This window comes from Lysobacter enzymogenes, from assembly GCF_023617245.1.
GTDB lineage: Bacteria > Pseudomonadota > Gammaproteobacteria > Xanthomonadales > Xanthomonadaceae > Lysobacter > Lysobacter yananisis.
Genome location: NZ_CP067396.1, coordinates 4,216,894 through 4,439,225, shown reverse-complemented (window position 1 = coordinate 4,439,225; position 222,332 = coordinate 4,216,894). Strand labels below are relative to the sequence as shown.

207 protein-coding genes and 10 pseudogenes (1 of these 217 running past the window's edge) are annotated in these 222,332 nt (G+C 70.3%); 125 read left to right on the top strand and 92 right to left on the bottom strand.

The window, feature by feature from the left end; genetic code table 11:
* The first annotated feature begins 59 nt into the window (after positions 1-59).
* From JHW41_RS18330 to JHW41_RS18315, 4 genes are all read left to right on the top strand, one after another.
* Positions 60-2,216 carry a S46 family peptidase gene (locus JHW41_RS18330; protein ID WP_250444265.1) on the top strand — a complete coding sequence of 719 codons (2,157 nt, stop codon included), beginning with the start codon at positions 60-62 and terminating at the stop codon, positions 2,214-2,216.
* Positions 2,217-2,379: 163 nt separating this feature from the next.
* Complete coding sequence (locus JHW41_RS18325; RefSeq protein WP_250444263.1) at positions 2,380-3,723, top strand: PAAR domain-containing protein; 1,344 nt, start codon at positions 2,380-2,382, stop codon at positions 3,721-3,723.
* A complete protein-coding gene (locus JHW41_RS18320; RefSeq protein WP_250444261.1) occupies positions 3,720-4,292 on the top strand; it encodes a hypothetical protein in 573 nt (190 codons plus the stop codon). The genes JHW41_RS18325 and JHW41_RS18320 overlap by 4 nt, the downstream gene beginning before the upstream one ends.
* 406 nt (positions 4,293-4,698) lie before the next feature.
* Positions 4,699-6,801 (top strand): S46 family peptidase, encoded by a 2,103-nt coding sequence (locus tag JHW41_RS18315; RefSeq protein ID WP_250451098.1) that lies wholly within the window; start codon positions 4,699-4,701, stop codon positions 6,799-6,801.
* A gap of 125 nt (positions 6,802-6,926) precedes the next feature.
* Here the strand turns inward: JHW41_RS18315 and JHW41_RS27360 are convergent, their stop codons facing one another.
* A complete protein-coding gene (locus JHW41_RS27360) occupies positions 6,927-6,992 on the bottom strand; it encodes a DUF6053 domain-containing protein (protein ID WP_428995567.1) in 66 nt (21 codons plus the stop codon).
* 331 nt (positions 6,993-7,323) lie between these two features.
* Between JHW41_RS27360 and JHW41_RS18310 the strand changes: the two genes are divergently transcribed.
* Positions 7,324-9,435 (top strand): S46 family peptidase, encoded by a 2,112-nt coding sequence (locus JHW41_RS18310; protein WP_250451096.1) that lies wholly within the window; start codon positions 7,324-7,326, stop codon positions 9,433-9,435.
* A gap of 103 nt (positions 9,436-9,538) precedes the next feature.
* Here the strand turns inward: JHW41_RS18310 and JHW41_RS18305 are convergent, their stop codons facing one another.
* From JHW41_RS18305 to JHW41_RS18295, 3 genes are all read right to left on the bottom strand, one after another.
* Entirely contained in the window at positions 9,539-9,772 is a 234-nt protein-coding gene (locus tag JHW41_RS18305) for a DUF6289 family protein (RefSeq protein ID WP_057946691.1), read from the bottom strand.
* Positions 9,773-10,004: 232 nt separating this feature from the next.
* Positions 10,005-10,232: a DUF6289 family protein gene (locus tag JHW41_RS18300; protein WP_057946692.1), complete on the bottom strand. Its 228-nt coding sequence runs from the start codon at positions 10,230-10,232 to the stop codon at positions 10,005-10,007.
* A gap of 301 nt (positions 10,233-10,533) precedes the next feature.
* Positions 10,534-10,749 carry a DUF6289 family protein gene (locus JHW41_RS18295; RefSeq protein WP_250444259.1) on the bottom strand — a complete coding sequence of 72 codons (216 nt, stop codon included), beginning with the start codon at positions 10,747-10,749 and terminating at the stop codon, positions 10,534-10,536.
* Positions 10,750-11,329: 580 nt separating this feature from the next.
* Between JHW41_RS18295 and serA the strand changes: the two genes are divergently transcribed.
* The 7 genes from serA (at position 11,330) to JHW41_RS18260 (ending at position 21,092) form a co-directional block, all read left to right on the top strand.
* Positions 11,330-12,892, top strand: a complete 1,563-nt coding sequence (gene serA / locus JHW41_RS18290; RefSeq protein ID WP_250444257.1) for a phosphoglycerate dehydrogenase — start codon at positions 11,330-11,332, stop codon at positions 12,890-12,892.
* Between the two features lie 4 nt (positions 12,893-12,896).
* Positions 12,897-13,541 (top strand): histidine phosphatase family protein, encoded by a 645-nt coding sequence (locus JHW41_RS18285; RefSeq protein ID WP_250444255.1) that lies wholly within the window; start codon positions 12,897-12,899, stop codon positions 13,539-13,541.
* A gap of 1,180 nt (positions 13,542-14,721) precedes the next feature.
* Entirely contained in the window at positions 14,722-15,987 is a 1,266-nt protein-coding gene (folC, locus tag JHW41_RS18280; RefSeq protein WP_250444253.1) for a bifunctional tetrahydrofolate synthase/dihydrofolate synthase, read from the top strand.
* Between the two features lie 257 nt (positions 15,988-16,244).
* A complete protein-coding gene (locus tag JHW41_RS18275; protein WP_250444251.1) occupies positions 16,245-17,354 on the top strand; it encodes an SPOR domain-containing protein in 1,110 nt (369 codons plus the stop codon).
* A gap of 71 nt (positions 17,355-17,425) precedes the next feature.
* A complete protein-coding gene (locus JHW41_RS18270) occupies positions 17,426-18,295 on the top strand; it encodes a CvpA family protein (RefSeq protein WP_250444249.1) in 870 nt (289 codons plus the stop codon).
* Between the two features lie 222 nt (positions 18,296-18,517).
* Positions 18,518-19,987, top strand: a complete 1,470-nt coding sequence (gene purF / locus JHW41_RS18265; protein ID WP_057946699.1) for an amidophosphoribosyltransferase — start codon at positions 18,518-18,520, stop codon at positions 19,985-19,987.
* 280 nt (positions 19,988-20,267) lie between these two features.
* Positions 20,268-21,092: a ferritin-like domain-containing protein gene (locus tag JHW41_RS18260; protein ID WP_057946700.1), complete on the top strand. Its 825-nt coding sequence runs from the start codon at positions 20,268-20,270 to the stop codon at positions 21,090-21,092.
* Here the strand turns inward: JHW41_RS18260 and JHW41_RS27355 are convergent.
* On the bottom strand, positions 21,010-21,213 hold the full coding sequence (locus tag JHW41_RS27355) for a DUF6053 domain-containing protein (RefSeq protein WP_428995395.1): 204 nt from the start codon (positions 21,211-21,213) through the stop codon (positions 21,010-21,012). The genes JHW41_RS18260 and JHW41_RS27355 overlap by 83 nt on opposite strands.
* Here JHW41_RS27355 and JHW41_RS27350 point away from each other — a divergent pair.
* From JHW41_RS27350 to JHW41_RS18240, 5 genes are all read left to right on the top strand, one after another.
* Positions 21,173-21,355, top strand: a complete 183-nt coding sequence (locus tag JHW41_RS27350) for a DUF6053 domain-containing protein (protein WP_428995394.1) — start codon at positions 21,173-21,175, stop codon at positions 21,353-21,355. The two genes, JHW41_RS27355 and JHW41_RS27350, sit on opposite strands and share 41 nt — an antisense overlap.
* Entirely contained in the window at positions 21,352-23,790 is a 2,439-nt protein-coding gene (locus JHW41_RS18255; RefSeq protein ID WP_250444248.1) for a S9 family peptidase, read from the top strand. Before JHW41_RS27350 ends, JHW41_RS18255 begins: the two co-directional genes overlap by 4 nt.
* Before the next feature lie 168 nt (positions 23,791-23,958).
* On the top strand, positions 23,959-24,435 hold the full coding sequence (locus JHW41_RS18250) for a hypothetical protein (RefSeq protein ID WP_250444246.1): 477 nt from the start codon (positions 23,959-23,961) through the stop codon (positions 24,433-24,435).
* Between the two features lie 97 nt (positions 24,436-24,532).
* On the top strand, positions 24,533-24,835 hold the full coding sequence (locus JHW41_RS18245) for a hypothetical protein (protein ID WP_250444244.1): 303 nt from the start codon (positions 24,533-24,535) through the stop codon (positions 24,833-24,835).
* Positions 24,836-25,095: 260 nt separating this feature from the next.
* Complete coding sequence (locus JHW41_RS18240) at positions 25,096-27,345, top strand: TonB-dependent receptor (RefSeq protein WP_250444242.1); 2,250 nt, start codon at positions 25,096-25,098, stop codon at positions 27,343-27,345.
* Between the two features lie 184 nt (positions 27,346-27,529).
* On the opposite strand, the gene lpxH is transcribed toward JHW41_RS18240, so the two are convergent.
* Positions 27,530-28,264: a UDP-2,3-diacylglucosamine diphosphatase gene (gene lpxH, locus JHW41_RS18235; RefSeq protein WP_250444240.1), complete on the bottom strand. Its 735-nt coding sequence runs from the start codon at positions 28,262-28,264 to the stop codon at positions 27,530-27,532.
* 357 nt (positions 28,265-28,621) lie between these two features.
* On the opposite strand from lpxH, the gene gltX reads away from it, so the two are divergent.
* The gene (gltX, locus tag JHW41_RS18230) at positions 28,622-30,019 is read left to right on the top strand and encodes a glutamate--tRNA ligase (protein ID WP_057946706.1); all 1,398 of its coding nucleotides are present in this window, start codon (positions 28,622-28,624) and stop codon (positions 30,017-30,019) included.
* A gap of 42 nt (positions 30,020-30,061) precedes the next feature.
* Positions 30,062-30,559, top strand: a complete 498-nt coding sequence (locus tag JHW41_RS18225; RefSeq protein WP_078998932.1) for a transcriptional repressor — start codon at positions 30,062-30,064, stop codon at positions 30,557-30,559.
* A 296-nt stretch (positions 30,560-30,855) separates the two neighbouring features.
* Here the strand turns inward: JHW41_RS18225 and JHW41_RS18220 are convergent, their stop codons facing one another.
* Both JHW41_RS18220 and JHW41_RS27345 read right to left on the bottom strand, forming a co-directional pair.
* Positions 30,856-32,109 (bottom strand): MFS transporter, encoded by a 1,254-nt coding sequence (locus JHW41_RS18220; protein WP_250444239.1) that lies wholly within the window; start codon positions 32,107-32,109, stop codon positions 30,856-30,858.
* A 135-nt stretch (positions 32,110-32,244) separates the two neighbouring features.
* Positions 32,245-32,355, bottom strand: a pseudogene (locus JHW41_RS27345) (hypothetical protein); the annotation flags it as partial.
* On the opposite strand from JHW41_RS27345, the pseudogene JHW41_RS27340 reads away from it, so the two are divergent.
* Positions 32,345-32,392, top strand: a pseudogene (locus JHW41_RS27340) (hypothetical protein); the annotation flags it as partial. The pseudogenes JHW41_RS27345 and JHW41_RS27340 sit on opposite strands and share 11 nt — an antisense overlap.
* 72 nt (positions 32,393-32,464) lie before the next feature.
* Here JHW41_RS27340 and JHW41_RS18215 read toward each other — a convergent pair.
* Both JHW41_RS18215 and JHW41_RS18210 read right to left on the bottom strand, forming a co-directional pair.
* The gene (locus JHW41_RS18215; RefSeq protein WP_250444237.1) at positions 32,465-32,860 is read right to left on the bottom strand and encodes a MarR family winged helix-turn-helix transcriptional regulator; all 396 of its coding nucleotides are present in this window, start codon (positions 32,858-32,860) and stop codon (positions 32,465-32,467) included.
* Between the two features lie 207 nt (positions 32,861-33,067).
* Positions 33,068-35,242 (bottom strand): TonB-dependent receptor, encoded by a 2,175-nt coding sequence (locus tag JHW41_RS18210; protein WP_057946710.1) that lies wholly within the window; start codon positions 35,240-35,242, stop codon positions 33,068-33,070.
* Between the two features lie 130 nt (positions 35,243-35,372).
* Here JHW41_RS18210 and JHW41_RS18205 point away from each other — a divergent pair, with 130 nt between their 5' ends.
* From JHW41_RS18205 to JHW41_RS18195, 3 genes are all read left to right on the top strand, one after another.
* Entirely contained in the window at positions 35,373-35,783 is a 411-nt protein-coding gene (locus tag JHW41_RS18205; protein WP_250444235.1) for a MerC domain-containing protein, read from the top strand.
* Between the two features lie 210 nt (positions 35,784-35,993).
* The gene (locus JHW41_RS18200) at positions 35,994-36,179 is read left to right on the top strand and encodes a 30S ribosomal protein THX (protein WP_057946712.1); all 186 of its coding nucleotides are present in this window, start codon (positions 35,994-35,996) and stop codon (positions 36,177-36,179) included.
* Between the two features lie 246 nt (positions 36,180-36,425).
* Positions 36,426-37,079 (top strand): outer membrane beta-barrel protein, encoded by a 654-nt coding sequence (locus tag JHW41_RS18195; protein ID WP_057946713.1) that lies wholly within the window; start codon positions 36,426-36,428, stop codon positions 37,077-37,079.
* Between the two features lie 307 nt (positions 37,080-37,386).
* On the opposite strand, the gene JHW41_RS18190 is transcribed toward JHW41_RS18195, so the two are convergent.
* The 3 genes from JHW41_RS18190 to hutI all read right to left on the bottom strand — a co-directional run bounded on the left by JHW41_RS18190 (position 37,387) and on the right by hutI (position 40,959).
* Positions 37,387-38,280 carry a DUF6348 family protein gene (locus JHW41_RS18190; RefSeq protein WP_250444233.1) on the bottom strand — a complete coding sequence of 298 codons (894 nt, stop codon included), beginning with the start codon at positions 38,278-38,280 and terminating at the stop codon, positions 37,387-37,389.
* A complete protein-coding gene (locus tag JHW41_RS18185) occupies positions 38,277-39,482 on the bottom strand; it encodes a dipeptidase (RefSeq protein WP_250444231.1) in 1,206 nt (401 codons plus the stop codon). The genes JHW41_RS18190 and JHW41_RS18185 overlap by 4 nt, the downstream gene beginning before the upstream one ends.
* Before the next feature lie 220 nt (positions 39,483-39,702).
* Positions 39,703-40,959: an imidazolonepropionase gene (gene hutI, locus JHW41_RS18180; protein ID WP_250444229.1), complete on the bottom strand. Its 1,257-nt coding sequence runs from the start codon at positions 40,957-40,959 to the stop codon at positions 39,703-39,705.
* A gap of 142 nt (positions 40,960-41,101) precedes the next feature.
* On the opposite strand from hutI, the gene JHW41_RS18175 reads away from it, so the two are divergent.
* A complete protein-coding gene (locus JHW41_RS18175; RefSeq protein WP_250444227.1) occupies positions 41,102-42,388 on the top strand; it encodes a formimidoylglutamate deiminase in 1,287 nt (428 codons plus the stop codon).
* A gap of 120 nt (positions 42,389-42,508) precedes the next feature.
* Here the strand turns inward: JHW41_RS18175 and JHW41_RS18170 are convergent, their stop codons facing one another.
* From JHW41_RS18170 to JHW41_RS18160, 3 genes are all read right to left on the bottom strand, one after another.
* Positions 42,509-43,051: a methylated-DNA--[protein]-cysteine S-methyltransferase gene (locus JHW41_RS18170; RefSeq protein WP_250444225.1), complete on the bottom strand. Its 543-nt coding sequence runs from the start codon at positions 43,049-43,051 to the stop codon at positions 42,509-42,511.
* Complete coding sequence (locus JHW41_RS18165) at positions 43,048-44,655, bottom strand: DNA-3-methyladenine glycosylase 2 family protein (protein WP_250444223.1); 1,608 nt, start codon at positions 44,653-44,655, stop codon at positions 43,048-43,050. The genes JHW41_RS18170 and JHW41_RS18165 overlap by 4 nt, the downstream gene beginning before the upstream one ends.
* Positions 44,656-45,617: 962 nt before the next feature.
* Positions 45,618-46,892: an ectonucleotide pyrophosphatase/phosphodiesterase gene (locus JHW41_RS18160; RefSeq protein WP_250444221.1), complete on the bottom strand. Its 1,275-nt coding sequence runs from the start codon at positions 46,890-46,892 to the stop codon at positions 45,618-45,620.
* A gap of 270 nt (positions 46,893-47,162) precedes the next feature.
* Here JHW41_RS18160 and JHW41_RS18155 point away from each other — a divergent pair, with 270 nt between their 5' ends.
* Both JHW41_RS18155 and JHW41_RS18150 read left to right on the top strand, forming a co-directional pair.
* Positions 47,163-47,633, top strand: coding sequence for a YybH family protein (locus JHW41_RS18155; RefSeq protein ID WP_250444219.1), 471 nt, complete (start codon positions 47,163-47,165; stop codon positions 47,631-47,633).
* 94 nt (positions 47,634-47,727) lie between these two features.
* A complete protein-coding gene (locus tag JHW41_RS18150) occupies positions 47,728-48,063 on the top strand; it encodes a hypothetical protein (RefSeq protein ID WP_250444217.1) in 336 nt (111 codons plus the stop codon).
* Positions 48,064-48,128: 65 nt separating this feature from the next.
* Here JHW41_RS18150 and JHW41_RS27335 read toward each other — a convergent pair whose 3' ends face one another.
* Both JHW41_RS27335 and JHW41_RS18145 read right to left on the bottom strand, forming a co-directional pair.
* The gene (locus JHW41_RS27335; protein WP_425606340.1) at positions 48,129-48,197 is read right to left on the bottom strand and encodes a DUF6053 domain-containing protein; all 69 of its coding nucleotides are present in this window, start codon (positions 48,195-48,197) and stop codon (positions 48,129-48,131) included.
* A 62-nt stretch (positions 48,198-48,259) separates the two neighbouring features.
* Positions 48,260-48,841: a TetR/AcrR family transcriptional regulator gene (locus tag JHW41_RS18145; RefSeq protein WP_250444215.1), complete on the bottom strand. Its 582-nt coding sequence runs from the start codon at positions 48,839-48,841 to the stop codon at positions 48,260-48,262.
* A gap of 144 nt (positions 48,842-48,985) precedes the next feature.
* On the opposite strand from JHW41_RS18145, the gene hutU reads away from it, so the two are divergent.
* Positions 48,986-50,656 carry a urocanate hydratase gene (gene hutU, locus JHW41_RS18140; RefSeq protein WP_250444214.1) on the top strand — a complete coding sequence of 557 codons (1,671 nt, stop codon included), beginning with the start codon at positions 48,986-48,988 and terminating at the stop codon, positions 50,654-50,656.
* 317 nt (positions 50,657-50,973) lie between these two features.
* On the opposite strand, the gene JHW41_RS18135 is transcribed toward hutU, so the two are convergent.
* Positions 50,974-51,417, bottom strand: coding sequence for an SRPBCC family protein (locus tag JHW41_RS18135; RefSeq protein WP_078998263.1), 444 nt, complete (start codon positions 51,415-51,417; stop codon positions 50,974-50,976).
* 313 nt (positions 51,418-51,730) lie between these two features.
* Here JHW41_RS18135 and JHW41_RS18130 point away from each other — a divergent pair, with 313 nt between their 5' ends.
* Together JHW41_RS18130 and JHW41_RS27330 are read left to right on the top strand one after the other, a co-directional pair.
* Positions 51,731-53,170, top strand: coding sequence for an MATE family efflux transporter (locus tag JHW41_RS18130; protein ID WP_078998264.1), 1,440 nt, complete (start codon positions 51,731-51,733; stop codon positions 53,168-53,170).
* Positions 53,128-53,220 (top strand): annotated as a pseudogene (locus JHW41_RS27330) (hypothetical protein); the annotation flags it as partial. The gene JHW41_RS18130 and the pseudogene JHW41_RS27330, both read left to right, overlap by 43 nt.
* On the opposite strand, the pseudogene JHW41_RS27325 reads toward JHW41_RS27330, so the two are convergent.
* From JHW41_RS27325 to JHW41_RS18110, 5 genes and pseudogenes are all read right to left on the bottom strand, one after another.
* Positions 53,184-53,273 (bottom strand): annotated as a pseudogene (locus JHW41_RS27325) (DUF6053 domain-containing protein); the annotation flags it as partial. The pseudogenes JHW41_RS27330 and JHW41_RS27325 sit on opposite strands and share 37 nt — an antisense overlap.
* 60 nt (positions 53,274-53,333) lie before the next feature.
* Positions 53,334-53,792 carry a hypothetical protein gene (locus JHW41_RS18125; protein WP_250444212.1) on the bottom strand — a complete coding sequence of 153 codons (459 nt, stop codon included), beginning with the start codon at positions 53,790-53,792 and terminating at the stop codon, positions 53,334-53,336.
* Between the two features lie 16 nt (positions 53,793-53,808).
* Positions 53,809-54,039 carry a hypothetical protein gene (locus JHW41_RS18120; RefSeq protein ID WP_250444210.1) on the bottom strand — a complete coding sequence of 77 codons (231 nt, stop codon included), beginning with the start codon at positions 54,037-54,039 and terminating at the stop codon, positions 53,809-53,811.
* A gap of 81 nt (positions 54,040-54,120) precedes the next feature.
* Positions 54,121-54,471 carry a VOC family protein gene (locus JHW41_RS18115; RefSeq protein WP_250444208.1) on the bottom strand — a complete coding sequence of 117 codons (351 nt, stop codon included), beginning with the start codon at positions 54,469-54,471 and terminating at the stop codon, positions 54,121-54,123.
* A 140-nt stretch (positions 54,472-54,611) separates the two neighbouring features.
* Positions 54,612-55,577, bottom strand: a complete 966-nt coding sequence (locus JHW41_RS18110; RefSeq protein ID WP_057946726.1) for a CsgG/HfaB family protein — start codon at positions 55,575-55,577, stop codon at positions 54,612-54,614.
* A gap of 300 nt (positions 55,578-55,877) precedes the next feature.
* Here JHW41_RS18110 and JHW41_RS18105 point away from each other — a divergent pair, with 300 nt between their 5' ends.
* Entirely contained in the window at positions 55,878-57,038 is a 1,161-nt protein-coding gene (locus JHW41_RS18105) for an AAA family ATPase (RefSeq protein ID WP_078998269.1), read from the top strand.
* A 300-nt stretch (positions 57,039-57,338) separates the two neighbouring features.
* Here the strand turns inward: JHW41_RS18105 and JHW41_RS18100 are convergent, their stop codons facing one another.
* A complete protein-coding gene (locus tag JHW41_RS18100) occupies positions 57,339-58,280 on the bottom strand; it encodes a LysR family transcriptional regulator (RefSeq protein WP_250444206.1) in 942 nt (313 codons plus the stop codon).
* A gap of 136 nt (positions 58,281-58,416) precedes the next feature.
* Between JHW41_RS18100 and JHW41_RS18095 the strand changes: the two genes are divergently transcribed.
* From JHW41_RS18095 to JHW41_RS18080, 4 genes are all read left to right on the top strand, one after another.
* On the top strand, positions 58,417-59,433 hold the full coding sequence (locus tag JHW41_RS18095; RefSeq protein ID WP_250444205.1) for a zinc-dependent alcohol dehydrogenase family protein: 1,017 nt from the start codon (positions 58,417-58,419) through the stop codon (positions 59,431-59,433).
* Positions 59,434-59,762: 329 nt separating this feature from the next.
* Positions 59,763-60,305: a GNAT family N-acetyltransferase gene (locus JHW41_RS18090; protein WP_250444203.1), complete on the top strand. Its 543-nt coding sequence runs from the start codon at positions 59,763-59,765 to the stop codon at positions 60,303-60,305.
* Positions 60,302-60,919: a GNAT family N-acetyltransferase gene (locus JHW41_RS18085; RefSeq protein WP_057946731.1), complete on the top strand. Its 618-nt coding sequence runs from the start codon at positions 60,302-60,304 to the stop codon at positions 60,917-60,919. The genes JHW41_RS18090 and JHW41_RS18085 overlap by 4 nt, the downstream gene beginning before the upstream one ends.
* A 234-nt stretch (positions 60,920-61,153) precedes the next feature.
* The gene (locus tag JHW41_RS18080; RefSeq protein WP_250444201.1) at positions 61,154-61,897 is read left to right on the top strand and encodes a glycoside hydrolase family 75 protein; all 744 of its coding nucleotides are present in this window, start codon (positions 61,154-61,156) and stop codon (positions 61,895-61,897) included.
* Between the two features lie 157 nt (positions 61,898-62,054).
* On the opposite strand, the gene JHW41_RS18075 is transcribed toward JHW41_RS18080, so the two are convergent.
* The 4 genes from JHW41_RS18075 to JHW41_RS18060 form a co-directional block, all read right to left on the bottom strand.
* Positions 62,055-63,113, bottom strand: coding sequence for a DNA methyltransferase (locus JHW41_RS18075; RefSeq protein WP_250444199.1), 1,059 nt, complete (start codon positions 63,111-63,113; stop codon positions 62,055-62,057).
* On the bottom strand, positions 63,106-64,278 hold the full coding sequence (locus JHW41_RS18070; RefSeq protein WP_250444198.1) for a hypothetical protein: 1,173 nt from the start codon (positions 64,276-64,278) through the stop codon (positions 63,106-63,108). The genes JHW41_RS18075 and JHW41_RS18070 overlap by 8 nt, the downstream gene beginning before the upstream one ends.
* A 151-nt stretch (positions 64,279-64,429) precedes the next feature.
* A complete protein-coding gene (locus JHW41_RS18065) occupies positions 64,430-65,854 on the bottom strand; it encodes a nicotinate phosphoribosyltransferase (RefSeq protein ID WP_250444196.1) in 1,425 nt (474 codons plus the stop codon).
* A 76-nt stretch (positions 65,855-65,930) separates the two neighbouring features.
* Positions 65,931-66,989 carry a bifunctional nicotinamide-nucleotide adenylyltransferase/Nudix hydroxylase gene (locus JHW41_RS18060; RefSeq protein ID WP_078998276.1) on the bottom strand — a complete coding sequence of 353 codons (1,059 nt, stop codon included), beginning with the start codon at positions 66,987-66,989 and terminating at the stop codon, positions 65,931-65,933.
* Between the two features lie 185 nt (positions 66,990-67,174).
* Here JHW41_RS18060 and JHW41_RS18055 point away from each other — a divergent pair, with 185 nt between their 5' ends.
* On the top strand, positions 67,175-68,173 hold the full coding sequence (locus JHW41_RS18055; RefSeq protein ID WP_250444193.1) for a hypothetical protein: 999 nt from the start codon (positions 67,175-67,177) through the stop codon (positions 68,171-68,173).
* 100 nt (positions 68,174-68,273) lie between these two features.
* Here the strand turns inward: JHW41_RS18055 and JHW41_RS18050 are convergent, their stop codons facing one another.
* Positions 68,274-69,845, bottom strand: a complete 1,572-nt coding sequence (locus JHW41_RS18050; protein WP_250444191.1) for a hypothetical protein — start codon at positions 69,843-69,845, stop codon at positions 68,274-68,276.
* A 50-nt stretch (positions 69,846-69,895) separates the two neighbouring features.
* A complete protein-coding gene (locus JHW41_RS18045) occupies positions 69,896-70,120 on the bottom strand; it encodes an RNA-binding S4 domain-containing protein (RefSeq protein WP_250444190.1) in 225 nt (74 codons plus the stop codon).
* A 144-nt stretch (positions 70,121-70,264) separates the two neighbouring features.
* Here JHW41_RS18045 and JHW41_RS18040 point away from each other — a divergent pair, with 144 nt between their 5' ends.
* Positions 70,265-71,257 (top strand): zinc-dependent alcohol dehydrogenase family protein, encoded by a 993-nt coding sequence (locus JHW41_RS18040; RefSeq protein ID WP_250444188.1) that lies wholly within the window; start codon positions 70,265-70,267, stop codon positions 71,255-71,257.
* 94 nt (positions 71,258-71,351) lie between these two features.
* Positions 71,352-71,741, top strand: a complete 390-nt coding sequence (locus JHW41_RS18035; RefSeq protein WP_250444185.1) for an MAPEG family protein — start codon at positions 71,352-71,354, stop codon at positions 71,739-71,741.
* Between the two features lie 4 nt (positions 71,742-71,745).
* On the opposite strand, the gene JHW41_RS18030 is transcribed toward JHW41_RS18035, so the two are convergent.
* Positions 71,746-72,018, bottom strand: coding sequence for a GIY-YIG nuclease family protein (locus tag JHW41_RS18030; protein WP_057946741.1), 273 nt, complete (start codon positions 72,016-72,018; stop codon positions 71,746-71,748).
* A 151-nt stretch (positions 72,019-72,169) separates the two neighbouring features.
* On the opposite strand from JHW41_RS18030, the gene JHW41_RS18025 reads away from it, so the two are divergent.
* A complete protein-coding gene (locus tag JHW41_RS18025; protein WP_057946742.1) occupies positions 72,170-72,502 on the top strand; it encodes a metalloregulator ArsR/SmtB family transcription factor in 333 nt (110 codons plus the stop codon).
* 45 nt (positions 72,503-72,547) lie between these two features.
* Here JHW41_RS18025 and JHW41_RS18020 read toward each other — a convergent pair whose 3' ends face one another.
* The 5 genes from JHW41_RS18020 to JHW41_RS18000 form a co-directional block, all read right to left on the bottom strand.
* Positions 72,548-73,222, bottom strand: coding sequence for a serine/threonine protein kinase (locus JHW41_RS18020; protein WP_250444183.1), 675 nt, complete (start codon positions 73,220-73,222; stop codon positions 72,548-72,550).
* A gap of 27 nt (positions 73,223-73,249) precedes the next feature.
* Positions 73,250-73,759, bottom strand: coding sequence for an RNA polymerase sigma factor (locus tag JHW41_RS18015; protein ID WP_057946744.1), 510 nt, complete (start codon positions 73,757-73,759; stop codon positions 73,250-73,252).
* A 119-nt stretch (positions 73,760-73,878) separates the two neighbouring features.
* A complete protein-coding gene (locus JHW41_RS18010; protein ID WP_250444181.1) occupies positions 73,879-74,955 on the bottom strand; it encodes an SRPBCC family protein in 1,077 nt (358 codons plus the stop codon).
* Positions 74,952-76,025 carry an acyl-CoA desaturase gene (locus JHW41_RS18005; RefSeq protein WP_250444179.1) on the bottom strand — a complete coding sequence of 358 codons (1,074 nt, stop codon included), beginning with the start codon at positions 76,023-76,025 and terminating at the stop codon, positions 74,952-74,954. Before JHW41_RS18005 ends, JHW41_RS18010 begins: the two co-directional genes overlap by 4 nt.
* A gap of 446 nt (positions 76,026-76,471) precedes the next feature.
* Positions 76,472-76,978: a GreA/GreB family elongation factor gene (locus JHW41_RS18000; RefSeq protein WP_250444178.1), complete on the bottom strand. Its 507-nt coding sequence runs from the start codon at positions 76,976-76,978 to the stop codon at positions 76,472-76,474.
* A gap of 142 nt (positions 76,979-77,120) precedes the next feature.
* Here JHW41_RS18000 and JHW41_RS17995 point away from each other — a divergent pair, with 142 nt between their 5' ends.
* From JHW41_RS17995 to dbpA, 3 genes are all read left to right on the top strand, one after another.
* Positions 77,121-77,843 carry a hypothetical protein gene (locus JHW41_RS17995; protein ID WP_250444176.1) on the top strand — a complete coding sequence of 241 codons (723 nt, stop codon included), beginning with the start codon at positions 77,121-77,123 and terminating at the stop codon, positions 77,841-77,843.
* Positions 77,840-78,970 (top strand): XVIPCD domain-containing protein, encoded by a 1,131-nt coding sequence (locus tag JHW41_RS17990; protein WP_250444174.1) that lies wholly within the window; start codon positions 77,840-77,842, stop codon positions 78,968-78,970. Before JHW41_RS17995 ends, JHW41_RS17990 begins: the two co-directional genes overlap by 4 nt.
* Before the next feature lie 81 nt (positions 78,971-79,051).
* Positions 79,052-80,458, top strand: a complete 1,407-nt coding sequence (dbpA, locus tag JHW41_RS17985) for an ATP-dependent RNA helicase DbpA (protein WP_250444173.1) — start codon at positions 79,052-79,054, stop codon at positions 80,456-80,458.
* 213 nt (positions 80,459-80,671) lie between these two features.
* Here the strand turns inward: dbpA and JHW41_RS17980 are convergent, their stop codons facing one another.
* On the bottom strand, positions 80,672-81,067 hold the full coding sequence (locus JHW41_RS17980; protein WP_250444170.1) for a DoxX family protein: 396 nt from the start codon (positions 81,065-81,067) through the stop codon (positions 80,672-80,674).
* A 100-nt stretch (positions 81,068-81,167) separates the two neighbouring features.
* On the opposite strand from JHW41_RS17980, the pseudogene JHW41_RS27320 reads away from it, so the two are divergent.
* Positions 81,168-81,221: pseudogene (locus JHW41_RS27320) on the top strand (DUF6053 domain-containing protein); the annotation flags it as partial.
* On the opposite strand, the pseudogene JHW41_RS27315 reads toward JHW41_RS27320, so the two are convergent.
* Positions 81,203-81,250, bottom strand: a pseudogene (locus JHW41_RS27315) (DUF6053 domain-containing protein); the annotation flags it as partial. The pseudogenes JHW41_RS27320 and JHW41_RS27315 overlap by 19 nt on opposite strands.
* 27 nt (positions 81,251-81,277) lie before the next feature.
* Here JHW41_RS27315 and JHW41_RS27310 point away from each other — a divergent pair.
* Positions 81,278-81,328 (top strand): annotated as a pseudogene (locus tag JHW41_RS27310) (hypothetical protein); the annotation flags it as partial.
* Here JHW41_RS27310 and JHW41_RS27305 read toward each other — a convergent pair.
* Together JHW41_RS27305 and JHW41_RS17975 are read right to left on the bottom strand one after the other, a co-directional pair.
* Positions 81,310-81,360, bottom strand: a pseudogene (locus JHW41_RS27305) (DUF6053 domain-containing protein); the annotation flags it as partial. The pseudogenes JHW41_RS27310 and JHW41_RS27305 overlap by 19 nt on opposite strands.
* 93 nt (positions 81,361-81,453) lie before the next feature.
* Positions 81,454-82,641 carry a glycoside hydrolase family 64 protein gene (locus JHW41_RS17975; RefSeq protein ID WP_057946751.1) on the bottom strand — a complete coding sequence of 396 codons (1,188 nt, stop codon included), beginning with the start codon at positions 82,639-82,641 and terminating at the stop codon, positions 81,454-81,456.
* Between the two features lie 443 nt (positions 82,642-83,084).
* On the opposite strand from JHW41_RS17975, the gene JHW41_RS17970 reads away from it, so the two are divergent.
* From JHW41_RS17970 to JHW41_RS17960, 3 genes are all read left to right on the top strand, one after another.
* Complete coding sequence (locus JHW41_RS17970) at positions 83,085-84,494, top strand: M1 family metallopeptidase (RefSeq protein ID WP_250444167.1); 1,410 nt, start codon at positions 83,085-83,087, stop codon at positions 84,492-84,494.
* A gap of 256 nt (positions 84,495-84,750) precedes the next feature.
* Entirely contained in the window at positions 84,751-87,207 is a 2,457-nt protein-coding gene (locus JHW41_RS17965; RefSeq protein ID WP_250444164.1) for a TonB-dependent receptor plug domain-containing protein, read from the top strand.
* Between the two features lie 25 nt (positions 87,208-87,232).
* Complete coding sequence (locus JHW41_RS17960) at positions 87,233-87,619, top strand: TfoX/Sxy family protein (RefSeq protein WP_250444162.1); 387 nt, start codon at positions 87,233-87,235, stop codon at positions 87,617-87,619.
* Between the two features lie 144 nt (positions 87,620-87,763).
* Here the strand turns inward: JHW41_RS17960 and JHW41_RS17955 are convergent, their stop codons facing one another.
* Positions 87,764-88,648, bottom strand: a complete 885-nt coding sequence (locus JHW41_RS17955) for a LysR substrate-binding domain-containing protein (protein ID WP_078998292.1) — start codon at positions 88,646-88,648, stop codon at positions 87,764-87,766.
* A 147-nt stretch (positions 88,649-88,795) separates the two neighbouring features.
* Between JHW41_RS17955 and JHW41_RS17950 the strand changes: the two genes are divergently transcribed.
* The 3 genes from JHW41_RS17950 to JHW41_RS17940 all read left to right on the top strand — a co-directional run bounded on the left by JHW41_RS17950 (position 88,796) and on the right by JHW41_RS17940 (position 91,320).
* Complete coding sequence (locus tag JHW41_RS17950) at positions 88,796-89,092, top strand: cupin domain-containing protein (RefSeq protein ID WP_078998293.1); 297 nt, start codon at positions 88,796-88,798, stop codon at positions 89,090-89,092.
* A 283-nt stretch (positions 89,093-89,375) separates the two neighbouring features.
* Positions 89,376-90,311 (top strand): DMT family transporter, encoded by a 936-nt coding sequence (locus JHW41_RS17945; RefSeq protein ID WP_057946756.1) that lies wholly within the window; start codon positions 89,376-89,378, stop codon positions 90,309-90,311.
* 112 nt (positions 90,312-90,423) lie between these two features.
* Positions 90,424-91,320, top strand: a complete 897-nt coding sequence (locus JHW41_RS17940; RefSeq protein WP_250444159.1) for a cyclase family protein — start codon at positions 90,424-90,426, stop codon at positions 91,318-91,320.
* Between the two features lie 111 nt (positions 91,321-91,431).
* On the opposite strand, the gene JHW41_RS17935 is transcribed toward JHW41_RS17940, so the two are convergent.
* Positions 91,432-92,334, bottom strand: coding sequence for a LysR family transcriptional regulator (locus tag JHW41_RS17935; protein WP_198944611.1), 903 nt, complete (start codon positions 92,332-92,334; stop codon positions 91,432-91,434).
* 83 nt (positions 92,335-92,417) lie between these two features.
* Between JHW41_RS17935 and JHW41_RS17930 the strand changes: the two genes are divergently transcribed.
* Complete coding sequence (locus JHW41_RS17930) at positions 92,418-93,068, top strand: NAD(P)-dependent oxidoreductase (protein WP_250444156.1); 651 nt, start codon at positions 92,418-92,420, stop codon at positions 93,066-93,068.
* Between the two features lie 506 nt (positions 93,069-93,574).
* On the opposite strand, the gene JHW41_RS17925 is transcribed toward JHW41_RS17930, so the two are convergent.
* Positions 93,575-94,513, bottom strand: coding sequence for a DUF72 domain-containing protein (locus JHW41_RS17925; protein WP_250444153.1), 939 nt, complete (start codon positions 94,511-94,513; stop codon positions 93,575-93,577).
* Positions 94,510-94,935 carry a VOC family protein gene (locus JHW41_RS17920; RefSeq protein WP_057946759.1) on the bottom strand — a complete coding sequence of 142 codons (426 nt, stop codon included), beginning with the start codon at positions 94,933-94,935 and terminating at the stop codon, positions 94,510-94,512. The genes JHW41_RS17925 and JHW41_RS17920 overlap by 4 nt, the downstream gene beginning before the upstream one ends.
* Before the next feature lie 125 nt (positions 94,936-95,060).
* Between JHW41_RS17920 and JHW41_RS17915 the strand changes: the two genes are divergently transcribed.
* Positions 95,061-95,411 carry a GFA family protein gene (locus JHW41_RS17915; protein WP_250444150.1) on the top strand — a complete coding sequence of 117 codons (351 nt, stop codon included), beginning with the start codon at positions 95,061-95,063 and terminating at the stop codon, positions 95,409-95,411.
* Between the two features lie 350 nt (positions 95,412-95,761).
* Positions 95,762-97,222, top strand: a complete 1,461-nt coding sequence (locus JHW41_RS17910) for a S8 family peptidase (protein ID WP_250444147.1) — start codon at positions 95,762-95,764, stop codon at positions 97,220-97,222.
* A gap of 116 nt (positions 97,223-97,338) precedes the next feature.
* On the opposite strand, the gene JHW41_RS17905 is transcribed toward JHW41_RS17910, so the two are convergent.
* Genes JHW41_RS17905 through JHW41_RS17890 form a run of 4 tightly spaced genes read right to left on the bottom strand, consistent with a single transcriptional unit; the run spans position 97,339 to position 102,535 of the window.
* The gene (locus tag JHW41_RS17905; RefSeq protein ID WP_250444146.1) at positions 97,339-97,596 is read right to left on the bottom strand and encodes a hypothetical protein; all 258 of its coding nucleotides are present in this window, start codon (positions 97,594-97,596) and stop codon (positions 97,339-97,341) included.
* Entirely contained in the window at positions 97,580-99,934 is a 2,355-nt protein-coding gene (locus JHW41_RS17900; RefSeq protein ID WP_250444143.1) for an FdhF/YdeP family oxidoreductase, read from the bottom strand. Before JHW41_RS17900 ends, JHW41_RS17905 begins: the two co-directional genes overlap by 17 nt.
* 10 nt (positions 99,935-99,944) lie before the next feature.
* Entirely contained in the window at positions 99,945-100,829 is an 885-nt protein-coding gene (fdhD, locus tag JHW41_RS17895; RefSeq protein ID WP_428995393.1) for a formate dehydrogenase accessory sulfurtransferase FdhD, read from the bottom strand.
* 23 nt (positions 100,830-100,852) lie between these two features.
* Entirely contained in the window at positions 100,853-102,535 is a 1,683-nt protein-coding gene (locus JHW41_RS17890) for an OFA family MFS transporter (protein ID WP_078997323.1), read from the bottom strand.
* Between the two features lie 214 nt (positions 102,536-102,749).
* Between JHW41_RS17890 and JHW41_RS17885 the strand changes: the two genes are divergently transcribed.
* Positions 102,750-103,835: a substrate-binding domain-containing protein gene (locus JHW41_RS17885; protein WP_250444139.1), complete on the top strand. Its 1,086-nt coding sequence runs from the start codon at positions 102,750-102,752 to the stop codon at positions 103,833-103,835.
* A gap of 474 nt (positions 103,836-104,309) precedes the next feature.
* On the opposite strand, the gene JHW41_RS17880 is transcribed toward JHW41_RS17885, so the two are convergent.
* On the bottom strand, positions 104,310-106,151 hold the full coding sequence (locus JHW41_RS17880) for a DUF885 domain-containing protein (protein ID WP_428995392.1): 1,842 nt from the start codon (positions 106,149-106,151) through the stop codon (positions 104,310-104,312).
* Positions 106,152-107,388: 1,237 nt separating this feature from the next.
* Between JHW41_RS17880 and JHW41_RS17875 the strand changes: the two genes are divergently transcribed.
* A complete protein-coding gene (locus JHW41_RS17875; RefSeq protein WP_250444136.1) occupies positions 107,389-110,061 on the top strand; it encodes a TonB-dependent receptor in 2,673 nt (890 codons plus the stop codon).
* 329 nt (positions 110,062-110,390) lie between these two features.
* Positions 110,391-111,263, top strand: a complete 873-nt coding sequence (locus tag JHW41_RS17870; RefSeq protein ID WP_057946767.1) for a DUF4349 domain-containing protein — start codon at positions 110,391-110,393, stop codon at positions 111,261-111,263.
* A gap of 51 nt (positions 111,264-111,314) precedes the next feature.
* Here the strand turns inward: JHW41_RS17870 and JHW41_RS17865 are convergent, their stop codons facing one another.
* Positions 111,315-111,611 carry a hypothetical protein gene (locus tag JHW41_RS17865; RefSeq protein WP_057946768.1) on the bottom strand — a complete coding sequence of 99 codons (297 nt, stop codon included), beginning with the start codon at positions 111,609-111,611 and terminating at the stop codon, positions 111,315-111,317.
* A 174-nt stretch (positions 111,612-111,785) separates the two neighbouring features.
* Between JHW41_RS17865 and speG the strand changes: the two genes are divergently transcribed.
* Positions 111,786-112,355: a spermidine N1-acetyltransferase gene (speG, locus tag JHW41_RS17860; RefSeq protein WP_057946769.1), complete on the top strand. Its 570-nt coding sequence runs from the start codon at positions 111,786-111,788 to the stop codon at positions 112,353-112,355.
* An 87-nt stretch (positions 112,356-112,442) separates the two neighbouring features.
* Positions 112,443-112,553, top strand: a pseudogene (locus JHW41_RS27300) (hypothetical protein); the annotation flags it as partial.
* A gap of 172 nt (positions 112,554-112,725) precedes the next feature.
* On the opposite strand, the gene JHW41_RS17855 reads toward JHW41_RS27300, so the two are convergent.
* A complete protein-coding gene (locus JHW41_RS17855; protein ID WP_250444133.1) occupies positions 112,726-113,652 on the bottom strand; it encodes a peptidylprolyl isomerase in 927 nt (308 codons plus the stop codon).
* A 190-nt stretch (positions 113,653-113,842) separates the two neighbouring features.
* On the opposite strand from JHW41_RS17855, the gene JHW41_RS17850 reads away from it, so the two are divergent.
* Both JHW41_RS17850 and JHW41_RS17845 read left to right on the top strand, forming a co-directional pair.
* Positions 113,843-114,208, top strand: coding sequence for a PadR family transcriptional regulator (locus JHW41_RS17850; protein WP_250444128.1), 366 nt, complete (start codon positions 113,843-113,845; stop codon positions 114,206-114,208).
* On the top strand, positions 114,205-115,215 hold the full coding sequence (locus tag JHW41_RS17845; protein ID WP_250444125.1) for a sensor domain-containing protein: 1,011 nt from the start codon (positions 114,205-114,207) through the stop codon (positions 115,213-115,215). The genes JHW41_RS17850 and JHW41_RS17845 overlap by 4 nt, the downstream gene beginning before the upstream one ends.
* 255 nt (positions 115,216-115,470) lie before the next feature.
* Here the strand turns inward: JHW41_RS17845 and JHW41_RS17840 are convergent, their stop codons facing one another.
* Positions 115,471-116,715 carry a polyhydroxyalkanoate depolymerase gene (locus JHW41_RS17840; protein WP_250451093.1) on the bottom strand — a complete coding sequence of 415 codons (1,245 nt, stop codon included), beginning with the start codon at positions 116,713-116,715 and terminating at the stop codon, positions 115,471-115,473.
* A 313-nt stretch (positions 116,716-117,028) separates the two neighbouring features.
* On the bottom strand, positions 117,029-117,637 hold the full coding sequence (locus JHW41_RS17835; RefSeq protein ID WP_250444122.1) for a class I SAM-dependent DNA methyltransferase: 609 nt from the start codon (positions 117,635-117,637) through the stop codon (positions 117,029-117,031).
* A 252-nt stretch (positions 117,638-117,889) separates the two neighbouring features.
* Here JHW41_RS17835 and JHW41_RS17830 point away from each other — a divergent pair, with 252 nt between their 5' ends.
* Positions 117,890-118,342 (top strand): CopD family protein, encoded by a 453-nt coding sequence (locus JHW41_RS17830; RefSeq protein WP_057946773.1) that lies wholly within the window; start codon positions 117,890-117,892, stop codon positions 118,340-118,342.
* Positions 118,343-118,373: 31 nt separating this feature from the next.
* On the opposite strand, the gene JHW41_RS17825 is transcribed toward JHW41_RS17830, so the two are convergent.
* Positions 118,374-118,694, bottom strand: a complete 321-nt coding sequence (locus JHW41_RS17825; RefSeq protein WP_250444119.1) for a hypothetical protein — start codon at positions 118,692-118,694, stop codon at positions 118,374-118,376.
* Positions 118,695-119,739: 1,045 nt separating this feature from the next.
* On the opposite strand from JHW41_RS17825, the gene JHW41_RS17820 reads away from it, so the two are divergent.
* The gene (locus tag JHW41_RS17820; protein WP_057946774.1) at positions 119,740-119,997 is read left to right on the top strand and encodes a hypothetical protein; all 258 of its coding nucleotides are present in this window, start codon (positions 119,740-119,742) and stop codon (positions 119,995-119,997) included.
* A 191-nt stretch (positions 119,998-120,188) separates the two neighbouring features.
* Here the strand turns inward: JHW41_RS17820 and JHW41_RS17815 are convergent, their stop codons facing one another.
* Together JHW41_RS17815 and JHW41_RS17810 are read right to left on the bottom strand one after the other, a co-directional pair.
* On the bottom strand, positions 120,189-121,895 hold the full coding sequence (locus tag JHW41_RS17815; protein ID WP_250444116.1) for an alkaline phosphatase: 1,707 nt from the start codon (positions 121,893-121,895) through the stop codon (positions 120,189-120,191).
* 190 nt (positions 121,896-122,085) lie between these two features.
* A complete protein-coding gene (locus tag JHW41_RS17810; protein WP_250444113.1) occupies positions 122,086-123,759 on the bottom strand; it encodes a M12 family metallo-peptidase in 1,674 nt (557 codons plus the stop codon).
* 332 nt (positions 123,760-124,091) lie between these two features.
* Here JHW41_RS17810 and JHW41_RS17805 point away from each other — a divergent pair, with 332 nt between their 5' ends.
* The 3 genes from JHW41_RS17805 to JHW41_RS17795 all read left to right on the top strand — a co-directional run bounded on the left by JHW41_RS17805 (position 124,092) and on the right by JHW41_RS17795 (position 126,872).
* On the top strand, positions 124,092-124,541 hold the full coding sequence (locus JHW41_RS17805) for an ArsR/SmtB family transcription factor (RefSeq protein WP_078997334.1): 450 nt from the start codon (positions 124,092-124,094) through the stop codon (positions 124,539-124,541).
* A gap of 191 nt (positions 124,542-124,732) precedes the next feature.
* A complete protein-coding gene (locus tag JHW41_RS17800) occupies positions 124,733-126,058 on the top strand; it encodes a dicarboxylate/amino acid:cation symporter (RefSeq protein ID WP_057946777.1) in 1,326 nt (441 codons plus the stop codon).
* Between the two features lie 115 nt (positions 126,059-126,173).
* On the top strand, positions 126,174-126,872 hold the full coding sequence (locus tag JHW41_RS17795) for a hypothetical protein (RefSeq protein WP_250444110.1): 699 nt from the start codon (positions 126,174-126,176) through the stop codon (positions 126,870-126,872).
* A 122-nt stretch (positions 126,873-126,994) separates the two neighbouring features.
* Here JHW41_RS17795 and JHW41_RS17790 read toward each other — a convergent pair whose 3' ends face one another.
* Entirely contained in the window at positions 126,995-127,483 is a 489-nt protein-coding gene (locus JHW41_RS17790; protein ID WP_250444108.1) for an NUDIX hydrolase, read from the bottom strand.
* A gap of 186 nt (positions 127,484-127,669) precedes the next feature.
* On the opposite strand from JHW41_RS17790, the gene JHW41_RS17785 reads away from it, so the two are divergent.
* The gene (locus JHW41_RS17785) at positions 127,670-129,076 is read left to right on the top strand and encodes a M16 family metallopeptidase (RefSeq protein ID WP_078997336.1); all 1,407 of its coding nucleotides are present in this window, start codon (positions 127,670-127,672) and stop codon (positions 129,074-129,076) included.
* Positions 129,077-129,086: 10 nt separating this feature from the next.
* Positions 129,087-130,511, top strand: coding sequence for a M16 family metallopeptidase (locus JHW41_RS17780; protein WP_250444105.1), 1,425 nt, complete (start codon positions 129,087-129,089; stop codon positions 130,509-130,511).
* Positions 130,512-130,743: 232 nt separating this feature from the next.
* Here the strand turns inward: JHW41_RS17780 and JHW41_RS17775 are convergent, their stop codons facing one another.
* On the bottom strand, positions 130,744-131,157 hold the full coding sequence (locus JHW41_RS17775; protein WP_157490344.1) for a hypothetical protein: 414 nt from the start codon (positions 131,155-131,157) through the stop codon (positions 130,744-130,746).
* 146 nt (positions 131,158-131,303) lie between these two features.
* Here JHW41_RS17775 and JHW41_RS17770 point away from each other — a divergent pair, with 146 nt between their 5' ends.
* The gene (locus JHW41_RS17770; protein ID WP_250444102.1) at positions 131,304-131,906 is read left to right on the top strand and encodes an NADPH-dependent FMN reductase; all 603 of its coding nucleotides are present in this window, start codon (positions 131,304-131,306) and stop codon (positions 131,904-131,906) included.
* Positions 131,903-132,400 (top strand): acyl-CoA thioesterase, encoded by a 498-nt coding sequence (locus JHW41_RS17765; protein ID WP_057946784.1) that lies wholly within the window; start codon positions 131,903-131,905, stop codon positions 132,398-132,400. The genes JHW41_RS17770 and JHW41_RS17765 overlap by 4 nt, the downstream gene beginning before the upstream one ends.
* A 210-nt stretch (positions 132,401-132,610) precedes the next feature.
* Here the strand turns inward: JHW41_RS17765 and JHW41_RS17760 are convergent, their stop codons facing one another.
* Positions 132,611-133,189, bottom strand: a complete 579-nt coding sequence (locus tag JHW41_RS17760) for a C40 family peptidase (protein ID WP_078997339.1) — start codon at positions 133,187-133,189, stop codon at positions 132,611-132,613.
* Between the two features lie 322 nt (positions 133,190-133,511).
* Positions 133,512-134,132: a C40 family peptidase gene (locus tag JHW41_RS17755; RefSeq protein WP_428995391.1), complete on the bottom strand. Its 621-nt coding sequence runs from the start codon at positions 134,130-134,132 to the stop codon at positions 133,512-133,514.
* A gap of 88 nt (positions 134,133-134,220) precedes the next feature.
* On the opposite strand from JHW41_RS17755, the gene JHW41_RS17750 reads away from it, so the two are divergent.
* Positions 134,221-134,700, top strand: coding sequence for an FKBP-type peptidyl-prolyl cis-trans isomerase (locus JHW41_RS17750; protein ID WP_057946794.1), 480 nt, complete (start codon positions 134,221-134,223; stop codon positions 134,698-134,700).
* A 406-nt stretch (positions 134,701-135,106) separates the two neighbouring features.
* The gene (locus JHW41_RS17745) at positions 135,107-136,351 is read left to right on the top strand and encodes a DUF418 domain-containing protein (RefSeq protein WP_250444100.1); all 1,245 of its coding nucleotides are present in this window, start codon (positions 135,107-135,109) and stop codon (positions 136,349-136,351) included.
* A 136-nt stretch (positions 136,352-136,487) separates the two neighbouring features.
* Here the strand turns inward: JHW41_RS17745 and JHW41_RS17740 are convergent, their stop codons facing one another.
* Together JHW41_RS17740 and JHW41_RS17735 are read right to left on the bottom strand one after the other, a co-directional pair.
* Positions 136,488-138,290, bottom strand: a complete 1,803-nt coding sequence (locus JHW41_RS17740; RefSeq protein WP_250444097.1) for a M4 family metallopeptidase — start codon at positions 138,288-138,290, stop codon at positions 136,488-136,490.
* A gap of 351 nt (positions 138,291-138,641) precedes the next feature.
* The gene (locus JHW41_RS17735) at positions 138,642-138,941 is read right to left on the bottom strand and encodes a M4 family metallopeptidase (protein WP_250444093.1); all 300 of its coding nucleotides are present in this window, start codon (positions 138,939-138,941) and stop codon (positions 138,642-138,644) included.
* Positions 138,942-139,444: 503 nt separating this feature from the next.
* On the opposite strand from JHW41_RS17735, the gene JHW41_RS17730 reads away from it, so the two are divergent.
* From JHW41_RS17730 to JHW41_RS17705, 6 genes are all read left to right on the top strand, one after another.
* A complete protein-coding gene (locus JHW41_RS17730) occupies positions 139,445-140,743 on the top strand; it encodes an NAD(P)/FAD-dependent oxidoreductase (protein WP_250444091.1) in 1,299 nt (432 codons plus the stop codon).
* Positions 140,740-142,113 carry a glutathione-disulfide reductase gene (gorA, locus tag JHW41_RS17725; RefSeq protein WP_250444088.1) on the top strand — a complete coding sequence of 458 codons (1,374 nt, stop codon included), beginning with the start codon at positions 140,740-140,742 and terminating at the stop codon, positions 142,111-142,113. The genes JHW41_RS17730 and gorA overlap by 4 nt, the downstream gene beginning before the upstream one ends.
* 134 nt (positions 142,114-142,247) lie before the next feature.
* Positions 142,248-144,305, top strand: coding sequence for a prolyl oligopeptidase family serine peptidase (locus tag JHW41_RS17720; RefSeq protein WP_250444085.1), 2,058 nt, complete (start codon positions 142,248-142,250; stop codon positions 144,303-144,305).
* Positions 144,306-144,337: 32 nt separating this feature from the next.
* On the top strand, positions 144,338-146,464 hold the full coding sequence (locus tag JHW41_RS17715) for a S9 family peptidase (RefSeq protein ID WP_250444082.1): 2,127 nt from the start codon (positions 144,338-144,340) through the stop codon (positions 146,462-146,464).
* Complete coding sequence (gene hutG, locus JHW41_RS17710; RefSeq protein ID WP_078998982.1) at positions 146,461-147,270, top strand: N-formylglutamate deformylase; 810 nt, start codon at positions 146,461-146,463, stop codon at positions 147,268-147,270. The genes JHW41_RS17715 and hutG overlap by 4 nt, the downstream gene beginning before the upstream one ends.
* Positions 147,267-148,562, top strand: a complete 1,296-nt coding sequence (locus JHW41_RS17705) for a winged helix-turn-helix domain-containing protein (protein ID WP_250444079.1) — start codon at positions 147,267-147,269, stop codon at positions 148,560-148,562. Before hutG ends, JHW41_RS17705 begins: the two co-directional genes overlap by 4 nt.
* Positions 148,563-148,586: 24 nt before the next feature.
* On the opposite strand, the gene JHW41_RS17700 is transcribed toward JHW41_RS17705, so the two are convergent.
* Both JHW41_RS17700 and parE read right to left on the bottom strand, forming a co-directional pair.
* On the bottom strand, positions 148,587-148,949 hold the full coding sequence (locus JHW41_RS17700) for a hypothetical protein (protein ID WP_078998984.1): 363 nt from the start codon (positions 148,947-148,949) through the stop codon (positions 148,587-148,589).
* Positions 148,950-149,193: 244 nt separating this feature from the next.
* Positions 149,194-151,113 carry a DNA topoisomerase IV subunit B gene (gene parE / locus JHW41_RS17695; RefSeq protein WP_250444076.1) on the bottom strand — a complete coding sequence of 640 codons (1,920 nt, stop codon included), beginning with the start codon at positions 151,111-151,113 and terminating at the stop codon, positions 149,194-149,196.
* A gap of 403 nt (positions 151,114-151,516) precedes the next feature.
* Here parE and JHW41_RS17690 point away from each other — a divergent pair, with 403 nt between their 5' ends.
* Together JHW41_RS17690 and JHW41_RS17685 are read left to right on the top strand one after the other, a co-directional pair.
* Positions 151,517-151,927 carry a globin gene (locus tag JHW41_RS17690; RefSeq protein ID WP_057946806.1) on the top strand — a complete coding sequence of 137 codons (411 nt, stop codon included), beginning with the start codon at positions 151,517-151,519 and terminating at the stop codon, positions 151,925-151,927.
* A gap of 238 nt (positions 151,928-152,165) precedes the next feature.
* Entirely contained in the window at positions 152,166-152,393 is a 228-nt protein-coding gene (locus tag JHW41_RS17685; protein ID WP_057946807.1) for a hypothetical protein, read from the top strand.
* An 8-nt stretch (positions 152,394-152,401) separates the two neighbouring features.
* Here the strand turns inward: JHW41_RS17685 and JHW41_RS17680 are convergent, their stop codons facing one another.
* Positions 152,402-152,698, bottom strand: coding sequence for a hypothetical protein (locus JHW41_RS17680; RefSeq protein ID WP_250444073.1), 297 nt, complete (start codon positions 152,696-152,698; stop codon positions 152,402-152,404).
* On the opposite strand from JHW41_RS17680, the gene JHW41_RS17675 reads away from it, so the two are divergent.
* From JHW41_RS17675 to JHW41_RS17610, 14 genes and pseudogenes are all read left to right on the top strand, one after another.
* Positions 152,688-153,098 (top strand): hypothetical protein, encoded by a 411-nt coding sequence (locus tag JHW41_RS17675; protein WP_250444070.1) that lies wholly within the window; start codon positions 152,688-152,690, stop codon positions 153,096-153,098. The two genes, JHW41_RS17680 and JHW41_RS17675, sit on opposite strands and share 11 nt — an antisense overlap.
* 55 nt (positions 153,099-153,153) lie before the next feature.
* Positions 153,154-153,873 (top strand): phosphodiester glycosidase family protein, encoded by a 720-nt coding sequence (locus JHW41_RS17670; protein ID WP_250444066.1) that lies wholly within the window; start codon positions 153,154-153,156, stop codon positions 153,871-153,873.
* 43 nt (positions 153,874-153,916) lie between these two features.
* Positions 153,917-154,303 (top strand): DUF488 domain-containing protein, encoded by a 387-nt coding sequence (locus tag JHW41_RS17665; RefSeq protein WP_078998991.1) that lies wholly within the window; start codon positions 153,917-153,919, stop codon positions 154,301-154,303.
* 169 nt (positions 154,304-154,472) lie between these two features.
* Complete coding sequence (locus JHW41_RS17660) at positions 154,473-154,895, top strand: hypothetical protein (RefSeq protein WP_250444063.1); 423 nt, start codon at positions 154,473-154,475, stop codon at positions 154,893-154,895.
* 237 nt (positions 154,896-155,132) lie between these two features.
* The gene (locus JHW41_RS17655) at positions 155,133-156,791 is read left to right on the top strand and encodes a CTP synthase (RefSeq protein WP_057946812.1); all 1,659 of its coding nucleotides are present in this window, start codon (positions 155,133-155,135) and stop codon (positions 156,789-156,791) included.
* Complete coding sequence (locus JHW41_RS17650) at positions 156,788-157,099, top strand: hypothetical protein (RefSeq protein ID WP_057946813.1); 312 nt, start codon at positions 156,788-156,790, stop codon at positions 157,097-157,099. The genes JHW41_RS17655 and JHW41_RS17650 overlap by 4 nt, the downstream gene beginning before the upstream one ends.
* A gap of 106 nt (positions 157,100-157,205) precedes the next feature.
* Positions 157,206-158,039 (top strand): 3-deoxy-8-phosphooctulonate synthase, encoded by an 834-nt coding sequence (gene kdsA / locus JHW41_RS17645; RefSeq protein WP_057946814.1) that lies wholly within the window; start codon positions 157,206-157,208, stop codon positions 158,037-158,039.
* 69 nt (positions 158,040-158,108) lie between these two features.
* Positions 158,109-158,426, top strand: coding sequence for a helix-hairpin-helix domain-containing protein (locus tag JHW41_RS17640; protein ID WP_250444057.1), 318 nt, complete (start codon positions 158,109-158,111; stop codon positions 158,424-158,426).
* A gap of 10 nt (positions 158,427-158,436) precedes the next feature.
* On the top strand, positions 158,437-159,723 hold the full coding sequence (gene eno, locus JHW41_RS17635; protein ID WP_250444054.1) for a phosphopyruvate hydratase: 1,287 nt from the start codon (positions 158,437-158,439) through the stop codon (positions 159,721-159,723).
* A 43-nt stretch (positions 159,724-159,766) separates the two neighbouring features.
* Positions 159,767-160,128 (top strand): annotated as a pseudogene (ftsB, locus tag JHW41_RS26000) (cell division protein FtsB); the annotation flags it as partial.
* A gap of 391 nt (positions 160,129-160,519) precedes the next feature.
* Entirely contained in the window at positions 160,520-161,200 is a 681-nt protein-coding gene (gene ispD / locus JHW41_RS17625; protein ID WP_250444050.1) for a 2-C-methyl-D-erythritol 4-phosphate cytidylyltransferase, read from the top strand.
* A gap of 164 nt (positions 161,201-161,364) precedes the next feature.
* Positions 161,365-161,844, top strand: a complete 480-nt coding sequence (gene ispF / locus JHW41_RS17620; protein ID WP_250444048.1) for a 2-C-methyl-D-erythritol 2,4-cyclodiphosphate synthase — start codon at positions 161,365-161,367, stop codon at positions 161,842-161,844.
* A complete protein-coding gene (truD, locus tag JHW41_RS17615) occupies positions 161,841-162,902 on the top strand; it encodes a tRNA pseudouridine(13) synthase TruD (protein ID WP_250444045.1) in 1,062 nt (353 codons plus the stop codon). Before ispF ends, truD begins: the two co-directional genes overlap by 4 nt.
* Positions 162,903-163,182: 280 nt before the next feature.
* On the top strand, positions 163,183-163,431 hold the full coding sequence (locus JHW41_RS17610) for a hypothetical protein (protein WP_057946820.1): 249 nt from the start codon (positions 163,183-163,185) through the stop codon (positions 163,429-163,431).
* Positions 163,432-163,464: 33 nt separating this feature from the next.
* On the opposite strand, the gene JHW41_RS17605 is transcribed toward JHW41_RS17610, so the two are convergent.
* Entirely contained in the window at positions 163,465-164,049 is a 585-nt protein-coding gene (locus tag JHW41_RS17605; RefSeq protein WP_057946821.1) for a Smr/MutS family protein, read from the bottom strand.
* A 471-nt stretch (positions 164,050-164,520) separates the two neighbouring features.
* Positions 164,521-165,276 carry a helix-turn-helix transcriptional regulator gene (locus JHW41_RS25995; RefSeq protein WP_269433009.1) on the bottom strand — a complete coding sequence of 252 codons (756 nt, stop codon included), beginning with the start codon at positions 165,274-165,276 and terminating at the stop codon, positions 164,521-164,523.
* Between the two features lie 236 nt (positions 165,277-165,512).
* Between JHW41_RS25995 and surE the strand changes: the two genes are divergently transcribed.
* The 6 genes from surE (at position 165,513) to JHW41_RS17565 (ending at position 169,731) form a co-directional block, all read left to right on the top strand.
* Positions 165,513-166,307, top strand: a complete 795-nt coding sequence (gene surE / locus JHW41_RS17590; RefSeq protein ID WP_057946823.1) for a 5'/3'-nucleotidase SurE — start codon at positions 165,513-165,515, stop codon at positions 166,305-166,307.
* Complete coding sequence (locus JHW41_RS17585) at positions 166,304-166,984, top strand: protein-L-isoaspartate(D-aspartate) O-methyltransferase (protein WP_057946824.1); 681 nt, start codon at positions 166,304-166,306, stop codon at positions 166,982-166,984. Before surE ends, JHW41_RS17585 begins: the two co-directional genes overlap by 4 nt.
* Before the next feature lie 80 nt (positions 166,985-167,064).
* Complete coding sequence (locus JHW41_RS17580; RefSeq protein WP_057950021.1) at positions 167,065-167,676, top strand: YqaA family protein; 612 nt, start codon at positions 167,065-167,067, stop codon at positions 167,674-167,676.
* A 115-nt stretch (positions 167,677-167,791) separates the two neighbouring features.
* Entirely contained in the window at positions 167,792-168,574 is a 783-nt protein-coding gene (locus JHW41_RS17575) for a peptidoglycan DD-metalloendopeptidase family protein (protein ID WP_428995390.1), read from the top strand.
* 4 nt (positions 168,575-168,578) lie between these two features.
* Positions 168,579-169,076 (top strand): hypothetical protein, encoded by a 498-nt coding sequence (locus JHW41_RS17570; protein ID WP_250444044.1) that lies wholly within the window; start codon positions 168,579-168,581, stop codon positions 169,074-169,076.
* Between the two features lie 97 nt (positions 169,077-169,173).
* Positions 169,174-169,731, top strand: coding sequence for a hypothetical protein (locus JHW41_RS17565; RefSeq protein WP_250444042.1), 558 nt, complete (start codon positions 169,174-169,176; stop codon positions 169,729-169,731).
* A gap of 60 nt (positions 169,732-169,791) precedes the next feature.
* On the opposite strand, the gene JHW41_RS17560 is transcribed toward JHW41_RS17565, so the two are convergent.
* The 4 genes from JHW41_RS17560 to yhbY form a co-directional block, all read right to left on the bottom strand.
* Positions 169,792-170,508 carry a hypothetical protein gene (locus JHW41_RS17560; protein WP_250444040.1) on the bottom strand — a complete coding sequence of 239 codons (717 nt, stop codon included), beginning with the start codon at positions 170,506-170,508 and terminating at the stop codon, positions 169,792-169,794.
* Positions 170,460-171,092 carry a D-Ala-D-Ala carboxypeptidase family metallohydrolase gene (locus JHW41_RS17555; protein WP_250444038.1) on the bottom strand — a complete coding sequence of 211 codons (633 nt, stop codon included), beginning with the start codon at positions 171,090-171,092 and terminating at the stop codon, positions 170,460-170,462. Before JHW41_RS17555 ends, JHW41_RS17560 begins: the two co-directional genes overlap by 49 nt.
* Positions 171,093-171,467, bottom strand: coding sequence for an Mth938-like domain-containing protein (locus JHW41_RS17550; RefSeq protein WP_057946830.1), 375 nt, complete (start codon positions 171,465-171,467; stop codon positions 171,093-171,095).
* A 149-nt stretch (positions 171,468-171,616) separates the two neighbouring features.
* The gene (yhbY, locus tag JHW41_RS17545) at positions 171,617-171,922 is read right to left on the bottom strand and encodes a ribosome assembly RNA-binding protein YhbY (protein ID WP_057946831.1); all 306 of its coding nucleotides are present in this window, start codon (positions 171,920-171,922) and stop codon (positions 171,617-171,619) included.
* Between the two features lie 81 nt (positions 171,923-172,003).
* On the opposite strand from yhbY, the gene rlmE reads away from it, so the two are divergent.
* The 17 genes from rlmE (at position 172,004) to JHW41_RS27290 (ending at position 192,655) form a co-directional block, all read left to right on the top strand.
* A complete protein-coding gene (gene rlmE, locus JHW41_RS17540; RefSeq protein WP_078999028.1) occupies positions 172,004-172,651 on the top strand; it encodes a 23S rRNA (uridine(2552)-2'-O)-methyltransferase RlmE in 648 nt (215 codons plus the stop codon).
* 172 nt (positions 172,652-172,823) lie between these two features.
* Positions 172,824-174,722: an ATP-dependent zinc metalloprotease FtsH gene (gene ftsH / locus JHW41_RS17535; RefSeq protein ID WP_057946833.1), complete on the top strand. Its 1,899-nt coding sequence runs from the start codon at positions 172,824-172,826 to the stop codon at positions 174,720-174,722.
* A gap of 245 nt (positions 174,723-174,967) precedes the next feature.
* Positions 174,968-175,867 carry a dihydropteroate synthase gene (gene folP / locus JHW41_RS17530; protein ID WP_250444036.1) on the top strand — a complete coding sequence of 300 codons (900 nt, stop codon included), beginning with the start codon at positions 174,968-174,970 and terminating at the stop codon, positions 175,865-175,867.
* 1,387 nt (positions 175,868-177,254) lie between these two features.
* Complete coding sequence (gene miaA, locus JHW41_RS17525; protein WP_250444034.1) at positions 177,255-178,244, top strand: tRNA (adenosine(37)-N6)-dimethylallyltransferase MiaA; 990 nt, start codon at positions 177,255-177,257, stop codon at positions 178,242-178,244.
* 200 nt (positions 178,245-178,444) lie between these two features.
* Positions 178,445-178,717, top strand: a complete 273-nt coding sequence (hfq, locus tag JHW41_RS17520; protein ID WP_057946835.1) for an RNA chaperone Hfq — start codon at positions 178,445-178,447, stop codon at positions 178,715-178,717.
* Positions 178,718-178,813: 96 nt separating this feature from the next.
* On the top strand, positions 178,814-180,112 hold the full coding sequence (gene hflX, locus JHW41_RS17515; RefSeq protein ID WP_057946836.1) for a ribosome rescue GTPase HflX: 1,299 nt from the start codon (positions 178,814-178,816) through the stop codon (positions 180,110-180,112).
* 156 nt (positions 180,113-180,268) lie between these two features.
* A complete protein-coding gene (gene hflK, locus JHW41_RS17510) occupies positions 180,269-181,390 on the top strand; it encodes an FtsH protease activity modulator HflK (RefSeq protein ID WP_078999039.1) in 1,122 nt (373 codons plus the stop codon).
* Positions 181,387-182,250 (top strand): protease modulator HflC, encoded by an 864-nt coding sequence (hflC, locus tag JHW41_RS17505; protein ID WP_057946838.1) that lies wholly within the window; start codon positions 181,387-181,389, stop codon positions 182,248-182,250. The genes hflK and hflC overlap by 4 nt, the downstream gene beginning before the upstream one ends.
* A gap of 9 nt (positions 182,251-182,259) precedes the next feature.
* Positions 182,260-182,451, top strand: a complete 192-nt coding sequence (locus JHW41_RS17500) for a DUF2065 domain-containing protein (RefSeq protein ID WP_057946839.1) — start codon at positions 182,260-182,262, stop codon at positions 182,449-182,451.
* Between the two features lie 600 nt (positions 182,452-183,051).
* Entirely contained in the window at positions 183,052-184,746 is a 1,695-nt protein-coding gene (locus JHW41_RS17495; protein WP_250444032.1) for a hypothetical protein, read from the top strand.
* 796 nt (positions 184,747-185,542) lie between these two features.
* Positions 185,543-186,835 carry an adenylosuccinate synthase gene (locus JHW41_RS17490; RefSeq protein ID WP_057946841.1) on the top strand — a complete coding sequence of 431 codons (1,293 nt, stop codon included), beginning with the start codon at positions 185,543-185,545 and terminating at the stop codon, positions 186,833-186,835.
* Between the two features lie 257 nt (positions 186,836-187,092).
* The gene (locus JHW41_RS17485; RefSeq protein ID WP_250444030.1) at positions 187,093-187,887 is read left to right on the top strand and encodes an NAD(P)H-dependent oxidoreductase; all 795 of its coding nucleotides are present in this window, start codon (positions 187,093-187,095) and stop codon (positions 187,885-187,887) included.
* A gap of 286 nt (positions 187,888-188,173) precedes the next feature.
* The gene (locus JHW41_RS17480) at positions 188,174-190,042 is read left to right on the top strand and encodes a hypothetical protein (protein ID WP_250444028.1); all 1,869 of its coding nucleotides are present in this window, start codon (positions 188,174-188,176) and stop codon (positions 190,040-190,042) included.
* A gap of 397 nt (positions 190,043-190,439) precedes the next feature.
* Positions 190,440-191,117: an ankyrin repeat domain-containing protein gene (locus JHW41_RS17475; RefSeq protein ID WP_057946844.1), complete on the top strand. Its 678-nt coding sequence runs from the start codon at positions 190,440-190,442 to the stop codon at positions 191,115-191,117.
* Between the two features lie 57 nt (positions 191,118-191,174).
* Complete coding sequence (locus JHW41_RS17470) at positions 191,175-192,383, top strand: XVIPCD domain-containing protein (protein WP_250443911.1); 1,209 nt, start codon at positions 191,175-191,177, stop codon at positions 192,381-192,383.
* Between the two features lie 26 nt (positions 192,384-192,409).
* Complete coding sequence (locus tag JHW41_RS27295; RefSeq protein WP_425606187.1) at positions 192,410-192,523, top strand: DUF6053 domain-containing protein; 114 nt, start codon at positions 192,410-192,412, stop codon at positions 192,521-192,523.
* Between the two features lie 42 nt (positions 192,524-192,565).
* Positions 192,566-192,655 (top strand): DUF6053 domain-containing protein, encoded by a 90-nt coding sequence (locus JHW41_RS27290; protein WP_428995389.1) that lies wholly within the window; start codon positions 192,566-192,568, stop codon positions 192,653-192,655.
* On the opposite strand, the gene JHW41_RS27285 is transcribed toward JHW41_RS27290, so the two are convergent.
* On the bottom strand, positions 192,646-192,735 hold the full coding sequence (locus JHW41_RS27285) for a hypothetical protein (protein WP_428995566.1): 90 nt from the start codon (positions 192,733-192,735) through the stop codon (positions 192,646-192,648). The genes JHW41_RS27290 and JHW41_RS27285 overlap by 10 nt on opposite strands.
* Between JHW41_RS27285 and JHW41_RS27280 the strand changes: the two genes are divergently transcribed.
* The 4 genes from JHW41_RS27280 to JHW41_RS17465 all read left to right on the top strand — a co-directional run bounded on the left by JHW41_RS27280 (position 192,734) and on the right by JHW41_RS17465 (position 194,369).
* Entirely contained in the window at positions 192,734-192,787 is a 54-nt protein-coding gene (locus JHW41_RS27280; RefSeq protein WP_428995565.1) for a hypothetical protein, read from the top strand. The two genes, JHW41_RS27285 and JHW41_RS27280, sit on opposite strands and share 2 nt — an antisense overlap.
* Positions 192,788-192,865: 78 nt before the next feature.
* Positions 192,866-192,919, top strand: coding sequence for a hypothetical protein (locus JHW41_RS27275; protein ID WP_428995564.1), 54 nt, complete (start codon positions 192,866-192,868; stop codon positions 192,917-192,919).
* 75 nt (positions 192,920-192,994) lie between these two features.
* Entirely contained in the window at positions 192,995-193,048 is a 54-nt protein-coding gene (locus JHW41_RS27270) for a hypothetical protein (RefSeq protein WP_428995563.1), read from the top strand.
* 517 nt (positions 193,049-193,565) lie between these two features.
* Positions 193,566-194,369 (top strand): MipA/OmpV family protein, encoded by an 804-nt coding sequence (locus JHW41_RS17465; protein WP_250443907.1) that lies wholly within the window; start codon positions 193,566-193,568, stop codon positions 194,367-194,369.
* A gap of 84 nt (positions 194,370-194,453) precedes the next feature.
* On the opposite strand, the gene JHW41_RS17460 is transcribed toward JHW41_RS17465, so the two are convergent.
* The gene (locus tag JHW41_RS17460) at positions 194,454-195,824 is read right to left on the bottom strand and encodes a DUF2252 domain-containing protein (RefSeq protein ID WP_250443903.1); all 1,371 of its coding nucleotides are present in this window, start codon (positions 195,822-195,824) and stop codon (positions 194,454-194,456) included.
* 191 nt (positions 195,825-196,015) lie between these two features.
* On the opposite strand from JHW41_RS17460, the gene JHW41_RS17455 reads away from it, so the two are divergent.
* Positions 196,016-197,032, top strand: coding sequence for a M28 family peptidase (locus JHW41_RS17455; RefSeq protein WP_250443901.1), 1,017 nt, complete (start codon positions 196,016-196,018; stop codon positions 197,030-197,032).
* A gap of 65 nt (positions 197,033-197,097) precedes the next feature.
* On the opposite strand, the gene JHW41_RS17450 is transcribed toward JHW41_RS17455, so the two are convergent.
* Positions 197,098-197,634 (bottom strand): hypothetical protein, encoded by a 537-nt coding sequence (locus tag JHW41_RS17450; RefSeq protein ID WP_250443897.1) that lies wholly within the window; start codon positions 197,632-197,634, stop codon positions 197,098-197,100.
* Positions 197,635-198,033: 399 nt separating this feature from the next.
* Between JHW41_RS17450 and JHW41_RS17445 the strand changes: the two genes are divergently transcribed.
* Positions 198,034-198,309 (top strand): hypothetical protein, encoded by a 276-nt coding sequence (locus JHW41_RS17445; protein ID WP_057946850.1) that lies wholly within the window; start codon positions 198,034-198,036, stop codon positions 198,307-198,309.
* Positions 198,310-198,400: 91 nt separating this feature from the next.
* Here JHW41_RS17445 and JHW41_RS17440 read toward each other — a convergent pair whose 3' ends face one another.
* The 6 genes from JHW41_RS17440 to JHW41_RS17415 all read right to left on the bottom strand — a co-directional run bounded on the left by JHW41_RS17440 (position 198,401) and on the right by JHW41_RS17415 (position 207,344).
* Entirely contained in the window at positions 198,401-200,386 is a 1,986-nt protein-coding gene (locus JHW41_RS17440) for a serine hydrolase domain-containing protein (RefSeq protein ID WP_250443893.1), read from the bottom strand.
* A 20-nt stretch (positions 200,387-200,406) separates the two neighbouring features.
* Positions 200,407-201,555 carry a hypothetical protein gene (locus tag JHW41_RS17435; protein ID WP_250443890.1) on the bottom strand — a complete coding sequence of 383 codons (1,149 nt, stop codon included), beginning with the start codon at positions 201,553-201,555 and terminating at the stop codon, positions 200,407-200,409.
* Positions 201,552-202,613: a DUF1611 domain-containing protein gene (locus JHW41_RS17430; RefSeq protein WP_250443887.1), complete on the bottom strand. Its 1,062-nt coding sequence runs from the start codon at positions 202,611-202,613 to the stop codon at positions 201,552-201,554. The genes JHW41_RS17435 and JHW41_RS17430 overlap by 4 nt, the downstream gene beginning before the upstream one ends.
* A gap of 159 nt (positions 202,614-202,772) precedes the next feature.
* Positions 202,773-204,968, bottom strand: a complete 2,196-nt coding sequence (locus JHW41_RS17425; protein WP_250443884.1) for a TonB-dependent receptor — start codon at positions 204,966-204,968, stop codon at positions 202,773-202,775.
* Positions 204,969-205,113: 145 nt separating this feature from the next.
* Entirely contained in the window at positions 205,114-206,271 is a 1,158-nt protein-coding gene (locus JHW41_RS17420; RefSeq protein ID WP_250443880.1) for a dipeptidase, read from the bottom strand.
* A complete protein-coding gene (locus tag JHW41_RS17415; RefSeq protein ID WP_250443876.1) occupies positions 206,268-207,344 on the bottom strand; it encodes a dipeptide epimerase in 1,077 nt (358 codons plus the stop codon). Before JHW41_RS17415 ends, JHW41_RS17420 begins: the two co-directional genes overlap by 4 nt.
* Before the next feature lie 288 nt (positions 207,345-207,632).
* Here JHW41_RS17415 and JHW41_RS17410 point away from each other — a divergent pair, with 288 nt between their 5' ends.
* Positions 207,633-208,490 (top strand): class I SAM-dependent methyltransferase, encoded by an 858-nt coding sequence (locus tag JHW41_RS17410; RefSeq protein WP_250443873.1) that lies wholly within the window; start codon positions 207,633-207,635, stop codon positions 208,488-208,490.
* A 49-nt stretch (positions 208,491-208,539) separates the two neighbouring features.
* On the opposite strand, the gene JHW41_RS17405 is transcribed toward JHW41_RS17410, so the two are convergent.
* Positions 208,540-208,884: a hypothetical protein gene (locus tag JHW41_RS17405; RefSeq protein ID WP_057946856.1), complete on the bottom strand. Its 345-nt coding sequence runs from the start codon at positions 208,882-208,884 to the stop codon at positions 208,540-208,542.
* 191 nt (positions 208,885-209,075) lie between these two features.
* Here JHW41_RS17405 and JHW41_RS17400 point away from each other — a divergent pair, with 191 nt between their 5' ends.
* The 3 genes from JHW41_RS17400 to JHW41_RS17390 all read left to right on the top strand — a co-directional run bounded on the left by JHW41_RS17400 (position 209,076) and on the right by JHW41_RS17390 (position 210,846).
* Positions 209,076-209,504: a GFA family protein gene (locus JHW41_RS17400; RefSeq protein ID WP_250443870.1), complete on the top strand. Its 429-nt coding sequence runs from the start codon at positions 209,076-209,078 to the stop codon at positions 209,502-209,504.
* A 34-nt stretch (positions 209,505-209,538) separates the two neighbouring features.
* Complete coding sequence (locus JHW41_RS17395) at positions 209,539-210,090, top strand: hypothetical protein (RefSeq protein WP_250443866.1); 552 nt, start codon at positions 209,539-209,541, stop codon at positions 210,088-210,090.
* Between the two features lie 150 nt (positions 210,091-210,240).
* Positions 210,241-210,846, top strand: a complete 606-nt coding sequence (locus JHW41_RS17390; RefSeq protein WP_250443863.1) for a hypothetical protein — start codon at positions 210,241-210,243, stop codon at positions 210,844-210,846.
* Between the two features lie 6 nt (positions 210,847-210,852).
* Here JHW41_RS17390 and JHW41_RS17385 read toward each other — a convergent pair whose 3' ends face one another.
* The 10 genes from JHW41_RS17385 to gcvP all read right to left on the bottom strand — a co-directional run.
* Entirely contained in the window at positions 210,853-211,230 is a 378-nt protein-coding gene (locus tag JHW41_RS17385; RefSeq protein ID WP_139382062.1) for a hypothetical protein, read from the bottom strand.
* Between the two features lie 246 nt (positions 211,231-211,476).
* Positions 211,477-212,283 (bottom strand): LytR/AlgR family response regulator transcription factor, encoded by an 807-nt coding sequence (locus tag JHW41_RS17380; protein WP_250443860.1) that lies wholly within the window; start codon positions 212,281-212,283, stop codon positions 211,477-211,479.
* Complete coding sequence (locus JHW41_RS17375; RefSeq protein WP_250443857.1) at positions 212,276-213,535, bottom strand: histidine kinase; 1,260 nt, start codon at positions 213,533-213,535, stop codon at positions 212,276-212,278. The genes JHW41_RS17380 and JHW41_RS17375 overlap by 8 nt, the downstream gene beginning before the upstream one ends.
* 766 nt (positions 213,536-214,301) lie before the next feature.
* On the bottom strand, positions 214,302-214,856 hold the full coding sequence (locus JHW41_RS17370; RefSeq protein ID WP_250443854.1) for a hypothetical protein: 555 nt from the start codon (positions 214,854-214,856) through the stop codon (positions 214,302-214,304).
* Positions 214,853-215,269, bottom strand: coding sequence for a hypothetical protein (locus JHW41_RS17365; RefSeq protein ID WP_250443851.1), 417 nt, complete (start codon positions 215,267-215,269; stop codon positions 214,853-214,855). Before JHW41_RS17365 ends, JHW41_RS17370 begins: the two co-directional genes overlap by 4 nt.
* A 146-nt stretch (positions 215,270-215,415) precedes the next feature.
* Positions 215,416-215,787, bottom strand: a complete 372-nt coding sequence (locus JHW41_RS27265; RefSeq protein ID WP_428995388.1) for a DUF4189 domain-containing protein — start codon at positions 215,785-215,787, stop codon at positions 215,416-215,418.
* 310 nt (positions 215,788-216,097) lie between these two features.
* Positions 216,098-217,240 (bottom strand): type IV secretion system protein, encoded by a 1,143-nt coding sequence (locus tag JHW41_RS17360; RefSeq protein WP_250443848.1) that lies wholly within the window; start codon positions 217,238-217,240, stop codon positions 216,098-216,100.
* A 44-nt stretch (positions 217,241-217,284) separates the two neighbouring features.
* Positions 217,285-218,280, bottom strand: coding sequence for a hypothetical protein (locus JHW41_RS17355; RefSeq protein WP_250443845.1), 996 nt, complete (start codon positions 218,278-218,280; stop codon positions 217,285-217,287).
* A 277-nt stretch (positions 218,281-218,557) separates the two neighbouring features.
* Positions 218,558-219,574, bottom strand: a complete 1,017-nt coding sequence (locus JHW41_RS17350; protein ID WP_078999091.1) for a sensor domain-containing diguanylate cyclase — start codon at positions 219,572-219,574, stop codon at positions 218,558-218,560.
* Between the two features lie 196 nt (positions 219,575-219,770).
* Positions 219,771-222,332, bottom strand: the 3' portion of a protein-coding gene (gcvP, locus tag JHW41_RS17345) for an aminomethyl-transferring glycine dehydrogenase (protein ID WP_250443842.1). 300 nt of this gene lie beyond the right edge of the window; 2,562 of the gene's 2,862 nt are visible here — the last part of the coding sequence; the start codon falls outside the window, past its right edge — the gene reads right to left on this strand; the stop codon is at positions 219,771-219,773.

Below are 222,332 nucleotides of genomic sequence, written 5' to 3'. Positions count from 1 at the left end.
TTTGCCCGCGGCGGGCGGCTTGGCCTATCGTCGCGGCTTCCTTGCCGTACGGAATCACCATGCGCCCCCGTGTGTTAGCCCTGTCCCTGGCGCTGTGCGCCACCGCCGCCCAGGCCGACGAAGGCATGTGGATGCCCTCGCAGTTGCCCGACATCGCCCGCCAGCTGCGCGCGGCCGGATTCAAGGGCGACCCCGCCGACTTGGCCGACCTGACCCGCGCGCCGATGAACGCGGTGGTCAAGGTCGGCGGCGCGACCGGTTCGTTCGTGTCCGGCGACGGCCTGGTGCTGACCAACCACCATGTCGCGTTCGGGGTGATCCAGTACAACTCCAAGCCCGAGCGCGACCTCATCGGCAACGGCTTCGTCGCCGCCGACCGCGCCGCCGAACTGCCGGCCAATCCGGACTTCCGCGTGCTGGTGACCACCGGTTTCGACAAGGTCACCGAGCGCATCCTGCAAGACGCGCGCGGCAAGCGCGGCCGCGCCTACTACGACGCGGTCGACAGCGCGAGCAAGACCCTGGTGGCCGAGTGCGAACGCGAGCCGGGCTATCGCTGCAGCGTCGCCAACATGTACTACGGCAGCGATTTCTATTTGATCCGGCAGTTGGAGCTGCGCGACATCCGCCTGGTGTACGCGCCGCCGGACAGCATCGGCAACTATGGCGAGGAGATCGACAACTTCGTCTGGCCGCGCCACAGCGGCGATTTCACCTTGCTGCGCGCCTACGTCGGCAAGGACGGCAAGCCCGCCGACTACGCGCCCGACAACGTGCCTTACCAGCCGCCGAGCCATCTGCAGATCGCCACCGATCCGGTGCGCGAGGGCGACTACGCCATGCTCGCCGGTTATCCGGGCACGACCTTCCGTCACCGCATGGCGTCCGAATTCGTCCAGCAGGTGCAGTGGCAGCTGCCGTCGCGGGTGGCCTTGTACGGCCAGATGATCGAGACCATCGACGCCGCCGCGGCCGGTTCGGCCGACGCCAAGGTCAGCTACGCCGCGCAGGTGAAGGGGTTCAAGAACACGCTCAAGCGCGCCCAGGGCGAACTCGACGGCCTGCGCCGCAGCGACGCGGTGCGGGTGCGCGGCGAGGATGAGAAGGCGATGCTGGCGTGGCTGGACAAACAGCCCGACGCGCGCGCGATCCGCGCCGACATCGATGCGGCGCAGAAGGTCCTCGACGCCGGCGCGGCCACGCGCGAACGCGACCAGCTGCTGACCGCGATCCGCACCCAGGTACAACTGCTCAACGCCGCGCTGACCGTGCAGCGCCTGGCCCAAGAGCGCGCCAAGCCCGACGCGCAGCGCGAAACCGGCTACCAGCAGCGCGACGAGGCGTTGATCGCCGGGCGCCTCAAGCAGGTCCAGCGGCGCTACCGCGAGCCGGTGGAAAAGCAGCTGCTGGCCTATCTGCTGCTGCAGTACAAGCGCGCCGCGCAGGGCGCCCAGCGCGTGGCCGAGATCGAGCGGGTGTTCCCGGGCGAGGACGAGGCCGCGCTCAAGCGCAGCATCGACGCGGTCTACGCCGGCACCGGTTTCGGCGAGGAAGCCGCGCGCCTGCAGGCGATGCAGGCCGATGCCAAGACGCTGCAGTCTTCGACGGATCCGCTGCTCAAGGCGGCCGCGGCGCTGAGCCCGGCGTTCGCGCGGATCGAGGAGGAGGGCAAGGCGCGCGAAGGCGAATTGCTGCGCCTGCGCCCGGCCTACATGCGCGCGCTGATCGGCTATCGCCAGTCGCAGGGCCGCGCGGTGTATCCCGACGCCAACTCGACCCTGCGGGTCAGCTACGGCGCGGTCAGCTCGATGGATCCGCGCGACGGCGTGCGCTACCGCCCGCTGACCACGGTCCAGGGCATCGTCGAGAAGCACACCGGCGCCCGGCCCTTCGACGCGCCGCAGGCGCTGCGCACGGCCATCGCCAAGGGCGACTTCGGCAGCACCGCCGACCCCGAACTCAAGACCCAGACGGTCGACTTCCTGACCAACCTCGACACCACCGGCGGCAACTCCGGCTCGCCCGTGCTCGACGCCCACGGCCGCCTGATCGGCTTGAACTTCGACAGCAACTGGGAAGCGGTCAGCGCCAGCTGGATGTTCGATCCGCGCTACAAGCGCGCGATCCATGTCGACATGCGCTACATGCGCTGGCTGCTGGCGAAGGTGTATCCGGCGCCGCATTTGCTCAAGGAAATGCAGTTGCCGGCGGAATGAGGCAGTGCGTCCCCGCCCGGTTCACGGGCGGGGACGATGCGTTCCCCGAGGCGAGCGGGAACGGCCGTATCGGGGTATGGTGCGGGGTAAGGAGCAGGATGCAGCAGCGGCCCGGATGGGCCAGGACTAAGGATCAGTCATGACAGCGAGACTATGGATAGTCGTGGGCGACACCACCTCCAGCGGCGGCCAGGTGGTGTCGGGGTCGCCGTTCACCGATATCGACGGCAAGCCGGTGGCGCGTATCGGCGACAGCGTGGTGTGCGGCCTGCATGGCCCCACGGTCATCGCCAGCGGCGATGCGACCTTCATCGTCGACGGCCAGCCGCTGGCGCGCGAGCGCGACGGCTGCGCCTGTGGCTGCTTGTTGGTTTCGGTGCGGCAAATGTCCACGTCGGTCGCGGCAGGCGGCGCCGGAGGCGGCGGCATGGCCGGTGGCGGCGAGGTTTTCGCGGCCGCCGCGGCCGCCGCGGCCGATTCGCCCGCGTTCGCGACGGACACGCGCCTCGGCGACGATGCCGGCCGTTTCGACGAGCAATTGCGCTTCAGTTCGGCCGGCGGCCTGCCGCTGGCGCTGACCCGGTATGCGATCACCCTCGGCGACGGACAGGTGCTGCAAGGCACCACCGATGAGGATGGCAAGACGGCCCGCATCGTCACCGATCGGCCCCAGGCCGTGATCCAGGCGAAATTCTTTCCGCCCGACCGTACTCGGACCTGCTGCGCCCAGCACGTGGGCGCTTCGGCCCCCAGCGCCACGACGGTCGCGATCGCCGGCGTGCAGACCAATGCCGTTGCCTTGGGGTCGTCGCAGGCGCAGGTCACGTTAGAGGGCGAATCGCGCGGCCTGACCGAAGGCGAGAAGCGGTTGGCGCGCAGGATCTTCAAGGACGCCATCGATTACGACAAGGTCAAGATCCACAACGACGAGTACCTGTGGTTCGGCATGCAGGACGACAACACCGCGATGACGCCGAACGGCGAGATGTGGATGCCGAAGAATTTGTTCCGCGAGGACTATTCGGTCGAAGACGACAGCATGAAGCACCTGTTCGTGCACGAGATGGTGCATGTCTGGCAGTACCAGTTGGGTTACAACGTCAAGGCGAACGGCTTGAAAATCCATGGATTGTACGAATCCGACAAGCTCGATCACCGGACCGGATTGCTGAAGAAGCGGCCGGTGTCTCCTTACGAATACTCATTGGCGCCCAGGCGGGAACTTCCCTTGTTCCAGAAGCCGAAGTACGTGCTCAAGGACGCCGGCTACGTCGAGGTTTTCTCTTCGCTTTCGGATTTCAACATGGAGCAGCAAGGCGATATCATCGCCGACTACGCCAGTCACAAGCGTTATCTCGGACCGACGCAGCCCATGAGCGAAAGCGGATTGAAGATTCCGCAGGCCCAGCGCGGACGGTGGCTGGAAGCGGTACTGGCCGGATTTCTGGCCATGCCTTCCAGCCGTTCCTTGGTTCCCACCACTACCAAGCGGGCAGACGAACGATGATGGCTTTCGCGATGACTCGGATTTCTCTCGTACCGGCCTTCGTTTGTCGCGCCTGGGCGGCGTCGCTTCCTGTCCTGGCCGCATTGGCGCTTCCCGCCTGCGCCGCTTCGCGCGACAGCGACGGCAAGGTGTTCGCCGAACAACAAGGCGCCTCGATCTGTTTTCGCGTCGAGACGTTCAAGGATCCTTCTCTGTTCGCGCCGGGCGCGCAGGACGTCGATCGCGAGCGTGTGGTCGCACGCTCGCTCGAGGTGGGGCGCTACACCGAAGCCGGTTACGGCGTGGCATGGCGCGCGGCCCATCCCGTGGACGAGTACGGCCAGGGCATCCGGCTCGACCGCAAGACCCGCTGGTGTTACGGCAAGGCGCCTGACGGTTTCGTGGCGACGGTGCCGGCGCAGCCGCTTTCGGCGGGGCGCTTCCGCGTCAGGATCGATGCGTCCAATATTCTCGACCCCATCGAGAACAGCGAATCGGCCGATTTCGCCAGCGAGTTCTGCCTGGCAGGCCGCGCCGGCGAGTTGCGGTTGAGCCCGTGCGGCACGGCAGGGAAGCCGGCTTCGCCTTGATGCGTTTCGCCTGATTCGTCCGGCCCGGGCTAGTCCTCCTCCCGCGTCGCTTACGCTGGCGACCCGACATCCGGATCGCGCTCGACCCGGCGCGCTGGAGGCAGCGCTCCGCGGTGCCCGCCGGCAACGCCCCGAGGCAGGCGCACCGGCATGTCCCGGTGCCGCCGAACCTGGAGGCAAGCCGGGCCCACCAGCCCAGGCCCCCGGACTGCGACCGACGCCCCCGCCAGAGCCCGTCGACGGCCACCCCGCGTCATGGCGAGGCCGGCCGCGCCGGGCTAGACTCTGAGACCGTTTTTCCGTACAGATCAGGGGTATACGCATGCGCTACACGGTTTTGGCCGCCGCCGTCGCGGCAGGGACGTTGAGCTTGGGGCTGCCGGCCCCGGCCGGCGCGGTGGAGGGCATGTGGGTGCCGCAGCAGTTGCCGGAGATCTCCGGCCCGCTGAAGAAGGCCGGGCTCAAGCTCGATCCCAAGCAGTTGGCCGACCTCACCGGCGACCCGATGGGCGCGGTGGTCTCGCTCGGCGGCTGCACCGCCAGCTTCGTCTCGCCGCAGGGCCTGGTGGTGACCAACCACCACTGCGCCTACGGCGCGATCCAGCTCAACTCCACCGCGCAGAAGAACCTGATGCGCGACGGCTTCAACGCCGCCGCGCCGGGCGACGAAGTCTCCGCCGGCCCGGCCTCGCGCATCTATGCGCTGGATTCGATCCGCGACGTGACCGCCGAAGTCGATGCCGCCATCGCCGGCGCCGCGACCCCGATCGAACGCACCCTCGCCGCGCAGGCCGTGGAGAAGCGTCTGGTCGCGCAGTGCGAGGCCGAGCCGGGCTACAGCTGCGAGATCTACAGCTTCTTCGGCGGCGTCACCTACCGCCTGTTCCGCAACATCGAGATCAAGGACGTGCGCCTGGTCTATGCGCCGCCGGGCAGCATCGGCAACTACGGCGGCGAAGTCGACAACTGGATGTGGCCGCGCCACACCGGCGATTTCTCGTTCTACCGCGCCTACGTCGGCAAGGACGGCAAGCCGGCCGAGTATTCCAAGGACAACGTGCCTTACCAGCCCAAGCACTGGCTGAAGATGGCCGACAAGCCGCTGGGCGAGGGCGACTTCGTCATGGTCGCCGGCTACCCGGGCCGCACCAACCGCTACGCCCTGGCCAGCGAGTTCGAGGCGACCCAGAGCTGGACCTATCCGACCATCGCCCAGCACTACAAGAGCCTGGTCGCGCTGGTCGAGCGCACCGCCAAGCAGGACCCGGAGATCGGGGTGAAGTACGCCAGCACCGTGCGCGGCTGGCAGAACACGTTGAAGAACTACGACGGCCAGTTGGAAGGCTTCAAGCGCATCGACGCCGGCGCCAAGAAGCACGCCGACGAGGCCGCGGTGCTGGCCTGGCTGCGCAAGCGCGGCGACGCCGGCAAGCCGGCGCTGGACGCGCACGCCAAGCTGGAAGAATTGCAGGCGAAGAAGGCCGATCATCGCGCCCGCGACCTGATCTATTCGCAGCTGCGCCGCGGCGGCGCGATCGGCGCCGCCGGCACCGTGTACCGCGTGGCGGTCGAGCGCGCCAAGCCCGACGCCGAGCGCGAGCCGGGCTACCAGCAGCGCGACCTTCCGGAGATCAAGGCCGGGCTGGAGCAGATGGACCGCCGCTACGACGCGCGCATGGACCGCGAGCTGCAGGCGTACTGGCTGCGCGAGTACGTCAAGCTGCCGGCCGGCGAGCGCATCGCCGAGCTCGACCGCTGGCTCGGCGGCAACGACGAGAAGGCGATCAAGCGCGCGCTCGACAAGCTGGCCAAGACCAAGCTCGGCTCGCTCAAGGAGCGCGTGGCGCTGCTCGGCGCCGACCGCGCGGCGCTGGACAAGAGCCGCGACCCGGCGATCGAGCTGGCCAAGGCGCTGCTGCCGGCGAACCTGCGCATGGAGCAGGAAGACAAGACCGCGCTGGGCGAAACCCTGATCGCGCGTCCGGCCTACCTGCAGGGCGTGATCGACTATCGCAAGAGCCAGAAGCAGGCGGTGTATCCGGACGCCAACTCGACCCTGCGCATCACCTTCGGCAACGTCAAGGCCTACACCAAGCTCGACGGCAGCAAGCAGGCCGCGTTCACCAAGCTCGAGGAAGTGGCGGCCAAGGCCACCGGCGCCGATCCGTTCGACGCGCCCGATTCGCTGCTGGAGGCCATCGCCGACAAGCGTTACGGCGGCCTGGAGGACAAGCGCCTGAAGACGGTGGCGGTGAACTTCCTGTCCGACCTGGACATCACCGGCGGCAACTCGGGTTCGCCGGTGCTCGACGGGCAGGGCAAGCTGGTCGGCCTGGCCTTCGACGGCAACTGGGAGTCGGTGAGCTCGAACTGGGTGTTCGATCCGACCATGACCCGCATGATCGCGGTCGACCAGCGCTACATGCGCTGGATCATGCAGGAGGTCTATCCGGCGCCGCAGGTGTTGCGCGAGCTAGGCGTGGCGCCGAAGGCGGCGAAGAAGAAGTAAGCGCTGTGCAGATCGCGTAACCCGGAACGCCAGCCCTCGGGCTGGCGTTCTGCTTTTGTGGCAGTGGCGCGAGCCCCGATGCTTTGCGCTGTTGTGGGAGGGGCTTCAGCCTCGATGCTCTTGTCTCAGATCGCCGCGACCTGAGCGGAAGGCATCGGGGCTGAAGCCCCTCCCACAAGAGCGACAAGCATCGGGGCTCAAGCCCCTCCCACAAGAGCGACAGGCATTAGGCTGAAGCCGCTCCCGCAAGAGCCGGCATCGCCGGGCCGCCGCGCTAACGAAAATTTTAGTTTTCGCCACGGGAAAAATTAGTACAGCGTTAAACGACACAAGCCTCTTCGCGATATTGCCGCGACGACGCTTTTGCCAATGGCCTTCACAGTTTTCCTCAGGCTAGACTCGACCTCCCTCGAACCCCGGGACGTCTTGATGCAATACGCGGTGCTGGCCAGAGCGATGGCGATGACAGGGACGTTGCTCAGCGGCTTGGCCTGGCACGGCGCGGCGCGCGCGGTGGAAGGCCTGTGGACGCCGTCGCAACTGCCCGAGCTGGCCTCGGCGCTCAAGCAGTCCGGCGCGCGCGCGAACGCCAAGCAACTAACGCAGTGGGCCGATCCCAAGGGCGATCCGCTCGGCGCGGTGGTGCCGCTGGGCGGTTGCACCGCCAGCTTCGTCTCGTCCAAGGGACTGCTGCTGACCAACCACCATTGCGCGCTCGGCGCGATCGCGCTGAACTCCACCGGCCAGCGCAACCTGCTGCGCGACGGCTTCAAGACCGGCACCAACAACGAGGAAGTCTCGGCCGGGCCGAACGCGCGCATCTACGTGCTCGACTCGGTCCAGGACGTGACCGCGAAGGTGCAGTCCGCGCTGTCCGCCGCCGCCGATCCGGCCGCGCGCATGGCCGCGCTGGACGCGCTGGAAAAACAACTGGTGAGCGAGTGCGAGCGCACGCCGGGCTACGGCTGCCGGCTCTACAGCTACTTCGGCGGCAACCGCTTCGAGCTGCAGCGCAGCCTGGAAATCCGCGACCTGCGCCTGGTCTACGCGCCGCCGGAGGGCATCGGCAACTTCGGCGGCGAGAACGACAACTGGATGTGGCCGCGCCACGCCGGCGATTTCGCTTTCTACCGCGCCTACGTCGGCAAGGACGGGCGGCCGGCGCCGTATGCGATCGACAACATCCCCTACCAGCCCAAGCGCTGGCTCAAGATCGCCGACAAGCCGCTCGGCGCGGGCGATTTCGTCATGCTCGCCGGGTTTCCGTCGCTGACCAACCGCTACGCCATGGCCGACGATTTCCAGGCCAACGCCGAGTGGACCTATCCGACCGTGGCCGCGCACTACAAGCGCCTGGCCGCGCTGGTCGAGGCCGAAACCCGCAAGAACCCGCAGGCCCAGGCCAAGTACGCGCCGACCGTGCGCGGCTGGCTCGGCGCGGCCAAGAACTACGAGAGCCAGATCGAGAGCTTCCGCCGCGCCGGCACCGCCCAGCTCAAGCGCAACGAAGAGAACGAACTGCTGGAATGGCTGCGCGGCAAGGGCGCGGCCGGGCAGCCGGCGCTGGACGCGCATGCGCGCCTGGTCGAGCTGGGCAACCAGGCGCGCGCCGAACGCGACCGCGACCTGATCCTCGGCCAGCTCGCCGCCACCGGCGCGCTGTGGAACGCGACCCAGCTCTATCGCGGGGCGATCGAGCGGGCCAAGCCCGACGCGCAGCGCGAGAGCGGCTTCCACGACCGCGACCGCGGCGCCTACGAAAACGGGTTCAAGCAATTCGACCGCCGCAGCGACGTGCGCGTGGACCGGCAGGTGCTGGGTTACTGGCTGCACGAGTACGTCAAGCTCGGCAAGGAGCACCGCGTCGCCGCGATCGACCAATGGCTCGACGGCGACGACGAGAAGGCGATCAAGCGCGCGCTCGACCGCATCGGCAAGTCGCGCCTGCTCGGAGTGGAGCAGCGCGCCGGTTGGCTCAACGCCGAGCGCGCTTCGTTCGAGAGCAAGGACTCGCTCAAGGACGGCGCGGTCGGCTTCGCGGTCGCGGCGATGCCGATCCTGCTGCAGATGGAGCAGGAGATCCGCGCGCGCGCCGGCGAGACCGTGGCCGCGCGCCCGGTCTATCTCAAGGCGCTGGCGGATTTCCGCAAGAGCGTCGGCCGCATCGCCTATCCCGACGCCAACGGCTCGCTGCGGTTGAGCTACGGCACGGTCACCGCGTACACCAAGGACAACGGCGCCAAGCAGTTGCCGTTCACCCGGGTCGAGGAGATCGCCGCGCGCCACAGCGGCGCCGCGCCGTTCGCCGCGCCGCAACCGTTGCTCGGCGCGATCTCGGCCAAGCGCTACGGCGCGCTGGCGGACAAACGGCTGGAGTCGGTGCCGGTGAACTTCCTCGCCGACCTGGACATCAGCGGCGGTAATTCCGGCTCGCCGGTGCTCGACGGCCAGGGCAAGCTGGTCGGCATCGCCTTCGACAGCAACTGGGAATCGGTGAGTTCGAGCTGGCTGTTCGATCCGGCCGCGACCCGCACGATCTCGGTCGATCAGCGCTACATGCGCTGGGTCATGCAGGAGGCGTTCCCGGCGCCGCGCCTGCTGGCGGAGATGGGCGTGCCGGCGTCGGGCAAGTAAGGCGAGAAGTGAGCGCAGAGGAGTGAGGAGTGAGTAGCGCCTTGCTTTCGTTCGCTCCTCGCTCCTCTGCGCTCACTCCTGTTCTGCCTTCAGCCTTGCCGGATCAATCGCGCGGCGGCGGGCACACCATATGCCCGCTGCTGTACTTGGCGGTGCGCACGCCCGATTCGGTGTACACGCCGCTGCAGCTCAGCTCGGCCTGGCCGACCACGTTGCCGGCGGCGTCGAAGTAGAAGTAGAACTCGCCGATTTCGTCCGGGCCCGGCGGGCGGGCGAGGGCGGCGGTGGCGACCAGGGCGGCGCTGAGGCCGAGACCGAGGGCGAAAGACTTGCGCATGACGAACTCCTGTTGACTGTGCGGAAGATGGACGTCGGCGGCCTTGCGGCGCGGACGCTGGCGGGATCTTCGACGCGCGGTGCGCGCTCGCATCGTGACGTCGCTCGCGTCGGAGCGGGGCGTGCGCTGCGTGGGTCGGTTCGATCGTGTATTGCGGCAGTGCGATGGTGCGGTGCGCGCGATGGCGCCGGGCGCTCGCGGCGTCTGCGGATGGCGGACGCGGGTGCGCCGATTACGGCTCCGGATCGCAGAGGTAGTAACCGACGTCGTAGTTCTTGGTGAACTTGCCCCAGGCCTCGGGCGTGCCGTCGCAATGGATCGACGATCGGCCGACCACCGCGCCGTTGTCGTCGTAGTACGTGTAGATCTGGCCGGGACCGGTCGGACCGATCGCCGCGACCGCGGCGCCGACCGCGGCGAACGCCGCCAGGCCGAGCCCCAGAGCGAGTGTCTTGCGCATGGTGAGTTCTCTCGAAGTGCCGGCAGATCGCCGGCGCCACGAAGCTAGGCTTCGCGCTCGGTTTACTCACGTGACATCTAACACCTGATCGTCGCTTTGTGACGATGGTCGTACGGACAGGCGCGCTGCGCGTTCGGAATCGGGAATTGGTCGAACGCATCGAGGCGCGCGGGTGGGGCCAATGCGTTGCGCGCCTGCCGCGATCGCGCTACGACGCTCGCGGCGGCCGTATGCGAAACGGCGAAAACGAAAACGGCGGGGTCGCCCCCGCCGTCGCGTTCGCTGCCTGCGTTCGCAGCGGTCAGATCCCGCAGACCCAGTAGCCCATGTCGTAATCGTCGGTGACTTCGCCCCACTGGCTGAGGTTGTTGTCGCAGTCGCGCGACTCGCCGCCGACGAGTTCGCCGTTGCGGTAGTAAGCCGCGTACTCGCCGCGGCCGACGAACACCGCCGAGGCGGCGGTGGCGAACAGGGTCAGGCCGAGGCCGAGGGTCAGGACCAGTTTCTTTTTGCTCATGAGGCGCTCCTTGTCGTGATGAGATCGCCGGGCCAAGCCCCGGCGCGGTGCGCCTGCGCGGAAGGCGCGGGGCAGGCGGACGATGCGCGTTCGGCGCGATGCCGGGCGGGGCGGAGCGTGCGAACGGTTCGCGCGACGCCTCGTCCCGGCCGACTCCGTCCCTGGTCCCCGGCGGCCGCGCCGGCGGCGGCGGCCGCGTTTCGGCCGCTCGCAAGCCAGCTTAGGAACGCACCGCGCCGGCGCGCAAGGCGCTGCGCACCGGCAGTGCGACAGGCCGCGGCCGTATGTTCGTGCGTGCGCGGGCGCGATGCGGCCGCGGTCGCGGGCCGCGCACACGCCGCTTGCAATGCCCGCGCGGCCTGCCGTAGGCTGCGCGGGCAGTCGCGGATTCCCATGCCAGCCGGCCCCGTCTCCCGACCCGTGTCAGAAAGCCGCCCCCAGAGCGGCGCCGCCCCAGGCGGTCCCGGTTCCCGGCCCCCGATGGGCTCGCGGCGCCGGAGCACCCCAGGCGATCTTTCCCGCAGTGCCGGCTCGCAAGCGTGTCCTCGTCTGATCCCCTCACGACCTGGAGCTTGCGACGATGAAAGTACTGGCCTGCGATGGCATCCACGAAGACGGCTTGACCCTGTTCCGCGAAGCGGGCTGGGACGTCGTGGTGTCCGACCCGATCAAGGATCCCGCCGCGCTGACCGAAGCGCTCAAGGGCGTGGACGCGGTGCTGGTGCGTTCGGCGACCAAGGTCCCGGCCGAGGCGCTGGCGCAGGCCGCGAACCTGCGCGTGATCGGCCGCGCCGGCGCCGGCGTGGACACCATCGACGTCGACGCCGCCACCGCGCGCGGCATCGCGGTGATGAACGCGCCCGACGGCAACACCCTGGCCGCGGCCGAACACGCGATCTCGCTGCTGTTCGCGCTGGCCCGCCACATCCCGCGCGCCGACGCCGGCATGAAGGCCGGCGAGTGGCCGAAGAACGGCCTCACCGGCTTCGAACTGGAAGGCAAGAAGCTCGGCGTGATCGGCCTGGGCCGGATCGGCGGCACGGTCGCGCGCAAGGCCCAGGGCATCGGCATGGAAGTGGCCGCGCACGATCCGTTCCTGCCCGCGTCCGCCGCCGGCAAGGGCAGCGTGCCGCTGAAGACGCTGGAGGAGCTGCTGGCGTGGGCCGACGTGGTGACCCTGCACATCCCGCGGACCAAGGAAACCACCAACCTGCTGTCGGAAGCGAGCATGCGCTCGATGAAGAAGGGCGCCTACCTGATCAACGCCGCGCGCGGCGGACTGGTCGACGAGGCCGCGCTGCTGACGCTGATCGAGGAAGGCCACATCGCCGGCGCCGCGCTCGACACCTTCGTCACCGAACCGCTGCCGGCCGACTCGCCGCTGCGCGCGAATCCCAAGCTGATCCTGACCCCGCACCTGGGCGCGTCCACCAGCGAAGCGCAGCAGGCGGTGAGCACGATCCTGGCGCGGCAGATCATCGATTTCGTCGCCACCGGCGCGGTCGCCGGCTGCGTCAACCTGCCGCCGCTGACCGCCGAGGCCGCGCGCGAAGTCGGCCCGTGGATGCCGCTGATGTCGGCGCTGGGCCGTCTCGCCGCGCGTCTGGTGCCGGCGCCGACGCGCTTGGAAATCACCTACGCCGGACGCACCGAGGCGCTGGATACGCGGCCGCTGTCGCGTCTGTTGGTGGCGGCGCTGCTGGGCACCGCGTCGGGCCGCGTCACCCCGGTCAACGCGCTGCAGGAAGCCGCCGCGCGCGGGCTCACCGTGTCGGAAACGCTCGGCGGCAACGGCGACGGTTTCGACCGCCTGCTCAAGCTGCGGGTGATCGGCGAGAAGCGCACGCGCGAGATCGAGGCGACCTTGCACCGCGGTCCGCGCGTGGTCCGCCTGGACGGCGTGGAGATCGAATTCGACCCGCAGGCGCACGTGCTGCTGCTGCGCAACGAAGACCGTCCCGGCATGATCGGCGCGGTCGGTTCCACCCTCGGCGCGGCCGGCGTCAACATCGTCAACTTCGCCCTCGGCGCGGCCGGCGACGGCCAGGCGCGCGCGGCGATCACGGTCGACCGTCCGGTCGACGACGCGCAACTGGCGGCGCTGCGCGCGACCCCGGGCATCCTCTCGCTGGCGCAGGTGTAAGCGCATGCGCATCCTGCTCGCCCGCCACGGAGAGACCCCCTGGAACGCGGAAGGCCGCTACCAGGGGCAGGAAGACATCGCGCTGTCGCCGGTCGGCGAAACCCAGGCGCGCGCGCTCGGCGCGCGCCTGCGCGAGGTGCCGATCACCCGCGCCGTCGCCTCGCCGCTGTCGCGCGCGCGCCGCACCGCCGAACTCGCGCTGGGCGACGAGCGCGCGCCGATGCTCAAGCTCGACCCGGGCCTGATGGAGATCGCCCACGGCACCTGGGAAGGCCTGCTCGCCAGCGAAATCCGCGAGCGCGACGGCGACCGCCTGCGCGCCTGGCGCGAGACCCCGCACGAGGTGCTGATGCCCGGCGGCGAATCGATCGTGCACGTGCTCGACCGCGCCTGGCCGGCGTTCGCGAAGGCCTGCGAAGGCTTGAAGGACGACGACACCTTGCTGGTGGTCGCCCACGACGCGGTCAACCGGGTGCTGCTGTGCCGGATCCTCGGCATACCGCTGGCCAAGCTGTGGACGTTCCGGCAGGCGCCGACGACGTTGAACCTGCTCGAAGGCGATCATGTGGACCGGTTGGACGTGGTGCGCTTGAACGATTGCAGCCACCACACGGCGTTGTTCGGGGAGGCGGTGCATCGGGCGTTGTGAGCGCGGGCGCACGACGATTGGGCGCGGCCTCGGAGGAGGCCGCGGTTGCGGATTTCGCCGGCGTTGGAGTTTGTCGCGGTCGCGGCTCGCGCCGTTCCTAAAGGACCCTGGCTGGTTTCGTCTGCGGTTGCAGGAGCGGGCAACGCAACCACATCGTCCCTTGCCCACCGTCATTCCGGCGAAAGCCGGAATCCATTTTGATCTTGCCGGTGCTGGTGCCGGTGCCGTTGCCGTTGCCGTTGCCGTTGCTTGTGCTCGCCCTTAAGCCCGATGAAGTCGTCCAGTAGCCCCGGAGGGCGTGCGCATGGATGCGCACGCGCGCTATGGGGCAGGATGCCCCTTATGGCGCGGCCCCGCGTCCCTTTCGAGCCCTAGTGGCTCTTGACTCGAAAAAACAAGGCCTTTTCTTTGGTTACTTTCTTTGTGGCTTAAGACAAAGAAAGTGACCCGGCCGCTTGCGGACGGAAGCCCTTGATGTTCGCTTGTCGTCACCCGTAGCTACACGAAAAAAAGCAGCGCCCACCACGGAACGCCCCCTGTAGCAGCGGCGCAAGCCGCGACCGCGCCATCGCGCCTGCAGCGAAAGTTACGGCGTAGTTGCGTTGCCGCGGGCGCGGCTCGCACCGCTCCTACAGTCGGATACGTAACTCCACAATCGTCATTCCGGCGAAAGCCGGAATCCATGTTGACGTTGCTGCTGCTTTCGCCGTTATCGATGTATCGCGCGACGACAAGCCACCATCAAAAGCTTTCGTCCGCAAGCGGCCGAGCTACTTTCTTTTGTCAGCGCGACAAAAGAAAGTAGCCAAAGAAAAACGCTTGTTTAAGGTCAAAAGCCACTAAGTCCAGCACCCGGCGCGGGGATGCGCCGTAAGGGGCATCCATGCCCCTACGGCGCACGCGCGCATCCATGCGCGCGCCCTCCGGGTCTGCGAAACAGTGGTCTTCGGTGAGGTGACGTCCAAGCCAAGAGCAACAGTAAGAGCAACAGCAACAGCAACAGCAACAGCCGATTCTCCAGGCGCCGACTGGGCCCAGGAGGATTCTGCCGTCCCGCAGCGATGGCCTCGACACCGCCATGCCACCCAGAGATACCGACGCCCCGTCCCCGTGGATCCGCAACGCCCCAGCCTGGGCGGCGGACCATCCAGCCGGCGCCAGGATCGGCGACAATAGCCGCATGCAAACCCGCCCCCTCGCCGACTGGCTCTCCCGCATCGAACGCATCCACCCCAAGTCCATCGACATGGGGCTCGAACGCATCCGCGAAGTCCATCGGCGCCTCGGCCTGACCCGCCCCGGTCGCGAGGTGATCACCGTCGGCGGCACCAACGGCAAGGGCTCCACGGTCGCCTTCATCGAGGCCATCGCCCGCGCCGACGGGCGCCGGGTCGGGGCCTACACGTCGCCGCACCTGCTGGCCTACAACGAGCGCATCCGCATCGACGGCGCCGATGCGGCCGATGCCGACATCGTCGCCGCGTTCGAGGCCATCGAGGCCGCGCGCGGCGAGGTCGCGCTGACCTATTTCGAATACGGCACCCTGGCCGCGCTGTGGCTGTTCGAGCGTGCCGGGCTCGACCTGGCGATCCTCGAGGTCGGCCTCGGCGGGCGCCTGGACGCGACCAACATCGTCGACGCCGACGTGGCGGTGATCACCACCGTCGATCTCGATCACCAGGACTACCTCGGCGACGACCGCGAAAGCATCGGTTTCGAGAAGGCCGGCATCGCCCGCGGCTTCAAGCCGTTGGTGCTCGGCGACGACGATCCGCCGTCGAGCGTGCTGCGCCACGCCTACCTGATCGGCGCCTCGGCGGTGCGCGCGGGCTGCGACTTCTTCTTCGCACCGGCGCCGGACGACGAGGCGAGCTGGAACTGGCGCGAGGTCGGTTTTGAGGTCGAACTGCCGCGCCCGGCGTTGAGCGCGCCGGTGCAGATGCGAAACGCCGCGGTCGCCATCGCCGCGCTGCGCGCGCTGGATACCGCGCCGAGCGATGAAGCGTTGGCGCGAGGCGTGGCGCAGGCGCGCGTGGCCGGCCGCCTGCAGCGGTTCGAACGCGGCGGCGCCGAGATATTGGTCGATGTCGGCCACAACCCGCAGGCCGCGCGCGAACTGGCCGCGTGGCTCGACGCGCAGCCGCTGCGGCCGACCCGGGCCGTGTTCGCCGCGCTCGGCGACAAGGACGCCGGCGGCGTGGTCGCGGCTCTGGGCGAGCGCATCGCGGCCTGGCACCTGGCCGGGTTGAGCGGCCCGCGCGGGGTGTCGGTGGAGGCGTTCGCCGAACGCCTGCGCGGCGGCGCGGCCGAAGCCGGGCAGCGCCATGCCAGCGTCGCCGAGGCCCTGGCCGCGGCGCGCGCGGCGGCGGGCGAGGGCGAACGCATTCTCGTGTTCGGCTCGTTCCACACCGCGGCCGAGGCCTTGCAGGCGCTCGCCGACGGGTAAGCCGTTTGCGGCGGAAGGGTCTTCAGGCCCGATGCTTTGCTGCCTGATCGCAGCGACCGGACAGGAAAGCGTCGGGCCTGAAGGCCCTCCCACAAGAAAACCTGCTCTAAAGGCTTCTTTCTGTTCCCTGCGCACAAACCCTGTGCGCCGCGTGTTTTTCTGAATGCCCGGCCGAGCCACACCGCCCGTGCCCGGTCCTTTCGCCGCCCGGGGGTATAATTCGCGCGGCACCCCGGCCAGCGAGCGACTGAGTAGCGATGGAACCTGCCCTGAAACAGCGATTGATCGGTGCGTTGGTGTTGGTCGCACTGGCGGTGATCTTCCTGCCCATGCTGATCAAGGGCCCGGCGCCCGAAAGCGGCGCCTCCGATGTTCCGCTGACCCTGCCCGACCAGCCGCAGGGCGGCCAGGGCGAAACCCGCGAGCTGCCCCTGGTGACCCCGGGCGACGCGCCGCAGGACGGCATGGTCGGGATGGAGCGTCCGCAGCCGGAGCCGGGCGCCGCCGCGCCGGCCGGCAACGGCCAGACCCTGCCGACGGTGGACACCGCCGCCGGCCGCCAGGGCATGCAGCCGGCCGCCGCCGCCGGCGGCGACTACGCCGTCAGCTTCGGCAGCTACGCCAGCGCCGGCGACGCCGACCGGGTCATCGCCGCGCTGCAGGCCGCGCGCCTGCCGGGTTACCAGGAAACCGCGGCCGGCGCCAACGGCCGTACCGTCTACCGCGTGCGGATCGGGCCGTTCGCGACCCAGGCCGACGCCGAGGCCGCGCGCCTGAACTCGACCAAGGTGCGCAACGACATCAACGCCAAGGTCGTCGTGCTCAACGCCGACGCCGCCGACCTGGCGTCCGGTCCGGCGCCGGCGCCGGCGCCGGCCAAGCCGGCCAGCACACCCGCGCCGCTCAACGACACCAAGCCGGTCAAGCCCGCGGCATTGCCGCCGGAGCCGGCCAAGCCGGTCGCGGCCAAGCCCGCCGAAGCCAAGCCCGCCAAGCCGGAACCGGCCAAGCCGGCCGACACCAAGCCGGTCGCCGCCGCCAAGCCGGTGGAGACCAAGCCGCTGGAGCCGGCCAAGCCGGTCGAGAAGCCGGCCGCCAAGCCCGAGCCGGCCAAGCCCGCCGCCGCCGGCACCGGTTTCGCCGTCCAGCTCGGCGCCTTCGGCAACGCCGAGGAAGCCAACAAGCTGCGCGACCGCGCCCGCGCGGCCGGTTTCAGCGCCTTCGTCGAACAGGTCCGCACCGACAAGGGCACGCTCAACCGCGTGCGCATCGGTCCGGTGGTCAATCGCGCCGACGCCGACAAGCTCAAGGGCCAGGTCGGGTCCAAGCTCGGCATCGGCGATGCGCTGGTCAAGCCGCATCCGTAAGGACGCGGCCGGCGCGACCGCAACCGGCTGCCAGTGAGCGGCGGCCGCAACACGCTAGGGAGTAAGGCGCAATGACGGCTCTGGACTGGGGCTTGCTGCTGATCGTGGCCTTGTCGGCGCTGCTGGGCATGGCGCGCGGGCTGATCGGCGTGGCCATGTCGCTGGCGGCCTGGCTGCTGGCCGGGCTCGGCGCGTTCCTGTTCGGCGGCGACGTCGCCCACGCGCTCGGCGACAGCGGCCTGAGCTGGGGCTCCTATGCCGCCGGCTACACGCTGTGCTTCGCCGCGATCTGGATCGGCGTGGGCATCCTCGGCTACGTGATCCGCACCGTCGCCCATTCCTACGGCCTGTCGGAGATGGACCGGTTGATGGGCCTGGGCCTGGGGACGCTGCGCGGGCTGATCTTCGCCTGCGCGCTGCTGGTGGTGCTGGGCATGACCACGCTGCCGCGCGAGCGCAGCTGGCGCGATTCGAGCCTGGCCAAGGTGCTGATGCCGGGCGCGCAGCTGATGCGCAGCGCGCTGCCGGACCCGATGGCGGCCAAGGTCGACCTGGAAGGCCGCGGCGGTTCGCTGCAGGAAACCGTGCAGACCGAGGCCGGCCAGCTGGAAAAGAACATCAAGGGCAAGATGCAGCTGCCGACCGGCGGGCTCGACAGCCTCGGCGGCGCGCTGCCGGGCGCGTTCGGCGGCCAGGGTCCCGCGCGCGGCGACCCGGCCCAGGCGCTGCCGCAGCCGCTGCCTGAACCGCAGGCCCAGCGCCGCGGCGGCGGCAGCGGCAATCCGCTGACCGACATGCTGCCCGGCGCCTTGCGCGATCTGATGCCGAAGGTGCCGTCCGGACAAGGCGCGGGCACCCGCCCGCGCGCGGGCGAAGACGGCCGGATCCAGGACGATGGCCGCCCGATCGACTCGCGCAACGACGACAAGCACGTGCAATAAGGCCCGGCGCGCAACGCTGCATCGCGCGCCGCGCCGCTGATCGATGCCGGAGGCGGCGCCATCTGTGGGCTTGCCTGTCCGGCCGTTTCGCTTCCGCCGCGGCCGTCGCCGGCGCCGCGGCACTGCAATTGCGGCCGCCACGGGCGATAATCCGCGCCGCCGCGGCAGGCGGCCCCACGACTCACCGCGTCCCCACGCGACACCACAGGCAGGACCAGCGCTATGTGCGGCATTCTCGGAATCGTCGGCAACACGGATGTCGCCGCCCAGCTCTACGACGGACTCACCGTGCTGCAGCACCGCGGCCAGGACGCGGCCGGCATCGCCACCGCCGACGGCGCGCGCCTGCGCGTGCACAAGGGCAACGGCCTGGTCAGCGACGTGTTCGACGAAGCCTCGATGCGCCTGCTCGAAGGCCGCGTCGGCATCGGCCACTGCCGCTATCCCACCGCCGGCAGCGAAGGCTCCGACGAGGCCCAGCCGTTCTACGTCAACTCGCCCTACGGGATTGCGCTGGCCCACAACGGCAATCTGATCAACACCGACACCCTGCGCCGCGAGGTGTTCGAGCAGGACCGCCGCAACATCAATACCGAGTCCGACTCGGAAGTGCTGCTCAACGTGTTCGCGCACGAGCTCGACCGCCAGCGCGCGCTGACCCCGGAGGCCGCGTTCGCCGCGATCGAGGGCGTGCACCGCCGCTGCGTCGGCGGTTACGCCGTGGTCGCCACCGTGCTCGGCCTGGGCCTGGTCGCGTTCCGCGACCCGCACGGCATCCGCCCGCTGGTGCTGGGCAAGCGCCGCATCGGCAATCAGGACGAATACGCCGTCGCCTCCGAATCGGTGGCGCTGGACCTGCTCGGCTTCGAGCGCGTGCGCGACGTGCGCCCGGGCGAAGGCATCGTGGTCACCGCGCGCGGCGAGCTGTTCTCGCGCCAGTGCGCCGAGGTGCGCAAGCACACGCCGTGCATCTTCGAATACGTCTACTTCGCCCGTCCCGACTCGATGATGGACGACGTCTCGGTGCACAAGGCGCGCATGCGCATGGGCCAGACGCTCGGCGAGAAGATCCTGCGCCTGCGCCCGGACCACGACATCGACGTGGTCATCCCGATTCCCGACACCTCGCGCGACTCGGCCCTGGAAATCGCCAACACCCTCGGCGTGAAGTACCGCGAAGGCTTCATCAAGAACCGCTACGTCGGCCGCACCTTCATCATGCCGGGGCAGGGCGAGCGGGCGAAGTCGGTGCGGCGCAAGCTCAACCCGATCCCGCTGGAGTTCCGCAACCGCGTGGTGCTGCTGGTCGACGACTCGATCGTGCGCGGCACCACCTCGCGCCAGATCGTGCAGATGGCGCGCGACGCCGGCGCGCGCAAGGTCTACCTGGCCTCCGCCGCGCCGGCGGTGCGCCATCCGAACATCTACGGCATCGACATGCCGTCGGCCGAGGAACTGGTCGCGCACGGCCGCAGCGACGAGCAGGTGCAGGAACTGCTGGGTTGCGACTGGTTGATCTACCAGGACCTCGACGCGCTGGAGCAGGCGGTGTCCGGGCCCAAGCACCGCATCGACCACTTCGATTCGTCGTGCTTCAACGGCGAATACGTGACCGGCGTGGAGCCGGGGTATTTCGAGCGCATCCAGCAGATGCGTTCGGACGACGCCAAGAAGACCCGCCGCGCTTCGTGAGCACGGCGGCGGTGCCGGGGCGGTGGGTTTTCGCTGCCGCTCCTGCTTCCGCTGCGGAGCCCGGTTTGTGCGTCTCTCCCAATCCGTCATTCCTGCGAAAGCCGGAACCCATTTTTGCCGTTGCTGTTGATGCTTTCGCCCGCACCGCACGAGCAAAATCGAAATGGGTTCCGGCTTTCGCCGGAATGACGGTGTCGGCAAGACGGGGGTTGCGAAAGATGCGCGATGATCGCGCTACCCGCATCGCCGCCCTCCGTTCGCTCCTATCGCCGCCGCCCGCATGACCGCCATTCCCGCCACCTTGTTCGACGCCGCCCGTGCCTGCCTCGACGCCGCCACGCCCGAAGCCAAAGTCGAACTGACCTTCGCCTGCGCCAGCGCGTTCGCGCGCGGCGAGCTGGCGACGCCGGACGACGCGCCGCCGCCCGAGCCGATCCGGATGCCCGGACGGCCGGCGAAACCCGCGCTGGTGCATCCGCGCGAACTGCCCAAGCGCGGCTTCGGCACCGCCGAGGGCCGCGCCGCCTTCGTCCACGCCATCGCCCACATCGAATTCAACGCCATCGACCTGGGCTGGGACGCGGTCTACCGCTTCCGCGGCCTGCCGGCGCAGTTCTACGCCGACTGGGTCGGGGTGGCCAACGACGAGGCGCGCCACTTCCAGCTGCTGCGCGACCGCCTGCGCGAGCTGGGCTACGACTACGGCGATTTCGACGCCCACAACGGCCTGTGGGAGATGGCCGAGAAGACCGCGCACGACGGCCTGGCGCGCATGGCCCTGGTGCCGCGGGTGCTGGAGGCGCGCGGCCTGGACGTGACCCCGGGCATGATCGTCAAGCTGCGCTCGATCGGCGACGAAGCCACCGTCGCGATCCTGGACACCATCCTGCGCGAGGAAGTCGGCCACGTCGCCGCCGGCTCGCGCTGGTTCCGCTGGTACTGCGCGCGCGCCGGCGTCGATCCGAACCCGCGTTTCCGCGAACTGCTGGCCGAGTACGCGCGCGCCGTGCTGTACGGCCCGTTCAATTTCGATGCGCGCAGCGCCGCCGGTTTCGACGACGAAGAACTGCGCATGCTGGAAGCCTTCGCCAACACGCGCGACTGAGCCGACCGGCGCTGAACGCTTTTGCAGGACGGACTTCAGTCCCGACGCATTCGGCTTTTGTGGGAGGGACTTCAGTCCCGATGCTTTTCGGCCAGATCGCCGCGCACCGAGCCAAACGCATCGGGACTGAAGTCCCTCCCACAAAAAAACACACCTGCGCGCGTTCGCTGCGCCGCATCACCCCGCCACCCGCGCGCGCAAAGCGCGGCCGTGGCGGATATGCCATGGTCGCCGTTCCACAGACAGGGAAGGGGAGACTGTGAGAACGACGATTCCGCTGTTCGCCGCATCGCTGCTGGCCTGCGCGACGTTGCACGCGCACGCCGCCGGCCCCGGCGCGGACGACTACGCCCGCGCCGAGAAAGTGCTCGATTACAACCTCAAGGGCAAGGTGCGCAACGCCAAGGTCGATCCGAACTGGCTCGCCGACGGCCGCTTCTGGTACCGCCGCGACGGCGCCGCGGGCGCCGAGTACGTGTTGGTCGATCCGGCCGGGCGCAGCCGCGCGCCCTTGTTCGATCCGGCGCGCCTGCGCCAGGCGCTGGCCGCGGTCGCGGCGGACGCCGACCCGGCGCCGCGCTCGGTGTGGATCGAAGATGGCGCGCTGCGCGGCCGTTTCGCCGCCGGCGCGGTCGCGCTGTCGTGCGACCTGTCGGCCTACCGCTGCGAGAAATCCGCGTTGGCCGTGGCCGATCCGCTGTGGCTGGCCTCGCCCGACGGTACCCGCGCGCTGCTGGTGCGCGAGCACAACCTGTGGCTGCGCGACCTGCGCAGCGGCGCCGAACGCCAGCTCACCCGCGACGGCGAGGAGCATTACGGCTACGGCGTGCTGCCCGACTTCGCCCTGCACGCAGTGCCGCGACAGCAGGGCAAATGGAAATCGCCGCCGATGACGGTGAGCTGGTCGCCCGACGGCAAGCGGGTGTTCGGCACCCGCTACGACGAGCGCAAGGTCCAGCCGTACCCGATGGTGGCGATGGCGCCCGAGGACGGCTGGAAGCCCAAGGTCTACGACATCCGCCTGGGCCTGCTCGGCGAGGCCGAGACCGCGCGCGACGAGTGGTATTCGATCGATGTCGATGCCGGCAAGGTCCGCCGCATCGCCATCCCCGAGGGCTGGAACCACGCGATCGAATCCGACTTGCTGGGTTGGTCGGCCGACGGCCGCCGCGCCTATGCGCCGATCGCGCGCTACGACCGCCCGGCGCGCATGCAGCTGACCGAGATCGAGCTCGACAGCGGCAAGACCCGCGCGTTGCTGGAAGAGCGTTCCGACACCCGCATCCAGCTCAACGACTTCCTCTACAGCCGCCCGGCGGTGGCGGTGCTGGGCGCGCGCGATCAGATCGTGTGGTTCTCCGAACGCGACGGCTGGGGCCATCTCTACCTCTACGACCTGCGCGACGGCCGATTGATCCGGCAGATCACCTCAGGCAAGTGGCTGGTGCGCGACGTCATCGGCGTCGACGAAGCGCGCGGCGAAGTGTTCTTCACCGCCGGCGGGCGCGAGCCCGGCGATCCCTACCAGCGCCGGCTGTACCGGGTGTCGCTCGACGGCGGCGAGCCGACCTTGCTGACGCCCGAAGCGGCCGACCACGCCATCGAGGCCGGCGCCAGCGCGATCCTCGGCGGCCCGCCGAACGACCAGCTCTCGCCCGACCGCGCTTACGTCGTCGACAGCTATTCCACCCTCGACGCCGCGCCGCGCACCGTGCTGCGCTCCACCCGCGACGGCGCGATCGCGCTGGAACTCGAACGCGCCGACGACAGCGCCGTGCGCGCCGCCGGCTGGGTGCCGCCGCAACGGCTCAAGTTCACCGCCGCCGACGGCCGCAGCGAGATCTGGGCCACGGCGTACTTCCCGCCGGATTACTCGCAGGAGAAGGCCCGGCCCAAGCAGTATCCGGTGATCGACGCGTACTACGGCGGCCCGCAGATCAACAACGCGCCGGTCGGTTTCGTCGATGCCACCGCGACCACCAACCCGATCTCGCGCTCGGCGCTGGCGCGGCTGGGCTTCGTGACGATCACCATCGACGCGCGTGGCACGCCGGGACGTTCGCAGGCGTTCCACGACGTCAGCTTCGGCGATTTCGCCGATCCGCAGATCGACGACCATGTCGCGGCGATCAAGCAATTGGCCGAACGCTTCCCCGGCATCGACACCGGCCGCGTCGGCGTCTACGGCCACTCCTTCGGCGGCTACACCTCGACCCGGGCGATGCTGTACCGGCCGGATTTCTACAAAGTCGCGGTGTCCTCGGCCGGCCCGCACAACTACCAGGGCATGTACGGCGGCGGCGTCAACGGCCTGGAGCGCCTGCTTGGGGGGCCGCCGGACTACGGCAATGGCCGCCACGTCCAGCCCACGCCCGGCGCGATACCGGAAAACTACCGCAAGCTCGACAACGCAGCCCTGGCCGACAAGCTGCAAGGCAAGCTGATGCTGGTGCTCGGCGATCTCGACGAGAACGCGCTACCGGCGGTGACCCTGCAGTTCTCCGCGGCGCTGATCCGCGCCAACAAGGACTTCGACCTGCTGTACCTGCCGAACCAGAACCACGAACTGTTCCGCAACGACGCGTATTACACGCGGCGGATGTGGGATTACTTCGTCGAGCATCTGGGCGGGACCAAGCCGCCGGTCGGATACAAGCTGGCGCCGCCGTCGGGCAAGCCGACCGGGCAGGTGTTCTGAAGCGGGGTTCCCCGCAGGGGCGGTAGTCCGACGAGTCCCCGCGCCGCCGCTGTGGCGCGGCGCGGGGCGGTTTCGGCGATACTGGCCGCGCTTCGGCAAGCACGTTGCGATGAGGACGGGGATGCAAGGATGAGATACCGAGCGCTGCCGCGCGCGCAGGCGATCGCCTTGGCGGGTTACCTGCGCCATGTCGATCTGTCCCTGCATCGAGCTACCTGGATATCCCGCGGCGAGGTCGCGCAGTACTTCGTCGAACGCAGCGCCGGGCTGGCGCAGGTGATCGATCATCTGGCCGCGATGCCGCAGGTACCGGCGGCGCAGCCGTTGTCGCGTTGGGCGCGCACGGCGCTGCGCCTGTGCAACTGCGTGCGACTGAATCCGTTGGTCGACTATTCACTGCTGGCGCGTGCGCACGCCGCCCTGCGCGATATCGCCGATTACCTCGACGAAGCTGCCGCGCCGACCGACGGGCGCATCTATCCGCTGAGCTACCAACTGCGCCTGGCGTGCTTCGAGCTGTACGACGTGCTTTGCCGTTCCGACCTCGATCGCTGCGGCATGCCGGAGCATCTGCACCAGAACCCGATCCTCGACCACAGGGTCCGGCCGATGCGCTCGATCATTGGCGAGGGGTGGCCCGGTTGAACGCAGGGCAAAGCACGGCGGATAGCATGCCCGCCGGCGACGGGCGACGGGCGATGAACGAAGAGGCGGCCCGGCGCCGCGCGAGGCGGGCAAGGGCATGAACGAGCATTCGCTGAGTTTCCCCGAGGATTACGCGGCCGACGCGCCGATCTGGGAGTCCAAGGGCTTCTACTGCGAGGCGTGCCTGCTGGCCGGCGGCCGCAGCTATCGCTTGTTCTTCTACGAGCCGGTGCGATTGGCGCAGGACATCGCCGCGGATCTCGGCCAGTGCGGCGCGTTCTTCGAGCCGAACCTGGTCGTGGTCGCCGCGGTGAACCGCGAGCACATGGAACGGGCCGCGCGCTGGCTGGTCGAGACCCGGCAATTGACGGCGTTGAAGCCCGAGGCCGATGCGCCCTGACCGCGGCCGGCGCGGCGCGTCGCCGGTTGTCCGGCACGACGCGATAGACACCGTCATTCCGTCCGGCGGAGCGTGAAGCCGTCGGTGCGCGCAATGACGTGGCGCGCACAAGTTGCGCACCGATTCCATCAAATGACGCCGATCTGAAATACCCCTTTCACACGTACCGAACAGACTTCCGGCCGTCGCTCCCCGCCGCCCGGAGCGAATGACGCGAGGGATCGCGCCAGTGGCGGTCCCCCATAAAAATCGGAAGTCTCATGACGACGAAGACGACGCTCCTCGCCGCCTCGATCCTGCTGTGCCTGTATGCCGGCGCCACGTTCGCCGCCGAAGCGCCCGCGGCCGATGCCGCGCCCGCCGCCGACACCGGCCGCGACGCCACCACCCTCGATGCGGTCTCGGTGGTCGGCACCGGCCAGACCCGCCAGGTGCAGGCGCTGGGCCGCGCCGAGTTGCAGCGCGAAGCCGCCGGCACCAACCCGCTCAAGGTGATGGCCAAGCTGCCGGGCGTGCACTTCCAGAGCTCCGATCCGTGGGGCAACTACGAGTGGTCGAGCAAGCTCAGCATCCGCGGCTTCTCGCAGCAGCAGCTCGGCTTCACCCTCGACGGCGTGCCGCTCGGCGACATGAGCTACGGCAACCACAACGGCCTGCACATCGGCCGCGCGATCTCCTCGGAGAACCTGTCCGGCGCCGAACTCTCGCAAGGCTCGGGCGCGATCGACACCGCGTCCTCGGGCAACCTCGGCGGCACCCTGCGCTTCTTCAGCGCCGATCCTTCGTCCGAGTTCGGCGTGCGCCTGGCCCAGACCCTGGGCAGCGATTCCACCAGCCGTAGCTTCGTGCGCATGGACACCGGCGACCACAACGGTTTCAGCGCGTATCTCAGCGGCGTGTTCCACACCACCGACAAATGGAAGGGCGACGGCCCGCAGCGCGGCTCGCAGTTCAACGGCAAGTTCGTCTACGCCGGCGAAGACTTCAAGATCACCGGTTTCGCCGATTCCTCGCGCCGCCGCGAGACCGACTACGCCGACCTGTCGCTGGAATCGGCCCAGCGCCTGGGCATGGACTGGGACAACTACGCCAAGGACTGGCAGCGCGCGATCGACGCGGCCGGCGGGATCTTCCGCGGCGGCGTGACCAGCGTGGACGATGCGTACTACATCGCCCGCGGCGTGCGCGACGACGATCTGGTCTACCTCAGCGCCGAGTGGAACGCCACGCCCGACCTGACCCTGGCGGCGACCGCCTACTACCACACCAACGAAGGCCAGGGCCATTGGGCCACGCCGTACTCGACCTCGCCGACGGTGCCGCTGCGCATGCGCACCACCGAGTACGACATCGAGCGCACCGGCATCATGCCGAGCCTGAGCTGGCAGCTCGGCAACCACCGCCTGCAAGCCGGCCTGTGGCTGGAGAAGAACGACCACGGCGTGCAGCGCAACTTCTACGACCTCAAGCGGACCGAGCCGCCGAACGACGTCTTCTTCTACCGCAACCCGTCCGAGCGCGTGTTCCGCCAGCGCTTCGACACCGACACGCGCATGTACTACGTGCTCGACCACATGGAGTTCGCCGACGGCCGCCTGGCCGTGGACGCGGGCTTCAAGGGCCTGCGCGTGGAGACCGACGGCAAGACCCTGATCGGCGGCGCCAGCCGCGCCAGCGGCAAGCTGGTGTCGGAAGACAACTTCCTGCCGCAGATCGGCGCGCGCTGGCAGCTCGGCGAGCACGAAGAGATCTTCGGTTCGTATAGCGAAAACCTGTCGGCGTTCCGCACCGGCGTCAACGGCCCGCACTCGACCTCGCAGGCGGCGTTCGACGCGGCCGTGGCCACGCTGGAGCCGGAAACCTCCAAGACTTTCGAAGCCGGCCTGCGCACCAGCCGCGAGCAGATCGAGGCCTCGGTGGCGGTGTACCGGGTCAACTTCGAGAACCGCCTGCTGGCGATCGCGCGTTGCGCCGGCATCGTCGGCTGCGCGTCGAGCTTCGCCAACGTCGGCGACGTGGACAGCCGCGGCGCCGAAGTCACGGTGTTGTGGAAGCCGGTCGCCGGGCTGAGCTGGTACCACTCGCTGGCGTTCAACGATTCGCAGTACGAATCCGACTACCTCGACGGCACCACCCTGGTGCGGACCAAGGGCAAGCAGGTCGTGGACGCGCCCAAGCGCCTGTACGCGACCGAGCTGCGCTGGGAACGCGACGGCCTGGCCTTGCAACTGGGCGCCAAGTACACCGACAAGCGTTACCTGACCTACCTCAACGACTCCAAGGTCGACGGGTTCTGGGTGGTGGACGCGGCCGCGTCGTACGAATGGAAGGAACTGTCGTGGGCGGACGCGTTCAAGCTGCAGTTGAACGCGACCAACCTGTTCGACAAGGAGTACTTCGGCAGCATCGGCACCAACGGCTTCGTGGCGTCGGACCCGAAGGGCCTGAACTACACGCTGCAGTCGGGCGCGCCGCGGCAGGTGTTCGTGACGGCGGAAGTGCGGTTCTGATCTAAGCCGCCTGCGCCTGAGAGGGCGGCGGACAAGCGAACGCCCGCGCAATCGCGGGCGTTCGTTTTTGTGGCGTAGCGACTGTAGGAGCGGCGCGAGCCGCGACCGCGACACCGCAGATACGACGCGACCTGCCGCACCGCGGTCGCGGCTTGCGCCGCTCTTACAGGTAGGCCATGCGGGATTAGTCGAGGGCTTGCAGGCGCAGGCCGTCGCGGTCGACGCGCAGCACCGAGCCTTGTTCGTACCAGTCGCCGAGCACCACGCGCTTGCAGGCGCGGCCGCCGGCGTCGAAGTCGTGGATCGCCGGCCGGTGGGTGTGGCCGTGGATCATCGTGTCCACGCCGTAGCGCACGAAAGTTTCTTCGACCGTGGCCGGGGCGACGTCGGTGATGGTTTCCATGCGTCCGTCGTCCTTGAGCCCGGCCTGGTGCGCCTTGCTCGCCGCGCGCGCCTGCTGGGCGAACGCCAGGCGCGCGGCCAGCGGCTGGGCCAGGAACTGCGCCTGCCAGCGCGGGTGGCGGGTCTGGGCGCGGAACTGCTGGTAGGCGACATCGTCGGTGCACAGCAGGTCGCCGTGGCCGATCAGCACCGGCCGGCCGTACAGCACGATCACCGCCGGGTCGGGCAGGATGCGCATGCCGGCGCGGTCGGCGTAGTCGCGGCCGAGCAGGAAATCGCGGTTGCCGCGGATGAAGAACACCGGCACGCCCGAATCGGCCAGCGCCTGGAGCTCGGCGGCGACGAAGGCGCCGGTCTCGGCCGGGTCGTCGTCGCCGACCCAGGCCTCGAACAGGTCGCCGAGGATGTACAGCGCGTCGGCGCCGCGGGCCTCGTCGCGGACGAAACGGCCGAACAGCTCGGTGATCCGCGGGCGTTCGGCGTCCAGGTGCAGGTCGGAGATGAAGAGCGTGGTCATGCGGCTAGTTTAGGGCGTTTCGCGCGGTGGGGCGGCGGGTGGGTGGGGGCTGGGGATCAGCTGAAGAGCGGGACGGCGGACAGGCTGGAGGGCTGACGAATCGGCGACGCTAGCCCCCACATCCCGTCATTCCGGCGAAAGCCGGGATCCATTTTGATCTTGGCTTCGCCCGGCGATAGCCGGCCGGTTCTGCGGGCAAACCCGAAGCAAGATCGAAATGGATCCCGGCTTTCGCCGGAATGACGGTGAAGGCGCCGGGACAGGGCCGAGCTGAAGCCCCCAACCGCCCCCGCAAAACCCCTGGCCCCCGCATCCGTTAAAATCCCCGGTCTCCCTCCGATCCACCCGAGCCCGCGCATGACCCGCACCCGCTTCGCCCCCAGTCCCACCGGCTACCTGCACATCGGCGGCGCCCGCACCGCCCTGTATTGCTGGCTGGAAGCGCGCCGCGCGGGCGGGCAGTTCGTCCTGCGGATCGAGGACACCGACCGCGAGCGCAGCACCCAGGCGGCGATTGACGCGATCCTGGAGGCGATGGACTGGCTCGGCCTGGGCTACGACGAAGGCCCGATCTACCAGACCCAGCGTCTGGCGCGTTACCGCGAGGTCGCCGAGCAGATGGTCGCCGCCGGCACCGCGTACTACGCCTACGAGACCCGCGACGAGCTCGAAGCCGCGCGCAACGCCGCGCTCGCGGCCAAGGAGAAGCCGCGCTACAACGGCGCCTATCGCGAGCGCAACGAGCCGTATCGCGACGATCCGAACCGGGTCATCCGCTTCAAGAACCCGCTCGACGGCACGGTGGTGTTCGAAGACAAGGTCAAGGGCCGGATCGAGATCGCCAACAGCGAACTCGACGACCTGGTGATCTTCCGCGCCGACGGCTACCCGACCTACAACTTCGCGGTGGTGGTCGACGACCTCGACATGGGCATCACCGATGTCGTGCGCGGCGACGACCACGTCAACAACACGCCGCGCCAGATCAACATCTACAAGGCGCTCGGCGCGCCGGTGCCGCATTTCTCGCACCTGCCGATGATCCTCGACGAGAACGGCGCCAAGCTGTCCAAGCGCACCGGCGCGGCCGACGTCATGCAGTACCGCGACGCCGGCTACCTGCCGCACGCGCTGCTGAACTACCTGGTGCGGCTGGGCTGGTCGCACGGCGACCAGGAGATCTTCTCGATCGAGGAGATGACCCGCCTGTTCCAGCTCGCCGACGTCAACTCCAGCGCCTCGCGCCTGGACGCGGCCAAGCTCGGCTGGATGAACCAGCAGTACCTCAAGAACGACGATCCGGCCGCGGTCGCGCCGCACCTGGAATGGCACCTGCGCCAGCAGGGCTACGATCTCGCCGCCGGCCCGGCGCCGGCCGACGTAGTGATCGCGCTGCGCGACCGCGTGCAGACGCTGAAGGACATGGCCGAGCGCGCCGCGGTCTGGTATCGCCCGCTGCAGCAGTACGACGACGCGGCCGTGGCCAAGCACCTCAACGCGGCCGCGCAGGCCCCGCTGAGCGAAGCGCGCGCGCGCCTGGCGGCGCTGCCGGCGTGGACCGCCGACGCGGTCGGCGCGGCCCTGCACGAGACCGCCGAGGCCCTGGGCATCGGCATGGGCAAGGTCGCCCAGCCGCTGCGCGTGGCCATCACCGGCACCCAGGTCAGCCCCGACATCTCGCACACGGTCTACCTGGCCGGCCAGGCCCAGGCCTTGCAACGCATCGACGCCGCCCTTACTAAGATTCCGGCATAACCCATCCAGCGAAGGCCGCCGCGCCGCCACCGGGAGCCCGCCATGAACGCCGACACCGCTTGCACCGATCCCCACCACCACGTCCACGACGGCGACGCCTTCGTGCACGAGGTCGAGCGGGCCTGCGAGCAGCGCGGGCTGCGGCTCACGCCGATCCGCGCCCACGCGCTGCGGCTGATCGCCGACGCCGGCCGGCCGATGAAGGCCTACGACCTGCTCGATCAGATGAAGGCCACCCACGACGCCGCGGCGCCGCCGACGATCTACCGCGCGCTGGATTTCCTGCTCGAACACGGCTTCATCCACAAGCTGGCGTCGATCAACGCCTTCGTCGGCTGCCATCACCCGGGCGGCGCCCAGCACGCGGTGCCGTTCCTGATCTGCGACAGCTGCCAATCGGCGACCGAACTGGAAGACGAGCGCATCGTCGACCTGCTCGAAGCCCGCGCCCGCGCGCTCGGCTTCGTGCCGCAGGCGCAGACCCTGGAAGTGCACGGCATGTGCGCCGATTGCGTTACCGCGAAAGCCGCCAAGGCCTGATCGCACCAACCCCGAAGCCCCTGTAGGAGCGGCGCGAGCCGCGACCGCGACACAGCGCCAACGACGAACCCGGCCCGCGAGCGGGAAGCCCGCGGGCGCAGCCGCGATCGTGCGGCTGCGCAAAGACGTCGCCATCGCCGCGAAGCCCCCTGTAGGAGCGGCGCAAGCCGCGACCGCGAATCCGCAGCGACGACGACTCTCCCTGCAAGCCTGTCGCTGGCGGCCGTTTTCGTCGTGGTTGCGGATTCGCGGTCGCGGCTTGCGCCGCTCCTACAGGTAGATAGCGCGCCCTGCGCTCAGGCCTTGGCCGGCAGCAACCCGGGCGCGGTCGGCTTGGCCTCGCGGATCGGCAGATTCGCCGCCGCCGCCAGCAGCGCCAGCACGATGTCGGCGTACCACATCCAGGTGTAGTCGCCGAACTTCGCCATCGCCAGGCCGCCGAGCCAGGCGCCGAAGAAGCCGCCGATCTGGTGCGAGAGCAGGGTCAGTCCGAACAGCGTGCCCAGGTAGCGCGGGCCGAACAGCTTGCCGACCAGGCCCGCGGTCGGCGGCACCGTCGCCAGCCAGGTCACGCCGAGGCCGGCGGCGAACAGGTAGAAGGTCAGCGGCGTCGGCGGCGAAAGCAGATAGATCGCGATCAAGGCCGCGCGGCTGGCGTACATGCCGGCCAGCAGGTACTTCATTCGCCAGCGTTGGCCGAGCCAGCCGGCTGCGAGGCTGCCGGCGACGTTGAACAGGCCGATCAGCCCCAGCGCCATCGCCGAGACGTTGTCCGACAGCCCGCACAGCGCGATTTCGCCGGGCAGGTGGGTGACCAGGAAGGCGATGTGGAAGCCGCAGGTGAAGAAGCCGACGTGCAGCATCCAGTAGCTCGGATTGCGCAAGGCGATGCGCAGCTGTTCGCGCAGGCCGATACCGTCCGCCGCGGCGCTCGCGGCGGCGGCCGCCGCCGCGGTCTCGCGCCGGCGCCGCAGCGGCCAGGCCAGCGGCAACGTCGCCATCGCGGCCACGGCCAGGGTCCACATCGCCGCCATCCAGCCGGCCGCGGCGATGACCGCCTGCACCAGCGGCGCGAACAGGAACTGGCCCATCGAGCCGCCGGCGTTGATCACGCCCGCGGCCATCGAGCGCTTCTCGGCCGGAATGCGCTGCGCGGTCGCGCCGATCAGGATCGAGAAACTGCCCGCGCCCGCGCCGGCCGCGCCGAGCACGCCGAGGGTCACCATCAGCCCCCATTGCGAAGACACCAGCGGCGTCAGCGCCATGCCGGCGACCAGCAGCAGGCCGCCGAACACCAGCACCCGGCCGGGGCCGCGCTGGTCGGCGAGGGCGCCGAACAACGGCTGCACCGCGCCCCACACGAACTGGCCGATGGCCAGGGCGAAACTGATCTCGGCGATGCCCAGGCCGGTGCTTTGGCCGATCGGTTTGATCAGCAACCCCTGCGACTGGCGGATGCCCATGGTGATCAGCAGCATGGCGGTGGCGGCGAGCAGCAGCGGCCAGTAGGACGCGGGCTTGGCGGGCGCCGGAGGCGGCGTGGAGGTCATGGCGGGCTCGGGTGGGAGGGCCTTCAGGCCCGGTGCTGTTCGTGCAGGGCGGCTGCGATCCGCTGTTGTGGGAGGGCTTTCAGGCCCGATGTTGTCGGTACAGGGCGGCTGCGATCCGCTGTGGTGGGAGAGCCTTCAGACGCGATGTTGTCGGTACAGGGCGGCTGCGATCCGCTGTTGTGGGAGGGCTTTCAGACGCGATGTTGTCGGTGCAGGACGGCTGCGATCCGCTGTTGTGGGAGGGCCTTCAGGCCCGACGCTTTTCGCTCAGGTCGGGACGAAAAGCGTCGGGCCTGAAGGCCTTCCCACAAAGGCAGTTCCACGGCGGGCGCGGCAATCGCGCAACCTGCGGCGGTCACGGCGCTTCGCCCTGCAACTGCGCGATCGCCCGATCCAGTTGCGCATGCAGCGCGGCGATCCCGTCCGCGCCGAGCCCTTGGTCGATTTCGTCCTGCGCCCGCCGCCACAGCGGCATCGCCCGCTCGACCGCCGCGCGGCCGGCCGCGGTGACCCGCAGCAGCCGTTGCCGCGCGTCCTCGCCCTGCGCCGATTCGATCCAGCCCGCCGCCGCCAGCGGCTTGAGGTCGCGGCTCAGCGTGCTGCGGTCCATGCCCAGCTCGTGGGCGATCTCGCCCAGCGGCCGGCCGCGGCCGCCGGTGCGGCGCAGGATCGAGTACTGGTTGAGGTTGAGCCCGGCCGGCGCCAGCGCCTGGTCGTAGCGCTGGCTCATCAGCCGCGAGAGTTTGCGCATGCGGAAGCAGGTGCAGACGCTGGCCGTGGGGGCAGGAGAAGGGGCGATCGGCGGTGAGGTCATTGTGTGTATATACACCTATTTCGCCCGCAACGGCAAACGCCGGCGCAGGCCGGCGTTCGCGAGATCGCAGCGAAGGCGCGACGCCGGCCGGGACCGGCGCCGCCTCGCGAATGCCGCCCGCCTGCGCGGCGGGCGGCCGCGCGCTCAGAAGAACATGCGCACGCCGAAGGCGACCCCGCGCCCCGGCAGCGGCGCCACGTCCTTGAGGAAGGAGGTGTGGGCGCGCGCTTCCTTGTCGAGCAGGTTGCTGCCGTCGAGGAACACTTCCCAGGCGTTGCCGGCTGGGGTGTCGGCGTGCCAGGCCACGTGCGCGTCGACCAGGGTGTAACCCGGGGTCTGCGTCTCGTGTTCGGCGACCCGGTCCTGGCGCGCGTAGCGCACCGCGCCCAGCGAGGCGCGCCACGGCCCGCGGTCCCAGCGCAGCTCGCCGCCCACGCGCCACGGCGCGATCCGCGGCAGGTTGCCGCCCTGGGCGATGTCGGCGGTGTAGTCGTGCGTGTGGTCGCCGTGCGCCACCGAGAAATCGACTTCGCGCGAGCCGCTGCCGGCGAGCTTGCCGCGGACCACGTCGCCGAACACGCGCAGGCCCCAGGCGCCGGAGTCGTTGTCGAGGAAGGTCCAGTCGGCTTCGGCCTCGGCGCCGTTGAAACGCGCGTCGCCCTGGGTCCACAGGCGCACCGGGCCGTCGTGCTCTTCCACGCCGGTGTCGGCCAGGTAGATGAAGTCGTTGTAGCGCACGTGGTACAGCGAGGCGCTGAGCTTGAGCGGGCCGTTGTGCCAGTGCAGGCCGATCTCGGCGCGGTTGGCGGTCTCTTCCTTCAGGCGCGCGTCGCCGAGCTCGACGCTGGCGGTGGCGACGTGGGTGCCGTTGGAATACAGCTCCTCCGCGGTCGGCGAGCGTTGCGCGCGGTCCAGGCCGAAGGACAGGTGGAAGGCGTCGCTGAGGTTCCAGCGCGCCGACGCCGACAGGCTGGTGGTGTCGAAATCGCGATCCGGGCCGCTCGCGCCCTCGGCCAGTTCGATCTTGTTGCGGTCGTGGCGCGCGCCGAGTTCGAGCTTGACCGGGCCGAACTCGCGCTCGCCGATCCAGAACAAGCCGGCATCGCGCGACTGCGACGGCGGCACGAACGCCTCGTCGCCGACGGCGCGGAAATCGCGCTTGCCGAACTGCAGGCCGAACGCGCCGCTCCAGCCGGCCCAGGGCTTGTGCACCAGTTCCACCCGGCCCTCGGTGCTGGTGTTGTCGAACACCGTGCCCGGCACGGCGCCGTCGTATTCGGTGTGGGTGTATTCGGTGCGGGCCAGCTTGACCCGCAGCGAGGCGAACGGGCCGAGGTCGTTGAGGCCGCCGCGCACTTCGGTGCGGCGCTGGTCCATTTCGATGTGGACCGGGCCTTCCTCGCCTTCCTCTTCGCCGCCGTGGTCGTGGCCGTCGTCGTCGCCGTGTTCGTGCGAATGGCCGGGCACGCCGTAGCGGGTGTTGAACAGGCTGTAGCTGGCGCCGAGGAAGCCGCGATCGCCGACCCAGGAAATGCCGAGCGAGCCGGCGTCGGTGCGCACCGCGCTGTTGCCCAGCACGCCCTTTTCGGCCGGATCCGGGGTTTCGCCCTCGGCGGCCATGCGCGCGCGGCTTTCGGCGTAGCCGGGGATGTCGTAGTCGCCGGTTTCGCGGTGCAGGGCGTCGAAATGGAAGACCACGTGGCCCGAGGCCGAGGTGCCGTCCAGGCGCACCATGCCGGTCTTCTCGTCGCTGACGGTGTTGCCGCGCAGCTCGGCGCGGCCCTGCAGCGGCTGTTCGGTGGCCTTCTCGGGAATGCGCCCGTCGACGACGTTGACCGCGCCGCCGATCGCGCCGCTGCCGTAGAGCAGGGTGGCCGGGCCCTTGAGCACTTCGATCTGGTCGGCCAGGAACGGCTCGATGGTCACCGCGTGGTCGACGCTGACGGTGGACACGTCGCCCGAACCCAGGCCGTCGCTGAGCACCTGCACGCGCGCGCCGTCGAAACCGCGCACGATCGGCCGGCCGACGCCGGGGCCGAAATAGGAGGTCTGCACGCCCGGCAGCTTGGACACGGTCTCGCCGAGCGAGTTGGCCTTGGCCCGGTCCAGGCCTTCGCCGGCCAGCACTTCCACCGGCCGGGTCAGTTCCTCGGCGGTGCCGGGCAGCGGCGTCGCCTTGACCTCGACCGCGGACAGGTCCTTGGGGGAATGGCGATCGCCGTCGGCGTGGGCCGCGTCTTGCGCCTGCGCGATCAGCGGCAGGGCCAGGTTGAGCGAGAGGACGAGCGGCAGCAGCCGGGGCAGGGAACGCTTCGACATGGGTTTCAGCTACAGTATTGGAGGAGGCGGCGGTAATGTTATACTATAACGACAGCAGGTCCTCCCCCAGAAGTCATCATTAAAATTCTTTAACCTGTCGCCTCGCCGCGACCGGTTGATCGCCCCGCTAATGTCCGATTCGCCATCCCGCAGTCTGATCGACCGTATCGGTGCCCTCGGTTCGCTGTTGTGCGCCGTGCATTGCGCGCTGTTGCCGCTGGCGATCGCGCTGATCCCCTCGCTCGGCCTGGTCAGCCTGGCCAGCGACCGGTTCGAGCTCGCCTTCGTCGCCTTCGCCACCGTGCTGGGCGCCTTCAGCCTGATCTGGGGCTATCGCCGGCACCACGCCGTGCGCGCCCTGTGGCTGCTGGTGCCGGGGCTGGCCCTGCTCTGGGTCGGCGTGCTGTACGCGCCGCTGCATCATTCGGTGGTCCCGCACGCGATCGCCATGACCATCGGCGGCGCCCTGGTCGGCCTGGCCCACCTCGCCAACCTGCGCCTCAACCACGGCCACATCCACAGCGCCAGCTGCGCTCACTGAGCCGGCCCGCACCGGCCGCGCCCTTGTACCGCCATCCGGGCCGCCGCAGGCCCGCCGAACCCGTGTTCCAGGCGCTTGTGCTAGGCTTCGCAGCCTCGCGCGCGAGCCTTTCGCGCGGATCCCGGGCATCGCGATCCCGGCCGCGGCGTTCGCGGCTTGCGCGAGCCATCATTTCGAAACACCGTACATCACGATTACAGGAGCACGACCATGGGTAAGGGCGACCGCAAGACCGCCAAGGGCAAGCGCTACAACTCCAGCTACGGCAACGCCCGCAAGGCCGTGACCAAGGCCACCGGCAGCGCCGCCGCGCCGGCCGCCAAGAAGACCGCCAAGACCGCCGTCGCCAAGGCGCCGGCGAAGAAGGTCGTGGCCAAGAAGGCCACCAAGGAGTAAGCCGCGCCGCGGCCCCAGCGGCCGCCGCTGCGACGACGAAGCCCCGCTCCGGCGGGGCTTTTGTTTTGGCGCGGCCGGTGCCGTCCGCGCATGCGGCGCTGGGACGGGCTGCGTACAAAAGTCACTTGAATCGCAGATGCGCCGTGCCCGTCTTCAATATTTCGAGACGGTCTGTGATTTTTTCATTAAGATTCGCGCCGATCCCGAGGAACGGGACGCTTACCGAATCAAGGACCAAGGGGACTTATGAAGAAGCAACTCGCGCTGGCCCTCGCGCTGGCCGCCGCCTCCACCTCCGCCGCCGCCTACGACAGGCTGAGCCACACCTACGTCGAAGCCGGTTTCGCCCATCAGCAGGCCGAAGTGCCGGTGCTCGCTCCGGTCGGGGTCACGGTCGACGACATGAAGGCCAACGGCGGCTTCATCAACGGCTCGATCGCGGTCGGCGAGAAGTTCTACGTGTTCGGCGGCTACCAGAAGGGCAAGGACGACAGCATCGCGGTCAACTTCGAAGGCTTCGGCAAGATCGGCGAATTCGAGATCGACGCCCAGCAGGCCCATGGCGGCGTCGGCTACGGCCACCAGCTCAGCGACCGGGTCCAGTGGACCGGCGAAGTCAGCTTCCTGCGCACCCGCTTCAAGGCCAAGGGCGAAGATATCACCCAGGACACCGCCGAAGGCGACGACTATCGCGCCTCGCTCGGCCTGCGCGGCAACCTGGCGCGCAACTTCGAAGGCTGGATCAAGGCCAACTACACCGACGGCGACATGTACGACCAGGAGTTCAGCGGCACGCTGGGCGGCCTGATCAAGTTCAACGACAACTGGGGCATCGTCGCCGAAGGCGAGTTCGGCAGCGACCAGAAGCAGTACCGCCTGGGCGTGCGCTGGAGCTTCTGATCCGCGCATCGCGCTGGTCGACGGCGCAACGACGACGAAGCCCGGCTCGCGCCGGGCTTCGTTTTTTTTGGGTCATCGCGCTAGGCGAGAGGGTCTTCGGGCCCGAGGTCTTTGCATCCGCCGCGGTGGGGTTCCGGCGACCTGAGCCGAAAGGTGCCGGGACTGAAATCCCTCCCACAACAGCCGCGTGGCAGCGACAGTTGCGAAGAGCTTCTGTGGGAGGGCCTTCAGGCCCGACGCTGTTCGATCCGTCGCGGCATGGCTTCGCGTCAGCCTGAGCCGAAGCATCGGCGCTACGGCGCCGCGCTCACTCCGGCGCGTCCTGCACGATCACGTACTGCTTGCGGAATTCGATCGTTTGCCCGGGCGCGCTCGGCCAGTTCGCGGCGTAGTCGCGCAGGCCGTCCAGGCCCTGCGGCCAGTCCTCGCCGTTGACCCGGCAATCGGCCTGGCATTCGCCGTCCTGATGGTCGCGCGAAGCGAACAGGCGCAGGGCGAACAGCCCCGGTTGCTCGAGCAGCGGGCGGAACGCCTCCAGCGAGTTGGTGAACAGGCAGCACGGGCAGAAGCCGTGCGCGTCGCCATCGTCGCCGGCCTCGCATGCGTCCGCCGGTTCGCCGTCGGCCGCGCAAGCGGCGGCGCGCGCGGCCTCCGCTTCGGCCTGCTGCGCGCGGCCGAAACTGGCGACCGGACCGAACACGATCCGCCGCTCGCGCCGCGGCGCGCCGTCTTCGCCGCCGAATTCCATGCGCATGGTCATGCAGGTTTCCGGTTCGGCGCGCGTCGCGTCGAGCAGCGCGAGCAGGTCGGTGCGCGCCCACTGGTCGAAGCCGCGCTTGACCGCGTCGTCGAAGGTCTCGCCGGTGGCGTGCTGGTACTCGAACACGCCTTGCGGGAACAGCCGCGGGTGATTGCACTGGATGGTGCTGGCGGTGCGGATCGTGCCGCCGTCGAGTTCGGTGAAGTCGACCAGTTGCGGGAACGCGAACAGGCCGTCGTCGCCGATCTCGATCCAGCCGTTGTCGTAGGCGTGCGCGCGCTGGCCGTTTTCCACGAGGACCGCGGCCAGGGTCTCGACCAGGTCGAACGGCTCCAGATAGGTCTCGCCGGCTTCGTCCTCGAAGCGCAGGTGACCGGCCGGCGAGCCGCCGGGATTGGCCTCGAGCAAGCCGAACTCGGGGCCGGCCGCGGATGCGCTCACGAACGCACCGCCTTGGCCTCGACCTCGCCCCACACCCGCAGCAGGTTGCCGCCGAGCACCTTGCGGATGGTCTCGTCGGAATGCCCGCGCGCCTTCATGCCGTCGATCAGGTTGGGATAGTCGGCGACCGACTTGAGCCCTTCGGGCAGCGCGCCGCTGACGCCGTCGAAGTCCGAGCCGATGCCGACGTGATCGGCGCCGAGCAGCTTCACCGCGTAGTCGATCTGGTCGAGCACCGCGTCGATCTTGACCGTGCGCGGCGGATGCGCGGCCTCCCACTGCTTGTCGAAGGCCTCGCTCGACTTCGGCGTTTCGCCGCGCTTGCGCGCCGCGGCCTGTTCTTCCTCGAACTTGGCGCTGGCGACGAAATACGCCTGGGTGTCGGCGGCCGAGGCCGGATCGACGAAGGCGTTGCCGAACACCACCTGGACCACGCCGCCCTTGGCCGCGACCGCCTTGGCCAGCTCGTCGCTGAGGTTGCGCTCGAAACCGGGAGTGAAATGGCGCAGGCCCGAGTGGCTGGCGATCACCGGCGCCTTGCTGCGCGCGAGCACGTCGCGCACCGCGTCGTCGGACAGGTGCGAGACGTCGACCATGATGCCGAGCCGGTTCATCTCGTCGACGACTTTTTCGCCGAACGGGCTCAGGCCCTTCCAGGTGCGCTTGCGGCTGTAGGAGGAATCGCTGATGCGGTTGTCCTCGCTGTGGGCGAGGGTGATGTAGCGCACGCCGCGGTCGAAGAACAGCTTGAGCCGGGACAGGTCGTCGCCGATCGGCGCGCCGTTCTCCATGCCCAGCGCCAGCAGCACGCGCTGGTTGCGCGCGTTGAGCCGTTCGAAGTCCTTGGGCGAGCGCAGCACCGCGAACTGCTCCGGGCGGCGGCCGACCATCGCCTCGACCGCGTCGATCTGGGTGTGCGCGGTCTGGGTGGCAGTGCCGGCGGCGTCCTCGCCGGGCGAGGTGTAGATCGACATGAAGGCGATATCGAGCCCGCCCTGGCGCGCGCGCGGGTAATCGAACTCGACCTTGGGCGTGTCCAGGCCGAGGTCGGCCCAATGGCGCAGCAATCCAGTCGGCGCGTCGATGTGGGTGTCGACGATGATCGCGTCCTGGGCGAAGCGCTGGCCGGCGCTGAGGGGCTGGTCGGCGTGCGCCGCGAGCGGCGCGAGAGCAAGGGCTAGAGCGAGAGCGGCGATCCGCACGGGTCCTCCGGGTAGGCGCGGCGCGCATCGGGGCGCGCGGGAGGGCCAGCGTACAACAGCGGCGCGGTGCCGGTTGTGGCGGTGCAGCGAACGGCGGCCCGCTTTATGCAGGAGCGGCGCGAGCCGCGACCGCGACAACACGATTGCGACGAAGGTTGCGGCGCAGTCGCGCGTTGTCGCGGTCGCGGCTCGCGCCGCTCCTACAGGGAGATACGCGACTTCAGGCGATCTGGCGGCCCTGGCAGTACACGCGTTGCGCCAGTCGTCCGCCGAGCCAGTAGCACAGCTCGGCCGGATGGCGGATGTCCCACAGCGCGAAGTCGGCGCTGGCGCCGACCTTGAGCGCGCCGGCATCGCCGAGGCCGAGCGCCTGGGCCGCGTGCACCGTCGCTCCGCGCAGCGCCTCTTCCGGGGTCAGCTTGAAGTGCGTGCACGACAGCTGCATCGCCTGGCGCAGCGACAGCAGCGGCGAGGTTCCGGGATTGCAGTCGGTGGCCACCGCCATCGCCACGCCGTGCTCGCGGAACGCGTCCAGCGGCGGCAACTTGGTTTCGCGCAGGACATGAAACGCGCCCGGCAGCAGGACCGCGACCGTGCCGTGCGCGGCCATCGCGCGCACGCTATCGAGCGAGGTGTGTTCGACGTGGTCGGCCGACAGCCCGTCGAAGGCCGCGGCCAGCGCGCCGCCGCCGAGGTCGCTAAGCTGGTCGGCGTGCAGCTTGACCGGCAGGCCGAGCGCGCGCGCGGCTTCGAACATGCGCGTGGTCTGGGCCGGGCTGAAGCCGATGCCTTCGCAGAACGCGTCGACCGCGTCGACCAGGCCTTCGGCGTGCAGCCGCGGCAGCCATCGGCAGGCGGCGTCGATGTAGTCGTCGGCGCGGCCCTGGTATTCCGGCGGCAGCGCGTGCGCGGCCAGGTACGTGGTGCGCACGCGCACGCCGAGGGTTTCGCCCAGGCGCCGGGCGACGCGCAGCATCTTGCGTTCGTTGTCGAAGTCCAGGCCGTAGCCGGACTTGATTTCGAGCGTGGTGGCGCCGTCGGCGATCAGGGCGCGGGCGCGCGGCAGCGACTGGCGCAGCAGTTCGTCCTCGTCGGCTTCGCGCACGGCGCGCACGCTGGAGACGATGCCGCCGCCGGCGCGGGCGATCTCCTCGTAGCTGGCGCCCTGCAGGCGCAGCTCGAACTCGCGCGCGCGGTCGCCGGCGAAGACCAGGTGGGTGTGGCAGTCGATCAGTCCCGGGGTGATCCAGCCGCTGGCCTGGATCACCTGCGCGGCCAGGGCTTCGGGCGCGGCCGGCAGCTGCGCGCGCGGGCCGAGCCAGGCGATGCGGCCGTCGCGCCAGGCCAGGGCGGCGTCGGCGATCTCGCCGTAGCCGGCGGCGGCGTCGAGGGTGGCGAGCGAGGCGCCGAGGATCAGGCCTTCGTATGGCAGGCCGTCGTACGGCGGGCGGTCGGGGGCGGGCGATGAGGACGTCATGGCGGCGATTCTAGTGGCTGCGGCCGCGCGGGGCTGTGTACGCCGGCGCATCGTGCCGATGCGGCCGCCGCGGGCCGCCGGCTTCGGCAAAACCGCGTCGCGGCGGTTTTCCTCGGCCGCCGCGCGGGCGAGAATGCCCGGCATGAACGCCAACGCTCCGAATTCCGTGTGGACCCCGCAAGGCTGGCGCGGCGACGCGTCCGCCGAACGCATCGTGCCGGGCATCGCCAACCTGCATTCGCACGCGTTCCAGCGCGCGATGGCGGGCATGGCCGAACGCCAGACTAATCCGGCCGACAGCTTCTGGACCTGGCGCGAAACGATGTACCGCTTCGCCGCGCGCTTCACGCCGGACGCCTTGCATGCCGTCGCCGCGCAGCTCTACGCCGAAATGCTCGAAGCCGGCTACACCAGCGTCTGCGAATTCCACTACCTGCACCACGCGCCCGACGGCCGGCCTTACGCCGATCCGGCGGCGATGTCGCGCGCGCTGATCGCCGCCGCGCGCGAGACCGGCATCCGCATGACCTTGCTGCCGGTGCTGTACATGACCGGCGGCTTCGACGAGCGCCCGCTGGGCGAGCGCCAGCGCCGCTTCGGCCACGAGGTCGATGCCTACCTGCGTCTGCTCGATACGCTGCGCGCTGAACAGAACGCGATGCTGCGCGTGGGCTGCTGCCTGCACAGCCTGCGCGCGGTGCCGCCGGCGCCGATGCGCGAAGCGCTGGCGGCGCTGCCGGCCGACAGCCGCGTGCACGTGCACATCGCCGAGCAAGTGGCCGAAGTCGAGGATTGCGTGGCGGTGCGCGGCGCGCGGCCGGTGCGCTGGCTGCTCGACAACGCCCAGGTGGACGAGCGTTGGACGCTGGTGCACGCCACCCATCTGGACCAAGGCGAAGTGCGCGACACCGCCCGCAGCGGCGCCACGGTGGCGATCTGCACCACCACCGAGGCCAACCTCGGCGACGGGCTGTTCCCGTTGCGCGACTACCTCGACGCGGGCGGCTATTGGGGCGTGGGTTCGGACTCGCACATCTCGGTGTCGCCGGTGGAAGAGCTGCGCTGGCTCGAATACGGACAACGTCTGGTCACGCGGCGGCGCAATATCGCGGTGAGCGTGGGCGCGGACGGGTCCGACAGCGTCGGCGAGACCTTGCTGCGCGGCGTCGCCGCGAGCGCGCAGCGCTCGACCGGGTTCGATGCGACGGCGCTGGCCGGCGACACCCTGGTGCTGGACCGCGAGGCCCCGGCGTTCGCCGGCGCCACCGATGCCGATTACGTGGACCGCTGGTTGTTCAGCGGCAACCGCAATCTGGTGCGCGAGGCGTTCGTCGGCGGCGAGCGAGTCGTGGCCGAGGGACGCCACCGCGACCGCGAGGCGATCGCGCGGCGCTACGGCGAGACCTTGCGCGCGCTGCTGGCCGATTGAGGACGGCTGTCCATCTGTAGGAGCGGCGCGAGCCGCGACCGCGACAACGCAGCCACGACGCAAATTTCGGCGTAGTCGCGTTGTCGCGGTCGCGGCTCGCGCCGCTCCTGCAGGGGGCTCTCAACCGCCGAACAAGTCGGCGGAGTGCGGCGCTTCCTGCAGCGCGCCTTCCAGCATCAACAGATGCTTCTTCACCGGCAGCCCGCCGCCGAATCCGGTCAGGCTGCCGTCCGCGCCGATCACCCGGTGGCAGGGCAGCACGATCGGCAGCGGGTTGCGCCCGTTCGCCGCGCCGACCGCGCGCGTCGCGGTGGGTTGGCCGAGGTGCCGCGCCATCTGCCCGTAGCTCCAGGTTTCGCCGTACGGAATCAGCGCCAGCGTGCGCCAGCACTGCAGCTGGAACGCGGTGCCGTGCGGCGCCAGCGGCAGATCGAAGTCGCGGCGCGCGCCGGCGAAATACTCGGCGAGCTGGCGGCGGGTCGCGGCGAGCACGGCGTCGTCGCCTTCCTCCCAGCGTTCGTCCATCGCCGCAGGATGCCAGGGCTCTTCGAATTCGATCAGGCGCAGGCCGTCCTCGCCGCTGGCCAGCAGCAGGCGGCCGACCGGGCTGTCGATGTGCTGGTAGCGCACCTCGCCGCGCTTGAGCCGGATCGGCGAACTCATGCGGCCCGCCGGGTTTTCTTTGGCTTGACCGCCGGCGCGGCCGCGGCCGGGACGCCCGGGACGCCCGGTTTCAGCGGCAGCGGCGCCGGCATGCTGTCGCGCCAGGTGTGGATCACGCCGTAAGCGCGCCACGGCCGCCACGCCTCGGCACGCGCGCCGAGCGCTTTCGCGCTCAGGCGCACGCCGTCCTCCGGCAGAGCTTTCTGCAGCACCAGATCGTCGGCGGGAAACGCATCGGGATGGCCGAGCGCGCGCATGGCGATGTAGTGCGCGGTCCACGGGCCGATGCCCGGCAGCGCGACCCAGCGCGCGACGAAGTCGTCGAGGGTGCGCTCGGCGCGGAAGTCGACGCGCCCGTCGAGCAGGGCGCGGGCGACGGTGCGCACGGTGTCGGCGCGCGCGCGGGTCAGGCCGAGCGGAGCGAGGTCGGCATCGGCCAGGTCGGCCGGGGTCGGAAACAGGTGGGTGAGGCCGGGGCCGAACGGCTGCGGCAGGGCCTGGCCGTAGCGTTGGGCCACGCGCGCGGCCAGCGTGCGCGCGGCGGCGACGCTGACCTGCTGGCCGAGGATCGCGCGCACCGAGATCTCGAAGCCGTCCCAGCCGCTGGGCAGGCGCAGGCCGGGACGCTTGCGAACCAGCGCGCGCAGGCGCGGGTCCACCGACAGCGCCGCGCCGATCGCGTCGGGGTCGGCATCGAGGTCGAACATGCGGCGCAGGCGGTTGGTGATCTCCAGCAGGCGCGACGGCGCGGTGCCGTGCAACTCCAGCTTCAGCGCGTGCTGGCGTTCGCGCTTGTCCGCGGGCCACGCGCCGACGCGCAACCAGCCGGGCGCGTCGATCGGGCCGATCGCGCGGGTGTAGCTGTGTTCGTCGACATGCTCGACCCCGGGAAGGGCGCGTCCGCGCAGGAAATCGAGCATCGCGCCCAGGTCGTACGGCGGCCGGTAGCCCAGCCGCAGCACCAGCGCGTCGCCGTCGCCCGCGCCGTCGCCTTGGCCCGCCGGTGATTCGTTCGGCCGCCGGCGCAGATCGCGCGGCGCCATACGGTAAGCCTCGAGGAAGGCGGCGTTGAAACGGCGCAGGCTGCCGAAACCGGCGGCTAGCGCGACTTCGGTGATCGGCAGGCGGGTTTCGGTCAACAGCTGTTTGGCGAACAGCAGCCGGCGGGTGCCGTGCACGCCGATCGGCGGCGCGCCCAGGCGATCGACGAACAGCCGGCGCAGTTGCCGTTCGCCGAGACCGACGCGTTCGGCCAGCGCCGACAGCGGCTGTTCGGCGAGCGCGCCTTCGTCGATGAGCTTGAGCGCGCGCGCGACCACCGCATCGCCACGGCGCCACGCGCCCTCGGCCGGCGACAGTTCCGGCCGGCAGCGCAGGCACGGGCGGAAGCCGGCGGCCTCGCACGCGGCGGCATGGCCGAAGTACTTGACGTTGGCGCTCTTGGCCGTCGGCGCCGGACACACCGGCCGGCAATAGATGCCGGTGCTGGTGACGGCGACGAAGAACAGTCCGTCGAAACGCGGATCGCGGCTGATGCGGGCCTGTTCGCAGACGTGCGCGGGCGGCAGCGAAGCGGCCGGAGCGGGGATGACGGGGGCGTCCATGCGCGCAGACTAGCACCGGGCTGGGGGTGCGACTCGCCGGATTCGGACAGGGACATTGGCGGCGCGAAGCGGCCGGTTCAGGCAGCGGCGCACGCGCCCGAGGGGCGTGGACGGAGCCGGTTCGGGCCGTGGTTTTCGTGGTGGTTGTGTTGGCGCGGTCGCGGCTCGCGCCGCTCCTACAGGGGCTTCGGCCAGTACGGCCGCAACCCGCGCATCGTCATTCCGGCGAAAGCCGGAATCCATTTTGCTTTTGTTCTTGCTCGCTTTCGAGCGCGCTGCAGTCGTCCCGCAGCCCCGGAGGGCGTGCGCATGGATGCGCACGCGCGCCATGGGGCAGGATGCCCCTTATGGCGCGGCCCCGCGCCTCTTTCGAGTCATAGTGGCTCTTGATCCGAAAAAACAAGGCCTTTTCTTTGGTTACTTTCTTTGTGGCTTAAGACAAAGAAAGTGACCCGGCCGCTTGCGGACGGAAGCCCTTGATCTTCGCTTGTCGTCACCAGTACGCACATGCAAAGACGAACCTCACTGCGACACGACCCTGTAGGAGCGGCGCAAGCCGCGACCGCGCCACCGCAAACACAGTGAAAGTTCCGTCCTAGTTGCGCTGCCGCGGTCGCGGCTCGCGCCGCTCCTACAGTCGGATACGCAACCTCACGGCCATCGTTCCAGCGACCCCGGAACCCAGCCCGCCGCCGACGCCTGCAGCCCCCAACCCCACCGACCAAAGCGAAAAACAAAAGGCCCGGCAGTCGGGGGACATGCCGGGCCGGGTCTTGCTGCGGGGCGGGGAGGTCCCTGGGTTGCCCGCGGACAAACTAGCGCCGATGCGCGCGGCAAAAGCACTGCGCGCGTCACTGAATCCGCATCGGATGACAAACGTCAGCGCTCAAAGCGCGAAACCAATCGGAAAAATCGCAAGCGCCGCACATGCCGCGGCATCGATCCGGCAATCGTTTCAGCCGTTACTTTTTCTCCGCCGCCTCCGCCGCCTGCGCCTTCAGCGCCGGCAGCAGCGGCGCGATGTCGCCGTCGTTCTTCGCAGGAACGATCCCGAGCAAGCGCGCGAGCAGCGGATACACGTCGACGTTGTCGAACGCCGGAATCGTCGCGCCCTGCCGGAACGCCGGGCCGCGGGCGATGAAGATCGCGCGCATCGACGGCAGCGCCGGGTCGTAGCCGTGCGAGCCGCGGGTCTGGCCCGGGCGCGCCTTGGCGAGCACCTCGCGCTCGATCGCGTCCCAGCCTTCCTGCATCTGGCAGACGATCGGCGGTATCCGCGGATGGGTGCCGTACTGCCAGCGCGCCGGCAGCTCGCCCTTGCGCCAGCATTCGTAATGATCGTGCTTGCCGAGCAGGCGTCGCTCCACTTGCGCCTCGTAGCCCTTGTTCGGCGCGATGCCGATCGATTGCCCGGTCGAGGTCACCACCGCTTCCTGCACCGTGACCATGTCTTCGACCGCGATGCGGTGCTCCGGCGCGACTTCAGCCATGCCGTGGTCGGAAACCACGATCAGATTGGTCCGGTCGAGTTCGCCGCGCGCGGCCAGGGTGTCGATGAGGCGGCCCAGCGCGATGTCGATGCGCTGCATCGCGGCGCGCGCCTGGGGCGAGTTCGGGCCGTAGTCGTGGCTCTGCTTGTCGAGCGAGTCGAAATACAGGGCGGTCACGTGCGGGCGGGTGGCGGCGGGTTCGTCGAGCCACTTCAGCACTTGTTCGACGCGCGCCATCTCGCTGATCTTGGGGTCGAACGCGCGCCGGCGGCTCGCGTGTTGGCCGTGGTTCGGCGCTTCGCCGCCGGGCCAGAGCATGGTGGCGCCGCGCAGGCCGGCGTTCTGCGCGCCGATCCAGATCGGCTCACCGCCGTTCCACCAGCGCTCTTCGCCGATCGCGGCGGGGTCGTTCACCCGGAACCGGCCCAGTTCCGAGTCGCGCATCATGTTGTGGATCACGCCGTGTTGGTCCGGGCGCAGGCCGGTGACCAGGGTGTAGTGGTTGGGGAAGGTCTGGGTCGGGTACGAGGGATTGATCCATTGCGCGCGCACGCCCTGATCGGCGATGCGCTGCAGGTTCGGGGTCAAGCCGAGGTCGAGATAACTGGCGCGGAAGCTGTCGATGGAGACCAGCAGCAGCGGGGTGTCGGCCGGCGGCGGATCGCGCGGCGCGGAGGTGGCGCAGGCGGCGAGGGACACCAGGGAGGCGAGCAGGGCGGCGCGGGCCGCGAGGACGATCGAAGGCATCGCGGCATGATAGCGGCGGCGCGTGTCGGCCCGGTGTCGCCGGTCGCGGCCGGCGGCCGCGCGGCGGGCCGCCAAGGTCGGCATGGCGGGCGCGATCAAAGCGGGCGCAATGCCGGCGGCCATGACTTCAGTCGCTGGCGCGCGGGCGCGGCTGCGCCGATAGTGGCCGCGGGTTCCGTCGCGAGATCCGCCATGCGCCGTGTCGTTGCCGTCGTTGCCGCCTGCCTGGCGGCGTCCAGCCCATGGGCGTGGGCGCAGGACGCCGCGCCCGTGGACGCCGCGCCACAGCTGAGCGCCGAGGAATGCGCGGTGTGGGCGCGCGAACTCGGCTTCGCCCGCGCGTTGGCCGAGCACGATGCCGCCGCGTTCGCCGCCTTCGTTCACCCGCAGGCCGCGTTCGGCGCCGGCCGGCCGCAGCCCACGCGTGGACGCGAGGCCATCGCGGCCCAGTGGGCCGACCTGATCGCCGGCAAGGGGTTGCGCCTGCGCTGGTATCCGCAGCGGGTGACGGTCGCCGGCGTCGGCGACGTGGCCTGGTCGACCGGACCGGCGCTGTACCAGCGCATCGATCCGGGCGCGCAGCCGCGTTATTTGATCGGCCAGTACCAATCGGTCTGGCGCCGCGACGCCGACGGCGTCTGGCGGGTCCTGTTCGACGACGGCATCGCGCCGCGGCCGGCCACCGAGGCCGAGGCGATGGCGTTCGAACGCGGCCGCCGCGAGGACTGCCCGCGACGCTGACGTGGGCCTAAACGCCGCGTCCGCGACCACCGCCGCGACGGCGGCGCGGGCGTATCGTGGCTGCGCCCATCGTCGCTTCTCCCGGAGGTGTTCTGTGCGCAATATCCTTTGGATCGCCGCGCTCGCGGCCTTGCTCGGCGCCGGCGCCGCCGTCGCGCAGACGCCGGTCCAGGCCGATGCGCAGGTTCGCGCCGATGCGGTGCAGCCGACCGCCGCGCCGGCGGCGAACGCCGGGGCGAAGGCGGACGCCGGCGTTGCGGCGAGCGCCGCGGACCCCACTTGCCTCAAGCAGACCGGCTCGCGCATCGCCGCGCGCGGCAAGCGCGACTGCGTGGGCCAGGGCCGCAGCTACGACCGCAAGGACCTGCAACGCACCGGCGAGACCGACGTCGGCCAGGCGCTGCGCAAGCTCGATCCGCGGCTGCGCTGAGCGCGCGGCCGACGACGCATCCCTTCCGGCGCGGGCCCGTGCTCGCGTCGTCCTCGCGCCCGGCTTCAGGCCGGGCGCTTTTTTGTGGGCGCGGCGATCTGAGCGAAAGGCATCGGGACTGAAGTCCCTCCCACAAAAGCTCAGGGCAAAGGGCGCACGGAAGGCATCGCGATCGAGCCGCCGCTGGCGGCCGCGCTCAGGCGATCAGGCCGTCGAGCAGGCGGCCGAGCGAGGCTTCGTAGAACTCGCGGAACTGGCGTTCGTCGTAGCTGAAGCGGCCGGCGCGGTACAGCGCGATCAGGCCGTGGGTGTGCGCCCACAAGGTCATGGCGATGTCCCAGGCGTCGCCGGGCTTGAGCCGGCCGGCCTGCTGCGCTTCCAGCACCACGTCGGCGACCACGTTCAGGGTCGGCGAACGGCGCGCGCGGAAGTCCTCGGGATAGCGCCGCGCGCGTTCGCGCCGCAGCGAGAAGGCGTGGTCGAACAAATGCGGCCAGGCCAGCGCGTAGTCGAGATAGATGCGCTGGGTGGCGCGCAGCCGCGCGATCACGTCGCCGCCGTGCTTGCGCGCGGTCCAGTGGCGGGCGATCTCGTCGAAGCTGTCGTCGGCCACGCGTTGCAGCAGCGCTTCGCGGTTGGGGAAGTGGCGATAGACCGCCATCGGCGTCAGCCCGATCGCCTCGCCGATCCGGCGCATGCTGACCGCCTGCGCGCCGCCGCGGGCGAGCAGGGCGCGCGCGGCCTGGACGATGCGTTCGGCGGTGGCGGGCGGATTCATGTGTACAGCGTAAACATTTCGGCCTCGGCGCGACAGTTTCGTGCGCCGCGACGCCCAGCAGCGGTCCGCGCGGGCCGGCGCCGCTGGTGGCAGCGGGAAACCCGGCGCGATAATTTCCGCCTCGCCCGCATCACGGAAACCGCCATGTCCGCAGCGAACCGCAAAGATCCCTCCCGCGTCGTCCGCGCCCCGCGCGGCGGCGACAAGACCTGCAAGTCCTGGCTCAGCGAAGCCGCCTACCGGATGATCCAGAACAACCTGGACCCGGACGTGGCCGAGAACCCGGCCGAACTGGTGGTCTACGGCGGCATCGGCCGCGCCGCGCGCGACTGGGACTGCTTCGACGCGATCCTCAAGTCGCTGCGCGAACTCGACGACAACGAAACCCTGCTGATCCAGTCGGGCAAGCCGGTCGGCGTGTTCCCCACCCACCCCGACGCGCCGCGCGTGCTGCTGGCCAATTCCAACCTGGTGCCGCATTGGGCCACCTGGGAACACTTCAACGAGCTCGATAAGAAGGGCTTGATGATGTACGGCCAGATGACCGCCGGCAGCTGGATCTACATCGGCTCGCAGGGCATCGTCCAGGGCACCTACGAAACCTTCGTCGAGATGGGCCGCCAGCATTACAACGGCGATCTGAAAGGCAAGTGGATCCTCACCGCGGGCCTGGGCGGCATGGGCGGCGCGCAGCCGCTGGCCGCGTCGCTGGCCGGCGCCTGCTCGCTGAACATCGAATGCAAGCAGAGCAGCATCGACATGCGCCTGCGCACGCGTTACGTCGACGAACAGGCCAGCGACCTCGACGATGCGCTGGCGCGCATCGCCAAGTACACCGCCGCCGGCGAGGCCAAGTCGGTCGCGCTGCTCGGCAACGCCGCCGAGATCCTGCCGGAACTGGTCAAGCGTGGCGTGCGTCCGGACTGCGTGACCGACCAGACCTCCGCGCACGATCCGGTGCACGGCTATCTGCCGATCGGCTGGACGGTGGAGCGGTGGCTGGACGAGCAAAAGAGCGATCCCGAAGGCGTACGCGACGCGGCCAAGAAGTCGATGCGCGTGCACGTCGATGCGATGCTGGCGTTCCACGCACAGGGCATCCCGACCGTCGATTACGGCAACAACATCCGCCAGATGGCGTTCGACGAAGGCCTCAAGAACGCGTTCGATTTCCCCGGCTTCGTGCCGGCCTACGTGCGCCCGCTGTTCTGCCGCGGCGTCGGCCCGTTCCGCTGGGTCGCGCTCAGCGGCGACCCGGAGGACATCTACAAGACCGACGCCAAGGTCAAGGAAATCATCGCCGACGACGCGCACCTGCATCGCTGGCTCGACATGGCGCGCGAACGCATCAGCTTCCAGGGCTTGCCGGCGCGCATCTGCTGGGTCGGCCTGGGGCTGCGGCACAAGCTCGGCCTGGCGTTCAACGAGATGGTGCGCAACGGCGAACTGAAGGCGCCGGTGGTGATCGGCCGCGACCACCTCGACAGCGGCTCGGTGGCCTCGCCGAATCGCGAGACCGAAGCGATGAAGGACGGCAGCGACGCGGTCAGCGACTGGCCGTTGCTCAACGCCATGCTGAACGTCGCCGGCGGCGCGACCTGGGTGTCGCTGCACCACGGCGGCGGCGTCGGCATGGGTTACTCGCAACACTCCGGCGTGGTGATCGTCTGCGACGGCAGCGAGGAAGCCGACAAGCGCATCGCGCGGGTGCTGTGGAACGACCCGGGCACCGGCGTGATGCGGCATGCCGATGCGGGCTATGAGATCGCGCGGCAGTGCGCGAAGGAGCAGGGATTGAAGCTGCCGATGCTGTGAGGCGTCGGTAGCTCCCTGTAGGAGCGACGCGAGTCGCGACCGCGGGGCGTCCGCTTGCGGCGTTGGTTGCGTCGTAGCCGCGTTGTCGCGGTCGCAGCTTGCGCAGCTCCTACAGTCGGACTTCGGACGGCGGCCTCGGCATGGGGCCGCCGTTCTTGTTTCCGGTCCCTGCGCGAGTGGGTTGCCCCCTGTAGGAGCGACGCGAGTCGCGACCGCGGGGCGTCCGCTCGCGGCGTGAGTTTCGTCGTAGCCGCGTTGTCGCGGTCGCAGCTCGCGCAGCTCCTACAGTCGGACTTCGAATGCCGGCCGCAGCCGGATCACTCCGGAATCGTCGGCTCCACCAACCGCTCCAGCAGGGTCAGCGATTCCTGCCAGCCCAGGTAGCACTGTTCGACCGGAATCACCTCCGGAATCCCTTCCTGCACCACTTCCACCTCGGTGCCGCAGGAGACCGCGCGGAAGGTGATGGTGGTGACCATGGTCCCGGGCAGGTTGGGGTCGTCGAAGCGGTCGTCGTGGACGATGCGCTCGTTCGGCACCAGTTCCAGGTAGGTGCCGCCGAAGCTGTGGCCGTTGCCGGTGCTGAAGTTGGTGAAGCTCATGCGGTAGCGGCCGCCGACGCGCGCGTCGAGTTCGTGCACGGTGCAGGTGAAGCCGTCCGGCGGCAGCCACTTGCACAGCGCGGCGGGGTCGAGGAAGGCGCGGTAGACGCGCTCGGGCGGGCAGGTGAAGACGCGGAGCAGGCGCACGGTACCGGACATGGTGGTTCTCCAGAAGAAGGGACGAGGCGGGGTCCTCACTGATGCGACGAACGGCCGCGGCGCGGATCGACATCGCCGCCGCGATTTTTTCGCGACGCGGTCCTGGCGCTGCGGACGGGCCGGCCGCAGCGTCCGGCACGGACGTTCGTAGCCCCGCCCTTGTAGCCCGGCCGGGGCGGCTTGCGCCAGCGGCCGCGTCGCGTTGCGCGCGGCCGCGTCGATCCCGCCGCCCGCGCATCGTCGTACTGTTGTCACTGGCGGAGCGGGCATGGGGCCCTATCATCCGTCGGTGCGACCGAGCACGGAGCTTGCGATGACCCACGATTCCCCGGCGGCCGATCCGCCCCACGCCGCCGACGCCCATCCGCCGCAGTCGCTGTGGCGCGAACTGCGCGACGCGGTGCGCGGCACCGACGCCGACTACACCAAGATCCCGTTGCGCCGCGCGGTGTTCCTGCTGGCCGTGCCGATGGTGCTGGAGCTGGTGTTGGAATCGACCTTCGCCGTGGTCGACATCTTCTTCGTCTCCAAGCTCGGCCCGTCGGCGGTGGCCACGGTCGGGCTGACCGAGAGCTATCTGTTCCTGCTCTATGCGGTGGCGATGGGATTGGCGATGGCGGTCACCGCGGTGGTGGCGCGGCGCATCGGCGAGGGCAAGCCCGAGGAGGCCGCGGCGACCGCGGTGCAGGCGATCCTGATCGCCTTGTTGGTGTCGGTGCCGCCGGCGCTGGCCGGCATCTTCTATGCCCAGGATCTGTTGCGGCTGATGGGCGCCGACGCCTGGAGCATTGAGCACGGCTACCGCTACACCCAGTGGATGCTCGGCGCCAACGTGGTGATCGTGCTGTTGTTCGTGATCAACGCGATCTTCCGCGGCGCCGGCGACGCGGCGATTTCGATGCGCGTGCTGTGGCTGTCGAACGGCCTCAACATCGTGCTGTGCCCGCTGCTGATCTTCGGCCCGGGGCCGTTCCCGGCGTGGGGCATCGAGGGCGCCGCCATCGCCACCTGCATCGGCCGCGGCTGCGGCGTGCTGTACCAGCTGTGGGTGCTCTTCCGCGGCGGCAAGCACATCCGGGTGACCGCGGCGCAGCTGGTCTGGCACGGCGCGATGCTGTGGAACATCGTGCGCACCTCGCTCGGCGGCGTCGGCCAGATGATCGTGGCGATGACCGCATGGATCTTCCTGATGCGCATCCTCGCCACCATCGGCAGCGAGGCGGTGGCCGGCGCGACCATCGCCATCCGGGTGATGATGTTCACTATGATGCCGGCCTGGGGCATGTCCAACGCCGCCGCGACCCTGGTCGGGCAGAACCTCGGCGCCGGCCACGCCGACCGCGCCGAGGCCGCGGTGTGGCATATCGGCTGGTACAACATGGGCTACCTGGTGCTGGTGTCGGTGCTGTTCTTCGCCTTCCCGCAGCAGTTGGTCGGGATCTTCAGCGCCGACCCGGAGGTGGTCAAGGTCGGCGCCGAATGGCTGCGGATCCTGTCGTACTCGTTCTTCATCTACGGCTGGTGGATGGTCACGGTGCAGGCCTTCAACGGCGCCGGCGACACGATCACGCCGACCAAGATCAACGTAGTGTTCTTCTGGCTGATCCAGATTCCGCTGTCGTACTGGCTGGCGATCCAGCTGGGCTGGAAGGAACTGGGCGTGTTCTGGGGCGTGTTCGTGTCGGAGACTTCGGTCGGCGCGTTCACGCTGTGGCTGTTCACCCGCGGCAAGTGGAAGCAGGCCAAGGTGTGAGCGTGCCGGGGGCTTCGGTCCCGATGCCTTTCGTTGCGGTCGCGGTGGCCGGACACGAAAGCGTCGGGGCTGAAGCCCCTCCCACCCAGCGGTTGCCCGGCAGCGGTGGGAGGGCCTTCAGGCCCGACGCTTTTCGCTCAGGTCGCGGCATCGCCGCGACGATTCACTTCGCGCCCTCGTCGGGCCCGTCGTCCGCCAGCGGCGCCGACCATTCGATCTCGTAGCGGTTCCACTGTCCCGGAAACAGTTCGCCCTCGACCGCGCGCCGCCGCAGCGCGCCGCGCCTGCGCGCCGTCTGGCCGCGCAGGCGGTCGATGCCGGCGTCGATCAGCGCTTCCAGTTCGGTATAGCGCGGATCGAAGTGGCCGTACTTGGGATGGCTCTCCGGCGTCAGCCGGCCGGCGTTGACCTCGGCTTCCCAGCGCTGCCAGATCGCCCAGTGCTGCTGCGCCCAATCCCAAGTTTCGGCATCGATCGGGGTGACCGCGAACAAGTCGCGGTATTCCTCCTGCTGCGGATCGAACAGGCAGGAGAAGTAATGCGGGCGTCCCTCGCAATCGGCGATGCCGGTGCGCGGGCCGTCCCAGTAGTCCCAGGTCATGTGGATCGGTTCGTAGGCCATGCGGGGCTCCGAAGGTTCAGGCGCTCAGGCCGGTCCGGCTCGATGCGACAAGGAACAGCGCCAACAGCCAGAATCCCACGCCCGCGCACAGGCAGGCCGTGTCGCCGGGCGGTTTGCGCCGGTAGAACGGCCACAGCAGCAGCCGGCCGGTGCCGTAGATCAACCACTCCACCACGATTTCGAACAGCATGCGTCCGCACAACCGCAGCGCGGCGCCGGCGACTTCGGCCAATGCGTCCAAGGCCATGCGCGTTCCTCCGTTTGCGCCGCAGCATAGACGCTGCGGCGCGACGGCGGCCAGTGCGGGCGCGCCGTCGCGGACGCGGCGTCAGTCCTGGGTCCACACCGCCAGTTCGTAGCCGTCCGGATCGAGGAAGTGGAAGCGGCGGCCGCCGGGAAACTCGTGCTCGGCGACGATCGCGCCGCCGGCCGCCTCGACCCGGCGCCGCGCGTCGGCGAGGTCGTCGGCGTAGATCACCACCAGCGCGCCGCCGGGACGCGGCGCGGCGTGGGTGCTGAAGCCGCCCTTCATGCGGCCGTCGTCGAATTCGCAGTAGTCCGGGCCGTAGTCGGTGAAGCGCCAGCCGAACGCGGCGCCGTAGAAGGCCTTGGAGGCGGCGATGTCGGCGACGTTGAATTCGAGGTAATCCAGGCGCAGGTTGCGATCGGTGGCGGACATGGCGGTCTTCGCGGTCGGACGGGAGCGTCTTTGTAGATCAATCGACCGCGGCCTGTCTTGTGCGCGCGCTAACGCCGCGCCTACGAAAAAGGCCGCCGGTCGCCCGGCGGCCTTCGCGCGCGCAGCGATGTCCGCGGCGCTTACTTCGACAGTTCCAGCGCCAGCGAGGTCACCCAGCCCTTGTTGCCGAGCTCGTCCTCGACTTCCCACATCGCGCCCTGCTTGTTGCCGGTGGGGTAGAGCATCATGCCCGGGTCGAGCGGACGCACCACCTTGCCGCTGCCGTTGGCGTTGGCGAACAGGCGCGCGGACTTGACCACGGTCACCGCCTGCTGCGCGTTCGACGCCGACGGGTTGCCGGACAGGCCGCCGAGCTCGGCGACCAGGTTGGTGTAGGCCTGCAGGTAGGCCATGGTGATGACCTGGCCGATCTCGGTGTTGGCGTAGCCCGACACGCCGGCGCCGCCGAGGCCGCTGCTGCCGAACAGCGCGCCGCTGGCGCCGAAGCCGATGTCGGTCTTCTTGGCGCTGCCCTCGGCCATCGCGACCTGCTCGGAGGAGCGCACGTCGGTGACGGTCAGCACCACGTCGGCGGTCCGCTTGTTGAAGTTGAGGTTGCCGGCCACCGCGCCGGCGCGGCCGCCGATCAGGCCGCCGAGCAGGCCGCCCACGGCGTTGCCGCCGGCGTTGGAGTTCTTCGAGATCAGGTCCGGCACCAGCACGTAGTCGGCGGCGCGGATCTGGCCCTTGCCGACGTTGGACTTGTTGCGCAGCTGGCCGCTGGCGGCGAGGTCGCGTTCGCGCATCGCCACGTCCATGCCGGCGCCGCGGTCGACGAGGGTGAAGCAGCGCGACTTCTGCACGAACACCTTGATCAGCTTGCTCGGCGCAGGCAGTTGCTGGCCGGTCCACCAGTTGGTCGCGTCTTCCGGCTCGATCACCGAGATCGCGCCGAGGTTCTTCGAGCAGGTCGGAATCTCGTTCATCTTCTCGGCGCGCTGGTCCTGCGCGCTCTTGCGCTGGGCCCAGCCCGGCGCGGCGGCCAGCGCCACGCCCAGGCCCACCACGCAGGCCATGGCCTGGATTCCCCGATTAGCGGTCTTCATCGTTTCGTTCCTTAAAACTGCATCCTGTTTGACCCGCCGCGACCGTTGCGGGCGCGGCGACTGACGGAGTGCGGGCGCCGTTCCCCCGGCCACGCTGCAGGGGGCAGCGGGAGGTCGGCAGGGGGTCCCCGGGCGCAGGCAGGCCGGGCGATCCCGGCCTGCACGACGACTCTCGTCGCCATAGTAACGTGATCCAGTGCTTAAAAAGGACGCTCGTCCGATACTGCGCGCGGGCGCCGCACCCGCTGCGACGCCGGAGCGGCATCCTCGTCTACGTTTTTTGCGCAAGGAGCGTTTCAAGTGCTGCAGACCCTGGCGATCGCCCACTACCGCTCGCTGCACAAGCTCGAACTGGGCCTGGGCCGGCTCAACGTGGTCACCGGCGCCAACGGCTGCGGCAAGTCCAACCTCTACCGCGCGCTGCGCCTGCTGGCGGAAACCGCGCAGGGCGGGGTGGTGCCGGCGCTGGCGCGCGAGGGCGGGCTGCCGTCGGCGCTGTGGGCCGGGCCGGAGACGGTCTCGGCGCGGATGAAGCGCGGCGAGGTGCCGGTCCAGGGCACCCAGCGCCAGGCGCCGGTGGCGCTGCGGCTGGGCTTCGCCGGCGAGGACTACGGCTACGCCATCGACCTGGGCCTGCCGATCCCGTCGCGGACCTTGTTCGGCATGGACCCGCAGATCAAGCGCGAGGCGATCTGGAGCGGCCCGTTCCTGCGCAGTTCCAACCTGTTGGTCGACCGCCGCGGCGGCCTGGCGCGGGTGCGCGAGGGCCGCGGCTGGCGCGTAGCGGCCGAGCACCTGAGCCCGTTCGAGAGCCTGTTCGCCCAGCTGTCCGACCCGCGCGCGGCACCGGAGGTGCTGACCCTGCGCGAGACCATCCGCGGCTGGCGCTTCTACGACCACTTCCGCAGCGACGCGCAGGCGCCGGCGCGGCAGCCGCAACTGGGCACGATGACCCCGGTGCTCAGCCACGACGGCCGCGACCTCGCCGCGGCGTGGCAGACCATCGTCGAGATCGGCGATGCGCGCGCGCTGGCCGAGGCGGTCGACGACGCCTTCCCCGGCGCGCGCGTGCGCGTGGCCGGCGAGGGCGGGCGCTTCGTGCTCGAACTCGAACAGCCCGGCCTGCTGCGGCCGCTGTCGGCGGCGGAACTGTCCGACGGCACCTTGCGCTACCTGCTGTGGATCGCCGCCCTGCACACCCCGCGGCCGCCGCCGCTGATGGTGCTCAACGAACCCGAGACCAGCCTGCACCCGGACCTGCTGCCGGCGCTGGGCCGGTTGATCGCGCGCGCGTCCCGGCGCAGCCAGGTGTGGGTGGTCTCGCACGCGACCCGGCTGGTCGCGGCGCTGGAAGACGAAGACGGCTGCAACGCGATCCGCCTGCACAAACCGTTCGGTCAGACCGAGGTGGAAGGGCAGGGCCTGCTCGATGCGCCGGCGTGGTATTGGCCGGAGCGGTGAGGCGGGCGTGGGGTTCGTCGTCGTTGCGGCGGCGCGGTCGCGACTTGCGTCGCTCCTACAGGGCGAGTCCCAGGCCGCGTCGTCGCTGGAAGTCCGACTGTAGGAGCGGCGCAAGCCGCGACCGCGACACCGCGCTTACGACGCAACCTGCTGCAACGCGGTCGCGACTTGCGTCGCTCCTACAGGGCGAGCCCCAGGCTGCGTCGCCGTTGGAAGTCCGACTGTAGGAGCTGCGCGAGCTGCGACCGCGACACTGCGCTTGCGACGCAACCTGCAGCAAGGCAACGGCAACCGCCCGCTTCACGCCACCGCCGCCAGCGGCTTGCCGAAGCCCGTTCCGACCATCCCCGGTATCCGTTCCACCAACAGGTCGATCGCCGCGCGCGTGCGCAGCGGCAGGTAATGGGTGTGCGGCCACACCGCGCTGATCCGGCTGCCGACCACGCGGTCGGCGTGCATCACCATCTGCAGTTCGCCGCTGCGCAGGTAGCGGCTCAGCAGCCAGCACGGTAGCTGGGCCAGGCCGGCGCCGGCGATGGCCGCGTCGGCGATCGCCTGCAGGTCGTCGAAACGCAGGCGCGCGTTGACCTGCGGCTCGCGCACTTCGCCGTCGCCGTCGCGCAGGCGCCAGGGCACGAGCTGGCCGTGGCGGCCGTAGATCACCGCGTCGTGGCCGGCGAACTCGTCGATCTCGCGCGGCAGCCCGCGCTTGGCCAAATACGCCGGCGCGGCGCAGATGCCCAGGTGCTCCTGGGTCAACAGGCGCGCGGCGAGGGTCGCGCTGTCGCGCAGGCGGCCGACGCGGATGCCCAGGTCGTAGCCTTCCTCGACCAGGTCGACCATGCGGTCGTTGAACGACAGGTCGATCTCCAGCTTGGGATGGCGCCGCGATAGTTCCAGCACCACCGGCGCCACGCAGTGGCGGCCGAACATCACCGGCGCGCTGATCCGCAGCCGTCCGCTGGGTTCGCGCCGGCCGCTGTCGAGCGCGGCCTCGGCGGCGTCGAGTTCGGCCAGCGCCTTCACGCAGCGCTCGTAGTAGGCCTGGCCGTCCTCGCTCAGGCTCTGGCGGCGGGTGCTGCGGTGGAACAGGCGCACGCCGAGCTGTTGCTCGAGCCGGGCGATGCGCTTGCCGATGGCCGAGCGGGTCACCCCCAGGCGGTCGGCGGCGACCGCGAAGCTGCCGGCCTCGGCGGACTGGACGAAGGCGACGATGCCGAGCAGGCGATCGTTGACGGCCATGGGATTGGTTCCTGTCGGGCTACGGAGAGTGGAAGAAATCTAGCCACTAGAGCGCACGCGGCGACGCTATCGTAGCGCTCCTGGGCCGCGGCATCGTCCCCGGCCCCCCGTCCCCACTGTTCCAGGAGTGTCCCCCATGAAGGCTTACCGCATCCGCGCCGGCCGCGGCATCGACTCGCTCGCCCTGGCCGAGGAAGCGCCCGCGCCGCTCGGCGCCGGCCAGGTGCGCCTGCGCGTGCGCGCGGTGTCGCTGAACTTCCGCGACCTGATGGTCGCCGACGGCCGTTATCCCGCCGGCGGCGACCGCGCGGTGATCCCGGCGTCCGACGCCGTCGCCGAAGTGATCGAGCTCGGCCCCGGCGCGTCCCGCTGGGCGCTCGGCGACCGCGTCGCCACCAGCTTCTTCCCGCACTGGCACGCCGGCGCCGCCAGCGCCCACGCCACCCGCGAGCCGTTCGGCGCCGACGCCGACGGCGTGCTGGCCGAACAGATCGTGGTGTCGCAGGAGTCGGTATTCGCCGTGCCCGCGCACCTGGACGACGCCCAGGCCGCGACCCTGACCTGCGCCGGCGTCACCGCCTGGAACGCGCTGTTCGTCGAAGCCGGCCTGCGCCCGGGCCAGAGCGTGCTGCTGCTGGGCACCGGCGGCGTCTCGATCTGGGGCCTGCAACTGGCCAAGGCGGCGGGGCTGCGCGCGATCGTCACTTCCTCCAGCGACGCCAAGCTCGAACGCGCCCGCGCGCTCGGCGCCGACGAGACCATCAACTACCGCAGCCACCCGGAATGGCAGGACGAAGTGCTGCGGCTGACCGCCGGCAACGGCGTCGATGCTGTGCTGGAAGTCGGCGGCGCCGGCACCCTGGCGCGCTCGCTGCGCGCGGCGGCGATGAACGGCACCGTCGCGATCATCGGCGGGGTCAGCGGCTTCGCCGGCGAGTTCGACCCGTTCGCGCTGATCATGGGCGCCAAGCGCCTGTCCGGCATCTACGTCGGCAGCCGCGGCATGGGCGAGGATCTGGCGCGCTTCGTCGGCGTCAACCGGATCGCGCCGGTGGTGGACCGCGCGTTCGCGTTCGAACAGGCGGGCGAGGCGTATCGCTACCTCGAAAGCGGCTCGCACTTCGGCAAGGTCGTGATCCGGGTCGGCGGCTGAGGCGGCGCCGGTCGGCGCAGGCGGCGCGGGCCGGGAACGGCTCGCGTCGTCGCTGCGGCGTCGAGGTCGCGGCTCGCGCCGCTCCTACAATCGGACCTCGCGTCAACGCGGACTCGCCCTGTAGGAGCGGCGCGAGCCGCGACCGCGTCAACGCGGCCGCCGCGAAACTTCCGTCCGCCCGCATCCCGGCACGTGCCGGAACGGGAGCCGGGGTTTCGCAAGCGCGCCGTCGCGGTCGCGTCGCCGTCCGCGACCATCCGCGGATACCGCACCGACGCCCGCGCATGCGATCTTGGCCGCATCGCCTCCGGGCCCTGCGACTCGCCGCCATGACCGATCCCGCCGCCGTTCCCTCGATCCGCCGCGCCCATGCCGGCGACGCCGATGCGCTCGCCCTGGCCGGCGCGGCGACCTTTCTCGACACCTTCGCCGGCATCCTCGACGGCGCCGACATCGTCGCCCACTGCCGCAAGCAGCACGCCGCCGAACTGTACGCGCAGGCCCTGGCTGATCCGGCGACGGCGCTGTGGCTGGCCGAGAGCGCGCTCGGCGCCGCGCCGGTCGGCTTCGCGATGCTGACGGCGCCGAACCTGCCGCTGGCCGACCTGCGCGCGGACGACCTCGAACTCAAGCGCATCTACCTGCTCTCGCGCTTCCACGGCGGCGGCACCGGCCGCCGCTTGATGCAGCACGCCATCGACGAAGCGCGCGCGCGCGGCGCCGGCCGGCTGCTGCTGGGCGTGTACGCCGGCAACGAACGCGCGCTGGCGTTCTATGCGCGCTGCGGCTATGCGCAGATCGGCGAGCGCGAATTCCAGGTCGGCGGTAACACCTACCACGACGCGATCCTGGCGCTGGAGTTGGCGGCATGAGTGCCGGCGAGCAGGACAGCGATGCGCAGGATGAGGCGCGCGGCCCCACGGTCCACGCCTTGCGCGAGCAGGACGTGGACGCCGCGGTGGCCTTCGACGGCAGTTTCATCGCCTTCCAGCGCCTGCTGCTGCAACTGCGCGACGGCGCGTTGTGGTGCGACCTGGATTCGTTCGAAACCGAGCGGCTCGAAGAGCCGTACCGCAAGAACTACGGCGACGACGCCGATGCCGAGGGCTTGCGCGATTATCTGCAGCGCGCCCGCGGCAACACCGCGACCGACGCGGCCGCGTTCGTGGTCCGCCTCGACGGGCGCGTGGCCGGGCGGATGATGATGTCGCGCACCTGGAACGGCTTCGCCTATATCGACGACATCGCCATCGACCGCAACGCGCGCCGCCGCGGGGCCGGCACGGCCTTGATGCATGCGGCGCTGGATTGGGCGCGCACGCACGGCTATCCGGGGATCATGCTGGAAACCCAGGACACCAACGTCATCGCGTGCCGCATGTACCTGCGCCACGGTTTCGTGCTCGGCGGATGCGACCGCTACCACTACGCCAACGAGCCGGACATCGCGCATGAGACGGCGCTGTTCTGGTACCGGATGTTGTGACAATCCGGCCATCTGAATACGTAAATTTTTCCGCATCGGCGGATTGAAACTGCTTTTTTGATGCGTACGGGCATGCGAAGCATGCGGGTTTGCGCGCATCCTGGTTGCGGCGCTGATCATCCGATGCAGCCGCTTCGACGGCGTCACGGCGAATTGACATTCGCCGCGTCGCAATCGCGCCATTCGGAGCCGGGCGCGAACCCTCGCGCCGTCCGGGCCAAGGATGGAACGCACATGGGCGTGGTGCTGATCGAGTATTGGACCGAGTTCGCCGGCGCGGCGCTGCACCGCGTCGATGCCGGCGGCCACCGCGCCTATGCGTTCCTGTGCGCGGGGCCGCCGATCACCGCCCAGGGCGCGCCCGACGCCTACCACCCCGACGACACCGGCAGCGGCAGCCTGCACGACAGCGGCTGGCCGAGCGGCGCTTGGCGCGAGCGGCTGGTGCCCGATCCGCACCAGCCGCAGCGGCCGCTGCGCCAAGCCGAGGGCGCCCAAGCCGGTTACTTCGTCTCCACCACCGCGCTGGCCGACGCCCGCTTTCCGCGCAGCAATCCGCAGGCTTATGTCGACGCGGGACGGGTGCCGTACCTGGCCATGCCGGCGACGTGGCTGGCGCAGGCCGGCGCGGGCGGCGTCGGCGACTTCGTCGTCGTCCACGACCGCGCCACCGCGCGCAGCAGTTTCGGCCTGATCGGCGATGCCGGCCGCGGCCGGGCGCTGGGCGAGATGTCCGAGCGCATGGCCAGCGACCTGTCCGGGGTACGCGCGCACGCGCGCAGCGGACGCGGCGCGCCGCAGGGAACGCTGCTGTGCGTGGTGTTTCCCGGCTCGCGGCGCGAACCGGCCTGGCCGTTGCGCAACTCGGCGTTGCGCTCGCGCTGCGAGCAACTGCTGCGCCCGCTCGGCGGCGTCGCGCGGCTGGCGCAACTGGCCGACTCGCTGGCCGGATTGCCGGCGTCGCGGCCGGAGGAGTAAGCGGGCTGCGAAGTTCCGCGGTGAGTGTGGCGCAAGCCGTCGCTACGTGCCGCGTCCGCCGCGCGGGCGGGGGCGGCGAAGTCGCGCTTCCCGCTTGTGCGGCGAACCTGCCGCATCGCGGTCGCGGCTTGCGCCGCTCCTGCAGTCGCACTTCGATTCAGCGCGCGGCCTGGTCGGTCAGCGACAGGTCCAGGCGCACCAGCCGGCCCAGCCGGTCGCGGCGTTGCGCGCGCAGGTACCAGTGTTCGCGCAGGCGCGGCAGGCGCAGCGGCGGGTGCACGGGTTCGCCCCACAGCGTCAGTTCGTAGCGGCGCTCGTGCAGCCACCACAGCAGGCGGTCGAACTCGGCCTGATCGTCGGCTAGCAGCAGGTCGGCGTCGGCCGGCGCGCGCGCGTCGGGGTCGGCCAGCCAGCGCGGGTAGCTGCCGTGCAGCTCGAACGCGAATCCGGCTTCGCGCAACGCCTGCAGTTCGTCGCCGGTGCTGTCCAGGCAGATGCGCTCGCGCTGTTTCTGGAACACCAGCGCGTATTCGTGGCTGCGGTCGGTGGACGCGTCGCCGGGCGCCAGCGCGCGCGGATCGCGCGCGTAGCACAGCAGGCGCTCTTCGCGCGTCACGAACAGCGCGCCGAGAATCCGCGCCAGGTCCCAGGCCAGCGGCAGCGTGCGCTCGCCGAGAGTCAGGTTTTCGGCCATGGCGATGCAGTAGCCGCCGTCGGGCAGGGCCGCGCGCACGGCGTGGAAGATGTCGCGCAGGCGCCGCAGGTAGGCTTCGTAGTCGCGTTCCAGATAGAGCTGGCCGGCGTCCGCGCCGGGCGCGCCGGCGGGGTCGGGCCAGCGGCAGCCGAAGTAGGGCACGTTGGTCAGGCATAGGTCGAACGGCAGCGGCGCCGGCGCATCCGGCAGGCTGCCGACGGCGACCGGCGCGTCGATGCCGTGGCGTTGCAGCCGTTCGCGCGCCAGTTGCGCGCGCGCCGGGTCGATCTCCAGTCCGCAGCCGCGGCGGCCTTCGAGCGCGGCGGCGAGCAAGGTGGTGGCGAAGCCGCAGAACGGATCGAACACGCGCGCGCCCGGCGCGGCGTAGTGGCGCACGAACGGGCGCATCTGCGCGACCCAGCCGCAGTCGCGGCCGCCGAACGGATCGCGCGCGCGCAGGTCGTCGGGCAGCCGCAGCTGCGGCGGGTCGGGCTCCAGCAGCAGCCAGCTGCGGCTATCCATCGGCGGGCTCGCTTGCGGCGGGCGCGAGCGCAGCGGGCTCGGCGACGGTGGGCCACAGCACGTCGCGATCGGGCTGCCAGCCGGCGCAGAGACGGCCATTGCCGTGGAACACCAGCTTGTAGATGTCGCCGGAGGCGTGGCGGCGGTGCATGGCGGCGTAGTCGGAGGATTCGAACACCACCTCCATGCCGCTGTCCTGCTCGCGCAGGCGCAGGTTCCAGAAGTAATAGCCTTCGGTGATGCGCAGCGGCGTCAGTTGCGGCCACCACGGCGCGTCCATGCACGCGGCCAGCACCTCATCGATCGGCACGCGTTCGGCGTCGATATAGCGGCGGCTGGCGTTGTCGCGATAGCCCGGGTCCAAGCGCGAGAACTCGCGGAAGATCACCGTGCCGGCGCCGCAGGCGCGCGCCCAGTCGAGGTAGGCGCGCACGCCGTCGGCGTCGTCGATGCCTCCGCGTTGCAGGATGCACACCTGGCGCAGCGGCAGCGCCGCGGACAACTGGCGCGCCACCCGTTCGAATACGGCGCCGTCGGCGATCGGTTCGCCGTCGCGGAAGCGCATGATGCGTTGGTTGCGCGCGGCGTCGTAGTGATGCCGCGACAGTTCCAGCCACGACAGGCCGAACGTTCGCAGCGCGGCGATCAATTCCTCGCCGCGGCCGCGGGCGAAGCCGGCGCCGTTGCTGTAGAGCACGCGCTCCTCGACCTGCACCCCGTCGCGTTCGGCCGCGCTCAGCGTCGCCAGCAAGCGCAGGAACCAGTCCTCGTCGTCGCTGGACTCCAGTCCCGACAGCGACCACGACAGCGGCAGCCCGCGCAATTGCGCCAGCGCCGCGCTCAGGCGCTCGAAGTGATCGGGGCCGGGACGCAGGGTCTGCGCCATCGCGCCGCCGTCGTGCCGGCGCAGGTTTTCCGAACAGAACAGGCAGCGCGCCGAACACGGCCGCGCCGCGGCGTAAGGGGTGAAGGTGACCGGCTGGGCGACGCGGTAGCGGCGTTCGCCGATGCGGTGCTCGCGCCAGCGCGCGGCGTCGTGTTCGCCCGGCGCGCGCCGGGCCAGCTGCGGCGTGCTCGCGCGCAGGCGTTGGAACAGGGAAGAGGCCGCGCTGAGCGGGAGCGTGCCCGGGTCGGCGGTCGCTAGCCCTTCGAGAGGGGCTGGCATGGATTCGTCCTTGGAAGTTTGGGCGGGGCGGCGGCCCTCACCCTAGCCCTCTCCCGCGGGCGGGCGAGGGGACTGATCGTGGCGGTCGTAAAGCGCCCTGCTTTCAAGCCCCTCTGCCGCTCGCGGGAGAGGGGTTGGGGTGAGGGACCGCTCAAAGCCGCGCCGCGTTCGCCCGTTCCCGCACCTGCGCGAACGTCCAGTCGGCGACCAGCTTGCCGTCCTCCCACACCGTCACCATCGCGTCTTCGTAGCCCACCGGCTTGGTCGCTTCCTCCAGCGAAGGCGCGTCCGCCGGCACCGGCACGGTCTTGAAGTGGCCGTATTCGCGATGGCGCAGCAGGGTCATGCGGCCGCGCTTGCTCGACTTGCCCTTGTCGGTGACCGGGTCCTTGTAGACGTCGATCCATTCGCCGTCCACGCGCGCGGCCGAGCACTTCAGCGCGAACTTCTGGGTGTCGCGGTCGAGCCGCTGCAGCAGCGCGCCGCCCATGCCGAAGGCGAGGTTGTCGGTGGCGTAGCCGTAGCTGGTCGCGCGTTCCAGGATCGCGCGGATGCTGGTCGGGTTGATGCCGTCGCCCTGGATCACCCGCACGTGGTTGAGCACCTTGTAGCCCTTGCCGTTGACGGTGTGGCCGAAGGCCTCGTCGAGCAGGGACAGGCACTGGTGCACGACATCGACCGGGTCGCCCGAGTCGGGGCGCACCACCAAGGTCGCGCCGGAAGCGATGATCTGCTCGCGCAGGGTCTTGCCCCAGTGCTCGCGAATCGCATGGAAGATGTCGTAACTGTCCGACACCACCGCGACGATCGCGCCGGGCTTGGCGAACTGGTCGAGCATGTTGCGGTAGGCATCGACCTCGCGCTCGCGGCCCCAGCTGGTGATGGTGCTGTGCTCGGCGGCGGGGATCGAATAGCCGGCCATCGGCTCGTGGTAGTAGCGCTTGGCCAGCAGCAGGCCGGAGACGGTGTCGGTGCCGAGGAAGTTGACCAGGTGCGCGGCGCCGCCGAGCGCGGCCGATTCGGTGCTGGACACGCCGCGCGCGCCGAAGTCGTGCAGCTTGAACGGCAGCTGGCCTTCCGGGTCGTCGCTGGTGCGTTCCAGGAACTGGCGGATGGTCTGCTTGGCATGCCAGCTGGTGGTGGCCACCGTCACCGGGTACCACAGGCGCAGCAGCAGGGTTTCCAGGTACGACGGCACCCAATAGGCCTGTGGGTCGGTCGATTCGATCGTCACCAGCGCCTGGTGGGTCGGCACCACGGTGCCTTCGGGCACGGCGCGGATCCGGATCGGCATCAGCCCGTCGTGCTTATCGACGATGTAGCGCCAGCCGGCTTCGTTGAACGGTTCGCCGTGCGCAGCGAACAGGTCGCGCGCTTCGTCGATGTCGGCGTGGGTGACCGGCTTGGCCAGGTACTCCTTGAGGATCGCCTGCAGGCCGAAGAACACCGTGCGGTCGTACACGCCGCCGCGCGATTCGATGTAGAAGAACGTCGCATCGGTGCCGGGCGGGTACTGCAGCCAGTGGCTGGCCTTGTAGCTGTCGGTGTTGAGCAGCAGGTTGTCGAGGCATTGCATGACGGGAAGCTCCTTCGCGTCGGGTGTGGCCGGCGGTCTGTCCGCCGGCGGGAGGGCCGGGCGGTGCGCGTTGCGCTCAGCCGCGGCCCAGGAAGTATTCGAGGATGTGCAGGTGGTCTTCGAACAGCTGCGGGCTCATCTCCAGCGCCTCGCTGACCGGGAACCAGCGCGCCTTGTCGGCGTCGTCGCCGCCGCGCACCTGCGGCAGTTCGCCGGCGGGAAAGTCGAAGTGGAAGGCGTGGGTGATGGTGCGGCCGCGCGCGCTGCGCTCGGGATGGTCGAACACGCGCTCGCCCTTGATCGAGCCCTTGAGCACCGCCAGCGGCACTTTCAGCCGGGTTTCCTCGCGCAGCTCGCGCAGGCAGGCGTCGAGCAGGCTTTCGTGCTGGCCGACGAAACCGCCCGGCAGCGCCCACAGGCCCTTGCCCGGTTCGGCGCGGCGGCGCACCAGCAGCACGTGGCCGGAATGCACCACCACCGCGTCGGTGGTGACGAAGGTCGGCGCGTAGGGCGCATCGCTCCAGGCCGCGCGGTACTGCTCGATGAACTGGTATTCGGCGACCAGTTGCTTGAACGCCGGCGAGCTCTTGCGGAACGCCTCGAGCATGTCGAACACCGGCGCCGGCACGTTGGCGCGGATCAGCATCAGCCCGCCGTGGCTGTCGAGCTGGTTGGCCTCGAACAGGTACTTGCGCAGTTCGGTGGCCGACAGCGTGGCGGTGTGGTTGACGTCGACCAGCGGCCACTGCGGGAACTCGCGCAGGTAGTAGCTGGAGGCGTCCTTGTCCATGCCGACCAGACCGATGCGCGCATCCGCCGCGCCGCCGTCGGCGCGCACCGCCTCGGCGACGCTGCGCTGGACGTTGGCGATCCACTGGCTCTCGTTGTAGAGGTGGTCGCGCAGCGGACGCACGATCAGGCGGTCGGCGCTGTCGGCGAGCGCGGCCTGGATCATCACCGCGCGCTCGGCGACGGTGAAGGGGTTCTTGACGGTGCGGGGGGTGTCGGCGGAACCGACCAGGAAGACGACCTTGGCGGCCTTGCCCAGCGCGTGGCGGGCGACGGCGGCGTGGCCGTTGTGGAAGGGCTCGAAGCGGCCGATGAAGACGAGGTAATCGTATTGCTGCAGTGCCATGAGAATCCCTCACGGAGTTGAAGTGGCCGGCGGTCTGTCCGCTGGCGTATGGCAAAGGTTACGCCGATGCCCGGCGCCGTCAAGTGCCGCCGCTTCGCCGCGGCGCGCGGTGCCGGCGTCGCCCCGAGCGGCGTGGTCCGTTTCGCCCGGACCGCTACAATCGCGCCGAGCAACGGAGGGCGACCATGGGGATGCAGGTTCCGCAGTATTGGGCCGAGGCGCGGCTGCAGGAGAAGTTCGGGAGGGGGCACGTCTCCGGGCGGGTTTCGCTGACGGTGCGTCGCTTCGGTTGGTCCGATTCCAGCCAATCCGACGCCCAGGCCATGGCCGAGACGCGCGTGCGCGACGCGTTCGACCGCATCCTCGCCGGCGAGAAACTGCCGCGCAACGAACCGCGCGTGCCCTACGACGCCGAAGGCCTGCCGATCCGCGAGGAAATCGTCGCCCGCTACGGCAACGAGGTGATCACCCGCAACAGCTACGGTTCGCGCTGCCTCAACTCGCCGGACGTGCTGTTCGCCGATGTCGATTTCAAACCGCCGCCGATGCCGCCGTGGCGACGCAAGCAGTTCGTCGCCGCCGTCGTGGCGGGCGCGGTCTGCGGCGTCCTGTGGCATCCCGTCGCCGGCATCGCGGCGTTCATCGCCGCGTTGATCCTGATCGGCACGATCCACGGCTGGTGGGCGCGGCGGCGCGACCTGCAACTGGGCGGCGGACCGGAGGCGCGCGCGCTGGCGCCGGTCAAGGCCTTCGTCGCCGCCAATCCGGACTGGCACCTGCGCGTCTACCGCACGCCCAACGGCTTCCGCCTGCTGGCGATGCACCGCACTTTCGATCCGCTCGACCCGCAAGTGAACGCCTTCTTCGAAGCGATCGGCGCGGACTCGTACTACGCGCTGTCGTGCAGGCACCAGCACTGCTTCCGCGCCCGCGTCAGCGGCAAACCGTGGCGCATGGGCCTGCGCGAACACATGCCGTACCGGCGCAGCGCCTGGCCGATCGCCGAGGAACACCGGCCCGAGCGCGAGCGCTGGGTGGCCGAATACGAGCGCAAGGCCGAAGGCTACGCGGCGTGCCGCTTCGTCGAACGGTTGGGCAGCCGCGATTACGTGTCGGCGACGCAGTCGGTGCAGCGCTTGCACGACGACCTGTGCAGCGCGACCCGCGATCTGCCGATGGCGTGAGCGGGCGGTAGCGAACCCGGTCGTACGCTGCCGCGACCGGGATCGTGGCGCGTGCCCATCGGTGCGGGGGGCGATGCCGGTCGCCTGGACCGGCGCGGGGTCAGCGCGGTATCAGCGTTTCGAGTTCGCGATGCAAGTCGTCGGGCAATCGCGCGCGGGCCCGTTGCAGGCGTTCGCGCAGCGCTTGCGGCGATGCCTGTTCGAGCGAACCGAAGCGATAGCGTCCGAAGTTGGCCCATGTGCGCAATTCGGACACAAGCTCCCATTCCACCTGCGAGGCCTGCGGCTCGGACAGCGCCTCCAACAGGAAGTCCAGCGCCTGCCATTTGTCCAGCAAGGTGGTGGCGCAGGTCAGCCGGACGCGGTGCGGCGGGCGCAATTCCCAGGCTTGCCGCAACACCTCCGCCGTCAGCCTGGCGTGGCCGCTAGCGTAGGCCCGCAGGGCTTCGGATGCGACCCGGTAATCGATGTCGTGCAGCGCCCGCGCCAATGCCGCGGGCAGGCCGATGGCCGCGCCGCGGATGAGTCCGCGCAGCGCCAGCAGCCGCAACCGCGACGAAGCGTGCGACAACCACGGCGACAGGCTCGCCTCGTCCTCGGGCAGGGCGCATTCGCTCAAGGCGGTCAGCGCGATGCGCGCCCGCGCCGAATCGCCTTTCTCCAGCGCGTCGCGCCACATCCGCCGGGGTTCTTCGCCGAACCGCTCGCGCAGCAGATAGGCCGCTACCCGCCGTGGGCCGGTGGAACGGTCGAACATCGCATCGTCCAGGCTTTCGCGCAGCGAGGGCGCATCGACGTGGGCGGCCAGCCGCAGCGCGTCGCGGCGCAAGGCGGGGACGCGGCGGCGGCGGGTCAGGCGCAACTCGCGGTCGAGGTGCTCCGGCGCCAACAAAGTTTGCGCCTGCGCCAATGCGGCACCGGCGATGCGCGGATGCCTATCGTCGAGCGCGGCGATACACGCGTCCGCCGCGCTGCGGGCGCCGGTCGCGACCGCGGCGGAATAGGCGTATTCGCGCACCTGCGGCGAATCCGACGCGGTGGCCCGCCACAGCCGCTCGGCATGGCGCGGCGCGTGCAACTGCGGTTCGACCAGCGCGCTCCAGGCGTCGGCGTAGCGTTCGCGTCCGCGCATCGACAGCGCCAGCTCGATCAGGTCGAACAGCCGCTCGGGTTCGCGTTGGAGCAGCGAGTCCAACAGGTTTTCGGCGACCCGCCGTACCGGGTCGACCCAGTCGCCGCAACGGATCAGCGCCGCGGCCATCGCCACGCGGCCGGGCCAGTCGGCGAACGCGCGCAGCGCGTACTCGCGCAGATAGCCGTCGTAATCGCAACTGGCGACGAACAGGCAGGCCTGGGCGCGTTCGGGGCCCGCCGCCTGCAACGCCTGCAGGGGCACAAGCCCGTCGGGCCAGACCGGGACGGGCTGGAACGGCCGCCTGTCGTAGGCGCAAAGTTGTCGTTGAAAGTCGTAACGCCGGTGGCTCTTGCGGATCGCCTCCTCCAGGCGCGGCAGCGCGCGCGCCGGCAGCGCCTGCAGCTCGCCGGCGGCGCTTTCCAATTCGCTGTCGGCGAAGACGAAGTCGTGCTGGCCGCGCAGCGCGCGCAGGCCCGCGGTCAGGTAGCAGTTCCAGGCCGCCGGCAGGCGCGCCGGGCTGGGAAAATCGATCAGCATCCTTGAGCTCCGAAGGTACGTGCCGCGACAGACAGGTGCCGCGCCGCGATTCAGTCCGCCACCACCTCGATCCGCACCCCCTCGCACTCCACCACCTGACCCGCGCGGATCTTGCAGGTCTTGCGCAGTTCCACCTGGCCGTCGACCCGCACCGCGCCGCTGGCGACGATGGCCTTGCCGGTGCCGCCGCTGTGGGCGAGGCCGGCCAGCTTGAGCAGTTGGTTGAGTTCGACGTAGTCGTGGCCGGCGTCGAGGGCGAAGCGGATCGGTTGCATGGGGGCGTTGCTTTGGGGCGGTGACGGGGAGGCAGGGTCGCAGCGCTGAGACCTGGACGCAAGACGTTTGCGCGCGCGGCGGCGTACTCTCGGGTTTTCGGCGCCCGTGCGGGTGCCACCGGCCCATCTCCACGGAGGTCCACGATGAAGCGAGCCCAGTACGAGCGGCGCGGCCCGGTGCCGCAGGACGTGATCGAGGCGGTCGAGTTCCAGACCCCGCCGCTGGCCGCGGGCCAGGTGCTGATCGAGGTGCTGGCCGCGCCGATCAACCCTTCCGACGTGCTGACCCTGACCGGCGACTACGGCCTGCTGCCGCCGCTGCCGGCGGTGGGCGGCAACGAAGGCGTGGGGCGGGTGGCCGAGCTCGGCCCGGAGGTGACCCAGCTCAAGCTCGGCCAGACCGTGCTGCTGCCGATCCAGGGCGGCAGCTGGGCCACGCACATGGTCGGCACGGCCAAGCATCTGGTGCCGCTGCCCGACGGCGCCGACCCCAAGCAACTGGCGATGATCACCATCAACCCGCCGACCGCGCTGCTGATGCTCAGCGACATCGTCGCGCTGGAGCCGGGCGACTGGGTGATCCAGAACGCGGCCAATTCGGCCGTGGGCACATACCTGATCCAGTTGGCCAAGGCGCGCGGGCTGCGCACGATCAACGTGGTGCGGCGCGAGTCGGCGGTGGAAGCGGTGCAAGCGGCCGGCGCCGACGTGGTCCTGGTCGACGGCGAGGACCTGGGCAAGCGCGCGCGCGAGGCGGCGCAGAAGGCGCCGATCAAGCTCGGCATCGACGCGGTCGGCGGGCTGGCGACCCAGCACGTCGCCCAGGCCCTGGGCGAGGGCGGGGTGGTGGTGAACTACGGCGCGATGAGCGGCGAGGCCTGCCAGATTTCGCCGGCCTCGTTCGTGTTCCGCGACGTGTCGCTGCGCGGGTTCTGGCTGTCGCGCTGGTTCCAGCAGGCGGCGCCGGCGCGGCGCGCGCAGGTGTTCGGCGAGATCGCCCAGCGGGTGGCCGCGGGCGAACTGCACGCGCGGGTGCAGGCGACCTATCCGCTGGAGCGGATCAAGGACGCGGTGGCCGCGGCCGCGACCGGCGAGCGCGACGGCAAGATCCTGATCCTGCCCAACGGCGAGGTGTGAGCGTGGAGGAGCGAGGAGCGAGCAACAGCCGCTTCTGCTTTTCGCTCACTTCTCACTTCTCTGCGCTCGCTCCTCGCTCAAACGAGTAAAGCCGATGAACACCGAATTGCAGATGCTGGCCTGGGCGGTCGCGCTGGGCATCGTCCACCTGCTGGTGGCGGCCGCGTTCATGACCGCGCAACGCGGCGTGCGCTGGAACGCCAGCGCGCGCGACGGCACGCCGCCGCCGCTGACCGGCACGGCCGCGCGCATCGACCGCGCCTGGCGCAATTACCTGGAAACCTTCCCGCTGTTCGCCGCGCTGGCGCTCGCCGTGGTCGTCGCCGGCCGCGGCAACGACCACACCGCATTGGCCGCGCAGCTGTATTTCTGGGCGCGGCTGGCGTATGTGCCGGTCTATGCCGCCGGCATTCCGTACCTGCGTTCGGCGGTGTGGGCGGTGTCGCTGTGGGGAATCCTGCAATTGCTGTGGGCGCTGCTGTAGTCGCTCAGCCCGTTGCGCTTTCGGCCGCGACCGGCGCCTGCGCGCACAGCGCGCGCTTGGCCGCTGCGGTGAGCTGTTTGATCGCGTACTCGGCGCGCAGCGCGGCGCCGCGGTCGGGGTGCTCGAAGCGCGCCAGCAACCGCGCCGGCGGATGCGCGCGGGTATAGCGCGCGCCCTTGCCGGCGGCGTGCTGGGCGTAGCGGCGCTCCACGTCGACGGCGATGCCGGTGTAGAGGCTGCCGTCGGTGCATTCGATGAGGTAGACGTACCAGGGCATCGGCGTAGGGTAAGGCGAGGAGCGAGCGAAAACCCGCTTTTTCTCACTCCTAACTCCTCTTCGCTCACTCCTCGCCTCATTTAGGAATTTAGTTAAGTAATCAAGGCTATACTGGCCGCTCCGCGCCGCCCGGCGCGCCCGAGCCGCCGCCATGTCGCAAGACAAGATCTTCGAAGCCCTGGCGTCGAGGCCGCGCCGGCAAATCCTGGCCTTCCTGTCCGAGCGCGAGCTCAGCGCCGGCGACATCGCCGCGCGTTTCGACATGAGCGCGCCGGCGGTGTCGCGGCATCTGTCGGTGCTGGTCAACGCCGGCCTGATCAGCAGCGAGCGTCGCGGCCAATTCGTGGTCTACAAGCTGGTGCCGGACCATCTGGTCAATACGCTGACCCAGTTCGCGTTCGAAATCTGCCCGGTCGGCGGCCCGCTCAAGCGCGAAAGCCGGCGCGCGGCGCGCAAGAGCGCGGGCGGCAAGCCGGCGGCTTGAGGCGCGGCGCCTGCGCGCCCGCATCGGCCCGGGCCGCGCCCGACGTCACTCCTGCTCGAAGCGCTCGATCTCCTCCAGCACCGCCTCGGCGCGGCGCACGCTGGCGCCGGCGACGCCGTCGTCCACCGCCCGGCGCAGGCGCGGCCGGGCCGGGTCGCGCGACCAGCGCAGGAACCACGCGCTGGCCAGCAGGCCGGCCACCCCGACCGCGCCGCCGTAGACGAACATCGACGGCGCGTTGCGGTACAGGTCGACGCCGAACAGGCTCATCAGGATCGCCGCCAACGCCGGCATCCACAGCAGCCACCAGGCCAGCCCGACCGCGAGGCCGCCGCGCACGTAGGCCCGGCGCAGCGCCGCCAGCCGCCGCTGCAGGGCCAACACCGGTGCGGTGTAGTCGATGACGGCGACGCAGGACTGCACCCACGCGCCGCACACCACCAGGGCGATGCCGTACAGATGCAGGGCCAGGCCGAACGCGAGCAGGTGCGCGCTGTGCGCATGCGCGCTCCAGAACGCTGCGCCCCAGATCGTCAGCAGCACGCCGGCGGCCATCTGCAGCGCCTGTCCCCACACCAGCGGACGCAGCCCGCTGCGCATGCGCCGGCCGCGCTCTTCGCGCAGGCGCAGCCGTTCCATCCGGTGCTGGCGGTCGAGCTTGTCGCCCAGCGCCTGCCAGGCTTGCTTGAGTTCGTCGAGTTCCATCGTCGCTGCGCTCATGGTTCGGTTCCGCGGTGGCAAGGGGCGTCAGTCGGCCAGCGCGGCGCGCAGGCGCTGCTTGAGCCGGCCGATCTTGGTGGCGACGTTGCTTTCGCTCAGGCCCAGGACTTCGGCGATCTCGCGATGGCCGCGGTCTTCCAGGTAGAGCAGCAGCAAGGCGCGGTCCAGCGGCGGCTGCTGCGCGATCAGGCGCTGCAGCAGGCGCAGGCGCTGCGCGATTTCCGGCGTGTCGCCGTCGTCGGCGGGCAGCGCGTGCAGGTCTTCGTCCAGCGCCAGGGTGTCGTGGCGGCGGCTGCGTTCGCGCAGGTGCGAGATCGCCACGTTGAGGGCGATGCGGTACATCCAGGTGGAAAAGCTGCGCTGCGGATCGTAGCGGGGGAACGCGCGCCACAGCTGCGCGGCGATGTCCTGGGCCAGGTCGGCGCGCTCGTCCTCGCCGCGGGCGTAGCCGGCGGCGACCTTGTAGACGATGCCGCGGTGCGCGGCCAGCAGCGCCTCGAAGCGGCGCTGCCGCGCCGCCGTAGCCTCCCCGCGCATGCCGTCCGCTCCTGCCATCGCCTGGGTCCGTTGGATGTCCATGCCCGGGTGATTCGCGCCCCGGGGCGAATCATCACACCCGCGGCGACGGACGGGCGAGTCGGTGCGGGGCCGCGCCGTCAGGCCGCCGCGGCGGCCTCGGCGCGGTGGCGGTAGAACTGCAGGATGGTGTCGCTGAAGTCGCCGATCAGCCAGCGCGCCAGCGGCGCGGCGTACCAGTTGAAGCCGGTGCTGACCCGGTAGTCCATGCGGATGCGCAGTTCGGTGGCGGCGCCGCGCGCGACCAGGGTGTAGCGGGTGCCGATGAGGTCGAAGTAATGGCCGCCGATTTCGACGTGGTCGTCGAGCGCGCCGGGCGGGATCGAATCCGGCGCGAACTGGTACTGCCATTGCACGTAGCGGCCCGGCTGCCAGTCGGCCGAGCGCTGGCGGAAATGGATGCCCTTGCCCATGCGCACCTCGCGGGTGAGGCCGGCGGCGTCCTCGTGGGTCAGCCCGGCCAGCGGCGTGGGCACGCCGATGCGGTACATCCAGGCGCGGTCGACCTCGGCGGCGCGGATATGATCGGCGTCGAGCAATTGCCGCCACACCGCCGCGGGAGCGGCCTGGACCAGCACGCTGCGTTCGACCCGCTCGATCCGCCACGGCTCGTCGTGGCCGACGCCGAACAGGGTCAGCAGCACCGGCAGGAACGCCAGGCTGTAGACCGTCGGCGTCTTCGACCAGCCGGCCCAGCGGCACAGCGCGCCCATCAGCATGCCGCCGATCGAGGCGAGCACGGCGAACAGCGGCCAGATGAGCACGATGCAGATCGCGCCTTCGAGCATGAACAGCATCGTCCCGGCCATGCACAGGGTGACGCTGAGCCAGGGCGCGAAGAAGTGATAACGCAGCCCGCGCGCTTGCTGGCGTTCGGCCAGATAGACCGTGACCGCGCCGATCGCGACCGGCGCGAGCAGGATGAAGACGGTCAGCATCGGCGCCCAGGCGCTGCCGGCTTCGCCGTTGAAGACCAGGCGCAAGGCCAGGCCGATCAGGGCGCCGCCGAGCACGGGCAGGAGCGCGAGCAAGGGCCGGTCGAAGCGCCGTATTTTCGCCACCCGCGCCGCGTAGGCGGCGTGCGCCTCGGGGGGCAGCGGCGGCGGGTCGGCGGGCGAGGGGGCGGGCGCGTCGCGGTCGGGATTCGGGTCGTTCATCGGCTCGGGATCGATTGCAGGGAAACGGGGGCGCTCGCGCGCGGCGGCGCGGCATCGAGGCAGTGCAGTTCTTCGCGCGGCGGCAGGTCCTCGGGCAGGCGCAGATCGCGCACCAGCCCGACGCGTTCCAGCGCGCGCAGCAGCCACCAGCCCGGGTCCCACTCGCCCGGATACAGCCCCAGCCGCGCCGAACCCGGAAACGCATGGTGGTTGTTGTGCCAGCACTCGCCCATGGTCAGCAGCGAGGCGAAGCGCACGTTGCGGCCCTGCACCGCGGCGCCGCGCACTTCGTGGCGCATGCCGCCGTGGTTGTGGGCGAAGTAGCCGACCAGCCAGTGGCCGAACACGCCCGCGCTCACCCGCGCGCACACGCCCCAGAATACCCAGCCCCAGCCGCCGAGGGCGTAGAAGCCCAGCGCCCACGGCAGGTGCTGCCACATCCAGGTGCGCTGCAGGAAGCGATAGAAACGGTCGTCGGCGATGCGCGCCTCGATCTCGATCTTCGGCGGCGCGCGCAGGCGCAGTTCGCAATGCAGTTGCCACCACGCGTCTTGCAGGAGGCCGCGGCGGTGGGCGAGATAATCGTGGCAGTGCGGCAGGCGCTGGGCGTAATCGCGCAGGTCGTGGGTGCGCACCAGCGCGAGCGGCCCGGCCAGGCCGACCTGCACGCCGCAATAGACCAGCAGGTATTCCAGCCACTTGGGGCAGGCGAAGCTGTCGTGGATCAGCTTGCGGTGCATGCCCAGCGAATGGCCGAGCAGCAGCACCGCGGCGGTGGAGACGAGGAACAGCGCGAACGCGCCCCAACTGAAGGTCAGCGCGCCGCCGACGATGGCGCCGGCGGCCATGGCGGCGAACCACAGCGAGCGCACCGGCTCCCAGGCGACCAGGCCGTCGCTGACGCTGCGCACCGAGTCGGCCAGCCGGTTTCGCGAACGCACGCGGTGCGCGCTCAGGCTGGCGGGGATCGCGTCCTGCGGCGCGGGCGCGGAGGGCGTCGCCTTCGCCGACGCGGCGGTCGCAGGCAAGGCCTTCGCGGCGGGCCATGGATTCACGGGCAGCGGGTTCACAGGCGTCTCCTTCGCACGTTGCACGGCCGTCGCGGCATCCGCGCCGGCCCCTGCCGGCGGGATTCATGTATCAGCATTTAACTAATTTGCTAAGAGATTGGTTATGCGTGCCGCTGCCGTCAAGCCCATGCCGACGGGCGGTCGGCCTGGGCAAGCCGGGGTCATGTTCGCGCAGTGCTTCGTCTGCGGGGCGATGGCTTGGCGAGCATGCGTCGCGCCGCAAGGCGACGGGCTTCGGTCTGGCTGGGTTTTCGCTGTAATGCGGCCATCGCCACGTCGGGCGCGTTAACTACTGCCGTAGCTTGATCGCCTCAGCGGCGTGCACGGTGCGCCAGCGCCATGTCGCGCGCCGATTCTGACTTGAAACCCGCGGAGCGCGCGCCGCCGCTATCGCTGCCGCGACGGGCACGGAGGCTTCTCATCTCGACCGTGGCGGCGCCGCACCCTCAGCCGTATTCGATCGCCAGCACTTCCACGTTGGCGTCGCCGGCCGGCCGCTTCCACACCACGCTGTCGCCCACGCGCGCGCCGTGCAGCGCGCGCGCCAGCGGCGAGACCCAGCTGATCAGCCCGCGCTCGGGATCGGCCTCGTCCTCGCCGACGATGCGGTAGCGATGCTCGTGGCCGGCGTCGTCGATCACTTCGACCCGCGCGCCGAACGCGACCCGATCGGACGGCTGGCGTTCGGGCGCGATGGTGATCGCGCCGAGGATGCGCGCCTGCAGCCAGCGCATCTCGCGCTGGATATGCGCGCGTTCCAGACGCGCGCCGACCGCTTCGGCCGCGATCGCACCGTCCAGCGCCTGCACGCGCTTGATCGCGTCGTTCAGGCGCGAACGCAGCAGCATCATCCCGCGCGGGGTCACGTAGTTGGGGTGCTCGCTGATCGGCAGTTCCGGCAGTTCGCCGGGATCGGATTCGCCGTCGCCTTCCCTGACGAAGGCGCGGCTCATGTGAAAGGGGCGTGCAAGACAGACATTGTTCGACTTTAGGACGGCGAACGTTGTCTCAGGGTGAGCGTGATGTGATTTGGGGTTTGCCGGAATTGTCGGTTGGGCGGTTCGGCGATTCGAGGCGGAGACGGCGGCGAGGGGTTTGCTCGCATCGCGTGTAGGCGTCGAGCCGTCGCGCAGCAACGGTGATGGCTTCTTTGCGCCGGACTTGAGCCTGCGGCTTTTGGTTATTTCCCATTCGCGATGGGGATGCTTAACCTCGGGCCGAGATACGGCGTTAGTCGACAGGATGTTGGGGAATTCGATGAATCGAAGCGGCGGTACTTCGACTTTTACACGCGCGCTCGCACCCGCGGCGTTGGCGTTCGCCGCTTGCGTGGCCGCGTCCTGCAGCACAGCGGGAACGAGCGCGGCCGGTCGTGGCGGGCGGGCAGCGGATCCGGCGAGCGCGGTGACGGTCGAGAATCTGTTGCGTTGGTCGGTCCAGGGGCCGGCGGGGATCGCCAAGATCCGCAGTGGCCTCACGCAGACATTCGAAATGAAGCCGTCGGGCAAGCAAGGATTGTACGGCGCGGGTCCGGTGAGGCTGACCGACGGATACACCCTCAACTTTTCGAGCATCCGGGGTCTGACCGGCGCGATCCATATAGGCGTCGAGGAGCGCCCGTGTTATTCGCCGGATCGCGCAGCTTCGTTCCTGCCAGGCGTTTCCGATCGCGTCGAACTCGATGCGCACATGATCGATCGCGGCAAGAACTACGTAACTGAGCGTAATGGATTCCGGGTGTATTTCAACACCACGCCCGATACGTATCAGTGCGTAACTAGCATCCACATTCGGCCTTCAGAGAAGGCGAATCCATGACCGTTGCGAGCAACGACGCCGAATATTTACGGTCGCATTCCGAGTTCATCGAGATGCCGGTACGTATCCAGGCTTGGATACTGGAGTCGCCGACCGCGGCCGCCGGTTTCGCCGCATTCTTCAAAGAGGGTGGAATCGTGGAAGACCGGCCGAATGTCGGACTTCCGTACTATTCGGCGAAAGACCCTCCGGCGATCTTCGTAGAACAGTCCCAATGGCAACAATTGCAGGCCAACGACGCCCCCGCCTGGCCCCAGCGCCACCTGTTCGGAACCCTCGCCCACGAGATCGGCCACCACCGCTACAACACTGGCTCGGTGCCGTTCCACGGCCGCACCGGCGAGGAGTACGTGCAGTACCGCGCCGGCCTGGAAGCGCAGGCGATCTTCAACGCGTTTGCGATCTTCAAGGAACTGGAAGGCCAGCCTGAGTTCGCCGGCGGCAAGCCGTTCGGCTCCATCGGCTATTTGAACGAGGTCGAGCTGGGCTCGCTGTACGGCGAGTGGAAGGCCGGCCGGTTGCGCGATGCCGAGGCGGTCGAACGGATCGCGGCGAAGGTGGCCGATGCGCCCTACACCTTGGCCAGGCCGCCGCAGGACATGGACGGCAACGGCGCGATCGCCCACCGCGACGCTTATTTGCGCGATTACGCTCGGTACATCGAGCCGAAACTGCAGCCGCAGTCGTCCACCGATCCCGCCGCGGCGCCGCTCGGCCCGCACGATGCCGCGCTGCTCGACCGCCTGCGTGCGCAGGTGCGCGAGCTCGACCGGCTCGCCGGCAAGGGCTGGGACGAGCAAAGCGAACGCTTGAGCGCCAGCGCCCTGGTCATGGCGAAAGAATGCGGATTCACCGCCCGGGACGAGCTGCGCCTGGCCTTCAACCGGCGCAGCGACGATTTCGCCGCGGGAACCTTGCTGCATCTGGCGCGGCAGGGCGCGAACGCGTCTCTCGACCCGTACGCCAACCGCGCGCACATGCCGGTGGCCGAGGCCCTGGCCGTCCCGGCCGCGGAGCGCTGCGAGCAGGCGCGGGCCGTCGAGGTCGCGCAGGCGCAGGCCGCGCAGCCGCAGGCCGTTTGCGCGCCGGACGATCCCGGCAAGACGGCTGCGAAGCTGCCGGCCTGAAGTCGCCGGCGCGAGGCAGGCCAGGCCGAAGACGAGCCGGGCCGCCGTCCCCGATCCGGGCCGAACCTGCGATCATGTCGCATGGAACCGCAAACCCCCACGGCCGACGCCGCTCCGGCCGCATTCGACACCCTCCCGCTCGCTCCGGCCCTGCTGCAGGGCGTGGCCGCGCTCGGCTACAGCGCCATGACCCCGGTGCAGGCGCGCGCGCTGCCGGCGATCCTCGACGGCCGCGACGTGATCGCCCAGGCGCCGACCGGCAGCGGCAAGACCGCCGCGTTCGGCCTGGGCCTGCTGCAACGGCTGGATCCCGCGCAGATCCGCACCCAGGCGCTGGTGCTGTGCCCGACCCGCGAACTGGCCGACCAGGTCGGCCAGCAACTGCGCAAGCTCGCCTTCGCCATCGCCAACCTCAAGGTCTCGGTGCTGTGCGGCGGCATGCCGCTGGGCCCGCAGCTGGCCTCGCTGGAACACGCGCCGCACATCGCCGTGGGCACGCCCGGGCGCCTGCAGGAACTGCTGCGCCACGGCGCGCTCAAGCTCGACGGCCTGCGCACGCTGGTGTTCGACGAGGCCGACCGCATGTTCGACATGGGCTTCGAAGAGGCGGTGCGCGAGATCGTGCGCAAGACGCCCAAGAACCGCCAGGGCCTGCTGTTTTCGGCCACGTTCCCCGATGCGATCCGCGAACTCGGCCGCAACGCGCTGCGCGATCCGGTCGAGGTCACCGTCGAGGGCGAGACCTCGGCGCCGCGCATCGATCAGTATTTCTACGAAGTCGAGGCCGGGCGCAAGACCCCGCTGCTGGGCGCGTTGCTGCTGGAGTACCGTCCCGAGTCGTGCGTGGTGTTCTGCAACATGCGCAAGGACACCGAGGAAGTGGTCGGCTCGCTCGAACACTACGGCTTCACCGCGCTGGCCCTGCACGGCGAGATGGAGCAGCGCGACCGCGACGAGGTGCTGGTGCGTTTCGCCAACCGCAGCTGCAACGTGCTGGTGGCCAGCGACGTGGCCGCGCGCGGGCTCGACGTCGAAGACCTCAGCGCGGTGGTCAACTACGACCTGCCGACCGACCCGGACGTCTACGTGCACCGCATCGGCCGCACCGGCCGCGCCGGCCGCGGCGGCGTCGCGCTGAGCCTGTGCGGGCCGCGCGAAACCGCGCGCGCCGAGCAGATCGCGCAGCGCATGGGCGCGCCGCTGCAGTGGCGCAGCGCCCAGCCGCTCGGCGGCAAGGCCCGCAACGCCCCGGCCGCGCCGATGGCGACATTGCGCATCGACGCGGGCAAGACCGACAAGCTGCGTCCCGGCGACATCCTCGGCGCGCTGACCGGTGAGGCCGGGCTCAAGGCCGAGGCGGTCGGCAAGATCAACGTGTTCGCCACGCGGTCCTATGTCGCCGTCGCCCGCGGCCAAGCCGCCGCGGCGCTGGCGCGGTTGCGCGAGGGCAAGGTCAAGGGGCGCAAGTTTCGGGTGAACCGGCTGTAGAGGCCGCGGGCGCGACATCGCGCTTACGACACGACCTGCCGCAATGCGGTCGCGGCTCGCGCCGCTCCTACAGGGCGAGCCCGCGCTTGCGACGTTGCCGGATGTCCGACTGTAGGAGCTGCGCAAGCTGCGACTGCGACACGGCGCTTGCGACGCAAGCCATGGCAGCCCGGTCGAAGCCTGCACCGCCCTGCAAAAAACGCCGGTGTTTGATCACTTGCCGTTGAGCGAATACTTGCCCGGCCCCAGCAACGCCACCGCGGCCGCCGTGGCCAGGAACATCGCCTGCAACTCGATCGCCCAGCCGCCTTGGTCGTTGAGCTGGCCGAGTTGGCCCAGGTGGACGAGCGCGATCGCGACCAACATGTTGCCGGCGACCAGCACCGCGCCGATGCGCGCGTGCCAGCCCAGGATCAGCAGCGCCGGGCCCAGCACTTCGCCGAGCAGCACGCCGTAGCCGAGAAAACCGGGCAGGCCGTGCGCTTCGACCATGCCGACGATGCCCTCGGTGCCGCCGCGCAGCTTGGCGATGCCGTGCAGCAGGATCAACACGCCCAGGCTCAGGCGCAGGATCAGTTTGCCCAGGTCGGACCAGCGCTCGGTGGTCATGGTGGCTCGCGTCGGTGGAGGTGGCCGCCAGGATCGCGCCGAGGAGGCGCAGGCGCCGTGAAGCCGCAAGGGTCTTTGGCTCGATGCTTGGCGCCGGACTGTGGGAGGGACTTCAGTCCCGACGCTGTCCGTTCGGGTCGCGGCGACCCGGCCGAAGAGCGTCGGGACTGAAGTCCCTCCCACAAGAGCCGAAGCTTGGCTTGCTGCGTTGTGGAAGGGGCTTCGCGGTGGTGGCTCTTGGTGCGGGTTGCGGCGACCCGGCCGAAGAGCGTCGGGACTGAAGTCCCTCCCACAAGAGCCGAAGCGCGGCCCGTTGTGTTGTGGGAGGGGCTTTCAGCCCCGACGCCTTTGTTTCAGGCCACGGCGATCCAACCCGGCCGATCGCCTCAGCGCAACGCCCGCAGCGTCACCGTCAAGGTGTCCGGATCGCCCGAGCGCGCCGCGCCGCTGAAGTCGGGGCCGCCGCTGGCGGTCACGTCGTCGTACGGGAACGCGTAGCCGCGGTTGTCGGGCAGCCGTTCGTGCACCAGTCGCGCGTAGTGGTTGGTCTGGGCGTTGCGGTAGAAGCGGCTGGCGACTTCGCCGTTGGGCTGGTTGGCGTTGTCGAGCAGGGTGGTGCGGTTCAACGCCGCGGCCAGGCGCGGGATGATCGCCTTGCGCACGTCGCTGGCGCCGCCGAGGCTGAAGGGGCCGCTGTCGCAGCTGAGCACGTCGGCGGTGCTGGGCTTGGCGAAGGCTTCGCCGTTGTTGAAGCGCAGCAGGTTGTCGCCGCCCACGCGCGCGGTCAGCACGCCGAAGCCGGACTGGGTGTCGACGGTGAGGGTGGTGCCGCGGTACTTGTTCCAGCACGCATCGATGTAGCCGGTTAGGTAGTTCTGGAAGCGCGCGGCCTGGTAGTGCGCGCTCATCGCGCGCAGGTTGCGGCCGTCGGGACCGCGCTGGATCAGCGAGTTCCAGGCCGAGCCTTCCTGCGTGGCCTGTTGCTGCAGCGAGTAGCAGATCGGGTCGAGCGAGGCCGCCGGCAGGCCCGGGATCGTCTCGACCCGGCCCGACAGCGAGCGCAGCGACAGCCCCAGCGGCGCGGCGACGAAGTCGACGTAGCTGATGTTGGAGAACAGCTCGTACTCGTTGAAAGTGAATTCGGCGAAGGTCCAGTTCTTGTTGAAGTTGGTGTCGCTGGTGTTGAGGAAGCTGGGGTGCACCACCGCCGGGCCCGGGTTGACGTAGAAGTTCAGCTTGCTGCCGGTGACCAGATAGATGCGCGCGCCGTACATGCGCGGCACCGACACGCGCACGGTGCTGCCGTTGGCGCCGAGCGGGATCGCGCAGTCGGCGCCCAGCGGCGTCACCGGCGCGGACGGCGAGGGCGGGTAGTAGGCGCTGCCGTCGGCGCGCACGAACACCGGCCGGCCGTTGTCGAAGCCGGTGACGTAGGCATAGGCCGTGTTCTGGCCGGACGCGTTGAGCAAGGCGAGGTTGAAGCGCGCCGGGGTGGCGGCGAGCGCGCCGCGCGGCAACAGCGGGACGGCGAGCGCGGCGGCGCTGGCGCCGAGGAAGGTGCGGCGGGTGACCATCGGGTGCGGCTCCTGGGCTGGGCAAGCGCGGCGGCGCAACCAGGCGCCGGCGGAGCGCGGCGCACGACCAAGCCGGTGGCCTGCGTGGACGGACGTGGGCGCGGGAAGCGCGCCCACGGGCCGCACCTTGTCCCGTGGTTGACAGCGCTGTCAGTGATCGCGGCCGCAGATCGTCCACGCCGGGGCCGTGCGCGGCGGCGCGGATGCGGAAGAAAGCGATTACCGTCGAACCTGAATGCGCGAAGCCGGGTTTACCGCATCTGCCGGCTTGGTCCGCGCGCGGCGCGGCCTCCGCCAAAAGAGGGTTCAGCGCGGGGCGCGGTTGCGCGATCATCGGCGACCCTGTGGCCGTCGCGTTGTCCGCGCCGGCGCGGGCAGGACAGCACCAGGAATTCAGGATCGCGGCTTCCCCCCGGCCGCGCAGCGCAGGACGAACCGCCGATATGCCAGCCGCCACGACTCCCCACCGCCCCTCGCGCCTGCGCGCGCGCCTGGCCGCTGCGCTCGCGGCGGCAGCGCTGGCCGCGCCGCTCGCGGCCGCGGCGCAGGGCGCGGCCGCCGCGCGCGCCGGCGCCAATCTCGACGTGCTGCACTACAGCGTGCGGGTCGAGCCGGACATCGCCGGCAAGACCTTGCGCGGGCAGGTCTCGATCCGCCTGGCCCTGCGCGCCGAGGGCGCCCAGCAACTGGAGTTCGACGCCGGCGAGCTGGAGATCGAAAAGGTCTCCGAACGCGGCCGCGCGCTGGTCTTCGAGAAGGTCGAACAGCGCCTGCGCGTGCGTTTGCCGCAGCCCGGCAAGACCGGCGAGCGCCATGAGATCGACGTGGTCTATCGCGGCGCGCCGCGCTACGGCCTGGAGTTCCATCCCGAGCGCAGCGAGGTCTACACGATCTTCTCCACCAGCCAGTGGCTGGTGTGCATCGACGCGCCGTCCGAGCGCGCCAGCCTGGACCTGACCCTGACCGTGCCCAGCGGCCTCAAGGCGGTCGGCAACGGCCGGCTGGTGTCGAAGTCCGCGCTCGGCGGGCGCCGCGATTCCTACCGCTGGCGCCAGGACCAGCCGATGCCGAGCTACGTGTACGGCTTCGCCGCCGGCCGTTACAACGAGGCCGGCGGCACCGGCGAAAACGGCGAGCTGCGCTTCCTGTCGGCGGAACTGCAGGGCCCGCAGCTGCGCAAGCTGTTCGCCGACAGCGCCGACATGCTGCGCTTTTTCGGCCGCCGCGCCGGCATCCGCTACCGCGGCACCTACAGCCAGGTGCTGGTGGCCAAGACCATCGGCCAGGAACTCGACGGCTTCGCCCTGCTGTCGGAAGCCTACGGCCGCGAGGTGCTGGAAAAACCCGAGGCGCAGGGCCTGATCGCGCACGAACTGGCCCACCAGTGGTGGGGCAACATGGTCACCAACCGCGACTGGGGCCAGTTCTGGCTCAACGAAGGCTTCGCCAACTTCATGGCCGCGGCTTACCTGGAGCACCGCTTCGGCGAAGCCGCGTACCGCGAGCGCGTGGACAGCTGGAAGCGGCGCGTGGACAAGCTGCGCGAGAGCGGCAAGGACCATGCCCTGGTCTACGCCAACTGGAACAAGCCCACCGCCGACGACCGCGCCGTGGTCTACCAGAAGGGCGCCTACGTCCTGCACCTGTTGCGCGAGGAACTCGGCGAACGCGCGTTCTGGCGCGGCGTGCGCACCTACACCCGCGCCTACTACGGCCACTCGGTGACCAGCGCCGACCTGCGCCAGGTCATGGAGCGCGCCAGCGGCCGCGACCTGTCGGCGTTCTTCGCCCGCTGGGTCGACGGCGCCGAACCCGCCCCCGCGATGCCGTCCAGACCCGACCCCGCGAAGTAACTCGAAGCCCCTGTAGGAGAGGCGCAAGCCGCGACCGCGAACGCTGCGGTCGCGCCGCCGCTTTGCGCCCGACGAAAACGCCGCCCGCCCGACCGGCCCTCCAGGCCGCATCCGCGCGCGCCGCCGGCCGCCCCGCGCCAACCCGCCGCCCGTCACGCTTCCGGCTTCACATTTCCAGTCCTCACGCTGTGCGCCAACGGTCGTCTTGGCTTTAGGCTAGGGGATCGCCCCGCCCGCCACCGCCAGGACTCCCGCCATGACCCAGCCCCGCTTCGCCCCCCGCCATGCCCGTCCGCGCCGCGCCCCGCTGTACCGGGCGACGATGTGCGCCCTGTGGCTCGGCGGCAGCCTGTGCGCCGGCGGCGCGCTCGCCCAGGACGCCGGGCCCGCGCAACCGCCGCCGGCGCAGGCCAGCGAAGCGCGCACCCTGGAAACCGTGTCGGTGCTCGGCTCGCGCCGCGCCCAGCGTTCCTCCGACACCACCTCGATCTCGCCGGTCGACGTGCTGCCGATGGCCAAGAACGCCGAGGAAGGCGCGCAGTTCGACCTCGCTCAATCGCTGCAATACGCCGCGCCGTCGTTCAACTCGACCCGCCAGAGCGGCGCCGACGGCGCCGATCTGGTCGACTCGGCCGCGCTGCGCGGCCTGGGTTCGGATCAGACCCTGGTGCTGGTCAACGGCAAGCGCCACCACACCACCGCGCTGCTGAACCTGTTCGGCGCGCGCAACCGCGGCAACACCGGCACCGACCTCAACACCATCCCGCTGATGGCGATCGACAGCGTCGAGATCCTGCGCGACGGCGCCGCCGCGCAGTACGGCTCCGACGCGATCGCCGGGGTCATGAACATCTCGCTGAAGAAGCGCAAGGGCTGCGAGGCCGTCGCCGGCTACGGCCAGTATTCCAAGGGCGACGGCGAGAACTGGCTGGCCACCGCGTACTGCGGCTTCGGCCTGGGCAGCGACGGCAGCATCGGCATCACCGGCGAATGGCAGGACCGCGGCCGTTCCGACCGCTCCGAGCCGGCCGGCAGCCCGCGCATCATCGGCGACTCCAAGGTCAAGAATCAGACCCTGTTCCTCAACGGCGACAAGCCGCTCGGCGAGAACCTGGATCTGTACTTCACCCTCGGCGCGCAGAAGCGCGACGCGTCTTCGGCCGCGTTCGCGCGCGAGGGCATCGGTTCGGAGGACATCCCCTCGCGCAACTCCGCGGCGATGTACCCGGACGGCTTCGTGCCGTTCATCGACGGCGACATCGACGACCGCTTCGGCATCCTCGGCCTGCGCTGGGCGCTCGGCGAATGGAACGCCGACCTGTCCTACACCTACGGCTACAGCAAGCTGCGCTACACCATCAACAACACCCTCAACGCCTCGCTGGCGAATCTCGACCTCATCAACGGCGGCAAGGGCGTCAGCCCGCGCAGCTTCGACGCCGGCGGCTTCTCGTTCGAGCAGAACACGGTCAACTTCGACGTCAACCGTTTCTACGACCATATCTTCCGCGGCCTCAACGTCGCCTTCGGCCTGGAGCGGCGCGACGAGCGCTACAAGATCTTCGCCGGCGAGCCGGGCTCCTACCTCGACTACGACGGCGACTCCGACGGCGGCAACGCCGGCAGCCAGGGCTTCCCCGGCTTCCGCCCGGGCGACGCCGGCGGCCACAGCCGCGACAGCTGGGCGGCCTACGCCGACGTCGAAGCCGACTTCACCGAGCGCTTCACCGCCGGCGTGGCGGTGCGCTACGAGGATTACAGCGACTTCGGCAACACCACCACCGGCAAGCTCGCCGCGGGCTTCCGCGCTACCGACACGCTGATGTTCCGCGCCTCGGCCAGCACCGGTTTCCGCGCGCCGTCGCTGCAGCAGAAGTATTTCTCCTCGACCATCACCGACTTCGTCAACGGCCAGCCGGTCGACGTGGTGATCGCGCCGAACGGCGGCGCCCTGGCCAACCAGGCCGGACTGCCGGCGCTGACCAAGGAGAAGTCGCGCAACTACACCCTCGGCCTGACCTGGTCGCCGAGCGCCGACACCTCGCTGACGCTGGACGCCTACCGCATCGACATCGACGACCGCATCGTGCTCAGCGGCCGCTTCGGCGACGACGATCCGGTCATCGGCGACGCGCTGCGCGCGCTGCAGGTCGGCCAGGCGCAGTTCTTCGTCAATTCGGTCGATACCCGCACCGAGGGCGTGGACTTCACCTTCAACAACGAGCGCGAACTCGGCAACGACTTCAAGCTCGGCACGTTCTTCGCCCTCAACCTCAACCGCACCAAGGTCCGCGCGATCCACGCGCCGCCGGCGCTGGTCGGGCGCGAGGACGTGCTGTTGTCCGAGCGCGAGCGCTTGTTCATCGAACAGGGCGCGCCGCGGTCCAAGGCCGTGCTCGGCTTCGACCTCAGCCGCGGCGCCTGGGAAGGCAACTTCAAGGCGATCTACTTCGGCCCGCAGACGCTGGGCACCTTCACCGGCACCGCCGGCGGCGTGCCCAACGCGCGCTACAAGGCCAAGGCCTCGGCCGACCTCAGCGTGACCTACGCCTTCAGCGACAACACCAAGCTCACCGTCGGCGGCTCCAACCTGTTCAACGTCAAGCCGACCCGGCAGGACCCGAACGAGACCGACAACGGCCATATCTTCGACAGCGTCCAGTTCGGCCTGAACGGCACGGCGTATTTCGTGCGCCTTTGGCATAAGTTCTGATCGCGGCGGCGGGTAGGATCGGGTCATGCACGAAGACCTGATCGCCCATCTGCACGACCTGTCCGCCGGCTTCGGCGCGCTCGACGCGCGGCGGATGTTCGGCGGGCACGGCGTGTACCGCGACGGCACGATGATCGGGCTGTTGTCGGACGAGACGTTGTATCTGAAGACCGACGAACACACCCTGCCGCGTTTCCGGGCGGCGGGGTGTTCGCCTTTCCTGTACGCGCGGCGCGGCGAGACCGTGCCGACCAGTTACTGGACGGTGCCGGAGGAGGCGATGGAATCGTCGCAGGACATGCGGCCGTGGCTGGCGCTGGCGTGGGAGGCCGCGGTGCGGAAGGCGGCGAAGAAGCGTCCGGCCAAGCAGCGCGCGGCGAAGAAGGTCGCGAAGAAAAAACCGCGGGCCTGATTCGACTGTGGGTATCCGACTGTAGGAGCGGCGCGAGCCGCGACCGCGACAACGCAACTACGCCGCAACCTTCGCCGTAGCTGCGTTGTCGCGGTCGCGGCTTGCGCCGCTCCTACAGGTAGCGAGCCGAAGCAACGCGGCGACTCATTCCTTTTCGACCGCCAGCAGCCAATCCAGGAACGCCCGCGCCGCCGGCCGCAGCCGCCGGTGCGCCGGATAGATCGCGTAGTACGACCAGCGCGCGGTCATCTTCGGCCCCGGCAGCCGCATCAGCTGGCCCGAGCGCAGGTAGGGCACCACGATCTGCTCGCGCGCGAGCGCCGCGCCGAGGCCGTGCGCGGCGGCCATCAGCGCGTCGGTGGTGTCGCTGAAGGTGTAGCGTTCCTCGAGCTTGCGCCCGTGCACGCCGGCCGCGCGGAACCAGTCGTGCCAGCCCTGGCGGGCGTGGTCGGCGATCAGCGGCAGCTCGGCGATCTGCGCCGGCTCGGCGATCGCCTCGACCCCGGGCGTGCGCGGCGAAGTCACCGGGAACAGCGCGTCGGCCATCAGGAAGTGCGAGGTCAGCCCCGGCCAGTGGCCGGCGCCATGGCGGATGCCGAGGTCCGGGCCGCTGTCGTCGAAACGGGCCAGGGCGATTTCGGTATCGACGCTGAGCTGGATGTGCGGGTGGGCGCGGGCGAATTCGGGCAGGCGCGGCAGCAGCCAGGTGTAGGCCAGCGAGTGCAGGGTGGTGATGCGGACCCGGTCGCGCTCCTCGCGCGCCAGGCGCAGGCTGCGCAGCACGCCGTCGACGTCGGCCAGCGCGGTGCCGGCGGCGTCGGCCAGCTGGCGGCCCTGCGGAGTCAGCGCGACCCCGCGCGCGTGGCGCTGGAACAGGCTCACCCCGAGCCGGCTTTCCAGCTTGCGCACGTGGTGGCTGACCGCGCTGGCGGTGAGATGCAGTTCTTCGGCGGCGTGGGCGAAGTTCTGGTGGCGTGCCGCCGCCTCGAACGCCGCCAGGGCCGGAAGCCAGTCCGCTCGCAGGGCCATCGGAGCCTCAAGTCAGATTTGTGCCTGGGTGCGAAAGTATGCGCTTGCGTCGGATTGGCGGCCAGTCAGAATAAGCCGCAGGGAAAAGCCAGATTATCGTCGCAGTTGCCCGAACCCCGTCGCGCCCGCGCCTTACGACGTCCGCACATGAGCCTCATCGACCTGCTTGCGACCTCCGCCGAACTGCCCGATGCCTGGCGTTCGAGCGTGGTCGGCCGCTTCGGCGGCGCCAACCTCAAGCTGCTGCGCATGGACGCCGGCGCCTACGAGGAAGAGACGCACGATTTCGCCGAAGGCCTGCTGGTGCTCGACGGGACGATGCGCCTGAGCGTCGGCGGCGAGGTGGTCGATGTCGGTGCGGGGCAGCTGTATGTCGTGCCCGCCGGCGTCGCCCACGCGGTCGCGCCGGGCAGCCGCGGCACGCTGGCGATCCTGGACGTCTGAGCGCGCCGTCCGGCGTGCGCGTCGCCGCACCGGCGTGCAGCGAGCCGGCGTGCAGCGAGCGGGCGCGGAGTCGGTACGAATCCGGATATGCGCCGACCCGCCGCATGGCGACACTGCGCATGGAGGCCGCCCGCCGCCGGCTCGGCGTTTCCCCTCGTGCGCAACGGCGCCCGTCGCCGCTGCGCCGACCGCGTCGCCGCGAGGCCGGCGCGGCCGTGGTCCCCCGCGGGCGCCGCATCGCGCGGCCGCCTGTTCCGAACCGATGTCTCCGAGGATCTTGCGCATGCGTTCCCCCGAACTCGCCGCCACCGTGACGCCCAACGGCTCCGCGCCCGCGCCCGTCGCTGCCACGGACTCCGCCCGCGCCGGCTGGCGCACGCCGCTGGAACTGACCGTGCTCGGCGCGATCTGGGGCGGCTCGTTCCTATTCATGCGCGTGGCCGCCAAGGACTTCGGCGCGCTGCCGCTGGTGGAGATGCGCCTGGGCCTGGGCGCGCTGATCCTGCTGCCGTTCCTGTGGAAAGCGCGCGAGTCGTTCCGCGGCGCGAAGATCTGGGCCAAGCTGGCCTTGATCGGCGTGATCAACTCGGCGCTGCCGTTCGCGCTGTTCGCCTGGGCCGCGCAGCGCGCGCCGGCCGGGGTCGGCGCGATCACCAATTCGATGGCGGTGCTGTTCACCGCCCTGGTCGGGTTCCTGTTCTTCGGCGAGAAGATCGGCGCGCAGCGCGCGATCGCGTTGCTGGCCGGGTTCGCCGGCGTGGTGGTGCTGGCCAGCGGCAAGACCGCCGGCGCCAGCATCGGCTGGGCGGTGGCGGCCGGTTGCGCGGCGGCGTTCCTGTACGGCATCGGCGCCAACCTGGTGCGGCGCCAGCTGACCGGCCTGCCGGCCGCGGCGGTGGCGGCGGCAACGCTGGGCAGCTCGGCCCTGCTGACCCTGCCGTTCGCGATCGCGAGTTGGCCCACCCACGCGATCCCGGCCAAGTCGTGGCTGTCGGCGAGCATGCTCGGCGTGCTGTGCACCGGCATCGCCTTCGTCATGTACTACCGGCTGATCCAGCGCATCGGCGCCGGCCGCGCGGTCGCGGTGACCTACCTGGTGCCGCTGTTCGGCGTGGCCTGGGGCTGGATGCTGCTGGACGAGCCGCTGACCCTGAGCATGCTGATCGCCGGCGCGCTGATCCTGGGCAGCGTGGCGATGAGCCAACGGGCGGCGAAGTAAAGCGCCGCCGCCGGCCGTCGTTCCCGCTTCCGCGGGAATGACGAGCAAAGGCGCAAGCGCCGCCGCCCTCGCGATACTTCCCACCCCGATTCCCCACGACCGGAGCCCCCGCGTGACCCCGATCCAGCACCGCGTGCAGTTCGACTTCGAAGTGGAATTCACCAACGGCGGCGGCCTGCAAGGCCAGGGCTTCCGCCTCGACATCGACGGCGACGACATCGCCGACGCCGAACTGGCGGCCTACATCGTGCGCGACCTGCGCCTGCTGATGGCCGGGCCGGTGCGCATCCTCAACAAGACCGTCCTGGTCGAGGCGCACAAGCGCGCGGCCGGCGCGCTGGAAAGCGGCGCGGTGCGCTACGTCGACCTGAGCCACACCATCGAGGACGGGCTGGTCACCTATCCCGGCCTGCCGCCGGCGCATATCTGCGATTACCTCAGCCGCGAAGCTTCGCGCGAGGTCTACGCCGAGGGCACCCAGTTCCAGATCGGCCGCATCGACATGGTCGCCAACACCGGCACCTACATCGATTGCCCCTCGCATCGCTACGCCGACGGCAAGGACCTGTCGCAGATCGGCCCGGAAGACTGCGCCGACCTCGACGCGCTGGTGGTGCGCGTGCCCGAATCGCTGCGCGCGATCGACGATTCGCATTTCCGCGGCCTGGAGCTGCGCGGCCGCGCGGTGCTGGTGCACACCGGCTGGGACCGGCATTTCGCCACCCCGGCTTACGGCGTCGGCCATCCGTTCCTGACCGAAGCCGCGGCGCTGTGGCTGCGCGACTGCGGCGTGCGCCTGGTCGGGATCGACTCGGTCAACATCGACGACACCTCGGGCAAGTCGCGGCCGGTGCATTCGACCCTGCTCGGCGCGGGCATCCTGATCGTCGAGCACCTGCGCAACCTGGCGGCGCTGCCGGACGCCGGTTTCAGCTTCAGCGCGATGCCGCCGAAGGTGAAGGGGATGGGGACGTTTCCGGTGCGGGCGTTGGCGAAGCTGCGGGGGTAGTCCGTCGCGGCGGAGAGGAAAGCATCGGGCCTGAAGGCCCTCCCACAAGAGCCGCGGCTTTTGTGGGAGGGCCTTCAGGCCCGAGGCCTTTGTCTCGGCCGAAGCCGAACCTCAGCGCTGCAGATAGTCCTGCAACGCCGCGATCGCCAGCCGCACCTTCGCCGGCTGCGGTTCGCGCTGCGCGGTCACCGCGAACACGCCCAGCGCCGGCATCCGCCACTGCGGCAACACCAGCACCGCGCGGCCGTCGGCCACCAGCGGCATCGCGTCGGGCTCGGGCAGGCGCACGATGCCCAGGCCCTGCAGCATCATCTGCCCGACCACGCGCGAGTTGTTGGCGACGATGCGCCCGCTCACCCGCACCCGCCGCGACGGTTCGCCGTCGCGGAACAGTTCGACGTATTCGGGCTGGTTGATCACGCTCAGAATCAGCATCGGGTGCTCGGCCAGTTCCTCCGGCGCGCGCGGCAGGCCGTGCTCGCGCGCGTACTCGGCCGAGGCCACCAGCAAGTGCCGCCACTCGGCCAGGCGCCGCGCGACCAGGTTCGAATCCAGCAGCCGGCCGACCCGGATCGCCAGGTCGATGCGCTCGCCGATCAGGTCGATCTGGCGGTCGTCGGCGAAGATCCGCAGCGCCAGCGCCGGATGCGCGCGCAGCAGCGGCGCCAGCGCCGGCGCCAGGTGCTGGGCGAATCCGACCGGCACGGCGATGCGCAGCTCGCCGCGCGGTTCTTCGCGCAGGTCGCCCAGGTGCCGTTCGGCCGCGCGCGCGGCGTGCAGCATCGCCGCGCAGTCCTCGTAATAGGCCTGGCCGATCTCGGTGGTGCTGAGCTTGCGGGTCGAGCGATGGAGCAGGGCGGCGCCGGTCTCGGCCTCGAGCTGGCGCAGTTGCTGGCTGACCGCCGAGGGGGTCATGTCCAGCTCGCGCGCGGCCGCGCTCATCGAGCCCAACTCGACCACGCGGGCGAACACGGCCATGCGCTTGAGGCGGTCTATCGTGAAGTCCAGCTTCATGGTCATAGTCTCCTGGGCCGGATTATCGGCGGACCTGTTAGCGCACAGACTATATCCCGTCCTCAGACCAACGGGAGTTCCGCATGAACATCGTCCTTATCGGCGCCACCGGCTACGTCGGCCGCGCCGTGCTCGAAGAAGCCCTGAACCGCGGCCACCGCGTCACCGCCGTGGCCCGCAACACCGACTCGCTGCCGGCCCACGCCGGCCTGACCGCGCGCGCCGCGAACGTCGGCGGCGACGACCCGGCCGCGCTGGCCGCGGCGCTGCGCGGCGCCGACGCGGTCATCGCCTCGTTCAACGCCGGTGGCTGGCAGAACCCGAATCTCGGCGCCGACACCGTCGCCGGCTACGGCCAGATCGTCGCCGCGACCAAACAGGCCGGCGTGCCGCGCCTGCTGGTGGTCGGCGGCGCCGGCAGCCTGGAAGTGGCGCCGGGCCAGCAGGTACTCGACCAACCCGGCTTCCCCGACGAATACCGCGCCGGCGCCGAAGCCATGCGCAGCGTGCTCAAGACCCTGCGCGAGGAGCGCGAACTGGACTGGACCTTCCTGTCGCCGGCCGCGCACCTGGTGCCGGGCGAGCGCACCGGCCGCTTCCGCCTCGGCGGCGACCAATTGCTGGTCGATGCCGCGGGCGAGAGCAAGATCTCGGTGCAGGACTACGCGGTGGCGCTGATCGACGAACTTGAACAGCCGGCGCATTCGCGTAAGCGGTTCACGCTGGCGTATTGAGCCGGCGCGAGGGGAGGGCGTTCGGGGCCGATGCGGCGGGTTCGTAGCTGCGGATCGAGAAGCGTCGGGCCTGAAGGCCCTCCCACAACGGCAGCGGCAGGGGACAGTGGGAGGGGCTTCAGCTCCCGACGCTGTTCGCCCGGGTCGCCGTGTCGCATCGGAACGAAGGGCGTCGGGCCTGAAGGCCCTCCCACAATGGCGGTGACGGGGTGCAGCGGGAGGGGCTTCAGCCCCGACGCTGTTCGCTCAGGTCGCCGTGCCGCATCGGAGCGAAAGGCATCGGGCCTGAAGGCCCTCCCACGGCGGGATCGGCGGGAGGGCTTCAGCCTCGATGCTGTTCGCTCAGGTCGCCGCGTCGCATCGGAGCGAAGGGCATCGGGCCTGAAGGCCCTCCCACAATGGTGGCGACAGGGTGCAGTGGGAGGGGCTTCAGCCCCGACGCTGTTCGCTCAGGTCGCCGCGCCGCGCCGCATCGCAGCGAAGGGCACTCTCCAGTCGACCGCGTTTCAGTCGCCGCGCAACTTGCCGATCAGCCGCATCGCCGCCGCCGGGTTGCGGTGCTTGGCGGCGCTGATGAAGTACACGAACACCTCGCGCGCCGCGGCCGCCGGCGTCGGTGCGGCGACGTGCGGCAGCTCGGGATTGTCCTCGCCGCGCGCCCACGCCCGCGCGCGCCGCGCCCAGTCGTCGAGTTCGTCGTCGGGATAGCCCGTGGGGACTTCCGCGCGCGAGCGCATCAGCCGCGCGTAGACGAAATCGCCGGTGATGTCGGCCAGCGACGGGTATTCGTCCGAATCGGTGAACACCGTGGCGATGCGCCGCTCGCGCGCGAACTGCAGGTATTGCGGCGACAGGAAGCTGGGATGGCGCACTTCCAGCACGTGCTTGAGCGCGCGGCCGTCGAGCGTGCGCGGCAGCGCGTCGAGGAACGGCGCGAGGTCGTCGGCCTCGAAGCGGCGGCTCGGCGCCAGTTGCCACAGGATCGGGCCGAGCCGTTCGCCGAATTCGGCCAGGCCGCCGTCGATGAAGGCGCGCGCCTGCGCACTCGCCTTGGCCAGGGCGCCGGCCTGGGTGACCCGGCCCGGCGCCTTGAGCGAGAACGCGAAGGTTTCCGGCGTCTGCGCCGCCCACTTGGCGTAGGTGGCGGGCTTCTGCGCGCTGTAGAAAGTGCCGTTGATCTCGATGCTGCTGAGTCGGCGGCTGGCGTATTCCAGCTCGCGTCGCTGCACCAGCTTGGGCGGGTAGAAGTTGTCGCGCCACGGCGCGTAGGTCCAGCCGCCGATGCCGCAGCGGATGCCGTCGATCGCCTCGACGCCGGCCGCGCCGGCCAGCGGATCATCGCCGACGGGCTGGCTCGGCTTGGGCGGCGCTTTCTTCGCCGGCGCCGGCACGGGCGCGCCGAACAGATCGCCGGCGGCGGGCATGGAGTCGTTGCGCTTGCTCATAGGTTCCAGGGGTTGTAGGTGCCGAACCACCACAGCCGGCCTTCCAGGTCGCGGCAGGTATAGGCGCGGCCGCCGTAGTCCTGATCGGCGACATCGACCACGATCTGCGCCCCGGCGGCGCGGGCGCGCGCGGCGTGCTCGTCGGCGTCGCCGACCAACACGCAACAGGCCTGAGTTTCGCGCCCGCCGATCTCATCGGGTTGGACGATGCGCCGCGACCACTCGCTTTCGTTGTCCGGATCGACCGAGCCGAGCATGATCATGCCCGGCCCATAGGTCAGCTGGGCGTGGTGGACGATGGCGCCGTCGGCGTAGACCGCGTGTTTCTCGAACCCGAACGCGCGGCACAGCCAGTCGATGGCGGCGTGCGCATCGCGGTAGCGCAGACACGGAATGATGGTGCTGCCGGCCAAAGCGTTCATCGCAACTCCTGTGCGGCGGGGTGCGCGCGAGGCGCCCGTGACGTGACAAAACGCAGGCGACGAGCATAGCGCGGCGGGACTATCCTGGCATCTTCACGGTGCCGCGCCGCGGCGGGAGGAATCGGATGGCCAGTTATTCCGGCAGTTGCCATTGCGGCGCGATCGCCTACGAAGTGCAGGGCGAACTCAAGGAAGCCTACGACTGCAATTGCTCGATGTGCAGCCGCCGCGGCGGCCTGCTGTGGTTCGTGCCGGCGGACGCGTTCGAGTTGAAGACCGACCGCGCCGACGTCGCCACCTACCGGTTCAACAAGCACGCCATCGACCATCACTTCTGCACCCAGTGCGGCATCGCGCCGTTCAGCGAAGGCAAGATGCCCGACGGCGTGCCGATGGTCGCGATCAATGCGCGTTGCCTGCAGGACGTGGATTTGGGCGCAGTGAAGATCGTCGCGATCGACGGGCGTTCGTTCTGATCCTGCGAACGCGGCACGCTCGCCGATGCCATGCCGCGGCGCGCCGTTTTGTGGCGGATCGCGCCGATACCGCGCGAGCGCCGCCGAACGCGTCGGTGCCGACGCCGCGACGCCGCACCTTGCGTTTCCCCAGCGCCCGCGCCGCGCCGCGCGCGCGAGCCTGATTTCGGACATGTCCCAATAGGGCGGCCTCCGCACGGCCGCGTTAGTGATTATCGAGCGCCCAAGAAACGGCGCGGAGGTCGAGGCCGGGCCGCGCGGAACCTCGGAGATGCGCTCCGATATCCGGGCCCCTGGCACGTCGGCCGCATTCGGGATTTCCCGATCATCACATTGGGGTCAATCGCACTATGGGTAATCGTCACCCGCGTTCCAACGCACTTTCCCTGGCCACCGCGCTCGTCCTGGGCGCGTGCGCGTTCGCGCCGGCGTACGCCGGCGGCAAGGCCAATCTGGCCTCGCTCGAGGACGGCAGCCGTTCGTTCGGGCGCTTCGTCGTCACTTATCGCTCCGGGACCGCGCCGCGTCGCGACGCCGCTGCGCTCGAGCGTTCGCTCGGCAACGCCGCCTCGGCGCTCGGCCTGAACACGCTGCAGCGCCTGCGCCGCACCGCCACCGGGTCCGACGTGGTGGTCAGCCCGCGTCCGCTGAGCCGCGCGGAAGCGACCGCGCTGCTGCATACGATCGCCGCCGATCCCAATGTCGAGTCGGTGGAGAACGACATGCGCATGGTGCCGTACTGGACGCCTAACGACTCGCGTTTCCGCGAACAGTTCGGTTTCGGCAGCGGCGCCGGCGGCATCCGCGCGACCACCGCCTGGGACCTCGCGCGCGGCGCCGGCACCGTGGTGGCGGTGATCGACACCGGCATCGCTTCGCACAGCGACCTCAACGGCAATTTGGTCGGCGGTTACGACTTCATCAGCGCCCTGAGCGGGGCCGAAGCGCAGCAGTTCGGCGCGTTCTTCATCGCCGCCGACGGCAACGCCCGCGACGCCAATCCGGCCGATCCGGGCGACTGGAACGACAACCCCAACGCATGCCGGACCGGCAACTCGTCTTGGCACGGCACCCACGTCGCCGGCACCGTGGCAGCGGTCACCAACAACGCCAAGGGCGTGGCGGGCACGGCGCCGGCGGCCAAGGTCGTGCCGGTGCGCGTGCTCGGCCGCTGCGGCGGTTTCTCCTCGGACATCGCCGACGCGATCACCTGGGCCTCCGGCGGCGCGGTGCCGGGCGTCCCCGCCAATCCCAACCCGGCCGACGTCATCAACATGAGCCTGGGCGGCTCGGCGCCGGGAGCCTGTCCGCAGAGCTACAAGAACGCCATCGTCGGCGCGGCCCAGCGCGGCAGCATCGTGGTCGTGGCGGCGGGCAACGACGACGCCAACGCGAGCACGGCGGTCAACAGCGACGGCCAGCCGGTCGGCTACACCATGACCAACTGCGGTACGGTCATCTCGGTCGGCGCGACCACCTCGTCCGGCGGCCGTTCCAGCTTCTCCAACTTCGGTCCGGGAGTGGACATCGCCGCGCCCGGCTCGGGCATCCTGTCCACCGTCAACAACGGCTTGCGCGGGCCGACCACCGAAGCCTACAAGGCCTACGACGGCACCTCGATGGCGACGCCGCACGTCGCCGGCGTCGCCGCGCTGGTGCAGTCGGTGGCGCGCACGCCGCTGACTCAGGAACAGATGCGCACCCTGCTGAAGAACACCGCGCGTCCCTTCCCGATCTCGCCGGGCGCCAAGCCGATCGGCGCGGGCATCGTCAACGCCGACGCCGCGGTGAAGGCGGCCAAGGCGCTGTAAGCGGCGGGCCGGTTCGAACCGGCCTTGCAGCGGGAACCCCGGCGGCGACGCCGGGGTTTTCTTTTGCGCGGTGCCGGGCGAATGCGGCGCGCGTTGCGGCCGCGATCCGCATCGGCTCAGTGCGGGGCTTCGCAAGCCGCGGCCAGCCGCGCGCGCCCGCGTTCGGTCAACACCGCCACGCGGGTCTCGCCGCGTTCGTCCACCCGCACCCAGCCCGGCCCCGCAGTGCCGCCGATGGCCTCTTCGCCGAGCCAGGCCAGCTCGCGCAGCAACACGCTCATGCGCAGGCCCAGGCGCTTGCACACCCGCGGCAGCGACAGGCCGTCGGGGTGCTGGGCGAGCAGCGCCAGCAGCGGCTCAGTCGACGCGGACAAGGCCGATGTCCTTGGCCGATTGCAGCTCGCGCCCGCGCGCCGGCGCGTGCGCGTGCACGATCACCGGGATCGACTTGGAGGTCGGCGTGCGCGCTTCGTCGGCGAAGCTCGACAGCGGCACCAGCGAATTGGTCTCGGGGTAGTACGCGGCCAGGCAGCCGCGCGGGATGTTGTATTCGACCAGCAGAAAGCGCGCGGCGGTGCGCTTGACGCCGTCGTCGCACAGGCTCTCCAGGTCGACCCAGTCGCCGGCCTTCATGCCGAGCGCGGCGATGTCGTCGGCGTGGATGAACAACACCCGGCGCTCGCCGAACACGCCGCGGTAGCGGTCGTTCATGCCGTAGATCGTGGTGTTGTACTGGTCGTGCGAACGGGTGGTGGCCAGGGTGAACACCGGTTGCTCGCGGCTGGCGCGGGCGCGATGCACCGGCAGGTCGGTCGGCACCGCGTGGGCCTTGAACAGCGCCTTGCCCTGCGGGTTGATCCAGCGCCGCTCGGCGGCGGCGTTGGGCAGGTGGAAGCCGCCGGGCACGCGCACGCGCGCGTTGAAGTCGTGGAAGTCGTCGAACACCTGCGCGATCAGGTCGCGGATGCGGTCGTAGTCGCCGATCAGGTCGAGCCAGTCGATCCTGCTGCGTTCGCCGAGGGTGGCGTGGGCCAGGCGCGCGACGATCGCCGGTTCCGACAGCAGCTGCGGCGCCGCCGGCGCGTTGATGCCCGACGACAGGTGGACCATGCTCATCGAATCCTCGACCGTCACCCCTTGCGCGCCGGCGGCCTGCAGGTCGATCTCGGTGCGGCCCAGGCACGGCAGGATGTACGCGTCGCGCCCGTGCACCAGGTGGCTGCGGTTGAGCTTGGTGGTGACGTGCACGGTGAGGTCGCAGCGGCGCAGCGCGCGATGGGTGGCCTCGGTGTCGGGGGTGGCGGTGGCGAAGTTGCCGCCGAGGCCGAAGAAGGTCTTGCAGCGCCCCTCGAGCATGGCCTGGATCGCGCCGACGGTGTCGTGGCCGTGGCGGCGCGGCGGTTCGAAGCCGAACACGTCGCGCAGGCGGTCGAGGAAGGCCGGCGAGGGCTTCTCGTAGATGCCCATAGTGCGGTCGCCCTGCACGTTGCTGTGGCCGCGCACCGGGCAGGCGCCGGCGCCGGGGCGGCCGATATTGCCGCGCAGCAGCAACAGGTTGACGATCATGTGGATCGTCGCGACCGAGTGCTTGTGCTGGGTGATGCCCATGCCCCAGCAGCAGATGACGCTGTCGGATTGCGCGTAGATGTCGCCGGCGCGTTCGATCTCGGCGCGGCTCAGGCCCGACTCGGCGATGATCGTGTCCCAGGATTCGGCCGCCACCTCGGCGGCGAACGCGTCGAAACCGTGGGTGTGTTCGGCGATGAAGGCGGTGTCGATCACCCGCGCCGCGCCGTCGCGCTGCGCTTGCGCGTCGAGCTCCAGCACCCGCTTGATCATGCCCTTGACCGCGGCGAGGTCGCCGCCGATGCGCAGCTGGAAATAGTCCGAGGAGATGCGGGTGGAGCCGTTGTGCAGCATCTCCAGCTTGTTCTGCGGATCGGCGAATTTCTCCAGCCCGCGCTCGCGCAGCGGATTGAACGAGACGATGGCCGCGCCGCGCTTGGCCGCCTGGCGCAGCTCGCCGAGCATGCGCGGGTGATTGGTGCCGGGGTTCTGGCCGAAGATGAAGATCGCCTGCGCCAGCTCGAAATCGCGCAGCTGCACCGTGCCCTTGCCGACGCCGATCTGCGCCTTCATGGCGGTGCCCGACGGCTCGTGGCACATGTTCGAGCAGTCGGGGAAGTTGTTGGTGCCGAACTCGCGCACGAACAGTTGGTACAGGAACGCGGCCTCGTTGCTGCAGCGGCCGGAGGTGTAGAACAGCGCTTCGTCCGGCGAGGCCAGCGCGCGCAGGTGTTCGCCGATGCGGGCGAAGGCTTCGTCCCAGGCGATCGGCAGGTACTTGTCGCTGGCCGCGTCCCAGCGCATCGGGTGAGTCAGGCGGCCCTGGTTTTCCAGCCAGTAATCGCTGTAGCGCGCCAGTTCGGCGACGGTGTGTTCGGCGAACAGTTCCGGTGTGGCGCGGTGCTTGGTCGCTTCCGCGGCGACGGCCTTGGCGCCGTTCTCGCAGAACTCGAAGGTCGAGGTGTGGTCGCGGTCGGGCCAGGCGCAGCCGGGGCAGTCGAAGCCGTCGGGCTGGTTGGCCGAGAGCAGGGTGCGCGCGCCGCTGACCGGCACGTCCTGCTCGATCAGGTGCTTGGCGACGCTGCGCAGCGCGCCCCAGCCGCCGGCGGGGCCGTCGTAGCGGCGGATCGGGTTCTTGTCGCTCATGAAAGCCGGCTCATCGGTTCGTATCCGTGGCGCGCGGCGCGGCGACGGCGTCGTCGCCGTCTTCCAGCAGCCGCTGCGGATGGGTGTAGACGGCATGCCCGTCGTCGCGGGCGAAGCCGATCAGGGTCAGGCCGGAGGTTTCGGCCAACGCGATCGCCAGCGCGGTCGGCGCCGAGATCGCGGCGAGCACGGCGATGCCGGCCTGGGCGGCCTTCATCGCCATCTCGTAGCTGGCGCGGCTGGTGACCACGCAGACGCCGCGCTGCGGATCGGCGCCGGCCAGGGCCATCGCGCCGATCAGCTTGTCGAGCGCGTTGTGGCGGCCGACGTCCTCGCGCACGAAGCGCAGCGCGCCGTCGGCGTCGGCCCAGCCGGCGGCGTGGGTGGCGCCGGTCAGCGCGTTGAGCGGCTGGCTGCGGCGCAGTTCGCGCAGCGCGCGCTGCAGCGCGCTCGCGGCGATGCGCGGGCCGTCGCCGACCCGCGGCGGCGGCCGCAGCACCGCTTCGATGCTTTCGGTGCCGCACACGCCGCAACCGCTGCGCCCCTGCAGGTTGCGCCGGCGCGACTGCAGCGCGGCGGCGCGCGCGGGCGGGATGCGCAGGCTCACGCTGATGCCTTCCAGCGAGGTGGCGATGTCCTCGATCGCGAGCTCGCCGGGCGCGCCGACGATGCCCTCGCTGAGCGAGAAGCCGAGCGCGAAATCGGCGATGTCCTGCGGCGTGCCCAGCATCACCGCGAACGGCTCGTCGTTGTAGGCCAGCGCCACCGGCACCTCGGCGGCGACCGCGTCCATCGCCACGCGCAGCTCGCCGTCGCGCAGCCGGCGCACGCGCCGGCGCACGGCGCCGTCGCCGGGCGCGGGCTGCGGTTCGGACAAGGACGGTTTCGCGCTCATCGCTCGCTCATCGGTTCGGCCCGTCAGTGCAACAGCACGAAGGCTTTCTGCAGCGTCACCCACATGCCCCAGGCCAGCGGCACGCCGACCGCGGCCCAGGCCGCCAGCACCAGCGCCGGGTTGCCGCCGCGGCCGATCAAGGCCATCTGCTCGGCGCTGTAGGCGGCCTCGCCGTTGCGGCCGGTCTTCTCGTGGGCGAGGGCTTTTTCGCGCGCCAGTTCCTCCGGCGTCATGAAGTGCTTCTGCGCGATCGGCCGCACCGCGAGGTTGCACAGCAGCCCCAGCACCAGCATCGCCGCCAGGATATACATGGTGGTGTTGTAGACCTGCGAAGGCGGCAGGCCCAGGCCGAGCTGGTAGTCGCGCATATAGTTGACCACCACCGGCCCGAGAATGCCGGCGGTGGCCCAGGCGGTCAGCAGGCGGCCGTGGATCGCGCCGACCATCTGGGTGCCGAACAGGTCGGCCAGATACGCCGGCACGGTCGCGAAGCCGCCGCCGTACATCGACACGATCACGCAGCAGATCGCCACGAACGCGGCGATGCTGCCGGCGCTGCCGGCCGACGGCGCGGAGGCGTACAGCACGAAGCCGAGCACGAAGAACACCACGTAGGTCAGCTTGCGGCCCAGGTAATCCGAGGCCGAGGCCCAGAAGAAGCGGCCGGCGATGTTGAACAGGCTCAGCAGGCCGGTGAAGCCCGCGGCGATCGCGGCGATGGCCTTGAGCTGGTCCTCGCCGAGCGACTTGATCCCGCCGTCCACGCCGATCAGCCTGCCGCCGAACACTTCCTGCAGCATCGGCGAGGCCATGCCGATCACGCCGATGCCGGCGGAGACGTTGAGGCACAGCACGCCCCACAGCAGCCAGAACTGCGGGATGCCCCAGACCTTGCTGGCGTGCACGTGCTGTTGGGTGATCATCGCGTTGTCCTTGGCCGGCGGCGGCGTCCAGCCGGCCGGCTGCCAGCCGCTGGGCGGCACCCGGTAGCCGAACGCGCCGGCCATCATGAACACGAAATAGCCTGCGGCCAGGACCAGGAAGGTTTCGAACACGCCGACCGAATCGGGCGTGGCGAAGCGCTTCATCAACGCGTCGGCGAGCGGGCTGCCGATCATCGCGCCGCCGCCGAAGCCCATGATCGCCATGCCGGTGGCCATGCCGCGGCGGTCGGGGAACCACTTGATCAGCGTCGACACCGGCGAGATGTAGCCGAGCCCGAGGCCGATGCCGCCGATCACCCCCGAGCCCAGCCACAGCAGCCAGATCTGGTGGGTCTTGATGCCGATGGCCGAGATCACCAGCCCGCCGCACCAGCACAGCGCCGAGACCACGCCAGCCTTGCGCGGGCCGGCGCGTTCGAGCCAGCCGCCCCACAGCGCCGCCGAGCAGCCCAGCAGGACGAAGAACAAGGTGTACATCCAGCCCAGCGAACTGACTTTCCAGTCGCAACCGGTGGCGACCATGCGCGCGAAGAAGCCCATGTCGGCCGCGCATTCCAGCGGTTGCTCGATGCCGACGGCTTTCGACAGCGGCAGCCAGAACACGCTGAAGCCGTAGGCCATGCCGATGCACAGGTGGATCGCGAGCGCGGCCGGCGGCACCAGCCAGCGGTTGAAACCGGGTTTGGCGACGATGCGTTCTTTCGACAGCAGGCCTTCCGTGGCCGGTTGCGATGCGGCGATCGCCGCGCTTTGGCTGGACATGCGGACCCCTCTGGTATGACCACTGCAAATAGGCTGTTCAGGGCATAAAGTGGGGGTGAGGCCCTGGTCGCGAACGCAGGCTAACCCAGTGCGGACGTGGCCGTATATCGATGAGTAGTCTAATAATCGGCTATGAAAAGCCGATTGAGGCTTCCGTGTGACGCCTGAATGCAGCGGGCGTGCGCGAAGGCGTCGAAACCGTGCGAGGTCGGTCATGTTCAAGGTCCAGATCCAACCCAGGTGGACGCTGCACGCCGCCGATGGGCAGCCGCTGCCGGGCAAGCTGATCGAGTTGCTGCAGGGCGTGCACGCGACCGGTTCGCTGGCCGCGGCCTGTCGCCGGGCGGGGCTGTCGTACCGCTACGCCTGGGGCCTGTTGCAGCAGTCGCAGGCCTTGTTCGGCGCGCCGCTGCTGCGCATGGCGCGCGGCCGCGGCGCGCGCCTGAGCGCGCTCGGCGAGCGGCTGGTGTGGGCCGAGCAGCGCATCGCCGCGCGGCTGGCGCCGACCCTGGACAGCCTGGCCTCGGAGGTGGAAGTCGAACTCGGCCGCGCGCTCAGCGCGCAGGCCGCGCCGCCGCGCGTGCACGCCGCGCATGGCTTCGCGGTCGAGACCCTGCGCCGTTTCCTCGACGAGGCCGACGCTGCGGTCGACCTGAAATACCGCAGCCCCGGCGAAGCGCTCGATGCGCTGCGCGCCGGCGCCTGCGACCTGGCCGGCGTGCATCTGCCGATCGGCGAATTCGAGCGCGACATCCTCGCCCATTACGCCGGGCGCATCGACCCGCACGGCGACCGCGTGCTGCACCTGGCCACGCGCCGCATCGGCCTGATCCTCGCGCCGGGCAATCCCAAACGCATCGGGACCTTGGCCGACCTGCTGCGCAGCGACGTGCGTTTCATCCACCGCCAGCCCGGCTCCGGCGCGCGCCTGCTGTTGGAACGGATGCTGGCGCGGCAGGGCCTGTCGATCCACGAGGTGCGCGGCTGCGGCATCGACGAACTCACCCACGCCGCGGTCGCGGCCTATGTCGCCAGCGGCATGGCCGACGCCGGCTTCGGCCTGGAGACCCCGGCGCGGCGCTACGGGCTGGAGTTCGTGCCGATCGCTAGCGAGCACTACTTCTTCCTGGTGCGCGAGAGCACCCTGGATTCGGCGGCGTTGGGCGAAGTGCTGGCGATCCTGCGCAGCGAACGGTTTCGCGCCGAACTGGGCAAGCTGCCGGGCTACGACGCAGGCGGCTGCGGCGAGGTGCAGGACCTGTTCGAGGCGTTCGGCTCGGCGCGCGCGGTGTTCGGGTGAGCGCTGCGAAGCTGCGTGGTCCCGGCTCTCCACGCGGCTTCGATCCTTCCCTGCAGGAGCGGCGCAAGCCGCGACCGCGACAACGCGGCTGCGGCGGGCCTCGCCTATTGAGACCGCATCCGCCCCCTCTCACCGTCGTTCCGGCGAAAGCCGGAACCCATTTTGCCGTTGCTCTTGCGGGAGCCTTTTCCGCCGCGGAGCAAGATCAAAATGGGTTCCGGCTTTCGCCGGAATGACGGGTTTGAGGGGGGGCAGCCTTTGTCGGAACGATGAGGATTGCGCGGAAAGCGCTCGGGCGCGTTCGCGGCGAAACCACCGTCGTGCGCGACGTCTCGTGAGCGGCTGCGGCTTGCGTCGTGGTTGTGTCGGCGCGGTCGCGACTCGCGTCGCTCTACAGGGGCTTCGGGCGGGGCGCGGAAACGCAAAAAGGCGCGGGGAACCCTGCGCCTTTTGCGTTCGAATCGTAAGCCGCCTTCAGCGGATCGGTTCGTCCAGCATCAGCTCGCGCACGAACCGCACCGGCGGCGCGCCGTAGGACAGCACCTGGTCGTGGTAGGCCTTGATCTCGAACTTCGGGCCGAGCTTTTCCTCCACCGCGCGGCGCATGTCGAAATGCTCCTGCGCGCCGACGAAATAGGTCGGCAGCTGCGCCGAGGTCAGCTGCGCGCGCACCCACTTGCCGGCGGCTTCGCGCTCCTGCTGGAAGGTCTGCTTGACCATGAAGTCCATGGCCTGCTCGCGGCTCCAGTCCTCGACCTGCACGCCCTGGTCGAGGATCGCGTTGCCGATGCTGCGCAGGTAGAACTTGAGCTGGACCAGACGGAACAGCGGGTCGTTGTCGAGATAGCCCGAGTCGGCCATCAGGTCTTCGGTGTACACCGCCCAGCCTTCGGCGAACACGCCCGAGCGCAGCACTGCGCGCAGGGTCGAGGGCGCCTTGGCCGAGTGCGCGCCTTCCAGGTAATGGCCCGGCATGGCCTCGTGGATCGACAACAGGTGGATCATGCGCGTGTTGTATTCGCGCAGGAACGAATCCACTTGCTGGTCGTTCCAGTCGTCCGGGATCGGCGAGATCGCGTAGTACGTGTCCAGCCCCTTGTCGAGCGGGCCGGGCGAGTCGCAATACGCCAGCGCCACGCCGCGCTGGAATTCCGGCATCAGGATCACCTTGACCGGCGCGTCGGGCACGGTCACCAGGTTCTTGGCGCGGGTGAACTCGGTGGCCTGGGCCAGCGTCTGCTTGGCGAAATCGACGACCTTGTCGCGCGGCGCTTTTTCGGCGTAGGCCAGTTCCAGCGCCGCTTCGATCGCGGTCTGCTGCTGCTCGGGCGTCGGCTTGTCCGGCAGCGCCGGCGCGTTGGGCTTGTCCTTGAGCTGCTGGACCGCGATCGCGTACATCTCGCCGCGCACGCGCGCCAGCTCGGCCTGCGCGCGCTGCATGATCTGCGCGCGCGACAGCGAGGAGTTCAGCGAGAACTTGAGTTTCTCGTCGTACAGGGTCTGGCCGATGCGGAAGTTGCCGCGGGCGTTCGGCACCAGAGTCTTATCCAGCCAGACCTGCTGCTCGGCCACGGCCTTGCGCAGGCCGGCGACGGCGGCGTCCAGGCGCTTGCGCTGCTCGCCACTGAGCTGGCCGGCGTTGGGCGCGATGAAGGTGTCGATCAGGCTCAGCACGCCGGCGTTCTGCTTGGCCACGGTCTCTGCGTGGATCTTCGGCACCCGCGCCGGATCGAGGTTGGCGCGGGCCTGGGCGAACACCTGCGGGATCTTTTCCATGCGCGCGGTGGCCGAGACCAGCCGTTGCGGCATCGGCGCGAAGTCGCGCGCCATCAGGTTGTAGATCGCGTCGCCGGCCAGGCCGCTGTAGACCTGCGGGTCCCAGGCCCAGCTCTGCAGGGTCTGCAGGTTCCACACGTCCGCTTGCAGGCGGTTGCGCAGGATCAGCGCGTCGACCTGGTTCTCGCGCGAGAGCCTGGCCGCGTCGATCGCGTCGAGTTCGCCGAGCAGCTTCTTGTTGAAGTCGAGCTGGGCCTGGCGGCCGGCGGCGCTGAGGTCGTCGATCTCGCTGTCGTAGCGGTGATCGCCGATCTGGGTCGCGCCGACCGGGTTGAGCTTCATGAAGCCGTCGAGCCAGCGCTTGGACAGCGCGGCGAAGGCGGCGTCCACGGCCGGATCGGCGGCGCTGGCGGCGGCCGGCGCGGCGGCGGCGGGCGCGGCCGGGGCGGCGGTGTCGTGCGGCTTGCAGGCGGTCATGGCCAGGACGAGCAGGGCGGCGGAGAGGGCGAGGACGAGCGGCGAAGGACGCAGCGGACGCATGGGCATCTCGGGGCAGTAGGACGGCGCGGGGCCGGTTGGCGCGCAGGATAGGGCATGGCCATGACCGCCTGCATGGGTCATTGGTCGGGGCGCGGCGGCGGGGTGGGTGGGGGCAAGGCAACCGGCAGGGGAGGCAAAGCGACGGGGCCGCCTGGGCTTAGGGGAGCGGCGTGGGCTGTGGCTGCTGCGGGACGATGCGCGCGGACCTGGCCGGGGGCAGCGCGCCTGGCTAGTCCGTCATTCCGGCGAACGCCGGAACCCATTTTGATCCTGCTTGATCTTTGATCCCGCTGGATCCGCCGCGAGCGTCCGGGGCTCGGAGCGACAGCAAAATGGGTTCCGGCTTGCGCCGGAATGACGGATCAGGGGGGCGGGTCGGGCGTTCGGGGCGAATTCGGCGCCTGGGGGCGCGATGACGCAGCGGGAAGCAGGCGGTATGCGTGCTCTTTGCGCAGTTGCCGTGTCGGCAGTCCGGTTTCGCGGCTTCGACGGGCCCAGGTTTCATAACCATCGGTAATGCCGTCATGCGCGGCGCGGCGTGGGCGCGTGCCGGCGCGCTCGGCCGCTGCGGCCGCGATCGCCTTGTGCGGCGGGCTTCGCGGCTGAACAGGGCGGTTCGCGATGCGTGGCCGCCAGACCCGCCGCTGGCGATATTTTCGCCAATCCGCGCCGCCGCTTCGATTGACATCGCTTTATCGCGATGCAACATAAGCCCCGTCGCCGGCCCCGGCCGCGACCTTCCTCCGCAACCGAATCCGCCGCCGTGAACGCACACCGCCCGACCGTCCTGCCGTCCGCCAGCCGCCGCGTTTCCGGCGGGTGTCGCATGGCGATGTGTCGGCGCTGAGACCGCGGCGCCCCGCGCACGCCGCTCGCCCGTTCCGTTCGCTCCCGCAGATCGTCCAGGTTGCCTCGCCATGTATCGCCGTACGTCCGCACGCCGCCGCCATCACCACGCAGCGTTCCGCGCACCGCCCGCTCGAATGCGCGCGGCCTGTAGCGGGCGGGTGAGGCCGACGCTCTAAACGAGCGACCGCCGGCCGAGCCTGCCGACCCTTTCTACCGACCCGCGCGGCGGGCGACCTGCGGCTTGCGCCGCATTCGTCTCTCTCCCCTCCCAACGACCGCGCTGCGCAGCGCGCAGCGTCGGCGGCCGTGCGCCGTCGCGGGCCGGCTTTTTCTTCGCGCTTTGCTCTTCGTTTCGCCTCCCCTCTCCCACGTCTTGCAGGAAACCTCCATGTCCCACGCCGTCCGCAATCCCGAAGCGCGTTACCGACGCCTGCCGCTGGCGCTCGCCCTGGCCCTGGCCGCGCCGCTGGCCCTGGCCGCGCCGCTGGCGCGGGCCGCCGACGCGGCCGCCGCCGATGCGGCCGATGCCGCCGGCCCCGGCGTCACCCTCGACGCGGTGCAGGTCACCGGCAGCAACCTCAAGCGAAGCGACGAGGCCGGGGTCAATCCGGTGCTGGTGCTCGATCGCGTGCAGATCGAGAAGAGCGGCAAGGTCACCGTGTCCGATCTGCTGCGCAGCCTCACCGTCAACAGCGGCAACAGCTTCAACGAGCAGTACACCGGCAGCTTCGCCAACGGTTCGGCCGGCGTCTCGCTGCGCGGGCTGAGCCAGAAGAACACCCTGGTGCTGGTCAACGGCTACCGCGTGGCCTCGTACGGTTTCGCCCAGGGCACCCAGGACAACTTCGTCGACCTCAACGCGCTGCCGCTGGGCGCGATCGAGCGCGTGGAGATCCTCAAGGACGGCGCCTCGGCGCTGTACGGTTCCGACGCCATCGCCGGCGTGGTCAACCTGATCCTGCGCCGCAAGATCGAAGGCGTCGAACTCGATGCGTCCTACGGCGCGGCCACCGAGGGCGGCATCGACCAGCACAGCATCGGCCTGCGCGCCGGCCGCGGCGATCCGGCCAAGGACGGCTACAGCCTGCGTTTCAGCCTGGACGTGTTCCAGCGCGGCCAGCTCAACGCCGACGAGCGCGACCTGACCAAGAGCGGCGACTACCGCTCCGAACCCGGAGGCCGCCTGGCCGGCTGGTCCACGCAGGGCGGCGCGTTCCTGAGCAACCCGCGCGCGCCGGTCGCGTTCGCCTGCCAGCCGGGCACCCAGTCGCGCCCCTACAGCGACTTCGGCAGCCCACTGCCGGGCAACGCCTGCGCCTTCAACACCCAGCCGTTCCGCACCCTGATCCCGGACGTGGAGCGCTACCAGGCGCTGGTCGCCGGCGACGTGCGCCTCAGCGACAGCGTGCAGGGCTTCGCCGAGATCCTCTACAGCACCAGCCACAACGGCGCTTACTTCAGCGCGCCGATGACGGTCGGCGCCGGCCTGCGCGCGTACGACCGCGGCACCGGCCGCCTGGTCGATATCCCGGCGGTGCTGCCGGTCGGCCATCCGAACAATCCCAACGCGACGCCGACGCCGTTCGAGTATTCCTTCCTCGACCTGGGCGCGCGCTACAAGATCAACAAGTCGCAGTTCTCGCGCGCGCTGGTCGGCCTGCGCGGCAACGGCGAGGTGTGGGACTGGGAGGTCGCCGCCAGCCATTCGGAAAGCCGCCAGCGCGAATACGTGCGCAACTTCCTCGACCGCTATGCGTTCGAGCAGACGCTGGCCGACGGCAGCTACGACTTCCTCAACCCCTCGCGCACGCCCGGCGCGCTCGACGCGCTGCGCCTGTCCACGCGCCGGCCCGGCACGTACCGGCTGAGCACGCTCAGCGGCAAGATTTCCGGCTTCCCGTTCCAGTGGCGCGCCGGCGACGTCGGCGTGGCCGCGGGCGTGGAGTTCCGCGACGAAGCGCAGGACGCGCGCACCAGCCCGCAGGTGCTGTCGGGCACCGAGTTGCGTCCGGCGATCAACCTCATCGACGGCGACCGCCGCGTCGCCGCCGCGTTCTTCGAGTTCAGCCTCAAGCCGTGGGAGCAAGTGGAAGTGCAGCTCGCCGGCCGCGGCGACCACTACAGCGACTTCGGCAGCGCGTTCTCGCCCAAGCTCGGCGTGCGCTGGCAGCTCAGCGACGACTTCCTGCTGCGCCTGAACGCCTCGCGCGGCTTCCGCGCGCCGTCGCTGCCGGAGATCGCGCAGAGCACCACGATCAGCTACGGCTCGGTGATCGATCCCTTCGATCCGGTCCAGCCCGGCGCCTCGCGCGGCGTGACCATCCTGCGCGCCGGCAATTCCAACCTGAAGGCCGAGCGCTCCAGCAACGTCAACCTCGGCCTGCTGTGGGCGCCGGACGCCGACACCAGCCTGGGCATCGACCTGTACCGCATCCGCCAGGACGACCTGATCGCGCCGGACAACGTGCAGTTCGTGGTGTCCAATCCGGACGCCAACCCGGGCCGCATCACCCGCGACGCGCAGGGCCGCCTGCAGCTGGTCGAGAACCGCTATTCCAACCAGGGCACGCTGACCACCACCGGCTTCGACGTGGAAGGGCGCAAGGTCTGGCGCGCCGGCGACGACAGCTGGACCCTGGACGGCACCTGGACCCGCTTGCTCAGCTACGAGCAGCCGCTGGTGGCGGGGCAGGCCAAGCAGGACGGCGCCGGCAACAACCTGTTCGGCGCGCTGCCGAAGTGGCGCGGCATCACCTCGCTGGCCTGGACCCGCGGCGACTGGAACGCGCAGCTGTCGTGGCGCTACATCGGCGGCTACGGCCAGAAGGTGGTCGACGCGCGCAGCAACCCGGGCCTGCGCGGCAAGGTCGACGATTACCACCAGTTCGATCTGTACGTCGGCTTTGAGGGCCTGCGCGACACCACGCTGTACGCCTCGGTGCAGAACCTCGCCGACAAGGCGCCGCCGTTCGATCCGGCCGGCGGCGCGCTGCCGTACGACATCACCCAGTACGACGCGCTCGGCCGCTTCGTCACGGTGGGGGTGAAGTACAAGTTCTGAGCCGCGTCGCGGCGACGTTCGACGAACGGGCGGGGGCTGCGGCTCCCGCCCGTTTTCGTTCGCGCGCGTTGCTCGCCGGCCCGGCTTGGGCGAGCCGGCGAACGCGTTTGGGTGAACGCGCTCAGGCGGGCGCGCTGACGCCGGCGCGTTTGCGTGGGCACGTTTGCATGGAAACGTTTGGACGTGCAGGTTTGCGCGTGCAGGTTCCGGCGCGCCTTGGCGACCCCGCGCCGCGAGCTCGCGCGTTCGATGCGGTGCGACCGGCGGATGCGCCGACCCGCGTCGCGATGGCATAGTGCCGCCAGCCAAGACGGCGATGGAGACGGAACATGGAGCAAGCGAAGATGCGAATCCCGGGCAAATCCGCGCCGGCGATGCGCTGGCTGTTGGCGGCGGCGCTGGCCGCGGCGGCGTTGGGCTGCGCCAAGCACGCGCCCGAAGCGGCGGCGACCAGCGACCAGGCCGCGGCGGCGTCCGAAGCGCCCGCCGCCGGCGGCGGCGATCAGGCCAAGGCCGACCTCGGCGTGCTGCTGGCCTACGAACACCGAGTGCGCGTGCGCCTGTCCGACGACAAGATCGCCGCCCGCGCCAAGGCGGTGCAGGACGCCTGCACCGGCGGCAAGTTCGGTCCGTGCGCGGTGCTGGGCATGAACCAGAGCGGCGGCGATTCGCCCTCGGCCAGCCTGCAGGTGCGGGTGGTGCCGCAAGGCGTGGAGCCGCTGATCGCGCTGGCCGGGCAGGGCGACCAGATCGCCGAGCGCGGCATCCAGGCCGAGGACTTGGCGACGGCCGTGCGCGACAACTCGATGCGCCGCGACCGCCTGAGCCGCGAACACGCGCGCCTGCTCGAATTCCAGGAACGGCGCGACCTGAAGATGGCCGACGTGCTGACCTTGTCCGAGCGCATCGCCGAGATCGAATCGCAGCTGCAGGCGGCCGAACAGGAAGCCGCGCAGCAGCAACGCCGCATCTCGACCCAGCTGATCAACTTCGAGTTCGGCAGCACCCTGGGCCAGGAACGCAGCAGCGAGATCGGCGAGGCGGTGCGCGACTTCGGCGGCATCGTCGCGGCGGTGGTCGCGTTCCTGATCCGCGCCCTGGCGGTGCTGCTGCCGCTGGGCATCGTCGGCGGCGCGTTCCTGTGGCTGTTGCTGAAGTTCCTGCGCGCGCGGCGGGCGCGGCGCAAGGCGGCCGGCGGCTGAGCGCGGCCGGGCGCGGGCCGGACGCCGGGCGCGCCCGGCGCCGGCGCGCGCTCAGCGCTCTTCTTCGGCCTCGAACTCGACCAGCACGTCCAGGTCGAACGCCAGCGCTTCCACCGCCTCGCGCACCTTGTTCGCGGTGGCGGCGTTGGGCGCGTCGATCTCCAGCTCGTGCACGCCGGGGCCGGTATCGTCGGGCAGGCCGGCGGAACTGGAATCGGCATCGTCCATGTGCGGCATCAGGTCGGCGACTTCCTCGACGCGCTCGATGCCGTCGAGGCTGTTGAGCAGATTGCCGATCGCGCGCGCGTCGTCGTCGTTGCCGGTGATACGCAATCGAAGCAGTGGCATGGCGGACACCTGGGTCGCGGGGATGCCTGGAGGCTAGGCAGCGGGCGGCTAAATCCGCGTGAATGCAGCGCGACGGCGGCGCTTCCGGGCGGCCGTCGCCGAGCGCGCGCACGGCGTCACACCGCGTTGCGCGAAGTCACACCGGCTGCATCGGGACGGAGTAGGGTAGCGGGCATGACCAGCACCCCCATCGACGAGTCCTCCGCCAGCGCCGCCGCCGCTCCCGGCGGCCTCACCCTGCGCCCGCTGGAACGCGGCGACCTGCATTTCATCCACGTGCTCAACAACAACCGCAGCGTGATGGGCTACTGGTTCGAGGAACCGTACGAGTCCTTCGTCGAGCTCGAAGAGCTGTACCGCAAGCACATCCACGACCAGTCCGAGCGCCGCTTCATCATCCAGGACGGCGCGATGGAGCGGATCGGGCTGGTCGAACTGGTCGAGATCGACCACCTGCACCGGCGCGCCGAATTCCTGATCATGATCTCGCCCGAGCACCAGCGCCGCGGCCACGCGCGGCTGGCGACGCGGCTGGCGATCAACTACGCGTTCCGGGTGTTGAACCTGTACAAGCTGTACCTGCTGGTGGACGTGGACAACACCCGCGCGATCCGCATCTACGAGGACGCCGGGTTCCAGCGCGAAGGCGTGCTGGTGGACGAGTTCTTCACCGACGGGCGCTATCACGACGTGGTGCGGATGTGTTTGTTCCAGCATCAGGTGCTGGGGCGGGTCGGCAAGTAGCAGGGCTTGCCTGCCCGATGCTCTTGCTGTTGTGGGAGACCTTCAGGCCCGAGGCTCTTGTTTTTGCTGGGAGAGCCTTGAAGCTCGATGCTCTTGTATTGCTGGGAGAGCCTTGAAGCTGGATGCTCTTGTATTGCTGGGAGAGCCTTGAAGCTGGATGCTCTTGTTTTTGTGGGAGGGCCTTCAGGCCCGATGCTCTTGTTTCAGGTCGCCGCGATCTGAGCGAAAGGCATCGGGCTTGAAGGCCCTCCCACAGAAGCGAAAGCATCGGGCCTTAGCCTCTCTCGCAGAGCAAGGCCTCGCTACCAGAGCAAGGCCTCGCTACCAGAGCAAGGCCTCGCTACCAGAGCAAGGCCCTCCCGCTACTGCGTCAGCCCTTCTTCTCGCGTACCGGCAGCGGCATGTTGCACAGGTTGATGTGCCCGGCCGGCTGCAGGTACCAATCGTCGCGGCGGTTGCGCCGCGCTTCCACCAGCTCGGCGAACAGCGGCGTGTCGGTGCGCAGCACTTCGAGTTTGGCGCGCTGCGCTTCGGGCAGGTCGGCCGCCAGCGCGATCGAGACGATCGGCGCGCGCTCGGAGGGTTTCTCGTAGAAGCCCAGCGCGCCGGTGCCGCGCGGCAGCACCGACAGCAGCTCCATGCCCTGCACGACCCGGCCGACGGTGGTGATGTTGCGGTCCAGGTGGCGCGGCGACTGGCCGATCACCACGTACAGTTCGCTGCCGTTGCTGGAATCGGCGGCCATGTCGCGGCCGGCGCCGACGGTGCCGTAGCAGTGCGCCAGCCAGCTCGAACCGGTGGCGGAATCGCGCGCGGCGGGGAAGCCGTCGACGAAACCGGCTTGCTTCGCCCAGCCGTCGGTGTCGGGCAGCACGGTCATCTTCAGGCCGGCGCTCTTGCGCGCGAACTCGGCCGGCAGCTTGTCCTTGGCGCCGGGGCCGAGCGGCTTGCGCCTGGCCGCGTCCTCTTCCGGGTCGCCCCACTGGACCACGTAGTTGTCCTGCGAGCGGTTGACGCTCAGGCCGTTCCAATAACCGTTGTGCGCCAGCGCGCGGATGTTGGCGACGTGCTCGGGCGCGAACTGCGGCGCGAGTTCGATCACCGCGCGGCCGCGTTCGAGTTCCAGGTAGATCGTGTTGCGCGGGTCGAGCGCGCGCCAGTCGGAGGGCTGGCTGGCATCGAGGATCTGCTGCAGGGTGCGGCCCTTGGCCGCGGGCGTGGCGGCCGCCGCCGCGGCGGTCGCGGCGGCCAGGGCCAGCGACAGGGCGAGCGGGGCGGTGCGGGCGATCGAAGTCATGGGCGTGGTCTGTCCGTCGTCGTGTCGGGCGGGGCGGGGATAGAAGGTAGCGGATAGGAGCCAGGAATTAGCAAGAGCCGGTTCGGCTATCTCCTGTCTCCCATGCGCTATCTCCCAATGACTACCTGCACATTCGCTATAGCGAACTTCACAATAGTCTGAGCACCAGACTAGCCCAGGGGCCCCGCCCGTGACCGATCTCGACAGCCATTTGCGCAAGTTCCAGAAGGAGCTCAGCACCGGCACGGTGTCGCTGGCGCTGCTGGCGGTACTCGGCGCGGCCGACGAGCCGATGTACGGGTACCAGATCGCCAAGCGCCTGGAGCGCGAGGGCGAGGGCGTGCTCAGCGGCAAGCAGAGCGCGCTGTACCCGGTGCTGCGCAACCTCGGTACGGCCGGCCTGCTCGACAGCCATGTCGAGCCGTCGGTGACCGGGCCGCCGCGGCGCTACTACCGCATCACCGACAGCGGCCGGGCGGTTCTGCGCGAATGGACGCAGGCCTGGCGCGCCACCCGCGATTCCGTCGATTCCGTCCTGCAGGGGCTCGAACCATGAACGCCATAGCCGGCACCGCCCATTACCCGCCCGAAGCCGACTCCGCGCCGGCCGGCGCGCACTCCTCCGACCCGGCCGCGGCCGCCAGCGCCGCCGCCGGCCTGCCGAGCTCGATCCCCGAGTACCTGCAGCGCCTGCGCCAGGCCCTGCACGGCGCCGATCCGGCGCTGATCCAGGACGCGCTGTACGACGCCGAGGAGTACCTGCGCGCGGAAATGGCCGAGAACCCGCAGCGCAGCGAAGCGCAGATCATCGCCAGCGTCGCCGGCAGCTACGGCGCGCCGGACGAGGTGGCGGAGATCTACCGCGACACCGAGGCCAAGGTGCAGACCGCGCTGCGCCCGCCCAGGCCGGCGCCGCGGCGCTCGTGGCTGGGCCGCTTCTTCGGCGTGGCGCTGGAACCGCGCACCTACGGCGCGCTGTTCTACATGCTGCTGTCGCTGGCCACCGGCACGTTCTACTTCACCTGGGTCGTCACCGGCGCCTCGGTGTCGGCGAGCCTGCTGATCCTGATCGTCGGCCTGCCGCTGCTGATCCTGTTCCTGGGCTCGGTGCGGGTGCTGGCGCTGGTGGAAGGGCGGCTGGTGGAGACCATGCTCGGCGAACGCATGCCGCGCCGGCCGCTGTACAGCGACCGCGAGCGGCCGTGGCTGGAGCGGATCAAGGAGATGTTCACCGACCCGCGCACCTGGGGCACGCTGCTGTACCTGCTGCTGATGCTGCCGCTGGGCACGGCCTACTTCAGCGTCGCGGTCACCGCGCTGGCCTTGTCGCTGTCGTTGATCTTCGTCCCGATCGCGCAGTGGACGGGCCTGTTCCACGGCAACATCTGCCTGGATTACGCCTGCACCAACGCCGGTTCCTGGGGCGTGCTGCCCGAGGCGGTGCTGTGGCCGCTGTGCCTGCTGACCGGCGTGCTGCTGCTGTTCGCGACCCTGCACCTGGCCCGCGGCATCGGCTACCTGCACGCGCAACTGGCGAAGGCGCTGCTGGTGCGCTGGGGCTGAAGCCGAGGGTGGCGCCGCGGATTCGCCGTCGCAGTTGCTTTTTGTAGGAGCGGCGCGAGCCGCGACCGCGCCAATTCGACCACGACGAAACTCTGCGATCCCCGTCCTGGTCGAACGCCGGACTTCCAACGGGCGTCATGGGTGCGGCGGCGCGGTCGCGGCTTGCGCCGCTCCTACAGGGGGGGCCGGCTTTATCGCGGCCGCAACGAAAAAGCCCGGCGCATGGCCGGGCTTTTCTCGTTGCGGCCGCGCGGCTCAGGCCGCGTAGCGGGCGATGAAGTCGCGCACCTGCGGATACACCTGCTCGCGCCAGCGCCGGCCGCTGAAGATGCCGTAGTGGCCGGCGCCGTCGACGGTGATGTGCTGGCGCTGGGATTCGGCCACGCCGGTGCACAGGGTGTGGGCGGCGCGGGTCTGGCCCTGGCCGGAGATGTCGTCGAGCTCGCCTTCGATGGTCAGCAGCGCGGTGTTGTTGATCGCGCCGGGGTTTACGCGTTCGCCGGCGACGTCCCACAGGCCGCGCGGCAGCAGGTGTTCCTGGAACACGACGCGGATGGTGTCGAGGTAGTACTCGGCCGGCATGTCGAGCACGGCGTTGTATTCGTCGTAGAAGCGGCGGTGCGATTCGGCGTCTTCCAGGTCGCCCTTGAGCAGGTCCTGGTAGAAATCCCAGTGCGACTGGAAATGCCGCTCCGGGTTCATCGCCACGAAGCCGCTGTGCTGCAGGAAGCCCGGGTAGACGCGGCGGCCGCGGCCGGGGAAGTTGGCCGGCACGTGGTGGATCAGATTGTTCTCGAACCACCACAGCGGCTTGTGCTCGGCCAGGTCGTTGACCTGGGTCGGGCTCTCGCGGGTGTCGATCGGGCCGCCCATCATCACCAGCGAACGCGGGGTCGGTTCGCCGCGCGCGGCCATCAGCGACACCGCCGCCAGCACCGGCACGGTCGGCTGGCAGACGCTGATCACGTGCAGGCTGTCGGCACCGATCTGGCGGATGAAGTCCTGGATGTAGCCGATGTAGTCGTCGAGGGTGAAGGCGCCTTCCTCGTTCGGCACCATGCGCGCGTCGATCCAGTCGGTGATGTAGACCTTGTGGTCGCGCAGCAGGGTGCGCACGGTGTCGCGCAGCAAGGTGGCGTGGTGGCCCGACAGCGGCGCGACCACCAGCACCGGCGGATCGTCCTTGAGCTCGGCGATGTTGCCGGCGTCGTCGGCGTAGCGCTTGAAGCGCAGCAGCCGGCAGAACGGCTTGCGCGCCATCTCGCGCTCGATCACCGGATAGGCGTTGCCGTCGATCTGGATCGAATGGATGCCGAATTCGGGCTTTTCGTAGTCCTTGCCGATGCGGTAGAGCAGCTCGCACCCGGCCGCCACGCGCGAGGCGCCGGGCAGGGTCGACAGCCAACTGCCGGGCGCGGCGAACATCTTGGCGCCGGCGTCGGCCCAGTAGGTCATCGGGGCCATCCAGGCGCGGCCGAGTTCGTGCATCTGATAGAGCAGCATTCGGGTCGGACTCTCAGTGGCGGGCAGGGCTGGCGGGAGAGGGTAAACGCAACCGGCGGCAACGATTTGCTGCGGCGCAGCATAGCGGATTGCGATGGCCGTCGCGTGAAACCGCGGTTGCGGTCGCTGATAGGTGTGAGATGAGGCCGTTTCGGCACGTTTTCGGCGCGACCGGCTGCCCCGCGGTCGCAGCTTGCGCAGCGCCTACCGTCAGGACCGAAGCTGCGGCCGCCCCTGTAGGAGCGGCGCGAGCCGCGACCGCGCCATCGCGCTTACGACGCCACCGCTACGCCAGCGACGATCTTCGGCCTCAGCCCGAGGTCTCCAACGCCGCCGTCCCGCCCGCCAGCGCCGGCCCCAGCCACAGGTGCGAACCCAGCGCCTGGAACCCGTGCGCGGCGAAGCGCTCGCGGTAGAACTTCGCGGGCCGGCGCTTGAAGCCGTCGGTGTCGCCTTCGATCCCGTCCTCGCGGGTAAAGGTTTCGAGGAACGCCACCCCGCCGCACAGCTCGGCCACGCCGGCCAGGCCGCGATCGAGCTCGCGCGTGTCCAGGTAGTGCATGACGTCGCTGCAGATCAACAGGTCGACCGGCGCGCACGGGCGCAGGAATTCGAAATCGCCGAAGCGGGCCAGGTGCAGGTTGCGGGTGCGACCGAAGCGCGCAACCGCGTACTGGCTGGAGTCGAATCCGAGATACTGCAGGCGCGGACGCAGCTTCAGCAGCGGCGCGCGCCACGGGCCCTCGCCGCAGCCGATGTCGAGCACGCTGCGGATCGGGCGTTCCAGGTGGTACTCGGCGGCGGCCACGGCCAAGGCGACCTTGCGCGCCAGCCGCGCGGCGCCGCCGATGGCCTCGTGCTTGAGCGCGGGATCGCGGTACCAGCGCTGGAAGTAGTCGCGGTCGTAGTGTTTGCTCATGCGGTGTCGGCCGTTCGGTGAGGCGTCCGCGCGCCGCCTGCGGAGACGGCGGCCGGGCGCTGGGGCTGCGTGGAACGTGGCATCCTAGCGCGCCAGGGCGCGCCCGAGGCCGCTACGCCGGTTCGCAGCGCTCGCAGCCGGCCGGCCGGCGCGGGCGCGGCGCCCGCGCTTGCCGGCCGCGCCGCCAGCGACGTCCGGAGCGATCCGCCCGCGCCCCAGCACCGCCACCTGTTTCGTATCGGGAAGCCAGCGATGAACGCCTATCTGTGGACCAAGACCTTCCATCTCGTGTTCGTGATCGCCTGGATGGCCGCGGTCTTCTACCTGCCGCGGATCCTGGTCAACATCGCCGAGAGCCAAGGCGAGCCGGCGGTGCGCGCGCGGCTGGCGCTGATGGGCCGCAAGCTCTACCGCTTCGGCCACATCATGTTCGGCCTGGCGTTCCTGTGCGGCCTGCTGATGTGGCAGGGCTACCGCGTGTTCGGCGACGGCCTGCCGCAGATGTTCGCGGTCGGCGGCTGGCTGCACGCCAAGCTGACCCTGGTCGTGGCGCTGCTGGTCTACTACAGCTTCACCGGCCGCTGGATCAAGGGCCTGGACAAAGGCCGCGCGCTGCCGTCCTCGCGCACGCTGCGGCTGTTCAACGAGCTGCCGCTGCTGGCCCTGATCGCGATCGTGTGGCTGGTGCTGGCCAAGCCGTTCTGAGTAACCGAAGCCACGAAGCTCCGCCGCCACATCACGAAACCCGGCCTCCCAGCCGGGTTTTGCTTTTAAGCCCCTGCAAGAGCGGCGGAGCCGCGACCGCGACATCGCGCTTGCCGTCGTAGCCGCGGATCCGCGGTCGCGGCTCGCGCCGCTCCTGCAGTCGCTGCGCTGCGATTTCGGCGCGGCGGGAGGGGAGCGCTGTGGTTGCTGGCGATGCCGAAACCCGTTTTGCCTTTGCTGTCGCTTCGCGCGCCGCCTCGATTTCCACAGCGCCTGTGGACAAGCATGCGGACAGACGCCGTGGAATCGGGTTCCACGCCTTGCGCCGCAAGCGTTTCGCGAAATTGATCAATTTTTGTCCACGCTGGGGGCTAGCGCGCCGACCTGGCTTTGCACGGCAGTTTCACGGGTTCCACGCGCGGGCCGCGTCGGGTTTCTCACTCCGCGCGACGCCGCTGCGCTATCCACACGCGCTGTGGACAACCATGCGGACAGTTGCCTTGGAATCGGGTTTCACGCCTTGTGCGGCGGGGCTTTCGCGACTTTGGACAGTTTTTGTCCAGGCTCGGGAAGGCCTGCAAATCCAGGGCGAACCGCGACGCCGTCGGCCGGGCGCGCGCTGCGCAAGCGGATTTCCGGCGCGGCGCTATCCACATTGCCTGTGGACAAACTTGCGGACACTGTCCGTGGAATCGGGTTTCACGCCTTATGCGACAAGGCCTGCGCAAGTTTGGCTAAATTTTGGCCAGTCGCCGGAAACGGCGAAAATCGCGTCGGCTTGACGGATCGCCACGCATCGCCTAGCCGGCGCGTCGCGCGCGGCGCATGAGCCGCGCAGCTGTCCACACCGCCTGTGGACAAGCTTGCGGACACTCGCCGTGGAATCGGGTTCCACGCCTTATGCCGCAAGGGTTCGCAAGGATTGGTCAAATTTTCGCCATCGGTGAGAAGCGCGGCTGGGGGCGGTCGCGGGCCAAAAAAGCCGGGGCAGGGGCCGCCGAACTCGTTCGGCTGTCCACGCAGGCGGCGAACAAGGCTGCGGACACGCGCCATGAGATCGGATCCCACGCGTTGGAGATCGGAGCCGGAGCCTTCGCGAGGGAGGCGGTCGTTTGTCCGGATCATGCGCGTGGCGCCGCACCTCAGATGGGCCGCAGCGGCTCCGCACCGAACGCGGGCAAGCCGCGACCGCGGCACCGCGCCGCGCGGCCGGCGCGATCGGCTGCCGTCCGCCGTCTTCGCCCGCCGCCGGCCGCAAGCGCCGGCCGGACGACGACGCGCCCTACAATGGCCGCCTCGCCGCCCGCGCGCGGCGAACCCGGCTTCAGCGCCGGCCCCATCGCCCTGGCGGATGCGAACAAAGGATGTTGACTTTTACTCCCAAGCAAGAGCGATGGATGATGTTGATCGTCCTGGCGCTCATTGCCATCGCGATGTACGCCGCCGCCTGGCAGTCGCTGTTCGGGCCGTCGGGCCGGAAAGAGGACGTCGAGGTGTGGTGGATCGTGGCCGTGTCGATGGCGTTCACGTACCAAGCCGGTTATCGCAACGTCCTCAAGAACCTGGGGCCGCTGGTGTTCGTGCTGGCGTTGTTGCTGCCGACGACGCTGCAGTTGATCGGCGTGGCGATCAGGTTGGTCCGGATCTATTCCTGATCGGCGATGCGGCGCGCACCGGCGACGCCGATGCGCGCGGCGCCCGCGCGCTGGATCTGGGCCGCGCGGGCGGGCCGGATCGAGGCCGCGGCCGGCGCTGGCTTTCGGCGCGCAAAAAAAAACGGCGGCCCGCGCACGGGCCGCCGTAGGTTCTGTCTCGGCGCCGACCGACCGGCCGGCGCCCGCGCGGCTCAGCGCGCGCTCTTGAAGTCGTCGGGCTTGGGCAGGGTCACCGGCACCTGGTGCGTGTCGCAATCGCCCTTGGCGCACAGCGAGGCGCGCAGCTTGGGCATGGACTGCAGCAGGAAGTGGTAGATCGTGTTCTGCTCGACGCTGCCGCGCACCGCCGCGCTGCCGGGGCCGCGCGCCCAGATGCCGACATCATCGCCGCCGTGGGTCTCGCTGCTGGTCGGCACCAGCGCTTCCTGCATGTAGTCGGGCGCCTCGGTATCGACCTTGGTCAGGTCCGGGCGGCCCTTCTCGATCTCCATCGTGCCGCTGACGGTGTGCGGGAAGGTGTGCGGGCCCTCGGGCTGCTGCGCGCTGGCGCCGGTGTAGCCCGGGCCGTTGCTGTAGTTGAGCGTGGTGTAGGGCTTGCCGAGCGAGTCGCGGGCGTAGTCGTTCGGGTCGCCGTCCTCGCCGCTGGTGCCGCGCACCTTGCCGAGCATCGGGTTGCCGCGGGTCGGATAGCCGACGAAGCTCAGGGTGTGGGAGTGGTCGGCGGTGACCAGGATCAGGGTGTCGTCGGCCGAGGTCGCCTGGTTGGCCGCGTCGACCGCCTCGCTCAGGGCGATGGTGTCGGTCAGCGCGCGGTAGGCGTTGCCCATGTGGTGGGCGTGGTCGATGCGGCCGCCTTCGACCAGCAGCACGTAGCCGTTGGGATTGCGCTTGAGCCGCTCGATCGCCGCGAGCGTCATGTCCTTCAGCGACGGCTCGCCGGCGCCGTCCTGCGGGCGGTCGTGCTCGAACTGCATGTGGTCGGGCTCGAACAGGGCGAACAGCGGCTGGTCCTTCGGCGCCGCGGCCAGCTGCTTGGCGTTCCACACGTAGCTGCCGCCGGGATGGCGCTGCTTCCAGGTGGCGATCAGGTCGCGGCCGTCGAGGCGCTGGCCGACCTTGTCGTCGTATTCGGGATCGCGCTGTTCGACGGTCATGAAGTTGGCGCGGCCGCCGCCCATCAGCACGTCCGGGCCGGTGCCGTACGGGCTTTCGATCATCTGCCGGGCGATGTCGACGCAGCCGTCGGCCTTGGCCTTCTCCGGCAGGTCCATGTCGTTTTCCCAGTTGCGGTCGGCCGAGTGGCTGAAGGTCGCGCCCGGGGTGGCGTGGGTGACGCGGGTGGTGGTGACCACGCCGGTGGCCAGGCCGCTGCCGGCGGCGAGTTCCCACAGGGTCAGCATCGGCGCCTTGAGCGCTTGCGCGCAGTCGCCGCGCGCGCCCTTCTGGCCGATGCTGAGCACGCCGGCGCGGGTCTTCACGCCGGTGGCCATGGCGCTCATGGTGCCGGCCGAATCGGGGGTCTGCGAGTCGGTGTTGTAGGTCTTGCTCAGCGCGGTCGCGGGGAAGCGCTCCCAGCTCAGCCGGTTCTCCTCGCCGGGCGCGCCCTTGCGCTGGCCGGCGAGGATGCGCGCGGCGGCGACCGTGGTCAGGCTCATGCCGTCGCCGACGAACAGGATCACGTTGCGGGCCTTGGCCGCCGGCGCGCCGCGCTGCGCGGCCTGGGCGGCGCCGTCGCGGTACCACCAGGCCGGGGTCTCTTCCTGCGGATGCTTGATCGTCGGCACGTCGATGACGACGCCGGCCGAGGGCGCGTCGGCGCGGGTGGCCGGCGCGGCGGCCGCGCAGGCGGTCAGCAGCGCGGGGACGAGGAGGACGGAGGCGGAACGCAGCTTGGACATGGGCGGGCCGGGCGATGGACGGACAAGCCGGCGATTATGCCTTGGGTGCGTGACGGCGAAAGGACCGCGCCCGGTGCGGGCTTTGCGGATCGTGGCTGGCGGGGCATCGCGGGCGGCGCGACGCGCGTCGCGCGAAAAAGGAAGGCGGCCATCGGCCGCCTTCCGCGTATCGCGAACCGCTCGCGCCGCGTCAGTCGCAAGCGTTCGAAGTCGGCAGCCGGGTGACCGCCTTCACCGAACAGCCCACGCCGTTGTTGCAGGCGCGAAGGCGGGTGTAGGTCTTGATGACGGCGGGATTGGCGATGCGGGTGGCGGTGCGCGCGCCGCGATAGAGCTCGTAAACCGGCTGGCCGATCATGTGGCTGAAATTGGGATCGTCGGAGGTCTGCAACTGGTAGAACTCGTTCAAGCCCGGCGCCGGCGACCAGTTGGCATAGGTGGTGGACGTCACCACCACCTCGCCGCCGGGGCCGTGGCCGATGTTCTGGCAGGTCTGCATGGTCGCCGACTGCGCCACGCCGGGCACGGCGATGTTGCCGCGCTTGCTGTAGTACGACACCGTCGGAAGCATCCAGTGCAGCGCCTCGACCATGTCGGCGGTGGCGTTGCCCAGCGGATGGCCGTTGTAGCTCTGGTACGGCGAGGACCAGCGGTTGATGCGCGCGCAGCCGCCGGTGGTGCAGCCGCCGGGCAGGCCGGCGCCGATCGCCATGATGGTGCGGAAGCCGCCGGCGGCGCTGACGAAGCCCTGCGCGTACTTGGACGGCGGATGCGCGCCGCCTTCGCCCTCGTGCAGGCCGCCGAGGATGTGGCCGATCTCATGGGTGAAAGTGCGATCGCCGGCGGCGCAGCCGGCGCTGACCACGGCCACCGATTCGCGCCACTGGCTGAAGGCGCTCTGGTGCGCGGGCACGCTGGCGCGGCCGCAGGTCGCGGTCATGCGGTTGCCGTCGACCAGCAGCACCACGGCGTCGGCGTTGTACTGGATGCGCAAGGCGTCGAGGTTGCTGAAGCTGGCGAGGCTGTCGCGCATCTGGTCGTGGGTGGTGTTCCAGATGTCGAAGCCGGCGTCGGCGGGTTCGTTGAAGCTCGAAGGCAGCAGCGCGACCCGCTTGAGCCCGCCCAGGTGCACGGCGCTGCTGGCGAACGACAGGTTGGCGTCGGCGAACAGGCTCTGCACATAGGCGTCCAGTCCTGGTGCCGGCGGGCCGCCCGCGGCGCCGCCATGGAGTTGGTTGACGCGGCCGGTGTACAGCACCAGCACGTCGACCGGATAGAGCACGTCCTCGGCATCGCTCTTGGCGCCGTCGCCGCCGCGCGCCGTCGCCTGCGCGGGCGCGAGCGCGGGCGCGGCCAGCTTCGCCGGGACCAGGCCCGGATGCGGCTGGTGGATGCCTTCGGCGAGGTTGCGCGAAGCGAACGATGCGGGATCGATCTCGCGCACCACGGCGCTGCCCGACAACGGGCCTTCCAGCACGTACTGGGCGGTGCCGGCGTCGATGCGGCCGTAGACGCGCTCGGCGTTCATGGTCAGCAGCACCTGTCCGCCGCCTTCGCTGTCGGCGATGCGGCCGACCCAGGTCGCCGCGCCGTTGCCGTGTTCGATCCAGCGCACGAACGAGGGCGCGAACCTGGCATCGGCGAACAGCGCCAGTTCCAGCGGCTCGGCGCCGGCGCTGCGCGCGTCGAGTACGGACTTGAGCTGCACTTCGGCGCGGCCGGCGCGGCGGGTATGTCCGCTCAGCGCGCTGGCCGGCGCGCGTTGCGCGTCGAGTTCGCTTTCGAAACTCACCGCGGCGGCGGCCGCGTTGCAGGCAGGCGCCATCGTCAGCAGGAGCAGGCCTGCGATACAGAGTGATTTCATCTTCCTTCCCTCTTGGAAAACGTCAGGAATATCCAACGCGGGCCGGTCCGCTGGCCGCTGTGGGCGATCGGTCGTCGGCCGCGCGGGCGCGGCGGGCCGGCGCGGCCGACGACAGCAGCCAGTGTAGGAGCGCGCTTTCTCAGGCGATGAGGCCGGCGACGGAACCGCCGCAGCGGCCGACGCGATTGCGCGAACGCGCCGCCAGACGGACAGCGCGGCGGCGCGAGGGACAGGACGGCGGCGCGGCACCGGCCGGGTGTGCTAAGTTAGTTCCGATATTTGGAACTATCGAAGCCATGGCGAGCGCGCGCCGCCTGTAGCAAGCTGTGAGCATGAGACCCCTGCATCACCCCGCCACCGCCGACATCGAACTGACCGCCGTGCTGTACGCGCTGGCCGATCCGGTGCGGCTGACCCTGGTGCGCGGGCTCAGCCGCGACAGGCCGGTGTCGTGCATCCGGGTCAGCGAGGAAAAAGAGCTGGGGTTGCCGCGGGCGACGCTGTCGCGCCATTTCGATGTGCTGCGCTCGGCCGGGCTGGTGCATACGGTGAAATCCGGAACGCAGTATCTCAACACCTTGCGCTGCGACGATCTGGAGCAGCGTTTCCCCGGCCTGCTGCGCGCGATCCTGTTCGCCGAAACCGACCCGGCGGCTGCGGCCAAGGGCGCGTCGCGCGCGCCGGCCGGCGTTGCCCGGGCCGCGCCGCAAGGCGCGGCGAAGCCCGCCGCGGCGTCCAAGCGCGCGGCCGCCGCGCCGCGCACGGGCCGGTCGCGCCCGTGATCGCCGCGGCGCGCGCGCGGCGTGGCCGGGGCCGATTTGCCGATGCGGCTCACAGTCATGACGTTTGGTTGCGCGCTTATGCACTTGGATTCGTCGGCGCGGCGGCCAAGCTGTTTATCGTGTCGTCCCCCGGGTCCGCCCGGGCGCCCGCCCTCCCGCCCTTGTCGGCCCACAGCCCCGGATAGCCCGCGATGACCGCCTTGTTCTCCGCCTGGTTCCGCATCCCGTTCTGGCAACGCGTGGTCGCCGGCTTCGCGCTCGGCGCGCTGGCCGGCTGGGCGATGGGTCCGGCGGCGGAAACCTGGTTCGGGCCGCTGGGCGATCTCTACGTCACCTTGATCAAGATGATCGCGGTGCCGCTGGTGTTCTTCGCGGTGATCAACGCGGTGGCATCGCTGCACGGGCAAAAATCCATCGCCGCGCTCGGCGGCCGCACCTTCCTGTGGTTCGCGATCACCGCGGTGCTGGCGGTGGCGGTGGGCCTGGCGGTGGGCACGATCCTGCAGCCCGGCAGCGGGGTGATCGGGCTGGCGGCGTCCTCGGACTACAAGCCGCGCGACGTGCCCAGCGTGACCAAGGTGCTGCTCGACGTGGTGCCGAGCAATCCGTTCTACGCCCTGACCGGCATCGGCGCGACCAAGAACGCCGCCGGCGAGACCGTGCTGGCCGCGGGCAAGGGCTCGATCCTGCCGGTGATCTTCTTCGCCGGCCTGCTCGGCTTCGCCATGGTCAAGCTCGGCGAGAAGGTCGCCGGCGTGCGCAAGCTGGTCGGCGAGGCCAGCGAGCTGATGATCCAGGTCACCCGCTTCGTCCTGGAAGTCACCCCGATCGGCACCTTCGGCCTCATCGCCGCGCTGGTCGGCGCCTACGGTTTCGAGAAGCTGCTGCCGCTGGGCAACTTCGTGCTGGCGCTGTACCTGGCCTGCGCGCTGCACATCGTGGTGGTCTACAGCGCGCTGCTGCTGGCGCACGGGCTCAACCCGCTGAAGTTCTTCCGCGGCGCGGCGCCGGGCATGCAGGTGGCGTTCGTGAGCTCGTCGAGCTTCGCCGCGATGCCGGTGGCGATGCGTTCGATCGTGCACAACCTCGGCGTCAACAAGGATTACGCCGCGTTCGCCTCGCCGCTCGGCGCGAGCATCAAGATGGACGGCTGCGGCGCGATCTACCCGGCGCTGTGCGCGGTGTTCATCGCCCAATACACCGGCACGCCGCTGACCGCCGACCAGTATTTCATCGTCCTGATCGCCTCGGTGCTCGGCAGCTTCGGCACCGCCGGCGTGCCCGGCACGGCGGTGATCATGGCGACCGTGGTGCTCAGCGCCGCCAACCTGCCGCTGGAGACCATCGGCTACCTGTACGCCATCGACCGCGTGCTCGACATGATGCGGACCATGACCAACGTGACCGGGCAGATGCTGGTGCCGGTGCTGGTGGCGAAGGAAACCGGCCTGCTCGACCGCGAGGTGTACGAGGCGGCGTCGAGCAACGTCGGAATCGAGGAAGAAGCCAAGGGCTGACGCGCCGCGCCGGCGCGGACACAGGAAGGGGCAGGCATGGAAACCGCCACGGTCGCGATGACGCCGGAGCGATCCGTTGCGGGCGTCGCGCCCGGTATTTTTGTGGAGGATGCAGATGCCGGTAACGAGCGAAGCGCGGCGCATGGCCCCGGCCGAGCGGCAACGCCTGAGCGCCATCGGCGGCGCGCCCGGCGGGGCGTGGCGAAGCGCGTGGTGGAGCTGGCCGATGCTGATCTGCGCGCTGGTCCTGGCCGCGTGGTTCCTGCTGCGCGGGTTGGAACCGCTGTGGGGCGCGGGCCATCGCGGCCCCGACCCGGTCGCGCCCGAACTGATCGCCAGCCTGGGCGCCGCGTTGTTGCTGGCGGCGATCGCGATCTGGGCGAGCCTGCGTGCCACCCGCAGCGCGCGCAGAAACCGCAGGCGGGTGTTCGGCGCTTACTGGGACGACCTGGACGCGGGCATGGTCGATGAAGAACGCTACGAATTCCTCGCGCTGCTGAGCGTGCGCGACGGCGAAACCGGCGTGACGGTGCACTTGCTGCGCGTGGACGAAGGACGCTGTCTGGTGGTGTACGACAAGCCCGGCGACGGCCGTGCTGCGTGCGCTGGCGACGCGCAACTGCGCCGGCGCGCGCTGCTGCGGCGTGCGCCGCGTTCGGGCCTTGTGCTGTCGCTGCGCTTCGAAGGCGAAGCGCTGGCGAGCGAGCCGAGCGATGCGCTCGGCTGGGCGACGCCGGGTTGGGAGTGGGACGGGAGGCTGTGGGATCTGGAGTGGCCGCAGATCGAGCAGCGGGTGGCGCGGGGCGTGGAGTGAGGGCTTGGTCGCGGCGGAGACGAAAGCGTCGGGCCTGAAGGCCCTCCCACAAGAGCGGGCCAGCGCGGCGGCTCTTGTGGGAGGGCCTTCAGGCCCGATGCCTTCCGCTCAAATCGCCGCGCTCACACCCGCGAGAAATTCCACGACACCATCCGCCCCTCGCGGTAGGGCATCACCCCATGGAACGGCCGCGGATCGCGGTCGAACACCAGCGGCAGGAATTCGCGGTCGCCTTCCCACATCGGCAGTTCGTGCAGGCGGTCGAGGTCGGCCCATTCCAGCGTGCCCTCGGGATTGCTCGCGTACGGCTCGCCTTCGAACGCGGTAATCACGAACACGAAGCCCAGCCAGTCCTCGCCGCGCTTGCCGAAGCCAGGCCAGCTGATGGTGCCGCGCAGTTGCAGCGCGATGCATTCGATCCCGGCTTCCTCGCGGATCTCGCGGCGCATGCCGGCCAGCACGTCTTCGTCGGGTTCGAGCTTGCCGCCCAGGCCGTTGTACTTGCCGAGCTGGTGGTCGTCGGGGCGGGCGTTGCGGTGGACCATCAGGACCTGGCGGCCGTCGGGCGAGAGCACGTAGCCCAGGGTGGCCACGATGGGGGTGTACGGCATGGGCGGGGATCGGCGCGGCGAAAGTCAGGCGCACAGTGTCGGCGATCGTGGACGCAACGGCCAGCGCGGCCGGCCACCCCCTGTGACTTCCGGCCCGCACCGATGGCCGCGGCTCGGGTTAATGTGCGCGGACCTGCGTCCGGCGCCGTCCGGCGCGGTTCACCACGACAGGACAGGGAGCCCCTCATGCGCAAGCGTCACCTCTGCGTGCTGCTCGCCGGCCTGACCACGCTCGCCTCCGCTGCGTTCGCGACCGCGTCCGCCGCCGAGAGCGACCGTTGGCAGGTACCGGTGGCGGTCAAGAAACTCGACAACGGACTGACCGTGGTCGTCTCCACCGACCACAGCTCGCCGACCGTCGGCGTCAGCGTGGTCTACCACGTCGGCATGCGCCTGGAGCCGAAGAACCGCACCGGCTTCGCCCACCTGTTCGAGCACCTGATGTTCCAGGGCACCCCGGCCGCGCCCAAGGGCGTGTTCGACCAGGTCATCAGCGGCGGCGGCGGCCGCAACAACGGCTCGACCCGCCCGGACTTCACCAACTACATCGAGGTCGCCCCGGTCTCCGCGCTGGAACGCATCCTGTGGCTGGAAGCCGACCGCATGAAGACCCTGGACTTCAACCCGACCACGCTGAAGAACCAGCAGGACGTGGTCAAGGAAGAGATCCGGGTCAACGTGAAGAACCAGCCCTACGGCGGCTTCATGTGGATCGACATCGGCCAGCACGCGTTCAACAAGTGGGAGAACAACCACGACGGCTACGGCAGCTTCCAGGACCTGGAGAACGCCAGCCTGGCCGACGTGCAGTCGTTCCACCGCGACTATTACGGCCCCAACAACGCCGTGCTCGGCATCGCCGGCGACATCTCGCCGGAGGAAGCGTTCAAGCTCGCCGACAAGTACTTCGGCGCGGTCGCCGGGCGGCCGACGCCGGCGGCGCCGGACTACAGCGAAGGCCTCAACACCGCCGAGAAGCGGATCAACCAGACCGACGCGCTGGCGCAGGTGCCGGCGATCGCCGCGGGCTGGAAGATGCCCGCGCGCGGCAGCCGCGACCAGGCGCCGATGGCGGTGCTGGGCAGCGTGCTGGCCGGCGACGACGCCTCGCGCCTGTACCAGTCGCTGGTCAAGCGGCGCCAGATCGCGCTCAACATCGAGCCGCTGTACGGCCTGACCGACCCGTGGAGCTACAACGGCCCCACGCTCTACACCCTGTTCGCGATGTACAAGCCCGACAGCAGCGCCGACGCGGTGCTGGCGGCGATCGACGAGGAAGTGGCGAACATCGCCAAGAACGGCGTCGACGCGGCGACCCTGAAGCGGGTCAAGACCAAGATGCTGGCCGACTGGTACAACGGCCTGGAGCCCTTCATCGACCGCGCCGACGCGCTGGCGGTGCTGCAGACGCTGTGGGGCGACGCCAACGTGGTCAACAAGATCCCGACCCTGATCGAGGGCGTGACCTCCGCCGACTTGCAGCGCGTGGCCAAGACCTACCTGACCCAGGCCAACCGCACCGTCATCGACCGTCGTCCGGCCGCGACCGCGCCGGCGCCCGCCGCCGCCGCGCCCGCCGCGGCCAAGAACTGAGGAGAGCGCCATGAGTTTGCTGAAGAACCCACTCGCGCTGTCGCTCGCGCTGATCCTCGGCCTGGGCGCCGGCGCGGCCAGCGCCGGCCCCGCGGCCAAGCTGCCCGAACGCCTGCCGCCGCTGGCGCCCGACAAGGCGCTGCCGGTGCCGCAGATCGCCCGCAAGACCCTGGCCAACGGCCTGGAAGTGTGGGTGGTGCCGCGCCAGGGCCTGCCGCGCGTGGACTACGTGCTGGCGGTGCGCAACGCCGGCTACGCCGCCGACGCGGCCGACGCCTCGGGCTTCGCCTCGCTGTATGCGGGCCTGCTGGTGGAAGGCACCGCCAAGCTCGACGCCAAGGCCATCGCCGAGACCGCGCAGGGCTACGGCGGCGCGATCGGCGCCAACGCGACCAACGACGGCGTGGTGCTCAGCGGCTACGCGCTGCCGTCGCAGGCCGCGCCGATGCTGCAACTGCTGTCGGACGTGGCCGAAGGCGCCAGCTTCCCCGACGACGAGGTCAAGCTGGCCCAGGCCAACGCGCTGCAGGGCCTCAAGGCCGCGCAGGCGCAGCCCGGGTTCAAGGCCACGCGCGCGTTGCTGGCGGCGGTGTATGGCGAGCATCCCTATGCGCGCAGCCAGCCGACCGAGGCGTCGATCAACGCGATCACCGCCGACAAGGTCCGCGCCGAACACGCGCGCCGCTTCCGTCCCGACCGCGCCTTGCTGGTGATCACCGGCCGTGTCGGCGCCGAACAGGCGTTCAAGCTCGCCGAAGCCTCCTTCGGCGACTGGAAGGCCAGCGGCGAACCGGTCGCCGACGTCGCCCCCGCGCCGCGCGCCGCGCCGGCGCAGCGGGTGTTCGTGCAGCGCGACGGCAGCGTGCAGTCGGCGCTGCGCCTGGGCCGCCCGGCGATCGCCGCGACCGATGCGGACTACGTGCCCGCGCAATTGGCCGGCATCGTCCTGGGCGGCGGTTTCAGCAGCCGCCTGATGCAGAACCTGCGCGAGGACAAGGGCTACACCTACGGCGCCCGCGGCGGCCTCACCGCGCTGCGCGGCGGCGGCATGGTCCAGGTCTCGGCCGACGTGCGAAACGATGTCACCGGCGCCTCGCTGGGCGAGTTCGTCTACGAGTTCGGCCGCCTCAACGACTACCCGGTGCCGGCGCAGGAACTCGAAGACACCAAGCGCTACGTCGCCGGCGGTTATCTCATCGGCAACCAGCAGCAGCGCTCGGTCGCCTCCAGCCTGGCCGGCAACTGGCTGATCGGCCTGCCGCCGGAGTTCCTCGGCGAATACGTGCCGAAGATCCGCGCGATCGGCGCCGACCAGGTGCAGGCGATGGCCAAGAAGTACTACGCCGTCAAGGACCAGTCGATCGTGGTGGTCGGCGACTACAAGGCGGTGCAGGCGCAGCTCAAGGAGTACGGCGAGTTCAAGCAGGAGAAGTGAGGCCTGGCGCTGGACCCTCGCGAAAAACCCCGGCCAAGGCCGGGGTTTTTCGTTGCGCGAGGCGTTGCGCGAGGCGTTGCGCGAGGCGTTGCGCGAGGCGTTGCGCGAGGCGTTGCGCGAGGCGTTGCGCGAGGCGTTGCGCGAGGCGTTGCGCGAGGCGTTGCGCGAGGCGTTGCGCGAGGCGTTGCGCGAGGCGTTGCGCGAGGCGTTGCGCGAGGCGTTGCGCGAGGCGTTATGGCGTGGGCGCGGCGCGCCGTTGCGCGATCCGCGCGCCGAGCCAGCTGGCCAGCATCGGCAGCAGTATGCCGGCGATCTGCATCCAGCGCGGATGGGTATAGATCGAGGTCACCGCGACCACGCCCAGCGCCACCACCACGCCGACCGTCAGCGCCGCGATGCGCTTGTGCCGGCGCGAGATCAGCGCCGCGACCAGGCCGCCGTCGAGCGCGCCGACCACCCAGCCGCCGAGCACCAGCAACAGCGCCGACAGCGGCGCGTGGGCGATGTGGGCGTTCATCGTCGCCGGGTCCTGGGCGTTGGCGCCGGCCGGCAGCGGGTGCAGCAGGCCGTAGCCGGCCTCGAACAACAGCATGGTCGCCATGGCCAGCGCCACGCCGACCATCATCGCCAGAATCGTGCGTCCCATCGCCCATCCCCGAGCCGAGCCGGCGGCGCGCCGGCGACGCGGCGAGCATCGCGCCGCCGGCGCCGGCTTGCAAGCGCCGAGCCGCGCGCGCACGGCCCACGCATCGCTCGCGCATAATTGGCCGGCGCCAGCCCAGGAGTCCGTCGATGTCCGCCAGCCCCACCGTTTCGCCCCCGCGCCTGCTCGCCTTCGCCGGCAGCCTGCGTTCGGGTTCCTACAACCGCCGCCTGATTCCGGTGCTCGCCGAAGGCGCGCGCGCCGCCGGCGCCGAGGTCGAGCTGATCGAACTGCGCGACTACGCGCTGCCGGTCTACGACGGCGACATCGAGGCCGAGGCGATGCCGCCCAACGCGCGCCGCCTGCAGGAACTGATGGCGCGGCACGACGGCCTGCTGATCTCCACGCCCGAGTACAACGGTTCGATGCCGGCGCTGGTCAAGAACACCCTCGACTGGATCTCGCGCCCGCTGCCCGACGGCCGCTCGGGCACCGCGCTGTTCGCCGACAAGGTCGCCGGCATCGTTTCCGCCTCGCCGGGGCCGCTGGGCGGGCTGCGCTCGCTGCTGGTGCTGCGCGACGCGCTGGCCAAGCTCGGCCTGATCGTGGTGCCGCAGCAGGTCGCGGTCGGCCAGGCCGGCGACAAGCTGCACGATTACGGCGAGCTCTCCGACGAACGCCAGCGCGAGGCCGTGCACCGCGTCGGCGCCGCCGTCGTGCGCCACCTGCGCGTGCAGGGAGCCGCCGCATGAAAGGCCAGCAACGCGAATTGAACCTGCGCTTCCTGGCCCAGCCGACCGACGTCAACTACGGCGGCAAGGTCCACGGCGGCATGGTGATGAAGTGGATCGACCAGGCCGGCTACGCCGCGGCGGTCGGCTGGAGCGGCAAGTACAGCGTCACCGTCGCGGTCGGCGGCATCCGCTTCGTCGCCCCGATCCGGATCAGCGACCTGGTCACCGTCCACACCAAGCTGATCCACACCGGCACCAGCAGCATGCACTTCGCCGTCGACGTCAAGGCGCGCGACCCGGGCCTGGACGACGGCGAACCCGAAGAGCGCCTGTGCACCCACTGCGTGATCGTGTTCGTGGCGATGGACACGGTCGAAGGCAAGCCGACCCCGGTCCCGCCGTGGACCCCGGTCACCGACGACGACAAGCGCCTGGCCGAGTACGCGCTCAAGGTGATGGAGCTGAGCAAGGGCATCGAAGCGACGGTGGAGCGGTACGTGCACGAAGGGTGAGGGGAGCGCGGGGCGCGGTCTTGCGGCATGTCGGCTGTAGGAGCTGCGCAAGCTGCGACCGCGGGGTAGCCGCTCGCGTCGCAGGCGTGGCATAGCGGCCGCAGCCCGCGTCGTTTCCACAGCCGCAAGCGAACCGAGACCCCATAACGCGACAGGCCGCCCGGAGGCGGCCTGTCGGATGCGCGAAGCGGCAGGAGCCGCGGCGCGGAATCAGATCCCGTCGACCCGGCGCGCTTCCATGAACTTGCCGCTCCAGTAGCCGCTGTCCAGGCTCGAGACGGTCACGTCCTTGCCGGTGCGCGGGGCGTGCACGAAGCGGCCTTCGCCGAGGTAGATGCCGACGTGGTCGACGCGGCCGCGGCGGCCGAAGAACACCAGGTCGCCTTCGGTCATGGCGTCGCGGTCGATCACTTCGCCGGTCTTGGCCATCTCGCGCGAGACGCGCGGCAGTTCGATGCCCAGGGCGTTGCGGAACACGTAGCCGACCAGGCCCGAGCAGTCGAACCCCTGGTCCGGCGAGGTGCCGCCCCAGCGGTAGGGCGTGCCCAGCAGGGCCAGCGCCTTCTGCAGCATGCCCTTGATCCGGCCCTGTTCGGCGACCGGCAGGTCGGTCTTGCTCAGCGGGATGTCCTGGCCCTGGCCGAGCATGCGGTTCAGGTCGGTCGCCAGCATCAGGGCGCGGTCGGAGAGGGTCATCGCCTCCGGCAGCATGTGGCCGCCGCTGGCCTGCGGCGCGTCGGCCGAGTCGTTGCGCAGCGACGGGCCGCCCGGCAGCAGGGACGAGGCCATGCCGGCGGAGGCGGACTGGGCGAAAGCGGGAACGGCGCAGACCGCCAGGGCGGCGGTCAGCAGGAGGCGTTGGCTGGCCCGGCGGCCGGGGCGTCGGCCTTGGGCGGTGTCGCGAGATGCTTGGGGGGTGGCAGTCTGGCGGTTGTGGCGATGGGTCGAAGTCGTCACTTAGTAATCACAGAGTCGTCACCGGACAAGGACAATACCCGCCAGACGAGACAGTGTGGTTCAAATTTCGTTAGAGGACCGTAAACAGATATGTGATTTTCCTCACATTTCTGACGGGTCCGCGGCCTCAATCCTGTTCAGGATTGTCTCAAGACTATCTGAGAATGCGCTTGGCGCCGCTGTAATGATCGCGCCAGTACGGACCGTCCAGCCGGTCCAGCCGGACCGTGCCGCCGCTGCTGGGGGCGTGCACGAAGCGGCCCTCGCCGACGTAGATGCCTACGTGGGTGACGCTGCCGGAGCTGCCGAAGAACACCAGGTCGCCGGCGGCCAGGCGCAGCGGGTCGATGCGCGGGCCCTGGTAGCCGGCCAGGTCGCGCGAGGTGCGCGGCAGGTTCAGCGCCAGCATGTCGCGGTAGACGTAGTTGACCAGGCCGCTGCAGTCGAAGCCGCCCTCCGGGGTGTTGCCGCCGTAGCGGTACGGCGTGCCGACCAGGCTGAAGGCGCGCATCAGCACGGCATTGGCGGCCTCGGGGTTGTCCGGGGCCACATGCGGCCAGACCCGCGTCGGCTGGGCCGGCGGCGGGGTGCGGCGCACGGTTTGCTTGCCGCCGCCGCAGGCGGCGAGCAGGCCGCACAGGGCCAGGGCCAGCGCGGCGGCCAACAACGGCCCGCGGCCGCGAACTGGCGCGGGAGCGGTGTTGCCGGGATAATGCGCGGCCTTCGTCACGCCGATAGCTTGGCGGCTCGCGGCGGCGGCGACAAGACAATCCATGTGTCGTTTTGTGGCGGCCGGCGCAGCCCGGCTGTCGATTCCTCTACTTTCCCGGGCGCGCATTGCGCGTCCACCAGCCGGACTAGCCATGAAAATCGAAAAAGATCGCGTCGTGCGTTTCCACTACACCGTAGCCGAGCAGGGCGGCGAGCCCGTGGAGAGCTCGGAAGGCCGCGAACCGCTGGCGATCCTGATCGGCCACAACAACATCATCCCGGGCCTGGAAAAGGCGATGGACGGCCGCGAGGCCGGCGACAAGTTCGAAGCCGACGTGCCGGCGGCCGAGGCCTACGGCGAGCGCCAGGAAGGCCTGACCCAGCGCGTGCCGAAGAAGTACTTCAAGGACGCCAAGCTGGTTCCGGGCATGCAGGCGGTGCTGCCGACCAACTTCGGCCCGCGCGCGGTGACGATCCAGAAGGTCGGCATGAGCGTGGTCGACGTCGACCTGAACCATCCGATGGCGGGCAAGGACCTGCACTTCGCGATCGAGATCGTGGAAGTGCGCGAAGCCGCGGCGGAAGAGATCGAGCACGGCCACGTCCACGGCGACGGCGGCCACGCCCACTGAGCCGCGCGGCCCGTTCGGGCCGCTGGGGCGATACCGGACGGCCCGCGCTTGCGGGCCGTTCGTTTTATGGGGCGGGTCGATCCGGTGCCGCATCGAGACCTGAGCGAAAGGCGTCGGGGCTGAAGCCCCTCCCACGAGCATGGGCTGAAGCGGCCGGGGCTTTGGTGGGAGGGCCTTCAGGCCCGATGCTTTCCGATCCGATCCGGCGACCTGAGCGAAAGGCATCGGGGCTGAAGCCCCTACCACGAGCATAGGCTGCAGCGGTCGGGGCTTTTGCGAGATGACCTTCGGGGCTGTTGTGGGAGGGCCTTCAGGCCCGACGCTCTCGTAGCCGACCGCCGTATCCATCCCCCTGCCACGCATACCCGCAGCGATTTTCCGCTGCCCGCTCCAGAGCCTCTTGCCGATGACCGCATCCGTCCCCGAACTCGCGCCCGTGTCCGTCCCCGAGCGGGTGACCGCGCTCGATGCGCTGCGCGGGCTGGCCTTGCTGGGAATCCTGCTGAGCAACGTCGCCGCGTTCGCCGGGCCGTTGAACGAGTTGCACGACGGCATCGATCCGACGCTGCGCGGCAGCGACCGGGCGCTGGCGACGTTCGTCTACGTGGCGATCCGCGACAAGGCCTGGACCCTGTTCGCGCTGCTGTTCGGCATGGGCTTCGCCGCCATGCTCGGGCGCGCGCAGGCGGTCGGGCGCGGGTTCGGCGCGGTGTACCTGCGCCGCAGCGTCGGTCTGGCGGCGATCGGTCTGGTCCATGCCTGGGCGATCTGGGCCGGCGACATTTTGGTGACCTATGCGTTGTGCGCGTTCGCGTTGCTGGCGCTGCGCCGGCTCTCCGACGAGGCCTGGTTGGCGCTGGGCTGCGCGCTGTACCTGGCGGGCACCGGCTTCATGCTGCTGGTGGCCGCATCGCTGACCTTGCCCGGCGTGCCCCAGGGCGGCGCCAGGGAACTGGCGCGCGCGCAGGCCGAGCGCGCGGCCGAAGTCGCCGCTTATGCCCACGGCGATTACGCCGCCGCCGCCGCGCAGCGCGTGCATTTCTTCTTCGACACCACGATCGCGGGCTGGGCAGTGATGTTGCCGCTGGCGCTGGGCCTGTTCCTGATCGGCGCGGCGCTGATGCGCAGCGGCACCCTCGCCGATCCGGCGCGCCATCGCGCGCGCCTGCAGGCGATGCTGCGCTACGGCGGCGCGCTCGGCGTCGGCCTGACCGCGGCCAGCGTGGCGCTGGAGCCGGCGCCGACGGTGGCGGTGTACACCGCGTCCTCGGTGCTGGCGCAGACCCTGCACATCGCCGGCGGCCTGCCGTTGGCGTTGGCGGCGATCGCCGCGGTGGCGCTGCTGCTCGAGGCCGGCGCGCGCTGGCCGCTGCGCTTCGCCCCGGCCGGGCGCATGGCGCTGACCCATTACCTGACCCAGTCGCTGGTCGCGACCTGGCTGTTGTACGGCCACGGCCTGGGCCAATGGGGCCGCTGGTCGTACAGCGCATTGATCCTGGCCGCGCTGCTGCTGTTCGCCGCGCAGATGGCGTTCAGCGCGTGGTGGTTGCGCCGGTTCCGGTTCGGACCGGTGGAATGGCTGTGGCGCGCCTACACCTACCGGCGTTGGCCGCCGCTGCGGGTCGAGCGCGGCCACGCACAACGGGTCTGAGCCGATCCGCGCAACCTGCGTTGCGCGATCCGCGCGGCGAAGCGGCCCCGCGCCGATCCGCGCGCAATACGACGGCCCGCCGAAGCGGGCCGTCGTCGCGCCGCCCCGCGGCGGCGCATGCCACTGCTCGCCGCGGTCAGTTGACGTTGACCGCGCTCCACACCCGCGCCAGCGCGGCGTACTCGGCCGAGTTGGCGCCGTACAGGTCGGTCGCCGCCTGCAGGGTCCAGGTGCGCGCCTGCGGATAGGTGGTGCTGGAGACGAAGTAGCGGGTCAGCGCGCGGTACATGATCGCGCCCATCTTGTTGCGGCCGATGCCGGCGATCGCGGTGTCGCCGTTGCAGACCATCTGCGCCTTGGTGTAGTTGAAGCCGGCCGGCACGTTGGCGCCTTCCGAGCCCAGGTAGAACACGCGGTTGAGCACGCCGGAGGTGTAGTGCGGATCGAACGGGCCGCGCGCGTAGGTCTGCGAGGCGGTGAAGCCGCCGCTGGGGTAGCAGACCTTCGACGCGCCGTCGGCGTCCTGCTTGAACATCAGGCGCAGCGCCTTCTTGTCGCCGGGATTGCTGATGTAGACCTCTTCGCCGATCAGGTAGTCGCCCGGATCGTTGGCGTTGGCGACGCTGAACTCGACCAGGGTGCCGAAGATGTCGGAGATGCCCTCGTTGATGCCGCCGCTGTCCTTGATGTTGTAGTAGCCCAGCCGCGCGGTCGCGCCGGTGACGCCGTGGGTCATTTCGTGGCCGGCCACGTCGAGCGCGACCAGCGGACGGTAGGTGGTGCCGTCGCCGTCGCCGTACAGCATCGACGAGCCGTCCCAGTAGGCGTTGACCAGGTTGGTCTTGTAGTGGATGTAGCTCTTGACCCCGCGGCCGTCGTTCTTGATGCCGTTGCGGCCGTGCACGTTCTTGTAATAGTCCCAGGTCGCGGCGACACCGTAGTGGGCGTCGGCGGCGGCCGTGGCGCGGTCGGAGGTGGCGTTGTTGCCCCACACGTTGTCGGCGTCCTTGAACAGCGTGCCGCTGGCGCTGTTGCCGTTGCCGGCGTCGAGGGTCTGGCCGTTGCCGCGGCTGGGGTCGGTCATCTCGAACCCGCCGCCGACCGAGTTGGTGACGATGCCGACGTTGCCCAGGGTCAGGGTCTTGCCGGTGCCGTTGGCGGCCGCGGCGTGGACGTGGTCCTCTTCGTGCAGCAGCGTGCCGTTGCCCGCGTCGATGAAGTAGCTGAGGTTGCCCGGCGCCGGGTCGTTGTTGCGCTCGCCGCGCACGTCGACCCGATAGGCCAGGGTCGGCGCGACGCCGCGCGCGAACACCACCAGTTGCGGCTGCGACACCGACGAAGCGGTGCCGTCGAACGCCGCGCCGGCCTCGACGCGGGCGCGGTCGGCGCCGATCGCAGGCTTCAGCGCGGGGCGGGCGAGGGTGCGCATGTCGTCGCCCTGGCTGATCGACAGCAGTTGGCCGTCGCGGCTGTGCACGACGAAGTCGCCGCCGACCACCGGCAGGCCCTGGTAGCTGCGCTCCATGCGCACGTGCTCGGTGCCGTCGCGGTCGATCATGATGTCGCGGGCGCGGAAGCCGTCGGCGGCGACGCGATGCAGCTGATCGCCGGCGGCGCCTTCGAGCAAGCCGCGCGCGCGCGCCGCGGCGGGCGAGGCGTCGGCCTGCGCTTCGGAGCTGGACGCGGAGGCCAGTTCGCTGCCCGCGCGCGCGCCGGTGGCGGCGGCGAGCTGGGCGAACGGCGAGGAATGGCGCGCATTCGCCGCGTGCGCGTCGGCGACGGCGGCCTGCGCGCCGGCGTTCGGCCGGGCGGCGTCGCGCGCGTCGGCGGTCGCGCCGGCGGTCGCGGCGGCGGTGGCGCCGATGCTGGAGGATTGGCTGGCGAGAACGGCGATGGCGGCCAGGATGGCGCCGCCGAGCAGGGCGATCTTCGGTTGCATATGCGTTTCCCCTTCGATACCAAGACGGAAGTGAGGTGGCCGCGCGCCGTTGCGCCGCGATGCGCGCGGACGACGGCGGACTGCGCCGGCGCGGCGGATTGGAATTAAGGAGGCCGTCGCCGGAGCAGCCAGGGCACGTTAGGCCGCTGCGCGAGCTTGTTCGATGCTGAATCCAGTCGTGCGCGTCACACAATCGCGCAGGCCGATTCGCTGCGCGTCACATATCGCGGTTTGGTAATGATGCGAACGCGTCGGCGCGGCAAGGTCGCGCGCGAACGCGCGCGAACGCGAACGGCCCGCTTGCGCGGGCCGTTCGTGAGCGTCGCGGCAGCGGCGCGATGCGGCGATGGATCAGTTGACCTTGACCGCCGACCAGGCCCGGGCCACGGTCTGGTGTTCGGCCGAGCCGCTGTCGTACAGGTCGGCCGCCGCCTGCGACGTGCCGGCGCTCGAGACGAAGTACTGAGTCAGCGCGCGGTACCGGATCGCGCCGAGCTTGGCCTTGCCGATGCCGATGCCGACGATGGCGGTGTCGCCGTTGTGGGCCAACGGGTTCTTGCGACCGCTGCCGTCGCCGGAGGGGGCGCCGGCCGGAGTCGCTGCGCGTCCGGACAAGCGGCGGGCGAAACGGTTGGCCGCGCCTGAGGCCAAGCGTGGATCGTACTTCGGCGTAGCCGCTGCCGAAGTACACCAGCGCATCGATGCCCATGCCGTCGTAGCAAGCCGTTGCGGCGTTGCCACGAGTTGGAATCCGCGTCGACCGTGGTGGATCGTGGCGATGCAGGCCTTGGCCGAGGCTTAGAGCGGAAAAGCGTGATTTAAATAACAAAAAATTAACGACAGCTCCTGAGCCCGCGTTGGCCTTGGGCGCAAGCAAGCGCGCGAGACAACAGTGGCTGCGAGCCTATCGTCGCCAGCGTCCAGGGCGCGCTGACGGCAGCGGCGGGTACGGACAGGCGCGTCCGTTGCGGCGCGGGATTCGCCATGACGGACCGCCAACCGGCGCAAAGCCGGGGCCCCGCGGCGCGCGGCGAAACGCATCACCGAAACCCTGTATCCGATCCTCATCGCATCTGCATCGCCGCGCGCTCGTTACTATGTCGGCGGCGCCGCGCTGAACGCGCGGAGCGGTTCGAACCAAGCGACGGAGCACCATGGGCGCAGCGCAGGTGGATGTGGAATCGGCCGACCCCGTCGGGGCGCGGCGCGAGGACGTGGTGATCGTCGGCGCCGGCGTGATCGGCCTGGCCTGCGCGTTGATCCTGCTCGAGGACGGGCGGCGGGTGCGGGTGATCGACGCCGGCCGCATCGGCGGCGGCAGCTCGCACGGCAACTGCGGCACCATCACCCCGAGCCACGCCACCCCGCTGGCCGCGCCCGGCGTGATCGCGCAGGCGATCAAATGGGTGCTGACTCCGGACGCGCCGCTGTACCTGCATCCGAAGCTCGACCCGCAGCTGTGGGGCTGGCTGCTGCGTTTCGCCGCGCGCTGCAACGCGCGCGACTGGCGCGCCAGCGCCGAAGCGAAGGCGGCGCTGCTCAACGATTCGCGCGAGCGCCTGCAGGAATGGGTGGCGCGGTATGGGTTGGTGTGCGAATTCGACGGCTCCGGCGTCGATTACGTATTCCGTTCCGAGGCCGGCTACGCCCACGGCCAGCACGAACTCGATCTGCTGCGCGAATTCGGCGTCGGCGTGGAACTGATCGACGGCGGCGCCTACGAGGCCCAGGACCCGGCGTTCAAGCCCGGCGTGGTCGGCGCGATCCGCTTCGCCCACGACGCGGTGCTGCGTCCGGACAGCTACGTCGCCGAGCTGGCGCGCGCGGTGCGCGAGCGCGGCGGCGAGCTGCAGGAGTACTGCGCGCTGAAAGACCTGCGCGAAGACGCCGACGGCGTCGCGCTCGACACCAGCCACGGCGTGCTGCTGGCGCGCGAAGCGGTGGTGGCGCTGGGCGCGTGGTCGCCCAAGCTGGCCGAGGCGATCGGCCTGCCGGCGCTGAAGGCCGCGATCCAGCCCGGCAAGGGCTATTCGATCACCTACGACCGGCCCGAACTGCTGCCGCGGCGGCCGGTGGTGCTGAAGGAACCCAAGGTCTGCGTGACCATGTGGGACAGCGGCTACCGGCTCGGCAGCACCATGGAATTCTCGGGTTACGACGAAAGCCTCAACCCGCGCCGGCTGGCGGCGCTGGAGCGCGGCGCGGCGCAGTTCCTGCACCAGCCGCTGGGCCCGGTCGAGCGCGAGCGCTGGTACGGCTGGCGGCCGATGAGCATCGACGACGTGCCGCTGATCGGCCGCGTGCCGGGCCGCCAGCGCCTGTGGATCGCCAACGGCCACGGCATGATGGGCGTGAGCATGAGCGCCGGCACCGGCCAACTGCTGGCCGACCTGATCGGCGGGCGCGCGCCCGCGATCGACCCGCATCCTTACCGACCGGAGCGTTTTGCGTGAGCGAATCCGAGCAAGCACAGTTCGATCTGATCGTCGTCGGCGGCGGCTCCGGCGGCCTCGCCGGCGCGTTCCGCGCGGCCGAGCACGGCGCGCGGGTGGCGCTGCTGGAGCCGAGCCTGCTCGGCGGCACCTGCGTCAACGTCGGCTGCGTGCCGAAGAAGGCGATGTGGCTGGCCGCCGACATCGGCGCCAAGCTGCGCATGGCCCAGTCGCTGGGCTTCGCCGTCGACGCGCCGCCGCAGCAGCCGTGCGAGCTGGACTGGCCGACCTTCATCGTCCACCGCCAGCGCTACATCGCCGGCATCCACGACAGCTACCGCAAGCGCCTGGACAAGGCCGGCATCGTGGTCGCGCCGATGCGCGCGCGCCTGCTCGACGCGCGCACGGTCGAATGCGAGAACGGCGCGCGCATGGGCGCCGCGCGCATCCTCATCGCCACTGGCGGGCACGCGGTCAAGCCGGCGATCCCCGGCGCGGAACTGGGCGGCACTTCCGACGATTTCTTCCAATGGACCGCCGCGCCCAAGCGCGTGGCCATCGTCGGCGCCGGCTACATCGCGGTCGAACTGGCCGGCGTGCTGCAGGCGCTCGGCAGCCAGGTCGAGCTGTTCGCGCGCGGCCAGCGCTTGCTGGAAGGCTTCGACCACGAACTCACCGCGCAGCTGGCCGACGATTATTGCCAGAGCGGCGTGCGCCTGCACTTCGGCCACGCCGTGGCCGCGCTGGAAGCCGACGGTGCGCGGGTGCGGGTGCGCGGCGCCGACGGGTCGCTGAGCGAGGCGTTCGACAAGGTGCTGTTCGCGACCGGGCGCAAGCCCAACACCGCCGGCCTGGGCCTGGAAAACGCCGGCGTGGAGCTGGACGCGAACGGCTTCGTCCGCATTGACGAACTCAACGCCACCAGTGTCGCCGGCATCGACGCGGTCGGCGACGTCACCCCCGATCCGCCGCTGACCCCGGTCGCGATCGCCGCCGCGCGCCGGCTGATGGACAGGCTCTACGGCGGCGGCGGCGCCAAGCTGGACCGCAACGACATCCCGACCGTGGTGTTCGCCCATCCGCCGATCGGCAAGGTCGGACTGACCGAGGACGAGGCGCGGGCGCGATGGGGTGACAATCTGCACATCTATCGCGCCGGCTTTCGGCCGATGCTGTACGCCCTGGCCGAGTCGCCGCAGCGCAGCCTGTTCAAGCTGGTCTGCGTCGGCCAGGAACGCCGCGTGGTCGGCATCCACCTGCTCGGCGAAGCCGCCGACGAGATGTTGCAAGGCTTCGCGGTGGCGCTCAAGCGCGGCATCACCCTGGACGACCTGCGCGACACGGTCGCCCTGCATCCGACCAGCGCCGAGGAAGTGGTGCTGATGCGCTGAAGTCCGCGCGCCTCGTGCCCGGTCGGCCGACAACCAACACAAGACGGGGCGGGCACATGGGCGAAGGCGGAGCGAAGGGAATGCGGCGCGTTGCGATGCGCGCGCTGGCGGTCGCGGCGATGACGGCGGGGGCGATGACGGCGGCGGGCGCGGCGGCCGCGCAGCCGCGCTTCGACATCGACGACTTGCTCAGCGCGCCGCAGCCCGAGCAGCTCGTCGCCGCGGCGAAGGCCCCGACCATCGCCTGGGTCGCCAACGAGCGCGGCGTGCGCAACCTGTGGACCGCGCGCGCGCCGGACTTCGCGCCGCGCAAGCTCAGCGGCTACGACGAGGACGACGGCCAGCTGCTGACCGGCCTGCAGCTCAGCCGCGACGGCCGCTGGCTGGCCTACGTGCGCGGCGGCAGCGCCGATGCGGCCGGCAACAACAGCAATCCCGACTGGAATCCCGACGGCCGCGAGCAGGCGGTGTGGGTGGTCGCCAGCGACGGCAGCGGCAAGCCGCAGCGCATCGCCGCCGGGCGCGCGGCGATGTTCGCGCCGGGCGGCGACGCCGTGCTGGTGCAGGGCCGCGGCCTGGGCTGCTACGCATTGCCGGGCGCCGCCGCGCCGGCATGGTGCAAGGAGGCCTTGCTCAAGACCCGCGGCGCCAACAGCGCGGCCGAGTTCTCGCCCGACGGCAAGTCGCTGGCCTTCGTCAGCAACCGCGGCGACCACGCCTTCATCGGCCTGCTCGAACTGGAGCGGCGCGCGGTGCGCTGGCTCGGCGCGGACTTCAACAACGACGCCAGCCCGGCGTTCTCGCCGGACGGGCGCCGGCTCGCGTTCCTGCGCACCGACGCCAACCGCGCGGGCGAATCGTTCGACCTGACCAAGGCCAATCCTTTCGAAATCTGGGTGGCCGACGTCGATTCCGGGCTTGCGAAGAAAGTCTTCCGCTCCAGCGACAGCGCCGGCGGCTACGCACAGTTCAACGGCGCCGACCCGCTGATGTGGAGCCGCGACGGCCGCCTGATCTTCGCCTCCGAACAAAGCGGTTGGCTGCACTGGTACGCGCTGTCGCCCGAGGGCGGCGCGCCGCGGCCGTTGAGCCGCGGCGAATGCGAGGCCGAGACGGTCGCGCTGGCCGAGGACGGCGCGTTCGTGTTCAGCGGCAACTGCGCGCAGATCGACCACCGCCAGGTGTTCAGCGTCGATGCGCAAGGCAAGGCGCAGACGCTGCTGACGGCGAAGGACGAGATCGCCGTCGAGCCGCTGCCGCTGGCCGGCGGCCAGTGGATCGCGCTGCGCCACGCCGACGCGCTGCGGCCGACCGCGATCGCGGTGATGCCGCGCGCGGGCGGCGAACCGCGGCGGATCTTCCCGGCGCAGCTGCCCGGGCGGTTCCCGCTGGCGCAGTTGGTGCGGCCCAAGACCATCACGCTCACGGCCGCCGACGGCATCGTCTCGCATGCGACCGTGTTCGAGCCGCCGGCGTCGTTCAAGGGCCAGCGCCCGGCACTGGTCTATGTGCACGGCGGCCCGATCCGGCAGATGCTGCCGGGCTGGCACTACAGCGGCTATTACTACAGCGACTACGCCAGCAACCAGTGGCTGGCCAGCCGCGGTTACGTGGTGCTGGCGCTGAACTACCGCGACGGCACCGGCTACGGACAGAAGTTCCGCCTCGCCGACAAGCAGGGGCCGCGCGGCGCGTCCGAGTACCAGGACGTGCTGGCCGCGCAGGCCTGGTTGGCCGCGCGCGGCGACGTCGACGCGCGCCGCATCGGCATCTACGGCGGCTCCTACGGCGGCTTCCTCACCGCCACCGCGCTGGCGCGCAACTCCGACCTGTTCGCCGCCGGCGTCGACCGCCACGGCGTGCACGACTGGCGCGAGAGCGCCAAGGGCGGCGACAACAGCGGCCTGTGGGGGCTCAAGCCGGACGAACTCGAACTGGCGTTCCAATCCTCGCCGGTCTCGCGCATCGACGGCTGGCGTTCGCCGGTGCTGATCGTGCACGGCGACGACGACCGCGCGGTCAAGTTCTCCCAGGGCATCGACCTGGTCGAGCGCCTGCGCGAACGCAAGCTGCCGGTGCAGACGCTGGTGATTCCCGACGAAGACCATCTGTTCCTGCGCCATGCGACGTGGCTGCAGGTGCATCGCACCACCGAGGAGTTCTTCCGGCGGCAGCTCAAGCCCGAGGACTGAACGCTCGCGCGGGCGCGCACCCAGGAGGCGGCATGAAAGGAATCCGCGCGCGCGCCCGCATGGCGCGCATCGCCGCCGCCGCGCTGGCGTCGTCGCTGGCTACGGCCTCGGCGGCGCCCGCCTTCGACATCGACGACCTGCTCGCGCCGCCGCAGCCCGAACAGCTGGTCGCCGCCGCCGACGCGCCGCTGATCGCCTGGGTCGGCAACGAGCGCGGGGTGCGCAATCTGTGGGCGGCGCGCGCGCCGCGCTTCGAACCGCGGCGCCTGAGCGACTACGACCGCGACGACGGGCAACTGCTGAGCGGACTGCAGCTCAGCCGCGACGGGCGTTGGCTGGTCTACGTGCGCGGCAACAAGGCCGATGCGTCCGGGCAGGAGGGCAATCCCGACGGCGATCCGGACGGCCGCGAGCAAGCGCTCTGGGCGGTGGCCACCGATGGCGCCGGCGCGCCGCGGCGCATCGCCGCGGGCGGCGCGGCGTTGTTGTCGCCGCACGGCGACGCGGTGGTGGTGCAACAGTCGCGCGCGCTCGCCTGCCACGGCTTGCCGGGCGTCGCGCCGCCGTCGTGGTGCAAGCCCGCGCTGTTGAACCTGCGCGGCCGCAACCGCGCCGCCGCGTTCTCGCCCGACGGCCGCACGCTGGCCTTCGTCAGCGACCGCGGCGACCGCGCCTTCGTCGGCGCGCTGGATCTGCACGCGCGCGCGGTGCGTTGGATGGGCCCGGACTTCAACCGCGACAGCGAGCCGGCGTTCTCGCCCGACGGCCGCCGCATCGCGTTCCTGCGCATCGCCGCCGGCCGTCCGCAGGCGCCTTACGACCTGAGCCGGGCGACGCCGTTCGAAATATGGACCGCCGATGTCGCCGACGGCCGCGCGCGCCGGGTCTTCGCCAGCGATGCGCGCGCCGGCGGCTACGAGCAGTACAACGATGCGGCCACTTTGCTGTGGGCCGGCGACGGGCGGCTGCTGTTCGCTTCCGAACACGACGGCTGGCGGCGCTGGTACGCGCTGTCGCCCGAAGGCGGCGCGCCGCGCGCGCTGAGCCGCGGCCGCTGCGAAACCGAGACCGTGGCCTCGGCGGCCGACGGCGCCCTGGTGTTCAGCGGCAACTGCGCGCAGCCCGATCATCGGCAACTGTTCGCCGTCGACGCCGGCGGCCGCCAGCGGCAACTGACGCCGACGCGCGGGATCGCCAGCGAACCGGTCGCGGTCGCCGGCGGGCGATGGCTGGCCCTGCGCCATGCCGATGCGCAGCTGCCGACCGCGATCGCGGTGTTGCCGCGCGCCGGCGGCGCGCCGCGGCGGATCTTCCCGGCGCGGCTGCCCGAACGCTTCCCACTGGCGCGGCTGCGCGCGCCGCGCGCGATCGAACTCACCGCCGACGACGGCCTGCGCACGCACGCGTTCGTGTTCGAGCCGCCGGGTCCGGCGCGCGCGCGTCGCGCCGCCATCGTCTACGTCCACGGCGGACCGATCTGGCAGACGCTGCCGGGCTGGCACTACGACAGTTACTTCGCCCACGACTACGCGATGAACCAATGGCTGGCGAGCCAGGGCTACGTGGTGCTGGCGCTGAACTTCCGCTCCGGCACGGGCTACGGCCAGGCGTTCCGGCTGGCGGCGCGGCAGGGCCCGCGCGGCGCTTCGGAGTATCGCGATGTGCTGGCCGCGCAGGCCTGGCTGGCCGCGCGCGCGGATGTCGATCCGCGCCGCATCGGCATCCACGGCGGTTCGTTCGGCGGCTTCCTGACCGCGCTGGCGCTGGCGCGCGATTCCGCCAAGTTCGCCGCCGGCGTCGACCGCCACGGCGTGCACGACTGGCGCGAGGCGGCCAAGGGCGGCGACAACAGCGCGTCGTGGGGCCTGCGGCCCGACGAACTGGAACTGGCCTTGCGCTCGTCGCCGGCCTTCGATGCGCCGCGCTGGCGTTCGCCGCTGTTGCTGATCCACGGCGACGACGACCGCGCGGTCCGCTACGTCCACAGCGTCGCGCTCGCCGCCGAGCTGCGCGCCCGCGGCGTGGCCGTGGAAACCCTGGCCCTGCCCGACGAAGACCACGTTTTCGCCCGTCACGCCAGCTGGCTGCGCGCGCATCGCAGTACCATGGCGTTCTTCCGCCGGCACCTGCCGACCGGCGAGGACGCCGCCGAACCATGAACATTCCCGCCCCCGCCTGGCCCGTGTTCCAGCTGCACCGCGGCCACGCGCCGCTGCTGATCAGCCTGCCGCACGACGGCTCGATGATTCCCGACGAATTCTCCGCGCGCATGGTCGAGTCCGCGCGGCATGCGCCGGACACCGACTGGCACGTCTCGCGCCTGTACGATTTCGCCCGCGAGCTCGGCGCCTCGATCCTGGTGCCGCGCTATTCGCGCTATGTGGTCGACCTCAACCGCCCGCCCGACGACACCTCGCTGTACCCGGGCCAGAACACCACCGGCTTGTGTCCGGCGGTGCAGTTCAGCGGCGAGGCGGTCTACCTCGACGGCCAGGCGCCGGACGAAGCGGAAGTGGCGCAGCGCGTGGAGCTGTACTGGCGCCCGTACCACGAGACCTTGGTCGCCGAGCTCGACCGCATCCGCGGCGAGCACGGTCGCGCGCTGCTGTGGGAAGGCCATTCGATCCGCGGCGAAGTGCCGTTCCTGTTCGACGGCCGCCTGCCCGACCTCAACCTCGGCACCGCCGCCGGCCACAGCTGCCAGCCGGCCACCCAGGCGCGCCTGGAAGCGGTGTTGGCGGGGCAGGGCGAGTACGACTGGGTCGCCAACGGCCGCTTCAAGGGCGGCTACATCACCCGCCACTACGGCGATCCGTCCATCGAAGTCGAAGCGGTGCAGCTGGAGCTGAGCCAGCGCAACTACATGGACGAGGATTCCTTCGCCTACGACGACGCCAAGGCGGCGAAGCTGCAACCGTTGTTGCGCGCTTTGCTGCAGGCGGCGCTGGATTCGCAGCGCGGATGAGTCCGGCGCGCGGCGGCGAAACGGGCGCGGACGCGGTTCCCACAACGCCGCCGCTGTCGCCGGCGCAGGCGCGCGCGCTGCACCTGCACGCCCAGGGCCTGCTCGCGCGTCCGCGCCGGCGCGCGCGCAAGGCCGATGCGTTGGCGGCGATCGCGCGCATGCAACTGCTGCAGATCGACACCATCCACGTGGTCGCGCGCAGTCCGTACCTGGTGCTGTTCTCGCGCCTGGGCGCGTACGAGTCGCGCTGGCTGGAAGAGTTGCTGGCGCAGCGGGCGATCTTCGAGGTGTGGGCGCACGAAGCCTGCTTCGCGCCGATGGACGATTACCTTTTGCACCGCAACGCGCTGCACCAGCGCGAACACCACTGGGCGATCCGCAACGCCCAGCGCCATCGCGCCGGCCGCGGCGGCGAGATCGACCGCCTGCTCGCGCACATCCGCGAGCTCGGTCCGGTCAAGTCGTCGGACTTCGAACGCGAGGACAAGGGCCAGGGCGGCGGCTGGTGGGGCTGGAAGGACGAGAAGCGCTGGCTCGAAGCCGGTTTCGCCCTGGGCGAACTGATGGTGGCGCGGCGCGAGAACTTCCAGCGCGTGTACGACCTGGCCGAGCGCGTGGCCGGCGTCGCGGTGCCGGACTGGGACCGCGTCGTCATCGAGCCGGCGCAGGTGCGGCGCGACACCATCCTGAAGTCGGTCGCCGCGCTCGGCATCGCCCAGGCGCGCTGGATCGCCGACTACTACCGGACCAAGCCGCGCCTGCGCGACCGCGATCTCGACGCGCTGGTCGCGCAGGGCGCGTTGTTGCGGGTCGCGGTGAAGGGTTGGGACGCGCCGGGCTACGTCCATCCCGACCATGCCGACGCGCTGGCCAAGGCCGCCGCCGGCCGCCTGCGCGCGACCCGCAGCGCGCTGCTGTCGCCGTTCGACCCGGTGGTGTGGGACCGCGAACGCGCGCGCGAATTCTTCGGCTTCGACTACACCCTGGAGTGCTACACGCCCGAGCCCAAGCGCCGCTACGGCTATTTCGTGCTGCCGATCCTGGCGCGCGGGCGGCTGGTCGGGCGGCTGGACGCGAAGGCGCACCGCGCGGCCGGCGTGTTCGAGGTCAAGGCGCTGTACCTGGAAGAGGGCGTCGAGAGCGACGACGCCCTGGTCGAGGACATCGCCGCGGCGATCGACGAATGCGCGCGCTGGCACGGCACGCCGAAGGTCAAACTCGGCCGCTGCCGGCCGGCGGAGTTCGCCAAGCCGCTCAAGGCGGCGCTGGCCGCCGCGGCGCGCGCGGAGTAGGCGCGCGCAGGATTGGCGCGCAGGTCAGGCGCGTTCGGCCAGGAACAGGTAGGCGGCCAGCAGCCCCAGCAACGGAATCAGGTTCAACACCAGGGCTGGCACCGCCAGCCCGCGGCGTTCGCCGCGGAACAGCGCGGCGATGGCGAGCAGGCTGCCGAACAGCCAGCTCGCGGCGCTGTACATGATCGCCTTGCCGGCGCAGTGCAGGCTCCAGTCGCCGCATTCGCCGTCGGGGGTCAAGCCGAACACCACCAGCCAGGCCGCGGCCGGGCCGAGCAGCAACGCGCACCAGGCCAGCGCGCCGAACAAACGGCCGCGCGAGGGCTCGGGATCGATCAGGTCGTCGGGCGCGGACAGGCCGTAACCGGCGCGGCGGTCAACGGCCATGGCGGCGGCCCGCGCGTTCGGCGCTCATCGGCAATCGCCCGCGCGCGGCGGGCAGGGCAATGCGGCATCCTTTCATATCGATCTCCTGGCCGGTTATCGATGCGCGCACCTTGGCGCATCGGGCGGCAGCGCGGCGTGACGGCCGCGGGGTGGGGCGAGGAGCGAGCGGAGAGAAGTGAGGAGTGAGCGAAAGCAGCGACTCGCTCTTGCTCACTCCTCACTTCTCCCCGCTCACTCCTGGCTTTCAGACTTCCAGCGTGGCCAGATCGCCCTTCGTCTCCAGCCAATTCTTGCGGTCGCCGGCGCGCTTCTTCGCCAGCAGCATGTCCATCAGCGACAGGGTCTGGGCGTTGTCGTCGACGGTCAGCTGGACCAGGCGGCGGGTGTCGGGGTGGATGGTCGACTCGCGCAGCTGCGAGGCGTTCATCTCGCCCAGGCCCTTGAAGCGGGTGACGTTGACCGCGCCGCTTAGGCCTTTCTTGCGATCGCCCTTCTCGCGCTCGATCTTTTCCAGCAGCAGGCGCTTTTCCTCTTCGTCGAGGGCATAGAACACGTTCTTGCCCACGTCGACGCGGAACAGCGGCGGCATCGCCACGAAGATGTGGCCGGCCGCGACCAGCGCCGGGAAGTGGCGCAGGAACAGCGCGCTGAGCAGGGTGGCGATGTGCAGGCCGTCGGAGTCGGCGTCGGCGAGGATCACGACCTTGCCGTAGCGCAGCCCGGCGATGTCTTCCTTGCCCGGATCGCAGCCGATCGCCACCGCCAGGTCGTGCACTTCCTGCGAGGCCAGCACGCTGCCGGACGCGACTTCCCAGGTGTTGAGGATCTTGCCGCGCAGCGGCAGGATCGCCTGGAAGTCCTTGTCGCGCGCCTGCCGCGCGCTGCCGCCGGCCGAGTCGCCTTCCACCAGGAACAGCTCGGTGCGCGAGAGGTCCTGCGAGGTGCAGTCGGCGAGCTTGCCGGGCAGGGCCGGGCCCTGGGTGATCTTCTTGCGGACGATCTGCTTTTCGGTCTTGAGCCGCGCGCTGGCGCGCTCGATCGCCAACTGGGCGATGCGCTCTCCGAGTTCGGTGTGCTGGTTCAGCCACAGCGAGAACGCATCGTGCGCCGCGCCCTCGACGAAGCCGGCGGCCTGGCGCGAGGACAGGCGTTCCTTGGTCTGGCCGCTGAACTGAGGGTCGGTCATCTTGATGCTGAGCACGAACGCGACCCGGTCCCACACGTCTTCCGGCGCCAGCTTGACCCCGCGCGGCAGCAGGTTGCGGAAGTCGCAGAACTCGCGCAGCGCGTCGGTGAAGCCGGTGCGCAGGCCGTTGACGTGGGTGCCGTGCTGGGCGGTCGGGATCAGGTTGACGTAGCTTTCCTGGGTCAGCTCGCCGTCCGGCGCCCAGGCCACCGCCCAGTCGACCACTTCGGTGTCCTTCTTGAGCTGGCCGACGAACAGGTCCGGCGGCAGCAGCTCGCGCTGCGGCTGGCCTTCGCGCAGCGCGCTGGAGAGGTAATCGCGCAGGCCGTCCTCGTAGTACCACTCCAGCCGCTCGCCGGTGGCTTCGTCGAACAGCTTGACGTTGAGGCCCGGGCACAGCACCGCCTTGGCCCGCAGCACGTGCTTGAGCGCGCGCAGGCTGAACTTGGGGCTGTCGAAATACTTGGGGTCGGGCCAGAAGCGCACGCGGGTGCCGGTGTTCTTCTTGCCGACGCTGCCGACGATCTCCAGCGGGCTGGCGCGGTCGCCGTCCTTGAAGGCCATGCGGTATTCGTTGCCTTCGCGCTTGATGTAGACATCCACATGCTTGGACAGCGCGTTGACCACGCTGACGCCGACGCCGTGCAGGCCGCCGGAGAAGGTGTAGTTCTTGTTGCTGAACTTACCGCCGGCGTGCAGGCGGGTCAGGATCAGCTCGACGCCGGGCACCTTCTCTTCCGGATGGATGTCCACCGGCATGCCGCGGCCGTCGTCGGCGACCTCGCAGCTGCCGTCGGCGTAGACGGTGACCTCGATGCTGCGGGCGTGGCCGGCCAGGGCTTCGTCGACCGCGTTGTCGATGACTTCCTGGGCCAGGTGGTTCGGCCGCGCGGTGTCGGTGTACATGCCGGGCCGGCGCTTGACCGGGTCCAGGCCGGAGAGGACTTCGATGTCTGCGGCGTTGTAGCGACTGCTCATGAAACCTGCGTCAGTAGTAAGGAGTGGCGTCCGGGGCGGCGCCGGGGGCGGCGCGGTGCCGGCGGGCGGGCCGGGCCGGCGACGGCGGCCATCTTGCCATCGGCCGGTGACGGCGGCGCATCGGCGGGGCCGGGCGCGGGGCGCAGCGAGCATGGCGACCGGGGGCGGCCGGGTCAAGCGATGCCGCGCGGGCCGGCGCGGGCGCACATTCACGCCCGCCGCCGTCTCGCCGGTTGCGACCGCGGCTGCGACGGGCGTTCCAGGGCGCGCAGGTTGCGGTCGCGGGTCAACGACGCGGCCACGCCGCCGGCTTGATCTGGCGCAAGCCGCGCCGGCGCGGGCGCTGTCATCCTGCGCGCCGTTCCCAACCCCATGTCCGAGTCCCACGCCACAGGAGGGCATCGTGTCCGCCCAGGACCAGTACTACGACCTGCAGCAGAGCTACGGCCGCTGCCTCATCCGCAAGGGCTTCATCGAACGCTTCTACGAAATCTTCATGGCCAGCCATCCCGACGTGGCGCCGATGTTCGCGCGCACCGATTTCCAGAAGCAGCGCCTGGCCCTGCGCCGCGGCATCAGCGTGGCGATCTTCTACGCCGCCGGCAGCGCGGTGGTGAAGCGCACCAGCGAACAGATGGCCGACGTGCACGCGCGCGCCGGCCGCACCCCGGTGCGGCCGGAACTGTATCCGTACTGGATCGACAGCCTGCTGCGGGCGGTGCGCGAGTTCGACGAGCAGGCCGACGAGGCGCTGCTGGCGCGCTGGCGTCAGGCCATGCAGGCGGTGACCGGGATGTTCGGTGCGCGCTATTGACCGCGTTTTTGGCGCCGCCGGCGCGGTCCGCGGGCGCCTGCGGCGATTGAAAAACCGGCCCGTCGCCCCCATCCCCTGTATCGTCTACCGCAGTCGTGCGACACGTGCGGCCGTTCGTTCAGCCCCTGGCGAGGCGGCCGGGGCTAGGGTTCGCGACGTCGCGGCAGGGATGCCCCGGCGCGCCCGCGAGCCGGGTTTCCGCCCAGGTTCCGGTCATTCCACTTTTCGGAGGTATGCCATGAAGATCCGCAAGCTGCTGCTCCCCGCCGCCGTGGTCGCGGCCCTGGCCGTGCTGGTCGCGCCGAGCGCGTTCGCTCAGCAGGGTCCGCAGGCCGACCCGAAGTCCGAGGAGGCCAAGAAGGCCGAAGACGCGAAGAAGGCCGAGGCCAAGAAGAAGGCCGAAGCCGACAAGCGGCAGAAGTCCGGCGACCGCGGGGTCGAGCCGGAGGAAGAGGGCAACAAGTAAGCCTGTCCTTATGGCAGCGTCGAAAGGTCGCCGCCGCCGTGAAATTCATAAACCCCGGCCCGATCGGCCGGGGTTTTCTTTTTCGGCGCCCAGCGTAAGAGGGCGCCGACGTTACGCCGGACTAGGCGATTCAAGCGCGATTCGCTCCTGCCGGAGAGCGCGGCGATCCCCTTGGTATCGATCGGCGCTACTTTGTTTTTCGGCTTGCCGCGGAAGTTCGTTGCGCCAGGCGCGGCGCTAGGATCGATCTGTCGAACCGGCCTGCCGGGCCGGTGGTATCCGGGCAGATTCGTCATGAAGATCATGGTGATAGCGATATTGCGCGTGGCGGTCGGGCTGGCGCTGGTCTGGGTCGGCTTGTCGTGGGCCGTGCTGTCGATGGTGCCGATAGACGAGGGCGAGACCTTCGGATGGCGATCGCTGGGAGTGTTCACGTTGGTCGTCGCCGCGATCGGTTTCATGTCGGGTTTGATTTCCGGTCGTTATCTGCTCGTGCCGGCGCTTTTGCTGTCCACGGTGGGATGGCTGTTGCTGATCAATGTGCTCCAGTGGCCCGAGATCAAGGGCGGCACCGGCACGTTCATGAGCGGTGTGATCGAACGAGCGCCGCAGGTGCTGTGGTGCAATGCATGCTTGGCGTTGGGCATTTCAATGGGGTACCGGCTTGCGCGCCGATGGAAATGGGTGGCGCCGGCGCGGAACTGAGCCTTTGTGGCTACTGCGGCTAGGATGGTGCCAATCTCACCTGGAATGCCGCTCGATGCGCCGCGCCGCCGCCTGCTTCTGCCTCGCCCTGGCCTCGCTGCTCGGATTGCCCGCGGCCGCGCGCGAGCCGCGCTACACGGTGCTGCGGGTCGACACGCGCAGCCAGCCGCTGGCGTTGTACTGGGACGACGAGCGCGGCCGCCCGTTCCACCGTTTCAAGACGCTCGACGCCTGGCTGCGGGCGCGCGGCCAGCGCCTGCGCTTGGCGATGAACGCGGGCATGTTCGAGCCGGACTATTCGCCGGTCGGCCTGTTCGTCGCCGACGGGCGCGAGCGCGCGCCGCTGAACCTGCGCGACGGCGAGGGCAATTTCTATCTCAAGCCCAACGGCGTGTTCCTGCTCGACCGCGACGGCAAACCGCGGGTGATCGAAGCCTCGCGCTATCCCGGTTTCGCCGACGGCGCGCGGCTGGCGACCCAGTCGGGCCCGTTGCTGGTCGCGGGCGGACGCATCCATCCGGCGCTGGATCCGCAGTCGCGCTCGCGCCACCGGCGCAACGGCGTCGGGGTGAAGGGCGACGAAGTGATCTGGGCGGTCAGCGACGACAAGGTCAGCCTGTACGAATTCGCGCGCTATTTCCGCGAGGAACTGGGTTGCCAGGACGCGCTGTACCTGGACGGCACGCTGTCGTCGCTGTATGCGCCGCAGTTGAAGCGCGCCGACCGGCGCGGCAAGCTCGGGCCGATCCTGGCGGTCACCGAACCGCTGGAGTGATCCGATCCACGGCGGCGCCGAGGCGCCGCGACAGGAGTCCTTCATGGCGATCCGCATCGTTCGACTCGGCACCGCGCGCGGCCCGCGCGAAGGCTTGCGCATCGGCACCGTGCGGCGTCCGCCGCGCGGCGTGCCCAAGTCGGAATTCGCGAAACAGGATTGGTACGACGTGTGGTTTCCGACCCTCGCGCCGAGCCTGGAGACGATGAAGCAGGCCCAGGCCGCGCGGACGCCGGCGCAGTGGAACGCGTTCGTGCGCAAGTACAAGGCCGAAATGAAGGGGCACGACGCGCAGCACGCGCTGGAGCTGCTCGCGGCGATGTCGCACGGCAGCGATTTCTCGGTGGGCTGTTATTGCGAGGACGAATCGCATTGCCACCGCTCGATCCTGCGCGAGTTGCTCGCGGACAAGGGCGCGGCGCTGGCCTGAGCCGTCGCATCCGCGGCGCTCGTCGGCCGGCTCGGCCGGGCGCCGGTAGCGGAATCCTCGACCTTGGGGATGAGGCTGGGGCTACTTGAGCGGCGCTTGCCACAGCGCCCACCGCGAGACGACGCGCCGGCCTACGATCGGGCCGTCTCGACGGATCGGGGAGGGTGGGATGAAGAACGCAATCTTCGCGGTCGCAGGCGCGTTGGCCGGCCTGGCGATCCAGGCCGTGGGCATGCAGCTCACGCTGGCGGCCCTGCTGTCCGGATGGGACGGACCGTTCAGCGGCGGCGGTCTGTTCGCCGCGACGACGCTGCTGCTGCTCTTGCTGCCGACCGGCGTCTGCGCGGGCGCGGTGGCGCGCCGCTACCTGTTCCTGGTCCCGGCGCTGCTGTTGCTGGCGGTCGGTTGGGAGATGTACCTGGGGATCAGCGGCGATGTGGCCGATACGATCGCCGGGAATCTCGACGTGCTCGACCTGGTGGACGGCCTGACCTTGTTCCTGTGGGCGGCCATGGCGCTGGCGGTCGGAATCGTGCAGGGCTGCCGCCTGTCCTGGCGGGCGTGGCCGAAACCCGCCGCCAAGACCGCTTGAGGCTGCGCCGCCGGGACATCGTCCGGGCGCCGGAGCCGACCTTCGGCGCGGGCCGCCGCGACCGGCCGATTGCGGCCGATGCTGCGCCGCACCGATTCCGCCCGGATTCGCGGAACCCGCGCAAACCCTTGCCGTGCAAGGCTTTGCGCGGCTTCACCACGGCCCGCGCCGGTGTCAAGCAGTCGCGGGTTCACGCGCCAACCTGTAAACTGCGGCTTTCCAGCGGCTGCAAAATCCATGACTCCCCTGATCTTCGTCACCGGCGGCGTGGTGTCCTCGCTTGGCAAGGGCATCGCGGCGGCCTCGTTGGCGGCCATCCTCGAAGCGCGCGGTCTGCGCGTGACGATGATGAAGCTCGACCCCTACATCAACGTCGACCCGGGCACCATGAGCCCGTTCCAGCACGGCGAGGTCTACGTCACCGACGACGGTGCCGAGACCGACCTCGACCTGGGTCACTACGAGCGCTACCTGCGCACGCGGCTGAGCCGCAAGAACTCGATCACCACCGGCCGGATCTACGAAAACGTGATCCGCAAGGAACGCCGCGGCGATTACCTCGGCGGCACCGTGCAGGTGATTCCGCACATCACCGACGAGATCAAGCGCCTGATCGTGGAAGCCACCGAAGGCTTCGACGTGGCCCTGGTCGAGGTCGGCGGCACCGTCGGCGACATCGAGTCGCTGCCGTTCCTCGAGGCGATCCGCCAGCTGCGCACCGAGCGCGGCCCCGAGCACGCGTTGTTCATGCACCTGACCCTGGTGCCGTTCATCGCCGCCGCCGGCGAGCTCAAGACCAAGCCGACCCAGCATTCGGTCAAGGAGCTGCGCTCGATCGGCATCCAGCCCGACGTGCTGCTGTGCCGCAGCGAGCAGCCGCTGCCCGATAGCGAGCGCCGCAAGATCGCGCTGTTCACCAACGTGCCGGAAAAGGCGGTCATCTCGGCCGTCGACCTGGACAACATCTACAAGCTGCCTCAGTGGTTCCACGAGCAGGGCCTGGACGCGATCGTCCTCGACCGCCTGCGCATCCAGGCCGGTCCGGCCGACCTGGGCGAGTGGAACGAAGTCGTCGACGCGACCACCCATCCGGTCGATGAAGTCACCATCGCCGTGGTCGGCAAGTACATCGACCACCAGGACGCGTACAAGTCGCTGGCCGAGGCGCTCAAGCACGGCGGCCTGCGCCAGCGCACCAAGGTCCAGCTGAAGTGGCTGGAATCCAGCGAAGTCGAGCGCCACGGCGTGGACGCGCTGGCCGGCGTCGACGGCATCCTGGTGCCCGGCGGTTTCGGCGACCGCGGCTTCGAGGGCAAGGTCGCCACCGCCAAGTACGCGCGCGAAAACAAGGTGCCGTACTTCGGCATCTGCTACGGCATGCAGGCCGCGGTGGTCGATTACGCCCGCCACGTGGTCGGCCTGGACGGCGCCAACAGCACCGAGAACGACAAGCACAACCCGCATCCGGTGATCGGCCTGATCACCGAATGGCGCACCGCCACCGGCGAAGTCGAGCGCCGCAGCGAAGCCAGCGACCTCGGCGGCACCATGCGCCTGGGCCTGCAGGACCAGCGGATCAAGCCCGGCACCCTGGCGCGCGAGCTGTACGGCAAGGACGTGGTCGGCGAACGCCACCGCCACCGTTACGAGTTCAACAACCGCTACCGCACCCAGCTCGAGGACGCCGGCCTGGTGATCGCAGCCAAGTCGATGGACGACCTGCTGGTGGAAATGGTCGAGCTGCCGCGCGCCCAGCACCCGTGGTTCCTGGCCTGCCAGGCGCACCCGGAATTCCTGTCCACGCCGCGCGACGGCCACCCGCTGTTCATCGGCTTCGTCCGCGCCGCGCGCGAGGCCAAGGCCGGCGGCAAGCTGTTGCGCGAGGTCAAGGGTTGAAACCTCCTCCGCCCGGCTCGTCCGATCCGGCGGAGACCGCGCAGGCCGCTGCGGCGTCGGGCCGGCCTGCCCGCGACGGCGCGCGCAGCGCCGGCAAGTGGCTGATGCTGCTCGCCCTGGGCGTGCTGCTGGCCGGACTGGTGGCGTACCAGCTCATCCTCGGCGATGGCCTGGACAATTACGGCACGGTGTTCTTCCCGCTGGCGCTGGTCGTCGCCTGCATCGCGGTGCCGCTGGCGCTGATCGGCGCGGCGATGTGGCTGGCCGGGGTCGCGCGCGCGCAGCGCGCCGGCAAGCCGCGGCCATGACCTCGATGCTTGTGCCGGCCGCTGGCAGTACCCATTGGATGGCAGTCGGACCCCGACGTCCCCCGCGCACGCGCGAGCGCGCAACCATGAACCTAGGAAACAAGCGATGAAACTCTGCGGCTTCGATGTCGGCCTGGACCAGCCTTTCTTCCTGATCGCCGGCCCCTGCGTGATCGAATCGATGCAGTTGCAGCTCGACGTCGCCGGCCAGCTCAAGGAGATCACCTCCGCGCTCGGCATTCCCTTCATCTTCAAGTCCAGCTTCGACAAGGCCAACCGCACCTCGGCGACGAGCTTCCGCGGCCCGGGCCTGGAGGAAGGCTTGAAGGTGCTGGCCGAGGTCAAGCGCCAGATCGGCGTGCCGGTGCTGACCGACGTGCACGAATACACGCCGATGGCCGAAGTCGCCTCGGTCGTCGACGTGCTGCAGACCCCGGCGTTCCTGTGCCGGCAGACCGACTTCATCCAGAACGTGGCGCGCGCCGGCAAGCCGGTCAACATCAAGAAGGGCCAGTTCCTCTCGCCGTGGGAGATGAAGCACGTCACCGCCAAGGCCAAGGCCACCGGCAACGAGGCGATCATGGCCTGCGAGCGCGGCGCCAGCTTCGGCTACAACAACCTGGTCAGCGACATGCGCTCGCTGAGCGTGATGCGCGACACCGGCTGCCCGGTGGTGTTCGACGCGACCCATTCGGTGCAGCTGCCCGGCGGCATGGACGGCAAGTCCGGCGGCCAGCGCGAGTTCGTGCCGGTGCTGGCGCGCGCGGCGATCGCGGTCGGCGTGTCGGGCGTGTTCATGGAAACCCACCCGAAACCCGAAGAAGCGCTGTCCGACGGCCCCAACGCGGTGCCGCTGCCGAAGATGCGCGGCCTGCTGGAGACCTTGGTCGAGCTCGACCGGATCACCAAAAAGAACGGGTTCCTGGAGCAGGATTTCTGATGCCCGACCCAGCGCGGCCCGATCCGACCGCCGAAGCGGCCGCGGCCCATGCCGCGGTCGCGATTTTCAGTGTTTCCCGCCATTGCAGCCGCCGCCCGCGCGCGCGGCGACGCGCCTGAGCCGGCGCCGATGGCCTTTTCCGAATCCGAACGCCAGCGCCTGCTCGCCCTCAAGGGCGTCGGCGAAACCGTGATCGCGCGCCTGGAGCAGGCGGGCTACGGCTCGCTGAACGCGCTCGCCGGGGCCGACCCGGCGCGCATCTGCGCCGACGTCGCCGGTATGCTGCGCGCCAGTTGCTGGGGCAACAGCCCGCAGGCGCGCGCCGCGATCTCGGCTATCGTTGGCCTGGCCCGCTCCTCGACTCTTCCCACTTCCCACCCTCGCTGACCCCTCCGACATGACCTCGATCACCCAGATCCACGCCCGCGAAATCCTCGACAGCCGCGGCAACCCGACCCTGGAAGCCGAAGTGACCCTGGCCGACGGCAGCTTCGGCCGCGCGATGGTCCCGTCCGGCGCCTCCACCGGCAGCAAGGAAGCCGTGGAACTGCGCGACGGCGACAAGACCCGTTACCTGGGCAAGGGCGTGCGCAAGGCGGTGGAGAACGTCAACACCACCATCGCCCAGGCGCTCAAGGGCCTGGACGCGACCGACCAGGCCGCGCTGGACAAGCGCATGATCGATCTGGACGGCACCGAGAACAAAGGCCGCCTGGGCGCCAACGCGCTGCTCGGCGTGTCGCTGGCCAACGCCCATGCGGTGGCGGCGAGCAAGAAGCTGCCGCTGTGGAAGTACCTCGCCGGCGACCGCGCGCCGGTGCTGCCGGTGCCGATGATGAACATCATCAACGGCGGCGCCCACGCCGACAACAACGTCGACCTGCAGGAATTCATGATCCTGCCGGTCGGCGTGGCGAACTTCGCCGAGGCACTGCGCGCCGGCGCCGAGGTGTTCCACGCGCTCAAGTCTGTGCTCAAGGGCCGCGGCCTGAGCACCGCGGTCGGCGACGAGGGCGGTTTCGCCCCGGACCTGCGCAGCAATGAAGAGGCGCTGGAAACCATCCTGGAAGCGATCGGCAAGGCCGGTTACAAGGCCGGCGAAGACATCCTGCTGGGCCTGGACGTGGCCTCCACCGAGTTCTACGACAACGGCAAGTACCACCTGGTCGGCGAAGGCAAGCGCCTGACCAGCGAGCAGTTCGTCGACTTCCTCGCCAACTGGGCCGCGCAGTACCCGATCGTGACCATCGAAGACGGCATGGCCGAAGACGACTGGAACGGCTGGAAGCTGCTGACCGACAAGATCGGCAACAAGGTGCAGCTGGTCGGCGACGACCTGTTCGTGACCAACCCGAAGATCTTCGCCGAGGGCATCGACAAGGGCGTGGCCAACGCGATCCTGATCAAGGTCAACCAGATCGGCACCCTGACCGAGACCCTGGCAGCCATCGCCATGGCCGACCGCGCCAAGTACGCCGCGGTGGTCTCGCACCGTTCCGGCGAAACCGAGGACACCACCATCGCCGACATCTCGGTCGCCACCACCGCGACCCAGATCAAGACCGGCTCGCTGTGCCGCAGCGACCGCGTGGCCAAGTACAACCAGCTGCTGCGCATCGAAGAGCAACTGGGCTCGGCGGCGCGCTACGCCGGCCGCGACGCGTTCGTCTCGCTGCGCCGCTAAGGCGCGGCCGACGGAACCGGTATGGCCGAGAAGTCGCGCAAGGCGTGGCTGGGCGTGGTGGCGCTGGCGCTGCTGGCGCTGCTGGCCGCGTTGCAGTACCGGCTGTGGTGGGCCGGCGGCGGAGGCGGCGGCAGCGTCGCCGCGCTGCAGGCCCAGGTCGACGGGCAGACCCGCGAGAACCAGGGGCTGCAGCAACGCAACGACGCGCTCGCCGCCGAAGTCGAGGACCTCAAGTCCGGCGAGGCGGCGGTGGAGGAGCGCGCGCGCAGCGAGCTGGGCATGATCAAGCCCGGCGAGACCTTCTATCGCGTGGTCGAGGCCAGGCCGCAGCCGCCGGGCCCGAACGCCGCGGCCGCGGTCAACGCGGTGCAGAACGGCGCCGCCGCGGGCCAGGATGCGGCCGACGAGGAGCCGTCGCTGGAAGAGCAGGTCGACGAGCCGCCGACCGAGGTCCCGCCGTCGACGCCCGAACCGCATCCGATGCCGGCGCCGGTGCAGCATTGAGCCGGGCGGCGCGCCGTCGCTGCGCTGCCTGGCCCGCTCGTCGCGATGCCGCGTTCCAGCGTCGCGATCGCGCGGCGCGCCGTTGCGGTCCGCGATCCGAGGCGGCGGTTCGATCCCTCGTCGCGGCGATTGCACGCTCGGTCGTGGCGATCCCATACCCCGATGCGGCGATCCGACACTCCGTCATTCCGGCGAACGCCGGAATCCATTTCGCTTTCGCTTTCGCTTTCGCTTCCGCGACGCGCACGCGCCGTCGGCGGCCCGGGCTTCGATACCACGCGATGAGCACCGCATGATCTGGGCCGTCCTCCCCGCCGCCGGCCGCGGCCAACGCTTCGGCGGCGACACCCCGAAGCAGTACCTGCGCATCGCCGGCAAGCCGCTGATCGAACATGCGCTGACCGCGCTGCTCGCGCACCCGCGCGTGGCCGGGGCGATGGTCGCGCTGTCGGCCGGCGACGAATTGTGGCCGGGCTGGAGCGAACTGCTCGGCAAGCCGGTGCTGCGCTGCACCGGCGGCAACGAGCGCGCCGACTCGGTGCTGGCGGCGCTGCGTGCGCTGCCGCCGCAGGTCGGCGAGGACGCCCTGGTGCTGGTCCACGACGCCGCGCGCCCGAACCTGCGCGGCGAGGACATCGGCCGGCTGATCGCCGCCGCCGAGGCCGCGCCCGACGGCGCCATCCTCGGCGCGCCGCTGCGCGACACGCTCAAGCGCGCCGGCCGCGGCCGCATCGTCGGCACCGAGCCGCGCGAAGGCCTGTGGCGCGCGTTCACCCCGCAGGCGTTCCGCCGCGGCGCGCTGACCGCGGCGCTGGCCGAGGCCGCCCGCGCCGGCGTCGCCGTCACCGACGAAGCCTCGGCGATGGAGCGCAGCGGCGTCCAGCCCTGGCTGGTGGAAGGGCGCGAGGACAATCTCAAGGTCACCACGCCGGCGGATCTGGCGCTGGCCGAGTATCTGATCGGCCGGCATTGAAGGCGAGAAGTGAGCGCAGAGAAGTGAGGGGCGAGCGAAAGCGCGCTCCGCCGCTCCCGCTCCTGCTTTCGCTCACTCCTCACTTCTCTGCACTCACTTCTCTACACTCGCTTCTCGACCGCTGCTCCTGCTTTCGCTCACTCCTCTCCACTCACTTCTCGACAATGAACATCCGCATCGGCCAAGGCTACGACGTCCACGCATTCGGCGACGGCGACCACGTGATGCTCGGCGGCGTGCGCGTGACGCACGAGCGCGGCGTGATCGCCCATTCCGACGGCGACGTGGTGCTGCACGCGCTGTGCGACGCGATGCTCGGCGCGTTGGCGCTAGGCGACATCGGCAAGCATTTCCCGCCCAGCGACGAGCGCTGGCGCGGGGCGGACAGCCGCACGTTCCTGCGCCATTGCAACGAATTGATCGCGAAGCGCGGCTACAAGGTCGGCAACTGCGACGTCACCGTGATCTGCGAGCGGCCCAAGGTCGGCCCGCACGCGCAGGCGATGCGCGAGTCGATCGCCGCGGACCTGGGCATCGCGGTGGACGCGGTCAGCGTCAAGGCCACCACTTCGGAAAAGCTCGGTTTCACCGGGCGCGGCGAGGGCATCGCGGCGACGGCCGTGTGCCTGCTGGTGGGCGCATGAGCGGCGACGACAACGGCCTGGGCGGGCTGCCGCGCGCGCACGGCGCGCCGGCGCTGCGCGCGCGCATCCGCAGCGCGCCGGAGGATTTCCGAGTCGAGGAACTGCCGTCGTTCGCCGCCAGCGGCAGCGGCGAGCACCTGCTGCTGACCGTGGAGAAGCGCGGCATGAACACCGCCTTCGCGGCCAAGCGGCTGGCGCAATGGGCGGGCGTGGGCGAGGTCGCGATCGGCTACGCCGGGCTCAAGGACCGCCACGCGGTGACCGTGCAGCGCTTCAGCGTGCACCTGCCCAAGCGGGTGGCGCCGGCGCTGGCCGAGCTGGAAAGCGACGAGCTGCGCGTGCTCGAACATCACTGGCATGCGAAGAAACTGCCGCGCGGCGCGTTGGCGGGCAACCGCTTCGTGCTGGCCTTGCGCGACGTGGACGGCGAGCGCGACGCGGTCGAACGGCGCTTGCGCGCGATCGTCGCCGACGGCGTGCCCAACTATTTCGGCGAACAGCGCTTCGGCCGCGACGGCGACAACGTCGCCAACGCGCTGGCGATGTTCGCCGGCCGCCGCGTGCGCCGCGAGCAGCGCAGCCTGCTGTTGTCGGCCGCGCGTTCGGAACTGTTCAACCGCGCCCTGGCCGCGCGCGTGCGCGACGGCAGCTGGGCCGGCCTGCGCGACGGCGCCGGCCTCGACGGCGAGGTGTGGTCGCTGGCCGGCAGCCGCAGCGTGTTCGGGCCGGAACCGTGGAGCGAGGCCTTGGCCGAGCGCCTGGCGGGCAGCGACATCCATCCCAGCGGCCCGCTGTGGGGCCGAGGCGAACTGCGCAGCGCCGGCGCGGTGCGCGCGCTGGAACTGGCCGCGTTGCAGGACGAGCAGGCGCTGGCGCTGCGCGCCGGCCTGGAAGCGGCCGGGCTGGAGCAGGAGCGGCGCGCGCTGCGGCTGCGCGCGGAGTCGTTGCAATGGCGCTGGCTCGACGACGGCGCGCTGGAACTGGGCTTCGCGTTGCCGGCCGGCGCCTACGCCACCGTGGTGCTGGCCGAGCTGGGCGCGATCGACGGCGCGCGCTGATCCGGCCGGCGTCGCGGTCGCGCCCGCGCACGGCGGGTTTGCGCTGGCCGCCGGGCATGGATCGCACCGGCCCGAGGCCGCCGCCGACGGGTTTCCCGCGCGTCCGCGCTTGCCCTGGATTGCGCATTCGCGCGCGCCGCGCGACCGCTCGTCGGGTGGTGAATGCCGGCACTGGCCCGCGCCGACGGGCGGCGTATAAGCCGAATCGACAGCCGCGAAAACGCGGTTGCCGCCCGGCCTCGATTCCGCGTCCGGGCCCACACGTCAGGGAGCCGGAGCCATGAACGCCTGCTTGCGTATTGCCGTCCTGTCGTTGTCCGTCCTGGGGCTGGCCGCCTGCGCCGGGACCCAGAGCAAGAGCGCCTATGTCGAGCCGGCCGCGGTCGGCGCGCCGCAGTCCGCACCGCTGACGCGCGATGAGATCTATGTCGCTCAGGTCGAGCGCATCGCCCGTCGCCGCGGCATCGGCCTGGTCTGGGTCAATCCTCCGCCCAAGCGCGGCGCGGCGGTGGCGCAGGCCACCCACTGAGCGCGCCCGCGTCGCGCGCCGCGGCGCCGTCGCTCAGCGTCGGCGCTGCGGCCGCGCCAGCAACACCACCACCGCGCCGGTCCCGCCCTGCGCGGGCGGCGCGGAATGGAACGCCAGCACGTCCGCGCGCTGGCGCAGCATCCGGTCGACCAGGTTCTTGAGCACCGGCAGGCCGCGGCTGTCGAGGAAGTCGTTGCCGCCGCCGCGGCCCTTGCCGTGGATGATGCGCACGCAGCCCAGTTCGTGGCTGCGCGCGTCGTTGAGGAAGGCGCGCAGCAGCGCTTCGGCCTCGCGCACGGGGCTGCCGTGCAGGTCGAGTTCTTCCTGCGCCGAAATCTCGCCGCGGCGCAGCCGCGCGAACACCTTCGGCGGCAGTTCGTCGCGGCGATAGCTCAGCGCGTCGCCGGCTTCCAGCAACTGTTCGTCGAGGGCGTGGCGGAATTCCTCGCGCGCCAGGGCTTCGTCGCGTTCGGCCATGCGCGGACGCGGGCGCGGCTTGGGCGCGGCCGGCGGCAGCGCGGCCTCGGGCAGGCGGCGGACCTCGCCGATGGCGGCGCGGAACAGCGCCGCGTCGTCGTCGTCGCCGGCGTCTTCGGGGCGGTCGGGGTGGGACGTCATCGGCACAGGATAATCGTCGCGCGGCGAAGGCGGCGCGCGGCGATCGGGGAAAAAGAAAGCCCCGGCCCTTCCATGGGACTTGCGGCCCGTCGGTATCGGGCCGTCACCGGGGAAACACTGATTGAAGCGCGCGGATTGAAACGCGCAGATCGAAAAGCGCGGCACGCGCTGCGCTGTCCCCTCGCGCCGTCGGCGCGCAGTCGAGGGTGCCGCGAACGCGTAGTTCATCACGCTACGCGCGATGGGCGAGGGCGGTCCTGTCAGAAGTGACAGTCGCCGGGGCGCGGCGAAAGACGCGGCGAAAGGCCAGGGCTGAATGCGTTCCGGCGTGCCTCGCAACGAGGATCGTCGAGAGGCGGCAGGGTGTCGGCGCATGGCGAGGCTGTCGCGCGACACGCCGCACGGGGTGCGCGCGCACGACAGCGAACCGGCCGATTCGGCAAAGCCCGCGCCGGCCGCCGCGGCGTACGGCTACAACGCGATCAATCCCAGCGCGACCGCGCGCGCGCAGGCCGCGCGCCGGCCCTTGACCCCGAGCTTGCGCGCCACCTGCTGCAGGTGGAAGTTCACCGTGCGCTCGCTGATCTGCAGGATCATCGAGATCTCCCACGAGGTCTTGCCGACCGCCGACCAGCGCAGCACCTCGCATTCGCGCTCGCTGAGCTTGGGCGCGTGGCGCGGCCGGCGCAGCAGCCGGTCCATCGCCGCGTGCATGCAGCTGACGAAGTACACCGCCTGGCCGAGGGTCGGCACCAGTTCGCGCGGATCGGCCAGCGCATTGACGGTGAAGGTGGTGAACGACCACTGCGTGCCCGGCGACCAGCTCGGCACGGTGATGCCGCCGTGCAGGCCGAATTCGCCGGCCGCCATCAGGGTGCGGCGGCCGATCTGGTACAGCTGCGGGCGCGGTTCCCAGGTGGTGCGGCCGCGCGAGTTCCAGGCCACCGCGGGCAGGCCCTCGCGCGAGAGGGTGATGCGCGGGTCGCTGCGCTCGGCGTCGGGCGCGGCCAGCGCCGGGTAGGTCTTCGACCAGTCGCTGTCGAAGTCCTCGAAGAACACGAAATCCGAACCGCCGGGCAGCGGCTCGCGCAGCTTGGTCGCGTAGCCGTGGTTGTGGAAGCCGACCGCGCGGGAAAAGGCCGAGGTCACCGACTTGACCTCGTCCAACGTCGCAGCGCGCAGCACTCGATCGATATGGTCCCAATACTCCATGCCGTGCCTGATCACCTGCGTTCCGGCGGGTTCGGGCCATCATACATACGCACGCCGCGTGCCGCCGATCTCAGATCGCAACCGGGCAGCAGCGCACCTTCGACGCGCCCGCGGCGAACCGCCGCGCCGCGCCGAAACGCGCGCCAGGCAAGGCCGCGGCCCGCTCGCGACACGCCCGCGCGGGAAGCCCGCGGCCCTATCGGGTATCATCCGGGGCTCCCCCACGTCTGTCTTTCCGTCAGCGGAGTCTCATGCGCGTATTGGTCAGCAACGACGACGGCGTCGACGCGCCCGGCATCCGCATCCTCGCCCAGGGGCTGCGCGAGGCCGGACACGAAGTGCTGGTGGTCGCGCCCGACCGCGACCGCTCCGGCGCGAGCAATTCGCTGACCCTGGACATGCCGGTGCGGGTCGCCCGCCTCGACGAGACGACCTGGCGGGTCTACGGCACCCCGACCGACTGCGTGCACGTGGCCCTGGCCGGCATGCTCGAGCTGGAACCCGACATCGTCGTCTCCGGCATCAACACCACCGCCAACATGGGCGACGACGTGATCTATTCCGGCACCGTCGCCGCGGCGATGGAAGGCCGCTTCCTCGGCCTGCCGGCGGTGGCGATGTCGCTGGCCGCGGCCGATCACGACGGCCGCCACTACGAAACCGCGGCGCGCGCGGCGGTCGAGATCATCGCCCGCCTGCGCACCGATCCGCTGCCGGCCGACACCATCCTCAACGTCAACGTGCCCGACCTGGCGTGGGACGAGGTCGCCGGTTTCGAGGTCACCCGCCTGGGCAACCGCCACCGCGCCGAGGCCTGCATCCCGCAGCGCGATCCGCGCGGGCGCCAGTGGTGGTGGATCGGCCCGGCAGGCGCCGAGGCCGACGCCGGCGCCGGCACCGATTTCCATGCCGTGCGCACCGGCAACATCTCGATCACCCCGATCCATGTCGACCTGACCCGCTACCAGGCCCTGGAGCAGGTCGCCAGCTGGGTCGGCGGCCTGGCCGCGTCGCTGGACGCGCCCAAGGCGGAGAGCGCGGCATGATCCAGCGCATGCGCCTGCAGCCGGAGGCCATCGGCAGCGGCCTGACTTCGCAGCGCGTGCGCGACCGCCTGGTCGAGCGCTTGCGCGAGGCCGGCATCCGCGACGAGCGCGTGCTCAACGCGATCCGCACCGTGCCGCGCCACCTGTTCGTCGACGAGGCGCTGGCGATGCGCGCCTACGAGGACACCGCGCTGCCGATCGGCCACAACCAGACCATCTCCCAGCCGTGGGTGGTGGCGCGCATGACCGAGGCGCTGTTCGAGGACGGCCCGCCGGCCAAGGTGCTGGAGATCGGCACCGGCTCGGGCTACCAGGCCGCGATCCTGGCCGCGCTGGGGCTGGAAGTGCATACCGTCGAGCGCATCGGCGAGCTGCTGCGCACCGCGCGCAAGCGCTTTCGCCAGCTCGGCCTGAACGTGCGCAGCAAGCACGACGACGGCCGCATCGGCTGGCCCGAGAACGGCCCGTTCGACGCGATCATCGTCACCGCCGCGGCGCCGGCGCTGGTGGACGCGCTGACCGAGCAGCTCGCGCCCGGCGGCACCCTGGTCGCGCCGGTCGGCGCCGCTTCCTCGCAGTCGCTGCTCAAGCTGCGCAAGGACGCGGACGGCAACGTCGCCCAAACCACGCTCGCGCCGGTGGTGTTCGTGCCGCTGCTGTCGGGCATGATCGACTGACCCCCTGCGGCGGCCGCGCGGCCGCCGCCGACCATCCAGCGGCCGCGCGGCCGCTTCTTCGGCCGACTTCCCGCATGGCATTGAAAATCTTCGGACCGCTCTACGAGCGCACCATTTCCTGGGCCCGCCACCGCCACGCCCCGGCCTACCTGACCGGGCTGAGCTTCATCGAGGCGATCATCTTCCCGATCATGCCCGAGGTGATGCTGGCGCCGATGTCGGTGGCCCAGCCCAAACGCGCGTTCTGGTTCGCGACCTTGAGCATCGTCGGCTCGATGCTCGGCGCCGTGGTCGGCTATGCGCTCGGCCATTACGCCTTCGAAGCGCTCAAGCCGATGTTCGCCGCGTTGGGCATGCTGCCCTCGATCGAGGCCGGCATCGCCACGGTCCAGGCCAAGATGGTCGAGTCGCCGTGGGCGGTGTTCACCTTCCTGGTGCTCGGCGGCTTCATGCCGATCCCGATGAAGGTGTTCACCTGGGCGTCGGGCATCGTCGGCGTGCCTATGCTGCAATACCTGCCCAGCATGTTCATCGGCCGGGCCAAGCGGGTGTACCTGCTGGCGCTCGCGATCCGCATCGGCGGCGAGCGCGCCGAAGCCGCGTTGCGCCGGTACATCGAGCCGATCGGCTGGATCGCCACCGCCGTGGTGGCGGTCGCGATCGCCGTGCTGGTCTGGCATTCACAGCGCTGAGGCGCGCGTCCGGCGACACTGGCGCGCACCACCGCGGGACGGCGGGCCTGCACGGCCGGCCGGATCGAGACAGCGACACCACGCGCCCGGCGAGCGGCGCGGCAAGAGGACGATCATGAGCGAGACCAACCGAACCCCGACCCTGGCGATGGCCGCCTGCCTGCTGGCCACGCTCGCCCTGATCGGTTGTTCGAGTTCGGTCGTGCGCGAACCTTCCCGCGGCGGCTCGCGCGGCGGCCGCCCGGCGGCGCCTGCGCAGCGCCCGTCGGTGGCCAAGCCCGGCGCGACCGTGGTCGTGCAGCGCGGCGAAGGCCTGTACCGGATCGCCGCCAACAACGGCATCCAGATGGCCGACCTGGCCGCCTGGAACGGCCTGTCGCCGCCGTACAACCTGTATCCGGGCCAGCGCCTGAAGCTGTATCCGCCGGGACGCGGCGGTTCGTCGTCCGCGGGTTCGTCCTCGGCCGGCTCCGGCGGCTCGCGTCCCAGCGCGCCCGCACCGGCGCCGGCCGCGCCGATCGACAGCGGCATCCGCTGGCGCTGGCCGGCCGACGGCCCGCTGCTGGGCCGCTACGTCGCCAACGAACCGACCAAGCAGGGCATCGACATCGGCGGCGCCCCGGGCACGCCGGTGCGCGCGGCCGCCGACGGCGTGGTGGTGTACTCCGGCACCGGCCTGGTCGGCTACGGCGAGCTGATCATCGTCAAGCACAACGAACAGTGGCTGTCGGCGTACGGCCACAACCGCAAGCGCCTGGTCAACGAAGGCCAGTTGGTGAAGTCCGGCCAGCAGATCGCCGAGATGGGCCGCAGCGGCGCGGCGCGCGACCAGTTGCACTTCGAGGTGCGCTACAACGCCAAGCCGGTGGATCCGTTGTTGTACCTGCCGGCGAAATGAGCCGATGCCGGCGCTAGGCGAGTACTTCCACGACGACGACGGCTCGCTGCCGGAGATAGAGCTGCGCTTCGCCCAGCCCGCGCTGCTGGTAATGGCGTTGGAGTACCTGTTCGGCCTGCCCGGCGCGTGCGACGCATCGCGCGATATGGCCTGCGTCTGGAGCCGCGTCCACGATCGCGAAGAACCCTATCGCGGGCCGCAGGACGCGCGGCGGGTCGTGTCCGGCGAGATCGAGGCCTTCTACCGGTTGTTGCGCGCCGCGCAGGTAGACGGGTGCGTGCTGCCGGATTTGGGCGTGTTCGTCTCCGACGAGGAGCTGATCCTGAATTACCGGATGGGGCCGCAATGGGGCGAGAGCGAGATCGGCGCGTTGTTGCGGCTGTTGGCGCGGTTGCGCAAACGCGGTGCGGAAGTCGCGGTGCCGTGGTGGGGCGAGTCGGGCGAACTGGCGTTCGCGCTGGCGTTGCAGACGGCAAGCGCTGGCCTCGGCGCGGCGGGCTGAGCGGAATGCGTCGGGCCTGAAGGCCCTCCCACAAGCGTCGAGGCGTCGCCAAATCGCGCGCCGGCGACGCGCAACGCAAAGCACAAGGATCGTCGACATGGCGGCAGCGCCCAGCGCAGCGAAAACCGAACCGCTCAGCGAATGCGAACGCGGCCGGCTCGCGGCGCGCAAGACGGGCGGTTGCGGGCTGATCGGGATGCTCGCGTGCGTGGCGTCGATCGGCGGGATCTTTCCCCTCGTCGTCGTCGCCCTGGAGCCCGAAGGCCTGAGCTGGGGCGCGGCCGTGGCGATCGCGTTTGCCGTCGTCTGCGGCCTGGGCCTGATAGCGTTCGTGACGGCCAATGCCGACGACCGGGTCGAGGCCGACGCCGCTGCGAGAATCAAGCTGATCGTCACCGGGCGGATCGTGCAGATGCCCACCGACTCATCGGACGGCGGGCCGCCGTCGCGCTGCCTGTGGGTGGTGGTCGACGGGGGGCCGTCGCGGCCGCTGATTTTCCAGGCGGACGAGGCCTTGTACCGCGCGGTCCGTATCGACGACGCGGTGCGGATCGCCTATGTCCCGAACAGCATGACGATCATCCAACTGCGTACGGCCGGCTACGAGTACTCCATCTGCGATGACGGCGAGGCGGGCGAGAAGCGGCCCGCGTAGCAACCCGGGCCGGAGCCGCAACGATCCGGCGCGGCACCGCGCCGATGCGGATCGCGGCGCTCACGGCGGCGGCGGATGCTCGTCGAACTGTCGAAGCACCGCGACGTATTGGTAGTCGCCATCGATCAGGTTCAACAGCCGCAGCGCCTTCGGCGCATAGGCGATGCGCACGCGCCGGTCGGTGCGCACGGCCTCGTAGCAGTGCCATGGCACCGAGAACCGCGTCGGCAGTTCCGGGTCGTCGCCGTCGAGGGCGATGTAGAGGCAGTAGATCGGCGGCCAGCTCTCGCCGTCGTCGCGTTCCATGACGCCGGTGAGCACGCCTTCGCGCCACAGTTTGATTCCGGCGGCGAGGTCGTCGCGCAGGTTGGATTGATCCAGCGATTCGCTCCAGGCGAGCAAGGCCATGAAGCCGATCGCCGCGGAGATTCCAGCGATCGCCCAGACGTTGCGGAAATCCGGATCGAAGACGATCGCGGGCACGAAGCAGACCACCCCCAGCGCGACGCACGACCACAGCACCCGCGGCGCTTCGCTCGATTGCTTGGCGCGCAGGAAATCGCGTTCGCGCGCATCCAGCGCTTGCGCGTCTCCGGCGACGAGCGCGGGCGCGGTTGCGGCGCCGTCGGGTGCGGCGCTGTCGGGTGCGATGAGGTCGGGTGCGATGCGGTCCTGGGTCATGCGCCACCTTGCGCGTTCGATCGCGGCGCTGCGCCGCGTCGGCGCCGTTATAACGCCGCGCCCGATCCGGCGCCAATCGCGCCGGGCCGCAGGCACGGCGAGGTCTTGCGGGTGTAGTCGCCGCCCCAGGTGCGCAGGCCGGCGGTGTCCACGTGCAGGCGGCGGCGGTCGTAGAAGCCCAGGCCGAAGCCGGTGGCGGGGCCGCGCCGGCGCCAGAACGCGCACAGCCTGGCGCCGTCGGTGTCGGCGGCCAGTTCCAGGTCGTAGGCGCCGCCGGCCATGTGGCGGCTCTGGCGGCTTCCGCCTTCGCAGCGGTTGAACTCGGGCGCGCGGTAGCCCGAGACGATGCGCGCGCCGTCGATCAGTCCGGCCGCGCGCAGTTCGGCCAGCAGGCGCAGGGTCGCCACGCTGCGCGGCCACGACGCGCGCGGCGGCAGGGCGAACTCGTCGGCGCCGCACCAGCGCCAGTTGCGCCCGCTGCGCAACTGTTGCGAAAGCGGCGCGACCGCGGCGACGCCGTGGCGGGCGAGGTGGTCGGCATAGGCGCGGACCTGCGCCTCGCGCCCGTCGCCGCGCCAGCGCTCGAAGCGCTGCTCGGGCGTGTCCGCGGCGCAGCCGGCCAGCAGCGATGCCGCCAGACTTGTCTTAATCAGGGTTGAGACGCCGGCCGGCGCCCGCATTCAGGCGCCCAGCACGAATCCGGCGACCACGCGCCGGCCCTCGCCGGCGAGCACGTTGAAGGTGCGCGCGGCGGCGGCGTTGGTCATCGATTCCAGGCCGACCTTGCGGCCCAGGCTGGCGGCCAGGGTCGCCGCCGGCGGGAACGCCTGGGTGGCGCCGCAGCCGAGCACGATCAGCTCCGGCTGCAGCGCGAACAAGGGTTCCAGGTCCGCCAGGGTCAGCCCGCGCACGTCGCTGACCGCCCAGTCCTCGATCAGCGCATTCGGCGCCAGGATGAAGCTGCGCTCCAGCCGCCGGTCGTTGACCAGGGCCGCGCGGCCGTCGGCGCCGCGCAGGAAGAACTCGTGGTCGGGGCGTTCCAGGATCAGTTGCATGGCGGTGGGTTCGGGACTGGGGACCGGGGACCGGGGACCGGGGACCGGGGACCCGCAAAGGCTGGCAGGTCAGCGGATTGCGTCAAGATCGCACGGAACTAGATCATCGGGTCCCGGGTCCCAGGTCCCGGGTCCGAGGCTCCCGCCGCTTACGCCCGCGGCAGCACGATCTGGCGCTTGTCCTTGCTCGGACGGTACAGCACCGCGGTATGGCCGATGCGCTGGACCAGGGCGGCGCCGGTGCGCTCGGCGAGGTCGGAGATCAGGGTGTCGCGGGCCTCGCGGTCTTCGGCGCCGACCTTGACCTTGATCAGTTCGTGATGCTCCAGGGCCAGGTCGATCTCGGCGATCAGGGCATCGGTGACGCCTTTGCCGCCGACCTGCAACATGGCCTTGAGATCGTGGGCCTGTCCGCGCAGGAAACGGGTCTGGGCGGAGGTCAACAGGGTCGGCATCGGGACACGCGAACTAAGCGGAAAGGGCGCTCAGGGTATCATGGCGCCCCCACCCCCCATCCGGACCGGCGCCCCACGCTCATGGCGACGCGCAGCAAATCCAGCCAGCGCTGGCTGAAGGAACACTTCTCCGACCCCTTCGTGAAGAAGGCCAAGTCCGAGGGATTGCGCTCGCGCGCGGCCTACAAGCTGGAGGAACTGGTCGAGCGCGACCGCCTGCTCAAGCCGGGCATGGTCGTGGTCGACCTGGGCGCGGCTCCGGGCGGCTGGTCGCAGTGGGTCCGCCAAGAAATGGAGCGGCTGTGGCCGAAACAGCCCGGGCGGATCGTGGCCCTGGACATCCTGGACATGCCCGGCCTGGCCGGCGTCGAGTTCATTCACGGCGATTTCCGCGAAGATGCGGTCCTGGCCCAGCTGGAATCCACGCTGGACGGCCAGGTCGTGGACCTTGTGCTGTCCGACATGGCCCCCAATATGAGCGGGGTGGACGCGGTCGACCTGCCGCGGGCGATGCACCTCTCGGAGCTGGCGATGGACTTCGCCGACCGGCACCTGAGGGTCGAAGGCACCTTCCTGATCAAGCTGTTCCAGGGCGTGGGCTTCGACGAGTACGTGCGCGAACTGCGCCGGCGCTACGCCAAGGTCTCGATCCGCAAGCCGGCGGCCTCGCGCAAGCGGTCGCCGGAGGTCTATGCGCTGGCCCAGGGCAAACGGGCGACGCCGACCTGACCGGGGCCGCCCGGACAGGCCGGCAGGCGGGGCTTGCTGAACGAGCCTGTTCGTGAACGGCGCCGCCGCCGGCAGATGTACCGGGGCGGTGGGTGTGAGAATCTGGCAGTTACCGCGGGCGCAAGAGGCGTTCGCGGCCACGGGCCCCGCGGGGCCGCAGGGTAGGAAACAAATGAACGATTTGGCCAAGAATCTGCTGCTCTGGGTGATCGTCGCCGTCGTGCTGATGGTGGTGTTCCAGGCGTTCGGTCCGCGCACCGCCGGCACCGAGGTGCTCGCCTACGACCAGTTCGTCAACCAGGTCCAGAACGACCGCATCAAGGAGGTGAAGATCTCCGACGATGGCACCACGATCACCGGTACGCGTAAGGACGAGAGCAAGTTCACCACCTACGCCACGCGCGACCCGTACCTGATCAACGACCTGATCAACCACAAGGTCGTCACCGAGCAGACCCCGCCGTCGAGCAGCCCGTCGTTGATCATGATCCTGGTCAACGTGCTGCCGTGGCTGCTGTTCATCGGCATCTGGGTCTATTTCATGCGCCAGATGCAGCAGGGCGGCAGCAAGGGCGCGATGAGCTTCGGCCGTTCGCGCGCCAAGCTGCAGGGCGAGGACCAGGTCAAGGTGACCCTGGCCGACGTCGCCGGCTGCGACGAGGCCAAGGAGGAAGTCGGCGAGCTGGTCGAGTTCCTGCGCGATCCGTCCAAGTTCCAGAAGCTCGGCGGCAAGATCCCGCGCGGCGTGCTGATGGTCGGCCCGCCGGGCACCGGCAAGACCCTGCTGGCGCGCGCCATCGCCGGCGAGGCCAAGGTGCCGTTCTTCTCCATTTCCGGTTCCGACTTCGTCGAGATGTTCGTCGGCGTCGGCGCCAGCCGCGTGCGCGACATGTTCGAGCAGGCCAAGAAGCACGCGCCGTGCATCATCTTCATCGACGAAATCGACGCGGTCGGCCGCCATCGCGGCGCCGGCCTCGGCGGCGGCCACGACGAGCGCGAGCAGACCCTCAACCAGTTGCTGGTCGAGATGGACGGCTTCGAAGGCGGCGAAGGCGTGATCGTGATCGCCGCGACCAACCGCCCCGACGTGCTCGACCCGGCGCTGCTGCGCCCGGGCCGCTTCGACCGCCAGGTCGTGGTCGGCCTGCCCGACGTCAAGGGCCGCGAGCAGATCCTGCGCGTGCACATGCGCAAGCTGCCGCTGCACGAGGACGTCGAGCCGATGACCATCGCCCGCGGCACCCCGGGTTTCTCGGGCGCCGACTTGGCCAACCTGTGCAACGAGGCGGCGCTGTTCGCCGCGCGCGAGAACGCCAAGGAAGTGCGCATGGAGCACTTCGACAAGGCGCGCGACAAGATCCTGATGGGCGCCGAGCGCCGCTCGATGGCGATGAGCGAGGACGAGAAGAAGCTCACCGCGTACCACGAGGCCGGCCACGCCATCGTCGGCCGGATCGTGCCGGAGCACGACCCGGTCTATAAGGTCACCATCATTCCGCGCGGCCGCGCGCTCGGCGTGACCATGTACCTGCCGGAAGGCGACAAGTACTCGATGAACCGGGTGGCGATCGAATCGCAGCTGTGCTCGCTGTACGGCGGCCGCGTCGCCGAGGAGCTGATCTTCGGCGGCGACAAGGTCACCACCGGCGCGTCCAACGACATCGAGCGCGCGACCAAGATGGCGCGCAACATGGTCACCAAGTGGGGCCTGAGCGACGAGATGGGCCCGATCGCCTACGGCGAGGAAGAGGACGAAGTGTTCCTCGGCCGTTCGGTCACCCAGCACAAGAACGTGTCCAACGAGACCGCGCGCAAGATCGACGAAGTGGTGCGCGGGATCCTCGACAAGGCTTACGGTCGCACCTCGCAGATCCTCAAGGACAACCTCGACAAGTTGCACGTGATGGCCGAGGCGCTGCTGCAGTACGAGACCATCGACGCGACCCAGATCGACGCGATCATGGCCGGCCGCGAGCCGGGTCCGCCGGCGGATTGGGCGAAGTCGGGCAAGGTGTCGAAGGACGACAACCGTCCCGGCGGCGCGATCGGCGGGCCGGCGGCGCAGACCTAACGAAGTTGCGTTGAACGCGCTGCAACAAAAACGCCGGGCACTCCCCGGCGTTTTTGCTTTCCGGCTACTTGAAACAAAAGCGTCGGGGCTGAAGCCCCTCCCACAAAAGCGGCCGGCCCCTCGCGCGGCCTTGCTCTTGTGGGAGGGGCTTCAGCCCCGACGCACTTGTGTCGGATCGGTCGATTCCCCAACCGCCGCACCCCCACCGGTTAGCATGCGGTTCTCCCAGTCCCGGACCCGCCCCCATGTTCGACCTGTCCCCGACCCTCGACTGCAACGGCCGCGTCCTCAAGCTCGACCGCCCGCGCGTGATGGGCATCGTCAACGTCACCCCCGATTCGTTCTCCGACGGCGGCGCCCACGACACGCTCGAGGCCGCGGTCGCGCACGGCCTGACGCTGGCGGCCGAAGGCGCCGACCTGCTCGACGTCGGCGGCGAGTCCACCCGGCCCGGCGCGGCCGAGGTGCCGGTGGAGGAGGAACTTCGGCGCACGATCCCGGTGATCGAGCGCCTGGCCCGCGAGACCGCGTTGCCGATCAGCATCGACACCTCCAAGCCCGAGGTCATGCGTGCCGCGGTCGCCGCCGGCGCCGGCCTGATCAACGACGTCTACGGCCTGCGCCGCGAGGGCGCGCTCGACGCGGCCGCCGCGCTCGGCGTGCCGGTGGTGCTGATGCACATGCAGGGCGAGCCGCGCTCGATGCAGCACGAGCCGCGCTACGAGGACGTGGTGGCCGAAGTGCACCGGTTCCTGGCCGAACGCATCTTCGCCGCCGAGATGGCCGGCATCGCCAAGAAGCGCATCGTGGTCGATCCGGGCTTCGGCTTCGGCAAGACCCTGCAGCACAACCTGACCCTGCTGGCGCAGCTGGAGCGCTTCGGCGAGCTCGGCGTGCCGGTGCTGGCGGGGCTGTCGCGCAAGCGCAGCATCGGCGAGCTGACCGGCCGCGAGGCGGCGGGCGAACGCGTGCACGGCTCGGTCGCCGCGCATCTGATCGCGGCCCAGCGCGGCGCGCGCCTGCTGCGCGTGCACGACGTGGCCGCGACCGTGGACGCGCTCAAGGTCTGGGACGCGGTGGCCGCGCAGGCCCAGCCGCGCCGCGCGTCGGCGCCGGCGATGCCGACGTGGCCGGACGAGGATTGACGGGCGAGGCGATGCCGGCGGGCCGTGGCTGTTTTTTCGCCAATCCCGCCGAAGCCTTGTCGCATAAGGCGTGAAACCCGATTCCACTGCGTGTGTCCCAAAGCTTGTCCACAGGCGGTGTGGATAGCGGCAAGCCTGCGCGGCGAGGCGCTTGCAGCGAAACGCGAAAAAAGCAAGGTCTGCAGCGGCGGGATTCGTCGCCGGCACGCGCGCGCGAGGCATGAATCGGCGTTGGACAAAAAATGACCAAACTCGCCGAGGCCTTGTCGCATAAGGCGTGAAACCCGATTCCACTGCGTGTGTCCCAATGTTTGTCCACAGGCTGTGTGGATAGCGGCGAGCCTGCGCGGCAAGGCGCTTGCAGCGAAACGCGAAAAAAGCAAGGCCGCAGCGTCGGGATTCGTCGCCGGCATGCGTGTGCGAGGCACGAATCGGCGTTGGACAAAAAATAGCCAAACTCGCCGAAGCCTTGTCGCATAAGGCGTGAAACCCGATTCCACGGCGTGTGTCCCAAAGCTTGTCCACAGGCGATGTGGATAGCGGCGGGCGCGAGCAGCGCGGCGCGCGCGGCGAAACCGCGAAAAAGCCAGCCCGCGGCGCCGCGTGCCGGCGTCGATCAGCGCATGCGGGGCCCGAATCGGCATTGGACAAAAAATCGCCAATCTCACGAAAGGCCCGCCGCACAAGGCGTGGAACCCGATGTCCTGGCGTGTGTCCCAAAGCTTGTCCACAGGCCGTGTGGATAGCGATGGCGCGGCGGCTTCGCGTGGCGCACGCCGGTGCGGGCGCGCGGCGCGAACGCTCGTGGGCGCGAAAGCGGGCAGGGGACCGCTGGCCGCCGTTCCCTGGTGCGCCGCAGCAGGAAACGCGGGCGGCGGAAGCGTCGATCGCATCGCCCGACCCGCACGCGGCGCCGTGCGGCTCCGGCCGGCGAACGCGACGATCTCGCCGAACGCCCGCCGCGGCCAGCGCGGACATCGGTCCGCATGCGCGCCTACGCCCGCCCGTCGCGGCCGCTGCGCGAGGCCGGGCGGGCGATGCCGATGGCAACGGCAAAGTCAAGGAAATTCACTGGCGAATTTCTCGCCAAACCTCTTGCAATGCTTATGCCGCAAGGCTTCGCGCGCGCAATCGAAAAACTGTCCGCAGGCTTGTCCACAGGGGATGTGGACAACTGCAACGGACTGGTCAAGAAATGTGCAAATTCCGGTAGAGCCGCCGCCGGCGCGGGGCCGGGCGGCGGCGCCGAACGCCCGCCGCAGCGGGGTTGCGCAGCGGTCGAGCCCGATCGCCGCGGTGGCGCGGCCGCGGCGCGCCGGCTTCCGCGGGCCGCGCGGCTGTGCGAGGCTGCGCGTCGCCCACCGCCGTGCCCATCCGCCGTCCGCGCATGACCGCTTCCCACGACCCGCGCCCGCTCGCCATCGCCCTGATGGGCCCGACCGCGTCGGGCAAGACCGCGCTGGCGCTGGACTGGGCCGCGCGCCTAGACGCGGAAATCGTCAGCGTCGACTCGGCCCTGGTCTACCGCGGCCTGGACATCGGCGCGGCCAAGCCGAGCGCGGCCGAGCGCGCGGCGGTGCCGCACCACATGATCGACGTGCGCGAGCCCTGGCAGGCCTATTCGGCGGCCGAATTCGCCAGCGACGCGCGCGCGGCGATGGAGCGGATCGCCGCGCGCGGGCGTCTGCCGATCCTGGCCGGCGGCACCGGCCTGTACTTCCACGCCCTGCTGCATGGCCTCTCGGACATGCCCGAAGCCGACCCGGCCACCCGCGCCGCGCTGGCCGAAGAGGCCGCGCGGCGCGGCTGGGCGGCGCTGCATGCCGAACTGGCCGCGCTCGATCCGCAGGCGGCCGCGCGCATCCACGCCACCGACGCCCAGCGCATCCAGCGCGCGCTCGAGGTCTGGCGCCTGTCCGGCCGCACCATCAGCGACTGGCGGCTGGCCTCGGCGACGCGGCCGCGGCTGCCGTTCCGGGTGCTCAAGCTGGTGCTGGCGCCGGCCGACCGAGCGGTGCTGCACGCGCGGATCGAACGCCGCTTCGAGCAGATGCTGGCCGACGGCTTCCTCGACGAGGTCCGCGCGCTGCGCGCGCTGCCGGGGCTGGCCGCGCACCCGAGCCCGCTGGAGCTGCCGGCGATCCGCGCGGTCGGCTACCGCCAGGCCTGGGAACACCTCCACGGCGCGTTCGACGCCGCGCAGCTGCGCGACCGCGGCGTGTTCGCCACCCGCCAGTTGGCCAAGCGCCAGCTGACCTGGCTGCGCGGCGAACTTGACGCGCGCTGGTTCGATCCTTTGCGCGACGCGGCCGAACTCGAGCACGCCTTGAGGCTGTTCGCCGGCGCCCGGCTGCGCGCGCCGCGCCAGGGCGTCTAGCGGCGCCGCGCCGTCGCGCGCAAACCCCGACCCGGGTCGCAATGTTTGCTTGCACTTGCGTTAACATCGGGCGGGTCGCCCCTGTGGGGACAACAGCCGGCGATACGGAAGCGACCGTTTCCGGGCTCCCGGGCCTACCGCCCGGTCCCGTCGGCGGGGCGCGCCGTCCTAATAACTAGAACATGCTGGGGAATTAGAAGATGTCTAAGGGGCAATCCCTGCAGGATCCTTTCCTGAATGCGCTGCGTCGCGAACGCGTACCGGTCTCGGTCTACCTGGTCAACGGCATCAAGCTGCAGGGCACGATCGAATCCTTCGACCAGTTCGTGGTGCTGTTGCGCAACACCGTAAGCCAGATGGTCTACAAGCACGCCATTTCCACCGTGGTCCCCGCGCGCAACGTCCGCGTCGGCCCGGGCGGCGGCTATGTCCAGTCCGCCGACGGCAGCGACGGCAGCGACGAGAACGAATAAACGCCCGCGGCGCCGCGGACGATTGAGAAACCGGCGCGGCGCCACCATCTGTCAGGGTTCTTCCCGGGCTTGGCCCGCCAGTCAGCTTCCTGATCGATGTTCGAGCGTTCCAAAAGGGGCGAGCACGCCCTGCTGATCCAGCCTCACTCCGGCGGCGCGCCGGAGGAGGACCTGCTGGAAGAGTTCGCCGACCTGGCGCGCTCGGCCGGCGCGTCCGTGGCCGCGGTGCTGACCGCGCGCATCGACCGGCCCAACGCGGCCATCCTGATCGGCAGCGGCAAACTCGAAGAGGTCAAGGCCGCGGCCGAGGCCAGCGGCGCCGACCTGATCCTGGTCAACCACCCGTTGAGCCCGGGCCAGGAGCGCAACCTCGAACGCGCGCTGCAGCGGCGCGTGGTCGACCGCACCGGCCTGATCCTGGACATCTTCTCCCAGCGCGCGCGCAGCGCCGAGGGCAAGCTGCAGGTCGAGCTGGCCCAGCTCAAGCACATGGCCACTCGGCTGGTGCGCGGCTGGACCCACCTGGAGCGCCAGCGCGGCGGCTCCATCGGCTTGCGCGGTCCCGGCGAAACCCAGCTGGAAACCGACCGCCGCCTGTTGCAGAAGCGCCTGGAGCAATTGCAGAAGCGCCTGGACAAGGTCGAGGTGCAGCGCACCCAGATGCGCCGCGCGCGGGTGCGCAGCGAACTGCCGCGGGTGGCGCTGGTGGGCTACACCAACGCCGGCAAGTCGACCCTGTTCAATGCGCTGACCGGCGCCGATGCCTACGCCGCCGACCAGCTGTTCGCCACGCTGGACCCGACCGTGCGCCGGATCGAGCTTGCCGGCGGCGGCGTGGTCCTGGCCGACACGGTCGGCTTCGTCCGCGACCTGCCGCACGAGCTGGTCGCCGCGTTCCGCTCGACCTTGTCGGAAGCGCGCGAGGCCGACCTGCTGCTGCACGTGATCGACGCCGCCGACCCGCTGCGCGACGAGCGCATCGCCCAGGTCGACGCGGTGCTGGCCGAAATCGGCGCCGGCGACCTGCCGCAGCTGCTGGTGTTCAACAAGATCGATCGCCTCGACGGCGTCGCCCCGCGCATCGACCGTCCCGGCGAGGAGCGCCATCGGGTGTGGTTGTCGGCGCGCACCGGCGAGGGCCTGGCGACGCTGCGCGACGCCCTCGGCGAGGCGCTGCAGCTGCGCCGGGTGCAGGGCGGACTGCGGATCGCGCCGCAGGACGCGCGCCTGCGCGCGCGCCTGCACGACCTCGGCGCGGTACGCGCCGAGCAGGCCGACGAGCACGGCTGGTGGGTCGAAGTCGACCTCGCCGTGGCCGACGCCCAGCGCCTGTTCGCCCAGGCCCACGGCGAGCCGTTGCGGCCCTTGCTTGAGACGGCGGAGACCCCCACCTAGAATCGACGGGTTCGCGCGCACTGAATGCGCGCGCGACCCGCCGCGGGCGCCCCAGCGTCCGCGGACCGGCGCCGGCCCTGCCGCGGCCGGTGCCGGTGGGAACCGCCTTGCTCGCGCAGGACGCTCCGCCCGGCCTCCACTTTCTTAGGAGCAGGCATGGCCTGGAACACCCCCGGCAGTGACAATTCCGGCGACAACCGACCGTCGCGGCAACGCAAACCCCAAGGCCGCGGCCTGGACGCCCTGATCGATTCCGCGCGCGGCCTGTTCGGCGGCGGCGGCGCCGGCGGCATCCTGCGCTGGGTCGGCGTGCTGGTCGCGCTGTGGCTGGCGTTCAACTGCTTCGTGCTGGTGACCGAGCAGGAGCGCGGCGTGGTCCTGCGCTTCGGCACCTTCTCGCGCGTGCTCCAGCCCGGCCCGCACTTCAAGCTGCCGTGGCCGGTGGAGAGCGTGCAGAAGGTCAACGCGACCCAGAGCAAGGCCTACAGCGAGAACGTGCCGGTCCTGACCCGCGACGGCAACATGGTCAACGTCGAGATCAACGTCCAGTACCGGATCGAGTCGCCGCGCCAGTACCTGTTCGGCTCGCGCGCGCCGGAAGAGGTGCTCAAGCAGGCCGCGCAGAGCGCGGTGCGCGAGCAGATCGGCCGCTCCGACCTGGACACCGTGCTCGGCGCGCGCAGCGTGCTGACCACCCAGGTGCGCCAGCGCCTGCAGTCCTCGCTGAAGGACTACGAGACCGGCCTGACCGTCACCGAGCTCAACCTGCCGAACGCGCGTCCGCCGGACGAGGTCAAGGACGCGTTCGACGAGGCCCAGCGCGCCAACGCCGACAAGTCCACCGCGATCAACGAGGCCCAGGCCTACGCCAAGAAGATCGTGCCGGAAGCGCGCGGCGACGCGCAGCGCATCCGCACCACCGCCGAGGGCTACAAGACCTCGATCGTGGCCCGCGCGCAAGGCGACGCGGCGCGCTTCTCGCTGCTGGTCGAGCAGTACAAGGGCGCGCCGGAAGTCACCCGCAAGCGGCTGTGGCTGGATGCGGTGCAGGAAGTGCTGTCCAACAACCGCAAGATCGTCGGCGGCGATTCGCGCCAGATCCTGCAGATTCCGCTGACCGACCGCGGCGGCGTGCCGGTGACCCCGGGCCCGGTCAGCGTGCCGCTGGCCCAGCCCGAACTGCTGCCCTCGGTGACGGCGACCGATTCTTCGCGGTCGTCGATCCCGTACAGCGGCCGCCCCGAGCGCCCGAAGACCCGCGATGAGGTGATGCGATGAGAGTTCCTGCCCTGATCGCAGCGGGCGTGGCCCTGCTGCTGGCCCTGCTGGGCTCGATGTTCGTGGTCAAGGAAGGCCACAGCGCGATCGTGTTCCGCCTCGGCACCGTGGTGCGCGAGGACGTCGCTCCCGGCCTGCGCTTCAAGTGGCCGCTGATCGAAACCGCGCGCACCTTCGACCGCCGCCTCAACGTGCTGCCGGCCGAGCCGGAGCGCTACCTGACCGCCGACAAGCTCGACATCAGCATCGACTTCTTCGCGCTCGGCCGGATCGAGGACATGCGCCGCTTCTTCCAGGCCACCGGCGGCAACGAGGAAGTCGCGGCCGAGCGCCTGAAGCCGATCATCCGCGACGCGCTGCGCAACGAGATCAACTCGCTGAAGCTGCTCGACGTGGTCAAGGGCGACCGCGAGGCGGTGATCGGCAAGCAGCTGACCGCGATCAACCGCGGCGCGGCGACGCTGGGCGTGAAGATCCAGGACATCCGGATCAAGCGCATCGACCTGCCGCAGGACAGCAACGTGCTGCAGTCGGTCTACAACCAGATGCGCTCGCAGCGCTTGCAGGTCGCCAGCCAGCTGCGCGCGGAAGGCTTCGAGCAGTCGCAGGCGGTGCGTGCGGCGGCCGATCGCGACAAGACCGTGCTGCTGGCCGAGGCCGAGCGCGACGCCCAGCGCCTGCGCGGCGAAGGCGACGCCGAGGCCGCGCGCCTGTACGGCGATGCGGCATCGAAGGACCCGTCGTTCTTCACCTTCCAGCGCAGCCTGGATTCCTACCGCAAGGCGTTCGCCGACGGCCAGAGCGTGATCGTGCTCGACCGCGACGATCCGTACCTGCAGTACCTCAAGTCCGACCGCTGAGGCCGGCCGATGGCCGGCGAAGTGTGGCGGGCCTTGTGCCTAGTCGTGGTGCTGGAAGGCCTGATGCTGTTCGTCGCCCCTGGCGGCTGGAAGCGCGCGGCGGAACAGCTGCGCTCCTTGCCCGACCCGCACTTGCGCGCGGTCGGTGGGATCATGGTGGTGATGGCGCTGACCGGATTGTGGTGCCTGCGCCTGGGGTGATTCAGGCGGGCCTTCGGGCCCGCTGCCGACCGACCCGCCCGAACAACGGATGGGGCAAGGCCTTCAGGCCCGTCGCTTTCCGATCCGCGGCAGTGTCGCGACTTGAGCCGAGAGCGTCGGGGCTGAAGCCCCTCCCACAAAAGCCGATGCATGACAGCCCCGCTGTTGTGGGAGGGGCTTCAGCCCCGACGCTCTTCGATCCGGCCCGAAGCGAGCTGCCACGATGGCCGCAACGACGAAAACGCCGCGCAAGCGCCTCGCGACCGCGGTCATGCGCGCGCTACGACGCGCATCGCAGTTCCTTTCGTATCGCCGCGCGCGCTGCGAATCCTTCCCCGCGAGTCCCTGAAACGTCCTGATTTCGCCCTGTCGCCGCGACCCGGGCGCGGCTAGACAGTGGACGGCGAGGCGTGCGCCGCCGCTGTACGACGGCGCCGCGCCCGGGTGCGATGCCATCCATCGGCGGCGTCCCCGACGGCCTCGCGGCCGTCGCAGGCGCGCTTGCGTCGCGACGGAATCTCATCCCACTTCAGGAGAACCGTCATGAAGGATTCTGAGCGTAGCCGTTTGCTTCGTCGCAGCGCGTTGGCGTTGGCCTTGATGTCCTTGACCAGTCCGGCCTGGGCGGCCTGCCTCGGCCTGGGCGTGCCCAAGGCCAACAATCTGTACCTGATGTTCGCCAACACCGCGACCCCGTACCTGGAGTTCGGCCAGCTGCCGAATTCGCCGACCAGCCCCGCGCAACCGTTCGCGCTGTCCGGCATCCCCAGCTACGGCGGCACCGCAGCGGCTCTGCAGACCGCCGTGCAGTCGGTGGTGGAAATGGATTTCTGCGAGTTCAACGTGCGCGTGCACGCGACCAACGCGTTCCCGCCGGCCACGCTGCCCCGGCGCAACATCGTCGCGGTGACCACCCAGAACGCCATCGCCGACGGCCTGCTGTCCAAGCCGCAGCGGCTCGACACCGGCGACCTGTACCAGGTCGATTACTCGTACGTGTACGGCGGCACCTTCCAAAGCTGGCTCGGCGGCAGCGGCGGCGCGCTCAACGGCATCAACTCCACGGTCACGCGCTGGGCCAACGCGCTCGGCGGCTCGGCCGCGCTGGCGGCGGCCAACAACTACGGCGTCAGCAACTCCACCACCGTGCGTCCGGGCGAGGACAGCGCCTCGCGCCACATCATGTCGACCGGCGGCGCGGTCACGCCCGAGGATCGCGTCGGCTATCGCCGCCACTTCAGCGACACCTCGTTCTCGGTGCTGGCCAGCAACGTCGGCCTGTCGTTCAAGACCATGTGGAACTGGGACCTGGTCAATCCCAACGCGCAGACCGCGCACGCGCTGGAGATGACCGTGCTGTATCCCAGCGCGACGCCGCCGGTGATCGGCTGGTACTACGGACAGTCGCCGGCCGAGTGCCATTCGCCGTGGAAGACGCCGACGGTGACCGGCCCGACCGGCCCGGCCCAGGCCTTCCACGACGGCATCTATTACCCGTACACGGTGCGCTGGGATACGCCGAATCCGTATTGGGGCAACGGCCCCTGCACCGGCGCGACCGGCGCGCCGGGCCAGGCGATCGGCGGCGCGTACTACCACATCGGCGCGACCTTCACCGACATCGATCCCAACACCACGGCGATCAACGCGCTGGTGGTCAAGGACATCCGCCTGTACGGCGCGACCAACAACCTGCTCTCGCTGAAGCCGCGCCTGCACGGCCTCGACGCCGGCACCTTCGATCCGTTCGGCAGCTTCCGCCTGAGCGTGTTCAATCTCGCCGAGACCGCGACCTTGCTGCGCAACGTGGAACTGCGCGAGTTGCCGCGCGTGGTCGGACTCAACGAGATGGTGGGCGGCGGCCGCATCGCCGACGCCAACGGCGAAGAGTTCCAGCCCTGGAACAGCCGCACCCTGGTGCGCGAGGCCAAGTTCGACGTCGGCCAGAGCCTGGCGATCCCGGTGGCCAAGGTCGGCCAGCAGCGCCACGTCAGCGAGGTGATCACCGCCGAGGACTGCCAGCGCCAGCGCGCCGGCGACGCCATCGCCGATCCGGCGCCGGTGCCGTGCACGCCGCGGGTCAACGTCGACCTGTTCCCCTCGACCACGCTGTACCTCACCGCCGACACGGTCGAGCCGAACGCGACCTTCTGGGACGCCAAGCAACGCAAGTACGTGACCGGGCCGCTGAGCACGCGCACCTACTACCAGGTCACCGGGCGGCGCCTGGACCAGAACAAGAACGGCGTCGACGACTTCATCGACGCGCACGCGCCGGCGGCGCAGGCCAAGTGAGGGCCCGGGCGTCGAGAAGTTGAGCGTTTCGTACGCCGGGCGCGTCGCAGCGCCCGGCGCAGCGGGCCCGGCGCAAGGCCGGGCCCGCTTTTTCGCGACCCGCCACAGCATCAGGCCGATGCCGAAGAGCCACCTGCCCGACATCGTCAGGTACAGGCGCAAGGCCAGCGCCGGTGCTCGGCGAAGCGGCGCGCGCGCGTGGGGGCCGGCGGCTCGCGGGGCCGTGCAGGCGGCTGCGGCAGCCGTCGGCGCGGAAGAAGCGGGGAGGGTCGGCATCGCAGCGGCTCCGGGCGGGCGTGGCGCGTGCCGGAACGGTCCGGCGGCCGCCCCGGCGCGGCGCTGCGGGGCCGGCGCGGTCTCGCGGCGGCGCGGCGCGCGTGGGGCGGGCAGGGCGACGGGCCGCGGTTGCGGAGCGACGGGCTGCGCCTGGCGGCGATGGACGGGGGCGCCGCGCTCGGGCCGACCGCGCGCTCGCGCGGTCCGGGCGCGCGGCCGCGGCCCGGAATGCCCCGGATTCCAGCGGCGCGGCGGCCTTCGCGTCCGACAAGGATCGGCCCGGCGGATCGTTCCGATGCGCCGGCCCCGGACGCGGCATGCCCCAGGCTGAGCCGAATCTGTCCGCTGGCCCGCCCGGGGTGGCCTTGGCCGCCCGAAACCCGGATAATGCACAAAAGCCGGCCGGGGCCATCCCCGCCGGCTTTTTTCCGTTCATGGCCCTGTGGCGCGGCGAGGACTGCGACTGGGCGTGGGCGGACCATGCGGCGTCCGCCGCTTTCACAGCTAGGAGTTTGGACTCATGGGTCAGTCAGTCGTCGTTCTCGGTGCCCAGTGGGGCGATGAAGGCAAGGGCAAGATCGTCGACCTGCTGACCGAGCAGATCGGCGCCGTCGTGCGCTTCCAGGGCGGCCACAACGCCGGCCACACCTTGGTCATCGGCGGCAAGAAGACCGTGCTGCACCTGATCCCCTCGGGCATCCTGCGCGAAGGCGCGCTGTGCCTGATCGGCAACGGCGTGGTGCTCAGCCCCGCCGCGCTGCGCAAGGAGATCGACGAGCTGGAAGCCACCGGCGTGGAAGTGCGTTCGCGCCTGAAGATCAGCCCGGCGACGCCGCTGATCATGCCGTACCACATCGCCCTCGATCAGGCCCGCGAAAAGGCCGCCGGCGGCAAGGCCATCGGCACCACCGGCCGCGGCATCGGCCCGGCGTACGAGGACAAGGTCGCCCGCCGCGGCATCCGCGTCGCCGACCTGCATTACCCGGCCCAGCTCGCCGAGCTGCTGCGCAGCGCGCTGGACTACCACAACTTCGTGCTGACCAAGTACCTCGGCGTGGACGCGGTCGACTACCAGAAGACCCTCGACGAGGCGCTGGAATTCGGCGAATACGTGCAGCCGATGAAGTCCGACGTCGCCGGCATCCTTCACGACCTGCGCAAGCAGGGCAAGCGCGTGCTGTTCGAAGGCGCGCAGGGCTCGCTGCTGGACATCGACCACGGCACCTACCCGTACGTGACCTCGTCCAACACCACCGTCGGCGGCGCGCTCGCCGGCACCGGCGTGGGCGCGGACGCGATCGACTACGTGCTCGGCATCGCCAAGGCCTACGCCACCCGCGTCGGCGGCGGCCCGTTCCCGACCGAACTCGACGACGAAGTCGGCCAGGGCATCCGCGACCGCGGCCAGGAATACGGCGCCACCACCGGCCGTCCGCGCCGCTGCGGCTGGATCGACATCGTCGCGCTCAAGCGCGCGGTCGCGATCAACGGCATCACCGGCCTGTGCATCACCAAGCTCGACGTGCTCGACGGCATGAAGACGCTGAAGATCTGCATCGCCTACGAATACCGCGGCAAGCGCACCGAGTACGCGCCGCTGGACGCGGCCGGCTGGGACGAGTGCACGCCGGTGTACCTGGAGTTCCCGGGCTGGGACGAGAACACCCACGGCATCACCGAGTGGGACAAGCTGCCGCCGGCCGCCCGCGCTTATCTGCGCGCGCTGGAAGAACTGGCCGGCTGCCCGCTGGCGATCGTCTCGACCGGCCCGGACCGCGACCACACGATGGTGCTGCACGATCTGTGGAAGTAAGCGCGCATCGCTGAAACACGAGGAAAGCCCCGCGAATGCGGGGCTTTTCTTTTGCGCGGCGCGCGAGGGCGCGCGATGTCCGAAGGCTGGTCGCGCGCGGCGCGCACCGGTCCGCCGCCGCTTTCCACCGCCCGCGATGGCGGCGCCGCACCGCGCCGGATTGGTTCCAGCCGCTCTACATTGAAACCGCCGCGCCGCGCCCAGCCGGCGCGCGCGGCTGCCTATTCTGAGCGCCCCGATCACACCGCGGCGCTCTCATGAACCAGCACATCCTCATCGTCCACGCCCACCCCGAACCGGCGTCGCTCAACGGCGCGCTCAAGGATGCGATGCATGCGCATCTGCTCGCGCAGGGCCACAGCGTCGAAGTCAGCGATCTGTATGCGATGGGCTGGAAAGCCGCGGTCGACGCCGCCGATTTCCCGCAGCGCGACGCGTCCGCGCGCTTGCGCGTACCGAAGGATTCGCATGCCGCCTTCGCCGCCGACGCGCTCACCGCCGACGTGCGCGCCGAGCAGGACAAGCTGCGCCGCGCCGATGCGCTGATCCTGCAGTTCCCGCTGTGGTGGTACTCGATGCCGGCGATCCTCAAGGGCTGGTTCGACCGGGTCTATTCCTACGGTTTCGGCTACGGCGTGGGCGAGCACTCCGAGCGCCACTGGGGCGATCGCTACGGCGAGGGCGCGCTGGCCGGCAAGCGCGCGCTGGTGTCGGTCACCGCCGGCGGTTGGCAGCCGCACTATTCGCCGCGCGGGATCAACGGGCCGATCGACGACCTGTTGTTCCCGATCAATCACGGCCTGCTGCATTACCCCGGCTTCGACGTGCTGCCGCCGTACGTGGTCTATCGCAGCGACCGCGTCGATGCCGGGCAGTTCGCGCAGGCGCGCGACGGGCTGCTGCGGCGGCTGGACGGGCTGTGGAGCGATGCGCCGATCGCCTACCGGCGCCAGAACGGCGGCGACTACGCCGTGCCGTCGCTGGAGCTCAAGCCCGGCCGCGAGGCCGGCGGCGAACGCGGCTTCGGTTTGCACGTCGCGCCGGCGGCGTAGGGCGGGCAGGGCGGCCGCGCCGCCCGATGAGTCATGTTGCTGAACCCCTGCGGCCGTGCCGCGCCTAGGCAGGAGCTTGAGATCAAGCACATAATATTTGTGCTGTTCGTCACATTTTCTGTTCAGTTCGTTCAGGCGGCGATCGCCGCCCACCCCGCGGCGCCGCGCTCGGCCGAGCGCGACGCGCTCCCGCCCTGCAGCGGGAGGCGGTTGGGCGCGGCGGCGTACAGGGGGAGTCCAGCGACTCATGAGCATGTCTTTCGGGCGCGGTCCGCGTGGACCGCGCATGGCTTTACTCGCCGCGTTCCTGGCGGTGGCGGCGCTGTCGCCGGCCCAGGCCCAGGTCCAGCGCACCTTCGTCAACCTCGGCTTCGAGCAGCCCGACCTGGGCACGGGCGCCTGCGTCGGCTACTTCGCCGGCCCGCAGCAGGTGACCGGGTGGAACACCACCCATCCCAGCCGCGCCACCGGCGGCTGCGGCATCGTCGCCAATCCGGCCAACGGGCCGATCGTCGAGTTGTGGGGCAACAGCTTCAACAACACGCCGGCGCGCGCCGGCAAGCAACACGCCGAACTCAACGCCGACCAGGCCTCGCGGATCTACCAGAACATCTGCCTGACCAACAAAGAGGTGATCCGCTGGCGGTTGAGCCATCGCGGCCGCGATTCGGCCACCACGCCGGACGTGATGAGCTTCGGCGTCAACGCGTCGGGCAGCACCGCCACCGCGGTGAGCAGCGAGATCGCGCGCATCGGCACCACCAACAACGGCACCGACCGGGTCGATACCGCCGGCACGCCGTCGTCGGCCACCCAAGGCACGATCGCCATCGGCGGCACGGCCAACGGCTGGCGCGATTACAGCGGCAGCTTCAATTACAACGGCACCACCGGCGTGCAGCAGGTCGGCTTCGCCGCGCTGAGCAGCAGCGGCGGCATTTCGCTCGGCAATTTCCTCGACGAGATCCAGGTCACCCTGAGTCCCTACATCGAATTCGACGCGGCCAACTACACCGTGCGCGAAGGCCAGAGCGCCGGCCTGCCGCGGTTGCGGGTGATCGGTACCGTGCCCAGCGGCGGCATCGTCGTGCCGGTGCGCATCACCGGCGGCAGCGCGACCCGCGGCAGCGACTACACCGTGTCCAGCGGCAACGGCGACATCGTCAATGTGTCGATTCCGGCCGGCACCTACGACAACGCCACCTTCGACCTGCCGATCGCGGTGATCGACGACACGATCATCGAGGACAACGAGACCGCGACCTTCCAGGTGCAGAGCGACGCCAACGTCTACACCTTGGCCTCGACCACCACCTGTTCGACCAACGCTTCGGCGCAGGCGAGCGCGACGCTGACCATCGTCGACAACGACGTCGATCTGCGCACGAGCAAGCGGGTCGACAACGCCGCGCCCGCGGCCGGCGGCACGGTCGCTTACACCGTGACCTTCCTCAACAACACCGCGCGTCCGACCGTCGGCGACACCACCGCGCACGACGCGTCGGTGAGCCTGGCCGATGCGGTGCCGGCCGGCATGACCTTCACCTCCTGGACCTGCACGCCGATCGGCAGCGCGAGCTGTCCCGCGGGCAGCGGCACCGGCGCGATTTCCGCCACCGCGATCCTGCCCGCGGGCAACGCCGCGGCCGGCGCCGGCCTGACCTACGCCATCCAGGCCAAACTCGCCGACGGCCAGTGCGGCGCGATCGTCAACACCGCGACGGCCACCGCCAACGCGCCGTTCGCCGAGGGCGCCTCGGCGCAATCGGGTTTCGTCACTCCGGCGCCGGGCGGCAGCGCCGACAACAGCGCCAGCGTCAGCGTCGATCCGCAGTGCGTGTCGCTGTCGCTGAAGAAGGACGACGGACGCGGCACCTATACGCCCGGCGGGCAGAGCGATTACCTGCTGACCGCGTGCAACCCCGACGGCCCCGACGCGGCGGCCGGCGCCAGCATCAGCGACAACCTGCCGCGCGGCGCCAGCCTGCGCGCCGGATGGTCGTGCCGCGCGCTGTCCGGCGGCGGTTCCTGCCCGGCCGGCGGCGGCGCGGTGGGCGATACCGCGGTCCAGGTCGGCAATCTGCAGTTGCCGGTCGGCGCCTGTGTCGAGGTGACGGTGCCGGTGCGCTTCGGTGCGGCGCCCGGGGATTACTGAGGGCGGAATCGACGGCCCGCTCGCGATCCGGGACGGGACGCACGGGCGATCGGCAATCGGCAATCGGCAATCGGCAATCGGAACGGCGGGGCGCGAGCCTCGCCGTTTTGCGTTGGGCGGCGGCGAACGGCCGCGAGGCGGGTCGCTGGGTTGCGTGCGACCGAGGCCGCAAAACGGCAGACACGGACCCGGGCGGACGTTTTATTCAGCTTTTGCGCCAAAAATGTGACCTGGTTCCGGCTACAGCGCCCCCTGGTTCTTGTTAGGCTCCTGAAGCCACGGTACGTGGCCGTATGTCGTTTCGCGCAACGGTAGGGGAGTACCGTCGCGCCGCAGCACCCTCCCGCCGCGCGGCGGGCCTCGGGGAAAGTCCGTCAGGTACTCAGGAGGAGTCGCTATGTCCGAAGCACAGCCGCAGTCGCTGGCTGCCCAGGTATTCGCCGATCCGGTCGCGGCCGAGCTCGCCGACGCCGTCGCCGCGGGCGACCGCGCCGCGATCCGCCGTCTGGTCGAGCGCGCGCCGGCCGCGTTGTCCGCGCGCGGCGACAAGAACGTGACCCTGCCGGAGTGGGCGGTGTTCAACCAGAGTCCGGAAGGGCTGGACGAGTTGCTGGCGCTGGGCGCCGACCCGTCGCGGCCGGGCGTGGACGGTTCCACCGTCGTGCATCTGGCGGCGATGGCGCGCGATCCGGTGTACCTGGAAACGCTGCTCGCGCGCGGCGCCGATCCCAACATCGAGCACGCCCACACCGGCGCCGCGCCGCTGGCCGCGGCGTTGATGGGCGATCGCGAAATCCAGTTCCGCCGCCTGCTCGCCGCCGGCGCCGATCCGCGCCACGTCGACCGCATGGGCAACACCGCGCTGCACGTCGCCGGCAAGGTCAACCAGCCCGACCTCGCGCTGGAACTGCTCAAGGCCGGCACCGACCCGCATGCGCGCAACGCCCAGAACGTGAGCTTCCAGCGTTATGCGTTCATGACCCCGCCGAGCCTGCTCAGCGCCAAGGCGCGCGCCGACCGCGAAGCGCTGGCGGCGTGGATGCGCGAGCGCGGCATCGCGTTGGAAAGCGCCTGATCGCGCGCGACACCCTTTCAGGAACACGGTACGCCAAGGAATTCAGGAGACCGCAGCATGAGCCAGCAGACCGAACCGACCGCCGGCGCGCAGCCGCCGCAGTCCTTCGCCGACCAGGTGCGCGGCACCCAGGCCAAGCCGATCGACAAGACCCTGTCGCGGCTGATGGACGATCTATACGACCAGGGGCCGGGTATCGACGGCTTCAAGCCGCTCGACGCCGAGCAACTGCGCGCCAAGGGCATCGATCCGGCGACGCTGGAGAACAAGGATTCGGGCTTCCTCGCCCGCATCTACGGCGACGAACACGGCCACTACGTGCTGGCCTATTCGGGCACCGACGAGGGCAAGGACTGGCTGACCAACTTCCGCCAGGGCCTGGGCTTCGAGGACGCGCAATACAACCAGGCCATGGCGCTGGCGCGCGAGGCCAAGGTCGCGTTCGGCGACGAAGTGGTGATCACCGGCCATTCGCTCGGCGGCGGACTGGCCGCGGCGGCCTCGATCACCAGCGGCATTCCGGCGGTGACCTTCAACGCCTCCGGCGTGCACGACAAGACGCTCGAACGCATCGGCATCGACGCCGACGCGGCCAAGCAGGAGATGGCCGACAGCGGCCAGATCCGCCGCTACGCGGTCAAGAACGAAATCCTGACCGACCTGCAGGAGCACAGCATTCCGCTCAAGTGGGCGATGCCCGACGCGGTCGGCCACAAGATCGAGCTGCCCGATCCGGACCCGCAGTCGTTCTGGCAGAAGCTCATTCCCGGCAGCGGCATCAAGCACGGCGTCGACATCCACTACATCGAGGCGGTGATCAAGGCGCAGGAGATGGCGACGCCGGGCGAACGCGGCCACGACGCCGGCCGCGCCGCGGCGGCGACCGGCGCGCGCGAGGCCGGACGCGACGCCCTGGCCGACGCCGCGCACCCGCACAACGGCATGTACCAGCAGGCCTTGCACGGCCTGCGCGGTCTGCCGCCGGGCGCATTGGAGTTCGGCGGCGAACAGGGCCTGCGCAACGCCGCGACCCACGCCGCGCTGGATGCGGGCGGGCAGGGCATGCGCAACATCGACCACATCATCGCCGGCCGCGACGGCCGCGGTTTCTTCGCGGTCGAAGGCGGCCTCGACGACCCAAGCCATCGCCGCGTCTTCCTCGACCAACAGCGCGCGGTCAGCGAGCCGCAGCACACCGCACCGGCGCAGCCGCAGACCGAAGCAGCGCCGGCGCCGCAGGAAAGCAAGCGGGCGGTGATGAACTGAGCGGCGCGCTGGCGGAAGGCCTGCCGATGCAGCGGCAGGCCTTTCGGGCCGTAGTGCCTGCTGCTGTGGGAGGGCCTTCGGGCCCGATGCTTTCGGCTCAGGTCGCTGCGTCGCATCGGAAAGAAAAGCGTCGGGGCTGAAGCCCCTCCCACAGCGACTTCGCCGCCGCCGCCGTTGTCGCGGTGTCGGCCGCTGTTGTGGGAGGGCCTTCAGGCCCGACGCTTTGGGTTCAGGTCGCTGCGTCGCTTCGGAAAGAAAAGCATCAGGGCTGAAGCCCCTCCCACAATGACTTCTCCGCCGCCGCGTCGTCGCGCTGGCGGCCTGCTGTCGTGGGAGGGCCTTCAGGCTCGATGCTTTGGGCGCAGGTCGCTGCGTCGCATCGGAAAGAAAGGCGTCGGGGCTGAAGCCCCTCCCACAAAGACTTCGCTGCTGCGTCGTCGTCGCGCTGGCGGTCCGCTGTTGTGGGAGGGCCTTCAGGCCCGATGCTTTGGGTTCAGGTCGCTGCGTCGCATCGGAAAGAAAAGCGTCGGGGCTGAAGCCCCTCCCACAAAGACTTCGCTGCTGCGTCGTCATACTGGTGGCCCGCTGTTGTGGGAGGGCCTTCAGGCCCGATGCTTTCGGCTCAGGTCGCTGCATCGCTTCGGAAAGAAGAGCATCGGCGCTGAAGCCCTTCCCACCGTGCATCGCTCCGCACGCCTGCGTACGGCGACAGTTCGAAACGTTGAAGCGTTCGCGCGACAGGTCGCGTTCGTTCTCTTCGATCCCTGCGCCTCGTCACCGACACTCTCTCGTCCGCCTCGCACGCATCCCTGTCCGCATCGGCGAAACCTGAGCGGCAGTTATCCGTTGCGCGCAAAAAACCGCGCGGCCGGTCTCGCGGTTACAAGTCGCGCACACTTTGGCGCATCGCATCGGGTATTCCGTGAGCGCGGTCGCGTCCGGACTCGAAGCCGGCGCCCGCGCGCAATGCAAATCGCACGATTGCCTCCGTACAGTTCCACCCGCACCGTCCGTCGTTCGCCGTCGCCGCGCCCAAGCGCGCGCGGGGCGAACGCCGCGCCGCTGCGGAACGGTTTAAACAACTCTTAAAACCCCGAAGTCAGCATCGCGGCGGCGAGCGCTCGTCCGCTGCGGCGCCCGCCTGTCCCGCGTCCTTCCCCACTCAATCAGGAACCCTTGTTCATGCGCATCGTTCGCATCGTTCCCTTGTTGTTGCTCTCGTTCCCGCTCGCGCTATCGGCCCAAGTCCGCAAAGAAGGCGAGGAGCGCGCCGACATGGCGCCGGCCAACTGGAGCGTCGGCATCGCCGCCGGCAGCCGCAACGAGCTCTACGCCGGCGAGGGCAACCACACCCGCGTGATTCCGTTCTTCGGCTACGAGGGCGAGCGTTTCTACCTGCGCGGCATCACCGCCGGCTATTACCTGGTCAAGAGCGACGAATTCGCCTTCGACGTGTTCGTGGGCGGACGGCTGGACGCGATGGACCGCAAGGATTTCGGCCGGCGCGAGCTGGCCAAGCGCGGCATCGACCGCGACCTGCTGTCCGATCGCGACGACAGCGTCGACGCCGGCGCCTCGGTCAGCTGGCGCGGCAGCGCCGGCGAACTGCAGCTGGAGGTCAAGGCCGACATCCTCGACGTCAGCGGCGGCTACGAGGCCGACGTGAGCTATCGCTACCCGATGCAGGCCGGCGAGTGGCTGCTGACGCCGGCGGTGAGCGTGAGCTGGATGTCCAAGGACCTCGCCAACTACTACTACGGCACCCTGGACAAGGAAGTGCGGCGCGGCGTGGTGAGCTATCGCCCCGGCAGCGTCACGATCCCGTCGGTGAGCCTGACCGTGGCGCGGCCGTTCGCGGAGAAGTGGCGCTTCATGGCCAACGTCGGCTATCAGGTGCTGCCGGACGAGATCAGCGACAGCCCGCTGATCGCCGAGGACACCGACGGCGTGGCGCAGGCGTTCTTCGGGGTGGTGCGCAGCTTCTGATCGCTGCGGGCCGCCACCGCAACCCCTCTCCCGCATGCGGGAGAGGGGTTTGAGCAGCGTTGCGTCCGCCGTCGGCGACAGCGCTCAGTACAGCGGCGTTCCGGCCTCGTACGCTTCCACGAACGCCTCCCAATCCAGCTCGACCTGCGCGGCGTACGCGAACGCGAACGCGCGGATCTCCGACTTCAGCCCGCTCTTGCTGGTCACCGCGTCGCTGACCTGCTTGTCGATGCTGTAGCTCACCACCGAGCTGTCGTAGTCCTGGTCGGCCAGCGCGTGCGCGCTCGCGAGCGCCTGGCCGAGGTAGCCCGCGGCGGTGTCGAGCTTGCCGGCGCTGTCGAGCTTGGCCGGATCGAAGTCTTCCTGGAACGGCGATTTCTCGTGCACGTAGAACGGCACCCCGGCGACGCTGGCATGGCCGATCAGGACCTCGGCGTTGCTCACCTGGGCCTTGGCCGTGCGCGCAACGCGCAGGCCTTCGTGGCTGTCGTAGGCGCTGGCCGGCAGCCGGCCCGGCGCGGCCGCGGCGACCGCGCTGGCGGCTTCCTGCTTGAACTCCAGGATCACGTCGTCGGACGTCGACGAGGTCGCGCCCTCGATCAAGACGTAGTAACGCGCGCGGCCGAGGCTGCCGACGCCGGAACCGAGCTTCTGGCGCGCGTCCTTGAGCGTGTAGAACGCGGCCGGATAGCGCTTGGACGCGGCGATCGAGGACACGTAGCCGGCCATCGCGGTGTTGACCGCGCTGTAGGTCGCCGCCGGCAGCGCGACCAGGTTCGACAGCGCCTGGAACCGGCGCGCGCCGCCGCTGACCGCGGTGTACTTCGACAGCAGGCTGGCGCGGGTCTTGCCGTCGGCCTTGTCGATGGTGTCGTCGACCGCGCCGGTGGTGCTGTCCTTGTCGAGGCGGAAGCCGCTCTCGCCGTTGTTGCCCTTGAACTCGCCCATCTGGTCGACGTACTTGCCGACCAGGGTATCGACGGCGGTGCCGATGGCGGCATCGCTCAGGCCGTTGTCGCGGCCGGCCAGGACCAGGCTGGCGGCGAGCCGGCGCAGGTCCCACACGTACTGGCCGAGATAGCCTTCGTCGAAGTCGGCGACCTTGAACACCGCCTTGCCGCTGCTGTCGCGCGCGGCATCGAAGTTGCCCAGGTGCATGTCGCCGCCGATCCAGGTGTAGCCGGTCTGCGCGCTGGCGTAGGCCGAGCCGGGCAGGGTGGCCATGTCCTGGAAGAACAGGTGCGCGGTGCCGCGGTAGAACGCGAACGGGCCGCCGGCCATGGTCGCCAGCTTGGTGTCGAGTTCGCCGCTGGCGCTGGCGGCGTAGGGATGGTTGTGGTCGCGGATCTGCTGCACGACCCAGCTCTTGCGCGCGCTGGCGGCGTCGGCGGGAACCTGCGCGCAGGCGGCGCAGACCAGGGCGAGGGCGAGCAACGAGGTGCGGATCGACGGCATGCGGGCAGTCCTTGGAAGAGCGCCGCGCGGGCACGGCGGCGCGGCCGAGTCGACCACCGGCATGTGTCAGTGGCGTGAATCGGGCCGCCGCGGCGGCCGGGGCCGCGGTGCGCGACTGGCGCGGCGGCGCGAAATCGGGTTGCATGGCGCCAGGACTCACCACGGCGAAAGCCCGAACAAGGACGCTCTGAATGAAATGGCTGCGCCGATTGTCGTTGCTCCTGGCCCTGCTCGCTGCGGCGGCCGCGGCGTTGTTGTTCGCCGTGGTCCAGCCCGGGGTGAGCCCGCGTCCTTCCGCGCCGCCGGCCGCCGACGCGCAGCGCCTGCGCGAGGACGTGAAGCGGCTGTCGGTGGACTTCTATCCGCGCAGCTACGACGTGCCCGACCAGCTCGACCGGGTCTCGGCCTGGCTGCACGACGAGTTCCAGCGCGCCGGCGCGCGGGTGAGCTATCAGCCGGTGACCGTGGAGGGCCAGGCCTATCGCAACGTGGTCGCGCGTTTCGGCCCGGACGAGGGGCCGTTACGGGTGATCGGCGCGCATTACGACTCGTTCGCCGAGACCGGGATCGACAGCGGCGACGAACGCGGTTACTCGCTGTACACCCACACGCCCGGCGCCGACGACAACGCCAGCGGCGTGGCCGGCCTGCTGGAACTGGCGCGCATGCTCGGCCGCGCGCCGCCGTCGCGGCCGATCGAACTGGTGGCCTACACGCTGGAGGAGCCGCCGCACTTCCGCAGCGAGCACATGGGCAGCGCCTGGCATGCGCGCGCGCTGCGCGGGTCCGGACGCGAGGTCGAGTTCATGCTGTCGCTGGAGATGATCGGCCGCTTCAGCGACCGCCCCGGCAGCCAGACCTATCCGGTGCGCGGCATGCATCGCCTGTATTCGGATCGCGGCGACTTCGTGGCGGTGGTCGGGCGCATGGGCGACTTCGGCCTGAGCCGCAAGGTCAAGGCGGCGATGGCCGGGGCCACGCCGCTGCCGGTGCATTCGATCAACGCGCCGCCGCTGCTGGTGCAGGGCGTGGACTTCTCCGACCACCGCTCGTACTGGGGCGAAGGCTTCCCGGCGCTGATGATCGGCGACACCGCGTTCCTGCGCAGCCGGCGCTATCACCAACCCGACGACACCTACGAGACGCTGGACTACGCGCGCATGGCGCAGGTGGTGCAGGGCGCGTACGCGGCGGCGACGGGGCCGTAGCGCGGTGGCGCCGGGCGTCGCCGGCGCGGCCGATCGAGGCATCGAACGGCCGCTGCATCGGTAGATCAATCGATGCGGTACACCCGCGCCTTCGGCATGTCCTCGTCGACCTGCAGGAACCAGCGCCCGGCCACGCCCGGCACCACCACGATCTCGGGCTTGGGGATCGGCTTCTTCAGGCTCATGCGGCCCTTGAGCACCTTCCACTGCTGGCCGTTCTCCAGTTCGAACACTGTGCCGGGCTCCCAGCCGGCGACATCGTGTTTGAGCCGGCTCTTGATCGGCTCGTCGTTGAGGCCGATGAACTGGCCCGCGCCCGGGCTGCGCTCGCGCGGCGCGCCGGCGCCGACCTGCGGGCCGGCGTCGTCGGCCTCGGCCTCGGCCGGCGCGGCGGCCGCGACGCCGGGCGCCGCGCCTTCGCTGGCGTCGGCGTCGCGCAGCATGCGGTTGAGCTTGGCCAGTTGCTCCTCGCTCAGGCCGACCTCCTGCAACTGCTGCGGGGTCAGCCGCCGCTCGATCTCGACATAGGGTTTGCGCGCCTGCGCAGCGAAGGACAACAGCAGCAGGGCCAGCAGCACGGACGCGAGCTTGAACGGACGCATGGGGGAATCGCCTGGAGGGAGAGGGGCGGGTGGACAGGTCCAGTGCCGGGACCGTGGCCGCGCCGCTGTGCGCAATTTATGGCTGTTTCGTGACAGCGCTGCGACAGCGTCCGGCTCGGTCGGGAGCGACCGCGGTCCGCGCAGTCGGCCGCGGTCGCACAGCCCGGCGGTATCGGCCGTGACCGCGGCCGGCAAGCGCGGGTGATCGAGCCTATGCTGCGGCCGCGACCGTCGCAGCGCGGGTTCAGCGCGGCGGTCACGAAGCGCGGCGCCGATCGCTACCGCGGTCGCGGAACCGGAAAACGCTTCGCCGCGCGTGCGCGCGGTCAAGCTTCGCCGCATCGCCGTCTGGCTAGCGTGTGCCGCCGCCGATCCGGCGGTGTCAGGAGGACAGCCCCCATGAAGCACCTTTCCAAGCGTTCCGCGCTCGCCCCGCTGCTGCTCGCCGCGGCCCTGTTCGCGCCGGCGGCCTCGGCCGAACCGCACACCAACTTCGTCTACGGCAGCGGCGCCTGGGGCGACGAGACCACCGCCACCGTCATCGCCATCAACCAGGCGATCACCGTGTGCCAGCAGTCCGGCGGAAGCGTGCTGTTCGGCTATACCGTGGTCGCGCGCCAGTTCATCCATCCGAACTGGGGCATCACCGTGGCGATCCGCTGCCAGTATCCCTGAGCGCGGCGCGACGCGCGCCGGCGCGCACCCGGCGCGAACACGACGAGGGCCCCGCGCGGGGCCCTCGTGGTGCTTCGAGCACGGGCGAGCGCTACAAGCGCCAGCCCAACACGTTCCAGTGCCACGCTGCCCACGCGGCCAGCGCGAACGCCAGCACCGCGGCGACATGGCGCAACTTGCGCCAGCGGCCGAAGTCGCGCGTGCGCAGCGCCGGCCACAGCAGGACGGCATCGACCAGCGTCAACAGCAGCGGCAGCGTGCCGAGCCACAACGCCGCGCGCAGCAAACCGCCCGGATAACTGAAGACCGCGGCGTTGCCCGAAGCGACCAACTGCGCCAGCGCGACGCCGAAGGCGAGCGCGAACGCGATCCAGGCGCCGGCGGTCAATGCCAGCCAGCGCGCGCTGCGGTCCGCCGCCGCATCCGCGCGCGGCTGGCGCCGGCGCAGCCATTGCCCGCTCAGCACGCCGAGCGCGGCCAGCACGGCCAGCGCCAGCGACGCATACAGCGTATTGGCGCTGTCGAGCGCGCCGGCGCGGTCGAACACGTCGTGGCCGTAGGGCGAAACGAAGCCGACCACGCGGCCGTTCTCGCGCAGGAACACCAGCCGGTCCGGACCTTCCACGGCGCGGAACACGTCGGGCTTCTCGGCGACCCAGCGCGAGGTTTCCTCGCCGGCCGACAGGGTCAGATAACCGTCGGCGGTGACGCCGATCTCGGCGTTGGTCGCGGTCAGCAGTTTCTCGAAGCGGCGGTAGTTGCGGCGCTCGCCGAGGTAGCGGCCGAGGTAGGGCTGGGCCGCGGCGGCCGCGCCCGGCGCGGGCAGCGCGGCCGGGCGCGCGCGGGCGAAGTAACGCTGCAGCAACAGCCCCGGCAGTTCCGCGGCCAGGCGCCGGCCGCTGTCGGTGTTGGTGGAGACGAACACGCCGAAGCCCAGTTCCGGCACCGCCACCAGGTTGGAGTGGAAGTACAGCGTGGCGCCGCCGTGTTCCAGGCTCAGCACCTGGCCGTAGCGGTGGCGGAAGAAGCCGTAGGCCAGGCCGGTGGCGTCGGGCGCGGTGGCGAACAGCGGCGCGCCTTCGAGCCGGGCGAACGCCGTCGCCGGCACGATCCGGCGGCCGTCGAGTTCGCCGCGGCCCAGCAGCATGCGCAGGTAGCGCGCCATGTCGGCGGCATCGCTGGACACCGAGCCGGCCGGCGCGAGTTGCGCGATGTATTCGAACCCGCGTTTCTCGAAGCCGCCGCTCTTGCGCTCGTAGCCGTCCGACCACAGCCCGGCGAAGGCGGCGCCGCTGTCGCGCGGGTCGTGCGTGCCCAACGGCTCGCGGAAGGTGGTGCGCTGCATGCCCATCGGCTGGAACAGGTCTTGTTCGATCAGCGCCTCGAACGGCATGCCGGCGACCTGCGCCAGCACCGCGCCGAGCAGGGCCACGCTGTAGTTGGAATACACCGCGTGGGTCCCGGGCGCGCGCACCCGCGCCGGTCGGTGGCGTTGCAGGTAGTCGGCCAGGGTCAGCGCGTGCTGCGGGTCCTGCGCGAACAGGTGGCCGAAGGCGGAGTCCTCGTAGCCGGCGGTGTGGGTCAGCAGGTGGCGCAGCAGCACCGGCGGGTAGCCGTCGTCGGGCAGCTTCAGCGCCTGCGGCAGGTAGTCGTTGACCGGCGCGTCCAGCGACAATTTGCCGGCGTCGATCAGCTTGAGCGCTTCCAGGTAGGTGAAGGTCTTGGACACCGAGCCGATCCGGAACAAGGTCGCGTCCGCCGTCACCGCGCGCGCCGGTTTCTGCCCGGCCATGCCGTAGCCGCGCAGCAGCAGCGGGCCTTGCGCATCGACCACGGCGACGGTGACGCCGGCGATGCCGTAGCGGCGGCGGTAGGCCTCGACCACGCCGTCGACGTAGGCGCCCAGGTCGGCCGGGTCCAGGCGCGCGGCGGCGGCCGGCGTCGAAGGCGCCGCAGTTGCCGGCGCCGCCGTCGGTGGCGCCGCGGGCGTCGCGGGCGTTTGCGCCAGCGGCTGCGCGCCGACGGAAGCGGCGAGCGTCAGTGCTGCGGACAGCAGGTAAGTGCGGAGACGGGACAAGCGCATGGCGTCCTCGGCGATCAGCGATGGGAGGGAAGGGACGGCGCGGCGGTCGCTGGCGCCGGATCGCGGCGCCGCAACAGCCACACGCCGCGGGTCAGCAGCGGCAGCACGTACACCGCCAGCAACAGGTAGGACAGGCCGCGGTAGCCGCTGGCGATCAACGCCACCAGGCCGAAGCGGTCGGCGAGGAACACCGAACCCAGCAACAGCGCCGCGGCCAGCGCCAGCCGCGCGCGCGACGGCCATTCGCGGCCACGGCGCGCGCGCCAGGCCGCGGCGGCGCGCTCGTTGATCGCGTGCACCGCGCCGGCGCCGCTTTCGAGCAGGGCGGCGAACACCATCAACTGGAACAGCGCATGGAACCACGGCAGGCCGAGCCGTTGCAGCAGATAGTCCGACGGCAGCGCGGCATCGGCGATCTGATCCTGGAAGCCGGCCATGCAGACGAAGAACGCCAACGCCGGCAGCATCGCCAACGGGCCGGCGAGCAGGCCGGCGACGGCCGCGTCGCGGCGTCCGGCGAAGTGCCGCGCCACCGGCAGGATCACCACCGCGCCGACCAGGTTGTAGCCGGCGTAGGTCAGGCCGTCGCCGAGCCAGCCGGCGGCGGGCGCGGCCGGCGCGGCGAACGCGGCCTGGATGCGGTCGCCGAACGCCGACAGCGCCAGCGCCGCGAACAGCGCGTACACGCCGTAGAGGAAGAACGACACCCACTTGAACACGCGCTCGACCGATTCGTTGCCGAAGCTGACCACCGCGGCGATCGCCGCGACCAGGCACATCGCGCCGGCCAGCGGCGGCCAGCCGAACACGGCCTGGCCGATCGCGCCCGCGGCGGCGCCGAACACCGCCAGCAGCACGATCAGCAGCGCCAGGTAGGCCAGCTCGAACGTCCACCACAGCGGGCCGAGCAGGCGCTGGAAGAAACTGCGGTAGTCGAAACTGCGCAGCGCCTGGGCCAGGACGAAGGTCAGCATGCACACCAGGCTCCACAGCGCGGTCGCCGCGGCCATCGCGTACACGCCGCCCCACGCGCCGGCCGGCAGGAAGAACTCGACCAGCTCGCGTCCGGTCGCATAGCCGCCGCCGATCACCACCGCCTTGAACGCGAAGCCCGGCAACAGGTAGCGCTGGAACCGCGAGCCCGGCGCCGCGCCCGCGCTCATGTCGGCGTCTCCACGCAGGCGCGCACCAGCGCGCGCAGCGCCTCGCCGCCGCGTATCGGGTCGGCCACCGGCAGGCCCAGGCGCTGGCTTTCGTCGCGCATCAGCGCCTGCGCCTGGTCCGCCGAAAGATGCGAAGTGTTGAAGCTGATCCCGGCGCAGCGGATCGCCGGATTGGTCAGGCGTCCGAGCCGCAGGTTCAAGTCGATGGTCTCCTCGATCGAGGGCACGGCGTGGCCCGGATAGCCGAGCAGTTCGCGCCGGCCGGGTTCGTGGCAGACCACGATCGCGTCGGGCTGGCTGCCGTGCAGCAGCGCCAGCGACACGCCCGCGTAGGCCGGGTGCGACAGCGAGCCCTGGCCTTCGATCACGTCCCAATGCGCGGGATCGGCGTCGGGGCTGAGCCATTCGGCCGCGCCGGCGGCGAAGTCCGCGACCACCGCGTCCAACGGCAGGCCGCGTCCGGCGATCAGCACGCCGGTCTGGCCGCTGGCGCGGAAGTCGGCGTCGATGCCGGCTTCGCGCATCGCCCGGGCCAGGCTCAGCGCGGTGTATTTCTTGCCCAGCGCGCAGTCGGTGCCGACGGTGAGCAAGCGCTTGCCGGAACGCTTGCGTCCGCTCGCCGTCGGCAGCGCGGCGGGCGGTTCGCGCACGTCGATCAGGCGGCGGCCGTGGCGCGCGGCCGCATCGCGCAACATCGGCACCTCGGCCAGGCGCGTATGCATGCCGCCGATCAGGTCCAGGCCGTCGGCCAAGGCTTGCAACAGCGGCGGCAGCCAGGTGTCGGGAATGACGCCGCCGACATTGGCCACGCCGATCACCAGCGCGCGCGCGCCGGCTTCGCGCGCCTGCCGCGGCGTCAGCGCCGGCAAGCCCAGGCCGACCTTCGCTTCGGGCAAGGCGTATTCGCCGACGCAGCGCTCGCGCGCCCAGTCGCGGAGGCCGAACGCGGTCTTGGCGAAGGCCGGATGGACGACGTCGCCGAGAAACAGCAGATACGGTTGGGGCAGGTCGAGCGAGGCGGGCGCAACGGACGCGGGTGGTGCAGCGGGATTGGACATGCGGACATTCCGTTGTAGGCCGGGTGGTGCGCGTGGAGGCGCTGATGAGCGCTGGAGCGCCGATGGAGTTGGGTGTGTCGGCAGGTGGTTCGATACGTTCGCCGCCGCGGCCATCGCTGCGTCGGCGGCCGTGCCGCGCACAGCTGCGCGGCGGCGCGTTCAGAACCGCAGGTCGAACTCCAGCCCGACGGTGCGCGGCTGCACGCGATTGGCCCGCCATTCGACGATATCGCCGGTGGCCGCGCTCTTGACCGGCGCCAGCGCGCTGATGTCGCGCGCACCGGTCAGGTTGCGCACGTAGGCGCGCACCGTCCAGGCGTTGCGCGACACGTCGGCGTTGAGGTTGAGCTGGCCGCTGGCGGGCAGGGGCGCGGCGTCGGGGTTGCTGTCGACATTGGTCTTGCGCTTGCCGAGCCATTGGTAACTCGCGCCGAGGTGGCCGTTGTAGCCCGCGCTCCATTCGAAGTAGTAATCGGCGGTCGCGGCGAAGGTCCAGCGCGGGATGCCCGGCAAGGCGTCGCCCGGCAGGCCGCGCAGCGACGGCGCCGCGTCGACCAGGTAGGCGTCGGTGAACGAGCCGTTGACGCCGACCCGCAGGTCCGGCGTGAGCTTGAACATCGAGGTGAACTCCACGCCGCGGCTGCGCGCCTTGCCGCCGTTGGCCGCGTAGCTGATGCCGTCGCGGGTGGCGGCGGACAGCTGGATGTCCTTCCAGTCGATCAAGAACGCGGCCAGGTCGATCGACGCGCGCTGGTCGAAGAACAGCGACTTCCAGCCGATCTCGTAATTCACCAGGCGGTCGGAATCGACCGACGGCGGCACCCCGGGCACGGCGAAATTCGGGCCGCCCGGGCGGTAACCGCTGGCGATGCGCGCATACAGCATGCTGTCGCGGTCGAAGTGCCAGCGCGAGCCGAGCAGATACGTGGTGACGTTCTCCGAGGAACGCCCGGGCGAGGTCGCCAGCGGCAGCAGGATGCCGTCGCTGACGATCTGCTCGAAGTTCTGCCGGTTGCGCGCGTGGCGCAGGCCGGCGGTGACGTCGAAGCGTTCGCTGAACTTGTAGGTCGCATTGGCGAACAGCGCGCGTTCGGTGTAGTCCGAGGGAATCTCGGCGATCGCCAGCGGGGTCACGCCCGGGATCGGCGCGCCGGCCAAGGTGGTGGCGCCGACGACCTGGCGGTTGGCGGAGGTTTCGCGGGTATAGAAGCCGCCGATCATCCATTCGAAGCGGTCGTCGGGCTTGGAGACCAGACGCAGTTCCTGCGTCCACTTCTCCAGCTCCAGCGCCAGCGAGAACTCCGACAGACCCGGCGCGGCGCCGAACAGCGGGAATATCGGGCCGTAGATCGGGCTCTCGTCGCTGGCCTGGTGGGTCTGGGTCTTGGAATAGCCGGTGGCGGAGACGAAATCCGCCCAGTGCAGGTTCCAGTCCAGGGTGGCGGCGAAGAAGTCGATCTTCTTCTCGAACGCTTCGGCGACCCGCTTGTCGGTGCCGTCGCGGCCGAACACCGGGCGGCGCGCGGCATCGAGCGTGCTCAGGCTGTTGTCGTCGGAGTCGACGGTCTGGTGCAGGCCGGTCAGCTTCAGGCTGAGCTCGTCGTTGGGTTGCCACAGCAGCGAGAGATGGCCGCTGCGCTGGCGGGTGTCGTTGATGTCCTTGCGGCCGCTGGCGAGGTTGTCGTTCCAGCCCGGCGTGAACTCGTTGGCGAACGACGCGCGCAGCGCGAGCCGGCCTTCGATCAGCGGCGCATTGAGCCCGGCGCGCGCGCTCCAGCCGAGGTCGCCGGCGCCGGCGACGTTGGCGAGCCCGGCGCCGACGCGGCCTTCGAAGCCGTGCAGGTCCGGGTCCTTGAGCACGTACTTGAGCAATCCGCCCATCGCGCCGGCGCCGTACAGCGTGCCTTGCGGGCCGCGCAACACTTCCACCCGCTGGATGTCGTAGGGCAGCAGATCGAGCACGAAGCGGCTGGAGCGGGCGAAGTTGCTGCTCGAACCCAGCGGGGTGTCGTCGAGGTAGGTGCCGACCACCGCGCCCGCGCCGATGGTCGGGATGCCGCGCAGCGACACCGAGGTCTGCCCCGGCGAGCCGCCGTTGCTGATGGTCATCGCCGGCAGGTAGCCGTTGAGATCCGACAGCTGGGTGACGTGCTGGTTTTCCAGTTGCTGTTCGCCGACCACGCTGATCGAGGACGGGACCTTGCGCGCGTTCTCGGTGCGCTTTTGCGCGGTCACCGTGACCGCTTCCAGGGTCGCCGACGGCGCGGTGTCGGGCGCGTCGCGCGCGACGCCGTCGGCGGCGTCCTGCGCGGCGGCGGCGGAGGCGGCCAGGGTCAGGCCGATGGCCAGGGTCAAGGCGGTGCGGGGGCGGCGACGGAGGGCGGCGTGCGGCATGGCGGGTTCCCCGTAGATAGGATGGTGTGGAGGGCGTCGGCTCGCAGCGGGCCGATGCCTGCGGCGCGGATCGGTGCGGCGTCGAAGCGGAGCGGGCAATCGGGCTTCAGCGCCAGACCTGCCCGAGCAGGCGGCGGAAGTTGCCGCCGAGCACGGCTTCGATGTCGCTTTCGCCATAGCCGCGGCGCAGCAGCGCCTGGGTCAGTTCGTAGATCTTGGTCGGGCGGTCGAAGCCTTCGATGTCGATGCGTTCGCGAAAGCCGTAGCTGGCCTTGTACGAGGCCTTGAGCGCCTTGAGCTGGTCGGCCGGCATCGCGTCGTAGCCGTACAGGTCGGCGTCCGAGCCGATGCCGACATGCTCGATGCCGACCAAGCGGGCGACGTGATCGATGTGATCGATCATGCTGTCCAGCGTGGTCGGTTCTTTCGCACCGACGAACATGCGCACGCCGGTGATGCCCATGACCCCGCCCTTGGCGGCGAGCTTGCGGATCGCCTCGTCGCTCTTGAGCCGCGGGTGGTCGTTGAGCGCGCGGCAGTTGGAGTGGGTGATCGCGATCGGCCCCCGGGCCAGTTCGATCGCGTCGAGCGTGGTGCGGTCGCCGCAATGCGAGACATCGACCAGCATGCCGACCTTCTCCATCTCCGCGACGATCGCCACGCCGTAGTCGCTGAGCCCGCCGTCCTCGCGCTCGGTGCTGCCCGAGCCGATCGTGGTCTGGCTGTTGTAGGTCAGCTGCGCGCAGCGCAGGCCCAGGCCGTGGAAGAAGCGCACGTCCTCGACCTTGCGGAAATGCTCGGCGTTCTGCACGCCGGAGATCACCGCGATCTTGCCCTCGCGCTTGGCCCGGTCGAGGTCGGCGGCGCCGCCGACCAACACGAACAGGTCGCTGTTGCGCGCGAGCAGGCCGTGCCAGCCGGCGAGGTACTCGGCCACGCGTTCGCGCGCGTCGGCGCCGGTCAGGCCCCAGGAGTTGTGGAAGACGTCGATGCCGCTGAGGCGGAAATCGGCGATGCGGCGCGGGTCGAGTTCCTGCGCGTAGACGTCTTCGCGCATGTCCAGCCGCAGCGGCGCGAGCATGTCGATCACCAGCGCGCGCTCGACGATGGCGCGCACCCGCGGCGAATAACGCTTGAGCTGTTCGTGCGTGGGCTGCGGCGGCGCCGCGGCGGCGGCCGCATGCAGCGGCAGGGCGAGCGCGGCGACGGCGGCGGAGGCTTGCAGCAGGCGGCGACGGCTGAGGCGGACGGGCGCGGGCGTCATGGGCGTGGGACCTGGGGCGGGGGCGTGGAGGCCGCGGCGTCGGCCGCGGAACGGGACGCGACGCCGCCCGCGCCGCCCCAGACTTCGTCGGGGCAGTGGATGAGTCCGTCGCGATAGACCACCGCCGGCGAGCGGTCGGTCTGGATGAAGCTGGGGCCGTCGAGATCGACGAGTTCGCACAACTGGCCCAGCGCGAACGCCGGCGCGGCCGCCCAACTGGTGCCGAGCATGTTGCCGACCATGCAGCGCAGGCCCAGCGCGCGCGCGCGCGCGGCCATCGCCAGCGCCTCGGTGAGGCCGCCGCATTTGTCCAGCTTGAGATTGACGAAGTCGCAGCGGCCGGCCAGCGCGTCGAGCTCGTCCAGCCCTTGCACGCTTTCGTCGGCGGCCACCGCGACCGGGCAGTCCAGCGCGTCGAGGTCGGCTTCGCGGCCGCGCGCGAAGGGTTGTTCCAACAGTTCGACCCGATGGTCGGCCAGCGCCGCGATCAGCGGCGCGATGCGCTGCAGGGTGTAGGCCTGGTTGGCGTCGACCATCAACCGCACGTCGGGCCGCGCCGCGCGCGCGGCGGCGATCCGGGCGATGTCGAGTTCGGCGTCGCCGTCGAGCTTGAGCTTGAGCAGGCGCGCCTGCGCCAGCGCGCGCGCGCCGGCCGCGACCTGCGCCGGTGCGTCGGCGCCGAGGGTGAACGCGGTCGGCAGCGGCCGCGGCGGCGCCAGCCCGGCCAGCGCCCACACCGGCCGGCGTTCGCGTTGCGCCTGCAGTTCCCACAACGCGCAGTCCAGCGCGTTGCGCGCGCCGCCCGGGGGCAGCAGGGTCTGCAACGCGGCGCGGTCGATGCCGGCCTCGATCGCCTCGCGCCGCGCCTCCAGCGCCGCGTGCATCGAGGCCGGATGGTCGTCGAGGTAGTACACGCCGCAGGCCTCGCCGCGGCCGCGATGGCCGTCATCGTCGCTCAGCGTCGCCACCAGCGCCGGCATCGCTTCGAAGCGGTGGCCGGCGATGGCGAACGGCGCCTTCAGCGGCAGCGGTTCGATGGCGAGCGACATCTGCAGGCGGGCGCGGCTGGGCATGGTCGGAAGGGTTGAAATCGAATTTTCCGAATCAGAAAATTAGTTTTCTCCCGAGTCAAGTTCGGGCGACGAACGGAGCGATGCCGGCGCCAAAGCGCGTAAATTCCCGGGTTTCGTCTGCTGCGGCGCAGCAAGCGCTTGGGCGCGGCTGCGCGAAAAACGCGTGGCCGGCGTCGGCGGCGCGCTCGGTCCGCGGCTGGCGGCGTGCGAACATCGCCGACCGCCGCGCCGCGGCCGCGCCCTCGCGCGCGATCGCGCGCCGCTGCCCGCCCGGATCCCGTCGCACCCATGAGCCCGACCTTGCGCAGCCTGCTCGACCAGTTCGACACCGACCCGTCGTGGCCGTCGCCGCCGCGTTGGCGCGAACGCGCGCATTGGCAGGAGCGGATCGAGCGGGCGAGCCTGGGCCTGGCGGCCGACACCGCGGAGCTGCGCGCGCGCGCCGACGCCGCGCAGGCGCGGCTGGACGCCGCCGACGCGCAGTGGGCCGCGACGCTGCGCGCGCGCATCGCCGCCGGCGAAGGCGCGCGGTTGCTGCGCGAATGGCTGCGCGAGTCGCCGCCGCACGCGGACGGCGAAGGCTACGACCCGCTCGATGCCCTGCTCGGCGCGGTGCTGGACCTGGCCGAACCTGAGGGCGAGGTCGCCGCGCCGGCGCCGCAGACGGTGTTCTACCAGCCCACGCCGGCGCGGCATCTGCTGGACCTGTTGGCGCGCTTGGAACTGGGCGCGGACGATGTGTTGATCGACCTGGGCTCGGGCCTCGGCCACGTGCCGCTGCTGGTCGCCGCGTGCACGCCGGCGCGCGGCCTCGGCATCGAACACGAGGCGGCCTACGTCGACAGCGCGCGCCTGTGCGCGCGGGCGCTGGGCTTGCGGCGCGCGGACTTCGTCCATGCCGATGCGCGCGCGGCCGATCTGTCGGCGGGCACGGTGTTCTATCTGTACACGCCGTTCACCGGCGACTTGCTGGCGCAGGTGCTCGAACGCCTGCGCGCGCTGGCGGCGCGGCGCGCGATCCGCGTCGCCAGCCTCGGGCCGTGCACGCAGGCGCTGGCGACGCAGCCGTGGCTGCGCGCGTTGCAGCCGTCGTGGGCGGCGGACCGGATCGCGTTGTTCGCGGCGGGGCCGTCGCTGCCGGGCTAGGCCGGCAGGCGAGGTAGTCGGTTGGGATCGCCGGGCGCGGCGTCCGCGCTCAGCCGGCGGTGCGCGGCGCGGCCGCCGGTGTCGTGGCGGCATCCGGCGCGGCCGGCCCCGCCGCGCGCACCGGCGAGGCCAGTGCCGCGGCCAGCAGCAACGCCAGCGCGAACCAGCACGCCAGCTCATGCAAGGACCGCCGGCGGCGCCTCCTGCGCTCGGGATCGCGCCCGGCCAGTTTCAACCGGTACAGGCGATCCAGCCGGCTGGCGTCGCGGGCGCGCGGGCGCGGCCACGCGACCTCGCCCGGCCCCTGCGTCCAGGCGGGCGCGCCGGCGCCGTCCGGCCGCGCATGCAGCGCGTGCGCCGCGTCGCTGCGATATCCCTCTCGCACAGCATCCATGTCGTCCTCCCTGCCGTGGTGTCGGCCGGTCCTTGCACGCTGTGATCAACGCGCTCGCCGCGGCCGGGCGGACACCACCGGCGACACCGCCCGGCGCGGCGCGCGCGGCGGGTTCAACGCGGTGCGACCTGGGCGCCGGCCAGCGCCGCCGGCACAGGGTAAGCTGGCCGCCCCCAGCGAGGACTTCGCCCATGCGCATCGACGGCGCCTGCCACTGCGGCAACATCCGCTTCGTCCTGGATTGGCGCGACGAGCCGGACGCCATCGCCGCGCGCGCCTGCGACTGCACGTTCTGCGTCAAGCACGGCGGCGTCTGGAGCGCCCGCGCCGAGGCCGCGCTGCGCCTGAGCCTGCGCGACCCGCAACGGGTCTCGCGCTACGCCTTCGGCACCGGCACCGCCGATTTCCTGGTCTGCGCGCACTGCGGCGCGGTGCCGGCGGTGGTCAGCCGGATCGAGGGGCGGCTGTACGCGGTGGTCAACGTCAACACGTTCGAAGGTTTCGACCCGGCGCGGATACAGCGCGCGCCGGCGTCGCTGGAAGGCGAGACCGAGTCGGCGCGGCTGGCGCGGCGCCAGCGCAACTGGATCGGCGAAGTCGAAATCGTCGAAGGCGCCTGAGCGCTCAGCGACGCCGCCCGCCAGGATCGCGACCATGCCCGAACCGATGCCGCCGCCGCGCTCGTTGTACTTCCACGAAGACGACGACAGCCAGATCGAACTGCTGCCGCTGGCGGCGTGGGCGCATTGCCAGCGCACGCTGGCGGACCTGCACGACTTCGCCGAAGCCCACTTCGACGGCGCCGGCTATACCGAGCTGATGGTGCGTCCCGATGCGCCGCATCGGTTGGCCGAACTGCGGCTGCAACCCGGTGCGGTCGCCGCGGCGGCAGCCGCGCAGTTCCCGGCCTACGACGAAGTCTGGACCGGCTATTCGTCCTCGCGCACGCGCTGCCGCGGCGTGCGGGCCTGGGGCGAGGACGGGTTCGCCTTGTTCGCCGACGGCGATGAATCCAGCGTCGAGGGGCTGTGGCTGCTGGCCGATCGCTGGTGGCCGCGGCATGCGCCGCGGATCGCCGCGTTGCTGCGGTCCTTGCCGCGGGCGGGCGAGCTGTTGCTGGTGGATTGGCCCTGGGGCCATCTGTTCGCGTTGAGCGATGCGCCGGCGCTGGAGCGGTGGCTGGCGGAGCGGACGGCGGAGTCGTAAGCGGCGCGGAGCCGGCCTCGAACCGCGTCTGCGCGACCTCGGGGAAGCGCTGCGAACGCGCGGATTCCGTCTCGATGGCGCCGCCATCTTAACCCAGGCCGCCGCGACTGGCGCTGAAGCGCCGGCGCGGGGCGATGCGCCATCGGGTCCGTGGCGGCGTACCATGCCGCCTCGTTTCGCGACGGCGGCCTGGGGAGGCCGCCGGCTTCCGGTCCGCACCGCTTCGCAACGACCTCTCATTCGTCCACGCCGATGCCGGCGCCGTTTCGCGGCGCGGGCGGCATCGCGTCGGTTCCGGTTTTCCACGACACAGGAGCGACGATGGCAACGATTCCCGCACCGTACTGCGTTTCTTCCGACCCCGCCGCGCGCCGCTGGTGGAGCGAGTTGTCCGAAGACAGCAAGCACGCCCTGATTCGCAGTTGGGGCGACGACGAACGCGCGGACCCGATCGCCGCGACCGCGCGGCGCGCGGCGACGCTGTTGAAGCACTGTCTGCGCGAGCAGGCGCATGCGAACCGGCATTGGCAACCCGACGACGGCCTGCAGCCGTTACACGAGCACATGGCGGCGCAGGGGATCGCGCCGACGCGGTTGCACGGTTGGCCCGATCCGCCGATCGCGCGCCATTCGCAGATCTACGACCACGGCATGATCTGGAACATCAAATACGCGCAGGGGCGCTGGGACATCCACACCGAGTGGAGCTCCGCGGACGCTCGCGCCCTGGCCGAGCGTTGGGCCGCCAGCGGCTGAGGCGGCTCAGTTCGGTCGCGGTTTGCAGTCCGAGCCCATCGCGGCGGTTTCGTCGCTGGCGCAGACCTTGAACCCCTCGGCGATGCCGACGATCTCGCGCGTGGTCCCCGCGGCCAGCGCGAAGCGCTCGGTCGGCTGCGCGCAGTGCGGGTCCGGCGCCGCGCCCGCGGCCGGCGCCGGGCAATCGCCGCGGAACAGGCTGTAGTGACATTGCCCGCTGCGGCTGGCCTTGCAATCGAAACGGGCGATGCGTTCGGTGATGCGCACCCGGCTGTCGAGGATGTCGACGCCGTCGATCACGTTGTGGTGCTCGATGGTGGTGCCGCCGACGCTGCAGCCGAACAGGGCGCAGAGGTAGTACAGCAGGGCCATCAGGTTACGCATGTCCGACTCCTTGGTGCGTGGCGCGCCGGCGGCGCGGATGAGGCCGCGCGCCGGGCGGGCGCGCGCGGGCGCACGCGCCGGTGGGCGGCGCGGGCGGGGTGGTGGCGATGAGTGCGCTTGCGGGTGGTGCGGGCGGCGGTGGCGCGGTAGGTGCGTTGGCTGTTTCGGGCGTTGCGGGTGAGGCTTGGGGTGCGCAGCGGATTTTTCGGGCGTTGCGGTTCGCGCGGGCGACGATCGCCGTCCCGGCTACATGCTCTTGAACAAGGCCATGAAGGTCTGGCTTACGCTCAGCGTCTCCGGACGCCCGCGCAAGCGCACGGTGCCCTTGCCGCTGTCGTCGCGGACGATGCCGGCGATGGCCTTGAGGTTGACGATGGTGGAGCGGTGGATCTGCTTGAAGCGTTCGCCGTCGAGGCGGTCGAGCAGGTCGCGGATCGGCGTGCGCAACAAGGCTTCGCCTTCGGCCGTGACCACGGTGGTGTACTTGTTGTCGGCGCGGAAATAGACCACGTCGTCGACCAGGATCAGCCGGGTCTCGCGGCCGGCGCTGGCGGTGATCCAGGTCAGTGCGGGCTTGTCGTCCTGCGCCGGGCGGCGCGCGGCCAGTTCCCGGGCGATCTCGCGCAACGCGGCGTGGCGGTCGTCGCCGGGCGCGCGGCGCACGCGCAGGCGGCGCACCGTCACCGCCAGGCGGTCGACGGTGACCGGCTTGAGCAGGTAATCGACCGCGCCGTGCTCGAAGGCGTCGATGGCGTGCTGGTCGTAAGCGGTGACGAACACGATCTGGGTCGCGGGGCTGACATCGGTCGCGGCCGCGGCGAGGTCCAGACCGGTGAGGCCGGGCATGCGGATGTCGAGGAACGCCACGTCGGGACGGTGCTCGGCCAGCGCTTCCAGCGCCTGCGCGCCGTCCTCGCATTCGGCCAGGATGCGCAGTTCCGGCCAGGCCTCGCGCAAGGCTTCGACCAAGGCCTGGCGCAGCAGGGTTTCGTCCTCGGCGATCAGGGCGGTGGGCGCGTTCGCGGGGCTTTCGGCGGTGTGCGGCTCAGACACGGGCCTGCTCCTCGCCGGACGGCGCCGGCACGACGATGGTGGCGGCGACGCCGCTGGGGAAGTTGGCGACGATCGACAGTTGCGCGCGGTCGCCGTAGACCAGCCGCAAGCGTTCGCGCACGTTGTTCAGGCCGATGCCGCTGCCGGAGTTGAGCGAGTTCAGGCCCATGCCGTCGTCGGCGACGGTGATCGACACGCCGGACTCGCCGCTGCGCGCGCGGATCCACACCGTGCCGCCGCCGGGCTTGGGCTCCAGCCCGTGTTTGATCGCGTTCTCGGCCAGGGTCTGCAGGATCATCGGCGGCAGCGGCAGGGTGCGCAGGTCCTCGGGCACGTCGATCTGCGTTTGCAGGCGCTGGCCCATGCGCAGCTTGAGGATTTCCAGGTAAGCGCGCGAGCGTTCGAGTTCGTCGCCGAGGGTGGACAGCGCGTCTTCGGTGCGCGGCAGCGAGCGGCGCAGGAACTCGATCAGGTGGCCGAGCATCTCGTCGGCGCGCGGCGGATCGTGGCGGGTCAGGTATTGCGCGCTGGCCAGGGTGTTGTAGAGGAAGTGCGGCTCGACCTGGGCGTGCAGCAGGCTCAGCTTGGCGACCGCGAGTTCCTTCTCGGTGGCGGTGCGCGCGGCCTGGGTGCGCTCGCCGCGGTGGCGCTCGGCCACGCGCCGGGCGATGGCGCGCGACAGCGCCTCGGCGTTCTCCAGGTTGGTGCCCTGGTCGACGCAGAACCAGTCGCTCCAGGGGCCGACCTCGGGCTCGCAGATCAGGGTGATGCGGCTGCCGTCGGCGCTCGGGTCGATCGTGGCGAGGACTTGATTGCGGGCGAGTCCGTACTTCCACGAGTGCGGGTCCGCGCCCTGCAGGTCGAGCATCCGTGCCTGATCGGCGCGCTGGACCTTGGCGCGCACCTGCAGGCTGTCGCGCGCGCTTTCGATGTCCTCGACCCGCGGCAGGTCGCGGATCGCGGCTTCGAGCAGTTCGAAGGTCTCCTCGACCTCGAACGGCACGTCGATCTGGCGGCGCTGGCGGTTGGCGCGCGTGGTCGCGTCGACCCGCTCGGCGATCAGGCGCACCCGGCGCAGATGCGAGAACGCCTTGATCGAGACGTAGATCACCACCAGCAACGCGATCACGAACAACGGACCGGTGTCCATGCGGTTCAGCAGCGGGACCGCCGAGACGATCAACGCCAGCAGCACGAACAGGCCGAACCAGGCGGCGGCGATTCGGGCGACGAAGAACAGGTTGCGGATCACGGGGCGCGTCCATCGGGGAGGGCTGGGCGCAGGATAGTGGCCTGGCGCCACAAAGAAAGCGCAGGGCGACGAAACCCCGGGGATGGCGACCGAAACCCGGTCTTGGCGGGCGAAGCCGGAGGGCGGCTTGGGCGTTGAGGGTGTGGTGTGAGAGGAGGCGGGCGCGGGGCGGGATCGCCGAGGGCTGAGGCAAGGGAGATGCCGGATAGGCGGGCAGCGGCGTGGTTGGCGACGACCGGGTGCGAGAGGACGTGCGGGCCCGATGCCGGTAGTTGGCTTGGATCGCAGGGCGGCTGTATCGCCGGGGCGGGCAGCTAGATGAGATTGGTTGGGTCTGATCTTCGCCTCTGTTGGTCGGCGGGGTCTGTCGCTGTGGCCCGCCGCCCCAGCGGGGCGATACGAGGGGTGGAAGCGTTGCGCCGCTTCGGCGGGGCGATACGGCGGTTCGAGAGGGGGCGTCGATTCGGCTGAGCGATGCGACGGTTCGACAATGGGTGTCGATTCGGTCGGACAATGCGGCTGTTCAAGCCGGTGCATCGACGCGGCCGGACGATATGGCTGTTCGAGCCCGTGCATCGACGTGGCCGGACGATATGGCTGTTCGAGCCAGCACATCGATGCGGCCTAACGATACGGCCATTCGAGTCGGTGAGTGGATTCGGCTGGGCGATACGGCCGTTCGAGACGATGCGTCGATTCGGACAGCAACATCGGTGGGCCGACGCAGGCCGCGTTGTCGCCCCGCCCTGCAGGCGCCGGCGCCGGATCAGGCCGCGACGATGTCCCGTCGCGTCAGGCCGCGGATGTGTTCGTCGATCTCCCGCAGCAGACGGCGGTCGACCGTGGCCATGTGCTGGAGGCGGCCCGCGGACAGGAGCAGGACGAGGCCATGAACCCTCAACGTCGCCGGCACTTCGAACGTCAGTCCGATCGGAACCACCAGCAGCGCCACCATCGCGGCGAGCGCCCAGGCCGCGGCCGCGGTGCGCAGTCGGCGACGGCCATGGCGCAGCAACTCGGCCAATCCGGGCAGCGGCGACGCACTCCACTGTTCGCCCAGGTAGCGGCGCGCGTCCAGCGCGAACCGGGTCTCCACCGCTGCAGCGCGGCAGTGGACCAGTGCCGCGACGAAGACCGCGCCCCCGGCGACGTAGGTGAGCCACAGATCGCCGGCCTTGGGCGCGAGAAATGCGATGCAGATGCCCAGCATCAGCCACAACAAGCCAGCCCGCGCGCATTCGAAAGCGCGCCGGGCCTGGCTTCGCAACGCCGATAGCTCCGGCGGGAACGGCCGCGTACCGCCCGCGGCATCGTCCGTCACGACGTCGCTGCCGGATCGGTCGGCCGATACGGCTGGCCGCCGCCGGCCGGCCGCGCCGCCGCAGGGCAGATGCGCACGTACGTAGGAACCCAGCGCAGATTCGGATACTGCGTGATCGGCTTCCATTTGCCGATGCGCCAGTTGACCGCGACCCAACCGTGCTTCGGCATGCCGAGCGTGCAGAACAGGAAGGGGTTGTTGTTGTAGGGAACTTCGGCGTAGGCGCCCGGCGATATCTTGTGAGCTGCGGCCGGTGAAGAGCAGAAGGCCAACGCCAAGAGAGCGGCGAATCGACGTAAGCGCATGAACTTGCCTCCTGAGAGAATTGAATCGACCGGATGCGGGGCCATCGGCATGTACTGCGCGGTGGGGTTCGCTGGCGCGGCGCCGACCATCTTCATCCCAGCGGCCATGATTAAGCTCAGTACCGCCTGCGAGAACGTCGTGCCGATGTAGCACTGCAGCGAGCGGGACGAACCTCGATATCCTTCGACGAACGTCGCGCGACGACGGACAACGGCTACGTCCGGGCTATGCTGGTGGGCACAGCTTGAACTGGCTATCGAACTCGCTCGGGAAGGCTGCAGTCAGAAAAATAAAGATGGCAGTTCGTGTCGTTTTGCTTTTTGCACCAATCGATTCCGATTCGAGCGGCTTCTTCAGTCGAGATCGCGCTGGTGGTGCTGAATACTTTCTCTCCGGTAACTACAGCTGCGCATTGGTCGCGGTAGGTCAGTCTTAGCGAGCATTGTGTTCCGCCCTTTTTCTTGCAGGCTTGCAATGCGCCTTTCGAGGCTTGCCGTTCCGTCTTTGTTCCTGAAACGGCGCTGACCCCAGTCCCGCCGATAGCGAGGTCGACTGCGATGGCTCCCCACCGAGATGCCCAGACGGGGGGCGAGGAAGGCGCCGATTGAGAATCGTTCCCCGTCATGCCCGGGAGCGGAACACATGTCTCCCAGCCTATGCCGCGTTGTACGACAGATCCAGGAGGGCAAGCGCCCGCAGCGGCAGAGCAGATCCACAATGACGCAATACAGAGCGGTTTTATGGATTTCATGGTCCTTTCCTCACTTCGGGTCGGGCCTTTTTTCGATGGGGGCGTTGTGCGGAAGGGGTTCTTGACGACGTCGGAGGGCGGAGTGTTGCTCGTATGTGTGCGAGTCGATGGTGTGTCGTGTAGGGGAGAGGGGCCGTCACGCATTTCGGCGTTGTGTATCTTCTTAATGGGATCTGGTGCGGGATTAAGATTTCTGTGGCCCCCGGGATGCATGGGTGTTGGCAAGCGGGCTGGCTTTCCCTCCACCGCCATTGATCTTTTCCTCGGGGTTTAGAGGCGGCTGAGCGGATGCTTGTCCGGTATTGCCGGGGGAGCCTGACGCATAGCCGTTGTGCTGCGGACTCCCGGGGGGCGATGTGTTGGACCCCGAATTCGACCCGAACGCCGAGTAATGCGTAAAGTTCCCCAACACCCCCTGGAAGAAACTCGACGCCATCGGCGGCACCGAAAGAATCAGCACGGTCAGGAAAATACCCAGCCCGCCCTGCTGCAGCGCCATCGTGTTCACGCCCGGCGAGTCGCCCGCGCCCAGCGCCATCATCGTCATGTACTGCGCGGCGAAGTTCGCGGCCACCGCGCCGACCATCTTCATCGCCACGGTCACGGTGAAGCTCAATACCGCCAGCGAGAACATCGTGCCGATGCCGTACTGCAGCCAGCGGGCGAACATCGATTTGGTCTGGTCGAACATCAGCGCGAGGATGAACAACGGGCCTAGGCCGACGAACAGGGCGAGGGCGAACTTGTACATGACCAGCAAGGCGCCGCCGATCACGGCCGGGCCGGCGACGCCGATGCCGGTCAGCATCAGGGCGCGGTCCTTGTCGTCCTTGATGCCGGGGTTGTCGAGCGCGGGCAGCGCTTCGATGGCGGCCATCGCCAGCTGCATGTTGGTCAGGCCGCGGTCGATGGTCTGGGCCGGGTCTTGTTCGAGGCCGGTCACGCTTTCGGCGATGGCGCGCGGCAGGTCGTCGCTGAGCGTGGTGTAGATGCTGCTGGTGCCCACCGTCAGCGAGGTGGCGACCATCACGATCAGCACGTTGCGCATCGAGCCGACCGCCAGTTCCATCATCGAGTTGCGCGACTGGCCGGTCATGACCTTGTAGCCCTGCATGAAGATCCACAGCGCCATCAGGCTGGTGGCCAGCGCGCCGACCCAATTGTCCATGCCGTGGACCATGGTTTCGCGGAACGCCAGGATCTCGTGGTCGAGGAACTCGAACACGATCTTGAAGAACACCCATTGCCCGAGGCTTTCGAATTGCGCGGACGGGCCGCGCAGCAGGTCCGGCAGCAGGGAGAGGGCGGCAGTGGATTGGTCGAGCATGCGTTTCGTCCTTGACGGAGCGAGGAGGCGGAGATCGGCCGCGATCAGCGCGGCCAGCCCTTGCGCTCGGTTTTGACCGCGTCCAGCGCGGCCTTCATCGTCGCGAGGCCGACGACGCCGGCCGCGACGCGTCCGTTCACGCCTCCGCCTCCGCTGCCTCCGCCACTGCCGCCGCCGTCCTTGCCGCGCAACACTTCGTTGCTGAGCATGTCGCGCACCGCGCGCAGGTAGGCCAGGCGCGCGGCGTAGGCATCCATGTAAGCGCGGCTCTGCTGGCGATCGACTTCCATGCGCGAGAGCAGCGCCAGCAGCTTGTTGGTGTTGTCCTGCAGCTTGCCTTGTTCGTCGGCGCCTAGGTCGCTACGCTCGCGCTCGATTTCCTGCAGCCGCTGCTGGCGGGTGCGGGCCAGCGCGTACATCGTCATCGAGTATTTGTACTGGGCCAGCTCGGTCTTGACGATTTCCTGGCACAGCTGCCATTGCTGCTGCGCCGCGCCCGCGGCGGCGCCGGGGCTGGGACAGCGGTCGTTCACGGTCTTGGCGACCTGGTCGCTGGGCTGGGCGGGATTGAGCTTTTCTTCCGGCTCCTTGGCGTCGTCGCCGCTCTTGCCCGAGCCGCCGATCTTGGCGAGTTTCTTCAGATTGCCGTTGACGGTGCCGTCGTCGCCGATGCGCTTCTCGATTTCGGCTAGATGGTCGTTGGCGTGCTTGTCGTGCACCTCCCAGGCGTTCTGGGCGAGCGCGGGGGCGCACGGCAGTGCGCCGGCCAGGATGAGAGCGATGAGCCCGGAAAGGCGAACGCGGCATCGCGCCGGAAGGGAGGCCGTGCGCGCGGACGCGGACGAAAGTGCGAGGGGCGTGCGCAGCGTGGTTGCGGCGGTATCGATGCGAGACATGCAGAACGTCCTGTTCCTGGTCATGGCCTGTAGCGGCGCCGTCGTTCGGCGGCTACGTCGTTGTACGCGCGGGCTCGGCGGATCGCTGCGCCGGGCGCGGCGAGCGAGCGTCCGGAATCGTGGCGCCGCAATGCGGTCGCGCACGAACAAATGCTAAGGGCCGGGCCCGGGGCGCGATAGGCCCAAGCGATATGAATTTTCTAGGTCAGCGGACGTGTATGCAGTGCATGCGCATCGAAGAGTGCGTGCACTGGAGAGGCATTTTTTGCGTATCAATCCGCTTGCATCGCCGGCTTCACAAGGCTGCATCGGCGCCGCGCGCTACGAGCGAACGCATGCCCGGCCGGACAGTGCGCAAGACTAGGCCTGGGTGTTCTTGCGGAGCGTCGCCGGCAACCCCGTGCGGCCACGCATCGGCGACTCAGTCGCGCGAGTGCTTCTTCAACCGCTTGACGTCGTACATCGCCTGGTCCGCTTTCTCCAGCAGTTGGCCCAGGTCCTCGCCGTCGTCGGGATACACCGCGCAACCGATGCTGGCGTCGAGCGCGATCGGCCGTTGTTCGAATTCGAAACCGAAGCGCAGCGCCTGGGCCAGCCGCTGCACCTGGGCGATGGCGCCTTCGCGATGTTCGATGCGCGGCAGGATCACCGCGAACTCGTCGCCGCCGACCCGCGCCACCGTGTCGCCGGCGCGCGCGCTGAGCTTCATGCGTTCGGCGAACTCGCGGATGGCGGCGTCGCCGGCGCGGTGGCCGAGGTTGTCGTTGACCGGCTTGAGCCCGTCCATGTCGAGATTGAGGATGCCCACGCGGCGCGATTCGCGATGCGCCTGCGCCAGGTTGTGGCGCAGCCGGTCGTAGAACAGCGCGCGGTTGGGCAGGCCGGTCAGCGCGTCGTGGGTGGCCTGGTAGAACAGTTCGTTGGTCTCGTACTTGGCGGCGTGGTACATCGCCGCGGCGATCAGGCCCGACATCATGTCGAGCACGCGCAGGTCGTCGTCGTCGAACGCGGCCGGTTCGCGCGACATGACCTTGAGCACGCCGACCACGGTGTCGTGGTGCTTGAGCGGCACCACGATCATCGAGCGCAGCCCGACCGCGCGGCAGGCGGCGCGGTCGACGCGCTCGTCGGTTTCCGAATCCACGCAGTTCAACGGCCGCCCTTCGGCCACGCAATGGCCCGACAGGCTGGCGGCGCGGCCCAGGCGCATGCCGAGGCTGGACTCGGCGATGCCGGCGGCGGCGCGATAGACCATGTCCTCGCCCTCGGCCAACTCGACCACGGCGCCGACCGCGCCGGTGAGGCCCTGCGCGCGATGCGCGACCAACGACATGACGCCGCCCAGGTCCAACCCCAGGCGGGCGATCTCGGTCTGCGTCTCGATGACTTTCAACAAGCGCTCGGAGAACGCCTGCAGCTTCGGTTCCTGCATGTTCATGGCATACGCACCGCGACGATTGGGCGGAGTATATCGTCGGCTCGCGGCGGTCTGGTGTCCGCGTTCAGGCGCGATGACAAGCCAACCGGGCCGATGTATCCGGTATACCGTCGCCGAGCGCGCGGCGTCGGCGCACAAAAAGAAAGGCCCCGCGCGAGCGGGGCCTTTGGCGGAGAGTCGCGGCCTGCTTGGAGGCTTAGACCTCGGCTTCCTCTTCCTTGTACGCATCCACCGGGATGCAGGCGCACATGACGTTCTTGTCGCCGTACACGTTGTCCACGCGCGACACCGGCGGCCAGTACTTCTGCAGCTTCAGCGACGGCAGCGGGAACGCGGCCAGCTCGCGCGGGTAGGCGCGGGTCCACTCGCTGGCGCTGACCTGGGTGGCGGTGTGCGGGGCGTGCTTGAGCGGGTTGTCCTCGCGGTCCAGACGGCCGTCCTCGACCGCGCGGATCTCTTCGCGGATCTGGATCATCGCGTCGATGAAACGGTCCAGCTCGTGCTGCGATTCGCTTTCGGTCGGCTCGACCATCAGCGTGCCGGCGACCGGGAAGCTCAGGGTCGGGGCGTGGAAGCCGAAGTCGATCAGGCGCTTGGCCACGTCCTCGGCGCTGATGCCGGTGGCGTCCTTGAGCGGGCGCAGGTCGAGGATGCACTCGTGCGCGACCAGGCCGTTGCGGCCGGTGTAGAGCGTCTCGTAATGCGGTTCCAGGCGCTTGGCGATGTAGTTGGCGTTGAGCAGCGCGACCTGGGTCGCCTTGCGCAGGCCCTGCGTGCCCATCAGGGTCACGTACATCCACGAGATCGGCAGGATGCTGGCCGAGCCGTAGCTCGCCGCGCTGACCATGCCGACCGCGCCTTCGCCGTCGACCGTCTTGGGCAGGAACGGCGCGAGGTGCGACTTGACCGCGCACGGGCCGACGCCCGGGCCGCCGCCGCCGTGCGGGATGCAGAAGGTCTTGTGCAGGTTCAGGTGCGAAACGTCGGAACCCCACTTGCCCGGCTTGGCCACGCCGACCAGGGCGTTCATGTTGGCGCCGTCGGTGTACACCTGGCCGCCGTGCTGGTGGATGATCTGGCAGATCTCGACGACTTCTTCCTCGAACACGCCGTGCGTGGACGGGTAGGTCATCATGATCGCGGCCAGGCGGTCGCTGTACTTCTCGGCGTTGCGGCGGATGTCCTCGACGTCGACGTTGCCGTTGGCGTCGGTCTTGGTCACCACCACGGTCATGCCGCACATCTGCGCCGAGGCCGGGTTGGTGCCGTGGGCGGAGTCGGGGATCAGGCAGATGTCGCGATGGCCCTCGCCGCGCGAGCGGTGGTAGGCGCGGATCGCCAGCAGGCCGGCGTATTCGCCCTGCGCGCCGGAGTTGGGCTGCAGGCTGACCGCGTCGTAGCCGGTGCATTCCACCAGCATCGCTTCGAGTTCGTCGATCAGCTGCTTGTAGCCGGTGGTTTGATCGGCCGGCGCCAGCGGATGGATGTTGCCGAACTCCGGCCAGGTCACCGGGATCATCTCGGCGGTGGCGTTGAGCTTCATCGTGCACGAGCCCAGCGGGATCATGGTGCGATCCATCGCCAGGTCCTTGTCGGCCAGCGAGCGCATGTAGCGCAGCAGCTCGTGTTCGCTGTGGTGGGTGTTGAACACCGGGTGCTGCAGGAACGCGGAGGCGCGACGCAGCGCGGCCGGGATCGCGTCGGCGGTGGACGCGTCGAGCGCGTCGATGTCGAGCTTGGCGCCGAACAAGCCGGCCAGCGCGGTGAGGTCGTCGCGGGTGACGGTCTCGTCGAGGCTGATGCCGACGCTGCCGGCGTCGATCTCGCGCAGGTTGATGCGCGCGGCGCGGGCCTGGGCGTGGATCGCGGCGGCGTCGACGCCGTCGATGCGCAGGGTGTCGAAGAAGCCGTCGGCGACCTTTACCCCGGCCTGGCGCAGCGCGGCGGCGAGGATCGCGGCCTGGCGGTGGACGCGGCGGGCGATCCGGGTCAGGCCGTCGGGGCCGTGGTAGACCGCGTACATGCTCGCCATCACCGCCAGCAGCACCTGCGCGGTGCAGATGTTGCTGGTGGCCTTCTCGCGGCGGATGTGCTGCTCGCGGGTCTGCAGGGTCAGGCGGTAGGCCGGCTTGCCGTCGCTGTCGACCGACACGCCGATCAGGCGGCCCGGCATCGAGCGCTTGTAGGCGTCGCGGCAGGCCATGAAGCCGGCGTGCGGGCCGCCGAAGCCGAACGGCACGCCGAAGCGCTGGGTGTTGCCGACCACGATGTCGGCGCCGAATTCGCCCGGCGACTTCAGCAGCACCAGGGCGAGCAGGTCGCTGGCCACGGCCAGGATCGCGCCGCGCGCGTGCAGCGCGTCGGCGGTGGCCTGGTAATCGCCGAGGCCGCCGAAGGTGTCGGGGTATTGCAGCAGCGCGCCGAACACGTCGGCGCTCGCGGCCTCGCTGTCGTCGGCGACCAGCAGCTGGATCTCCAGCGGCTCGGCGCGGGTGCGCAGCACTTCCAGCGTCTGCGGATGCACGTTCTTCGAGACGAAGAAGGTATCGGACTTGGACTTGGCCGAACGCTTGGCCAGGGTCATCGCCTCGGCCGCGGCGGTGGCTTCGTCGAGCAGCGAGGCGTTGGCGATCTCCATCCCGGTCAGGTCGGCGACCATGGTCTGGAAGTTGATCAGCGCTTCCATGCGGCCCTGCGAGATTTCCGCCTGGTACGGCGTGTAGGCCGTGTACCACGCCGGGTTCTCCAGGATGTTGCG

What these genes read in the sequence shown, in the direction of transcription:
- JHW41_RS18330 (WP_250444265.1), top strand. Translation starts at nt 60, where the DNA reads ATGCGCCCCCGTGTGTTAGCCCTGTCCCTGGCGCTGTGCGCCACCGCC.
- JHW41_RS18320 (WP_250444261.1), top strand. Translation starts at nt 3,720, where the DNA reads ATGATGGCTTTCGCGATGACTCGGATTTCTCTCGTACCGGCCTTCGTT.
- JHW41_RS18315 (WP_250451098.1), top strand. Translation starts at nt 4,699, where the DNA reads ATGTGGGTGCCGCAGCAGTTGCCGGAGATCTCCGGCCCGCTGAAGAAG.
- JHW41_RS18305 (WP_057946691.1), bottom strand. Translation starts at nt 9,772, where the DNA reads ATGCGCAAGTCTTTCGCCCTCGGTCTCGGCCTCAGCGCCGCCCTGGTC.
- JHW41_RS18300 (WP_057946692.1), bottom strand. Translation starts at nt 10,232, where the DNA reads ATGCGCAAGACACTCGCTCTGGGGCTCGGCCTGGCGGCGTTCGCCGCG.
- JHW41_RS18295 (WP_250444259.1), bottom strand. Translation starts at nt 10,749, where the DNA reads ATGAGCAAAAAGAAACTGGTCCTGACCCTCGGCCTCGGCCTGACCCTG.
- serA (WP_250444257.1), top strand. Translation starts at nt 11,330, where the DNA reads ATGAAAGTACTGGCCTGCGATGGCATCCACGAAGACGGCTTGACCCTG.
- JHW41_RS18285 (WP_250444255.1), top strand. Translation starts at nt 12,897, where the DNA reads ATGCGCATCCTGCTCGCCCGCCACGGAGAGACCCCCTGGAACGCGGAA.
- folC (WP_250444253.1), top strand. Translation starts at nt 14,722, where the DNA reads ATGCAAACCCGCCCCCTCGCCGACTGGCTCTCCCGCATCGAACGCATC.
- JHW41_RS18275 (WP_250444251.1), top strand. Translation starts at nt 16,245, where the DNA reads ATGGAACCTGCCCTGAAACAGCGATTGATCGGTGCGTTGGTGTTGGTC.
- JHW41_RS18270 (WP_250444249.1), top strand. Translation starts at nt 17,426, where the DNA reads ATGACGGCTCTGGACTGGGGCTTGCTGCTGATCGTGGCCTTGTCGGCG.
- purF (WP_057946699.1), top strand. Translation starts at nt 18,518, where the DNA reads ATGTGCGGCATTCTCGGAATCGTCGGCAACACGGATGTCGCCGCCCAG.
- JHW41_RS18260 (WP_057946700.1), top strand. Translation starts at nt 20,268, where the DNA reads ATGACCGCCATTCCCGCCACCTTGTTCGACGCCGCCCGTGCCTGCCTC.
- JHW41_RS27350 (WP_428995394.1), top strand. Translation starts at nt 21,173, where the DNA reads ATGCTTTTCGGCCAGATCGCCGCGCACCGAGCCAAACGCATCGGGACT.
- JHW41_RS27355 (WP_428995395.1), bottom strand. Translation starts at nt 21,213, where the DNA reads ATGCGTTTGGCTCGGTGCGCGGCGATCTGGCCGAAAAGCATCGGGACT.
- JHW41_RS18245 (WP_250444244.1), top strand. Translation starts at nt 24,533, where the DNA reads ATGAACGAGCATTCGCTGAGTTTCCCCGAGGATTACGCGGCCGACGCG.
- JHW41_RS18240 (WP_250444242.1), top strand. Translation starts at nt 25,096, where the DNA reads ATGACGACGAAGACGACGCTCCTCGCCGCCTCGATCCTGCTGTGCCTG.
- lpxH (WP_250444240.1), bottom strand. Translation starts at nt 28,264, where the DNA reads ATGACCACGCTCTTCATCTCCGACCTGCACCTGGACGCCGAACGCCCG.
- gltX (WP_057946706.1), top strand. Translation starts at nt 28,622, where the DNA reads ATGACCCGCACCCGCTTCGCCCCCAGTCCCACCGGCTACCTGCACATC.
- JHW41_RS18225 (WP_078998932.1), top strand. Translation starts at nt 30,062, where the DNA reads ATGAACGCCGACACCGCTTGCACCGATCCCCACCACCACGTCCACGAC.
- JHW41_RS18220 (WP_250444239.1), bottom strand. Translation starts at nt 32,109, where the DNA reads ATGACCTCCACGCCGCCTCCGGCGCCCGCCAAGCCCGCGTCCTACTGG.
- JHW41_RS18215 (WP_250444237.1), bottom strand. Translation starts at nt 32,860, where the DNA reads ATGCGCAAACTCTCGCGGCTGATGAGCCAGCGCTACGACCAGGCGCTG.
- JHW41_RS18210 (WP_057946710.1), bottom strand. Translation starts at nt 35,242, where the DNA reads ATGTCGAAGCGTTCCCTGCCCCGGCTGCTGCCGCTCGTCCTCTCGCTC.
- JHW41_RS18205 (WP_250444235.1), top strand. Translation starts at nt 35,373, where the DNA reads ATGTCCGATTCGCCATCCCGCAGTCTGATCGACCGTATCGGTGCCCTC.
- JHW41_RS18200 (WP_057946712.1), top strand. Translation starts at nt 35,994, where the DNA reads ATGGGTAAGGGCGACCGCAAGACCGCCAAGGGCAAGCGCTACAACTCC.
- JHW41_RS18195 (WP_057946713.1), top strand. Translation starts at nt 36,426, where the DNA reads ATGAAGAAGCAACTCGCGCTGGCCCTCGCGCTGGCCGCCGCCTCCACC.
- hutI (WP_250444229.1), bottom strand. Translation starts at nt 40,959, where the DNA reads ATGACGTCCTCATCGCCCGCCCCCGACCGCCCGCCGTACGACGGCCTG.
- JHW41_RS18175 (WP_250444227.1), top strand. Translation starts at nt 41,102, where the DNA reads ATGAACGCCAACGCTCCGAATTCCGTGTGGACCCCGCAAGGCTGGCGC.
- JHW41_RS18170 (WP_250444225.1), bottom strand. Translation starts at nt 43,051, where the DNA reads ATGAGTTCGCCGATCCGGCTCAAGCGCGGCGAGGTGCGCTACCAGCAC.
- JHW41_RS18165 (WP_250444223.1), bottom strand. Translation starts at nt 44,655, where the DNA reads ATGGACGCCCCCGTCATCCCCGCTCCGGCCGCTTCGCTGCCGCCCGCG.
- JHW41_RS18160 (WP_250444221.1), bottom strand. Translation starts at nt 46,892, where the DNA reads ATGCCTTCGATCGTCCTCGCGGCCCGCGCCGCCCTGCTCGCCTCCCTG.
- JHW41_RS18145 (WP_250444215.1), bottom strand. Translation starts at nt 48,841, where the DNA reads ATGAATCCGCCCGCCACCGCCGAACGCATCGTCCAGGCCGCGCGCGCC.
- hutU (WP_250444214.1), top strand. Translation starts at nt 48,986, where the DNA reads ATGTCCGCAGCGAACCGCAAAGATCCCTCCCGCGTCGTCCGCGCCCCG.
- JHW41_RS18135 (WP_078998263.1), bottom strand. Translation starts at nt 51,417, where the DNA reads ATGTCCGGTACCGTGCGCCTGCTCCGCGTCTTCACCTGCCCGCCCGAG.
- JHW41_RS18130 (WP_078998264.1), top strand. Translation starts at nt 51,731, where the DNA reads ATGACCCACGATTCCCCGGCGGCCGATCCGCCCCACGCCGCCGACGCC.
- JHW41_RS18125 (WP_250444212.1), bottom strand. Translation starts at nt 53,792, where the DNA reads ATGGCCTACGAACCGATCCACATGACCTGGGACTACTGGGACGGCCCG.
- JHW41_RS18120 (WP_250444210.1), bottom strand. Translation starts at nt 54,039, where the DNA reads ATGGCCTTGGACGCATTGGCCGAAGTCGCCGGCGCCGCGCTGCGGTTG.
- JHW41_RS18115 (WP_250444208.1), bottom strand. Translation starts at nt 54,471, where the DNA reads ATGTCCGCCACCGATCGCAACCTGCGCCTGGATTACCTCGAATTCAAC.
- JHW41_RS18110 (WP_057946726.1), bottom strand. Translation starts at nt 55,577, where the DNA reads ATGAAGACCGCTAATCGGGGAATCCAGGCCATGGCCTGCGTGGTGGGC.
- JHW41_RS18100 (WP_250444206.1), bottom strand. Translation starts at nt 58,280, where the DNA reads ATGGCCGTCAACGATCGCCTGCTCGGCATCGTCGCCTTCGTCCAGTCC.
- JHW41_RS18095 (WP_250444205.1), top strand. Translation starts at nt 58,417, where the DNA reads ATGAAGGCTTACCGCATCCGCGCCGGCCGCGGCATCGACTCGCTCGCC.
- JHW41_RS18090 (WP_250444203.1), top strand. Translation starts at nt 59,763, where the DNA reads ATGACCGATCCCGCCGCCGTTCCCTCGATCCGCCGCGCCCATGCCGGC.
- JHW41_RS18085 (WP_057946731.1), top strand. Translation starts at nt 60,302, where the DNA reads ATGAGTGCCGGCGAGCAGGACAGCGATGCGCAGGATGAGGCGCGCGGC.
- JHW41_RS18080 (WP_250444201.1), top strand. Translation starts at nt 61,154, where the DNA reads ATGGGCGTGGTGCTGATCGAGTATTGGACCGAGTTCGCCGGCGCGGCG.
- JHW41_RS18075 (WP_250444199.1), bottom strand. Translation starts at nt 63,113, where the DNA reads ATGGATAGCCGCAGCTGGCTGCTGCTGGAGCCCGACCCGCCGCAGCTG.
- JHW41_RS18070 (WP_250444198.1), bottom strand. Translation starts at nt 64,278, where the DNA reads ATGCCAGCCCCTCTCGAAGGGCTAGCGACCGCCGACCCGGGCACGCTC.
- JHW41_RS18065 (WP_250444196.1), bottom strand. Translation starts at nt 65,854, where the DNA reads ATGCAATGCCTCGACAACCTGCTGCTCAACACCGACAGCTACAAGGCC.
- JHW41_RS18060 (WP_078998276.1), bottom strand. Translation starts at nt 66,989, where the DNA reads ATGGCACTGCAGCAATACGATTACCTCGTCTTCATCGGCCGCTTCGAG.
- JHW41_RS18055 (WP_250444193.1), top strand. Translation starts at nt 67,175, where the DNA reads ATGGGGATGCAGGTTCCGCAGTATTGGGCCGAGGCGCGGCTGCAGGAG.
- JHW41_RS18050 (WP_250444191.1), bottom strand. Translation starts at nt 69,845, where the DNA reads ATGCTGATCGATTTTCCCAGCCCGGCGCGCCTGCCGGCGGCCTGGAAC.
- JHW41_RS18045 (WP_250444190.1), bottom strand. Translation starts at nt 70,120, where the DNA reads ATGCAACCGATCCGCTTCGCCCTCGACGCCGGCCACGACTACGTCGAA.
- JHW41_RS18040 (WP_250444188.1), top strand. Translation starts at nt 70,265, where the DNA reads ATGAAGCGAGCCCAGTACGAGCGGCGCGGCCCGGTGCCGCAGGACGTG.
- JHW41_RS18035 (WP_250444185.1), top strand. Translation starts at nt 71,352, where the DNA reads ATGAACACCGAATTGCAGATGCTGGCCTGGGCGGTCGCGCTGGGCATC.
- JHW41_RS18030 (WP_057946741.1), bottom strand. Translation starts at nt 72,018, where the DNA reads ATGCCCTGGTACGTCTACCTCATCGAATGCACCGACGGCAGCCTCTAC.
- JHW41_RS18025 (WP_057946742.1), top strand. Translation starts at nt 72,170, where the DNA reads ATGTCGCAAGACAAGATCTTCGAAGCCCTGGCGTCGAGGCCGCGCCGG.
- JHW41_RS18020 (WP_250444183.1), bottom strand. Translation starts at nt 73,222, where the DNA reads ATGAGCGCAGCGACGATGGAACTCGACGAACTCAAGCAAGCCTGGCAG.
- JHW41_RS18015 (WP_057946744.1), bottom strand. Translation starts at nt 73,759, where the DNA reads ATGCGCGGGGAGGCTACGGCGGCGCGGCAGCGCCGCTTCGAGGCGCTG.
- JHW41_RS18010 (WP_250444181.1), bottom strand. Translation starts at nt 74,955, where the DNA reads ATGAACGACCCGAATCCCGACCGCGACGCGCCCGCCCCCTCGCCCGCC.
- JHW41_RS18000 (WP_250444178.1), bottom strand. Translation starts at nt 76,978, where the DNA reads ATGAGCCGCGCCTTCGTCAGGGAAGGCGACGGCGAATCCGATCCCGGC.
- JHW41_RS17990 (WP_250444174.1), top strand. Translation starts at nt 77,840, where the DNA reads ATGACCGTTGCGAGCAACGACGCCGAATATTTACGGTCGCATTCCGAG.
- dbpA (WP_250444173.1), top strand. Translation starts at nt 79,052, where the DNA reads ATGGAACCGCAAACCCCCACGGCCGACGCCGCTCCGGCCGCATTCGAC.
- JHW41_RS17980 (WP_250444170.1), bottom strand. Translation starts at nt 81,067, where the DNA reads ATGACCACCGAGCGCTGGTCCGACCTGGGCAAACTGATCCTGCGCCTG.
- JHW41_RS17975 (WP_057946751.1), bottom strand. Translation starts at nt 82,641, where the DNA reads ATGGTCACCCGCCGCACCTTCCTCGGCGCCAGCGCCGCCGCGCTCGCC.
- JHW41_RS17970 (WP_250444167.1), top strand. Translation starts at nt 83,085, where the DNA reads ATGCCAGCCGCCACGACTCCCCACCGCCCCTCGCGCCTGCGCGCGCGC.
- JHW41_RS17965 (WP_250444164.1), top strand. Translation starts at nt 84,751, where the DNA reads ATGACCCAGCCCCGCTTCGCCCCCCGCCATGCCCGTCCGCGCCGCGCC.
- JHW41_RS17960 (WP_250444162.1), top strand. Translation starts at nt 87,233, where the DNA reads ATGCACGAAGACCTGATCGCCCATCTGCACGACCTGTCCGCCGGCTTC.
- JHW41_RS17955 (WP_078998292.1), bottom strand. Translation starts at nt 88,648, where the DNA reads ATGGCCCTGCGAGCGGACTGGCTTCCGGCCCTGGCGGCGTTCGAGGCG.
- JHW41_RS17950 (WP_078998293.1), top strand. Translation starts at nt 88,796, where the DNA reads ATGAGCCTCATCGACCTGCTTGCGACCTCCGCCGAACTGCCCGATGCC.
- JHW41_RS17945 (WP_057946756.1), top strand. Translation starts at nt 89,376, where the DNA reads ATGCGTTCCCCCGAACTCGCCGCCACCGTGACGCCCAACGGCTCCGCG.
- JHW41_RS17935 (WP_198944611.1), bottom strand. Translation starts at nt 92,334, where the DNA reads ATGAAGCTGGACTTCACGATAGACCGCCTCAAGCGCATGGCCGTGTTC.
- JHW41_RS17930 (WP_250444156.1), top strand. Translation starts at nt 92,418, where the DNA reads ATGAACATCGTCCTTATCGGCGCCACCGGCTACGTCGGCCGCGCCGTG.
- JHW41_RS17925 (WP_250444153.1), bottom strand. Translation starts at nt 94,513, where the DNA reads ATGAGCAAGCGCAACGACTCCATGCCCGCCGCCGGCGATCTGTTCGGC.
- JHW41_RS17920 (WP_057946759.1), bottom strand. Translation starts at nt 94,935, where the DNA reads ATGAACGCTTTGGCCGGCAGCACCATCATTCCGTGTCTGCGCTACCGC.
- JHW41_RS17915 (WP_250444150.1), top strand. Translation starts at nt 95,061, where the DNA reads ATGGCCAGTTATTCCGGCAGTTGCCATTGCGGCGCGATCGCCTACGAA.
- JHW41_RS17910 (WP_250444147.1), top strand. Translation starts at nt 95,762, where the DNA reads ATGGGTAATCGTCACCCGCGTTCCAACGCACTTTCCCTGGCCACCGCG.
- JHW41_RS17900 (WP_250444143.1), bottom strand. Translation starts at nt 99,934, where the DNA reads ATGAGCGACAAGAACCCGATCCGCCGCTACGACGGCCCCGCCGGCGGC.
- fdhD (WP_428995393.1), bottom strand. Translation starts at nt 100,829, where the DNA reads ATGAGCGCGAAACCGTCCTTGTCCGAACCGCAGCCCGCGCCCGGCGAC.
- JHW41_RS17890 (WP_078997323.1), bottom strand. Translation starts at nt 102,535, where the DNA reads ATGTCCAGCCAAAGCGCGGCGATCGCCGCATCGCAACCGGCCACGGAA.
- JHW41_RS17885 (WP_250444139.1), top strand. Translation starts at nt 102,750, where the DNA reads ATGTTCAAGGTCCAGATCCAACCCAGGTGGACGCTGCACGCCGCCGAT.
- JHW41_RS17880 (WP_428995392.1), bottom strand. Translation starts at nt 106,151, where the DNA reads ATGCGTCCGCTGCGTCCTTCGCCGCTCGTCCTCGCCCTCTCCGCCGCC.
- JHW41_RS17875 (WP_250444136.1), top strand. Translation starts at nt 107,389, where the DNA reads ATGTCCCACGCCGTCCGCAATCCCGAAGCGCGTTACCGACGCCTGCCG.
- JHW41_RS17870 (WP_057946767.1), top strand. Translation starts at nt 110,391, where the DNA reads ATGGAGCAAGCGAAGATGCGAATCCCGGGCAAATCCGCGCCGGCGATG.
- JHW41_RS17865 (WP_057946768.1), bottom strand. Translation starts at nt 111,611, where the DNA reads ATGCCACTGCTTCGATTGCGTATCACCGGCAACGACGACGACGCGCGC.
- speG (WP_057946769.1), top strand. Translation starts at nt 111,786, where the DNA reads ATGACCAGCACCCCCATCGACGAGTCCTCCGCCAGCGCCGCCGCCGCT.
- JHW41_RS17855 (WP_250444133.1), bottom strand. Translation starts at nt 113,652, where the DNA reads ATGACTTCGATCGCCCGCACCGCCCCGCTCGCCCTGTCGCTGGCCCTG.
- JHW41_RS17845 (WP_250444125.1), top strand. Translation starts at nt 114,205, where the DNA reads ATGAACGCCATAGCCGGCACCGCCCATTACCCGCCCGAAGCCGACTCC.
- JHW41_RS17835 (WP_250444122.1), bottom strand. Translation starts at nt 117,637, where the DNA reads ATGAGCAAACACTACGACCGCGACTACTTCCAGCGCTGGTACCGCGAT.
- JHW41_RS17830 (WP_057946773.1), top strand. Translation starts at nt 117,890, where the DNA reads ATGAACGCCTATCTGTGGACCAAGACCTTCCATCTCGTGTTCGTGATC.
- JHW41_RS17820 (WP_057946774.1), top strand. Translation starts at nt 119,740, where the DNA reads ATGATGTTGATCGTCCTGGCGCTCATTGCCATCGCGATGTACGCCGCC.
- JHW41_RS17815 (WP_250444116.1), bottom strand. Translation starts at nt 121,895, where the DNA reads ATGTCCAAGCTGCGTTCCGCCTCCGTCCTCCTCGTCCCCGCGCTGCTG.
- JHW41_RS17810 (WP_250444113.1), bottom strand. Translation starts at nt 123,759, where the DNA reads ATGAAATCACTCTGTATCGCAGGCCTGCTCCTGCTGACGATGGCGCCT.
- JHW41_RS17805 (WP_078997334.1), top strand. Translation starts at nt 124,092, where the DNA reads ATGAGACCCCTGCATCACCCCGCCACCGCCGACATCGAACTGACCGCC.
- JHW41_RS17800 (WP_057946777.1), top strand. Translation starts at nt 124,733, where the DNA reads ATGACCGCCTTGTTCTCCGCCTGGTTCCGCATCCCGTTCTGGCAACGC.
- JHW41_RS17795 (WP_250444110.1), top strand. Translation starts at nt 126,174, where the DNA reads ATGCCGGTAACGAGCGAAGCGCGGCGCATGGCCCCGGCCGAGCGGCAA.
- JHW41_RS17790 (WP_250444108.1), bottom strand. Translation starts at nt 127,483, where the DNA reads ATGCCGTACACCCCCATCGTGGCCACCCTGGGCTACGTGCTCTCGCCC.
- JHW41_RS17785 (WP_078997336.1), top strand. Translation starts at nt 127,670, where the DNA reads ATGCGCAAGCGTCACCTCTGCGTGCTGCTCGCCGGCCTGACCACGCTC.
- JHW41_RS17780 (WP_250444105.1), top strand. Translation starts at nt 129,087, where the DNA reads ATGAGTTTGCTGAAGAACCCACTCGCGCTGTCGCTCGCGCTGATCCTC.
- JHW41_RS17775 (WP_157490344.1), bottom strand. Translation starts at nt 131,157, where the DNA reads ATGGGACGCACGATTCTGGCGATGATGGTCGGCGTGGCGCTGGCCATG.
- JHW41_RS17770 (WP_250444102.1), top strand. Translation starts at nt 131,304, where the DNA reads ATGTCCGCCAGCCCCACCGTTTCGCCCCCGCGCCTGCTCGCCTTCGCC.
- JHW41_RS17765 (WP_057946784.1), top strand. Translation starts at nt 131,903, where the DNA reads ATGAAAGGCCAGCAACGCGAATTGAACCTGCGCTTCCTGGCCCAGCCG.
- JHW41_RS17760 (WP_078997339.1), bottom strand. Translation starts at nt 133,189, where the DNA reads ATGGCCTCGTCCCTGCTGCCGGGCGGCCCGTCGCTGCGCAACGACTCG.
- JHW41_RS17755 (WP_428995391.1), bottom strand. Translation starts at nt 134,132, where the DNA reads ATGGATTGTCTTGTCGCCGCCGCCGCGAGCCGCCAAGCTATCGGCGTG.
- JHW41_RS17750 (WP_057946794.1), top strand. Translation starts at nt 134,221, where the DNA reads ATGAAAATCGAAAAAGATCGCGTCGTGCGTTTCCACTACACCGTAGCC.
- JHW41_RS17745 (WP_250444100.1), top strand. Translation starts at nt 135,107, where the DNA reads ATGACCGCATCCGTCCCCGAACTCGCGCCCGTGTCCGTCCCCGAGCGG.
- JHW41_RS17740 (WP_250444097.1), bottom strand. Translation starts at nt 138,290, where the DNA reads ATGCAACCGAAGATCGCCCTGCTCGGCGGCGCCATCCTGGCCGCCATC.
- JHW41_RS17730 (WP_250444091.1), top strand. Translation starts at nt 139,445, where the DNA reads ATGGGCGCAGCGCAGGTGGATGTGGAATCGGCCGACCCCGTCGGGGCG.
- JHW41_RS17720 (WP_250444085.1), top strand. Translation starts at nt 142,248, where the DNA reads ATGACGGCGGCGGGCGCGGCGGCCGCGCAGCCGCGCTTCGACATCGAC.
- JHW41_RS17715 (WP_250444082.1), top strand. Translation starts at nt 144,338, where the DNA reads ATGAAAGGAATCCGCGCGCGCGCCCGCATGGCGCGCATCGCCGCCGCC.
- hutG (WP_078998982.1), top strand. Translation starts at nt 146,461, where the DNA reads ATGAACATTCCCGCCCCCGCCTGGCCCGTGTTCCAGCTGCACCGCGGC.
- JHW41_RS17705 (WP_250444079.1), top strand. Translation starts at nt 147,267, where the DNA reads ATGAGTCCGGCGCGCGGCGGCGAAACGGGCGCGGACGCGGTTCCCACA.
- JHW41_RS17700 (WP_078998984.1), bottom strand. Translation starts at nt 148,949, where the DNA reads ATGGCCGTTGACCGCCGCGCCGGTTACGGCCTGTCCGCGCCCGACGAC.
- parE (WP_250444076.1), bottom strand. Translation starts at nt 151,113, where the DNA reads ATGAGCAGTCGCTACAACGCCGCAGACATCGAAGTCCTCTCCGGCCTG.
- JHW41_RS17685 (WP_057946807.1), top strand. Translation starts at nt 152,166, where the DNA reads ATGAAGATCCGCAAGCTGCTGCTCCCCGCCGCCGTGGTCGCGGCCCTG.
- JHW41_RS17675 (WP_250444070.1), top strand. Translation starts at nt 152,688, where the DNA reads ATGAAGATCATGGTGATAGCGATATTGCGCGTGGCGGTCGGGCTGGCG.
- JHW41_RS17680 (WP_250444073.1), bottom strand. Translation starts at nt 152,698, where the DNA reads ATGATCTTCATGACGAATCTGCCCGGATACCACCGGCCCGGCAGGCCG.
- JHW41_RS17670 (WP_250444066.1), top strand. Translation starts at nt 153,154, where the DNA reads ATGCGCCGCGCCGCCGCCTGCTTCTGCCTCGCCCTGGCCTCGCTGCTC.
- JHW41_RS17665 (WP_078998991.1), top strand. Translation starts at nt 153,917, where the DNA reads ATGGCGATCCGCATCGTTCGACTCGGCACCGCGCGCGGCCCGCGCGAA.
- JHW41_RS17660 (WP_250444063.1), top strand. Translation starts at nt 154,473, where the DNA reads ATGAAGAACGCAATCTTCGCGGTCGCAGGCGCGTTGGCCGGCCTGGCG.
- JHW41_RS17655 (WP_057946812.1), top strand. Translation starts at nt 155,133, where the DNA reads ATGACTCCCCTGATCTTCGTCACCGGCGGCGTGGTGTCCTCGCTTGGC.
- kdsA (WP_057946814.1), top strand. Translation starts at nt 157,206, where the DNA reads ATGAAACTCTGCGGCTTCGATGTCGGCCTGGACCAGCCTTTCTTCCTG.
- eno (WP_250444054.1), top strand. Translation starts at nt 158,437, where the DNA reads ATGACCTCGATCACCCAGATCCACGCCCGCGAAATCCTCGACAGCCGC.
- ispD (WP_250444050.1), top strand. Translation starts at nt 160,520, where the DNA reads ATGATCTGGGCCGTCCTCCCCGCCGCCGGCCGCGGCCAACGCTTCGGC.
- ispF (WP_250444048.1), top strand. Translation starts at nt 161,365, where the DNA reads ATGAACATCCGCATCGGCCAAGGCTACGACGTCCACGCATTCGGCGAC.
- truD (WP_250444045.1), top strand. Translation starts at nt 161,841, where the DNA reads ATGAGCGGCGACGACAACGGCCTGGGCGGGCTGCCGCGCGCGCACGGC.
- JHW41_RS17610 (WP_057946820.1), top strand. Translation starts at nt 163,183, where the DNA reads ATGAACGCCTGCTTGCGTATTGCCGTCCTGTCGTTGTCCGTCCTGGGG.
- JHW41_RS17605 (WP_057946821.1), bottom strand. Translation starts at nt 164,049, where the DNA reads ATGACGTCCCACCCCGACCGCCCCGAAGACGCCGGCGACGACGACGAC.
- surE (WP_057946823.1), top strand. Translation starts at nt 165,513, where the DNA reads ATGCGCGTATTGGTCAGCAACGACGACGGCGTCGACGCGCCCGGCATC.
- JHW41_RS17585 (WP_057946824.1), top strand. Translation starts at nt 166,304, where the DNA reads ATGATCCAGCGCATGCGCCTGCAGCCGGAGGCCATCGGCAGCGGCCTG.
- JHW41_RS17575 (WP_428995390.1), top strand. Translation starts at nt 167,792, where the DNA reads ATGAGCGAGACCAACCGAACCCCGACCCTGGCGATGGCCGCCTGCCTG.
- JHW41_RS17570 (WP_250444044.1), top strand. Translation starts at nt 168,579, where the DNA reads ATGCCGGCGCTAGGCGAGTACTTCCACGACGACGACGGCTCGCTGCCG.
- JHW41_RS17565 (WP_250444042.1), top strand. Translation starts at nt 169,174, where the DNA reads ATGGCGGCAGCGCCCAGCGCAGCGAAAACCGAACCGCTCAGCGAATGC.
- JHW41_RS17555 (WP_250444038.1), bottom strand. Translation starts at nt 171,092, where the DNA reads ATGCGGGCGCCGGCCGGCGTCTCAACCCTGATTAAGACAAGTCTGGCG.
- JHW41_RS17550 (WP_057946830.1), bottom strand. Translation starts at nt 171,467, where the DNA reads ATGCAACTGATCCTGGAACGCCCCGACCACGAGTTCTTCCTGCGCGGC.
- yhbY (WP_057946831.1), bottom strand. Translation starts at nt 171,922, where the DNA reads ATGCCGACCCTGTTGACCTCCGCCCAGACCCGTTTCCTGCGCGGACAG.
- rlmE (WP_078999028.1), top strand. Translation starts at nt 172,004, where the DNA reads ATGGCGACGCGCAGCAAATCCAGCCAGCGCTGGCTGAAGGAACACTTC.
- ftsH (WP_057946833.1), top strand. Translation starts at nt 172,824, where the DNA reads ATGAACGATTTGGCCAAGAATCTGCTGCTCTGGGTGATCGTCGCCGTC.
- folP (WP_250444036.1), top strand. Translation starts at nt 174,968, where the DNA reads ATGTTCGACCTGTCCCCGACCCTCGACTGCAACGGCCGCGTCCTCAAG.
- miaA (WP_250444034.1), top strand. Translation starts at nt 177,255, where the DNA reads ATGACCGCTTCCCACGACCCGCGCCCGCTCGCCATCGCCCTGATGGGC.
- hfq (WP_057946835.1), top strand. Translation starts at nt 178,445, where the DNA reads ATGTCTAAGGGGCAATCCCTGCAGGATCCTTTCCTGAATGCGCTGCGT.
- hflX (WP_057946836.1), top strand. Translation starts at nt 178,814, where the DNA reads ATGTTCGAGCGTTCCAAAAGGGGCGAGCACGCCCTGCTGATCCAGCCT.
- hflK (WP_078999039.1), top strand. Translation starts at nt 180,269, where the DNA reads ATGGCCTGGAACACCCCCGGCAGTGACAATTCCGGCGACAACCGACCG.
- hflC (WP_057946838.1), top strand. Translation starts at nt 181,387, where the DNA reads ATGAGAGTTCCTGCCCTGATCGCAGCGGGCGTGGCCCTGCTGCTGGCC.
- JHW41_RS17500 (WP_057946839.1), top strand. Translation starts at nt 182,260, where the DNA reads ATGGCCGGCGAAGTGTGGCGGGCCTTGTGCCTAGTCGTGGTGCTGGAA.
- JHW41_RS17495 (WP_250444032.1), top strand. Translation starts at nt 183,052, where the DNA reads ATGTCCTTGACCAGTCCGGCCTGGGCGGCCTGCCTCGGCCTGGGCGTG.
- JHW41_RS17490 (WP_057946841.1), top strand. Translation starts at nt 185,543, where the DNA reads ATGGGTCAGTCAGTCGTCGTTCTCGGTGCCCAGTGGGGCGATGAAGGC.
- JHW41_RS17485 (WP_250444030.1), top strand. Translation starts at nt 187,093, where the DNA reads ATGAACCAGCACATCCTCATCGTCCACGCCCACCCCGAACCGGCGTCG.
- JHW41_RS17480 (WP_250444028.1), top strand. Translation starts at nt 188,174, where the DNA reads ATGGCTTTACTCGCCGCGTTCCTGGCGGTGGCGGCGCTGTCGCCGGCC.
- JHW41_RS17475 (WP_057946844.1), top strand. Translation starts at nt 190,440, where the DNA reads ATGTCCGAAGCACAGCCGCAGTCGCTGGCTGCCCAGGTATTCGCCGAT.
- JHW41_RS17470 (WP_250443911.1), top strand. Translation starts at nt 191,175, where the DNA reads ATGAGCCAGCAGACCGAACCGACCGCCGGCGCGCAGCCGCCGCAGTCC.
- JHW41_RS27295 (WP_425606187.1), top strand. Translation starts at nt 192,410, where the DNA reads ATGCAGCGGCAGGCCTTTCGGGCCGTAGTGCCTGCTGCTGTGGGAGGG.
- JHW41_RS17465 (WP_250443907.1), top strand. Translation starts at nt 193,566, where the DNA reads ATGCGCATCGTTCGCATCGTTCCCTTGTTGTTGCTCTCGTTCCCGCTC.
- JHW41_RS17460 (WP_250443903.1), bottom strand. Translation starts at nt 195,824, where the DNA reads ATGCCGTCGATCCGCACCTCGTTGCTCGCCCTCGCCCTGGTCTGCGCC.
- JHW41_RS17455 (WP_250443901.1), top strand. Translation starts at nt 196,016, where the DNA reads ATGAAATGGCTGCGCCGATTGTCGTTGCTCCTGGCCCTGCTCGCTGCG.
- JHW41_RS17450 (WP_250443897.1), bottom strand. Translation starts at nt 197,634, where the DNA reads ATGCGTCCGTTCAAGCTCGCGTCCGTGCTGCTGGCCCTGCTGCTGTTG.
- JHW41_RS17445 (WP_057946850.1), top strand. Translation starts at nt 198,034, where the DNA reads ATGAAGCACCTTTCCAAGCGTTCCGCGCTCGCCCCGCTGCTGCTCGCC.
- JHW41_RS17435 (WP_250443890.1), bottom strand. Translation starts at nt 201,555, where the DNA reads ATGAGCGCGGGCGCGGCGCCGGGCTCGCGGTTCCAGCGCTACCTGTTG.
- JHW41_RS17430 (WP_250443887.1), bottom strand. Translation starts at nt 202,613, where the DNA reads ATGTCCAATCCCGCTGCACCACCCGCGTCCGTTGCGCCCGCCTCGCTC.
- JHW41_RS17420 (WP_250443880.1), bottom strand. Translation starts at nt 206,271, where the DNA reads ATGACGCCCGCGCCCGTCCGCCTCAGCCGTCGCCGCCTGCTGCAAGCC.
- JHW41_RS17415 (WP_250443876.1), bottom strand. Translation starts at nt 207,344, where the DNA reads ATGCCCAGCCGCGCCCGCCTGCAGATGTCGCTCGCCATCGAACCGCTG.
- JHW41_RS17410 (WP_250443873.1), top strand. Translation starts at nt 207,633, where the DNA reads ATGAGCCCGACCTTGCGCAGCCTGCTCGACCAGTTCGACACCGACCCG.
- JHW41_RS17405 (WP_057946856.1), bottom strand. Translation starts at nt 208,884, where the DNA reads ATGGATGCTGTGCGAGAGGGATATCGCAGCGACGCGGCGCACGCGCTG.
- JHW41_RS17400 (WP_250443870.1), top strand. Translation starts at nt 209,076, where the DNA reads ATGCGCATCGACGGCGCCTGCCACTGCGGCAACATCCGCTTCGTCCTG.
- JHW41_RS17395 (WP_250443866.1), top strand. Translation starts at nt 209,539, where the DNA reads ATGCCCGAACCGATGCCGCCGCCGCGCTCGTTGTACTTCCACGAAGAC.
- JHW41_RS17385 (WP_139382062.1), bottom strand. Translation starts at nt 211,230, where the DNA reads ATGCGTAACCTGATGGCCCTGCTGTACTACCTCTGCGCCCTGTTCGGC.
- JHW41_RS17365 (WP_250443851.1), bottom strand. Translation starts at nt 215,269, where the DNA reads ATGGCCGCTGGGATGAAGATGGTCGGCGCCGCGCCAGCGAACCCCACC.
- JHW41_RS27265 (WP_428995388.1), bottom strand. Translation starts at nt 215,787, where the DNA reads ATGACGGGGAACGATTCTCAATCGGCGCCTTCCTCGCCCCCCGTCTGG.
- JHW41_RS17360 (WP_250443848.1), bottom strand. Translation starts at nt 217,240, where the DNA reads ATGCTCGACCAATCCACTGCCGCCCTCTCCCTGCTGCCGGACCTGCTG.
- JHW41_RS17350 (WP_078999091.1), bottom strand. Translation starts at nt 219,574, where the DNA reads ATGAACATGCAGGAACCGAAGCTGCAGGCGTTCTCCGAGCGCTTGTTG.